This window comes from Sunxiuqinia sp. sy24 (assembly GCF_052677165.1).
Map to the genome: position 1 here is coordinate 57,672 of NZ_JBQYLH010000003.1, position 230,686 is coordinate 288,357.

Consider the following 230,686-nt stretch of genomic DNA (forward strand, 5'->3'; position numbering starts at 1 on the left):
AAAAAGCATTGGCCAAACTACTGCCGTATCAGCGTGAAGATTTCGAGGGAATTTTTGAAGCAATGGCAGGTTATGGCGTAACGGTACGTTTACTTGACCCGCCATTACACGAATTTGTACCTCACCAGCAAGCCACACAAAAAGAACTGGCGAAGGAAATGGGCATTTCAATTGAAGCTGTTAGGTCAAAGATTTCAGACCTGGAAGAATTTAATCCGATGCTGGGACACCGTGGTTGCCGTTTAGGAATCACCTATCCGGAGATTACGGCTATGCAGGCCCGCGCCATTATTGAGGCAGCCTTAAACCTGAAAGCCAAAGGAGTTGATCCTCGCCCCGAAATCATGGTACCACTGGTTGGAACAGTTGCTGAGTTTAAAAACCAAGCCGATATTATCCGTTCAACTGCCGAAAAAGTGTTCGAAGAAAAAGGCGATCGGATTGATTACTTGGTGGGCACAATGATTGAAATTCCGCGTGCTGCTTTAACTGCTGACCATATTGCCGCCGAAGCAGACTTCTTCTCCTTCGGAACCAACGACCTGACTCAAATGACATTGGGGTACTCCCGCGATGATGCCGGAAAATTTCTCCCAATCTACCTGGATAATGGTATTTTAAAGCAAGACCCATTCCAGGTACTTGACCAAAATGGTGTAGGGCAATTAGTTCAAATGGGTGTAGACAAGGGCCGTTCGGCTAAACCTCATCTAAAAGTAGGTATTTGCGGTGAGCATGGCGGAGAACCAAGCTCAGTAGAATTCTGCGATAGTGTTAATTTAGACTATGTAAGTTGCTCACCTTACCGGGTGCCAATAGCACGTGTTGCCGCAGCTTTAGCCAATATCAAACACAGCAATTAGTCAACGATTTGACCATAAATCAAAAGCCGTTTCAGAAATTCTGAAACGGCTTTTTTGCAAAAGTCTGTTATGAAAATAATGGAACCGGAAACATACTCCGTTCCCGTGCCTCATGAGCTTTCTATTGTTTCAATTTGGCATCCATTGTAATACGAATCGCTGACAATGCCTGCGATACCGGACAGTTTTCTTTGGCCTTAGTCGCCAATTCCTGAAAAACATTCGCGTCAATATCTGGAACTTCAGCAACAACATCCAGGTGACTTTCGGTAATTTTAAAGCCGCCATCCACCATATCCAATTTAATACTGGCCACCGTTTTTACCTCTATGGGCTTGTATCCTTCACCAGCCAGAATATTAGAAAAAGCCATGGAAAAACAACCAGCATGTGCCGAACCAATCAGCATTTCAGGATTGGCTCCCACGCCATCTTCAAACCTGGATTTAAAACTAAATGGAAATTCCGTATCGCTGTTTTCAAACTGCATCCGACCGTTACCTTCTTTCAAATTCCCTTTCCAAAAGGCATGTGCTTTATTAATTTTCATTACTGTATATTTTAAATGTTTTTAATTACTCCTCCAACAAGATTCAAACACGATGCCGAATAATTAAAAACCCAATACATCTGACTCACCAAGCATCCCAAACACACCGAAAAACAGGGACTAAGCGCTCATCAAAAAAAGAACTTCACACCAAGCCACATTTACTCATAATGTATGAAAAGCTCTACCTGTTGAGGTGAAAAATCCACAGATCAATACAAGCACTCGAATCCTGCTTCCTATTCTATTTTGCACGGATCATTTACGTTCATCTGGCATATAAGCTGTTTTATGCGTAATTTGCAACGTTTTTGCATAACCGATTCGTGAACCAAAATCCGTTGCTTTATGTATTCATTTCCTTCCACCACCGGACTCTATACCGATCATTACGAACTAACCATGGCTCAGGGCTATTTTTTAAGCAAGCGCCATGAGAAGCAGGCAAGTTTTGATTACTTCTTCAGAAAAGCACCTTTCGGAGGAAGCCTTGTTGTTTTTTCCGGCTTGTCGACCGTGTTGCAGATGATTGAAAATTTCCGTTTTCCACCGGATGAAATCGCTTACTTAAAAACCATTGGCTTTGATGAAGAGTTCCTTCAATACCTGAGTCAATTTTCTTTCCAAGGAAACATCTACTCGGTAAAAGAAGGAGAATTGATTTTCCCTAATGAACCTGTTTTGCGGGTAGAAGGAAGCATTATTGAAACCCAACTGGTAGAAACCTTGCTTTTAAATATTCTGAATTTCGAGTCGCTGATTGCCACTAAAGCAAGCCGGATTCGCTTGGCTGCCGGCGACCGCGTGCTTCTGGAGTTTGGTCTCCGACGAGCCCAAGGGCTAGGAGGAATTCATGCCAGCAAGGCAGCCATCAGCGGGGGTTTTGACAAAACATCGAATGTTTACAGCGCGTATCATTTCAATATAGAAAGCAGCGGAACCATGGCTCACTCCTGGATTCAAAGTTTTGATGACGAACTGGAGGCTTTCCAAACCTATGCTCGCTTTTTCCCGGACGAATGCATCTTGCTGGTTGACACCTATGACACCTTGAAAAGCGGCATACCGAATGCCATTAGAGTAGCGCGTGAACTCTGCGAAAAAGGATATCAGCTAGCAGGCATCCGGCTCGACAGTGGCGACCTGACCTACCTCAGCAAAAAAGCGCGCTACATGCTCGATGAAGCCGGCTTGCAGAACGTAAAAATTGTAGCATCGAATCAACTGGATGAAAACATCATTCAAAGCTTGCTGGCACAAGGAGCTCCTATTGATGTTTTTGGCATTGGCACTTCGCTCGCCACCGCAAAACCGGATGCCGCACTGGATGGCGTGTATAAACTTTCGCTCTGCGACAATAAACCCTCCATCAAAGTATCGGAAAACCTGGCAAAGATGACGCTCCCTGGAGTTAAAAGCATTCACCGGTTCATCGATCAGGACAATCTATTTTGTGCCGATGGTATCTCACTTGCTCATGAAACAGCATACGACCAAATCTATCATCCCACCGAAATCGGGAAACATAAAAGTATTGCTGCATGTAAAAAAGAAGCTTTAATCCATCAGGTGATGAACCATGGGAAAACCACTCTTCAGCCGCAAACACCAGTCGAAAGTGCCACCTACACTAAATCGCGATTACTACAACTCCCCGAAGAGCATAAACGTTTTTTAAACCCACACGTTTATAAGGTAGGAATCAGCGAAGAATTACTTGCTACCCGCAACAAATTGGCCAAGCAATACCTAAAAAAGGATCCATTCAACTCATAGAAACCAAGTCACCATGAAAGCATTACTACTCGTTGACCTGCAAAATGATTTTTTACCCGGTGGAGCGCTGCCTGCCCCTGACGGCAACAGCATCATCCCTGTTGTCAATGCACTTATTGATCAGTTTGAACTGGTAATTGCCTCCAAAGATTGGCATCCCAACAATTCTATTCATTTTCAGAAATGGCCCATACACTGCCTCGCCAATTCTGCTGGAGCGGCTTTCCCGGAGGAGTTAAATCAACATAAAATCAAAACCGTACTCTTAAAAGGCACGCGCAACAGCGATGATGGCTACTCAGCCTTTGAAGCCACCAACATTCAACTCACCAATATCCTCAATGAAAACCAAGTAGACCAACTCTACGTTTGTGGGCTAACAACGGAGTACTGTGTAAAAAACACCGTCCTGGACGCCTTAAATGCAGGCTATCAAACCTATGTGGTAAAAGAAGCCGTTGCGGCCGTTAAAGCACAACCAGGTGACGAAGAAAAAGCCTGGGAAGAAATGCAGGATGCCGGAGCAATAATCGTTCATTATGCCTAAATCGAAAAAGCGGGTTCGTTCCTTTCAGCAAACCAGCAGAAAAAAGCCACCCGTCGAGTTGACGAATGGCTTCCAAATTGATTGAGTTTATTGTGCTTAAAAATGAGCCGTAAGTTGAATATCAATGGATGGCACTATGCGGTAGCCGCGATTATACGATTCGAAAAACAAATCGCCATAACGGTAATATACAGAAGATCCTACCCGAACCACCTCACATTGGAAGGGTAAATGGCCAAAAACAAGATGTCTTGGAATTTCAACCCGAACATAGCCTACTCCGCGATGGTGACGATAGTAATGACCTCCATAAAAGTAATAATCACCACGATGGTTGTGATGAACCCGAACTGGATCGGCATAAAATCGTCGGTACACATTGCCGTATTTCGGATGCCGATAAGCGTGTTTATTACTATACTTATGTTGCTTTGCCCAGTATTTTTGTTTCTGATGATGTGATTTTTTATTGGCCGATTTCCAGCTTGAATTACCATGCTTATGCTCATACTTACGGGAGGAATGATCACGATTAAACTTTTGATTCCTGTCTGCTTTTCGAGACTCACGGGCAGTACTTTTCAACTGCCGACTCCCTTCATTACTGCGATAAGCCCGTTGCTCGTTGGAATGCTTACTCTTCTTTAGCTGGCGAACTTCCTTACGGGAGTCATTTCTCTCGTTACCTGTTTCGCGGCGCTGTGCCTCTGCGTTAACTCCTGTCATGACTGCTGCAAGTGTAATCATCAGTGCAATCAGTCTCCTATTTCGTGTTCTCATGGCTTCCAGGTTTTAAAGTTTAACATTGATTATGCTGGTGCCTGTATTTACCGGTAATCAGTTGACTGATTTACACAAAGTGTATGCCAAAGCTGCATCTCACTAACGCACAGCCGCCTATATGCGGCCTGCATTTCGATGTTTTTTCTGCTTCTGCTTTTTTTCTGACAAGAGAATATTAATTTTGCACAAAATTTGACACCAATGGGAAGAATTCTGGCAATAGATTATGGTAAAAAACGAGTTGGACTGGCAGTTACAGATCCACTGCAAATTATTGCCACAAAGCTAACCACGGTTCGGAGTCATCTGCTTTTTGATTTTCTGAAGACTTATTTTCAACAAGAGGACGTTGAAAAAGTCATTATCGGTTATCCTCTTCAGATGAACAATGAACCCTCCGAAGCCGTTCTGTATATCAATCCATTTTTAAAGCGATTTCAGAAGCTTTATCCGGATATGCCCATTGAACAAGTTGACGAACGGTTTACCTCAAAAATGGCTTTTCAAACCATGATTGATGCAGGGGTGAAAAAGAAAGACAGACAGGACAAAGGAACTATTGATGCCGTAAGTGCAACAATCATCCTTCAATCATATATGGAACAACAAAAATACAGATCATGATTTACCCGGTAACAGTGTACGGCGATCCACTTTTACGAAAAGTAGCCGAACCAATTGATTCTAATTTCGAAGGATTGAAAGATCTGGTTGACAATATGTTTGCAACCATGTATCATTCAGATGGTGTTGGCTTGGCCGCTCCGCAGATTGGCAAATCGCTGCGAATTTTTGTCGTTGACGCCAGCTCGGCTGCTGACGAGGATGAACCGGAATTGGAAGGTTTCAAGAAAGCCTTTATCAATCCCGAAATTCTGGAACGAACAGGTGACACGTGGGTAATGAATGAAGGCTGCTTAAGCTTACCTGAAATCCGAGAGGATATTAGTCGTCCCGAGCATGTAAAAATAAAATACCTGGACGAAAATAGGGAAGAACACATCGAAGAATATGGTGGTTTTGCAGCCCGGGTTATTCAACACGAATACGATCACTTGGATGGTGTAATGCTGATTGACTACCTTACCCCTTTGAAAAAACGTTTGCTGAAAGGGAAATTAACGGCTATTTCAAAAGGAAAAGTAAAGACTTCGTACCGCATTGTTTTGCCGGGCAAGAAGTAAACTCATAGTCTGAGAGAGGGGTTTTTACCCCTCTTTTGGTATCGTTCATGAAATAAATCATCAATTTGCAAACCAGAATAAACAGCCTACCGTAAAAAGTCAGAAAATAATAGGCTGTGACTTTTTTCACCAACAACCCCTTCACCCGGATTTTAAGTTTTTGGCTAATCGGCTTGCTGATTGGCAATTATTTCCCGCAGTTCGGAATCGTTTTGCTTGGCTTGCTTTTTGTTTCCGCCATTTTGTTTCTACTCAAGCTAAAAACGAAAACCTACCCTTTTGACCTTTACTTCTCTTCATTTCTGGCCTTAAGCTTTGTGACAATCGCTTTTTACACGGTTCCGCATCCCAAGCCTCTCGAGCAAAACCACTACCAACACGTCGTTGCAACAATTCTTGAATTCCCCACAGAGAAACCCAACTCTTATCAAGCACAAATTAAAATTCAGTGGGCCGACTCCGCCGCGTATTATGACCAAACCGTGTTGGCATATTTTGAAAAGAAGGATTCGGTGAGTCAACTGCAGCCGGGCAATCAAATAGCAGCGAGATGCCGGCTACAACGAATCCAAAATCAGGGAACCCCTTACGGATTCGACTATCAAAAATTTATGGCTAACCGTCAGATTTATTACAGTACGTATATCTCCACCAACAACTTCAATCTAATTCAAAACAGCAGAAGCCAATCACTACTCTTGCAGGCCGAAAGACTCCGTTCATCTCTAATAAATCAACTTCGGCGCTACATCAAAAATGACGAATCTCTGCAAGTCATTTCAGCCCTGACCTTGGGCTATCGCAAGGAACTGTCACCAGAAACCCGCTCCTATTTTGCATCCACCGGAGCAATGCACGTACTAGCCGTTTCGGGCCTGCACGTTGGCATGATTTATCTTTTCCTCACCAGCCTTTTCGGATTTTTAAAACGGTCGGGATTGGGTCGGCTCTTCTTTGTCCTAACCATCGGACTCTTACTTTGGTTTTATGCCTTATTAACCGGTTTTTCGCCATCGGTGCAGCGCGCTACAGTCATGTTTACTTTCATTCTGATTGGGAATAGTTTAAAACGTCCGGCAGCCATTTACAACTCGATTGCCGCCTCAGCCTTTATCTTACTGCTATTCAATCCAAACATTCTTTTTGAAGTCGGGTTCCAGCTATCGTATGCGGCAGTTACCAGCATCGTATTTTTCTTTCCCCGCTTAGAAGCAATTTTTCAGCCACGCCACAAATTTCTCCAAAGGCTATGGCAACTTTTCTGTGTCTCGCTATCGGCTCAGATCGGAACATTCGCCCTGTCTGTCTATTATTTTCATCAGTTTCCGATGTATTTCTGGCTCAGCAACTTTCTTGTAATCCCGGCAGCCTACCTCATTTTAGGCGGAACCGTGCTCTTCTTTCTGTTTTCCGCATTCAGCTGGATCGCAGGCATTCTTGCGAGCTTAGTAGCAGCAGTCACTTTCACCACCACTTTTTTGCTTCGTCAAACCGAAGAGCTCCCGTATTCTTTAATTGAAGATATCAGCTTATCCGCTCCGCAACTGGTCTTTCTGCTAGCGATGGGAAGCTCCCTACTCTTCTTCATCAAGCTCAAGCGAAAAGGATTTTTCTTCGCAGCAATTGCACTCTTTGGCTGTTTCCTCTTATCCGGCTTCGCCCAAAATTTACAACTATTCAACCAGCGCAAGTGCATCATCTATGCCCACAACGAGCAGATTCACCTCATCAATGGAAGAAAAAACTACTTGCTTTCCACGTCTAAAGAAACACCCAACACACAAAGCTTCCAACCCCTCACCCACGCATTGAAATTGGAAGCTCCAATCGTCATCCACTTGGATTCATGCGACCATTACACGAGCGAAGATTTAATCATTAATCAATCGCTAATTGTTTTCCTGAATCAAACTTTTCACCATAACAAGCGTATCGCAAATCGAGCAAAAAGTAAACTAAAGATGCTTGATGAACACAAAGTGAAATCAAACACTATTAACCCCATTCTAGAAACAAAAATCGACTCTGTTCTGAAAAAAAGAGAAATTTCAAACCTAGCAAGCTTAAAGGTACAACAAGCAATAATAGCTGACCTCAAGTGAGATGATTGACTATACGATAATAACTTTGAGGTCAAACACCCGAAAAACAAGCCCAAAAGCGTGGAAATTGTTGTTTTTATGCCTTACTTTAGCAGGCAAAATTTTAGAAAAAAGAGTAACGAGATATGAAGGTTGTTATTGTAGGTGCCGGCGAAGTTGGAACACACCTTGCCAAGATGCTGAGCAAGGAGAACCATGACATTGTGTTAATGGACGAAGATGCAGATAAACTTTACCACATTTCCAGTCAAGTGGATCTGCTAACCGTTACGGGCTATGCCAATTCCTTTCGCGACCTAAAGGAAACAGGATTGGCCAAAGCTGATTTGTTTATTGCCGTAACGCCCTACGAAGAGCGAAATATCTTCGCCTGCGTTCAAGCTAAAGACATGGGAGTTCAACGTACTGTAGCCCGAATCAACCAAGGTGAATACCTGACCGAAAAGTATAAGGAAAAGCTCCGGAACCTCGGTGTTGATGAACTAATTTACCCTGAAAGTTTAGCCGCCAAAGAAATTGCATCTTCAATTAAGCAGGTGGGTACCCGCCAAATGATTGAGTTCTCGCAAGGGAAACTAACCCTTATGGGAGTCAAAATCCGTGAGAATGCCCCCATACTGAATAAATCACTCGAAGAATTAACATCCATCAACTCCGATATTCGGGCGGTAGCCATCAACCGAGAAAGCGAAACGATCATCCCCAACGGGAAAGATTGTATTCACAACGGAGATATCGTCTTTTTCATTACTACACGCGCCAATCAGAATCGGGTTTTTGAACTGGCTGGGAAAGAGATTTTTGCTGTTCGCAACGTCATGATTTTAGGTGGCAGCCGAATAGCACAAAAAACCGTTGAACGATTAGGCGACAGCTACAACATTAAAGTGATTGAGAGTGATAAAATCCGCAGTCAGCAAGTTGCCGATCGATTTGAAAACATTCTGGTTATCCAGGGCGATGGTCGAAACCTCGAGTTGTTGAAAGAAGAACGGATTGAACGGATGGATGCTTTTATTGCCGTTACCGGAAATTCTGAGACCAATATTTTATCGTGCCACCTGGCCAAGAGCCTGGGCGTAAAAAGAACGGTTGCCGAGGTTGAAAACATTGACTTTATGGGCATTGCCGAAAGCATGGACATTGGCAGCTTGATCAATAAAAAATTGATTGCAGCTAGTTACATCTACAAATACACACTTGGAGCTAAAGTTGCGCAGGCCAAATGCCTGACCGCTTCCGATGCCGAGGTTTTTGAATTTATTGCCAAAGAAGGCTCACGGATTACCGAGCACCCTGTTAAAGATCTGGAGTTTCCGAGTGATGCCATAATCGGAGGATATGTCCGGGGTACAAAAGGCCATGTCGCCAAAGGAGATACACACATCCAGGAAAACGATAAGGTTGTTGTTTTCGCCTTGCCATCGGCCATTCAAAAACTGGATAAATATTTCAAGTAATTCGACAAGGCTATGCTCAACTTCAAAATAGTTTTTCGCGTTTTGGGTTTTTTGTTGGTTGTCGAGGGTGTCTCCATGCTTATTGCCATGGGGGTCTCTGCCATCTACCAGGATGCCGGACTATTCGCTTTATTAAAGTCAGCATTCATTAGTATTGGGGTTGGATCAGCTACTTTGCTATCCACCCAAAAAGCGGACAAAAAGATTGGCAAACACGAAGGATTTGTAATCGTTAGTTTGGTGTGGGTGGTCTTTTCCTTTTTTGGTAGTTTACCATACCTATTTAGCCATTCAATTCCTAACTTAACCAATGCTTTTTTTGAAACCATGTCCGGATTTACGACAACCGGCTCCTCCATTTTAAATGATATTGAATCGCTTCCCAATGGAATTCTTTTCTGGCGAAGCATGACTCAATGGCTTGGTGGAATGGGAATTATCGTATTATCATTAGCCATCTTGCCTATCTTCGGAATTGGGGGAATGCAGCTATTTGCCGCTGAAGTTCCGGGACCAACACCCGATAAAATCAGTCCTCGAATCCGGCAGACAGCCAAAAGCTTATGGATTATCTACCTCGGGTTTACCGTTATGGAAACCATCCTTCTGTGGGTTGGCGGCATGACCTTATTCGATGCGATCAACCACTCATTCACCACCATGGCCACCGGAGGTTATTCGACCAAACAGGCTTCTGTCGCCTATTGGTCCTCCCCCTTTATTCAGTATGTCATTATCTTTTTCATGTTTTTGGCCGGAACCAACTTCACGCTTGCCTATTTAGCCATTCACGGCAAATTTGAGAAAGTCTATAAAAACGAAGAATTTAAATATTATATCCTTTTTATTGTTGGATTTACTGCCATTATTTTCAGTGGCCTCCTCATTTCAACCCAGCTGGGCTTCGAGCTGGCTTTCAGAGATGCGCTCTTTCAGGTTGTATCCATCATAACCACTACCGGCTTTGCCACGGCAGACTACCTGACCTGGACACCTTTTCTGACCATCATTATTTTTGCACTCTTCTTTTTTGGAGGAAGTGCCGGATCAACAGGTGGAGGAATCAAAATTATGCGAGTTGTTTTACTTCTGAAAAACAGCTATTATGAACTTCGACGCCTGCTGCACCCCAATGCCATCATCCCGGTTCGATTCAACCGACGCGCCGTTTCGGAACAAATCATTACCAATGTGCTAGCCTTTTTCATGTTCTATTTCATCATTTTCTTTATCAGCACCATCCTCTATACACTGGTTGAACCTGATCTGCAATCGGCAATGGGAGCTATTGCCACTTCACTGGGAAATATTGGACCAGGGCTTGGAAATGTTGGCCCGGCTGAGAATTTTCACCATGTCCATCCGGCTGGAAAATGGTTCTTGTCTTTTCTGATGCTTTTGGGACGCTTGGAGTTATTTACCGTTTTGGTTCTTTTCTCGCCTGCTTTCTGGAAGAAATAAAAACAGAACCTTAAAGGCAACGAAAAACCGTTGAAGTAGACTATGCACAATTAGCTAAAAGAACAACGAATGAATCTCAATAAGTCATTAAGTTGTTGGCCTTCAAAAACGTTCGATAAGAAAGTCTTATTTCCCCTTTAAACAGATAATAGGAGCTTCGTGGCTATTCGATTGGGACAGATAAAATACGAGAGTACTTATTCCTGAACGATACCTTTTCCCTGACGGATAATGGTTGGCATGTCCATGGTGCAATCAATGACTGTTGACGCCACATTATGCCCATAGCCACCATCAATAACAAGGTCAGCAAAATCTTCATATTTCTCATGAATCAGCTCCGGATCAGTGGTGTATTCGATAACCGCATCCTCATCGTATACCGAAGTAGAAAGAATGGGATTGCCCAACTGATGGACGATTTCACGGATGATATTATTGTCGGGAACACGAATCCCCACAGTCTTCTTCTTCCCTTTAAAATATTTGGGCACCTTGGAGTTAGCTTCCAAAATAAAGGTAAAAGGCCCCGGCAAATTCCGTTTCAACAGTTTAAAAACCGTATTCGAAATGGGCTTGGCATAATCCGACAAGTGACTCAAATCGCTACAAATAAATGACATGTTCGATTTTTCAACCTGAACCTTTTTATAATGCGCAATTTTCTCCACTGCTTTTACATTGGTAATATCGCAACCAATACCGTACACCGTATCCGTTGGATAAATGATGATTCCACCATTCCGCAAGACCTCAAGTACTTTTTCAATCTCGCGCTGATTCGGATTTTCTTCGTATAATTTTATCAGCATAACAATCAGTTAAAAAGCCTCCCAAAATTAGCATAAAAATATGGAAGTCAAGAAGAAAATGCCGAAATTCGCGCGCAACAAAAACATTACACGAAGCTGTCCCCTTTTAAAACCAAGATTTGGGAAGCTCATTGATCGATCTGGAAATTAAATTGAAACCCGCAAACAATGAAACGATTCCTAAAACTGACCGAAGACGGATCGCATACCCTTTACCTGCCCGAGATGGATGAGCATTTTCACTCTATCCACGGAGCCATACAGGAATCGATGCATGTGTTTATCGCCAATGGACTGCACCGCTGCAGCAAATCCGAAATCAACATTCTGGAAGTAGGATTTGGCACCGGACTTAATGCCCTGCTCAGTTTGCTGCATGGTCAGGGGAAAACCATTCGCTACTTTTCACTCGAAAAATACCCGCTTACGGAAGCCGAATACAGCCAGCTAAACTACGCCCAAAATGACGATGATGAAACCCAATCGCTATTTCTGCAGTTACACCAATGCGAATGGGAAAAACCGGTTCAAGTCGCACCGGGCTTTGAGCTCACCAAACTGCAGGCCGATCTTTCTACAGTTGATCTATCTGCCCTACCGCTATTCGACCTGGTGTACTTCGATGCTTTTGCACCGGACAAACAACCAGACTTGTGGACCGATGCTATTTTCAACAAAATCAGCGCCCAATGCCAGACTGGTGGAATCATCACAACCTATTGTGCCAAAGGAGTTATTCGACGCTCGCTACAAAAAAATGGCTTCCTCATGCAACGGCTGCCCGGCCCTCCCGGGAAACGACAAATGTTGATGGGTGAGAAAGCCTGATGAACATCAGGGATATCGTAAAAATTCCATTATATTCGTAGCTCTTAAAAAAATTAGAATTTTATGTCAGAACAGAAGTTTAAAGGAGAACTGGAAGAGTTTAGTTATGCATTAGGATTAAGCATTTCAAGCAATCTCATCCAATCAGGAGTAAAAACAATTGAACCAAGCAGTTTCATGCTGGCTCTCGAAGATATTTTCACGGGTAAAGAACCACAATTAACCCCCGATCAAGCGAACAAGATCTTGCAAGAGTTCATGGAGAAACAACAAAATGGTCAAGGAAAAGAAAACCTGGAGCAAGGCCTTCAATTTTTAGCTGAAAACCGCGAAAAAGAAGGAGTTAATGAAACTGCTAGCGGACTTCAATACATGGTATTGGAAGAAGGTGACGGCGAAAAGCCAAGTCCAGCAGATGAGGTAAAATGTCACTACCATGGTACATTGATTGACGGAACTGTTTTCGACAGCTCTGTCCAACGAGGCGAACCAGCTACATTTCCGGTTAACGGTGTTATTCAAGGATGGGTTGAAGCCCTTCAAATGATGACTACCGGATCAAAATGGCGTTTATTTGTTCCTTCTGATTTAGCCTATGGCGATCGTGGAGCCGGCGGTGCGATTGGTCCTCACAGCACCCTCATTTTCGAAGTTGAATTACTAGAAATCGTCTAATTATATTTACAAAATCAAACATGAAATTTAAATCAATTCTTTTTTTATTGGCTGCAGTAGTCGTACTGGCAGCATGTCAACCTCAAGGTTCTCGCAATGAAAACCTTGCCACAAGCGCAGATTCAGCAAGTTATGCCATTGGCGTTTTAGTAGGAGATCAAAACAAGCAGCAACTGGAATCAACTGGTTCTGATGATTTCAACACAGAGATTTTAGTTACCGCTTTTGAAAAGCAACTGAACGGTGAAGAAACTAAAATGACCCTCGAAGAAGCTCGTACTTTTATTCAGGCTTACTTCCAAAAATTGGCTGAAGCAGAAGGTGCTAACAACGAAAAAGCTGGAGCAGACTTTTTAGCCGCTAATAAAGAAAAAGACGGTATTGTTGTTACCGAAAGTGGTCTTCAATATGAAGTACTTGAAGCCGGTAATGGCGCAAAACCAACAGCAGAACAACAAGTAAAAGTTCACTACACAGGAACCCTGATTGACGGAACTGTATTTGACAGCTCAGTAGAGCGTGGCGAACCTGCAACTTTTGGAGTTGGACAAGTTATTCCAGGATGGACTGAAGCCTTACAGCTGATGCCTGTTGGATCAAAATGGAAAGTTTACATTCCGGGCAACTTGGCTTATGGCCCACGTGGCGCCGGTGCTGACATTGGTCCTAACGAAACGCTGATCTTTGAAGTTGAGCTTTTAGAGATTGTGAAATAAACAATTCTTGAAAACTTTTTTATAAACCCCTGGAATTTTTTTCTCAGGGGTATTTTTTTCTCCCTATTTTTGGCAACAGAAAAATATTGAAGCAATGAGTTTAGAAGTAAAAGGAAAAATCAACCAAATCTTAGATGTAACTTCCGGAGTGAGTAAAGCCGGGAAAGATTGGAAAAAACAAGAGTTTGTCATTGAAACAGCAGATGATCAGTTCCCCAAACAAGTATGCTTTACCTTGTTTAATGATAAAATATCGCTACTGCAGGGATTAAACACCGGTGAAGATGTAAATGTCTCTTTCTCGGTTGAATCCCGTGAATTCAACGGTCGCTGGTATCACAATATCAATGCCTGGCGCATTGACCGCTTGGCTGCCAATGGGCCACAAGGCAACTTGCCTCCTGAGTTCACTCCCGATGATATTCCACCAGAATCAGGGAACCAAGATGATTTACCATTTTAAGAAAATACAGACGGAGCGGAGTTTTAAAACTCCGCTTTTTTTTGCTCCCTCGTGAATTCACGACCCAATCAAACTGTTTTTAGCCTATCTTGTTATAGTTTTACTATCGTTTAGTTTGTAAAAATTTATGGCTATACAAATTTTATTGCTGGTATTTGGGTTACTTTTGCTCATTAAAGGAGCTGACTGGATGGTTCGCGGAGCTTCATCGCTAGCCAAAAAGTATCATATCTCCGATTTAGCTATCGGCCTAACCATTGTTGCCTTTGGCACCTCGGCTCCCGAGCTGGTTGTTAACATATATTCAAGCCTTCAAGGGCATGACGACCTGGTTTTTGGCAACGTCATCGGAAGTAATAACATCAATTTATTTGTTATCCTCGGAATTGCCGGCCTCATTACACCCATGGTAGTGCAGTCAAGTACTGTATGGAAAGAGATTCCGCTTTCCCTCTTTGCGGCACTTTTGTTAATCGTGTTGACCAACGATTTTCTTTTGCCCGCCTCTCACAGGCTCTCGCAGCTTGACGGGCTAATCCTGCTTATGCTGTTTGGCTCCTTTTTAGTTTACGTGTACCAGCAGCTCAAAACCGACAAACAAGAGGTTATCCCACATCAGAAACAATTCACCCCACTAAAGCTATGGTTCTTAATCCTTATTGGGATGGCCGGCCTAATTATTGGCGGACGACTGGTGGTTACCAATGCCGTCAGTATGGCCACCGCACTTGGGGTAAGTAAAAAAATCATAGGGCTGACAATTATTGCTCTGGGCACCTCGCTGCCCGAGCTGGCAACATCTGTTGTGGCCGCGCTGAAAAAGAACAATGATATTGCCGTTGGAAACATCATCGGGTCCAATATCTTCAACATCTTTTTAATACTTGGTGTAAGCTCGCTATTGAGCCCCATTGAGTATAACCGGGTTTTCAATACCGACATGTACCTCCTATGTATTGGAACCTTAATCTTGTTTATCGCCATGTTTACTGGGAAGAAAAAAAAACTGGACCGCTGGGAAGCGGGCTTGCTTTTACTAATTTATGCAGGCTACTTCATGTTCATCATAAGCAAGGAACTTTAGCCGTTCTTCAATTCCTAAGTCATTTTATTTTTTAGCTCTCCGTGGTGCATTATTATCGTATTATAGCTAATTTGCAAAAAATAATTTTCAACAATGGATTTAAAACTAGCCGTATTAATCGATGGCGACAATATACCATCGGCCTATGTCAAAGAAATGATGGAAGAAATAGCCAAATATGGCAACCCAACCATCAAGCGAATTTATGGCGACTGGACCAAACCGAACCTGTCGCGCTGGAAAAACCTGCTCCTGGAAAACGCCATCACTCCCATTCAGCAATACGGATACACTACGGGAAAGAATGCGACCGACTCGGCTATGATTATCGATGCCATGGACATTCTTTATTCGGAGAAAGTGAATGGTTTTTGTTTAGTGTCGAGCGACAGCGATTTCACCCGGCTGGCTACGCGTCTGCGCGAAGCGGGGATGAAAGTATTTGGCATTGGCGAGAAGAAAACTCCCGACCCCTTCATTGTGGCTTGCGATAAGTTTATTTACATCGAGATTCTGAAAAACGAACCTGAGGAAAACGAGTCGGAAGTAACGGAAAGCAAAGCAAGACCCAAGAATAATCTGGATAAAATTACGCCTAAAGTCATTCGGTTGATTGCCTCTTCCATTTCTGATTTGGCGGATGATGATGGCTGGGCTTTTCTTGGTGATGTGGGGAACCTGATTCAAAAGAAACAACCCAACTTCGATTCGCGAAACTATGGCTTTCAGAAGCTAACGCCCCTGATAAAATCAATTCCAGACTTTGAAATTGACCAACGGGAAAACACCAAAGGACAGCTTAAATTGATTTATGTGAGGAAGAAAGAAAAGCAGAAAACCAAACCTGCCAAAACAAAAACACGCAGCCGAAAGTAGTTCTCCTCAACAAAGTAAGAACCAGAAAATCTGTTGTACAATTTTTGTCTGTTTCAGTCAACAATCACGCCAATACGCAGCCAATGAAACTGATGTATGCCTGCTATTCATTCACAAGTGCTATGAAGCTCTTAGCCTCGCTGCTACTGCTGTTTTCTATCCCATACACCGCGTCGTCTCAAGAGCAGAATGAGCAAATTTGGTTTATTGCCAGCGAGCTTCCTTCCTTTCATTACAAAGGAGGTTCTTCGCTGAACGAAAGTTTTATGCTTTACATACAAGACAGCTTGCGGCTTCCGGCTCCCAACTGCCAAGGAAAAGTGCTGGTGAGTTTTGTGGTGGAAAAGGATAGTACCATCAGCCAGGTAAACATTCGCCAAGGGCTGGACAACTGCCCGGGCTATGAGAGAGAAGTAAAAAGACTACTGTTAACCATGCCCCAATGGGTGCCGGGAAAAAATGGCGATGAGATAGTCCGTGTTAGCATGAGCATGCCCATTAGCTTTCAGTCTAAGCCCTGATTTAGCCTATGTTTTTGCGTTTCAAAATCCATTGATCAAGCAGCAACAAAAAGGTGGCCGATAAGAAAATGACAACCATGTATTGAGGTAAACCACCCAGAACACCGGTGATTTTCTCGCCCGCATCAGCAGCGCCAGACCAGTCAAGCTGGGGTAACCAACCAAAGAATTTGCTTTTGCCCGATGCGGATTGACCAGCACCTGAGCTAAACATGGAAAACACCACAAAGCTACCAATCAGAAAATACATCGCGCGTAAAAACCATTTATTCAATACGGGTTTGTATTCCGAAATCCGATTGGATTCAGCATAAATCCGGTTCATCACCTGAAGGGTAAAATCGCCCGGGGCTTTCTCCGGCTGGTACGATTTCATCAACTCTCTGAAATTATGATCTATCTTTTCCATAACGTGTCCTTTCTCTCCTTTTTAATCCGTAAGCTTACAATTCACTAAAAACGGCTTCTTCCAGATTTTCCTTTAAATAGCCATACATTTTTTTTCGTGCCCGGTGTATTTTCACTTTCACATTGCTCTCGCTCAAACCGGTAATATGTACAATATCTTCCACTCGCTGTTCTTCGTAATAAAACAAAGTAATCAAAACCTGATCATCCTGTGGCAAAGTTCCCAAAGCCTTTTTCAGACTCTCGGCCAACTCTTCCTTGTCAATTTCATGCAGCCGACTGTTAATACTCATTTCATCCTGATCCGACAGCTGCTGCTCATCCAGGGAGTGAAGCTCTACTTTCCGCTTTCGCAGAATCGTGATCGCCCCATTGTAGGTAATCCGGTAAAGCCAGGTCGAAAACTTCGACTTTTCCTTATACGTTCCAAGGGACTGAAAGGCCTTCACAAAAGTATCCTGCGCCAACTCTTCTGCATCTTCCGTGTTCTTCAGCATTTTCAACGACAATCCATAGACCATGTCGCGGTACTTTTCAACCAAATAAGAAAAGGCTGAGTTATCGCCTCCCCTCACTCGGTCAATATAATAATGATCGTCCTTTAGGTTCATGCTACATTTTTGACGAATGATTTGGCCTTCGGTTACAAAAAATACGAAAAATATTCTTGTGAGCTCTGCTCTATTTCAATACGTGGGGCATTATTCGCGTAAAACACGTTCAACAGGCAGCTTATCGACTAGCAGTTGTACCCCCGGGAATTGGAGCATCAGGCATTTGATAGCCAACAACAACAACAACAACAACAACAACATCGGTCGGCTCTTATTCAACTTGATCTAAAAAAAAGCAGGCAGTTTGTAACCAAAACCCCAAAAAGGCGTCATAAGGTCGACAAAATGAAAAGCAACAATTAAAACATAAAGCTATGAATGAAGCAATTGTAATTCCAGTAAGTTTTTTCGCCTTTATCTTTGCTATGGTTTACGTCTTTCTGACTACACGCAACAAAGAGCGAATGGCAATGATTGAAAAGGGAACCGATCCAACGATTTTCAAGGGAGCAGGAAAATATTCCAATTTTCTAACACTGAAAACTGGCTTATTATTTATTGGTGTTGCCATCGGTGTGCTGTTCGGCAATATCCTGGCCAATGCCTCCTCACTTGAAGAAGGCACGGCGTATGTCTCCATGATCTTCCTCTTTGGAGGACTCGGCTTAGTGGCCGGCTATTGGATGCAAGCCCAAAAAACGAACAAATAAACACTCAACAGACCAACAAGCAGAACGCCCTTCAGTAAATACTGAAGGGCGTTCTGCTTTTATTTGCAGTGCCACTGAATCACCTGTTCAATGGATTTTTGGCAGACCGGACAAAAATCATTGGGTCCATTACTCTTCATACGGCAATCCATCACCGGACTGTAAATTCCTTTTTCGCTATAACCCCCTCCTTCAAAAAGGCCAAGCACATCATTGTACTTCGCAGTGCGGGGAGTTGGCTGCGGCGTAGCCTCATCAATCATATCAGCCCACTTCGATTTAAAATCGACCAGCGTGGTAATATTCGCTTCCCAAGGCTCAACCTCCAGGTTGTAATAATCGCTATAAGCCACCCCCGAGGAATAATACTCATCTGCAAGTCCGGCAAAACCATGGCCAAACTCATGGATAAACACCTTTTCCGCCAGCGAATCATCAACCGAGGTGATTGAAAGAAAATTATAAAAACCACCACCGCCATACCGGGCGGTATTAACCAGCAAGTAAATATGATCGTACGGCACGACTGATGCAGCATCGTGGATGGAAAGCATATCTTGCGTGGTGAGGTAACGTGGGGTGTCGAACGTGTAGAAATGCGAGTTGAAAGCTGTGTTTTTATAACTATGCTCTCCAGGCACATCAGTTCCCGACTCCATAGAAGGCACTTTCACCGCATACCAGTTAAAATCCTGCTGATGACCATCAAATGGTTCGGCTTCAAACAAGACCTTGATCATGCGTTTGGCATCGGCTACAAACTTATCCATTTCATCAGCCGTATAGCCTTCCGGCAAAATCACCACATCAACCTTGGTTTGAGGACTACCCTGAACCGACAATTCTTCAATCGCATATTCCGGCACCTTCTCTTCCAGAATGAAGTAATTTTTAGGATCAATTTCTGTACTAAAAACGGTCTCAAACTCACCTTCCCAATTGCGTTGCTCAATGATAAAACGACATATTTTCTTTGGAAAAGGGAAAATAGCAACCTGGTAAAAGCTTCCTTTTCGCCTCTTTGCTTCACCGGTTGTCTGCCATTCCTGAAAGATCGGACTAAATCCTCTGGAGAAAATCACTTCCTGGCTAGCCTCATCCATCAGCTGATAGCGATAGGTCCCCATCGGGTTGGGCTCAACCAAATTAACATGCGAACCACCATAATACGGCTCTTTCTTTAATTGTTTGACAATAACCTCAGCCGTTTGATCGGTGCCATTTAGCAAATAATCAATTCGTAAAGTCTTATTGATGAAACAGTCTGAGAACTCGGGCTGAGCAAGCAGAAACTGTGGAAAAACCATAAGCAACAAGCTGACTAATTTCCATTTTCTAATCATAACAAAATCATTAAATTTAACTCCTAAAATTAATCACAATTCCACAAATTCTCTTGATTTATATCATATGAACTATCTCTTATCATTTTTCAAAACCCTGCTTCGCGACATGAACCTTCCGGATGCGACAGCAAATTCAATTGCGATATTCACCTGCCTTATTGTTTTGTTTTTGGTAGCTCGCGCTGTTCATTGGCTTACCCGCCGCATTTTGGCTAAAGTCGTTCATCAGTTTGCCTCCAAAACAAAAACAAAGTGGGATGATTTTCTCGTTAAGCGAAAAGTTTTTAGCGCATTGGCCCACCTTTCCTCAGCATTTCTACTTTATTACACCTACGGTTTTTCCGATAGTGAATTTATTAGCGATTTCTTGCTCGGCCTTGCCCGCATCTACTTTGTTAGTATCATTACCCTGTTTGCCGTTCGCCTGGCCAATGCGGCCAACGATATTTACCAAACAACACCGTATGCAGTCAATCGTCCCATCAAAGGGTACATTCAGCTGCTGCAAATCCTGATCATTTGCGTTTCCGTCATTTTTTTCATTTCCATTTTGATTGGGGAATCACCTCTCATTCTGATCGGTGGTTTAGGAGCTGTTGCCGCTATACTTCTCTTGGTTTTTAAAGATACCATCTTAAGTCTTGTTGCCAGTATTCAGCTGTCAGCCAACAAAATGCTTAAGCCGGGCGACTGGATCGCCATGCCCAGCCACAATGCCGATGGCACCGTGATTGATATCAGCCTGAACACGGTAAAAGTGCAAAACTGGGACAAAACCATTACCACCATTCCAACCTATGCTTTGGTGTCCGAATCGTTTAACAACTGGGTAGGAATGGAAGAGTCCGGCGGCCGCCGCATTAAGCGATCAGTCAACCTGGATATGCGCAGTGTACGTTTTTGCGATAAGGCCCTATTGGATAAGTTAAGTCACTTCTACCTGCTAAAAGATTACCTGCATGACCGGGAAAAAGAAATACAGGAATACAATAAAAGACTTCAGATCGAAGAAGGCGACGTGTATAATGGTCGGCGACAAACCAACCTTGGTATTTTTCGTCATTACGTGGAAAACTATTTGCGCCAACATCCCAAGATTAACCAGAATATGACCTTTCTGATTCGTCATCTGCAACCGTCAGAAAAAGGACTCCCACTGGAGTTTTATGTATTCAGTAAAGACCAGGAGTGGGCAAAATACGAGGAGGTTCAGGCCGACATTATGGACCATGTGCTGGCTATTTTACCAGAATTTGACCTTCGCGTATTCCAAAGTCCGAGTGGTAACGACATCTCTGATCTTTTGAGTCAAGCCATTACGCCCATTCAAAAGCGCTAGCAAGTATTTATTTTTTCAGTGAGTCGGAAGGCGGTAATTTAAAAAAATAAGCTAATTTCGCCGACAATATCTGAAACAACTATATTATAACCATCTTTTAGCATTTACTTACGAATCATTACAAATGACCAGTTATAAAATACGGTTAATTAATAATAGTTGATTTTTTATATCTTTAGCTTTTAATCTCGAAGTTGAAAAAACATTTAGAATGAATCAAGACCAAACTACAGTTCCGCTACCACAAATTGACGAGTTGGATGAGAAAATCCTTCGATTAATAACAAAAAATGCCCGAATTCCCTTCCTGGAGGTAGCCCGTGAATGTGGTGTTTCGGGTGCAGCGATTCACCAACGCGTGCAACGCTTGCTGAATTTGGGAGTGGTTTCGGGAAGTGAATTTATTGTTAACCCTTCGAAGTTGGGGTACAACACTTGCGCTTATATGGGACTTTTCCTTGATAAAGCCAAGTACCACACCCAAGTGGTTGAAGCCCTGAAAAAGATTCCTGAGATTGTTGAATGTCACTACACCACTGGTTCGTATGCTATTTTTGTAAAAATACAAACCAAAACCAACAATCACCTCAAACGCATTATCGATGAGGAATTGCAGGAAGTAGATGGTATTGCACGTACGGAAACATTCATTTCTCTGGAAATGGAATTTAAACGTCAGGTACCAATAAAATAATATGACAAGACAAATAACTTGAGCGCCTCCTTCTACAAAAGGGGGCGTTTTTGTTTTAACCAATTCAGCCATCCGCCCCAAACCGTTCAAAACGCTTGCAGAGCAGTCCAAAAACCCCAAATGGCCGTTGAAAGGAGTTGCTACACCTGATTGGACGGTGAGTTAAGCAATAAAAGCTTGATGCCAATTAAAAGTTCGCTTGTTATTGGAATTAGCTTAAATTAGTACTTTTAGAAAGAAATAAACGCATACAGTACAATGTCAACTGTTTTAAATATTGGAATTGTTTTATCCTTTTTCCTAAGTATACTTTTATTCGCTAAAGATAATAAAGCACTAACCGACAATATCTTATCATTGTGGCTGGTGACCATAGGAATTCACTTAACAGGCTATTACATTAACTACAATGGGTATTGGGAACTATACCCTCATTTAATTGGAATTACAACGCCTCTCCCCTTCTTATACGGTCCATTTTTATATCTCTATTTAGTTTATTCCATCCGACGAAGCAGCCACTTAAAACCAATCGATTATCTACATTATGCGCCTGCTTTGCTTTCCTATTTGTATATGATGCCGTTTTATTTTTTCTATTCAGCGGAAGAAAAGGTTGCGGTCGACAAAGGACTTATTAATGATTACAGTGTATTTTCAACTGTTTTACTCATCGGGTTCCTCGTTTCGGGAATAGGATACTCCATTATTTCATACCGAAAACTACTTCAGCACAAAAAAATGGTGCTCGACAATTTCTCATACGATAGCGGTATTAGTCTCAATTGGCTTAAATACGCAATTGTTGCCATAGGCTTAGTTTTTATTACCGCAGCTATTGTCTTGGTATTACGCGAAGCGATCGGCTTTGAGTTTCCGTTTAATGCCGATATCTTGTTTTATTCAATTATTGTTGGTTTTGTTGTTTTTGTTGGTTACTCGGGCATTCGTCAGGAAGGGCTGTTTTTAAATACCATTAACAATGAAAAGGAATTGGTAACTGCCGGAAGTGAGTATAAGAAATCGGGGTTGAAAACAGAAACAGCCATTGAAAAACACAAAGAATTGCTTCATCTCATGGAGGCTGAAAAGCCTTATTTGAACCCTAAACTCACGTTGAATGAGCTTTCGCTGCGCTTAGAAATGTCAGCCAATAACATGTCGCAACTAATAAACCAATACGAGCATGTAAACTTTTATGACTTCGTAAATAAATACCGAGTCGAGGAGTTTATAACAAGAGCACAATCCAATACTGATTTTAGTTTGCTTGCGCATGCGCTTGACTCAGGGTTTAACTCAAAATCGTCTTTCAATACCGTTTTTAAGAAACTCAAATTAGAAACACCTTCTCAATATTTGGCTAATTTGAATAAAGAAGATGCTTTCCCAAAAAATTAACAAGCCTCACTCCGATTGCTTAATCAATTGGTAATGTGCAGCTAGTACGTCCACCCCTGCCGGACTGTACTCCTAAAAACGCTTCGTCTTTCACGCTGGGGCGATCCGCCTTGAATTCTGTTGAATATTTGCACCATAAATAATTCAAATCACGGAAGTCATGAACATTTACAAAAAACCAGGTTTGTTCTTTGGGTTATCAACACTTATTCCCTGGACATTATGGTTTTTAGCAGGCTATATTAGCCACTTTAAAACCGAGAGTTTCGCGACAAACAATTGGGCAAGCATCATTGCTTTCCTGGGACTACTTTCTCCGCCAATCATTACCATTTTTCTAGCAAAGAGCAATAAAGAAATACTACGCGATTTAAACCAGCGTATCTTCAACTTTAAACGTATCAATTCGACTTACCTCGTTCTCGCTTTTGTGCTCATGCCTATTAGCATCTTATTGGCACAGGCAGTCTCTCTTTTGCTTGGATATAGTGCTGAACAGTTTCAGCTTGCTGAATCCTTTTCGTTTACATCGGGTGTTTTCCCTGTTTGGTTTATGCTCATTATTGCCCCTTTGCTCGAAGAGCTTGCTTGGCATTCATATGGCACTGATGCTCTTCGCACTCGGTTCAACCTTTTTACAACATCGATGCTATTCGCGCTTTACTGGGGAATCTGGCACTTTCCTCTTTCAACTATAAAAGACTATTACCACAGTAATTTAGTTGAAGAGGGTTGGATTTATTCAGCAAATTTTTTGGTCAGCCTAATTCCGTTTGTAATCATCATGAACTGGATCTACTACAAAGCCAATCGGAATATCATTCTGCCTATTATTTTTCATATAGGTGCCGGATTTTTTAATGAAATATTTGCCACGCACCCCATGAACAAAGTTATTCAAACCGGACTGTTATCACTTTTTGCATGTTATATTATAATCAACGACAAATCATTTTTTTTTGTAAAAGAACAAGTAGCGTCTGACTCACAACCCAAAACCAATACGTTGTATAAAAATATCGGGGCCGTTGCTCGCTTGTTTGTTTTGGGCTTGCTTTTATTAGGAACTTCAACCGGATTGTTGGCTCAGGAAATCACACAAACCATTAATGGAAAAGTATTCGATGATATAACCCAGGAGTCGTTGCCATTCGCTACTATTATTGTAAAAGATACTGCCCCATTAATCGGAACAGTTTCGGATGCAAATGGAGTTTTTGTACTTGACAATGTAAAAGTCGGACGCCAAACGATTGCCGTTTCGATGGTCGGATACGATACCTATGAAATTAAAGAGTTGCTGGTTAGTTCCGGACAACTTGTTCATTTGAATATTGCCCTGCAACCAGGCAATGCTGAATTGGATGAAGTAGTGGTTCGTGTGAATAAATCGACACCGCTAAATAGTATGACTACCGTTAGTAGTCGCCAGTTTACGGTGGAAGAAACACAGCGTTATGCAGGGGGACTAGATGACCCGGCACGCCTGGCAACATCGTTTGCCGGGGTAGCAAATCCATCCATTAGCGACAATGGAATATCGGTTCGTGGTAATAATCCCGACGGGCTTTTGTGGCACATCGAAGGTATCGAGGTTCCAAATCCAAATCACTTTGCCAACCTAACCGTTGCAGGTGGCGGATTGATGTCGGCCATCAGCAGTCAAATGATGGGTAACAGCGACTTTTACACGGGAGCTTTCCCGGCAGAATATGGAAATGCTTCGTCGGGGGTATTCGATATAAAATTGCGTGAAGGGAACCGCAGCAAACAACACTATGCATTTGAAACCGGAATATTGGGCGTTGGAGCGATGGCTCAAGGACCACTTAATAGAAACTCAGATGCCACCTATATTGTGAATTACCGGAATTCAACGATGGCGCTGCTTGCGCCACTTCTTCCCAGCGATGCGGGCGTTTTAAAATATCAGGACCTTTCGTTTAAAACCAATTTCCGGACAAAAAAACACGGAACGTTCACCCTTTGGGGAATTGGTACGAGTGATGGCATAAACAACGAAGCTATTGATCGTGTTGACTGGGAATCGAATTTCGACCGCGACAATTCAAAAACATCAATGCACATGTATGCCACAACTTTGACGCATAAAATTAATTTACCCGGCAATACATTCCTGAAAACCTCGGTTGCCTTTACAGGTAGCGGATTAGATTTTTCTGAAGAACGATTGGATTACAACCTGGAAGCACAGCCACAATCGAAAGCCGAGAACAACACCAGCAGTATCACCCTGAAAAGTGAAATCACCAAACGTCTTAATGAGAGACACACCAATAAAACAGGACTTCGTTATGCGCACCATTTTTATGGACTGGATGTGGAAGAATCGCTTGCAGAAGGAGAATCGCCTGTGCAAATTGCCAATCAAACAGGCAACACCGGATTTATCCAAGCCTTTTCGCAATCGAAAATTAATTTAACACCGTACCTTGTGCTTAATGCAGGAATCAATGCACAATATTTGCTGCTAAACAAGAAGCTGTCAGTTGAACCCCGTTTGGGTGTAAAATACCATATTAACCATAAACAAAACCTTGGTTTTGCTTATGGTATTCACAGTAAAATGGAACAATTGTCGGTTTATTTTGCATCGGTAAACGGAAAGTCACCCAACAAGGATCTTGATTTTATGAAATCATCACACTATATTTTTTCGTATCATGCAAAACTTACCGATAACCTGCACGTAAACATCGAACCCTATTACCAGCAACTAAAAAATGTTCCGGTAGCTCCTGCCGGATATATCTCAACCTTGAATAATAGCAACAATCTTTTCTTTAACGACGCGCTTGTAAGCGAAGGCACAGGATGGAATATCGGAATCGATTTTACGCTGGAAAAATTTCTTAGCAAAGGCTACTACTACATGCTAACGGCTTCAGTTTTCGATTCAAAATATTCAGCTGCCGATGGGATTGAAAGAAATACCCGGTTTAATCGGAATTATGTTTTTAACCTGATGGTCGGCAAAGAGTGGCAAATTAGCCAAAACAATATTCTGAGTGCAAATATCCGGATGAATTATTTAGGTGGCAACCGAATTGAACCAATCGATAGGAATGTATCGATACAACAACAGGATGTGGTGTATGGTGAAACTAACGGCAATGTGGCATTCAGTAAAAAGCACGATGATTTACCATTGGTTTCGTTCACCCTTTCGTACCGAAAAAACAAAGCTAAATACTCATCGGTATGGTCGCTTCAGGTATTAAATGCTGGCGGTGCCGAACAATATTCAAAAGACTTTTACAATCTTAAAACCAATACAATCGACACTCAATATGATGATCTTGTAATTCCTAATCTCAGCTATAAAATTGAATTTTAACGACGTACTTAAATAAAAAAAACAATCAATTGTGTGGTGTAAGTATTTACTTTGGATGGAGCATCAATCGACTAAATAAGCAAAACAACAGCCAGATACACCGCCCCTCTAGCGAACACTAGCAAAGAGAGGCTTTCAGCACCACCTGGAATTATCAATCTATAGCGGACGAATAAAAAAAGAGCGACCAGTTTTCGCCTAATCGCTCTTTTAAATTCAAGCTATATTGGTATTTATATGTACCTATTTTATCAGATCTACGCTACGGCGCACAAACTGGTCTAACGCTTCGCCTTTCAGCATGCCGTTAGCCAACAAAGCCAGGTCAACCAACTGCTTGGTCAGCTTATTCTTTTTACCAAAGTCGATCAGCTTTTCACGTTTTTGTTGCTCCAGCTCAGTAATCGACTTACCTAGGTCTTCCAATTTTTCTTTGTCTGCTGCCGGAACTTCTTCGTCTTGCTTCCCTTCTTTCGCTTTTTCAAGCTCCTGGCGCTCTTGCTTTTTAGCGGTCAGTTCATCTTTGATGGTGGCAAAATCCGGATCCATCTTGTTTTCTTTGGCTTCCAGCACTTTTTGCACCAACGGATGCCCCGTATTGACAACCAGGTTCAGGCTTTCGGGCAAATCACCGTACATACTCATACCACCCTGCAATTGCCCCATATCTTTCATACGTCGCATAAATTCGTTCCGGGTAATTACAATAGGCTGCCCGCTTTCTCCCAGATCTTTGAAATCGACAATGTAATTCACGCCATTGCTTTCGGGGCAAACTGCTTGAAAAACCGGGCTTAATTCCTCTTTTTCATCCCAACTCAATTCCTCCTTCGCCTCTTCTTTCTGAATCAGATTTTCAATCACATCCGAGTCAACCCGAACAAAGCGCTTGTCGGTATATTTTTGCTCAAACTTGTTCAGCAGGGGTGTAGCCAACACATTATCCATAATCAGCACATCATAGCCTTTATCTTTAGCGGTTTGTACAAAAGTGTACTGCTCATCCAAATTGCTGGTGTACAAGTAAACCAAACTATTGTCTTTGTTGGTCTGATTTTCCTTAATCAGTTTTTCATATTCTTCGAAAGTGAAATATTTACCTTCTGTATTTTTAAACAGGAAGAAATTCATGGCCCGCTCAGCAAATTTCTCATCGGTCAGCATACCATACTCGATAAAAATCTTCAGATCATCCCATTTCTTTTCAAAATCTTCGCGGTTGTCTTTAAACAGCTGCTGCAAGCGGTCGGCCACTTTTTTGGTGATGTGGCTGCTAATTTTTTTCACATTCGAATCACTTTGAAGGTAAGAACGAGAAACGTTCAACGGAATGTCAGGCGAATCAATCACCCCATGCAGCAAAGTCAGGAATTCAGGCACAATACCTTCTACTGAATCGGTTACAAAAACCTGGTTCGAGTACAACTGAATCTTATTTTTCTGAACTTCAATGCTGTTCTTCAATTTAGGGAAGTACAAAATTCCGGTCAGGTTGAACGGATAATCCACATTCAGGTGAATGTTGAATAGTGGCTCATCGCCCATAGGATAGAGCTTGCGGTAAAACGAAGCGTAATCTTCCTCCTTCAAATCAACCGGAGCTTTTGTCCATGCCGGACTAACTTCGTTGATCTGGTTGTCGTTCTCGGTTTCTACTTCCTGTCCATCTTTCCATTCGGTTTGTTTTCCGAACACCACCGGAACGGGCAAGAACTTACAGTATTTATTCAGGATTTCAGAAAGTCGTGCTTTCTCCAGAAACTCCTTGGAGTCGTCATTCACATACATGATGATGTCTGTTCCAACGCCATCACGATCGGCTTCTTCAATACTGTACTCCGGGCTTCCATCGCATGACCATTTTACAGCAGTCGAACCTTCCTTGTGCGATTTCGTTACAATCTCTACTTTATCCGAGATCATGAAGGAAGAATAAAACCCAAGACCAAAATGCCCGATAATGGCATTGGCATCGCTTTCGTATTTTTCGAGAAACTCATTGGCTCCCGAAAAAGCAATCTGGTTGATATATTTCTCAATTTCGTCAGCTGTCATTCCAATACCGTTATCCGAAACGGTGATTGTCTTCGCTGCTTCATCCAACGAAACCCGCACTTTAGCATCTTCCACCGAGGCTTTTGTTTCGCCACGTCCGGCTAATGTTTTCAACTTTTGAGTAGCATCAACCGCATTTGATACAATTTCACGAAGAAAAATATCGTGATCTGAGTATAAAAACTTTTTGATGATTGGGAATAAATTGTCACTTGAAACGCCAATTTTACCTTTTTGCATCGCTATTTATTTTTTTAGTTTAACATCAATTTTACGGCTGGTCTTTTTCAAAGCCTATGCCATTTCAAAAAAATGACGAATTGTCACCATCAATTCTCCACACCTACAATTCAGGCTAAAAAAAAATGACTTTTTTCTGTTTATATGTCAGTTGAAACCCGTTATTTTGCCCTCGTTGACAATAAAAAGCAAGATGAGCCAACTAGAAAATTATTTTAACTCGTTTCGGGAAAACATTATTGGTGTTGACCAATCGTTTACTAGCCCGTTTGGGACCAAAAAAATTCTTTATGCCGACTGGATTGCCAGCGGACGATTGTACCGTCCCATTGAGCAAAAGCTACTGGAACAGTTTGGTCCGTTTGTGGCCAACACCCACACCGAAACCAGCGAAACAGGGGCCCTGATGACCAAGGCCTATCAGTTGTCTCATCAAATCATAAAAAACCATGTCAATGCCGGCTCCAATGATGTCATTATCACTGCCGGCTTTGGAATGACCACGGTCATCAATAAGTTTCAGCGTATTTTAGGGCTGAAGGTCTGCGGCAAAATATCCGGAAAAAAGTGTATCCATGAACGCGAAAAACCGGTGGTTTTCATTACGCACATGGAGCACCACTCGAATCATACCAGCTGGTACGAAACCATTGCAGATGTCGTTATTGTTGAACCAGGAGAAAACCTGTTGGTGAACCCGGAAAATCTACGTAAAAAACTGGAAGAATATAAAGACCGTCCGTTTAAAATAGGCTCATTCACTGCCTGCTCCAACGTAACGGGCATTCGTACGCCTTACCACGAATTGGCTAAAATCATGCATGAGTTTGGGGGCGTGGCTTTCATTGATTTTGCCGCTTCGGCTCCATATGAAGAGATTGACATGCACCCGGAAGACCCCATGATGAAGCTGGATGCCATTTTATTTTCGCCTCACAAATTTTTGGGCGGCCCCGGATCTTCCGGTGTACTGGTATTCGACAAGTCGATGTACCACAACACCGTGCCCGACCACCCAGGTGGCGGAACGGTAGATTGGACCAATCCTTGGGGGAAATATAAGTATGTTGATAATATTGAAGCGCGCGAAGATGGCGGGACTCCGGGATTTTTGCAATCCATAAAAACGGCCCTTTGCTTTCAGCTGAAAGACCAAATGGGTATTGATAAAATCAGAGCCCGAGAGGAGGAACTGCTGCAGCTTGCCTTTGAAGGGCTGGACAGCCTTCCGGAGGTCAAGATTCTGGCTGATCAGGACCGAGATCGTCTGGGGGTCATTTCATTTTATATTCCCGGAATTCATTACAACTTATTGGTTCAGCTGCTTAACGATCGCTATGGAATTCAGGTGCGTGGCGGCTGTGCCTGTGCAGGCACTTATGGTCACTTTTTGCTGGAAGTAACCGCCGAGCGTTCGTCAGAAATTACCGAGCAAATTAACCTGGGCGATTTATCGGAAAAGCCAGGCTGGGTGCGTTGGTCGCTCCACCCAACAATGACCGATGCAGAGGTCCGCTTGTTTACTGAGGCGCTAAAAGACATCATTGCTAATAGCAACAGCTACTGCGAAAACTATGAACCTGTTCCCCGCACCAATACCTTTCGACACAAAGATGAGAAAGATTACCACCTAAAGGCAGAAGAATGGTTTGAACTTTAAAGGCTCGACATGATTGAAAACAGCCAAATCATCTTTCAATCCGTGTCATAGAAGAAGACATACCGTTTTTAAAAGCAGCTTCCGAATTAGCATATTCAATGACAAAATCTTGAAGCTCCGGCGTTTTGGCGGTTAACAGAATACGATCGCCATTGTTTTCATGCGCAATTGGGGTTTGGTTTTGCTCAATTAGATCTTCCAACCAATCCAGATCAAACCAATTGATTTGAGCACCGTTGGCACTCAGTTTCAGCCGGGCAAAACTATTCACAGACACCAGGTGCATGTCGAAAAAATCAGGGTCTTTCCCAAAATAATGATCCAGTTTAAAATTCAGGAAATAGTGGTCTTCAAGCTTAATCAGATGAACAAGAAAGGATTCTTTGGAGAAATGCTCCTCCCCATTCTCCCTGATTCGCAAAATATAAGCGGTACTATCTAAGTTTTCAGCCACTTGCTCCCCTTTGTAATTAAACTCAAAGGCCCATACCGCAGAATCCGAATCCATCCACTCACCGAGCAACAAATCATTGGCAAATAAATCATCTTCCGAATATAAGGGGTAGAATGAAACAACCATACAGCCGGATATCACGACCAAAAGAATAGCTGTCAATAGAAATGCTTTCCGTTTCATGATGTTTGGTTTTTAAGGTTTTACGACTTTAAAAGAACAACAACTTTTTGGTATTCGAAAATTTATTCGACAAGTGGACGATCTTTTCGCTGACAAAGAAGAAGCTTCATCTGCTAACGACTGCGCTTTCCATTTTGAATAACCAATAGAATTCAGCAATTTTAGGCCTCAAATTTTATAAGCCCAACATGCAAATTAAACTTTTAACCATCGCAATTACCGGATGCCTAATAGCTTCCTGTAGCAACTCCTCAACAAGTTCAAAGCAAGCAGTCAACCAACCAGATAAAACACAGCAACCGGAGCTTTCAGAATTTACTGCACAAACGGCTCCCGACTACACCAACATGGTGCAATTTCCGGATGGAAGCTATTTTGTTGGTAGTAAAAAAGGCCTGCCCAATGAACAACCGGTACATGCCGTTGACTTAAACGCCTTTTACATCGACCAGTCACCCGTAACCGTAGCGCAGTTCCGAGCCTTTATAAAAGCTACCGGCTATAAAACCGAGGCCGACAGGTTTGGCGATTCCGGCGTTTTCAACTTCACCACCAACCAATGGGAATTGACAAAAGGCGTCAACTGGGAATACCCTTTGGGGCCTGACAACAACAAAGCGGCCGATAATCATCCAGTGACGCATGTGAGCTGGAACGATGCGACAGCCTACGCTGCCTGGGCCAGTAAGCGACTGCCCACCGAAGCCGAGTGGGAAGTAGCTGCCAAAAGCGGCAAAAACAGCGAACAACGTTTTAGCTGGGGCGACCAGCTCGTTGAAAACGGACAGTACAAAGCCAATGTTTGGCAAGGCGACGAGGTCAACCACAACAGCAATGAAGATGGCTACCGGTTGACTTCGCCGATTGGGGCCTTTGGCAAAAACGAAGCCGGTCTGACCGATATGGGTGGCAACGTCTGGAACTGGTGTGCCGATACGTATCAGCCCTATCCGGGAAACAACATGCCTTTCCGCAAAGATGAAACTGTAAAAGTAATCCGTGGTGGCTCTTTCTTTTTTGACCAAAATGGCGAAGATAGTTTTACCGTTTCCGGACGATCGTTTAACTCACACGAAACCTCGCTTTTCAATACTGGTTTTCGGTGTGCTGCTGATGTAAAGTAATTCGAACCGAATAAAAGACTGAGCCCCGTTCTATCCCAAAGTCCGGGGCTCTTCCTTTTCTGTTACATTCGACTACCCTTCCCCTCTACATACCCATCTATTAATCTGAAGCTTACATCTGTAACACAACCAATCTTTGCAGCTTTACAAAATTAATCCTTCTTTGGAAGAAACAAATTGAAGAAAATCCTGTTTCTTCTATTTAATGAAACGATTTCTAATTGCTTACCGCATAAAAAGTCAGATTAATTTCTAACTTCATGGATAATTTCCAAAAAGCAAATTTATGAAAAGCTACAAACCTTACTTAAGCCTAAGTAAAACGACGGAGAACTATGTACTGGATGTGGTTCTGACGGCCGCAAAAAAACAAACGATTACCTCAATCACACAGCAGGAAGTCAACAAGGGTGACAAAACCTACTGGGGAGTTATTATTACTGTATCAACGACCACACAACTTATGAATGGTCCGGAAAACCCAATCTTTTCGACATCGGCCAGCATCTCACTGGAAAAGGCAAATGAGTACCAAACGATCAAATGCTTGGTACGACAAAAAATGCAAGAAAGCGAACTAGGCCCTCCAAAGGATGAAGAAAGTGATATTGACTTTATTGATGTGTAGAAATAATGATCTCACATGAAATAGGTATTCTGTTTTATTGCAGGATACCTTTTTTTTCAATCATCGCTTTAAATCACAAGCCTTTTTTGTAACTTTCGCTGTGCTTATGTAATTTTTCCTAATCCTTGGTGATGATGCCAAATCAATGCTTTCTATTTTTACTCCTCGTTCTGAGCTTGACGGATACCTACGGTCAAATTCTTAACACAAAGCAAGCTGACACAACTGAAATCAATCATTTACTGGACAAACTAGATGAATTGACCAAGCGCAATTTGGATAGCGCCCTGCTCTTAGGGCAAGAGGTTTTCCAAAAAGCAACAGCAATCCATTATCGACAGGGTATTTGGGAAACGCAACTCAATCAGGGTAAAGCCTATTACCTAGCGGGGAAAAAAGATACGGCTTATGCCATCCTGAACCAACTTTTAAACCAGACCCGAAAACAGGCCAACCGGATCACTGAGATTAAAACACACATCCAGCTTGCCAATAATTTTCAGAATAATTACAATTTTAAGCTTGCCATTGAGCATTTGATTGCTGCTCAAAAATTATTGACCAACACCGACACCATCGATTTACACTTTAACATTTTAAATAGCTTGGGCATGGTTCATCGAAAAATGAAGAATTATGACCTGGCCTTAAGCTATTTCAACCAGTTGGAAGAAAATTTCTTTTTTCAATTAACTCCCATTCAGCGCTTCAGACTATATACGAATCAAGGCAATGTGTACGCTGTGCAACGGGATTATGATAAAACCGAAGCTCTTTATAGCAAAGCTTACCATGAAATACAAAAAATAAACCATCCTGCCCACCTGGCATCAATTACCTACAACCTGGGCGCCTTGTATTACCGACAAAAACGGTATCAGCAAGCCGAAGAACACATCACCCAATCATTAAAAGCTAGTTTTAAAATTGGTGATCAAACTCAAATTGAGCTTTGCTACCGGGTATTAGGTGCTATCCAGATGGATCAGGACCAGTACTCCAAGGCCGAAACTTATTTTTTAAAAGCCCTGGAGATCGCTAAAGCAATCGATCACAAAAAGTCGATTCTCGGTAATTATAAAAACCTCTACCTCAACTATTGGGGGCGTGGGTACGAAACCCAATCAGCAGAAGACCTAGATAAGGCTCTTAACTACATGGATCTTTTCCGCCAGCTCAACGACACCATCTATCAACTTGAAACCACGGAGAAAATCCTGGAGCTTGAAAAACAATACGAAACAGAAAAAAAGAACACTCAGATCACCTTATTAGAACAGGACAATCAACTGAAGGAAGATGAACTATACATTCAACGCACCCAGCAAACCTACCTTTTTATTGTCATTCTCCTAGTTTCGGGCATCCTGGCTATTTTCATTTACTTCTATTATTACTACCGCAAGGTAAACCGGCTTTTACAGCTGCAAGGCAAACGCATTCTAAACCAGCGTAACCAAATTTCAGATCAAAATGAAAAACTACAAAAGTCGATCGATACGCAAAATAAGCTGTTTGGAATTATTGCCCATGATTTACGCAGTCCGCTGGTATCCATTGCCAATGTTGCCAAGCTCATTGGCTTCTACCTGGAAGATAAACGTTATGACGACCTGGAAGCTGTTGCGCAAATGATGGAGCAAAAGAACGACCAGGTTTTAGAGTTAACCGACAACCTGCTAAACTGGGCTAAAAGCCAGTCGGAGGGTTTAAGCCCGTTTTTTGAAAAGGTTAGTTTTCACGAAATTGTAGAAGAGTGTTTTGACTTATACCATCCAATTGCTCAATCAAAAACGATCCGCTTAATTTATGACGAAGCAGAGGACCTAAAGGTTTGGACCGACCGAAATATGCTGAAAACCATTTGCCGCAACCTGATCAATAACGCCATTAAGTTCACTCCACGAGGAGGAAAAATCCAGGTCGACTACTACGCCAAAGGCAATTTAGCCAAGCTCTGCGTTCAAGACTCCGGCGTTGGAATTCCACCTGAAAAACTGGCCATCCTATTTCAGGTGAATCGTGCGAAAGTAACCCCCGGAACAGATGGTGAAAAGAGTTCTGGCTTGGGCTTAACGGTTTGTAAAGAATTTGCCACGGCCTTAAATGGTGAAATCAAAGCAGAAAGTAGTGAAGGCAAAGGCAGCCGTTTTTGTTTGACACTGGCCTTATTCAACTCAGCCATCCATCAGCCTAAGGTGACAGCCCGAAAACTCCGAATGAAACCATCGGTCAATTAGTCCTTTATAAAACATACATGCTTCACAGGAATCACCACCCGGAATGAACGTTACCTGAAAAAACAAAAAGGATTAACTTATCGTTGAGAAGAGATTAGGATAAGTCAAGATTTCATCCAATAAAAAAGCCGCTCTCCTCTGCAGAAAGCGGCTTTCATATTATTCAGTCGTAAGAATTACTTCTTGTATACTTTTTTGTATCCGTAGATAGCAGCAGCACCCAATTGCTCTTCAATACGAAGCAGTTGGTTGTATTTTGCCATACGGTCTGAACGGCTCAATGAACCTGTTTTGATTTGGCCTGAGTTTGTTGCAACAGCGATGTCAGCGATAGTTGAATCTTCTGTTTCACCTGAACGGTGAGAAGTTACAGAAGTATAACCAGCACGGTGTGCCATTTCAATTGCATCCAATGTTTCAGTCAAAGTACCAATTTGGTTTACTTTGATCAGGATTGAGTTAGCAGCACCCAATTCGATACCTTTTTGCAGGTATTCAACGTTAGTTACGAACAAGTCGTCACCAACCAATTGGCATTTGTCACCTAATTCAGCGTTCAAAGCAACCCAACCGTCCCAGTCGCCTTCGTCCATTCCGTCTTCGATTGAATCGATAGGGAATTTAGCAACCAATTCAGCCAAGTAAGCAGCTTGTTCTTTTGAATTACGCTTAGCACCGCCTTCGCCTTCGAATTTACTGTAATCGTAAACACCGTTGCTGAAGAACTCAGAAGCAGCGCAGTCTAATGCGATAGAAACATCACCACCATCTTCGGCACGACCTGGTTTGTAACCAGCGTTTTTAATAGCTTCAATGATTGAGTTCAATGCATCTTCTGTTCCGTCTAAAGCAGGAGCAAAACCACCTTCGTCACCAACAGCTGTACTCAAGTTACGTTTTGAAAGAACTTTTTTCAAGCTGTGGAATACTTCAGCACCCATACGCAAACCTTCACGGAATGAAGGAGCACCGATAGGACGAATCATGAATTCTTGGAAAGCGATCGGAGCATCAGAGTGAGATCCGCCATTGATGATGTTCATCATCGGAACAGGCAATGTTTTGGCATTGGTTCCACCGATGTAACGATATAACGGTAAATCAAGTGCATTAGCAGCAGCTTTGGCAACAGCTAAAGAAACACCCAACATCGCGTTAGCGCCTAATTTTGATTTGGTTTTGGTACCATCTAGCTCCAACAATTTGCTATCAAGAGCAACTTGGTTCGAAGCGTCCATTCCAATAATTTCTTTGGCAATCGCGTTGTTTACGTTTTCAACCGCTTTTAAAACTCCTTTTCCAAGGTAACGGCCTTTATCGCCATCACGCAACTCAAGAGCTTCATTTTCACCGGTTGAAGCACCTGAAGGAACAGCAGCTAAACCAATAGCTCCACATTCCAGTGTGATTTCAACTTCTACTGTAGGATTACCGCGAGAATCTAAAATTTCTCTACCAACGACGTTATTAATTAACATGATTTATGGTTTTGAATTAAACTTATTAATTATCTTAAATTTCTGATTTTTAGAAACCTTAAAAAAACCTTGGCAAAGATACAAAATCCGACCGAGAATTAAGAGGTCTACCTACGATGGATAACCTAAATTTAACCACTAAAATCAGCTCAACCATCAACAGTTCACCATCGTGCCCCTGTTTTGTCCTAAACTTCCTTGATCTTATGGCCATAAAGATTCTCCAAGCAACATTAAATCTTTGAAAAGAAAAGTTCAACCATCCCAATCAAGAAGATTAGTACGTCTTGAACTGGTTGTATTTTTCCCCGGGCTTATAATGCACCACATCAACCGACTGAATGGTAACCAATGCCCCTCTTTTCGATTGTTCAATCAGGTCGGTCACCCGGACTGCAAATTTCTTGATTTCCTCCTCGGTGTCAACAAGCTCAACAACAATGGGTAAATGACTTGATAAAGCAAACATTTTCATGGCATGAATGGAATGACTGGCTCCAAACGAAAGAATGCCCCGATGCACCGTTGCACCTCCCAATCCCCATTTGCGCGCTTCGGTTACAATCTCTTCATACAAAGGCACCGATCCGATTTTATCGGACTCTGATATATATACTTTCAGTAAACTGGCTTTTCCTTTCATAGCGTAAATTTTAGGAATAACTCTTCTTTTTCCAACCTCTCTTGCTTGAGGTAGTTTGCTCAGGTCATTCAGTTATCCTTTGTGGGATAAAAGTGACTTGTGAACTTCATGTCACTTAAACGACCATCGTAAAATTGACAGATCTCTCGACTTTCTCAAATTATACGTGATGTCTCAAACAAGTTACTCCAAAGAGCTAAAAATAAGTTGAAAAAGGCTTCGAAATTAACAATCACCCGAAGAAGTCTGTTATCTAAATAACTAGTTTTAATGCACGAGATTAACAAAAAGAAATGGGTGAATCATGACAACAAGAAAAGAAAGAGCCAAGGAGCTGATGCCAAGTTATACACTCGAAAAGATCAGGGCATTTGCTGATCATGATGAAGAAAGCATGCGCTTGATTTTGCTTTCGTTTGTTCAATCTACCCAGCAAAATATAAAGCGCTTCAAGCAACACCTACAACAGCATGATGAACAATCGCTGGCCGACCTTGCCCATAAAATGTTGCCCATGTTTAAGCAATTGGAAGCACATACTGTGATCGAACCTTTGACTAAGCTGGAAGAACAACAAGTCGCTCACTCCGATTCGAAAGCCATCTGTCAAACAATCATCTCTCAAGTCGAAATACTGGTCAACACCATCATCGAAGAACACGCCTTAGGCGAATAAAAATGACCTGTCCACTCTTATTCAGGCAAGCTAATGTTGTGCTCCTTCAACTTATTATACAGGGTTTTTCGATCAATTTGAAGTAAACGGGCAGCCTGGCTTTTATTGTAGTTGGTTGCTTTTAGTGCCTTCAAAATCAGTTGATCTTCATCGCGTTCATTATGCAGAGCATATTGACTTTTTTCAAACTCGGAATATAGTTCAGCTGGTATTTCACTCCAGCCAATCCAAGGGCCTTTGGCCAGAAGCGTGGCACGTTTTACGATGTTTTTCATTTCTCGCAAGTTGCCGGGCCATGAGTAATTTAAGAATACGGACTCCAGACTTTTCTCAAACCCCTGAACATTCTTATTCAAGTACCGATTAGACTGCTCCAGAAAATGATAAGCAAAATGTAAAATATCCTCCTGGCGTTCGCGCAGCGGAGGAACACTAATTTGAAACTCATTCAGTCGATGATACAAATCTTCGCGAAAATTACCCTGTTGCTGCGCCTCTGTCAGCTGTTCGTTTGTAGCCGCCACAACCCGAACGTCAACCGTAACTTCCTTGTTACTACCAACCGGTTTTACCAATCGCTCCTGCAAAACACGCAACAGCTGAATCTGAGTAGTGTAGCTAAGATTACCCACCTCGTCTAAAAATAGAGTGCCTTTATTAGCTGCTTCAAAATAGCCGGTTTTATCGGCTATAGCACCAGTAAATGAACCTTTAACATGACCAAAGAATTCACTAGCTACCAATTCCTTCGGAATTGCACCGCAATCAACGGCCACAAATGGCTTATTGGCTCGTTTACTTTTTTCATGAATCAACTTGGCAACATATTCCTTTCCGGTTCCGCTTTCCCCTACAATGAGCACCGACATGAGAGTTGGGGCAACCAATTCAATGTGTTCGCGTAATTTTTTAGCCAGGCTGCCTATGCCTTCGCGATAATCAGCCAGCTGCCGCGAACCAACCACTGCCTGCTCCTGAAGGTTATTTTCGGCTGAAGCATTCAAAGCCTCCTGAATAACACTCAGCAACTCATCCGGACTTAAGGGCTTAGGAATGTAGCTAAAAGCTCCTTTTTTAATCGACTCAATTGCTGTTGCAATATCAGCGTAGCCCGTCATCATTACAATCTGTGTTTGAGGAGCTTGTTTCTTTACCAGACGAATCAGCTCCATGCCACTAATGTCCGGCATACGAAGATCGGTCAACACCACATCAAAATACATATCCCGAATCAGCTGCTTGGCTTCTACAGGAGAAAACACGGAGGTTACCGTGTAGTTCTTTTTTTCCAACAGGGTCTTCAGCATCAAGCCATAAGTAACATCATCATCTATAATTAGAATGCTTGCCATAAACTTTCACCATACGTTTTCAAATTGCTTAAACGATTAATTTCAAGCTTAGTTGTCTTCAGTAGTATAAGTATTCACCGACTAAAAAGTTTATAAAAAAACCCTTATCAATCAGAATCTCTTCTTCTTGATAAGGGTTGGGACGCATAAACGATCAATAGCATCCAACTAGCTGATGATTTCTTTTTCGTTTATTCCATCGGTTCTTCAACCTGTTCTTCAACTTTTTCAATTTTCAGGAACTCACCATCGGCATTGAAGAATACAACAATCTTCTCTTCTTCCTTTGTCAGTTTGACCTTGTAACTACCGTCGGTGCCCTGATAAGCTTTCGCTAAGGTGTAATCGGCATAGCCCTCCGAAATTGAATTGGTTACCGCTTCGGGTAAATCCTCCACCTTCATGTCTTCGTATTCTACTTCTTGTTGTGATGCTGCCACTAACTGATCCGTGTTTCCTGCCATAACTCCGGCTGGCATACTCATTCCTATAACGACCACGGCTGCTGTAATTATCATTCCTTTTTTCATAGCTTCTAACTTTTAAGATTTTACATTTATAATTGTTTCTATGATCTTCTTACTAGGAATAAGTGTGCCAAAAAGGCAAGACTGCAACTAATCCGAATACAAATCACTGACCATCACGCTCATTAACCACAAAAGAACACAAAATTAGCTTATGCACACAGGAAATTCAGCCATGTGGATTACGCATGCTGCTGTAGAAAAATTCCACAAAAAAGAAGTAAGAATGATTAGCAAATACTGGATTGGGAGACTAGCCTTCACCATCAAAAATTGAAGAAAATGTAACCAAATTGGTTTTCAATATTGATTTTTTTATTTATTCGGGTGAAATGAATACCTTCCGACCAGATTTACAACTACAGTTGACCTCTCACAAGCGAAGTCACTGATTCACAAACCATACCCATGATCAAAATCAGGTTCATTCTTATCAGTCTGCTTGTCATCTGCTTAAGTGGGACTAGCCGATCGCAGGAAAGTCAAGGATCGCTAAAAGATGAAATAGACCTTTGGCTGCACAAGGCCAATTTACAACATGCCGGAGTTGGCATTTATTTAAGAGATTCGGAAACCGGAGACGTATTAGCGCAAACATCGCCACAATTAAGCCTCGTTCCAGGCTCAACCCTTAAGTTAATAACGACAGCTACCGCACTGGAAATGCTTGGCCCCGATTTTCGCTTTGAAACCCGGCTAGCCTATTTCGGCGAAATCAAGAACGACACGCTTCATGGAGATTTGCTCATTGTTGGTGGTGGCGATCCAGCTTTAGGATCCGGCTATTTCAAGAAGCATTATCTCGAAAACCACTTCCTGAATCAATGGGTTGACCAGTTAAAGAAGAGTAATATTACGCACATCACTGGAAACCTCATCACGGATACTTCTATATTTGAAGAGCAGATGATTCCAGATACGTGGATCTGGGAAGATTTAGGCAATTACTATGGAGCCGGAGCTTGCGCCCTATCGGTGTACGACAACCTGTACACCATCCATTTCAGCTCACCTCGCCAGGCCGGACGAGCAACAACAATCAGACATACCAGCCCTTCTATTCCCGGATTGGAATTAGAGAACCAGGTACAATCGTCGGATCGTAATCGCGACCTGGCCTATGTTTACGGAGCTCCCCGGTCAAACAAACAAATCATTAGGGGAACTATTCCGAAAGGAAAAACGGATTTCACCGTTAAAGCCTCGATTCCCAACCCGCCATATCTGCTGGCCTGGGATTTTTTAAACAAAATAGCCGAAAACAAAATTACGTTGGATGGATTTATCCAAAACCAATCCAAGCGCGAGGCCAATGCAACGCTGCACCTGCTTACAACAACCCACTCTCCACGCCTGCTAGACATTATCAGCGTAACCAACCATGAAAGTGTGAACCTTTTTGCTGAACATTTACTCAAATACATGGCCTATTTAATCCACGGAGAAGGTTCGACCAAAAAGGGAATTGACGTGATTACCGATTTCTGGGAAAAACGCGGAATCGATATGAATGGACTATTTCTGGCTGACGGCAGTGGCTTATCGCATTTCAATGCTCTGACCACAAAACAAATGGTTGACATTTTATATGACCTAAAAACAAAAAGCAGCTATGGAGAAGAGTTTTTTTCGACCCTCCCCTATGTTCCCAACGGAACGCTCTACTTCTTTAATCCGCTCAATTTTCCCGGCGAAAGCTTACGGGCAAAAAGCGGAAGCATGACCCGCGTACGTTGCTATGCCGGAGAATTGACAAGCTACCAAAATCAAAACATTCTATTTGCCATCTTTCTGAATAACTTTTCATGCAGCCAGCGCGATGCGATTAAGCTGGTGGAAGATTTGCTAGTTCAAATTGCCAAAAAATAGCTACCACGGGGAAAACATATCCGAGTGAATGCACAATCTTTTTCCGGCAACTACCAACATTTTTGCTATTTTTGCTGTTAGTGTTAAGGACTTGAAAAAATTCTATGTTTGAAAAACAAATATATCTCGAAGGGGTTGACCCACTGGAGTTTTACGGCGTAAACAACACCAAGATAGATCTGATAAAAACATTCTTCCCAAAACTAAATATTGTCAGCCGCGGAAATCAGTTAATCATTCAAGGCGATGAAATCGAAAGCGAGGCTTTTGAGAAAAAGTTTCACCTTTTGATGGATCATTACCATCAGTTCAATGTGTTAAGTCTCGACACGATTAAGCAAGTGATGAATAATGATTTCTCGCAACTTGAGGTCGAATTCGAAAATCCGAAAGAAGTGCTGCTGCACGGAATCAATGGCAAGCCCATCCGCGCCAAAACACCTAACCAACGGGTGTTGGTGGAAGAAAGTAAAACATCTGATCTGATTTTCGCCATTGGTCCTGCTGGAACCGGAAAAACCTACACGGCTATTGCACTGGCTGTTCGCGCATTAAAAAACCGCGAAATCAAACGGATCATTTTAAGTCGGCCAGCCGTTGAAGCCGGCGAACGACTGGGCTTTCTTCCTGGTGACCTAAAAGAGAAAATCGATCCGTACCTGCAACCACTTTACGATGCGCTGCAGGACATGATACCGGCCAAGAAACTGGAAGAGTTCATGAAAGATGGCATCATCCAGATTGCTCCGCTTGCTTTTATGCGCGGCCGTACGCTGAGCGATGCCTTCGTCATTCTGGACGAAGCACAAAATACCACGCTCAACCAGCTCAAAATGTTTCTAACTCGAATGGGTATGAATGCCAAGTTCATCATTACCGGGGATGAAACACAAATTGATTTACCTTCGGTACATCATTCCGGATTAGTTCAGGCCAAAAAGATTCTGAAAAACATCAAGGACATTTCATTTGTTCAGTTTGATGCTAACGACATTGTTCGTCACCGGTTGGTAAGAGACATTGTTAACGCCTACGACCTTTTCTACCAAAAAGAATTAGCGAAAAAAGAAGCATATAAAAAAGATAAAAACGACAAAAAATGACGAAAGCATTAACAAGAACCGATTTTAACTTTCCGAAGCAAAAAGATGTCTATCACGGAAAAGTACGCGATGTTTATAACATTAACGACGAATATTTAGTGATGGTTGTTTCTGATCGCATCTCCGCTTTCGATGTGGTACTGCCGGAAGGAATTCCTTACAAAGGACAAGTATTGAACCAAATTGCGGCTAAATTTTTGGATGCTACGGCTGACATTGTTCCCAACTGGAAAATTGCTACGCCCGATCCCAATGTAACCATAGGTCACCATTGCGAACCATTTAAAGTGGAGATGGTCATCCGCGGCTACCTGACCGGACATGCCTGGCGCGAATATCGCGATGGCAAACGCAGCCTCTGCGGCGTTCCAATGCCCGATGGAATGGTTGAAAATCAAAAATTCGAGCAGCCCATTCTGACCCCAACAACCAAAGCTGATGAAGGCCACGATGAAGATATTTCGCGTGAAGCAATTATTGCACAAGGTTTGGTGAGCAAAGAAGAATATGAAATGCTGGAAGATTACACTCGCAAATTATTCCAGCGTGGTACCGAAATAGCGGCTGAAAAAGGCCTGATTTTGGTAGATACCAAATACGAATTTGGAAAGAAAGATGGCAAAATCTACCTGATTGATGAAATCCACACGCCCGACTCTTCACGCTATTTTTATGGTGATGGGTATGAGGAACGACTCAAAAAAGGAGAAAGCCAAAAACAACTATCGAAAGAATTTGTGCGCCAGTGGTTGATCGAAAATGGCTTCCAGGGAAAAGACGGACAACAGATTCCTGTTATGGATGAAAATTTTGTCAACTCGGTTTCTGAACGCTACATTGAATTGTTTGAGAACATCACCGGCGATTCATTTGTCAAATCAGCAACAGAGGAAATTCAAGGTCGTATCGAAAAGAATGTCAATTCGTTTCTTACATCCTTGTAGATCTTGAAAATAAAATACACACCTTAAAAAACTTTCGGATCCTTTATCCGAAGGTTTTTTTATGGTCATACCACACATCTTATTCAGTCCATAATTTATCTCAACACATCATCCATGAAACTCAAAAGCATCCATTTCCTATCCGCCTTCTGCCTGCTATCTGCCTTGGTAATATTAACATCTTGCCAAAGTGAAGAAAACAAAACAACACTGGTAAAAGTTGGCCAGCAAGTTCCTTTATTCACCTTTACCGATAACTCAGGGACTGAGAAACCGGTTACCGAACTGAAAGGACAAGTTGTTATGATCACCTTTTTTGCCACTTGGTGTGGACCTTGCTTAAAAGAGCTACCTCATATACAACAAGACATTTTCGAAAAGTACCAAAACAACGCCAACTTCACCCTGCTGGTAATTGGCCGAGAACACACTCCTGAAGAGCTGACCAAGTTTAAAGAAGATAAAGACTTTTCTCTTGAGTTCATTGCTGATCCGGAAAGAAAAATTTATTCGAATTTTGCCACCCAATTCATCCCCCGAAACTTTTTAGTTAATCAGGATGGGAAAATTATTTACAGCTCAATTGGGTTTGATGATGAAGAATTTAATAAACTAGAAGCCATACTTGCTGATCAATTGACGAACTAATATGAGAAAGTTACTCACCCTTCCTCCTGCTTATTCTCATTCAGTTGACCTCCTTTTCTCCATCCACCAACAGCCTGTATGTCCAACCAGAAAGCTCCAACCACCTAAATCGCCGCAAAAATGATTTTTGATTAAGCTTTGGGTGATTCCGGAATGTAAAAATAGAAATCAGAACCTTTTCCCGGAATGGACTTAACTCCAATATCGCCACCTAGCAAATGAATAATCCGCTGCGAAATAGCAAGTCCCAACCCCGTTCCTCCATAGTTTTTTTGAGAATGCGTTCGCGCCTGGGTGAAGCGTTTAAAAATCTGCCCGATATCCTCCGATGAAATTCCAATACCTGTATCCTGAATACTAAAATGCAACCACGAAGCGCGTTTATTCACGCGCAAAACAATGGTCCCCTCCTGTGTGAATTTGAAGGCATTGCCAATTAAATTATTCAAGACCTGCTTCAGTCTTAATTTATCCGTTCGCATCGTATAGCTTTTCGGCAAATTGTTTTCCAATTCAAATTGAATTCCCTTATTTTCCTGATGCGCAGCCCAATCGTTGTAATGCCAATACAACTCATCAAGCAGTTCATGAAGCAAAAATTCTCTCGAAACAACCTTTAACTGATCCGATTCAATTTTAGAAATATCCATAATGTCATTGATCAGCTGAAGCAAAATTTCGCCGTTTTTCTCAATTAACTGCAAATAAATCCTTTTGTTTTCGTCATTGACTCCCGATTCGTTCAAAAGACTGGAGAAGCCAAGAATCGCATTCATGGGAGTTCGTATTTCATGTGACATATTAGCCAAGAAGGCAGTTTTTAACCGATCTGACTCTTGGGCCTTTTTCTGCTCTTTCACCAGCTGACTATGCACTTTTTGTCGCTCTTGAATCATTTCGTTGGCCACTTCCCCCATGCTTTTAAACTCACTAAAATACAACTGATCGGCTTCAATAACCTGATAATGATGTTTACCCGCCTGAAAGAATCGGGTAAAATTGCTATAATCAGCTAAAAAATTGGCATTAAAACGATAAACAATCAAGAGCTGAATAAAAATTACCACCATCAAAACAAAAAAGAGAATAATCAAATTTTTGACCAGCTCTTTTTTTAACTTTTGCTGCTGTAAGCTGATTTCACTCATAACATCGTCTAAGTAAAAACCAGCGCCAATCATCCAGTTACATTCAGGAACTAATCTTACAAAAGATATTTTCGCAATTTTTTCGCCTGTGCCTTCCTTTATCCAATCATACGATAGAAAACTCCCATCAAGCGAAGTGGAGGTCAGCTCAAGTTCCTGCTGAAAAACCGCCATTCTATCCGGGTCACTCCCGTCCAGGAAGTTAAAATCACCATCGTAGACCTGACCTTCCATTACAATCGGAGTCCCATCAATTTCATTCATAAAAACATAACCACCATACCGAAAATGATCGGAACTTATTTTTCGGCCAATCTCATTTTTAAACTCTTCGTAGTAATCTTCCAGATAGGCTTTTGAACCAAAATACCAGTTTAGCGCCGTCAGCTTTTTCACAAAAACAATTTTATTCTCTGGCAGCGTATCCGTTAATGCTAGTCGGTTCCCATTTCCATAACGCACATAACCTTCACCCTTTCTCCTCAAAACATCCAACTCACGCTGAACAACCTGATTGCCGTTCATATCTTTATGCAGAAGTAGATCAGCCCCTTTACAATCGGGATTCCTAGGATAATAAACGCCCACCCCATCCAAATCATTAATGAACACCTCCATAAAATGGCTTGGCGTTTTAATCGCAGAAACAGCATCAATGATCAATTTTTTCAGGGTTTTATCGTCATAAGAGTCCCGATAGGTAGAATAGATCTTTTCAGCAAGACTATGCGCATTATACACATTTTGCTTAACACTCTGCATCGTCCGTTCATCAAAAAAACGTTTCTGACTGACAATGTATTCAACCTCAATGTCAATCAAATCGCGAATAAACGACTTATGTTCGCCCAAGTACATCTCCTGCTGCTGGCGAGCAGTATCTCTAAATATCAAAATTTCATGGATGGTAATCAGGGCAGCTACAAAGACTGTCATCAACAGTGTTGATACGATAACAATCTTACGTATAATGACCGTTAAACTTCTTGAAGTAATCTTTTTTTTAGTTACACGCTGCCCCATCCATTCAAATAAGTAAAATAATCTAACCTTTAAATCCTCTAACAAAGTTAAGTATTATAATGAAATAATGTCAGCAATAAAACCGACCCAGCGTGTGTTTTTCAACAAGAAGTAAATAAGTCACTGACGATATGACCGACAACGAAGATCTGCCGAATAACATTATCATTCAATACGCTCAATAAGATGCTTGCTGTTAAAACTTGTTAAACAATTCAAACGAAATAAAAAAGAGAAAACACTGGCATCGTTTATGTGTTAAACTAGCACATTTCAAAAAGACTATTAATCTTAAAATAAATAGACATGAAAGATTATAAGAAAATTGGATTAACCTTCTTCGTCGCACTTTTCAGTGCTTTTATTGCCGTTTGGGCATACAGTGCTTTTTTCTCTAAAACTCAGATTGTAACCGTCCCGCAGGAACAATCCCTAAGATATGCCAGTTTACCTTCTGCTCCGCAAGGGCAAGCTCCTGACCTGACTTATGCGGCAGGAAGTTCAGTACACGCTGTTGTACACGTAAAAGTAACTTCAACCCAAGAAGCCAGACAATTTCATAATAACCCATTTTATGAGTGGTTTTATGGGGATCGCTATCAGCAGCGGCAACCACAAGTCAGACAAGGGGCTGGCTCAGGCGTTATTCTCAGCAATGATGGTTACATCGTTACCAACAACCACGTGATTGATGGTGCTGATGATATTCAGGTTGTACTAAATGACAACCGACAGTTTGAGGCCAAACTAATTGGAGCAGATCCAACCACCGACATTGCCGTACTGAAAGTTGAAGAGGAAGACCTGCCCTTCCTGCAATTCGGGAATTCTGATGCCCTTAAGTTAGGCGAATGGGTATTGGCAGTTGGTAACCCCTTCAATCTAACCTCGACAGTGACCGCCGGTATTGTAAGCGCGAAAAGCCGCAACATTGGTATCAACCGGGCAGAGATGGGTATCGAGGCCTTTATTCAAACCGATGCAGCCGTTAATCCCGGAAATAGTGGCGGAGCCTTAGTAAATATGAATGGCGAATTGGTGGGAATTAACACTGCCATCGCCTCCAGAACCGGATCCTATTCAGGCTATTCTTTTGCCGTACCAGCTTCCATTGTTGAAAAGGTTGTAGGTGACTTGAAAGAATTCGGACAGGTCCAACGCGCAATACTTGGTGTTAACATAGGCGATGTAACTGCTGAGGTGGCTGAAAAATACGACCTCGATAAAATAGAAGGCGTCTTTATTGGGAAAGTTAATGAAAACAGCGCTGCAGAAGCAGCCGGCATTGAAGATGAAGACGTTATCCTAAGCGTTGATGGAGTAAGTGTCAACTCTACTGCCCAGCTTCAAGAGCAGGTCAGTCAACACAGGCCAGGAGACAAGGTAAAAGTTTTGATAAAAAGAGATAACAAACCGAAACAATTTACGGTGACCCTCCGTAACATGCACGGAGATACAGAAATCATCAAAGCGAGCGACAATAATTTTCTTGGCGCTAAGTTTGATGAACTGACTGAAGACGAGAAATACCAACTACGCTTAAGCCATGGAATTAAAATCACTGACTTGGATAAAGGCAAACTGAAGGATGCTGGCCTGAAGGAAGGTTTTATCGTCACAGATGTGAACAAGGAGGAGGTCAAGGCGGTTAATGATTTTAAACGCATTGTGAGTCAGGCAAAAGGAGGAGTATTGATCGAAGGATTGTATTCTAACGGAGAGCCGGCCTACTTTGTGTTTGGAATGAATTAATCATTCATAATTCACATAGAATTAACAAACAAAAGGGCTTTAGTCAAAGCTGGACATTAGTTTGAATTATTGACCTTAAAAGTCTATATTTGCACGATTTTTTTTAGAAGGGTATATGAGACAATTAAAGATTACAAAATCGATTACCAACCGTGAGAGTGCTTCACTTGACAAGTATTTGCAAGAAATTGGCAAGGAGGATCTGATTACAGTTGAAGAGGAAGTTGAGTTAGCGCAGCGGATTAAAAAAGGCGATCAACATGCATTGGAAAAGCTGACCCGTGCGAACTTACGTTTCGTAGTTTCAGTTGCGAAGCAGTACCAAAACCAAGGCTTAAGCCTTCCCGACTTAATTAACGAGGGAAACCTGGGACTGATCAAAGCAGCTGAGAAGTTTGACGAAACTCGCGGGTTCAAGTTTATTTCCTATGCCGTTTGGTGGATCCGTCAATCTATCCTTCAGGCTTTGGCTGAACAGTCGCGCATTGTTCGATTACCGCTTAACCAGGTAGGTTCGTTGAATAAAATCAACAAAGCATTTTCGAAATTCGAACAAGAGAACGAACGTAAACCATCCCCTGAAGAACTGGCAGACTCTCTGGAATTGCCTCCTGAAAAGGTTGCAGATACTTTAAGAGTTTCCGGTCGCCACATTTCTGTTGACGCTCCTTTTGTTGAAGGAGAAGACAACAGCTTACTCGATGTGCTGGTCAACAACGATTCCCCAAATGCAGACCGTAGTCTGATGATGGAGTCGCTTGCCCGTGAAATTGAACGCGCTCTTGCTACCCTTACAGAACGTGAAAGTGACATCATTAGGATGTTCTTTGGAATTGGCTGCCAGGAGATGACCCTGGAAGAAATTGGAGAAAGATTTGGGCTAACCCGCGAAAGGGTGCGCCAGATAAAAGAAAAAGCAATCCGTCGATTGCGTCACACATCCAGAAGTAAATTGCTAAAAACATATCTTGGATAAAAGATTCTTTTAAACCGCCCCACGAGGCGGTTTTTTTATACCCAAAAAACTCTTTGCAGCGCTAGTTGTTTCATAAGCATCATGAAAAAAATCGCTATGTTCATTGCTATCACGATCCTTTCCCTCGCTATGCTTTCCTTTTTGGTTATTCGATTCCATCACCCCCTTGGAGCGCCCCCCAAAGGAGAACGCCTGATCCGAATTCAGCAATCTCCGAATTATGCCAATGGAAAGTTTCAGAATCCGGTGAAAACAAAAATGCAGATCGACGATGTGCCCATTTTCAAACTGATGAAAGAGTTTCTCTCAACTAAAGAAAACCGAGTGCCGGAAAGCCCTCTAAAGACTCAAGCAGTTGAAAAATCAAAGTTCCGTCAGGATAGCTCAGAAGTAGTGATTTGCTGGCTGGGGCATTCAACGCTTTTAATCGAAATTGAAGGACAGCTTATCCTGGCCGACCCGGTGTTTAGTGAGCGTGTTTCTCCATTTCAGTTTTTGGGAACCAAAGCTTTTCCCTATTCAGAAAGTTACTCCATTGCAAATCTTCCTCAAGTCGATTTGGTATTGATTTCTCATGACCACTACGATCACCTCGATTATCAAACCATCAAGCAATTGAAACATAAAAATGTACCTTTTGTCACAGCCGTGGGAGTCGGCGCTCACCTCGAACGCTGGGGAATCTCCCCCGATCGAATTACGGAATTAGACTGGGGTGAAGCGTTTCAACTGACCAATCGAGTGAGCTTAACAGCAACGCCTGCCCGTCATTTCTCGGGGCGGGGACTTACCAACCGGTTTTCGACGTTATGGGCTTCGTGGGTCATTTCAGGATCGAACAAGCGTCTTTTTTTTGGAGCCGACTCTGGTTATTACCCGGGATTTAAAGCCATTGGGGAAAAGTATGGCCCTTTTGATATCGCCATGCTGGAATGTGGTCAATACAGCCAATACTGGCCATTCATTCACATGCTCCCCGAAGAAACACTCCAAGCAGCTGCCGACCTTCAGGCAAAAGCCGTTTTACCCATTCACTGGGGTAAATACAAGCTGAGCATTCATCCATGGACCGAACCCATCGAACGGCTGCTGGCCGCCGATAACGATCAGGACATCGCCATTACCACACCACAAATTGGAGAAGTTTTCCCCCTGAAGCACTCTCTGCCACAAGAAAGATGGTGGAAAAAATAGTCACAAGCTACCATCCCAACATTGGGTAGCATAACCATACCCCAGGTTTTCACAATCATACCCTTGGGGAGCATCTCAATCTTCTTGGGGAGCGCTTTGCTACCCAAGGGTAGAAACGCAAAAAAGCAGGGTAGCAAAGCGCTACCCTACTTTTTAAAGCCTGCTCCACGAAGCCAACCAATGCTCGCCAGACAACCAAAAGCAACTACCGTTACTTTTTCCGGTCGCCTTTCATAAATGCCATTGGATTGTAGAAGATATTGTCTCGCATACGTGCCTGACGTGCCAATCGCAAGTTTTCGACATAGGTCAGCGCTTTATGCAGCACATCAAAGTAAAGGGCTATCATCAGCACAAAAGTAAAAAGCCACATCACCCCAATATTAAACAGGATGGTGTCAATCCGCCAGTTTCCGATTAACTTATAGGAGGCATAAAAATGGGCCGCACCATTATCGTGTACCGGCTTCCTGAATATTGGTTCATCACCTTGATAAATGCGGTCATTAAACAAGTAGGTTTTATAGGTACTGTATTTATCGCGTACCAAAGCCTCCAGCTTCTTATTGGCGTAGCGCTTTCTGAAAGCATTCAACTTATCTTTATCTCCCCCAAACCGATTGCCTAATTCCTCATATTTCTGCTCCAGAGCCCTCGATTTTTCGCCATAGTCGTGCTTATAGCTTTCTTGCGAAAGATGCAGATAATTGCCCAACAGTCTCGCAAAGTTCAGGTTAAAGTCGGCACCACCAAGTGCGGCATAGGCCAATCGCACCGAATCATTTTGCGGTTCGATAACTTCCAATAAATCGCCAAAGGAATTTTTAAGCACGGGCACCAATTTCGAAGCATCTTCGAGCTTATTCGCCTTAGCCAGTAGCTGATAGGCTTCCAGGTATTTGTCAACCTCGGGGACCCAGTAAAAGGCTTTAAATCCCAAATCATTCTTTTCCTGTTCCTCGCAGAAAAGGACTTCGCGATAAGCATTATTTTCGAATTGATTGACTGCCAATGCCTCATAAGACCACCGGGAAACCATAACATCTCCAATCAAAGGTGTCCTATCATAGCTACTCAGGGATGCATGCATCTTGTTAAAATCGATGATCACCCCACTAAGCAATAACTGCGGAACCAACATCAATGGTATTAGAATATAGATAGCCACAGCCGAATTCAAGCCTGCCGACAGGTTCAAGCCTAATAAATTAGCAAAGCAGGCTGTCGAAAACAAGATGGCCCAGTTAGAGAAGGTGAGGTCGCGAATTTCAAGCATATAATGACCAATTAGGACAAAGGAAAGCACCTGAATAGCCGATATGAGAAACAACATTAATATTTTAGACGAAATATATGCGCCACGACTTAAATTTAGAAACTCTTCCCGTTTGAGAATCCGTCGATCTTTAAAGATCTCTTCGGCACTAATGCTTAAGCCAATAAATAAAGCCACCACCACACTCATAAATAAGAAGGCAGGCAGGTTATCGTTATTGCTCAGCCAGTATGTTTCATCGGCTGAAAACTTAGAGAAGAAACCAAGAATTAAAGCCAATATAGGAGCCTCCAGCAAGGCAATTGCCAAGTATTGTTTGTTCGATCGCTTGGTCTCAAAATCACGCTTAACAAAGAGCTTCAACTGTTTAAACCAATCCGGTATTTTAAAATGCACATCGGGAAAAACTTCCTTCTCCGCCGGGTTGGTTTTCATAAAATCAATCACGCGGGGTTCAACATGTTTCTTATAGCGCTCATACCAATCTTCGGGCGATATTTTACGACGCCGAATACTTTTCCCAAACGGATTTACCATACGGGTTTCAATGATGCGCAAAGGCTGCTCGGTTTTTACATTACCACAACTTAAACATTCGCTTTCGTCGGGATTGATGTAACTAGCCTGATTCTTAAAATAAGTAATGGCATCCATCGGATTTCCAAAAAAAACAACACGCCCGCCTTTGTCCATGACAATCATCCGATCGAACAACTTGTAAATATCACTCGAAGGCTGGTGAATGTTAGCAAACACCAAACGCCCTTTCAAGCATTGCTTTTTAAGCAAAAACATCACCTTCTCCGAGTCGGCTGACGATAAGCCCGATGTGGGTTCGTCAACAAACAAAATAGCAGGTTCACGCATTAGCTCAAGGGCAATATTCAAACGCTTACGCTGTCCGCCGCTCAATATTTTCTTTAGCGGACTTCCCACCACCAAGTCACGTGCTTCAACCAAGTCAAAGTCATTTAATGCCTGATCGATCTTCGCCTCAATCTGCTCCTCAGTCATATCCCCAAAGCAGAACCTCGCATTAAACTCCAGGTTCTTATAAACGGTCAGTTCTTCCAGCAACAGGTCATCTTGGGGAACGTAACCAATCACCCCTTTCAGCATTTCTTCATTGCGAGGATCGTGCAAATCGTAGCCGTTAATGCTTATCGTTCCGTTATTGGGTTTCAGCTTGCCGTTCAACACATTCAGCAAAGTGGTCTTTCCTACTCCACTTCCGCCCAAAATTCCAACCAGGTCGCCCGATCTTTCCTGAAAACTCAGGGGGTGAAGCCCGTAATTTTTTCGACTGAAACGGTATTCTATATTTTCAACATTCAGCACGATTCTGGCCTTACCCTTCTCCTGAATAAACCGGGTCATCACACTGCTATAGTAGATAGGAATAATCCGTGAAGTTTTTAGAATTGCCCCAGGAGGAAAGACATACAAACGGTGCTGCATCAAGCGATGCCCGTTCATATAAAGGTTACGCGGCCCCCAATACTTAAAAAAAAGCGTATTGATACTGGCAATGCGGATGAGCTCCAACTCTACCTGTTGGTTCTCCCGATACAGGTGTTTTATTTCCTTGTCATGATATGCTTCGTTTCCATTAACCACAAAAAGGCTGGATTTATCCTTGACTTTCTGGATGGAATAAAGATGAAAACGATAGAGGCTATCATATTCCTTGGCATTAATTTTTAGCCCGCGGGAAACCAGGTTTACGGTTTTCAAATCATCGAGTGTAAACCCATCTTCCTTTTTAATGAAGTTCAACAGCTGGGCAACAATCATAAACCGGGTTCCCAAATCAAACTGCCCTACGATATCGTCACAAATCTGATTGAGATAGCCCTTATTGATAAATTTCTGGCCGCTGCCGTGCTTCTCATACAGAATGTCGCGGTTGGTAATATGGTAATGCTCAACGAACTCGAGATAATGCTTATGATATATCTCAACCAATTCGCGATTAAAATTCTCATGAAGAAACGACCCGACCAAATCCGACGAATTCTGCTTAGACTCTTCATCGTGGTAGTCCGTAATAATTGCAAACAACCTGATCAGTGTTTCAATAATCCCTTCATACATAAGCCCGTAATTTATGAAAAAACGGATTTCTGCATTCCTAATTTAATGGAGGAACAACAAAAACCCGTTTTGTATTTTTTATGAGTAAAAAGTGCTACTGTACAAACTTCGTTCTTATAGAGGTTAGCAAATCAGTCAACTTAACAACTTGCTCTTTAGTCATCGATGTTGTTCCTTCCTCTAAAGCATAAATGGCATTGATACTGACAATGTCGGCATAAACATCGCTCAACAATTCCGAATCTTTATAAGTCTTCATCATGTTTTCCAATTTCATCAAAGGCTCTTTTTGAAACAGGATAGCTTCAATCAACTTTGGATTCTGAAAAGTATTTTCAGAAATATGCGTGGTTAAATACAAGCCTTCGATTACTGTTCCTGAAAGAACCAGGTAAGAAACTTCTGTTCTCCCTTGTTGATTCAGGTAGGAATAAGCATTCTGAAACATTCCCGTAATAATGTCAACCAACTGATCTTTATTATCCAAATTGGCTTCAATATTGTCGGCCAGATTTTCATTAAAAGCGGAAGTTAAGTCCAACTCACGCACTAAAATCTCACTGGCTTTAAAGTAATCCTGAACATCTGTTTTTTGATTGTATGTTGTTGCATAAGCCAAATCAGCGGTGTAAATTCCTAAATTGATAGCCCGTTCTTTTTCTGAAAAATAGCTTGGTGCTTTTTCTGCATCGCTGGAAATTCCAACAATGTAGCTGGCTTCAATTTCATTCAGCATGTTGGCTACATCGAAAGCTGAAGCTATAGGGTATGAATACTCTTCAATTTCTTCTTTAATCGTCTCCTCAACAAACTTAGGATCTGTCTTTTTTTCCTTTTTGTTGCCGGTACACGAGCTAAATCCAAAGACAATCAGCCCTGAAAAGATAGCGAAAGAAACGAATTTGTATGTTCTTGTTTTTCTCATGTTTATGGTTTTTAATTATACGTTATTTTTTTCATCCTGAAAGCCAGCTTGTCTGCATTCCACAACGGTCAGGTAGAGCAACTGGTGAAATTTTAAGCTAAAATAATATAAAATTGCTCGTAGTTGTATGAATTGGAAATGATTTTTCAGTTAATTAATTTATCGCGCACCAGAATTTACCACTTGTCAAATGATGCGTCAAATGGAGCTTTCAACACCAGACACGACATGGAGCATAGCAAACAAGAATTTACGACAGTCTAGAACTTATCAGCTTAATAAATTCTTCGCGCGTAGCTACCCGTTCAAACGCACCAGTAAAATCAGAAGTTGTAGTTATCGAATGCTGCTTCTGAATCCCTCGCATTTGCATGCACAGATGCTGAGCCTCAATAACCACAGCAACCCCAAGGGGATTCAGTGTCTCCTGAATACACTCCTTAATTTGTAAGGTTAAGCGTTCCTGCACCTGCAACCGGCGTGAAAACGCATCAACGACACGAGCTATTTTACTCAGCCCCGTAATGTAGCCATTAGGAATATACCCCACATGAGCCTTGCCAATAAAAGGCAACATGTGATGCTCACACATCGAATAAATTTCAATGTCTTTCACAATGACCATCTGCTTGTAATCTTCTTTAAACATAGCCGACCTCAGCATGGCCTCCGGGTCTTGCTCGTAACCTTGCAACAAAAACTGCATCGCTTTGGCTACCCGCAAAGGAGTCTTCTCCAAGCCTTCCCGACTAACATCCTCTCCCAACAAGCCAAGAATTTCGCGGTAGTGATCTCTAATTTTCTCGGTACTGGGTCTGTCAAATTTCTCAATGCGCTGGTAGCCGCTTCTTTTTCCGTTAAATGATTCTTCCATTTCAAAAATTACTCGAAACAGGTCGAAAACCTGTCACAATTCATAAGACAAAAGTATAAACTTATCTCAAAAACAGCCTGCTATCTTTTGACAAACAAGTCAAATGCTTGCCATCAGCTCCATTTACACCCCTGTAATGAATGATAATGGCGATTCAGTTAGGAGATAAATGCGTACTTTTAAGCCCAACAAAGCCTTTCATTCGGCGAATGAAAATATTTTTGTGATGATTTGACAATATTTTAACATTTTATAAGTTTGGCTTATTAAAAACCGAATGGTTGCTAAATCTGTCCCTATGATTGTTGTTACCGGAGCTGCAGGATTTATTGGAAGTTACATAGCTGGAAAGCTTAATCTGGAAGGATTTCGCGACCTAATACTAGTCGACAGATATACTGACCCGCTGAAAATCTCAAACTACATTTCGAAAACCTATACTAAATTGGTTGACCGGGATGATTTTTTCGAGTGGCTCAACGACAACCATCAGCGAGTGCAATGCATTATCCATCTGGGAGCCCGCACCGACACCATTGGTCGGGATCCTGAAATTTACCAGCAACTCAATTTCGACTACTCCAAACGAATTTGGAACAGTTGCATCCGATTTGGCTTGCCGCTAATCTATGCTTCATCGGCTTCAACATATGGTGATGGTCAATTTGGCTTTGATGATAATCACAGTCTGACCAGCCACTTTAAGCCCTTGAATTACTATGCTCAATCCAAGCACGACTTTGATTTATGGGCGTTGCAACAAGAGCAGACCCCCTCCTTTTGGGTAGGACTGAAATTCTTCAACGTATTTGGGCCAAACGAATACCATAAAGGACGCATGGCATCAGTCGTGTATCAAGCATTTCAGCGCATAAACGAGACCCAGGCAATGACTCTTTTCAGGTCGCATCATCCGGAATACAAAAATGGAGAACAGGCCCGTGATTTTATTTATGTGGAAGATGTGGCCCAAGTCATTCTGCACTTCATGAAAAACCAGACGCTTTCAGGAGTTTACAATGTAGGTACTGGTGTAGCCCGCAGTTACCTCGACTTGACAAAAGCCGTGTTTCGGGTCATGAATATCAAAGAGAACATCAACTTTGTGGATACCCCTGCAGATATCCGGGACAACTACCAATATTATACTTGTGCCAAAATCGATAAACTCAGAAAATCCGGCTACAGCAAGCCATTCTTCTCTTTGGAAGACGCCATTCAGGATTACATCAGCTCTTTTCTAACGGCGGAGTTCTGCTATTGAGCAAGCTTCAATCCTGATAAATCTCCGCTACGACAAACGGTTTCACGCTTAGTGATCGCGGGTAAAAACCCAGTTTTTCCCTTTAGAAAGTTCGTTGTTGAAATAGTAGCCATCCAGGTCGAACGCTTTCAAATCTTCCGGATTGGAAAGGTTATTCTGCACGATGAAGCGACTCATTAACCCACGGGCTTTTTTAGCGTAGAATGAAATAATCTTATACTTCCCGTTCTTTAAATCTTTGAATGCCGGGCTAATAATCTCCCCTTCTATTTTTTTCGAATCAACTGCTTTGAAATATTCATTTGAAGCCAGATTCACCAGCACCCCACTATTGTTTTGCAGATCTTCATTAATAGCCTTGCTTACTTTATCCTGCCAAAATTTGTATAAGTTTGCTTCGCCCTCTACTCCAAACTTCGTACCCATTTCCAGCCGGTAAGGCTGAATCAAGTCCAAAGGTTTCAGCACACCATAAAGCCCCGATAGAATGCGAATTTTCTCCTGGGCCACTTCAAAATCCCGTTCTGAAAAATGGCAGGCATCCAATCCCTGATAAACATCGCCGGTAAACGCCAAAACAGCCTGTTTGGCATTCGCCGGCGTGAAAGGAGTTTTCCATGTTTGGTTGCGCTCAAAGTTAAGCTCACCCAACTTATCCGAAATCCCCATCAACTGAGATAAGTCTCCGGGGGAAAGTTTCTTCAGTTCCTTATTAATCAGTCTGGCTTCTTTCAAAAAAGCCGGTTGTGAATATTTTTCGGTAACCGGCTTTGACTCAAAGTCCAATGATTTGGCTGGTGAAATAAGTAAGAGCATAATTTCAGTTTTTGTGCATTTAAAACAAGCCAAAAATCAAAATGTTTAACTACTTCAGCTCAAGCAAAACCACATTTTCCACATGGTGTGTATGTGGAAACATATCCACCGGCTGAATTTTCACAACCCGGTATTTTTCATCCAAAATAGCCAGATCACGCGCTTGCGATGCGGGATTACAGCTCACATAAACGATTTTACGGGGAGCCACATTCAAGATAGTTTTAACTACATCTTCGTGCATTCCAGCTCTTGGCGGGTCGGTAATAATCACTTCCGGTTGTCCATTTTCGGCAATAAATGCCTCATTCAACACGGCTTTCATATCTCCGGCATAAAAACTGGTATTATCAATACCGTTTATTTCTGAGTTGATTTTAGCATCTTCAATGGCCTCAGGAACATACTCCACACCCACCACTTTTTGAGCTTTCGATGCCACAAAGTTAGCAATGGTTCCGGTGCCGGTATATAAGTCATACACTACTTCATCACCTGACAAGTCGGCAAATTCGCGGGCTACCTTATACAATTCGTAAGCCTGCTCAGAGTTGGTCTGGTAAAAACTTTTCGGCCCTATTTTGAACCGAAGTCCTTCCATGTCCTCAAAAATATGATCGCGTCCTTGGAAAGTAATGATTTCCTGATCCGTGATTGTATCGTTCCCTTTTGTGTTAATAACATACATCAGCGATGCCAAATCCGGAAATTCCGCTGCAATCGCATTTAGCAAACCTTCGCGTTTTTCAACGTCTTCCTGATAAAACGCAAGAATCAGCATGGTTTCGCCCGTTGAAGCCCTACGAACAATCATATTGCGCAAAAAGCCCTCCTGATTCCGGATATCAAAAAATTCCAATCCATGCTCCAAGGCATACGACCGGACAAAATTCCGGATTGCGTTAGACGGATCTGGCTGTAACCAGCATTTTTCAACATCAACAATTTTATCGAACATGCGTGGAATATGAAAACCCAGCGCATTCATCTTCTCGGGCTCTACCTCCAAGTCCATCTCCTCTTTGGTCATCCACCGCTTATTCGAAAAACTAAACTCCAGTTTATTCCGGTAGAAGGTATCTTTTGCCGACCCCATAATAGGCGAAATAGTAGGCAATTCAACCCGAGCCAACCGCTGTAACTGGTCAGCCACCTGCTTTTGCTTGTAAAAAAGTTGCTTCTCATACGGCAAAAATTGCCATTTACATCCCCCACAAATTCCAAAGTAAGCACAAAAGGCTTCTACGCGGTCAGCCGATTTTTCATGCACCTGCACAACCCGGGCCTCTTCATAACTTTTACGTTTTTTTGTCACCTGCAAGTCCACTACATCGCCCGGAATAACGTGAGTTGTAAAAACAACCTTCTCATTTACACGTGCAATAGCTTTCCCTTCAGCACCAATGTCGGTTATCGTAACTTGCTCATAAAAAGGCTTATTTCTGCGGTTTCGTCCCATGGTATCATCTATATTTTCTGCAAAAATAGAAAAATGAATGATACCCCGAAGTGAGATTCGTCGTAGACTTGATAAGAAACGAGATAAAGCCGCAATCGATCGCCCTATAAACGTGGATTCTTAAAATCAAAATTAGATACAGGCTCACTACAAAGTCGGTAATAAAATAACCACTAAAGCACTCTAGATCGAATAAACCGAAAATTTCAGCTGGATTGTCTTATCTTTGCACTTCAATTTTTGAATTATTATGATTTCAGTTGATCAGTTAGTTGTTAGTTTTGGAGGATTTGAGCTTCTAAAGAAGATTTCGTTTTTAATTACCCCTAAGGACCGGATAGGTCTGGCAGGAAAAAACGGAGCCGGAAAGTCTACCTTATTAAAAATTATTGCCGGGCATCAACCGCCTAGTGAAGGGTCGGTTGTTGTTCCCAAAGATACTCGCGTTGGTTATTTACCTCAGCACATGAAGGTTGCTGACGAGCATTCCGTTTTTGATGAAGCAAAAAAAGCCTTTGATGAAATTCTACAGATCAAGGACCAAATTGACCACATCAACCACCAGATCTCCACACGTGAAGATTACGAATCAGACGAGTACATGCACCTGATTACACAGGTAACTGAACTGAATGATCGTTACCATTTGGTGGGTGGCGTTAATTTAGAAGCTGAAATTGAACAAACACTCCTCGGCTTGGGATTCAAACGCAGTGATTTTACACGAGCGACATCGGAGTTCAGCGGGGGCTGGCGGATGCGAATTGAATTAGCCAAGATTCTGCTAAAAAAGCCGGATGTTTTTCTGCTGGATGAGCCGACCAACCACCTCGATATTGAATCGATCCAATGGTTGGAAGACTTTCTGAAAACATATTCCGGAGCCGTGGTTTTAGTCTCGCACGACCGAGCCTTTTTAGATGCAGTAACCAACCGAACTATCGAGATTTCGTTAGGCAAAATATACGATTATAAAGCCAACTACTCGCGCTACCTTGTTCTGAGACAAGAAAACCGCGAGACACAGCTGGCGGCCTATAAAAATCAACAAAAACTGATTGAAGAAACCGAAAAATTTATTGACCGTTTTCGCTACAAAGCCACCAAAGCCGTGCAGGTACAATCGCGATCAAAAATGCTCGACAAGATGGACCGGATTGAAATTGAAGAAGAAGACAACTCGCGATTGAATATTCGCTTTCAACCACCGGAACGCTCAGGAACCATTGTCGCTGACTGCAAACACCTGACTAAAAAATATGGTGATCTACTCGTGCTTGACGACATCCATTTGATGATTGAACGGGGCGAAAAAGTAGCCTTTGTAGGCAAAAATGGTGAAGGAAAAACAACGCTGGCTCGCATCATCCTAAATGAGCTCGAACACCATGGGACCTTAAAAATTGGGCACAATGTTAAGATTGGCTATTTTGCGCAAGACCAGGCACAGCGGCTGGATGAAAAGCTATCCGTGCTCGAAACCATTGACCAGATTGCTGTAGGTGACGTACGAACTAAAATCAGGGATATCCTTGGCGCCTTTATGTTTTCGGGCGAAGATGTAGATAAAAAAGTAAAGGTGCTTTCCGGAGGTGAACGCTCACGGCTGGCAATGATCCGGCTGATGCTGGAACCCGTGAATTTTCTGGTTATGGATGAACCAACTAACCACTTAGACATCCGCTCAAAAGAGATGCTGAAACAGGCCCTAGCCAGCTATGAAGGAACAGTATTGATCGTATCGCACGACCGTGAATTCCTGGATGGATTGGTGAATTGCATTTATGAATTCAAAGACCGAAAGATCAAGCAACACTTGGGTGGTATTTATGAGTTTTTGCGCCGAAAAAAAATGGATTCTATGAAAGAACTGGAGCGTAAAAACCAAGGGAATCAGGTCTCCGAAAAAAAAGAAAGACCTCAGCAAGTTGAAAACAAACTGAGCTACGAAGAACGCAAGGAGATCAACAAAAATATTAGTCGGCTGGAGAAACAAACAGCGCTGGCCGAAGAGACCATTACCGAATTGGAAAACAAAATTGAAGAGCTTGATAAGAAAATGACAAAACCAGGAGCCATCAATGATTCCAACATTTTTGAACAATACGATCAGTTAAAAGCCAGGCTCGAGCAAGTGATGCATGATTGGGAAGCCAACCTGGAAGAATATGAATCTTTGAAATTACAAAAAACATGGTAAGCATGAACCAACCACAAAAAAATACCGACGATTTTATTTTTGGCATCCGTGCCGTCATTGAAGCCATTGATTCCGGGAAAGAAGTTGAAAAAATACTGATCAAAAAAGGATTGGGTGGAGATCTGTTTAAGGAACTTTTCGAAAAAATCAGGGAACACCAAGTTCCGTTTCAATATGTTCCGCTGGAAAAAATAAACCGCATCACCCGTAAAAACCACCAGGGCGTGCTTGCCTTCATTTCACCAGTTACTTTTTATGATGTGGAGAACTTTCTGCCCGGACTGTTTGAAGCCGGCAAAAACCCGCTCATCCTTGTGCTGGACCAGGTAACTGATGTGCGTAACTTCGGAGCCATCGTCCGTACGGCTGAATGTGCCGGAGTTGACGCTATTATGATTCCAGAAAAAGGAGCCGCACGTATCAATGCTGATGCCGTAAAAACTTCGGCTGGTGCCTTACATCTTGTTCCTATTTGCCGAACAAAAGACCTGAAACGAAGTATTGTTTTCCTGAAGGAATCTGGCTTAAAAATTGCTGCCGCCACTGAAAAATCTTCGGATAACTATACTGAAGAAGATCTTACCGGGCCAACAGCCATTGTGATGGGATCGGAAGAAAGAGGTATTGAAAAACAAATCTTGAATTTAGCCGACGCGCAGGTTCAAATTCCGATTCTTGGAAAAATTGAATCGTTAAATGTATCCGTTGCAGCCGGCCTATTGGTTTATGAAGCAGTCAGACAACGGCTTCATCATTCGTGAATTGGAACCTGACGCTTGAAGGTTTCTTCCAGCGAAATAAAGGTTTCCGTACTTGATATTCCGGAAATTTTCTGGACCTTATCACTTAAGATCTCTTTTAAGTGCTCATTATCACGGGCATACACTTTTACAAAAATAGCGTATTGCCCTGTGGTATAATGGCACTCGACGATCTCTGAAATCTCCTTTAGCTGCTTGGCTACATCTTCGTAAAAGCCACCTTTTTCTAGGAACACGCCAACATAGGTGCAGGTCGTGTAATCCACCTTCTTAGGATCGATGTGATAGCCCGAACCCGTTATTACTTTCATTTCAATCATCCGGTTCACCCGCTGATGAACGGCAGCCCTCGAAATACCAACATCTGCAGCAACATCCTTAAAAGGAATCCGTGCATTCTTTGTTATAATGTCCAGAATATGTAAGTCAATCTGGTCCAAGTTGTTTCGTAGTGTCATATTTTATCTTCTGACTTAAATTATTGCATCCAAAAGTAGGCAAATTTTAGCAGATAGTTAAATTACGAGTACCGAATCTTTCAATATGAAAATATAGATTTTTCAGGTTTCGCTTCAGCTATGCCCATAAAAACCTACAGGCCAGAAACTTCAGCAACAGACAAAAACAAAACAGGGCACACATGAGATATCACTATGATGCACACACCATGTAGTTAATATCCTTTTGCTATCTTTGTCGCACAACAGAGACCACATTGACAATAATCATCACCAATTTGGTCTAATTAGGCACACAATTGAACGTAAAACTTAACACTAAAGATAAAATGAAAAACATGAAACTCAGTTGGCTTTTGATGCTCTTATTATTAATCCTATTAGCTTTCGCAGGGGTATTCTACCCCAGTGGATTTGGCGGATTGGATGACCCCAATATCAACTCCGGAGATGTGGCCTGGATGTTAACGGCTACAGCACTGGTCCTTTTAATGACTCCCGGCCTTGCCTTCTTTTACGGGGGGATGGTTCAACCCCGAAACATTCTATCGACCATGCTACAAAGTTACATCGCCATGGGCTTGATTAGCGTATTATGGGTTATTGTAGGTTTCAGCCTGGCTTTTGGTGAAAGTGTTGGTCCCGATGGATTCGGATTAGTAGGCAATCCCATGACCTTCTTCATGTTTAAAGGCGTAAGTGGAGCGACCCATCCTGATTTGGCTCCTACCTTTCCACTAGCTTTATTCGCCATGTTTCAGCTGAAATTTGCCATTATCACTCCCGCTCTTATAACCGGGTCCTTTGCCGGCCGGGTTCGCTTTCGAGCCTATATGCTGTTCATGGTTTTGTTCACCTTGTTTATTTATGCTCCTTTGGCACACTGGACCTGGCACCCCAACGGTTTTCTGCGCAACTGGGGCGTCCTCGATTTTGCCGGAGGTACCGTGGTTCACATGTCGGCTGGATTTGCCGCCTTGGCCGGAGCTCTGTTCCTTGGCAAACGAAAAGATTTTTCAAAAGAATTCAAACCGGCCAACATTCCCTTCGTGCTGTTGGGCGCAGGCATGTTGTGGTTTGGCTGGTTTGGCTTCAACGCCGGCTCTGCTCTGGGAGCCAATTCCATAGCAGCACTGGCCCTGATGAACACCAACACGGCATCGGCCGCCGCCATGTTAGCCTATCTATTTTTCGACATGGCAAAAGGCAAAAAGCCCAGTGGCATGGGAGCCGCTATCGGACTGGTTGTTGGACTGGTTGCCATTACGCCAGCTGCCGGCTTGGTCAATGTTGGCGCCAGTATTTTCATTGGTGTTGTAGCCGCATTAGTCAGCAACTACGCTATTGAACTTCGCTCGAAAACCCGACTGGATGATACCTTGGATGTTTTTCCAGCGCATGGCATGGGGGGAATTGTCGGGATGCTGCTCACTGCTGTTTTTGCCCAGGAAGTAGGCCTAATTTATGGCGAGACGACCACTTTCCTGTATCATCTACTCACCTTGCTTATCGTGGGGGTTTTCACCTTTGGAGGCTCCTACCTGCTGTATAAGATTACCGACATGATTGTTCCACTGCGGGTTTCTCCTCAGTCTGAGAAAATAGGGTTAGACCTGAGCCAACACAACGAATCCTACGATTTTGAATACAAAAGCGAAAAATCTTTCTAACAAACTGTTCTCTCTCTTAACAACAAAAAACTCCCGGCGCTGGGAGTTTTTTGTTGTTTTATCTTAGTAAAAATTGTTTTCAAATTAGGGCACAGGAATCAGTCGGACTATCTTACCTGGATTTTCAATCGCTAAATACACATAGCCATCCGGACTCATCTCCACATTACGTACACGGCCAATTCCTTCCAGCAATTTTTCCTGGTGAATGACCTTACCATCTTCCATTACCACCCGCTCAACATACATAAAGCGCAGAGAGCCAACAAGGATATTATTTTTCCAATTTTCGTATCGATCTCCTTTCACAAAGGTAGTCCCGCAGGGAGCAATGGAGGGTACCCAATAAGTGACCGGCTGCTCCATGCCTTCTTTCTCCGTAAGTTCAGTAAAGGTCGTTCCATCGTAATTAATGCCATAGGAAATAACAGGCCAACCATAATTAAGCCCGGGCTTAATCAAGTTCAATTCATCGCCGCCACGAGGACCATGCTCTGTCTCCCAAATCTCGCCGGTTTCGGGGTTCATACAAGTTCCTTGCGGATTGCGGTGCCCATATGAATAGATGCTTGGCATTGCTCTTGGCGTATCGATAAACGGGTTATCTTCCGGAATTGACCCATCATCATGAATTCGATGAATTTTACCACTATGATTGCTCAAGCTCTGCGGATTGACATCGCGGTTACCACGGTCGCCTATCCCAAAGAAAAGATCCCCCTCTTTATCAAACTCCAGCTTACAGCCCCAGTGATGTCCCTTATTCGAATCAGGTGCTCCGTCAAAAATAACTTCCTGATCGACCAGCTGATTACCGTTGAGCCGGGCACGCATCACATTGGTGCAGCCTTCGTCTTTGGTCTTGTCTCCGTACCCTGAATAAGAAATGTACAGCCAGCCATTTTCTTCATAGTTGGGGTGCAATTCCAAATCCATCAGCCCACCCTGGCCTTTCACCATAATTTCGGGCAAACCCGATATTTCCTGCAACTCGTAATTGGAATAGCGATAAAGCTTAGCCGAACGCTCAGCAATCAGCAGATCACCATTGGGGAGAAACTCAAGCCCCCAGGGAACAGCTAAACCCGACACCACCGTATCAACCAGAAAGTTTTGCACTTCGGACTTGACCACTTGATTGCCGGAAAGAGCTGGCTTTAGTGTGCCTTTATCTTCCGGAATACCGGCTTTTACGTATTCAGCCAGTGCCGAAATTTCGTCAGTGGAGAAAGTTGCTTCAAAAGCCGGCATTCCCATTTCTTCCTGTCCAAAAGTAATGCTGTGAATGATGGCGGCATTGTCTTCACCATACATCCATTCCTTATCTTCAAATTTTTCAAGCTGATTGCCGTGACATCCGGCACAATAATTCTGATAGTTGTCAGCCGCCTGCTTCATTTGCTGTTCGCTATGCTGCCCGTTGCCAACTGAGCAACTTCCAAGCAGAAAAAGCAAAGCAACCAATGCGCCAGGGAGCTTGGTTAAATTTAGATTCATCTTTAAAAGCTTTAAGTCTTCATTCATCCCAACAAAAGTTGAACTAAAAAGTTAGCGCTTTTGTCGCAATTTTCTGAACTATTTAATAGAAATTAATCCCAGCAAGTTGCTGTAAGGCCAGTATCTGGCAATACAATACTGGTTTAGAATAGCTTCTTTAATCTATAAAGAACCAAACACACCTACGCATTTCTCAGTTCTGATTATTTAACCAGAAACTTTAAACAAACCGGCTCAGGAATTTCGATGCTTTTGCCTGTATAGGAAAGCGCTCCGGTTGACTGATCGACCCGAAATAAACTCACATTGTTACTCATCTGATTGGCCACCAGCAAAAATCCGCCGTCGGGCGACAAAGCAAAGTTACGTGGCCAATCGCCCTGAACAGACTCGGTATCCAGCAACTCCAGGGTGCCATCATCCTTTCTTGAAAAAACAGCAATGGAATTATGTCCACGATTTGAACTGTACACAAAACGTCCATCGGCACTCAAATGAATATCAGCCCCGTAACTAACTCCTTCGTGCTGATCGGGTAAAGCCGATACACTTTGGATAAGCTCAAACCCGCCTCCGTCCTTCGCTAATACGCTCACTTCCGAATTCAACTCACTCATCACATAAATAAACTGACCATCGGGTGAAAAAGCGAAATGTCGAGGGCCAGCGCCCGGGTTCATAGCTACATAGGCCTGTTCTGCAGCTTCAAACTGCTTGTTACTAGCGTCATATCGATAAAACTCAAGTTTATCGGTTCCCAAATCGGCTGAAATCAAAAGCTCACCCGAAAAATCAAATAAGGCCGAATGGGCATACGGCGCTGTTTGCCTTGTCGAGTCCGGGCCTGAACCAACATGCTGAATTTGCTGAAACGAATCGCTTAAGCTGCCATCTTCAGCCGCGCGGTAAAAGCTCAAACTACCACTGCTGTAATTGGAAGCCACCACAAACCGGCCGTCAGGCGAAACGGAAACATGACAAGGATGATACCCTTTTGTTGCTTTTTGGTTAATTTTCTCAAGCTCGCCCGACTCTCCAATGCGGTAAGCGGTAACCGAACCGCTATCGATTCCCGGGCTTTCCTTCACTTCCGAAACAGCATACAAATAATTTTGATCGGAAGAAACAGCCAGAAACGAAGGATTTTCCCGGTTTGGAGTAACAAACTTTTGCTCCAACTGGCCCGTTTCGTTATCGAAACGGTAACAATAAATCCCTTCGCTATCGCCTCCTGTGTAGGTTCCAACATATAAAAGGGTTTCCTTGGGCGAATTACACGAAACCAACAAAGTGGCTATCAAGACAATAAACAGCAGTAATTTTTTCATAGGGTTATTTTTTGAGGTCAAACTAAATGACCCATACCTTGTTAAATGATTTAGAATTAAACTTTAAAATAAAGGAAATGAACCTAAAAAAAACATTTATCGGTGTATTTATTTTATTTTTTTCGCTGAACAGCTACAGCCAGAAACTGGTTGAAGTTTGGCGTACAGGTCCAAACATGAAAACCCCCGAATCGGTCTATTACGATTCCGACAATCAAGTGATTTATGTGGCTAACATCAATGAAAACCCATCAGAAAAAGACGGCAATGGGTTTATTACCCAGCTAAACCCCGATGGAACGGTCAAAAAGATGGAATGGGTAAGCGGTCTGAGCGCGCCCAAAGGCATGGCCGTATTTGAAGGCAAACTTTATGTTTCGGACATTGATGAGCTGATTGAAATAGCTATCGACGGAGCAAAAATCACCAACCGCTATCCGGCGCCCGGGGCCATCTTCCTGAATGATGTCGCCGCATGTGGTAACGGAACGATCTTCGTTAGCGACAGTCGAACTAATAAAATTCATGCGCTAAAAGACGATGAGTTTACCGTATGGAAAGAAGGTGTAGAATTGGAAGGAATCAACGGCCTGTATACCGAAAAAGGGAAACTGTATATTGGCTCTCAAAAAATTCAAGTGGCCGATGTGAAAACGAAAAAGTTGATTGAACTACAAGACGACTGCCAGGGAATTGACGGACTTGAAAAAGATAACGAAGGCAACTTTGTATTTTCTAATTGGCCCGGTCGTATTTTCTATTTGGAAGATGGCCAAATGACGAAACTATGGGATTCGACTGCTGAGAAAATCAACACAGCTGATGTCTTTTTCGCCAAAGAGCTGAACTTACTTTTAGTGCCAACTTTTTTCGACAACCAGGTGGTTGCTTATAAAATTGAAAAATGATATCTTAATTGCTAATCTCCGTAATTGAATTAACCAACAATAACTCATTCAAAAAAACATCAAATTATGGCCAAAGGAAAAATAGCTGAAAAAAGCCCACTAATGATGGAAATGCAGCCAGGAACTTACTATTGGTGCGCCTGTGGAAAGAGTAATAACCAACCTTTTTGTGACGGGTCGCACAAAGGAAGCGAATTCACACCGAAGGAAGTCAAGATTGAAGAAGTGCAATCGGTGTTTTGGTGCCGGTGTAAGCAAACCAACAATCCCCCCTTTTGCGATGGGTCGCACAACGATCTTTAAAAAGAGCATCATAAGCTAAAAACAACTCAGTCTGCCAACTTCATTTTCTGAATCCCGGCGGACTGTTTTTTTTTGCAAAATCTTTTCCTCACAAAATAAAGCTGCTACTTAGCACCACTCACCTCCGCATGCCGGAAGCAACTAACCAAATGATCGTTGACCATACCTGTGGCCTGCATATGAGCATATACAATGGTTGATCCCACAAATTTAAAGCCCCGCTTTTTCAGGTCCTTGCTAATCTGGTCTGAAAGAGGTGTTTTGGCCGGAAGCTCGACAAGGGTTCCAAAATGATTCACTATCGGTTTAAAATCAACAAACGACCAAATATACTTGTCAAACGAGCCAAACTCCTTTTGAACGTCCAGAAAACACCGGGCATTGGTAACACTGGCCGCCACTTTCAGCCTATTCCGAATGATGCCTTCATTTTGCAGCAGCTGCTTTATTTTTGTGTCACCGTAGGCGGCCACTTTCTCCGGATCAAAATCATCATAAGCCTTACGATAGTTTTCCCGCTTGCGCAGCACCGTAAGCCAGCTCAAGCCAGCCTGTGCTCCTTCCAAAAGCAGAAATTCAAACAACTGCCGATCATCATGAACAGGCACTCCCCACTCTTGATCGTGGTAATCGATATATAAATCATTATTCAGACACCAGTCGCAGCGATGTTTCATTGGTCTAATTTTTGTTAAAAATTCAAAATTTGAATAAAAATACGAAAAACAAAGTCATCTGGGTTAAAATATTATTTTTGCTCTTTGTAAATTGCGATGCAAGAATTCGGGTTTCAGAAAAGAACAACTAAACCAAAGCGTATTGATGTGGCACCCTTTAAACATGGGGATAAGACAAACCAAGCATTATAATGCCAACAGCCCCATCTTTCAACTTTGCGAGTAAAGACTTAATAGATGAAAATCAAGCTATCCCTTTTATTTTTACTGCTTTCAAATCTGGCATTTAGTCAACTAAATATCAGTCACTACATTCGTGTAGGGCAAACCCGTATCCAGATTGGTAACTATGTTGGAGCCATTGAAAACTTCAACATCGTAATCAAGTTTAAGCCGCAACTACCCGAACCGTATTATTACCGAGGTGTTGCCAAACACCAGCTGGAAGACTTTAGGGGAGCGATAAAAGACTACAACACTGCCATCGGCATTAAACCCTTCTACCCCAGCGCATTTATGCATCGCGGACTGGCCTTCCTCGAGTTGAAGGATTATGACGCAGCCATTGATGATTATAACCGTGCGCTGGAGCTGGATCCAGACAATGAAGCAATTTACAACAACCGTGGAATTGCCAAGCTCTCGTTAAAAGATATTGAAGGAGCCGTTGCAGACTACACTAAAGCATTGGAGATTAACCCGAACTTCATCAATAGTTTCATCAACCGAAGCAATGCCAACATCCTGAAGGGCGACATCAAAGAAGCGATTCGCGATTTAAACCGAGCCATCATCATCCGCCCCCATTACGCCAATGCTTACTTGCTGCGTGGGCTAGCCCGTTTTGAACTGGAAGATTTTGCAGCGGCCCTGCGCGATTTTGATCAAACTATCAAGCTGGATCCGCAAAATGCCTACGCCTACAACAACCGTGGGATTGTCAAGCAACGACTGGAAGACTACCAAGGCGCCATCATGGACTACGACCTTGCTCTGTCAATCAATCCGACTTTACCCAATGCTTATTTTAATCGGGGAATTGCAAAAGAGGTGCTTGAACAGCCGGGCTACGAGCAAGACTACGAAATAGCTGCCAAACTTGATCCGCGCTTAAACATCAGGCAGCACGCGCTGGAAGAAGGCGCATTAGCCCAGCAGCAGCAACAACAAACCACACAGGGTAAACAATCGGGGTCAGCCGGACAACAGCAAGCTCAAAACACGCAGCAGAAAAAAGAAGAGAAGCAAGAAGAAACACAGGAGCAACGCGACCGACGACGCTTTCGCCTGTCGCTGGCAGACACCCGCAACCTGCCGACGGATGAAGACGAAGAAATTGAAGACGGACGCATTCAAAACCGAAATATCATCATTGAACTACAGGACATCTTCGTGATTTCATCGTACAGCCAAAACCAGATTGATTACGAACGGCTACAATATTACAACCTGTCGCTGGAAGAACTGAACCGGTTTAACAACTACACTCCGCAAATGATCATCAGCAATGTTGAGAACACGAACTTTGACGATTATTTCCGCAATAATATTCTTTATTTCAACGAAAAGATAAAAACAAACCCAATAGCAGAGCACTACCTGAGCCGCGGGATTTTTAAATTCCTGGTAAGCGAGTACAACGACGCGATGAATGATTTCAACAAGGCCATTGAGTTGGATAAGGAGAATACCTTAGCTCATTTTTGTCGTGCTAATTGTCGTACCGAGATGGTTCAACTCTTAGAGTCGTTGACCGACTTTTCGGAAGATTTAACAATCCCGGTTGGAACCACTGCTACCCCGGAAGACCAGCATTCAGAATTCATCAATGAATATGAAAACATTCTTGACGATTACCAGGTTGGTGCGTTTATCGATCCGAATTTCCCGTTTGCCTATTACAATAAAGCCTACATTCTTTGTAAACTAGGACGCTACCAGGAAGCCATCCGCAACCTCGACAAAGCCATCGAATTACAACCCGACTTTGCGGAAGCCTATTTTAACCGGGGGTTGACTAAAATTTACCTCGATGAACTTGAAGGTGGCGCCAGCGACTTAAGTAAAGCCGGAGAACTGGGCATCCAGGATGCTTACAACATCATCAAACGGTATTGCAACTAAACACGCAACAAAACCTAAAAAGAATCAAGCGCAACAGGCGAACGCCAAGAAAAAAAAACGAAGTAACTTTGCGGCAAACACCATTTAAAGCATAGATTAATGAGTTTATCTCCCCTTGCAGAACGACTACGTCCCAAAAAACTGGACGACTATATTGGACAGGATCACCTGGTTGGCGAAGGAGCTGTTTTGCGTAAAATGATTCAATCGGGCAACATTTCTTCCATCATTTTATGGGGACCTCCCGGTGTTGGCAAAACCACGCTGGCCAAAATTATTGCCAACACCCTTGATCGGCCCTTTTACACCCTTAGCGCCATCAACTCGGGGGTTAAAGATGTACGAGAGGTGATTGATAAAGCCCGCAAACAGCAGTTTTTCAATCATCCCAATCCCATTTTATTCATCGATGAGATTCACCGGTTTAGCAAGTCGCAGCAAGATTCGCTGCTGGGAGCCGTAGAACAGGGTACCGTAACTTTGATTGGAGCCACGACAGAGAACCCGTCCTTCGAAGTCATCTCGCCACTTCTCTCACGCTGCCAGGTTTACGTTCTGAAACACCTTGATAAGGAAGGACTCATGAAAATATTGGAGCTGGCTATCCAGAAAGATACCGATCTCAAGCAGAAAGAGATCGTGATCAACGAATACGAGTCACTTCTTCGTTTTTCAGGAGGCGATGCCCGCAAATTACTCAATATCCTGGAGCTGGTCGTGCTGGCCGAAGAAGGCCCCGAGATTGTGATCACCAACGAAAAAGTCACGGAGCGACTACAAAGTAACTCGGCCATTTACGACAAAACTGGCGAGATGCACTACGATATCATTTCAGCCTTTATCAAAAGTATACGGGGCAGCGACCCTGATGCTGCGGTGTACTGGCTAGCCCGAATGATTGAAGGAGGTGAAGACATCAAATTCATTGCCCGTCGACTGCTCATTTCCGCGGCAGAAGATGTGGGGTTGGCCAATCCGAACGCACTGCTACTGGCACAAAGCTGCTTCGATGCCGTCCATAAAATCGGACCGCCCGAGTCGCGTATCATTTTGTCGGAATGCACCATCTATCTGGCTACTTCGCCAAAAAGTAACTCGGCCTACGAAGCCATCAACATGGCGCAACAGTTGGTGAAACAAACGGGTAATTTACAGGTTCCGCTGCATATACGAAACGCGCCCACCAAGCTAATGAAACAGCTGGGCTACGGCAAAGATTACAAATATGCGCATGCCTATAAAAACAACTTTGCCGAGCAAGATTTTCTTCCCGAAGAAATAAAAAAGGAGCGCTTATACCGACCACAGCAAAATGCATCAGAACTAAAAATCATGGAACGTCTAAAAGCTTGGTGGGGCAAGCGATTTGAAAGGTAGCATTTCGGTTTTATTCCTTTTCTGCGAAAATTCAAACAACAAAAAGCTGAAGCTCAAGACGGGTAAAGATGCTGGATATTTAAGAGCTCTAGAAGCTCCAAAAACAATTCCTCTGCTCTGTTGTTCTTCTGAAAAAATAGCTCAAGACAATTGAACAGATGGGTAAAACAGCATGTAAAAAGAAGGATTACAAAGAACCTGAAGATCCAAAATATTACTGTAAAAAGTGCCAGCTAAAGGCCACCAAGGAAAGCAAAGTTTGCAAACCAAAGAAAATCAAATAGCCCACTATGAAAAAATGGCTTCTCTCCTTCGCTGCCTTTGTTTTTAGCCTTCACTCACATGCTCAGGATATTGGGCTGCAGGAAAATGCAAGCTCACTGAAAGATTCTGTGATTTCCATCGATGAAGTGACGGTTCATGCTTTTCACTATGAAAGAAGGTTAAAGGAAGTGCCGGCGGCCATCTCAATCCTTTCGGCCAAACAACTGGAGCAAAGCGCCTTGCAATCCATTGATTTCGTGCTGAATCAGGTGCCGGGAGTCTATATGCAAAGTGCCAGTCTAACCACCAACCGATTGACAATTCGTGGCATAGGCAGCCGCACACCATATGCTTCAAATAAAATCAGGGCCTACTATGCTGGTATTCCGCTGACCAACGGCGTTGGCGAAACTTCTATCGAAGACTTAAACCAGTCGGTTTTGTCCAGCGTGGAAATTATTAAAGGACCGGCATCGGGCTTTTATGGCGCAGGGCTGGGAGGCACTTTGCTGTTTCAAACCATTCACCCCACCCAAAACAGACTCGTCGTGGACTATGGCGTGGGCTCGCACCAAACGCGGGAGTTCAACGGCAACCTCTACCTGACTGGGAAAAACAGCAGCAACCAACTCTCCATCGAACAACTCAACTCGGCTGGCTACCGCGACAACAACGCCACCGACCGGGTCAATCTAAACTATGTCGGGCAGTTTAAAATAGGAAAGCACCAGCTCAATTTGCTGGTGAACCACACCGACCTGAAGGCGTTTATCCCAAGTTCATTGAATATGGAAATGTTTACCACGCATCCACAGCAAGCCGCTGCTAATTGGGGAGCCATTCGGGGTTACGAAGATTACCAAAAGACGCTGATGGGCGCTTCGCTTATTTCCAGTTGGATCAACAACTGGCGATCGACCCTGAGCGTGTTTGGGCTAAATCGTACTGCGGATGAATTGCGCCCGTTTAATTTTCTAACCGAAGAAAATCACTATTATGGCGGCCGGTTTGTGCTTGAAAAAACGATTGCAACCAGCAATGGGAACTGGAAACTGATGCTGGGCAACGAAAGCTTTTGGGAGGGATACGACTGGGAGACCCTTGAAAATACCAGCGATAAAACTACTGGCAAATCCCTGTCGGACAACCAGGAAGAACGCAACTACATCAATATATTTGGACAGATAGAATACCTGTTGGCCGATCAACTGCGAATTTCGGCCGGAGTCAACCTCAACAAAACTCGTTACAACTATACTGATTTACTGGTGCCCGATGGCAATCAATCGGGCCAACACACTTTTAACACGATTCTTTCCCCCCGGGTGGCAATCAACTATTCACTCAGCAAGAACCACAATCTGTATGCGCAAATGAGTCATGGTTTTTCGCCTCCAAGTCTGGAAGAAACCCTGCTCCCCGAAGGAAGTCGCAACACCGGCATTCAACCTGAAACAGGCTGGAATTACGAGCTGGGAAGTCGGGGGTATTTATTCGATAAATTGTATTACGACATTTCCGCCTACTTTATGGTTATTAAAAACCTATTGGTTGCCCGCCGCGTAGGCGAAGATGCTTACCTGGGAATCAACGCGGGGAAAACAGCGCACCCCGGACTGGAATATTATTTCCAATATAAGCTTCCAACAGCGGGAACAAATTGGCGACACCAGCTTATTGCCAACGGAAGCTATTCGCCCTATTACTTCGTAGATTTTGTAGATGGCGAAAACGACTATTCAAATAAAAAGCTTACTGGAACACCCCGATATCAGACTAATTTCAGCTACGTCTTGAGCTTGAAGCAGTGGGCCCGGATTCAACTGCACTATCAGCAAGTTGGTAGAATTCCGCTGCGCGACGACAACTCCGTCCATTCCGATGCTTACGGCCTGCTGAATGCTAACCTTCAATTTTTAAAATCGTGGGGGAAGCTACAAGCCAAAGCTCTATTTGCAATGAATAATCTGGCGGATACGCATTATAGTTCGATGGTACTGATTAATGCCAGCTCATTTGGAGGCAACGCTCCACGCTACTATTACCCAGGCACACCGCGCAACCTAAGTTTCCGCCTGAAATTAGCATACCTCTTTTAAAATAGAAGACTACCCGGCTCTATAAAAAAGCATGATTTCCCTGATGATTGGTGTCTACTGAATCGGAATCTAGGTTATATGCTAAATTTGAGATTCAGTCCCAGGATATCGGCAGGACTCCATTGACCGCTTCGTTTCAGTTCCTGCCAGACGTAATAGGCATCTACTTTGAAAAGATCGAACTCAAGCAAATGTAAGCCGCCATAAACACGAGCCAAATACAATCGCTCATCATTGAGCTTGGTAAACAACTCCTCACCAACATAAGGCCTGGGACACCCATGAAAAGAAGGAAAATGAATAAAGATGTTGTGGTAATAACGAAAATGCGCCTTTCCCTTGCTAAACGCACGGTACTCAAGTCGGTTAGTACTTTTACAGTTGACTTTTCCAAATTTGAAATGAACACCGGTCACCAGCTGAGGTCGGTATTCCAAAATATTGCCAGATTCCTTCCCGATCTCCGCTCCACGAAAAGCAAGTCCCAGGTTAAGCCACTGATTCATCCGCCGCGAAACGGCCAAATCGAAATAGGTAAAATCTCTAAATTGATCATTTATCCGATAATGAACTTTGGCTTTCATATTGAAACTGTAAAGCTCATTCATTTTCAAACTCGCACTAGTTGTCTGCCACACATAAAAATCACGTTCCTCTTGAGCAAAAAGCGATTGACAACTCAATAAAAATAACAAAAAAACAATCAGTGATTTATACATTCTATCTCCCCTTCATTTTCAGCCGGCAAAGATAGGCTTTCGTTTAAAATTAGATATATTCGTGAGTAAAATTCACTTCAAGCTTAATACTATGAAAACAATCATACGAATCCGGCTTCTGCTTTTAATCTCCCTGATTTCCGCACTGTCAACTCTGGCACAACCAGTTAAATCGTTAACACAACTCGCAAACAAAAAGGCAGATCTTGAGCAAATTGCTTCCGGTTTTTCCTTTACCGAAGGTCCGGCCGTCAATTCGAAAGGTGAAGTTTATTTTACCGACCAGCCTAATAATAAGATTTACCTGTGGAATGAAAAGGATGAAATAAAAGTCTTCCCGGTAGATGGCGAGCGGGCCAACGGACTGTACTTTGATCAGGATGGACTATTATTGGCCTGCGCGGACTATCGCAATAAACTGATCAGCATTGATCAGCAGGGCAACAAAACCGTATTGGCCGACAATTTTGAGGGCAAGCATTTAAATGGTCCCAATGATTTATGGATTCACCCCAGTGGCGCGATTTACATCACCGATAGTTACTACCATCGCCCGTGGTGGCCCGAAGGACAGCTACAAGTGCAGAATGAACGTGCCGTATACTGCGTCCATCCCGATAGCCAAATTACGCGAGTAGCTGCTGCTTATAAAATGCCTAACGGAATCATTGGAACACCTGATGGAAAGACCTTATACGTGGCCGACATCCAAGATGAAAAGATCTGGCAATATACGATTCTGGAAGATGGCAGCTTGGGCAACAAAACCTTCTTTGCTCCCGAAGGCTCCGATGGCATGACCATCGACAAGCAAGGCAATGTTTATCTGACCAACAAGGCCGTGTCGGTCTATTCCAGCCAAGGTGCAAAACTGAGAGTCATCGAGGTTCCGGAGCGGCCTTCGAATGTTTGCTTTGGCGGAAAAAAAAGAAAAACATTGTTCATCACAGCCCGCACATCTATTTATAAACTTGCGATGACTGTGAAGGGAGTAAAATAAACAAAAACGTATTTATTCTTAATGGGGGAGGTACCCAAGCATTGTACGGTCAGGATTTCAAACAAACTACGCTCCTTTATTAAAACATAAAAAAGTTAAAACCACAATAATAATTTCAAATCAAAAAATAATCTCATAACTTCACATTGTTAAACTAAGCCACTTATCAAAAACAGATAAGAATACATAACGAATAATGAAAAAACAACTGCACATCAAACTAATTTCGCCTTTAGCAGAAGAAGCTCTTGAGAACCTAGCAGACAAAAATTATATTGAAATTATTCTTCCGAAAGCTAGAAAGAAAGCTCAATCACTAAAAGAAATTAAGGCAAAAGAAGAAAAGCCCAGGGAGCCTCTTAACTTCGCTAAAGAATCGAATGAAGAGCTTCTTCAACGTCTGAAAAGCGGAAGATTTGGCAGCACCTCCATTGTTCAGGCCAGGAAGATTATCGACACGACCCGTAACAACAATGATCAATCGCAGAATAAAGATTAACGATAAGAATTAAAATACAATTTAGCCGCTACGACTTATACACCCGAGTAAATCGTTCCGCTTCTAAATAGCAAACTTCCCAGGCAAACCTACCCTCACGATATCATCTTTAGCAACAACCACATGAAGTACAAAATGCTCGTTCATGTATCGAAAAGGCCTTTTCATGGCTTAATACGTGCAGTTCATGAAATAAACAAATTTATATTAATGGCTATTGGTTTAATTTACTAATTTTGTATCGACTAAATTCAAAACCAAACTCAGTGAGTATCACATTACTATCAAACATCATCCTAAGCTTTATCCTAACCTATGTTGCCATACCCCCTATTGTAAAGGTTTCAAAAGCTAAAAATTTAATGGATGTGCCCGACCAACGCAAGTTGAACAAAACTGTTATCCCAACCTTGGGAGGCGTTGCCCTTTTTATCGGAGTAAACATTAGCACGCTCATTTTTCTGCCTAACATCATGTTAACAGAACTACGTTTCCTTTACGCCGCCATCATCATGATGTTTTTTATCGGTTTAAAGGATGATTTGCTCATTATTTCCGCCCGGAAAAAATTCATGGTACAAATTGCAGCCTCCACACTGCTGGTAGTTCTTGGAGGTTTCCGAATTACTCAAGCATACGGGCTAGCAGGTATCAGCGAACTCAGCCCTTGGGTGAGTATTCCCTTGTCAATCGTAGTCTTGTTGTATTTAATTAACGCGATCAACTTAATCGATGGAATCGATGGACTGGCTGCCGGAATTGGCGTTGTGGTAAGTGCTACACTTGGAGTCTGGTTTTACATGACCGGCTTTATGGGCTATGCCATCATCTGTACAGCACTTGCAGCCAGCCTACTGGCGTACATGCGATTCAACCTTTGGGGAAATACCAATAAACTATTTATGGGCGATACCGGCTCGCTTATTTTGGGCGTTCTACTGGGAGCTATCGTTATTAAGTTCAATGAACTGAATGTGCTTACTGCGGCGCCTTTTTACTTCCAGCAGGCTCCGTTGTTTGTTGTGGCTCTGTTAATTGTTCCAATTACCGATACACTTCGGGTATTTGCCGTGCGCATATACAATAAGAAATCGCCGTTTGCCCCCGACAACAACCACATTCACCACTTACTGATCAAAGCCGGCCTGTCGCACATTGCAGCCACTTGTTTTCTTGTTGGGTACACAATCATGTTCGCTCTATTTGCCTTAACTGCACAAATGTATATCGATATTTCCATCAACTTTGTCCTTCTACTGGCAATGAGCTTTTCTGCTGTGGGGTGGATCAATTACAAGTCAAAACAATACCAAAAGACTCAGAATAAAGATACTGAAAGTGAATCGACCAAAGTTATTCGTCTCTTGCCAATCGGCTCAAAAGTAAATGAAGGACCAATCAGGTTTCGTAGGAAAAACTCTTAAGAAAGCTTGCCGGGCAAAGTTCTTAATACAACAACAATTCAATATGGAATAGCTTAAAGGAGACCATCAAAAGTCTCCTTTTTTGCAGTCCAATAATTCGATCAAGGAATATTTGAGATAGAAGAGATAGTCTAAGTCTTATTTACAGAATGATATCATTGATATGAAATAAGCAATCTCCGACGACCGCCTATTGTTTTTCTTATTCAGGAAAGCCAACAATAAACAAATGCCTAGGATGATAGCTATTCAGTGTAAGCCGGAATCTGGCTATCGAAACAATCTGTTAACAGAAAATAATCGAGGCTGAACGAATGTTTATTAACAAAAATTCATAAATTAGAAATCAATTCAAAAAGTTATCTAAAAAAACGCATCCGCCATGAAGAATGAAGATAAACTAATTCAGATTTATACCGGAAGTCAGGTTTCAGTTGTTATACTGAAAGCCAAACTGGAAGATCTCGGCATTCCGGCCATTATTCGCAACGATTTTCAATCAGGAATTGCTGCCGGCTTTGGAGTAAGCACGCCTAACGCCGTTGACTTATATATCAAGGAAAGCGACTTGGAGCAAGCCGAACCGATTCTTCAGAATTTCAAGGAATAGCAGCCAATAACACGTCAATAAAAAGTCAAATAGCTCAAATAAACTCTTATGAATAAACAGCCAATCGACAAACTCATGCATGTGCTTCTGATCTTATCGGCAATCACCATCTTACTTGGAGCCCTATTCAAATTGCAACACTACCCCTACGGAAGCGAACTTGTATACTTGGGACTGATCGCGAATTTCGTGATTGCCAGCCTGGAAATCAACCGCCTGAAAAAGATCATCAAAAAACTGCGGGAAGGACAAAAAACCGAGGAAGAGACAGAGCCGAAGCTTTAAGATTTTAGTTGCCACCTAAGAGCCAGAAGCTGGACTACTCCAGTTTCTTAGCTTCTTCCCAATAGAAGTCCATTTCGGCCAGGGGCATGTTTTTCAGGTCTTTTCCCTTTTTCAGCGTCTTACTTTCGAGATAATTAAAACGGTTGATAAATTTCAGGTTGGTGCGCTCAAGGGCGGCCTCCGGATCAACCCCATAAAGCCGGGCGGCATTGACCATGGCAAAAAACAAATCGCCAAATTCGGCTTCTATTTTATCGCGGTTATTGGCTGTCAATTCATCTTGCAACTCATTCACCTCTTCTTTCACCTTGTCCCACACCTGCTCCGGATGTTCCCAGTCGAAACCCACGCCACTGGCCTTTTCTTGTATCCGGTTGGCTTTAACCAAGGCCGGAAGTGAAGCTGGAACCCCTTCTAGTACGGTTTTCTTTTTGCGCCCTTTTTCTTTCAGCTTTAAGCTTTCCCAGTTTTGCTCAACCTGACGGGCATTTGTTACATCTACCTCACCATAAATGTGCGGATGCCGGTAAATCAGCTTTTCATTCAGACTGTTGATCACATCAGCAATATCAAAAGCTTTTTTTTCCTCGCCAATTTTAGCGTAAAACACAATGTGTAGCAACACATCGCCCAGCTCTTTCTTGATTTCCTGAAGGTCGGCCTGTAAAATAGCATCGCCCAACTCGTAAGTTTCTTCAATCGTCAGTTTGCGTAACGATTCAAAGGATTGTTCCCGATCCCAAGGACATTTTTCCCTGAGTTCATCCATAATTTCCAACAACCTCCCAAAAGCTTCTAGTTTTTTATTCATGCGTCTGCGCCTTTCATTTTGAATGATCAAAATTACAATCTTTCCTTTAAAAACATGATGCTGTTCCTCTTTTGAAAGAATTTGAACCGTTGCAGTACCCAAATGACAGGTTGAACGTTCTTGTTCCAGTAAGAATAAAAAATCCAGTAATTATTGATCAGGTTTGAAATTACGACCAGTCAGCATAACGATTGATGTGTGGCATACTTCATAGCTCCATATTCAGGACTGTACGTCCTTTCAATTTTCCACCGAGCATTAAGTCAATTTTATCATTGAGCTCATTCAAGCTGATCTCGGTACAAGTATTGGCTAAATCATCCGGTTTCCAGTCGTTTGCCAATTTATTCCACACCTGCTCCCGATAGCGCATCGGATAGTTTTGAGAATCGATTCCAATCAAAGTTACCCCCCTCAAAATGAAAGGAAACACCGTTAGCTCAAGTTTTGGCGAAGCCACATTACCACAGCAAGTGACCACCCCCATTGAATTTGTTGATTTTATAATATTCTCCAAAATAATGCCGCCCACAGTGTCTACCGCTCCGGCATAAACAGGTTTTAAAAGCGGTTTATTCGCTATAGCTTCAAAATCGCTTCGCATGATAATCGTATCTGCTCCCAGATTCATTAAAAAATCTCGCTCTGTCTCTTTTCCTGTGATGGCCGCTATTCGATATCCCAGTTTATTCAGAATGGAAATGCTTAAAGCGCCCACACCTCCAGTGGCGCCCGAAACAATGATTTCGCCATCCTCCGGCTTGATTGTTTCAGTGAGTCTTAATACCGACATCCCAGCTGTCAAACCAGCTGTTCCAATAATCATTGACTCTTTCATACTCAGTTTTTCGGGTAACTCAACCGCCCAATATTCAGGAACGCTGATCAATTCGCTAAAACCGCCATCGGTATTCATTCCCAAATCGTAACTGGTTACAATTACTTTATCATGCTCTTTGAATCGATCCGATTTCGACGACACCACCGTGCCAACCGCATCAATACCGGGCGTGTGTGGATATTTCCGGGTAACACCTTTATTACCGCTCGCCGAAAGCGCATCTTTATAATTCAGCGAAGAATAGTGAACTTTAATCAGCAAATCGCCTTCTGGTAAGTCACTTACTAACTTTGATTTTATCTCTCGCCTAAAAGCTCCATCCACTTCCTCAACGACCAATGCTTTAAATGTTGATTGCCTATTCATGATTCTTATATTTATCGTTTTAAGTAACTTTACGGCAAAGTTCGATGAAAATATACAGACCGACAAGAACTCACACCAAGTACGCTTACGAACATTTCGTACCATTTTATTCTGCCACAGCATATTGAAATAAAAAATAAATGAAAAAAAGTTATTGCCCGATAGATACATTCATCAATACAATTAAGGGAAAAAGAAAAGGAACCATTATTCTGCATCTGTTTCAGGGGAAGAAGCGATACAGTGAATTGGTAAAGCTTTTGCCGGACATCAGTGAGCGCATGCTCACCAAACAACTTAAAGAGCTGGAGTACGATGGCTTGATTAGCCGAACGGTATTTCCGGAAGTTCCGCCTCGCGTAGAATATAGCTTAACTGCACTTGGTGAAAAAATACAACCTGCTTTAAAGGGAATGTACAAGGGAGGTTTGCTTTTTGAAAAGAGCATCGATAAGGACAGTGACTAATTCCCATGGTCCCTACAGAATGGCCCACCATTTCAGAAACTGTGTAAATGAATGCCTCCGGATATTGATAAAACCTATCTTTGCCGGTGTCTAAAAAAGCAAAGCCATGAGTAATGCAGTATCTCGTATTTTGTTGAAACATAATGAGCGTATTATCGCAGCTCGCAGTTTGAAGGCGCGTCCGGCTATTTTTGTTGATCCACCGACAAGCTTACATCCTGAATTACGAAATTGGATGACACAAAACGGATACGAAAAACTCTATTCGCATCAGGGCGAGATGTTCGAAAAAGCGTATGCAGGTAAAAGTGTCGTGATTACAACCGGAACTGCCAGCGGAAAGTCTTTGTCGTTTTACTTGCCCGTGGTGCAACGAATCCTCGAAAATCCATCGCGCCGAGCTATTTTTATTTATCCAACCAAAGCCTTAACCAAAGACCAGTACCGAAACATCAAAGAGTTTGTGGCTTTCTTTGGCGAGAATAGAATACAAGCAGGTGTTTACGATGGCGATACTCCACCCAATGAGCGTAGCCGAATTCGCGAGCAGGCCAACATCATTCTCACTAATCCCGACATGATTAATGCGGGCTTTTTGCCCAACCATAACAAATATGGGTTCCCACATATTTTTGCCAATCTCGACACCATTGTGATCGATGAGCTGCATGCCTATCGTGGTGCGTTTGGTTCGCATGTTTCCAATGTATTTCGAAGGTTACTACGGATTTGCGACTACCATGGCAATCAACCCCGCTTTTTGTGTAGTTCGGCAACCATTGCCAATCCGCAGGAACTGGCGGAAAATATTTGCCACACACCCTTTGAGCTGATCGATCAGGATGGATCACCTTCGCCAGCCAAACACATCCATTTCTTTCAGCCTGAATATTTAGAAAAAGCGCAACGCAAAAAAGCGGTTACCGAAGAGCTCAAAGTGATTCTGCCACAGTTGGTATTGTCGGGCGTTCGCTCCATAACCTTTTGTCAATCGCGTCGCGAAACAGAGATTGTGACCAAAGAGAGTCGCGATATTTTGGCTTCCGACCCCATGGAATATGGCATTAACATGTCTAATAAACTATCGGCCTATCGTGGAGGTTATACGCCTGTAGAACGAACTAAAATTGAAACAGACCTGTTTGAAGGGGCTCTGCTGGGAGTCGTTTCAACCAATGCGCTCGAGCTGGGAATTGACATCGGAAGTCTGGATGCAGTCGTGATGGGGGGATTCCCCGGAACACGCGCCAGTTTTTGGCAACAGCTCGGTCGGGCAGGAAGAAACGGTTCAGAGGCTCATGCCATTGTCATGCTCAAAGAAAAGCCGCTGGATCAATACGTAGGGAAACATCCAGACTGGCTATTACACGCCGATTCAGAAAATGCAATCATCGATCGCGACAATCTCTATATCCAGTTGGCTCATATTCGGGCAGCCTCGGCCGAATTGCCACTAACCATTGACGACGTGGCTTCGTTTCTCGACCTGGGCGAGATTATCCCCTTGCTGCAGAGAGAAGGAGAATTGGTAGAACAAAATAACACGTACCAATGGAGTGGAGATATTTCACCCGCCCATGAAATTAGCTTGCGTAACATTACGGGCGACACCATAAAAATTGTCGATGTTGAAAAAGAGGAAACAGTAACGGTTGTTGATCTGATTCAGGCTAAAAAAGAGTTCTATCCGGGAGCCATTTATTTGCACGACAGTGTGCAGTATAAATCGATCCGGTTGGATCTGGAGACCAAAACCGCTTTCATCAAAAAAGTCCATTCAAATTATTATACAGAACCGCACAAGCCGGGCAATATTGCCATTTTAATGGAGCATGAACAGATCAAAGAGCAGCGACTCAACCGGTACTTTGGCGATGTTCGGGTAACAGTTTTAATCACCGGCTTTAAGATGGTGGAATTCAATACACATCAGAATTTGGGGTTCACTGATTTGTCAGAGATCTTAAAAACAAAAATGGAAACCGAGGCCTGTTGGATCGAGATCCCCGAGAATGTGGTGCGTACCTTTGTGGCAACAGGCAAAGCACCATCGCTGGAGCAAGGCGCTCCCGATGGTAAAGCTCCAAGGTTCGATTACACCGAAGGCTTGGTGCATTGCATTAAAGCCGCTGCTTCGATGCGCGTAATGGCTACCGATAGCGACTTGGAAGGTTCTACTCTTTCGTTTGTTGATATGAAAACCAAGCGAACCAGGTATGCGGTTGTATTGTACGATGGCTATCCCGGCGGATTGGGGTTCTCTGAAAAAGTGTTTGATTACATCGATCAGATTATTCAGAATGCTGGAGTTTTAGTGAAGAGTTGTAGTTGCAAGAAGGGCTGCCCCGTTTGCGTAGGCGACCATCGGATTGATAAAAACTTAATTCTTTGGGCACTTCGTAATTTCTACAAGGAACTAAAATCTCCTCTTGCAGGAGTTGATGAGAAACACTTGAACCGTCCGCAAGAATCAGCTCTACCTAAAATGAAGTGGGAAGAGCTTAAGTCCAACTGGGACGTGTTGTTGGATCGTTTCAATAAAGAAGATCGCTTTGGTGCTAAGTTTCTAAAAGAGGTAACTCGATTAGAGCAATCGGCAGAAACGGTCGTTTTATTCCTTCCGCCAGGCATTTTGAAGATAGCAAACAATGAAACCGTGATAAAAGGCTTGAAAAAAGAATTATCGGTAGTGGTCGAGGCTCCCGTTTCGTACACTTTAAGCTTACGGGCTGCCAGTGAAACAGACCTGCGAAAAGAGCTGAAAATTCGCAGGATGATGGGCGGTCAAAAAGAGGCTTAAGCGCTGCTTGCAATTTTTTGCAGCAATACGTCAGCAAACGCTTTGGAGAAGGATTTTTCTCCCACAGCGTCGAAATGACAAATCAGTTCCTTGTCCTCAACCGCAATCACTTTGCCGGGACCGTACTTTTTGTGTTGCACCAACATGTCCTTCTTCCAAAGGTCGGACTCGTGCTCTGCCGAAACGGTTTCAGCAACACCGGCAGCCGAAACGCTTCGCTTCAGCAGAGTCTCAGGAATGGCATTCAGAAAATAAGAAGGTTTTGGTTCGACATGACGCAGCGTGGGCTGCGCGTGCCAGCCAATCTCAACTTGGTTTTTTCCCCGGGTTATTGCAACAAACAAAAGGCGCTTCTCTTCTTTCAAATTTTCACTTCCGCGCTGGTGGCGGGCTAAAGGAATGATCCCGGTATTTACCCCAGCCAGGTACACCCGATCAAACTCCAGGCCTTTCGACGCATGAATTGTTAGCAAGTGCACGCCTCCGCCCTTTTCCTTAATCCGGTCGTTAATCTGAAACGATCCTTCCAGCACAACCTGATCGATGGCCACTTGAAAGATTGAAGTTGCATCTCCCCACCCCTGCTCTTTCCGATAGCGCATCAGTTGCTCCCAAGCTTCTGTTATATCAGCCAGGTATTCCGCATGATGAATTGAAGTGGGCTTCAAAATGGAGCGAATCTCCAAAAAATCGATGAGTTGCTCTGCCGAGGCATCGGTCTCAGGCAGAAATTCGTCTTTAAAACGTTCCAGTTGATCTAGCAGCCGAATGTGGGCTGTTGCCCGCTGCTTTAGCGTGGAAAGGTAATCACGCAGTGCTTGCGAAACAGAAGTTTCCGTATTCCGTTCCCGAAGGGTCTGAATCAGCTTTTTGCTGCGTTTACATGCTCCAAAACTGGGGTCGCAAATCAAGGCCAAACAAGCATCAAAATCATTCGGATTGATGGACACTTTAAAAATTCGAAGTAAAAACGCCTGCGCCGGGTTTTCGTGCAATTCGCTTCGTTTTACCAACTGGTACGGAATAACAGCTTGCTCCAGTACCGTTTCCACAATTTTGATTTGTTGATGAGTGCGAAACAAAACAGCAACCGTATCCAAGGCAACCTGTTGCTTTTGCAGGCTAAGCAGCTTCTCCCGCAGATAAAAGGCTTCCTGATGATCATCAAAATGACGGATAATTTCGATAGGAGTTCCACTTTGGCGGGTGGCAATCAGGCTTCCCTGGTTACGCTGAAGCAAGGCTTCTGCTGCCGAAAGAATGGTTCCCGTACTCCGGTAATTCTGCGGAAGCTCCATCCAAACAGCTTCCCATTTGGGGTGCATTTCCTGAAACAGATATTCCCTGCTCCCTCGCCAGCCATAGATGCTTTGGTTTTGATCGCCCACCACAAACAACTGAGCATCGTTGCCTTTTAACAACTCAATCAACTGAAGTTGTTCTGCATTGCAATCCTGAAACTCATCCACCACAATCCACTTGGGTTGAATGCACTGCTGTTTCTTCATTAAGGTGTTGCACAAGCTTATTAAATCATCGAAGTCCATGGTGTTGGTGCGGCGCTTCTCTTGCTCTGCCAAGAGTGACAATTCAGCAAAATCATCCTCATACTTCATATTGCCCATGGTTGTTTCACCATTCTGGTGGAACTTCCGCCAACGTTTTGCCAACTTGTTTTGATATTTAATCTCCAGGTTTTCCTGAACAATCAAGCGTTCCAGAAAGGCCTGTTTTTCCGACTCATCCATGATCATAAAACCGGGCTTAAAACCCACTTCATGCAACAGAGGATGTTCCTGCAAAAGCTGACGGGCCACCGCGTGAAAGGTGCCAAAGTAAAGCAATTGCTCGTTCATGCCTGCATCCACTTCACCCAGAAAAACAGCAATTCGCTCCTTTATTTCGCGGGCAGCCTTGTTGGTAAATGTCAATACCACAATCTGATCAAAAGGAACTTGTTCAACAAAATGAAGGAAGAAGATTTTAGCAATCAGAACCGTGGTTTTTCCACTGCCCACCATAGCTGACAGAAGGACATTTGGGGCCCGATGAAACACAGCATGCCGCTGATGTTTATTGAGGCGTTCGAAGGTGTATCCCAGTTTGGCATTAATTTTACGAATCCGTTCAATCTCCTGTTTGTAATCAGAAACAGGCTCACTGATAACAGGTGTAAACGTTGGCTGCATGCCCGTTACATCTGCTTCAAAAGCCTTGGCAAGCTCGTCAAAACTATCCTGGCGGGCACCTTTTAGTTGCGAACGAAGACGCTTATAACGCATAAACTAATGATTAAAGCCACAAATGTAGAGCAATATTTTAGCTCACAAAATAAAGAGACCCGCAGCCAAGTATTTATTCGTGGAGTTGACTGCTGGTAACGAAAGCCATACACCAACAACCAACTCCACCAAAAAAACAGTTGTACCAAAATCGATTATAGTCCAAAACCAGGCACCTGTCCGATTCTATTTTTCATCCCAAAAAGAGCCTTCCACTTTCATCTGTTCTTCAAAGCGCTCTAATTCGGTTAACAGCTCCGCAACTTTTTCGGGATGCTCGTTGGCCACATCGATTCTTTCGCCCAAGTCCTTTTCAACCTGAAACAACAATGGAGTCTCTCGCGACGCCGTAAAACCATAGTTATTTTTAGTTTGCGAGCCAATGCGAATGTGCAATTTCCACGGGCCTTTCCGGATAGCAGAAGCCTGATTGTCGGCGTAGGAGTAGATAAAATTAAATTTGTCGGGCTGACTGGTATATTTTTCAGGCATCAGTATCGAACAAATGTCTCGTCCGTCAATGGTGCGGTCCTGAGGCAAGTCAACACCAGCAATTGCGAAAATTGTTGGCAATATGTCCAAGGTGCTGATTGGTGTTTGCTCGTTACGATTTCCTTTGATTTTGGCGGGCCAGCTGATAATACCGGGTACGCGATGTCCGCCCTCCCAGGTTGAACCTTTACCATCGCGAAAAGGAGTGGCATAGCCAACCTGCAAACGCGTATCGCCATACTTCGATTCAGACTTATCACTGAAAAGAATCCACGGTCCATTGTCCGAAGAAAAAATAATAATGGTATTGTCGCTCACACCAACCTCCTCTAAGGTTTGACAAACTGCGCCAATTGCTGCATCAAGTTCCTCCATCACGTCGCCAAGCGTTCCATTGCGCGAAATTCCTTTAAACTTGTCACTAACAAAAAGCCCCAGGTGTGGCATATTATAGGGGATATAGGCAAAAAACGGATGCTCCTTATTTCGTTTAATAAAGTCGATGGCAGCTTTTGTACAAACCCCTGTCAATGACTCCGAGGCTTTTACATCCGATGGCAGGTTTTCAGCAATCAAATCATATCCGGAAATTGGATTATTCCCCTGTGGATCACTCTTCAGAAGCATGGAATTACTGTAATCGTGCGACACATTGGTTCCAATCCACTCGTCAAAACCATGCGCCAGCGGCAAGGTTTCCTGCGAAAACCCATTCCCCTCATTCGGCGATCCCAAATGCCACTTGCCGAACATGCCGGTTTTATACCCAACTGACTTCAGGCCCTCGGCCAGCGTAATCTCTTTTTCATGGATATGCCTTTTTGATCCCGGGCCAATTACCCAGGAGCCTAATCCCGACCGCCCGGGATAACGTCCGGTCATCAACGAATAACGCGATGCGGAACAGGCTGCTGTGCCCACATAAAACTGCGTGAAGTTGATGCCATTCTCCTTCAGCTTTGAAATATTGGGTGTTTTTATAGTTGGGTTTCCGTTATGGGCAAAATCTCCGTACCCGCTGTCGTCAAGATAGAACAAAACTACATTGGGCTTGGTGTTCTCCTCAATTTCCGGATTACTACAGGCCCCTCCTAAAGCGAGCAGGAAGATTCCTAAAAATTTAAACTGTGTGATTTTCATGATGTACTACGTATAAAACTGATTTATTTTTTGAGCTGCGTGTCTGTAAAGACCACCATTTGCTTAGTTAACAATCACTTCGTCAGCAAAGATCCATACCGGCAAGCCAGCAGCATTGTGCCATACCGGAGCTTTACTTACGTTTTTGGCGACAAGCTTAACATAGCGGGCCTGTGTTTCCGGGAAACTGGCTTTAAAGTACTCCATGTCGTTTCGTTTGCTTTCCTTGCTGATTGGCTTTTGAGTTGAAACAGTTTGAAGTTTCCGGAAGTTCTTGTTGTCGTTTGCAACAGAGAAAGTCACCCATTCCGGGAAGAATACAATGTGGTTGGTTACCTGCAGGAAGCCAACAGAAATGTTGCTGAAGCTCCTGGCTTCTCCTAAGTCAATCACCACTGACATATCGTTCCCTTCAAAGCCCAGCCAGTTTGCATAGAAGTTACTACCGCCAAAAGCTCCATCTGTAAGAACTTGGGGATTTTCATCGGCGTATTTCTTTGGTTGTGTGAGTAGCTGCACTTTTGCTCCTCGTGCCAGATTTGGTTGCGCCGCGCGTTCCAATGTTTGCTCAAATGAGCTTAAGTATTCTTCTACCGTATAACCCATTTCATTCATCAGGCTAATGTTGGCCTGTTGGCTGCTGGATGCAAAACGCTTGAGCCGCGTTTGTACATCAGGCGAGATGTTTCCGTTTGCCAGTAGCTGGTAATCCGGCGACATGCCATTTCGGGCCATCTCGAGTTGCGCATAGTCGGTACTGATTCGCGCGGTTCGTACCCGTTGTAAAACGGCTGGTTTGTTAGCAACAGCTGCCTCTGCCTCATCAAAAAAGGCATTGTATTGTTTGAGCAGCTCAGGCGATAGGAAGGATTGAAAAGCTTGGGCTGGATCACCATACAAGTAAAGAAAGAAATCAGGATCGCTTTCGAGCGATGAATGAACCAAATCGATGTATTTTTTTATGGCGGGTCCGGCTTCATCGTAATAACCCTGCACAAATTCGACCATAATGGCCTCTACATCCTGATCAGGATTCCATAGGAGTTTGGCGGTTAAATATGACCGTAATTCAAACAGCTCACTCGGATGATGGCTATGTTGCTCAAAAATCCATTTTGCATGATTATCTCTGAAAAACTGAATATTGGGCTGCAGGGTGCGCATATTGGGGAAGGGTGCCAGAAAGTTGGTAAACTGGGTGGTGTAATCCCAAATGCGAATGTTGTCGGTCAGCCGCTTCCAGCCAACAAGGTCTTCGGCAAAATCGCTGCATTTCTCTTCGATGGGAGCACTCCGGTCACATTCAATAGAGCAAAGGGTTACCAGCACATTATCAAGTGGTTTGGTTTTACAAGGTTGCCGGGTGTATTGATAAGCTAAGGTTGAAATGGTTTTATCCGGAAATGCCTGCGCCACGGAATTGACAAAATGAATCATGCTGCCGCTGGGCGAACCTTCTTCCTCATCAATCTTTTGACAGTTCTCGCATTGACAATGCTGAGTATTGTCATTTTGACTCACGGAAATCACGTGGGCATCAGGGTACCTTTCAAACCACTCCTGCACGGAGTCGATGACGATTTCTAGCACTTCCGGATTCGTTAAACACAATTGGGTAGGTAGCCGCTTTGTGCCGCGTAAGGCATAGTATTCGGGATGTTTGTCGTAGAAACTAAGCTCTGGAACAAAGCGGTGAAAAGTATGAACCCGGCCTTCAGGAACATAGCCCGGAAAAGCTCCTGTGGTTACTTTTTGGTGATCAGCAAACGCATGGTCTTCGTAAAACAAGCGTGAATGGACCGTTCGGGTGGTAATTTCGGGCGTGTACACGTAATTGACCGGAAAAGTCAAAGCGATGGTTGAATTGGATGGCACCTGCTCAACAGTTGGCGAGAACCACCGACAGCCCACATACTTTTCAAGAAACTCATAAACGGAATAGCCAGTACTTTGCGCATCGCCTCCCGAGATCAGCAGGTTCTTACCTTCGGTTTGAATGGCAATGGAATAAGCCTGCGGTAAGCCCGTGTCAGTAAAGACTAAAATAGCAGGTTTGGAAGGATCTGCTGCAGTTTCCATCACAATGGGAAGCTTGACGCTTGACGCTTGTTCGAGATAATGCTGAAGTTGTTGAGCCGCTTTCTGGCATGCCTGATCGTTAATCCGGATTTCATAATCGGATCGACCATTTTTGATGATGGTCAGTTCATTTTTTGAGGTACAAGCCCCCAAAGTAGCTAAGGTTAGCAGGATTAAGAGTAGTTTTTTCATACGAATTTGTTTTTGTGATCAATGAATCGTTCATGCCGTTAGAGAACTCCCCATGCTTGAGTTTCGTACAACGAAGTTAGAAAAAATATCAGGATGCCCGAACCTTAAACACGATAGGATAAAGGGGTTCAATTCCTTTTTTGCAAAAAAAATGAAGTCGCTGGATAAACTTCCTGCATCAGATATCTGCCGGATTCGCTTGTGAAATGCCAAAGCATTTTAAACCTCCGGGCGCTGAGTATTAAGCATTCATTATGAACCCAGGAAAGTGGCGACGAATGCCTCTTCTTTTCAGCTTAAAAATGCGTAATATTGCCGCCTCAAAAATAGCGGATAGGTTAAAACTCCTAACCATTTTTTAAATAATATAGACAGAAAGCACATGCAGTTAAGCACTATGGAAAACGCGATGAATATCATCAGTATCTTAGGGTCATTTGTTTTGGCCATCTCCGGAACACTCACCGCCATGTCGAAGCGTTTTGATGCCTTTGGGGTGTTGATTATCGCCTTTGTTACGGCCGTGGGAGGTGGAACCATTCGCGACATGCTACTGACCGGACGTTCTGCATTTTGGATTGAGCAAACCGGCTACATCCATATCATCATGGTTGGAACCATCTTTACTGTTATATTTCGCTCGCGCCTGCTACATATCCACCGCCCGCTCGTATTTTTCGATGCCATTGGGCTGGCACTCTATACCATTACCGGAGTCCAAATTGGAATTGAATATGAATTAGCTGCCGTCAATTGTGTGATCCTGGGAACCATCACCGGAGTATTTGGAGGTATTTTACGCGATATTTTGACCAACGAAGTACCGGTAATCTTCAAGAAAGAAGTTTATGCCACGGTCTGTATCCTAGGCTCCATTTTCTACCTGTTGTTGCACCATTTGCATGTCATCAACCCCATTCTTCAAATTGTACCGGTACTGTTTATTATTATCCTGCGTTTGCTAGTCGTCCATTACAATATTTCACTTCCTTCTCTTTATCGTAACGAAGACAAAAAAGAACAGGAGAACTAAAATTGGTTTTGAACGACCAACAAACGAAAGCTTATTCTACGAGACTTGTTTTTCCTTTTACCTGAAAACGCCCGGTTACCGTTGTGGTTGTTGAGGCATCATTCATTCCCGAAAAGCCAGGTTGCTCACCACCAACCGATACGGAAAACCAGCCGGGTTCAATCACGCGCTGTTCTTTCTTATTGATCAGCGACAATTGTCTTGGATCGAGTGTAAAACTCACGGTCTTGGTTTCTCCCTTTTTCAGATGAATACGTTCAAATCCTTCCAATTGTTGGATAGGACGTGGTGTTGACGCATTTTCATCAGTCAGGTACAATTGAACTACCTCGTCACCATCCCTATCACCTATATTGGTAACCTCAACAGAAATATCAAGCGGTTCATTGGTCGAAATTTTCTCGGGCACCTGCAAGTTGGCATAGCTAAACGAGGTATAGCTTAAGCCATAACCAAAAGGAAAGAGTGGCTGATCGTTGAAATAACGGTAGGTGCGTCCTTCCATCTCATAGTTTTCAAAAGGAGGCAGCTGATCCACCGATTTATAATAGGTAACTGGCAGTCGCCCTGCAGGATTATAGTCGCCAAACAACACATCGGCTACAGCACTTCCACCTTGCTGCCCGGGGTAACCAGCAGTAAGAATAGCTGGCACATGTTCTGCCGCCCAATTTACTGATAAAGCACTTCCATTAATCAAGACCAACACCACCGGTTTTCCGGTTTTCATAATGGCTTGCATCAATTCAAGCTGCTCCTTTGGCAAATTCATATTGGTGCGGTCGCCGCCGGCAAACCCTTCAATATGAATAGGCATTTCTTCACCTTCCAGACGCTCGTTCAGGCCAAGTGCCAAAACCACCACATCCGATTTTTGGGCTGCCTCAACCGCTTCGTCCAACATGTTTTCCTGCGGAACAGCCCACAGCAAACGAGCTGTTGCATCCCCATAATAATTACGGTACTCAGCAACAATTTCATAACGTTCTCCGGCTTTCAGCTCCAACAAAACCGGATTGATTGCTGCATGATGTTCATGATTTCCACCGGTTACCTCGGTACCATTCACGGTAATCTTCATATACGGTTTTCCCCAATCGCTGAAATAGAAAAGCCCGTCTTTGGGAGCCACCACATAGCCCGACCAACGAATGCTGAACTGTCCAGTTTTCAGACGAGGATCTGGCGTTCCTATATCCCACGCAAAGTCAACGCGATCATCCACCCGCATATAAAGTGGATCACCCTCAAATTCGCTGTTCGCAAAATATTCTCCTGTCAATCCCTGCTCTCCATTCTTAGTTTGAAGATAAATGGAAGGAATCGGTTCCATAGCCGGAACACCTTCTGCCAGGTTCGATCCTTGTGCATACAGCACCTTTGTTTGAGGAGCAACCTTATTCTGAATTCCCTGCAAAACCGTAACCGGATGCGAAGGCACTCCATTGTAATTCCCCCACAACGACTGTACGTCATCAGCATTAGGTCCAATAACAGCAATGGTATTTAATGTTTTTGACAGTGGCAGCAAATCCTCATTCTTCAGCAAAACAATACTTGACTGAGCTGCTTCGCGCGCCAATTGATCGTGCGCCGGGTTGTCATTAATATCGTAAGGAATCTGAGCGTATTCCACCCGCTCTACCGGATCAAACATGCCCAGTTTTATCCGCGCTTTAAACAAACGCTTCACGGCAATGTCAATCGCATCCTCGGTCACCAGTCCTTTATCCATGGCTTCACCCAAGGCTTTGTAACTCACACCACAATTTAAATCACAACCTTCGGTTACAGCCATAGCTGCTGCCGAAGCCGCGTCTGGAACAATTTTATGAAACTGATAAAAATCGGAAATGGCCCAGCAGTCTGAAACGACATAGCCTTCAAATCCCCATTCTTTGCGCAAAATATCAAACAATTGCGGGCTGGCACAAGCTGGCTCACCGCGAAACCGATTGTAAGCTCCCATCACCGAATAAACGCCTCCATCGACTACCAAGGTGCGAAAGGCTGGCAGGTAAGTTTCTCGTAAGTCACGTTCGCTCACTTCGGCATTAAACTCATGACGAATAGGTTCGGGGCCCGAATGTACCGCATAGTGTTTGGCTGTAGCCACCACTTTCAGGTAATCCGAATCGCCTCCTTGCAGCCCCAGTACAAATTCTTTTCCCATTTGCCCGGTCAGGTATGGATCTTCGCCATATGTTTCATGGCCACGCCCCCATCGCGGATCGCGGAAAATATTGATATTAGGAGACCAAAATGTCAGTCCCTGGTAGATGCCTCGTTCCCCCTGACGCACAAATTCGTGGTGCTTAGCCCGTGCTTCGTCAGAAATAACTGAAGCCACTCGGTTCATCAACTGTTTGTCCCAGGAAGCGGCAATGGAGATCGATTGAGGAAACACAGTAGCGTAACCGGCTCGTGCCACGCCATGCAGGCTCTCGTTCCACCAGTTATATTTCGGAATCCCCAGGCGATCGATTGCCGGCGCTTCGTAAAGAAGCTGTTCAATTTTCTCTTCAACACTTAAACGAGAAACCAGGTCTTCAACTCGCTCATCGACCGCGAGGTCTGGATTTTGAAAAGGAAACTCATACTGAGCTGAAACCTGAATTAGTAGGCCTAAAACAAAGGCCAGAAGTAATGTTATTCGTTTCATAATTTGTTTATTTTAACTGGTCTGGTCTGGTCTGCAAATGTACAAGAATTTTCTAATAACTTAAACTCAATATCTATCTCAATAAATACGACACAGAGAAACGCTTTTTTTTCGCTAGATTCCTGCTCTACACCAAAGTCTGCTTGCTGAAAAAGCATCGCCCAATCTCCAATTTCCGGGTCCCCCGAACAGCTACAATAAATCGATCCATGCTAAGCTGACTTTAATTTCTTCAAAAATATTCCGGTTGAATGGTAAAAAAAGCTACTTTTGCTACTCGAAAACGAATTTAGTCGAATAACAGGAAAACATGAAAGAATATTTAATGGATGACACATTAGCTCTGGTTCCTCAATTTGATCAATGAAGTGACTTAATTATTAAAAAAAGTTGACTGTCAATTCATGCAGCCATATCAACAAAAACAAAGGATAATTACAAAGAATACTTATAACTAGAATAGAAGACAATTCACCAATAACAGTAGATTTTGAATGAACTCCGTAGAAGAAAGATGACAACAATTAAGAACCAAACACTCTAATTGCGATCAATCTCTCATCAAATAACAAGACGAATACACGAATATCGTTTTAATAACGACAACAAAAAGAAGTAGAAAATCCAAACAAAGAGATCAACATTTGAACACATCGAAATAGCGAACAATAAGAAGCAGTGAATACCCTAATCAAAAAATATAGACTCCCACTAATCATCGGGATTATAGCCCTTGCAATACTTTCTGTCTCACAGTTGGGCAAACTTACGATCAATCCAAAGCTGTCGCTTAAGAATATCCACTTGATTCTTGAATTAGAAACATTTGAACGAAAAGGCAAAAGCAAGACTAAAGGGTTGATTTTTTCGTATGCTGAATTTGATGACAAAAAGAAGATCCTCATTGAACTGATTGCTCCTAGAAATGTAGTGGAAACAAAAATATTAACGACAGATTACCCAAGCAAAAAAGGGATTATTGAAATTTATATGCCGGCAACCCGTCGGGTTCAAAAAATAAGGGCCAACCAGCGAAACATCAAGATTGTGGGAACGGAAATCCCCATCGAACAATTCAAATCAATGATTAGCCACGACTTTCAGTTCACTTTTCTTGAAAAAGCCTACCTAAAAGAAACCTATTGCCAGAGGATTAAAATTCAAAAACCTGATGAGAAAGAATATCGGATTGCCTTCGTTTCACTGGATAAAGAACAGCTAATGAGCATGGAGCAATATGACATTCAAGACAAATTGGTTGGAGTAACCGAATTTTCAGATTATATTGAGCTAAATAATTCAAATGCTAAATTTTTTCCGAAAATGATTCTTGTGAAAAATTTCAAAACAGGTAAAAGTTCAGACATGAAAGACCGTCAGGTAAAGCACCTCAGCCAAGTAAATATCGAAGATTTTAAACTTACTCCAACAAAGTCATAGGCTTATGGTCAGCTTTGATTTGTAACACAATCAAAAAAACGATGTTTTCACTGGAATACACTTTACGAGAAGCATAAACTATGATTTTTCATTCATCCATAGAGCCGGTTTATTTTTTATTACCCGTGATTGGTTTTGTCATTGGCCTTTTTGGAACCATGCTGGGAGGTGGCGGAGGCTTTTTCTTTCTTCCCATCCTCACCCTTTTAATTGGAGTTCCGGCGCAAACAGCAGTTATTACCTCACTAGTAGCCACGCTACCCATTTGCTTAGTAGGCACCTTGGGGCATTACCGTAAAACAAACATCGACTTTCGAATTGGTGCGCTGTTTTCACTTACCGGCATTTTGGGAGCCTTTCTTGGGGCAAGCATTACCGGGCTGATAAGTCCCGAGCAACTAAAAGCCAGCTTTGGGATTTATGCGGTACTGATTGCTGCCAACATGATTTTGGGCACTTTGAAGAAAAAAAGAATGTCGGATGAAGAATTGACAACCGAGAAAAACACAAGAATCGGAAAACAAGCCAAGGGATCGGTCTTTGGTTTTTTAGCCGGAATTATCACAGGCACCTTCGGAACCAGCGGAACAGCACCCGTGTTAGCCGGGCTTTTTTCGATGTATATCCCACTAAAACTGGTCATTGGCACTTCGCTGGTTGTGGTTTTAACCAATACCCTTTTTGCAATTGGAGCACACCTTCTAGTCGGGCAGATTGACCTGATGGTTGTTTATTTCCTGACTCCCGGATCGATTGTGGGCGCATTGCTTGGTCCTAAAATTTTATCCGAAGTAAAAACTGACAAATCCGAAAATAAGATCCGCTATTTATATGCCTTCGTGATGGTTGGAATTGGCATCCTAATGATTGTAGGCTAAAAAGATTAAATAACGTAAACATGATTCGAACAATTTACATCATAATCCTGATCTACTTCCTCTTAGGAGGTATCGGCTTCTATATGATCAATCGAAAGAAAGAGCCCAAAGTTGCCCGAAAAAGCTACACCAAGTTCATAACGTACTTTTTCATTATCAATAGTTTATTCTTCAGCATTATCATCAACCCAACCATTTTTCGCTACTTATCAGTGCTTATTATTGGCGCTGGTTTTCTTGAACTGTTCAAGCTCTTTCGGGAAACCGGCTTTCAACACAAAAGCTTCTTTTTGGCATCGGTGATTGTTTTCGCATTCCTCTCAATTGGGTTTTATTTCTTCAGCGGATTAGCTCAAGGATTGATCCTGTTTTCGTTTTTGGTTCTTTCCATTTTCGATAGTTTCAGCCAGATAACCGGCCAGCTTTGGGGACGAAAAAAGATTGCTCCGGAAATCAGCCCCAAAAAAACTTATGGAGGACTTATTGGCGGGGCACTTGTTGCCCTGGCTAGCAGCTTTTGGCTCGATAAACTTTATGCCGAAAACATTGCCCAGTCGCTTTTATTGGCTGCCGGCATTATCGTTTTTGCATTTACAGGAGATATTGCCGCTTCGTTTTACAAACGAAAATACAAACAAAAAGATTTTAGCAACTTGATTCCCGGGCATGGTGGTTTTCTCGACCGTTTCGATAGCCTCCTGGCTGGGGGCGCCTGGATTGCTGTGTGCATGTATCTATTGAAATTTTAATTATTTCGGAATCCTATGGGAAATATAATCGTACTATCATTTGTTTACTTAATTGGCATCATACTGCTGCTTGCATTCAATGAAATAAACTACCGAAGGTTTAAGTTAAAGGGAGAGATCACACGCAAATTTGCACATTTTACCGCCACGCTGGCTACAGTGCCATTTCCCTACATATTTCCTTCGCACTGGTATGTTTTGGTGTTGGCCCTACTATTTTTTGCAGCCCTGTTTATTACGCAATACAGCAAGCAGCTAAAATCAATTCATGATATTCAGCGAAAATCAGTCGGCAGCTACCTATTGCCACTTTCCATCTATGTAACATTTTTAATAGCCAACTTGATGGAAAATAAATTTATCTACATTCTGCCCATGCTGATTTTAGCCGTTTGCGACCCAATGGCAGCCATATTGGGAATGAACTTAAAAACTTATAACGGCAGAATAAAACTATTTGGGCGCAAACTCGACAAAACATGGCTTGGTTCGGGAGCATTTTTTGCCACCAGCCTTATTATTAGCTTAATTGCCCTGTACTTTCACTGGGAATTATTCAATTTAAAAACATTTTGGCTTGCCCTGACCATTGCCGTGGTCAGCACCCTGGCCGAACTAATCAGCTGGAGAGGTTCTGATAACCTTACTATTCCATTAAGTGTAGTACTTATATTGGTGCTGTTTATATAGAAAATCAAATTTTTATTGGAACTTAAATAAGATAGGACATCGCACAGGCGAGAAAGCGTTAAAAACAGACACATGAAGAAAATAATTATCAATGGAGCAAACGGTTATATAGCCGCAAATTTTATCAATAAGCTACTTTTACAGAACTATAAAATCATCGCTTTGGTGAGGACGAATAAAAAATTCACAGCACAGGAACGCATGCAATCAGCCTTGACTGAAATCAATAAGGGACAAAAAATTAATACACAAAACCTCGAGGTTTATGACTATGCGCTGGGCAATGAAAACTTCGCTCTTCAGGCAGAACAATTAAAAGAAATTTTTAGCAGTGAAGTAGACTATTTCCATTTTGCAGCCAGTTTAAAATACGACTCAAAATCAAAGGACGAAATCTTTACAACAAATCTTGATGGGCTTAAAAACTCGATCAAAGTCTATTCTACCTATGCCCAAAAAACTTCGCGCTTTGTTTTTATAAGTACCGCCTATTCCTGTGGGAAATTTGACGGTTTATTCAAAGAGAAATTTTACGACAACGAAGCTATTTCCAGCTTCAGAAACTATTACGAACAATCGAAGCGATTTGCCGAAAACATCCTGAAGAATGAAATCAAAACCAACGGCTTAAACGCCCGCATCATACGTCTCTCTCAGGTGATTGGAAACAACGAAACAGGAATAACAAACACCGACTATGGCATATTCGATTTTGCTAAACGAATACACAGTCTGGCCAGCCGACACCCCAACCACAAAGTACGAGTTCGTGTTGATCCGGAAGCCACGCAAAACCTGATTCCAATTGACACGGTGGTCAACTATCTTATCCGTACCGTGGAAGTTTACGACGCTCCGGTTATCATGAATTTCATTGCTAGAAAATCGACAAGAAACAGCCACATTATAGACAGTCTCAACAAGCTGCTTCCTATTCAACTGATCCCAACCAAAGATTTAAATCCCCAAGAGCTGACTGCACTGGAAAGAATCATATCCATAGGCATGTCGTTTACGGGAAGCTATACCGACATCAATATCTTATTCGACACAACAAATTTGGAAAAGCTGGGGTTATCAGCAGAAAATGAGGCCAATGAAGACTCCGTCTTTAGCATGCTGGAGTACTTTATTCAAAACCTATCAGAGAAGAAAGATAAAGCGACGGTTAAACCGCATACACGAAATGGCTGCACTTACCAAGCGCAAGCCTAAGCTGCGAAGCGTGATGGAACCTGCAATTACAAAAACGAATTAAAACAAACAGAAAATGAAACAACTCATAGTTAAAGGGGAAAATGTATTGAATGTTCCCAATCTCATTAGCCTTTACCGACTTCTGGTATTTCCGGTAATTTTATACATGGCCCTTGCCGGCATCGAAAGCTGGTTTGTAATCCTACTGTGCATCAGCTTGGTTAGCGATGTACTTGACGGCAATATTGCGCGCTATTTCAAACTGCAAACCAACTTTGGAGCAGCACTTGACAACCTAGCCGACATTTGCACCTACGCCATGGCACTGCTGGGCTTATTCCTCTTTAAATGGACCGAAATTGAATCGCACGCCTGGATTCTGTATTTATTCCTGGCGGTATTTGTTTTGAGCTACCTTGTTGCATTCTTCCGGTTTGGCAAAATTCCGGGGCTACACCTATACTCGGCTGTTTCGGCCGGATACGTTCAGAGTATCTTCTTTTTCATTCTGTTTGTCTTTGGTTTTTACCCCTGGATGTACTTCCTGGCAGTAGGCTGGGGTGTGGTAGCCTATACTGAGAAGATTTTTGTCTTACTGAAACTCGATGACATCAGAATAGGTGTAAAAGGACTTTATTGGTTGATGAAGGAAGGGGAATAGCACTAAAATGATAAGAATGTTGCATAAAGCCGTTATGGTCATACTCTTGATCATGAGTAGTTTTTATGCCCGAGGCATTGACATAACCGGGTATATACAGGACCAGAAGAGCAAAGAGCCGATCCCTTTTTCCAATGTGCTGATTAAAGGAACTACGCAAGGCACTATGGCCGATATGAATGGCTTTTTTAAGCTTTCGGCATCTGCCAGCGATACGCTCTACATCTCATCGGTCGGGTACTTTCCCAAAGAAATACTGATCAGTCAGATTGAGAACAATCATGTTGTGGTATTGCTGGAAGAGAATGTCCAGCAACTGAATTCCGTGACGATTCGCCCCGAAGTGCCGCGCGCCAAGGTGCTCTTTAACGAGATTCAGAAACACAAAAAAGAAAATCAGAAACAAGTGATGGAAGTTGCCAACTACAAAACCTTGTCGAATACAACGGTTTACGTAGCCATCGACACCAGTTCAAACATCACCAGTTTCATTAACAACCTGGAGGAAGTGACCGTTGGTGCAGAAAACCAGGAATTACGCTTCTCTCCCATTTACCTTTCTGAGGAAGCCCTAAGTGTTACAAACAACGACATTAGTACGGTCTACCAAAAAAAGGATGGGATCTTCCCCCAGCTCAACCAGTCAATTGAAAGCATAATCCTACTCAACATTGCTGTCGATTTAGACTTCTACAAAGATCAGGTGAATATTTTGGAACGGGGATTTATCTCACCGTTAAGCAATTCGGCCATGTCGTACTACAACATATATTTGAATGATAGTACGATCAAGGATGGTAAAAAATATTTCAACTTTTCATTTGCTCCCAAAAACAAGTTTAACCCGCTATTTTCAGGTCAGTTTGTGGTAGAAGATGGAAGCTTCGCCCTAACCGAAATTGATGCTTATATTGCCAAAGAAGCTAACCTCAACTTTGTGAATGGCTTTAGAAGTAATGTCAGCTATAAGCATACGCCTGGCGAAGGCTGGTTCTACGATCTGCAAGATATCCGGATCAACCTGGCACTATCGCTGAACAAAGACTCGCTGTCAACCTACAGCTCCAAGCGGGCCGACAACATTTCAAGCGGAAACTGGCTGATCAACAAATCGATTCACTACTCGACATCCACGCGCCTGAACACTATTGCTCCCAACCAGTGGAACAACCAGCCCGAATTTGAAGCCCACGAGTTGAATGCGGATTCATATTCCCGGGTCAGCAAGCTGAAGGATCAGAAAATTGTGAAAGGAATTGACGCCATTGGTGGCTTGGCTTTAACCGGCTTCCTGAATGCCGGCAAGTTGGATATCGGACCGGTATTTGATATTTACAGCACCAATACCATCGAAGGCAAACGCCTTACCCTGCCTTTCCGAACGAGTAACAAAATGTTCGAGCGCTTTTCGATAGGTGGTTTTTTAGGCTATGGGACCAAAAATAAGGCATTCAAGTATGGAGCAAACCTAATTTATCAGCCACAGGAAACAGATAAATTCCTTTTGCGGTTCAGCTATTTCAACGACTATTCGCTGATTACGCAGGATAAATACCTTCGTTTTATTAAAAAGAACCCTAACAATAAAGGCAACGGAAACTTTATTGCGGCGCTGACCACCAAAGAGCCGAATCCGTATTTAAAAGAAGAGCAAAGTTTTGAACTGCGTTTTGAATACAATGCTCCGAATGACATTCACCTGGAAGCAGCTCCGTACCTGTTGGAAAGTACAAAAACGCCCAATGTTCGTTTTATCCGTAATTCGATGGAATACAACAAGTACAAGAACTATGGACTATTATTCAATCTCCGGATTCCCTTTGGACAACATTACGACAAGTTCTACTTCGACAGGATTTACTACTCCACAACAACTCCGGTGGTTAATCTGAGCTGGGATATTGGCAAAACTTCGCTGCGCGGACAAGAAGACGAAAACCTGGGACTATATTCCCAGTTCCATGGATCAATTCAGGGGCGTGTAAACATGGGCCAAGTTTTTATGAGTTACATGCTGAATGGCGGTTATCTGATTGGAGATGCCCCCTATGACTTACTGGACCAGCCGGTGGGCTCTATGTCGTTGGGCTATGCCAAATACCGGTTCAACCTATTGCATCACGCATCATTCGCCCATAACCTTTACTCCAATACGCATTTACATTTCAACGGCGGCGGTATCCTGCTAAATAGAATTCCGCTGTTCAGAAGGTTAAAACTACGTGAGATTATCTCGTTTAAAGGTCATTACGGCAAATTAAATGATTCCTATCAAGGCGTATTCGATTTGCCCGACTATTACGCCAATGATCCAGGCAAGCCCTATGCCGAAATTGGCTTTGGCTTAACCAATATCTTTAAAGTATTAAGGGTCGAATACATTAGTCAACTAGGCTCAAACTATGCCGACACCGATTTCACCGACAGAAACGGCATCCGATTTCGGGCTGAAATGAGTTTTTAAAGCTTAATTTAGCGACACTGAAAGCCAAATGAACGAGCTTACGTAAAAATTAATAAATTTGCTAGTAGCAACCCTAGTCAAATGAAAAATCTGAAAGAAAAAGTCGTCTGGATAACAGGAGCCTCATCCGGAATAGGGGAAGCATTGGCATACGCCCTCGCCCGCGAAGGTGCTGCATTGATCCTGTCGGCGCGCAATAAAGAAAAACTGGAGGAAGTGAGAATCAACTGCCTTCAGCACACAGCTTCATGCCATGTTTTTCCCGTCGATCTTTCCAACATTCAACAGACCGAGGAAGTGGCTGGCACTGTTTTGGCACAAGTTGGCCGGGTAGATCTACTCATCAACAATGCCGGACAAAGCCAACGCTCACTAGCCCAAGAAACCCCGCTGAAAATCGATCGAGATATCATGGAGCTCAACTTTTTCAGCGTGGTAGCCCTGACCAAACGGGTGCTGCCCCACATGCTAAAAAATCAATCGGGTCACCTGGTTGTCATCAGCAGCATCTCCGGAAAGTTTGGGTTCCCCTGGCGAACAGCTTATACGGCATCGAAACACGCCGTACAGGGTTACTTCGAATCCTTAAGGGCTGAACTCAGTCTGGATAATATCCAAGTCACCATCGTTTCGCCAGGCCGAATAAAAACCAATATCTCGCTAAATGCCCTAACCCAAAACGGGCAAGCTTACAATAAGATGGATGAAGGCCAGGCCAATGGAATGGACGCCAACCTATGCGCGGCAAAAATTGTAAAAGCGATCAAAAAAAACCGTAAAGAGCTATTAGTCGGAAAAAAGGAACTCCTGATGGTTTACATCCGGCGTTTCATTCCGGTGCTATACTATAAAATCGTGACAAAAATTAAAAATTAGCAGAAATCAAACATGCTGAAAAAGATCGGATTATGAAGAAAAACATTTGCGGCATACAACAAGTTGGAATTGGAGTAAGAGATGCCAAAGCTTCCTGGAAGTGGTATCGCAAAGCGTTTGGAATGGATATTAACGTGTTTGAAGATACCGCTACAGCCAAGTTAATGCTCCATTATACCAACGGACAAGAGTGCGAACGATATGCTGCGCTGGCCATGAATATGGAAGGCGGTGGAGGATTCGAAATCTGGCAACACACCGGCATAGATCCAAAAGCTCCTGTTTTTGATGCACAGCTAGGCGATTGCGGAATATTTATCTGCAAGTTGAAATGCCGCGACATTCAAAAAGCATTTACGCATCATCAGGCCGAAGGACTCAACATCTTAGGCTCATTAAGCCACGATCCTCACGAAAACCGACATTATTATCTTCGCGATCCGTACAACAACCTTTTCGAAATTGTGGAAGACAAGCACTTTTTCATGAAGCAAAAGTCAATGACAGGCGGCGTAGCAGGCGTGGTTATTGGTGTTTCCGATATCGACAAGGCTAAAAAAGTCTATGCCGACATTCTTCAGTACGACCAAGTCGTTTATGACAAAACCGGCCAATTTGAAGATCTGGCAACCTTGCCTGGAGGAACCGAAAAATACCGGCGCACCCTACTGAAACACCAGCCGCGCACCGGCCCCTTCAGCCGATTGTTGGGACCGACACAAATTGAACTCATCCAGCCCGTGGATCGAACGCCCAAGAAAATTTTTCAAGATCGAATTTGGGGTGAACTCGGGTACATCCACCTGTGCTTCGACATTATGGGCATGGAGCTTCTACAAAAAGAATGCGAGCAAAAAGGCTTTTCCTTTACGGTTAATAGCGCCAACAGCTTTGACATGGGAACAGCTGCCGGCCACTTTTCTTACATTTCCGATCCGGATGGCACACCCATTGAATTTGTGGAAACACATAAACTTCCCATTATCGAAAAGCTGGGTTTGTTCATCAACCTCAAAGGACGCGACCCCAAAAAATCGCTTCCCGACTGGATGCTTAAAACCCTACGTTTTAGCCGAGTAAAAAACTAAGCATATAAACCATTGGCGATTCACCGATTCGTCAATGGTAACCCTATCTCTGACAGGAAACATTTTTGGTGCAAAAAGTTTTTTATTTCCTCAAACAATGCCTGGTCTTTAGATTTTATCGTATTTTTGCTACTAAAAAACCAAAATAGTCGAAACCAGATGACAGAAAAAGACGAACAAATAAAACACGAAATCTTAATTGAAGCACAGAAATTATTCCAGCAATTCGGGATGAGAAAAACAACCATGGATGAAATTGCTGCCGCCTGCGGAAAAGCTAAAAGCACGCTTTATCACTACTTTAAAAGCAAAGATGAGGTCTTTGAAGCCGTAATAAAAATGGAAATGATGAACCTTCGAAAACTGGTAAAAAGCAAGGTTGAAGAGCAGAAAGGAATGGTTGCTAAGATAAAGACTTACGTGATTGAGTTTCATAAAGAGGTTTCAAAAAAGGCGAACCTGTTTCGGCTGATGAAACAAGATTACACTTCGCTTGGCGTGTCCAGAAAACACTTTTTAAGCATGATGGAATTCGAGCAAGCCTACATCATTCGAATTTTAGAAGATGGCTACGATTCCGGTGAATACTCAACAAGCAACCGCGAAGACATTCCCTGGCTTAGCGAAATGTTCCTGTCTTCATTTTGCGGTATTGTACAATACAGCTTGGAAAAAGAGGGCTTTTACAATGAAGAAAAAATGATACGATTTGTTAATTTAATTACACCCAAAGTATTTAGCTAACTGACTAAAATTCCATTCATCCAGTACTTTCTGTTAAAATTGATTGGTTCGTGCAATCTCGATTTGCAACAACATGAAAAAGACTAATGCCGCCCGCATACTGGACTCCAATAAAATTGACTTTGAACTGGTACCTTACCCCGTGGATGAAAATGATCTGAGTGCGGTAACCCTCGCCCAAAAATTAGGACAAAACATCGAGCAAGTATTCAAAACACTGGTTCTTCGAGGAAATGCAACCGGCATTTTCATCGCCGTTATTCCGGGGCAGGCCGAAGTAAACCTGAAAAAGGCGGCACTGATTTCAGGTAACAAAAAAACGGAAATGATCGCTTTAAAAGAGCTGCTTCCGCTAACCGGCTACATTCGTGGGGGCTGCTCGCCTCTGGGCATGAAAAAACCCTACCCCATCTTTATTCATGAAAGCTGCCGGCAACATGACTTTATTTATGTGAGCGCCGGCAAACGTGGCCTTCAACTCAAGCTACATCCCAACGATCTGATAACTGCCACCCAGGCTGAAGTGTGCAATTTAATCTGAATCTTTAAAATTCGCCCTAACTTGCATTAGCTTGTTTTTCGATAACGCCAGATAGACAAGCCCAAAAAGGAAGTTCCAATAATCAGCAGCGAAACAAATTCCTGCCATAAATCAAAAAAGCCGGACCCCTTTAAAACCACCATTCGCATAATGCGCATAAAATAATAAATCGGATTGATGCGATCGAGCCACTGCGCCCACTTCGGCATGCTCTCAACCGGCGTAAAAATACCACCCATCAAAATAAAGATCATCATAAAAAAGAAAGTCACAAACATGACCTGCTGCTGTGTTTCCGTTACGGTGGAAATAAACAGCCCCAGCCCCAACACGCCCACCAGATAAAGGGCAGCAAAACCAAACAACAAAGGAAGACTTCCGACAATAGGCAGGTTGAAAACAAGCCGGGCAATCAATAAACCAAAAGCAAGGTCGAACAAAGCAATTACCAGAAAAGGCAGCAGCTTACCCAAAATAAACTGATATTTTTTGATCGGTGTCACATTCAACTGCTCAATGGTTCCCATTTCCTTTTCACGCACCAGATTCATCCCCGATAAAAACATGCCAATAATGGTGACCAGAATCGCCAGAATACCAGGCGCCATATACCATTTATAATCCAGCTCCGGATTGAACCAATACGTATCTTTCAACCGGACTTGCATGGGCGGATTAAACTCCGGCAGGCTTTTCCATTCGGCAATAATTTCGCGGTTAAAACCTGTAAAAATCCCACGAGCGTAAGAATAAATCAGCGAAGCTTTGTTGCCATCAATGGCATTGATCAGCAATTCAACCTTGGCTTCATCCTCCCGAACCAGTGCCCGCTCAAAATCCTGCGGGATGATCAGCACAAAATCGGCAGCTTCTTTCTTGAAGCTGTTTTCAGCATCCGTCACATCAAAAGAAGCATCGTAGATCCGGAAAAATGGCGACGCTTCAAACTTTGCCACCAGCTCACGCGAAATTTCCGACTGGTCTTGATTGACAAGGTAAAGATCAACATTTTTCAGGTCGTACGTGGCTGCAAAAACAAGCACCAGCATTTGCACCAGCGGCAGCACAAAAATCATAGGCAACATGGTTTTATTTCGAAAAACCTGAATAAATTCTTTCTGAAGAATATAGCGTAAAGTTCTCATAACTCAATTCTTGAAGGCTGTTAAAAATAATTGAAAGTTCTTGAAGCCAATCGCCTCCCGGCATCTTCCCTGGTATTGAACTGTTTTTTTCTCATTCTAATCGTTATTTCTTCGTTGATCTACAGTTTTATTCCAACCGCGTTTTAAATTTCTTCACGGCAATGGCAGTAAACACAACGGCCATGCCCAGCAGAATCAAAGTTTCCTTCCACACATACGCGAAACCAGTTCCTTTCAGCATCACATTTTTTAAAATGACAATAAACCAGCGCGGTGGCATCAGGTGCGAAATGATTTGCAAAGGCATGGGCATGTTTTCAATCGGGAAAATAAATCCCGACAGCAAAATAGTGGGTAACATCAACGCAATCATGGAAATAAACATGGCAACCATCTGGTTTTTAGAAACGGTAGAAATAAGAATCCCCAGACACAGCGCCATCAGAATAAACAGAATGCTTTCGGCCATGAGCAACACCCAGCTACCTGCAATGGGCACCCCAAATACCCAATGACCAATCAGCAATATAACAAACGCGTTGATAATGGATAAGCCCAGGTAAGGCGCCACTTTACCCAAAATAATTTGCACCGGACGTAAAGGCGAAATCAATAAAATTTCCATGGTTCCCAACTCCTTTTCGCGGGTGATGGAAATGGAAGTCATCATGGCTGAAATCAACATTAGAATCATAGCCATAATGCCCGGCACAAACATATACACCGACCGCAGCCCTTCGTTGTAAAACATGCGTACTTCCGGCTCCAGTTGCATCGGAAGCTTCAGTTCACCCATCTCCTTCAGGATATAATCGTTGATGATTCCAGAAGTATAACTGGCCAACAGCTTCCCAATATTGGGGTCAGACGCATCGGCAATCACCTGCACATTGGCCTTTCCTTCCTTCTCCAGAGTTTGTGCGAAATTGGGTTCAAACACCAACACTTCCTTCACTTTCCCCTTTCTGAAAATAGCTTCCACATCTTCGGTACTTTCCAGGTATTGATCCAGAATGAAATAGCCCGAAGAAAGCAGCTTGGCGGTAATTTCCTGAGTCACCTCATCTTTCGACTGGTCGTAAATAGCCAGGTGCGCATCCTTAATTTCGTTGGTGATGACCGTTCCAAACAGCATCAGCTGGGCAATCGGTATTCCAAACAAAATAATCATGGTTCGCACATCCCGAAAAATGTGGAAAAACTCCTTTTTAACAAATCCCCAAAAACGTTTCATACTATCGTTTCAAAATTGCTCATTTCTTTCTTACTCCCCATTTTGAGCGCCACGCGCCAACTTCAGGAAAACGCCGTTCATATCTTCCGATTGAAATTGTTGTTTCAATTTTTCAGGCGTATCCAGGGCAGCAATCCGGCCATCCACCATAATGGAAACCCGATCGCAATATTCAGCTTCGTCCATGTAATGAGTGGTTACAAAAATGGTTTTTCCTTCCGCTGCCGCTTCGTAAATAAAATCCCAAAACTGGCGTCGGGTAATCGGGTCGACACCTCCGGTTGGTTCATCCAGAAAAATAATCTTTGGATTGTGCAGCAAGGCTACCGAGAAGGCCAATTTTTGTTTCCAGCCCAGCGGCAGCGAGGCAATAAGCTTATCCCGCGCATCCTCCAACTGCAGCTTTTGCAGCAATACCCGTTCTTTCTCTTTTCGCTGTTTGACCGAAATGCCGTAGATCCCCGCATAAAACCGAATGTTTTCGGCAACAGTCATGTCCTCGTACAAAGAAAACTTTTGGCTCATGTAGCCAATGTTTCGCTTGATCTGCTCGGCTTGCCTGTACACGTCAAAACCACCCACCGACAATTTGCCGGAGGTTGGACTGGACAAGCCGCACAAAATGCGCATAGCTGTTGTTTTACCGGCTCCGTTGGCTCCCAAAAAGCCAAAGACTTCGCCTCGATAGACCTCGAAGTTCAAATGGTCATTCGCCACAAAACTGCCGAACTTTTTGACCAGACTACGAACCTCAATTACCTTCTCTCTGGCGCTGACTGCTGCATCCCCTACCTTCGTATTTATAGGCTCAATTTTCATCAATTCTTTGTTTAATAAACCATTCAAGCAAACTCTCTACTCTTCATCCCCAACCATCAGGGCCATGAACACATCCTCAATGCCAGGTACAATTTGGCGCACCTGCAACTGTTGATGATTTTTAGCCTTTAGGTAACGCTCCAACTCAACGGCCGTCAGCCCTTCCGTTTTAGGAGTAACATGCGCAAACTGACCAAAGGCATAAGCCGTGTCAATTGGGCCCCATTCGCGCAAATCAAGGATCAGACGGTGCATTTCTGTCGAACGCGCGGCCAACAAGGTGCGCGTATAGTTTGCTACAATTTGTTCCGGCGGATCAATACGCAAAATTTCCCCTTTCTGCATCAGTGCCACCCGGTCGCACAAGCCCGCTTCATCCATGTATGGTGTTGACACCAGGATCGTGATTCCTTGCGTTTGCAGCTTGTTCAGCATATCCCAAAACTCTTTACGCGACACGGCATCCACCCCCGTTGTTGGTTCGTCCAACACCAGAATTTTAGGCTTGTGAATCAAAGCGCACGACAAAGCCAACTTTTGCTTCATCCCTCCGGAAAGCTTCCCTGCCAGTCGGTTTTTGAAAGGTTCAATCTGCTGATAAATATCTTTGATGAGCTCGTAATTTTCCGCGATGCTTGTTCCAAAAACGGTGGCAAAAAACGCAAGGTTTTCCTCCACCGACAAATCCTGGTAAAGCGAAAAACGCCCCGGCATGTAACCTACCAGCTGCCGAATTTGCTTGTAATCACGAATCACGTCCAATCCATTCATCTGCGCCTGCCCTTCATCGGGCAAGAGCAAAGTCATCAGAATTCGCATCAGCGTGGTTTTGCCAGCACCATCGGGACCAATCAAACCAAAAAGCTCCCCTTCCCCAACCTCAAACGAAATCTGCTGAAGGGCTTGAACATCCTTATAGGATTTTGAGATGTTGTTTATTCGAATCATTGAATAATTCTTTTTCGAGAATCATAATCAAGCGTCTCTACGATCACTAAAAATTAACTTCACCAGGCATACCAATTTTCAGGCGACCATCATTTTTTACCCTGACCTTCACTGCATAAACTAGTTTCACCCGTTCTTCTTTGGTTTGAATAATCTTGGGTGTAAACTCCGCTTCCGACGAAATCCAACTCACCTTGCCAGTCAGCGACTGATTTTCGGTTTTATTTTTATCAATCAACACCTCCACCTGCTGCCCCAACTGAATAGCAGGCAATTGGGCGCCACTCACATACACCCGCAAGTCGAGCTCCGACAAGTCGCCGAGTTTAACGACCGCCTTGCCGGGAGCGGCCAGCTCACCCAGCTCCACATATTTTTCAAGCACCACGCCGTCCATTAGGCTCGTGATGGAACATTTCGCCAGTTTGTCTTTGGCAATGGCCAGCTGAGCCTCCAGCACATCCAGCTGGCTGTTGATGGAAACAAAACGCGTGTTGGTACTTTGCAATTGTTTTTGCACAACCTGCATCTGCCCGTCCACATCATCAACCTGCTGCTGGGTAGCAGCCCGATCGGCAAATAATTTGTGAACACGATCTTGCTGAATCTTCAGATTTTTGATCTGCTCCTGCTGCACCTCAACCTGCGCGCGCAAGTTCACCTTCTGACTAGCCACCGCCTGCTTTTGAGCTATCAGCTGTTTGATCTGTAAACCCAATTGGGTAGTATCAACCACACCCAACAGCTGCCCTTGGGTTACTTGGTCACCCAGTTCAATATCAAAGTTGATCAGTTTTCCGGCGATTTCCGAAGAAACAATCACCTCTTCTGTCTCAAAATTTCCATAAGCATCCGAGCGTTCATCATTTCCGTTGCATGACACCAGACTAAGCAGGGCCAAAGCCCATAGGTATTGAAATTTCATTTCTCTTTGTTTTTAATGGTTATTTCCTTTGATCGTCTGATAATTGATCTTAGCCGCTTCCAGTCGCACCTTGTGGCTTTCCAGCGCGATTCGTGCTGCCACTTCAGCATTCAGGTCCTTCAGGTAATCCGAAATGGTAATGGTTCCGTTTTCAAGCTTCGAAGCAGCACTTGCCGTAATACGGGCTTGCAGGTCGATGAGCTCCTGATCGCTTTCAAGCAAAGCTCTTAATTGCTCAATCCTACGGTATTCCCCATCCAAAGCAATCTGAATATTCCGCTCAAACTGCTGTTCCCGCGTCATAACCAATTCCTGTTCAATTTGAATGATCTCTTTCTCCCGGCGGGTATTCTTCCAATCCAAAACCGACCAACTGACGCCCACACCCAGCAAGGCATAGCTATCGAAATCATCGCTCAGCATGTTTAATCCGGGACGGCCATAGCCCGCTTGCCCAAAGCCAAACAGCTTGGGATTTCGCTTTTTCTGAAGCAAGCCAGAGGAAGCTGTCAGCAGGTTAGTCTGTGTTTCAAATAGGGCCAGCTCCGGACGATTGAGCGATTGACTTGGATCAAGCTGCTGCGGCTCAATTTCCAGCTGTTGCAAGTCATTGGGCTGTTTCCCCGTTAGAATGGCCAATGAAGCCACCACGGTTTCGTGCTGCGATTGCAGTTCCAGCTGCTGTTGCTTCACCTTCACCTGTTCGGCCCGGATTTGATCCAAATCAGACTCCAGACGCATACCATTCTTCACAGCCGACAGCATCTGACTCTCACGCGCTGCCAGGGTCTCCTGTTTCTTAGCCAGTAACGTCCGGTTCTGCTGAATCAGAAAACTGGAGAAAAATAAGCTGTTCACCTGACCCTTTACCTGATACAGCTCCACTTCCACTCCCTGCACGTTGGCATCAGCCTTTGCCTCTTCCAAAATCGTATTAGCTTTATTCAGTCCCCCATCCCAAATATTCTGTTTCACATCTAAGTACATTTTGTATTGATCCTTTGACTGCTCTGGAATCGCCATATTCGGCAACGAGATGCCCACTTGGGTCACATCGGTCTGGTAAGTCGCCTGCGCTTTAAAATCCACTTGAGGCAGCTTATTGGTTTCATTGTTCTCCAGTTTCAGCTCACTCATTTGTTGGTACAGTTCTTTTTGCTGCAGCAGCGGATGGTATTCGCGGGCCCACTGCTGACAATCTTCCAACGAAACAGGCTGCTGAGCCCCGGCCGTCTGGGCTATCAGCATTAGTAAAAGCACCAATTGATTGACTCGTTCCATAATTATGTTTATTTTTAATCGTGTGCTTGAATGGCTCGAATGACAAATTGCTTCACTTCCTGCTTGCGCTCCTCGAAAAAGGCCTGTATCGCCTTTGGGTCTTCCTTAAAAGCCACAAAACCAATTACAGGCTTTGCTGCAAAAGGAAACACACACAGGCTAATCACATTAACAAGCAAGTGCTCCGGTTTCATGCGAATCAACTCTCCCCGATCCATCGCTTCGCGGATAACTTGAAAGATAGGCTCCACATCGAAGCCGTGTTTCATTACCAGTTTAAAAAACATGGACGGATCGCGGTTTACTTCCTTCAAAATGAATCCTGGCAAATACGGATGCTTCAGCAGCAAATCCAAATAGGTATCAATAGCTTTCTCTATTTTCGCTTGAAATGGTTGATCTGACTGCAGAATCTGGCTTATTTTTGGAAAAGCAAAGCCTACAATTTTGGAAAAAATGGCATCGAATAATTTGTCTTTGCTTCGAAAATAGTAATGCAATAAAGCTTTATTAATTCCAGCAGCGTTGGCAATTTCCTGCATGCGTGCTCCCTCCATCCCTTTTTGGACGAAGACATCGGTAGCCGCCTCTAAAATTTTGTCTTCGGTTGTGTCTTTCTGGGTGTTCATCTATTTCTTGTTTTTGACGATTCAAGTTCTAATTATCCAATCAGCAAACTTAACCAGACGGTTAATCCGCACGGTCAAAACTAATGGATTGAAAATTAACTAGCAAGAAAATCAACCAAAAGATTTAACCACGTGGTTAAATCTAATTTTTAGCCAAATAGGAAGCCATCGCCGATCCATCATGTTTGCTAATTAAAAAATTGTTATTTTCACGCTTAAACTAAATAATGTCTAATGAAAAACGTAAAATTAAAACCTTCATTCCTGCTATCAGGATTACTTGCTATCTTCCTGTTCTGTTCTTGTCAACCCCAAAAAGAAAAAGGGTGGATTCAACTATTCAACGGGAAAGATCTGAATGACTGGCAAATCAAGATCACCGGCCATGAGCTAGGCGAAAATTACAACAATACCTTTCAGGTTGAAGATGGCATGCTGAAAGTACGATACGGTGCCTACGACTCCTTCAACGGAGAATTTGGTCATCTTTTCTACAAACACAATTATTCCCATTATAAGATGCGCATTGAATACCGCTTTGTTGGCGAACAGGCTGCTAATGGTCCGGGCTGGGCCTATCGCAACAGCGGAATCATGATTCATGGGCAAAGCGCCGAAAGCATGGAGAAAAATCAAGATTTTCCAACATCGATTGAAGTCCAACTTTTAGGAGGTAATGGAACCGACGAACGGTCGACCATGAATTTATGCACCCCCGGCACCAATGTGGTCATGGATGGCAAACTGGTGCTGGATCATTGCATCAATTCCAAGTCGAAAACATACCATGGCGACCAATGGGTAACAGCCGAGATTGAAGTTTACGGCGACTCGCTCATCAAACATTTGGTGGATGGTGAGGTCGTCATGCAATACACGCAGCCTCAGTTGGACAAACGCGATCCCAGTTATCAGAAGTTATTGCCACCCGATGGAAATAAACTGCTCAAAGGAGGTTCCATTTCGCTTCAGGCAGAAAGCCATCCGGTCGATTTCCGGAAAGTGGAGTTACTGAATTTAGGTGACGATTGTTGTCACTAATCAAAAAGGTCAACCGATGAAACCAGAAATAAGTTAACGAACAGGAGAAGTAGCTTTCGGTATTGAGCATTGAATTTCACTTCGTTTTACAAACAAGAAAAGCAGTCGTTGGGACCGGCTGCCGAATTTCAAGATGCAATATCGCAAGCTTATTTCTTAGTTGCTCACAACAATCAAGTATCGAAAGAGCTTGTATGTTTTAGACAAAATTGCGATATGAAAATTGAAGTCAACAAAAAGGCACCGGCCTTCAATGAAACTCAGATTTTAATACATGCGCCTGCCGAAAAAGTTTACAAGGTACTCTCAGGCATCAATGACTGGCCCAAATGGCAAACCGAAGTAACAGAAGCATCATTGCAAAGTCCGGCAGTTTCGGGAGCCAATTTTGCATGGAAAGCCGGTGGCTTAAAAATAAAGTCGCGGATTCATACAGCCAATTCACCCAACGAATTTGGATGGACCGGCCGAATGCTCTGGATCAAGGCCATTCATAACTGGATTCTGGTGCCACACGGAAAATCAACCCAAGTCTTTGTTCAAGAAAGCCTGGAAGGCTGGCTCTCCGGATTCATGCAAAAAAACCTGACCAACGGCATGGCTCAAAACCTCTATGAATTAAAGCTGGAAGCAGAAAAGCCCGACTAAAGGATTGCTTCCAATTTCGCCTGCTCTGCTTTTCTTTTGGCTTGGCGCGCTGCCTTCCGGTTCGAATAGTTTAGAACCAACAAGGAACAGGCAATAATCAGCATGCCCAGCAGGGAAACCAGATCAGGCGATTCATCGGGCATGAGCACCCAGCTCAGCAAGGCGCCGGCCACCGGAACAAGAAATTTCCAGGTATTCAGTTCCGACACTTTCACACCTGGTCGCTCCAGCAAGGTAAACCAGATTGTAAAAGCAGCTGCCGATAAAAAGCTCAACCATCCCAGTGCATAAAAATATTCCGGCTCAACAGCTTTCAGCCCAAATCCTTCCAGGGGAATAGAAATAACAATGAGTCCAAGCCCTCCAAAGAAAAGCGATGAAGAGCTAAGCACTGTCGGAGAAATGCCCTTCGGCTTTTTCGCGACCAGCACATTCGAAAAACCGGAAACAAAATTGTTTATCAACAAAAAGGCAATTCCCAAAAGGCTAATTTTAACCCCCGAAGGCAATTCACTACGGCCAAAAGTTATGACTCCAACCCCCACAACGCCCACCAAAATACTCAGTGTTTTCATCCAGTCCATCTTATCGTTGTGAAAACTAAAATGCGACACCACCGAGATAAATAGGGGCGAAGCACCAATAATTAAGGCTGAAATGGAGGCTGGCAGCAAATTGAGGCCGGAATAAAAAAACATATACTGAACAACCGTTTGCATGAAGGCGACAAGCAAAATAAATCTACGGTTTTCAACCAACTGCCTCCGGTATTCCTTGTAATTATTAAAGTACAAAAGCAGCAGCAAGCCGGAAAGGGTAAACCGAACTCCGGCAAACTGAAACGGGCTGTGGTATTGCAGGCCTATTTTTACCCCCACAAAAGCAGACGACCATAGCAAACAAGCTATGATCGCCAAGAATATCGTATTCGAAAAAAGGTTTCTCACGTAAATTCAATTAATCCATAAACAGATTACCAGCGCTTAAGCACCGGCAACAACCGTATAAAAATCTTCTTCCCGAAGATATTTTCGAGCCAAGGCCTGCAAATCAACCGGTTTAATCGTCATCAATGTTTGGTAATATTGCTCATGAAAATGATGATCGAGCCCAAAGTCAGCGACAGATTGAAACGATTGCGCCTGAGCAAACGGCCCATCAAAATCGCGAACAAATTCACCCAGCAAATATTGACGTACCCGGTGCAACTCTGTTTCCGGCACCAACTCTTCCCGCAGCTTCTTCATTTCCAGAAACACTTCCCGAATGGTGGCTTCTTCATAAGATTTATCCGTCTCGGTGGCAATCACCCAGTAGCCAGCCTCTTGCTGACTTATTACCGAAGAACCTATGCCATAGGTATAGCCTTTCTCTTCGCGAATATTAGCCATCAAGCGCGAACTGAAGTACCCCCCAAAAAGAGTATTCAGTACCTGCAAACCCAGGTAATCCGGATGGCTCTTTTTGACCGCCAAGCGGCCCATGCGGATGCCCGACTGAATAGCATCCTGCTTCTCAACCCGATGGATGGCTTGGGTTGAAGGATGAACCGGAAACTGCAATGAGTCTACTCGTGCCCCTTGCCAGTCATTGCCGCCAAAGTAGGTATCCAACAAGGCTGTCAGGCCCGGATCGGTTTTTCCGGAAGCCAGAATCCGACAATTCCCCGAGTGGTAAAAGTCGGAATAAAAAGCCATCAGATCCTCCCGCGTGATGGCATCAAAATCCTTCAGTTGAACGGTTTGTGCATAAGGGTGCTCCTCTCCAAATAAAACAGACGAGAACTTCTTCTGACATAAAACCTTTACCTTTTGGTTCTCCAGCAAAAACCGCTGCTTACGGCGTCGGATCAAGGTCTCAAACTCATGCGCTTCCATCAGCGAATTTTTGAGCAGATCTTCGACAACCGGCAACAAATGAGGCAAATGTTTATTCAGACTGATCAGGCTAATGATCCCCGAATGGTGATCCACTGCAAACTGAATATAGGCACCTCGGAAATCCATAATTTCAGCCAACTGAGCACCCGAATAGTTTTGACTGCCCTCCTGCAGCATAGCATTGCTCAGAGCCGCCTGCAAAGGTTTGGTTTCATGCCACAGTCCGGCATCGAAAATAAAGTCGAGCCGGGTCACGTCCTGCGTGCCGGCATTCAGAATAGAAACCGGTAATCCGTTACTCAGCTGGTTGGTTTCCGGAATCAGAATATTGGGTTTTCCGGCTTCGCTTACCGGAGGTTGTATTTTGCGGTCAATCATTTCTTAGCTAAATAATTTAATTGTGAACAATTGGTTTCCTGAAATAGCTGCTGTGCCTGCACCATCAGATCGGCACTACTTACCGTACGGTAAATATTCATCTGATCATTGATTCGCTCGGCCCGATCAATGTTTTCAAAGTTAGCCAGCTCCTGCGCCATATTCAGGTAATTCATTTGTGAGTACACCAGGTTGGCTTCCAGCTTATTCTTTACTTTCTCCAACTCTACAGCCGAAACCAATTCCTGCTGCATGTGGTGCAGTTCTTTCCAGATGGCCGATTTGGCCTGGGCAATTGTTACGCCCTCAGCCAATTTTCCCGACACAATAAACAAGCCCGGATCGTGATCGCCCGAAACATAAGCATCGAGCTCCACAAACAACTTTTGCTCTTTAATCAATCGCTGATAAAGCCGCGAGCTGTTCCCATTCGACAACACATCGGAAATCAGGTCGCAAACATAGTATTCGCGCTGCCGGCGGTCGTCCATATGAAAAGCCAGATACAAAGCAGTATCGGGCACATCGCGCTCCACCGTCATTTCCCGAAACTCCTGCTGTTTTGGCTCCTGCGGAATAGCCGCCTTATTCACGTTTCGGTTGGGAATACCTCCAAACCACTTATTGGCCAGCCTCAGACATTCTTCCGGATCAACATGGCCGCTTAAAATCAGTGCAGCATTGTCGGGCGCGTAAAACCGATAGAAGAAGTCCTTCACATCCTCCAGGCTGGCATCGGCAATATGACTAATTTCCTTGCCAATGGTTTGCCACTGATAAGGATGTACCTTATAAGCCAGTTCACGCAGCAAGGGCCAAACATCGCCATAAGGCTGATTCAGATTACGCTGCTTAAACTCCTCAATCACCACATTTTTCTGAATATTCAGTTTTTCTTCCGAGAAATCTAACTCCAACATGCGGTCCGACTCCAGCCAAAAGCCTGTTTCCAGGTTTTCCTTCGGAAGGGTCAGATAATAATTGGTCAGATCATTAGTGGTGTACGCATTATTTTCACCTCCGGCATGCTGCAACGCATCGTCATAATCCGGTATATTTTTGGTTCCTCCGAACATGAGGTGCTCAAACAAGTGGGCAAAGCCGGTTCGTTCCGGACTTTCATTTTTTGCCCCAACATGATAGCAAACATCCAAAGCCACCATGGGCGTTGAATAGTCGGGGTAAATGATTAGTTGAAGCCCGTTGTCGAGCTTATATCGTTCAAATTTGATCATAAATTAAAATAAGAAATTAGCGCCATCAGCGAGATCGTGGCGCACTTGTTCATACTCGGAAATTAAGCGGTTCATCACGTCCTCCACCGCAGGAATATCGTTTAGCTGAGCCGCCACTTGGCCAATTTCCAATTCGCCTTCGTCCAGCTGCCCTTCAAACATGCCCAATTTGGCACGTCCTTTTCCTAACAAGAGTCTCAGCTCCTCCGCATCAGCTCCCCGCTGTTCGGCTTCGTTCACCCGATTGAAAAATTCATTTTTGATAAGACGTACGGGGGCCAGCTTTTTCAGCGACAGCTTGGTACTGCCTTCTCTCAAGCCGGCTACCAGTTGTTTGAAACTTTCGTGAGCCGACGATTCCTGTGTCAAGGCAAAACGCGATCCGATCTGCACGCCATCCGCTCCCAGCGCCATGGCTGCCAACATGGCTTGTCCGCAACCAATGCCACCGGCTGCCAACAAAGGAAGTTTGGTCGCCTGACGTACCGCAGGAATCAAACTCATCGTCGTGGTTTCTTCCCGGCCATTGTGTCCTCCAGCTTCAAAGCCCTCGGCAACAATGGCGTCAACGCCTGCTTCTTCACATTTCTGGGCAAAATACGAACTGGCAATCACATGAGCCACTAAAATGCCCCGTTCTTGCAACCACTTCGTCCACTTTTTCGGACTGCCGGCCGAAGTAAATACAATGGGCACTTTTTCGGCGACGATCACCTCCATTAGTTCTTCTATCTGCGGATAAAGCAAAGGCACATTCACCCCATACGGTTTGTCAGTAGCCTTCTTCGTTTTCCGAATGTGATCCTGCAATGTTTCCGGATGCATGGAGCCAGCACCCAACAAGCCTAAACCGCCATGGTTACTGACAGCCGAAGCCAATCGCCAACCACTGCACCATACCATTCCACCCTGAATAACAGGATATTTAATCCCAAACAGCTGGGTAATTCTATTCTGCATGTTTGTCTTTCTTTCGTGTTTTCAACCAGTAGCACTTACCGGTTTTTATTGAAAATGCAAAGGTAGCACAAATGATGGGAACTGGATGCAGCTTGCTTGTCCCGGGATGCAAGCTAAAACTGTAATAGCAAAAAATACAATTGACACAGTTAGTTGAACTCTCTCGCGTTCTCCTAGCGGAGAACGAGCCTTATTGATTGGAAAAACAGGTAATTCTGCCAGCTCCTTTGCAGTCAACCCACAATTGCCAATTATAATTTCTATTTTTGCCCCAAAGAAAGATAAGTATGACCCCCTATTTGCAGGCCGAATCGATTTCGAAAAGATATGGCGAACAAATGCTGTTCGAAGACATCTCCTTTACCATTTTCAAGGACCAGAAAGTTGCATTGATTGCTAAAAATGGTGCAGGAAAAACCACCTTGATGGAAATTATTGCCGAATTCGACACACCGGATGAAGGGCAGATTACCCGAACCAATGATGTTAAAATTGGCTACCTCCGGCAAGATCCGGACCTGGATGAAAGCCTGACGGTACTGCAGGAAGCTTTGCGATCGGACAACCCGGCGCTGGATGTGATTGCCGAATTTGAGGCGGCCATCGAACATCAGGATCAAGAAGCCATTGAGCGCCTGACAGTGAAAATGGAGGAGCTGAATGCCTGGGATTTCGATGTGCGGGTTAAGCAAATCCTGAGTCAGCTAAAAATCACGGATTTTGATCAACGGGTGGGCGAGCTTTCCGGCGGACAAAAGAAACGATTGGCGCTGGCCAACGTTTTGGTGAACGAGCCCGACCTCTTGTTACTGGATGAGCCTACCAACCACCTCGATCTGGACATGATTGAATGGCTGGAACTTTATCTCGAGAAAACCAACTGCACCTTGTTTATGGTGACACACGACCGTTATTTTCTGGATCGGGTGTGTAACGAGATTATCGAAATTGACCAGAACCAGACTTACGACTATCAAGGAAATTACAGCTATTACCTGGAAAAAAGACAGGAACGCATTGAGCAGGAACAAGCCTCGACCGAGAAAGCCAAAAACCTGCTGCGTACCGAACAGGAGTGGATGCGAAGAATGCCTAAAGCGCGCAGCCACAAAGCGAAATACCGGGTCGATCAGTTTCACGAATTGAAAGAAAAAGCCAGCAAAAGCCGCCAGGACGATAACCTGGAACTGAACATGGCCTCCTCACGCATGGGAAAAAAGATCCTGGAGTTGGAGCATGTTTCGAAAGGCTACGGCGACCTGCAACTCATCACCGATTTCAGCTATAAATTTTCGCGTCTCGAAAAAGTAGGCATCGTAGGTAAAAACGGAACTGGCAAATCAACCTTCCTCAATGTCGTTACTGGAGCAATAGCACCCGACTCGGGAACGGCCAACTGGGGACAAACCATCCGCATTGGCTACTACCGCCAGCAAGGCATTGACTTTAAGCCGGACGAAAAAGTCATTGATGTCATCAAAAATATCGCGGAAGTCATTCAGTTTGAAGATGGGCAGAAAATGACCGCCAGCCAACTGCTGACTCGCTTTCTGTTTCCACCCGAAACACAATACAATCTGGTGGAGAAGCTGAGTGGCGGCGAACGTCGCCGGCTATACCTGTGCACCATCCTGATGGACAACCCCAACTTTCTGATTCTGGATGAGCCCACCAACGACCTCGACATTATGACCCTGAACGTGCTGGAAGATTACCTGGCTGCATTTGGCGGCTGTGTGGTCATCGTATCGCATGACCGCTATTTTATGGATAAGATTGTCGATCACCTGTTTGTGTTCGACGGACAGGGCAACATCCGCGACTTCCCCGGCAACTACACCATTTACCGCAACCAGATGCAGGCAGAAGAGGAAGTCCGCAAAAAGACTGAGACCACCGCCAAGCCGAAAGCGGTTCAGGAGAAGCAGAAGAAAAAAACAGTTACCAAAATGAGCTTCAACGAAAAGCGCGAATTTGAGCAGCTGGAACAGAGCATCGCACAACTGGAAACGGAAAAAAGCGAACTGGAGCAAGCACTCAACTCAGGCGAGCTGTCAGCCGAGGAGCTCACCGATAAATCGCAACGCTTTGCCGCACTAACCGATGAGCTGGACGAGAAGGAAATGCGCTGGTTGGAATTGAGTGAGAAAGCCTAAAAGTTACAATCCTGCAAAAGCACAGTAATTTCGCGAATACCTTTCGCAATTGAGCTTGCCGAGAGGGTTGCTCCGGAAATAGCCTGTACTTCATCGCCATAGTCCAGGTCGCCACCATCGTAGCCGTTAAACTGTTGCAGCCAGCGTTTGGAGGTAATTTCATGCCCATGGTCGGAATAATAAGCCGTTACACTCACCAGTACCACTTCGCGGTCTTCGTTATAATAAATCAAGAAGTTAAAGGTGTCGTAACGCCCCTTACCTAAGCCAGAAACCACAAAACCGATGGCTTTCTTATCATGAAAAACCCGCGAAACATCTTCCACAAATTCACTTTGCAGACAAGTGCTTTCCAGCTTTTCAACGGCCAGCTCCGACCGCTCAACATGCAGTTCTTTACTCAAGAGTTTAAGTAGCTTTTTAGAACCGGCATCATCGGCTCCCAAAAGCGGAGCTTGGCTCGTCGTCAAAAACAACAAGCCAAGCATCGCTATACTAAGTTTTCTTAAAACCATATACCAATTCCAAGATTTAACTGGGTTTTATAATCATCAGCAGACTCATTGCCGAACCATTGCATGTCGGCTTTTAAAACTGCGCCGGGCGCCATCCACCAGCCAATACCGGCCGTAATATCCGTCCGGTCGTAAGCTAATTTTTTCGCAATGCCTTCGACCTCCTGATGGGTATTGTACTTTTCATAGCGCGCAAAAGGAACCAGTTTCTGTTCGGTATCTTTGCGGTTCAACAAATCGTATCCGGCTTCCAAGTAGTAACCAAACAAGGCGCTGCCCAAGTCTTTTCCTGTAAAGGCGTTGTACTCATCGGTGTTGTTCAGTGAAGCATAGTTCACCTGCCCTTTAAACACCCAGCCGTTGGTTGAATAGCGGGTATCAAAACCTATCATATTCAAGCCAATCACTGAAGAGTCGGCCATGGCCTCCATTGTTGCATCATCCTTCGGAATCCCATCGTATAAACTAGTCTGGGTTTCACCCAGATAGGCACTAAAGCCAAACTTCAGCCCAGGAATTCCATAGTAATCAAACTTGGCTGATAAATTGGGATGAGTGAAGATGGACTCGGCTCCTTTCTGGCGTCCTTTGCGCAAGGCATCGGTTCCGCGAAGCACACCACCATCATCGTAACTCTTAAAGCCGTTCACCACATACAATTGGTATTTCAAATTTAGGTTCTGAATATTCCCGGTGAATCCAGCCCCAATTTCGCGCCAGGTTGTTGGAATAATTTTACTGTCCAGATTCGGACGTTCAACCCCGTTATAGGTGGCAGGTTCGTGGTATTCGTTAATAATTCCCATCGGAATTAAAAGCAACCCACCCCGAAAGTTCAGCCACGGATTGATCCGGTAGTTCAAAAACGCTTGCTCAACATAGACCTCTGAAACATGCTCGTATTCAATCTCGGTTACAAACTGGGTCCGCTCGTTGAAACGATAAGCAAACATCATTACCAGTCGGTGTATATCCATCTTCCCATTTTGATGAATATCAGACGATAAAGGCTGATTGTAATCGATTTGCGCATACCCTCCAATACTCAACTTGTCTTCCGATTCCAATAATTTTTCAGCCGTGTTTTGACCGTTGGCGTAAAATGCTGAAGTCCCAGCCAGCATTAACACTAGTAACCATCTCATTTTCATAGTAGAAATTTTCATTATAACTGTTTGACTTATTTTTTACGTAAGATGAAACGTCCATGTACCAATTGCTCCGACTTAATCATTGCCGGGAGTGTCCATGGAATGTTATCCTGCTCGTTTCATGTTACAGATATTGAATAACACTGCAAAAATACTTGCTTCCGATGGCTGCCACAATCCCTATATCTTGGGATTTTTGCTTAACTATTTTGTCGGAGGGGCCGTAGAAAGCGCAAATCATAGGTAAATTTGCGCTCAATTCGTTATTTTTTGGAAGTCATTCGTATGCGATAAACATGCTGGGTGTCGTTCGCAATTTTAAAGCGGTTGTCTATTCGGTGACCCACAATCCAGACCACCTTGCCGGCACTATACAAAATCCAGCAATTCTCCTTTTCAGGAATAGAAAATTTCTGATCGATAAAAAAGTCACTCAACTTTTTAAAGCCATTCATGCCCAAGGGTTGAAAATATTCGCCCTGCTCCCACTTTTTCAAGACCAACGGAAATTCCAGCAAGTCAAAATCCAGATCGGCCACGGCCGGGTTTTGCGAGAACTGAAAATGCTCATCCCGTGCCAGTGTTTGAATCTGAATGGCCAAGGGCTCGGCTATTTCCAGACAGTCGGCTTCGATGTAAAAACGCTTTAACCCGTCCGTTGCTTTTGGGCTGAGGATAAAAACCGCTCGGTCTTTCACCAGTCGGTGTGTTTCAGAATAAAACACTTTCCCGGCTTCAGCTTTTAAAGCCTGGCAAATTTCTTTGGCTTGTCCAGCATTAAATCCAAAGGGATGCAGCATTTCAAATAGCAAGGTTTCGGCAAAAGGCGATTGCTGCAAGTAGGAAATATCGAGAAGCAACTGACCGCCCTGCCGGGTAACAAAGCCCGCTTTTTCATCTTCTACTTTGGCTTGATAAACCTGCTCTGTTTCTTTCAGTATAGCAGCTGTCCTGGCCGCATTGGCTTTAAAAGCTGGGTTTATTTCCTCAAACAAAGGCAAAATCTTGTGTCGAATCAAATTACGTTGGTGTACAAATTCCTGGTTCGACGAATCTTCGCGATAAGGCAGTTTGTGTTCAGCGGCGTAGCTGTTAATCTGCTCGCGCGAAGCAAACAACAAGGGACGAACCAGTCGCTCTTTTTTGGGGTGAATCCCCGACAAGCCACGAATCCCGGTTCCCCGGCTCAAGTTTATCAGCAGGGTTTCCACCAAGTCATCCTGATGGTGCGCTGTCAGCACATAATCGTATGTCAGCGAGTCCAGCAATTCATAAAACCACTGGTAACGCAGCTCGCGCGCAGCCATCTCAATCGAGATGCCCTCCTGCAAAGCAAACTCCCGCGTTTCAAAGGTTTTTACATACAACTCGATGCCGTACTCACCGCAGTAGTCACGCATAAACACTTCGTCACCATCCGACTCGGCTCCACGTAACTTAAAATTGCAATGCGCCACCACAAAGTCATGCTTCATTTGCCGAAACAAATCAAGCATAACCACTGAGTCGCACCCACCGCTAACGGCCAACACCAGTCGGTCGGTCGGCAGCAGTAAATGCTCGGTGGCGATATAATTTTCAAGCTTAGGAAGCATCACCCAGTTTTACTACTTTTTCAGCAATCCGGATGATCACCTCAACCGCTTTAATCATCGACTTGGTGGGTACATATTCATAAGGTCCGTGGAAATTATGACCGCCAGCAAAAATATTGGGACAAGGCAATCCCATATAGGACAAACGCGCGCCATCGGTACCTCCGCGGATGGGTTTTATGCGAGGAGTGATGCCCAATTCGCGCATGGCTTCTTCGGCTAAGTCAACCACATATTTTACCGGCTCAACTTTTTCGCGCATGTTGTAATACTGGTCCACCATTTCAAGATTTACCGTTCCTTCGCCATACTGCTGGTTAAGGTATTCGCAAGCCTTTGTCACCAAGCTCTTCCGCTTTTCAAACAGGCTCATGTCATGATCCCGGACAATCAGGGTCAGGCTGGTATGATCCACCCCTCCCTTAAAGTCGACACAATGAAAGAATCCCTCTTTCTTCTCGGTGTGCTCCGGACGTTCCTGGGGAGGCAACATACTCAAAAACTGGTTTCCCAAAACAATGGCATTGATCATTTTATTTTTCGCTGCTCCGGGATGGACACTCCGTCCATTCACAACAACCGTTGCCATGGCAGCATTGAAGTTTTCGTATTCCAACTCACCAATTTCACCACCATCGAGAGTGTACGCAAATTGGGCTCCAAATTTCTCCACATCAAAATGATCGGCTCCTTTACCAATTTCCTCGTCGGGGGTAAAACACACCCTTATTTTTCCATGCTTCACCTCCGGATTTTGAATCAGGTAATCCATCGCCGTCATAATCTCGGCCACACCAGCCTTATCATCAGCGCCCAGCAAGGTGTTTCCATCGGAAGTAATAATCTCCTGCCCCACATAATTGAGCATGTCGGGGAACTGCTCAGGCGACAACTTCACCTTTTCATTCAAAGGAATGTTGCCCCCTTCGTACTTGCGAATTTGTGGGTTGACCTTTTCACCCGAAAAATCGGGGCTGGTATCCATGTGAGCCACAAAGCCCACCACCGGGCACGCCTGCTCAGTATTGGCCGGAAGCGTTGCCGTAACATAGCCGTTGGAATCTTTCTCCACATCTTCCATCCCTATTGAGTTTAACTCTTCAACCAGTTTGTCGGCAAAATCATGCTGACGAGCTGTACTGGGGAAGGTTTTACTTTGTGGATCTGAGGTGGTATACTCTTTGGCATACCGCATAAATCGGTCAATTACTTTTTCCATATCTTAAATATCATCTGAGTTAAACTTAAAACCAACACGCTTGCCGGTTATTATTTTTGAATGGCTGATTTCATCTTTCATCTGCTCTACCGAGGCTATTTTCACCTGATCGTAAGGCGGTACCAGCAAATCGAAATCAACCGCGTATTTAATGGCTGTTCTTAAAATCTGCCTGAAAACCTCTTTGGTTGCCACATCGCTGCCAAAGTCTTTCACCAACTCGCCAGATTGTCTTTTCCCTTCCACGAAAAAGTGATTCTCCTGGTTGATAAAAATCCGGGCAATGAGGTAACCCAAATCCTGTAGCCTGTTGTATTTAAAAGAGTCGGACAGAAAGTTGTAAATATGAATAATACCGCAATAGGAGTTTAGCGGTTCTTTTTTCACATAGTCTACTTTCCAGATTGGGTGTTCGCGGTTAAACACGAAGACATTGGAGTGCATACTAAACACCAGCAAGTCGCCGGCCAACTTAAATTCAGCTTCAAAAGGCCCTTTTTCAATATACACCGGCAAAACTTCGGCAGAGACTTTATTCTGCAATGCTGACCGAAACTCTTCAACCAATTCTTTCAACACGTCTTTCAGCACATTGAAGGACTTAAGCGTATTCGCCTGCGCCAATTGTTTGACATTCGACTTGGCTACAATCAGTTCGTAGTTTTGATCATTCCCGGTAGGTTTTGGCTTCGCTCTAGATTTTGGCATCGCTTTAGATTTTCTCTAAAAATAAGAAAAGCAGCCAAGACTGACTGCTTCCTTTTATCATGATTTACGAAAAATCTAATACGCTAAGGCAAATAATACGCGCTGAGAAGAAGGTTGACCTGAGTAAATACATTTTCCTTCTTCTTTTTCTCCGTCAAACGGAATGCAACGAATCGTCGCCTTGGTTTCTTCCTTAATCTTTTGTTCCGTTTCCGGAGTACCATCCCAATGAGCCAGGACAAAACCACCTTTAGTCGTCAGCACTTCTTTAAACTCATCATAGCTATCCACCGGAGTGGTATGCGTGGTACGGTAATCAAAGGCTTTCTGGAAAATATTCTGCTGAATCTCATCCAACAAATCAGCCACATACTGATCGATGTTTTCCAGACCAACCACCTCTTTTGTCAAGGTATCACGACGCGCCACTTCCACCGTGCCATTCTCCAGGTCGCGTGGGCCAAGAGCCAAACGTACCGGAACACCTTTCAATTCGTATTCAGCGAATTTCCAGCCTGGCTTCTTCGTGTCCAGACTATCATATTTAACCGAGACCCCTTTAGCCTTCAGTTTCGCAATAATCTCGTCTACTTTCTCAGTAATTTCAGCCAGCTGCTCTTCTTTACGATAAATAGGAACAATAACGACCTGAAAAGGAGCCAATTTAGGAGGTAACACCAATCCTTTATCATCGGAGTGCGCCATAACCAAAGCCCCCATCAAACGAGTTGAAACGCCCCAGCTCGTAGCCCAAACATAGTCATCCTTCCCATCACGATTCGCAAATTTAACATCGAATGCTTTCGCAAAATTCTGACCTAAAAAGTGCGACGTTCCCGACTGCAAAGCCTTACCATCTTGCATCAAGGCTTCAATTGTGTAGGTTTCCAGAGCACCCGCAAAACGTTCATTTGCCGACTTAGCCCCTTTAATGACAGGAAGCGCCATGAAGTTCTCGGCAAACTCGCCATAAACATTAACCATTGTTTCGGTCTCTTTCAAAGCTTCATCTTTGGTAGCATGAGCGGTATGCCCTTCCTGCCACAAGAACTCAGCCGTGCGCAAAAACAGACGCGTACGCATTTCCCAACGCACCACATTGGCCCACTGATTACACAAAATTGGCAGGTCGCGGTACGACTGAATCCAGTTTTTGTAAGTGTTCCAAATAATAGTCTCTGAAGTAGGCCGAACAATCAGCTCCTCTTCCAGCTTAGCGTCTGGATCAACAACCACTCCTTTGCCATCCGGATCATTTTTTAACCGGTAATGCGTAACTACGGCACACTCTTTGGCGAAGCCCTCAACATGAGCAGCTTCTTTACTAAAAAACGATTTCGGAATGAACAAGGGGAAATAAGCATTGACATGACCCGTTTCTTTAAACATCCGGTCCAGTTCAGCTTGCATTTTCTCCCAGATGGCATAGCCATAAGGCTTGATAACCATGCACCCCCGAACCGCAGAATTCTCGGCCAAATCAGCCTTTACAACCAGTTCGTTGTACCATTGTGAATAATTTTCACCTCTTGAAGTTAATTCTTTAGCCATATCTTTTGTTTTGGTATGGTATTTGCTTCTTTTGTATTGAATTTTGAAGCTACAAAGTAAATCATTTATTTTTAAAGATACAGGAGGTCTAGTTATGAAAGCAAAAGTTACACTTCTCTCGGCATTAGCACTTTTATTGGGTGCGTGTACCACCGGGACATACGTAACCGACAGGTACGATGACATCTACTTTACACCAGGTGATGTTCCGCCTCCCGCAATTGTTGAAGCACCAGCCACCAATGATCGTAATGCGCAAGTTGTTTCAAGGCAACAGGTCGTTACTGAACTGAAAGAAAATGAAGACGGTTCAAGAGTCCTGAAAAATTATATTTTCGAGGATGACGCCCAATACGAAGATGGACTCGTTTACGACATGGAAAACATGGAGTTAATGGGATCGGATACAGCCATGTACGAAAATGATGGCGATATTGATTATGTGATCAACAATTATTACGATGCGGATGATCTCGATTTCACTTACCGGATTAATCGTTTTCACCGTCCGTATTTTTATGGATCTTATTACTCCAGCAGGTTTATGTATGATCCGTTTTTTTACGATCCTTGGTACTATGATTCGTTCTATTACGGAGGATATTACGGTGGTTACTACGGCTACTATAACCCTTGGAGCATAGGTTGGTACAGCCCCTATTATTCTTGGGGATACAACTGGCATAGTCCTTACTACTCGTGGGGAGGCTCCTACTACCATAACGGATATGGTGGCAACTGGGGACACGGAGGTTTCTACAATTCGGATCGATATGATTACGGGCACCGCCGCTCTTCATACAGCAATGTTGCTCGTGGAGGAGGCTCATCGTCCGGAACCCGGCTTTCAACAAGTGGAAGTTCGAGACTAAAAAGCAGTTCTACGCAAGACTTAGGAAGTTCACGCAGGTCAACTTCGTCAGCAGTTAGCAACAGTGGCAGACGCACAACAACGAGTGCCAACACCACCAAAAGTGCGACTGTTATCGAAAAACGCAGAACAACATCAGGACAGGTAAGTTCATCCGGCAGAAGAAGTGTTTCAACAGCTGGTTCTTCAACCAACGCCGTGAGAAAATCGCCAACCAATCAGCGGACTTATCAAAATAAATCGACAACAACTCAACAAAGAGCTTATACGCCAAGTTATAGCAAGCCACGTACGGTAACTCGCTCAAGCTACAACAGTAGCAATTACGTTAAGCCTAGAACGTCTACTTACAGCAAACCAAATACCAGTAGCAGTTCGAGAAGAACGTACAGTACACCTAAAAGTAGCTCCAGCACCACTCAGAAATCATACCGCTCAAGTTCTTCATACAGCAAAGGATCAAGCAAGACCAGTACCTCAACGTACCGGCCAACAAGTCCGAGCCGGAGTAGCAGCAATAGCAGCTACCGATCAAACGGAAGTTCCTCGCGGAGTAGCAGTTACAGCAGCCCTTCACGCAGCAGCAGCAGCAGCAGCAGCAGCAGCAGCAGCAGTGGAAGCCGCAGTAGTTCTTCGAGTTCATCGCGCTCAAGTGGTAGTGGAAGACGTTAATTTAATGGACCTATACGATTATAAATAGAAGTGTTTATCTAATTTTATTCAGTCATGAAAAAAATTCAATATATACTCGCTGGCTTGCTCTTATTTGGCACAACAGCAATGGGACAAAACTTAGTTGATGGTTTACGTTATTCAGATTATCGGATACAAGGAACCGCACGTTCAGCTGCCATGGGAAATGCCTTTGGTGCCTTGGGTGGAGATTTTTCTTCAGCCAGCATTAACCCGGCAGGTTTGGGAATTTACCGAAGTAATGAGTTTGTCCTTACGCCCTCCTTTGGAAAAACAACAGTTGATGCCAATTATTTGAATCAAGCGACCAACGATTCAAAATATACCATTGGACTACCCAATGTAGGCTATGTCAGCACTTTCGGGAGTAACCAAAACTTGGGAGGCTCTGTGGTTGGTCTTAGTTTTGGCGTAGGCTACAATCGCCTGAACAACTTCAACATGAAACGAATGATTGAAGCCCAAAATGCGAATTCAAGCTTGCTCGACGATTTCACAGCTAACGCCAATAATAATGTTTGGAGTGATTATTACGAGGAGCTCGCCTGGGATACAGACTTGTTAATTTATGATGAAGACAATGATGTCTATTTCAATGATATTGCGGATGCAGGCTATGGGCAATCGCAGCGTAAATCCTTTACACAGAAAGGACATATCGATGAATTCCTGCTTTCGATGGCAGCTAATTTCAATCACCGGTTTTACGTGGGAGCCACCGTTGGAATTCATAATGTCGAATTCAAAGAAACAACCAGTCTTTTTGAAAACGATGTAAATAATAACATCCCCTATTTCAATGATTATACCTTTAACTCCTTTTTATATACAACAGGAACCGGGTTCAACATTAAACTAGGTGCTATTTATAAGCCAACCGATGCCTTGCGTTTAGGCTTGGCTTTCCATACCCCAACCTTTTATCGCTTGCACGACAGCTATGATAATGCCATGTATTCATACATCACCTTTGATGATGGTTCAGAAAACTTTGAAGCCCTATCTCCATTGGGTGACTACGACTACGATTTGACCACGCCCATGAAAGCGATTTTCAGCGCGGCTTATGTCATCGGCAAATCAGCTATTGTAAGCGTAGACTATGAATATGTTGATTACTCAACCATCAAATTAGACGATGGTGGTGACGGGTACAACTTCTTTGATGAGAACAAGGAAATCAAAGACGCCTACAAAGCAGTGGGCAACCTGCACGTTGGAGCCGAATATCGCTTATCCAACGCATTTAGCTTACGAGCAGGCTACGAACATTACCCCAGCCCTATCCGCAGCAACTACCAATCGGCAAACATGGACACGTCGGATGCCCTTTCATCGACTATTTCGGGAGGCTTAGGTTTCCGTCAGGGTGGTTTCTTTCTGGATGTTGCCTACAAGCATGGCTTAGATAAAAACTACGCCGAAGTCTACAGTGGATCAGATTTAGCCAAGTTTGAAATCACCAGAGAACAATTGATGATGACTTTAGGATTTAGATTCTAAAAGAAAAAACATAGGACATGCAATAAACGCCGGAATCCCCGGCGTTTATTGCATCTTTCAACCTCCGATTATCAATTCCCAAAAAAATTGTTAATAAGAAATTTAAGCCATTTTACCCTTGAAAAAGGAAAATGTCGTAAATTGATTTACTCATCCAAACAAAAAAGATGGCCAATTTCAAAGAAATAAACTATCACCAATCGCTTGAATGCCTTAAACAAGCTGATATATCAGGAATACGTCTTCGCTTAGGAGAAGTCAGCACCTCGCAATGGCTTCAAAAAGAAAACATCAACCTGGACGAAGTCAAACAAATCTCGAAAGACTATCCTGACTTAAAAATTTTCATTATTGGAGAAGGAGAATTCGAAGGTTTCTACATTTATTCGCAGAAACACGAAACTTGTTTTAAATTTGAGCCCGAATTATCTCTTTTAAAATAAGCCATGACTCCACTAATTTATTCTGAAGAAGACCCCATTTCGCTGGGTGTCTTCAATTATCACTATCACCGTGACGATTCGCCCATAATTATCCATGCCGATGATTTTGATCCCGACGAGGTGCTCCCCTCCTATTTTTTCCGTAGTTACAAGCAAATGCCTCAACTGGAACAAAAAGCGCTTCAATTGGCCAGCGGCCGCATCTTAGACGTGGGTGCCTGTAGCGGAAGTCACGCCCTGTATTTGCAAGATCAGGGGCATCAGGTAACAGCACTCGAACAATCGGAGCTATGCTGTAAAGTCATGAATGACCGGGGAATAGCAAACGTCCTCCACCAGGATTTCTTTCAACTTCCCCAACAACAATTCGATACGATTCTCCTATTGATGAATGGAGCCGGTATTGCCGGAACCTTAAGCCGATTGGATCTGCTGCTCAAAAAGCTAGCCGAATTGCTCCATCCTGAGGGACAGATTTTGATCGATTCATCCGACCTTATATTTCTGTATACCGATGACGATGGCTCAGCCATGATTGATCTGGCTGCTGATAAATATTACGGAGAATTAACGTTTCAAACGGAATATAAAAACCAAAAAGGCCGTAAATTCCCCTGGCTTTATGTTGATCCCGATTTACTGAAAGAAAAGGTTAGCCAAAACAACCTTCAGGTGAAGCAAATTTTCAAAGGTGACCACTTTGACTACCTTGCTCAGATCACGTTTTAAAACAACTCGACGATGACAAACACAACTTACCGCCCATTAACAAAAGAAGAAATTCAGCAACTAGAAAAGAACCACACAAGCGCCGACAATTGGAATAACATTACCGTTAAGGATGGATTCGACCCCATGCGGATCAAAAACTGCCATTTCACTGGCAAAAACCAACTCGGTGTTTTCAACGAATCAATGATTTTTTTCGGACAGGTTGAAAAGCCTTGTGGACTTTACTATGCGCATTTTCACAATTGTTCCTTAGGCGATAATTTGTTTGTGAACCAGGTTAAGAACTACATCGCCAATTACGACATCGAAGACCATGTTGTTATTGACAACACCGATCTGCTGGCTGTAGATGGACCTTCGAGTTTTGGCAATGGCCTGCAAGTTTCGGTTTTAGACGAAACCGGTGGACGAAAAGTCATGATTTACGATCAGCTTTCTGCTCAATTAGCCTACATGCTCGCTTTTTACAAACACCGCCGTACTTTTAACAAACAGTTAGAAAAGCTGATCGAAGACTATACGCATACAATCCAATCAGACCGAGGTATGATTGGGCATCATTCTAAAATTTGCAATTGCCGCGAAATAAAAAATGTAAAAATTGGTCCACACACACTTATTGACGGTGCCAGTAAACTGGAAAACGGATCCATCAACAGTACCATTGAGGCTCCGGTAGAATTTGGACATGAAGTGATTATAAAAGATTTCATCATTTCTTCCGGCTCGCAAATCACTGATGGTGCCGTTATCAACAAATGTTTTATCGGTCAAGGCTGTAAACTGGGAACGCAATATTCAGCAGAAAATTCGCTGTTCTTTGCCAACTGCCAGGGTTTTCATGGTGAAGCCTGCTCGCTGTTTGCCGGTCCTTATACCGTCACCCACCACAAGTCAACCTTACTTATTGCCGGCATGTTTTCTTTCAGCAATGCAGGCAGTGGCTCCAACCAGAGCAACCACATGTACAAGTTGGGTCCAATTCATCATGGAATTGTGGAACGTGGCTCAAAAACAACCAGCGATTCGTACCTCCTTTGGCCTGCAAAGATTGGAGCCTTTACGCTGGTTATGGGGCGCCACTACAAAAACTCAGACACCTCTGACATGCCATTTTCCTACCTCATCGAACACGAAGATGAAAGTTGGTTGGCTCCCGGCATTAACCTGAAAAGTGTGGGCACAATCCGGGATGCCTTGAAATGGCCCAGACGCGATAAACGAACAGACCCGGTTAAAATGGATCACGTAAACTTCAACTTACTAAGTCCGTTTACCATTCATAAAATGGACAAAGGAATCCGAAAGCTCAAAGAAATTCAGCGCATTTCGGGCGAAACAACCGAGGTTTACTCCTACAACAACACCAAAATAAAACGTCATGCGCTAATTCGGGGGATTGAGTTGTACCACATGGCCATCATGAAATTCATTGGGAATTCCATCATCACCCGATTAAATTCCTGTAGGCTGGAAACACGTCAAGATGTGCAGTCATGCTTAACACCCGATTCGGAAATTGGAAAAGGAAGCTGGATCGACCTGGCAGGATTGATTGCACCTAAGCGATCAATATCTGCGCTTTTGAATGGCGTTGAGAATGGCACCATCAATCAGCTCAAGCAAATTGAAGCCATTTTCTATTCTCTGCATGATAATTATTACGACTACGAATGGAACTGGACAGTAGATTTTATCGCCAACTATTTAGAGAAACCCCTTGCAGAAATGTCTGTAGAAGAAATCATCCAAATCATCAAAGAATGGCTTCAAAGTGTCGTCGAAATTGATAAGATGCTTTATCTGGATGCTAAAAAAGAATTCCGTCTCGAATCGATGACCGGATTCGGCACGGATGGAGATCAAAAAACGAAACAATTGGATTTTGAAAATGTACGCGGGAAATTCGAAAGCAATGATTTTGTGAAGGAAACACGCAATCATATCAACCGAAAATCAGCTTTAGGCCAACGTGTCATCGAGCAACTTAGTCAAACAATAAGCAGCCCGGATGACTCTTTAAAAGCAAATACCGAATCCTGATTCTAGTTCCTCTGGCGAAAACTATAGATTGGCTTTTCAAACCAAGCAAAACGGTCGAGGCGAAGCAATCCATTCAATATAACCAAAGCCAACACCGTACAAATAACACCTACGAACGAGCCAACATACACATCCAGGAAGAAATGCTGTAACAGGTAGATGCGCGAGAAGCCGATGACTAAGGCCGTCATAAAAAAGAACAACCCAGCCCATCTTTTCCCGGCAAAATAAGCCAGCAGGCTCATGGCCGCAAAAATGGTCATGGTGTGCCCCGATGGAAAGCTGTAATGATAGTTCAGCTCAACCGTATAGATAAACCGATGGAAATCATCGTAATAAAAGTAATTAAACGGGCGCATCCGCTCATCAAACACCCCTTTTTTCAGCAAGTTGGTAAAGATTCCCACCAGCCCAAGTGTTACCAGGCCGGTTAGGCCATAGCGAATTTTCCAGAACAGCAAGGCGACCATCGCTCCGGCCACGTATGTTCCCAGCCCCAAGTCGGTCAGGAACTCAACAAAGCCGTCCCACTCAATTCGGGAATACCGATTAATAAACAAAACAACATCGCCATGCTTGGTTGTTAAAAAAACAATGATTCCGAGAATCAGAAATATGCCATAAGCATATACAAATCCGGTAAACCCCTTACTTTTATATAGTTTACTAAAAACTTGTTTTATTTCCATTGCCATGAATAAGCCAATTTAATCGTTTGATATTGCCAATCGTGTATCCCACAGATGTATTGAAACTGAACCGCGTTTTTTTTAAAATCCCGCTTCACTGTCAACGTATAAACCATAGGCTTATCTCGTTCATTTTTATAGCCTGAGTATCCACTCAAGCTGTTCGATAACGTCCACTCATTATTATTCAGCTCCACGCCCCCGCCATACAGCAAGGCATCGTTTTGCAGGTTGTCCATATCGTTTGTTTGCCAGGAGTAAAACCCTACTGACGCAAACGGAAGTGCTTGCCAATGATCGCCCGGAAACGGAATTTCTTTTGAAGAGCTAAGATCAAAATAATACCCCGGACTATCGGTATAACGCGCGGCATCGTAACGCCGTCCCGAAGCTGTTTTGCCCGTCATTCGCAGCACCGTGTTTGGAAAAGCTTTTCCTTTTACCAGCTGAATCAAGGTCGAAAAATACAAATCGCCTGTAGCCACACCTCCGCCATCGCGGTCGCGCGCCGCCCGCTCATCCCGAACGGCATCCGACATGGAATAATGTTCAACCAGCACGCCATACAACTCGATGGCAATCCGTTCGGAAAACGGATAATAAAAGCGCCCCGCCATATTTTGCGTATGATCACCAGTTTGGAAATGAAAATCGGAACTCAGGGAAAAGCTCTTGCTCTCTTCCAAAATCCCTTTTGCCAACTGCGGCACAGGCAAGGCGTTGGGCCCCAAATACCCCGGGCTGATGGTCAGAAAACTCCGCCAGCCCGGCATGCCCGGTTCCCATCCATGCGTTTCATTCCACCACGACCAATCCTCCTGCGCATGAACACTCCCCATGAAAAAACAGGTCAATATAAAAAGTAAACATCGCTTCATCAATTGGTCGCCGTGTTCTGATTCGTTTCTAATTCCTTTGATGTTTGTACCGGAAATGCTTAAGCGTTACTTTCAGGCAGCTTGCTCATTCCGGAGCAAACGAACAGCCAAAGATAAGAATCGCCAAACAAAAGACATAAAAAAAACTCCCATGGTGTTGGGAGCTTTTCATCTTTACAGATTTAATTTCTTTCGAATGCTCTTTGGAATGGCATCCTTATGAACCATGATGCTCATGGTTTTGTATCGTACATAGGGTTTCGATGCGTAGAAGAATCCATCATAAGTATTGTATTCCCCCCACGAATTTTTCACTTTGTAATAAACCGTTCCATTTTGATCTTTGGCGGTACCAACAATCAACATTCCGTGATCATCTGTGGTTTGGTAATTATCAAAAGCCTCTTGTCTAATTTCCTGGGTAATATTCTTTTCAGAGCCCGGTTTTTCCAGACTATACAACTCATCGTTCTTTTCCTTTTCCGACATATTTTCCCACCGGGCAATTTCGGCATCGTTCATTTCCTGCTTAGCTGCTGCAGGAACAACCGCAACACCTTTTTTCGACGTGCTAAATCCTTTTTCACTAACATCGGCAGCCCAGGCCACTGTGTAGCCATTTTCAATTGAATTATCAATAATTGCTTCAAACTCATTCAATGGAACATTGTACACTTCATCCCACATCCAGTTGTCCGGAACTTCAATAATAAACTTCGAATAAAACGGATGATGCGTGTATGAACTTACTTCAACATAATCGTCCATATCCAACCCAGTATAATCTGAAACAAAGCTCATAGGCGTATAGCTTGATCCTTTATATTCAAAATTAGCTGGAATCTCGCCCAAGTAAGAATCCAGCGTTCCGCGAATAGATTCTCGCCATGCTGAGCTCAATTTTTTATTCGGATTTTCAATAATTCCTGCTACCTGATTTTTCAACACACGATCCATTTCGCCGTGTACATGCTTCGGTTCGCCATAATTCAGGCCAGTATATACTTCTTCCGGTACGATACCATATCGTTTAATAATCTTCGTCACATCGTGAAATGCACCTCCAGCTGAAAAATTTAAGTTGCCATGTAAGCGAACATATTTCATACTTTTTTCATCATAGGTATGCCATACTATAAACATCTCAGCCAAATCCACCTCAGGTTTTCCGATGCGCAACATTTCAGCCTCTAAAAAACTCAAGCCCGAGAAAGACCAACAAGTTCCCGACCGATGTTGGTCTTTAACTGAAGTGATCGGTATTTCTTTGATCGTTGAAAACTGGTAGCCTTTCGTCGTCTCCTCTTCCTGTGCGCTGACCATCCCTGCAAATAACACGGCAACCAATGTCAGCACCAAGTGCTTCTTTAAATTATTCATAATAAATTTCAAAATATACATCAATAAACGTTCGCCAAATATAGTTAATTATTAAGCAAATGTTAAACGCCCAACCCCCTTTCTCAATGTTAATAATCGTTAATTCAGAAGGGATGAAAAATCGATCACGCAAGCTCTTTATTAGTTTTGCACCTACAAAATTCATTAAACCCTTTGTGCCCTTCAATCGTTTCTTCAACTAGGAGCATATGCCCTTACTAATATTGAAGAGCAAAAAAATTACTAATTATAAAAAAGATGAAAAAATTAAATTGGTTAATCCTTGTTTTAGCACTTATGCAAGCTTGCGCAGTAAAAAAACAAGTGGTGCCTGTTGGTAATTATGTTGGAGAGCTCCCCTGCGCAGATTGCCCGGGAATTAAGTACTCGCTCTCATTAAATAAAGACCGCACCTATTCGGAAAGCTCTACATACCTGGACAGGGAAGATGGAACCTTTCTTGATTCCGGGAAGTTTGAAATCGTAAACGACACCATTCTCCACCTGAAAAATAAACCCAAGAACTCCGGATTGAAACAGTTTTTCATTAAAAAAGACCAATTGGTTATGCTTGACATTCATGGCAAGCCCATTGAATCGGGTTATGCCGACTGGTATATTCTGAACAAAGCCAGCCATGCAGCTCAACAGATAGACCTGAGCGGGAAGTGGGTGCTGGCGCAGATGAATAGCACCACTGTTGAAGGAGACCGTGCACCCTATATCGAATTTCAGCTTGATGCTAAGCGGTTTTCGGGATTTGGCGGGTGCAACCGCATTGGTGGGAACTTCGAGCTAACGGACAAGTCCATTCAGTTTGGGATGATTATGGCGACAAAAATGGCCTGTGCTGATGATCAATATGAAAATGAGTTTTTAAAAACCCTGAACGAGGAAAACTGGAAAGTAGAACAAGCCGACCAAAGCCTGACCCTGTCAAACGCTTCGGGCAAGCTGGTTTTTCAGCGTGATGCTGCTTCGTCCAACTAAGGACAACAGGACTTCGGCCTCATGAAACAGCGCAAAAGCTGAAAAATGCCCGACGAGCCATCATCAGATGGTCAGTGAATTGACATAAGCTGAACGGATGAAAGCAATTCAGCATGACTCCAGATCTAAACACTCGGGTTAATCCTCCTGCTTAAGGGGGATTCCAAAAAACATCAGGATGTTTTCAGAAAAAAGTCGGGACATTTTTGGGGTAGCCCTTGAGCTGCCCAATCAGAACAAGGGCAGTTTTTCGTTTTCCCGCCTGTTGGTTTAGGCTAGTTTGCCCATTCAAACAGGTAATCACCTGAACCTATTTGAACCAAAACCCGGCCGTTTTCCTGTCCCTCCAGCGTTATTCCTTTTAATTCGGAAAGTCGTTTTCCTCCTTCCGTAATGCCAGCTGCTCCTGAAGCAGGAATGGACACAATCGCTGTTGTATTAACCGGCACCGAAATCTGCAACTTCACCTTGTCAGCCTCTTTTTTCCATCCCGAAACAACCGAACCATAATAGGTTTTCAGTTCGGCTTTGGCATGGGTTAATGGTTCTCCAAGCTGCGGCTCAATCCGAATTGCTTTATAGCCCGGCTGGTCAGCCTCTGTATCGATACCGGCAACCACCCGGTACAGCCAGTCGCCAATAGCTCCGTAAGCATAATGGTTAAACGAATTCATGCCCGGTGTTTGAAAAGTGCCATCGGGCTTGATGCCATCCCAACGCTCCCAAATGGTGGTGGCCCCCATGGTCACCGGGTAGAGCCACGATGGATAGGTCTTTTGCATCAACAATTCGTAAGCCACATCGGTATAGCCAAAACGAGAAAGCACATGACACAGATAAGGCGTTCCTAAAAAGCCGGTGGTCAGGTGGGTGTTGTAAAGCCGGATGTTATCCACCAGGCGTTTTGCCGCCTGATCCCGAAGCTCTTCGGGCAACAAATCGAAATGAAGTGCCAACACATAAGCCGTTTGCGTACCGGAAACCAATTTTCCTTTGGGTGTCATGTACTCCTGCGTAAAAGCATGCTTGATCTTCGCTAGCAAATCCTGATAAACGTTCAAATCGTCCTGCTTCCCCAACACTTCAGCTGCCTGGATAAGCAACTGAGTGGAGTGGGCATAGAAAGCCTGGGCAATTAAATTTTTGTCTGTAACAGCCGACATACCCGAGTTATCATCAAAAGGACGATAAAACAGCCAGTCGCCAAAGGAATGCTTGGGTCGCCACAAATTCTTCCGGCTCACATGCTGAATATAGTCCACCCAAGCTTTCATGCTTCCATACTGAGCTTCCAACAATTCCTTGTCACCATAAGCCAAGTAGATGGTCCAGGGAGCAATGGTAGCTACATCGGCCCATCCCGGGCTGACCTGCCTGTTGTTTAAAACATCAGGGACAACAAAAGGTACCCCGCCATTTTCATACTGGTCGGCAACAACATCTTTCAACCATTTATCGAAGAAACTGTGCACCCTGAAATTGAAACTTGCCGTACGGGCAAAGGCCTGTGCATCGCCCGTCCAGCCCAAACGCTCGTCGCGCTGCGGACAATCCGTAGGCACATCCAGAAAGTTGCCTCGCTGCCCCCACCGGATGTTGTGCTGCAACTGGTTGACCAACTCATCCGAACACTCAAAAGATCCGGTTGGTTCCATATCCGAATAAAGGGCTGTGGCCGTAAAATTCTCTGTCTCTAATTCACCCGGATAACCTTCCACTTTGATGTAGCGAAAGCCTTTCCAGGTAAAATGCGGTTCAAATTCTTCTATGCCCTTCCCCTTTAAAATGAAGGTGTTTTGCTGCTTGGCCGACCGTAAGCTTTCGGTATAAAAGTTGCCGTCCTTGTCCAGTACCTCGGTATGGGTAATGGTGATCTTGTCGCCTGCCGTTCCGGCCACTTTCATTTGCACCCAGCCCACGAGATTCTGTCCGAAATCGATGACCTGATCCCCCTCCGGAGTTTTTAGTATTTCTACCGGATGGAATACTTCCTGCTTTCGGATGGGTTCATTCTCGGTGGTTACCAGAATATCTTTGGAATAATTCTTCAGCTCAACGCCCCTCCAGGCGCTGTCGTTAAATCCGGCTTCAGACCAGCCTTCTTGCTCCAGCCGCGCATCATAGATTTCGCCATGATAGATTTCGGAATAAACAATGGGGCCAGTCGATGACTTCCAGCTACCATCGGACAAAACCACTGCTGTTGAGCCATCATCATACGTCAGCTCCAGCTGGAAAAGCAAGGCTAGTTCATCGCCATAAACATCAACCTGCCCTTCGAATCCGATATTTCCACGGTACCAACCATTCCCCAATGTCACGCCCACAGCATTGCTCCCTTCGTTTATCAACTCAGTCACATCGTACGTTTGATACTGCAAGCGCTTGTTGTATGAAGTCCATCCCGGTGCCAAACAAAGGTCGCCAACTTTTTGTCCATTGATCTCAGCCTCGTAAACGCCTCTGGCTGTTATAAGCGCCAAGGCTCGCACAAGCTTTTTGTCGCTATTGAATTCCTTCCGGAACATGGGCGAAGGACGACTCTTTTCTTCTTTAAAACCAACCTGAATCCACTGAGCCTGCCAATTGGCAGCTTGCTGAAGGCCAGTCACAAAAAAGGAAGGTTCACTCCATTTCGATAGCTTCCCCTTATTGTCACGTACCCGTACCTGCCAATAATATGGGGTGACCGGAGCCAATTCACTCCCCTGATAAGGAACCAATACGGATTGACCGGACTGAACAATGCCGGAGTTCCAGCTTAAGTTCTTGCCCTGCTTCAGAGCTTTTACATCCGGGCTGACTCTGATTTCATAAGCAGCTTGCATCACATTCCGCTTGTCTGCAAGTAGCTGCCAACTCAAACGGGGCCTAGGATCATCTATACCCAAAGGTTCTTGCCTGTTTTCGACCAACAGACTGGTAACCTGTACTTGAGCAACTAAAGAAACAATACTGATTTGAAGAATAAATAACAGAAGAATTATTTTTCTCATAATGGTTTAGAATTAGGTCATTGGGGATTGATATTAATTGTCTTTCAAAGATAGTCTCGCCACAAGGTACAAAAGTTAGCTTGTTTTTTGCTAACAGTTATCCGGTAGCATCCTGCTTTTCAAATGTATTCTTCAACATAAAAGCATTCTCCTCTCCACAAAAACTACAACAAACGAATCATCTAAAAAAAAGACCAAGAAGATGTCTTACCCATAAGTCAACAATATCACTGAGCAAAACTTCAACATGGCTAGAGTAACTTTATTTACCATTTACAGCTTTCGCTAAAGAAATACTCACTATTTTTAATGTATCAAGCAGATCTTTGAAGTAACTGATTCAGAAATAAAAACATCAGCTGAATCAAATCTCCATTTCTCCTTGAGTAAAATCAAGCACTTAACTGTATTAACAAAAGAAAAACAATTTAAAGTAATAACTAACCAATAAACACAAATCATTCTAAACATGAGAAAACCAGTTTTATTTATTCTTCTTCATTTATTTTTAGCGAGTGCCTATGCACAGTGGAGTCCGGCAGGTGATAAAATCAAGACATCCTGGGCCGGAGAAATCGATGTCAACAATGTTTTGCCTGAATATCCTCGTCCATTGATGGAACGAGCCGACTGGAAAAACCTCAACGGACTTTGGGAGTATGCCATCCAGGAAGTGGGAGCCGCAGAACCAGCAAGCTTTGGTGGTAACATCCTGGTTCCTTTTGCGATTGAGTCAAGCTTGTCGGGCGTTCAAAAACGGGTGGGTGACAAGAACGAGCTGTGGTACAAACGCAGCTTCACGGTGCCTTCAAACTGGAAAAACAAACAGATTTTGCTTCATTTCGGGGCTGTGGACTGGCGGTCTGAAATCTGGATCAATGACATCAAGGTAGGTACGCACGAAGGAGGCTATGCGCCGTTTTCATTCGATGTAACTCCTTTTCTGAACCAATCGGGTGACCAAAAACTGGTGGTTAAAGTGTGGGATCCCTCAGAAAAAGGCTACCAGCCGCGAGGCAAACAAACCAGCCGTCCCGAAGGAATCTGGTACACCCCGGTCACCGGAATCTGGCAAACGGTTTGGCTGGAACCCGTAGCCCCAAAACACATTGCCTATGTGCGCACAACACCCGATATTGACAATAACCGTCTTTCGGTTGAGCTGATTTCAAACGGAACCAGCTACAGCGATTTATACCAGCTTGAAGTGTTTGATGGCAACACAAAAATTGCCACCGCCAAAGCATCGACCACGCAAGCCCTTGACGTCGCAATTCCAAATGCAAAACTGTGGGATACGGAATCTCCTTTCCTGTATGACTTGAAAGTAAGCTTGCTGAGCAATGGCAAGGTGGTGGACCAGGTTGACAGCTATTTTGCCATGCGCAAAATTTCGACCAAGCGCGACGAGCATGGCATCGTTCGCCTGCAACTCAACAACAAGGATGTGTTTCAGTTTGGCCCGCTGGATCAGGGCTGGTGGCCCGATGGCTTATACACCGCCCCAAGCGACGAAGCGTTGAAATACGACATTATGAAATCCAAGGATTTTGGCTTCAACATGATCCGTAAACACGTAAAAGTAGAACCAGCACGCTGGTACACACACTGCGACAAACTTGGAATTCTGGTTTGGCAGGATATGCCTAACGGGGACCGCTCGCCACGTTGGCAAATGCGTCAGTATTTTGATGGAACGGAGTTGAAACGAAGCGCTGAATCGGAAGCCAACTATCGTGCTGAATGGAAAGACATTATGGATTTCCTATATTCCAATCCATCCATTGTGTGCTGGGTTCCGTTCAACGAAGCCTGGGGACAGTTCAAAACTCAGGAAATTGTAGCGTGGACCAAGGCCTACGACCCCAGCCGACTGGTGAACCCTGCAAGTGGCGGTAACCACTACCCCGTAGGCGATATGCTTGACTTGCACAACTACCCCCATCCCGAAATGTACTTGTATGATGCAAGCCGGGCAACGGTACTAGGCGAATACGGTGGGATTGGGCTGGCTTTGGAAGGACACCTTTGGGCTACCGACCGCAATTGGGGCTATGTTCAGTTTAAAAATTCTAAAGAAGTAACCGACGAATATGTGAAGTATGGCGACCAACTTCTAAAACTTGTTAAAGCCGGATTCTCGGCCGCTGTATATACGCAAACCACTGATGTGGAAGGAGAAGTAAACGGCCTGATGACGTACGACCGAAAAGTCGTTAAAATTGACGAAGGCCGTGTGCTTCACATGAACCAGAAAATTGTGAACTCACTCAAAGAATAAACAAAGAAACGGACAAAGTAAACACTGAAAGATCAAAAAAGCCACAGCAAGACGCATTGACGTTTCGCCGTGGCTTTTTCTTTTAAAGAATGAAGCAAGCTGCTCAATGGCATCCACAATCATTCATGCCGCATGCCCGCTCCTTTTTACTTTTAGGTTTCAGAAAATACTTCTTCACCAAATAAGCCACCGCTGCGGCTACGGTCAGATAAACTAAAATATGCTGTAAACTCCACATCGTCAATTATTCTTTCAGATTAAAAAATTACGCCAACACCTGGTAAGCCCCTAACGCAACGAGGTAAGCAAAACCAGTCATGAGCACCAACTGAATAAACGGCCACTTCCAACTGTTGGTTTCCTTTTTGACAATAGCCAGCGTACTCATACACTGCAAAGCAAAGGCATAAAACAACAGCAGCGAAATGCCGGTCGGTAAGTTAAAAAGCTTCTTGCCGGTTCGGATATTCACATCCGACGACATGCGTTCCTTAATGGTCTCCTCCTCATCGCTGCCCACACTGTAGATGGTAGCTAAGGTTCCCACAAAGACTTCGCGAGCCGCAAAGGAGGTCACCAGGGCAATGCCAATTTTCCAGTCGTAACCCAAAGGCCGAATAACCGGCTCAATCGCATGGCCAATGATGCCAATATAAGAGTGTTGTAACTGGTATGAAGCCACAGCTGTCTGCATTTCCTGCTCGCTAAGCATGGTATTTTCAGCTTGCGCCCTCACAATTTCTTCAGCTTGGTAAAAGTCATCGGAATACCCATTCGAAGCCAAAAACCACAAGACAATCGAAATTGCTAAAATAATTCTACCGGCAACCAGCACGAAGCTTTTGGTTTTTTCGAGCACCGTGTAAAGCACATTCTTGGCCATCGGAACTTTATAAGCCGGCATTTCAACCACAAAAGTGGTGTGTGCCTTATTTTTGATGATTTTATCGAGCACGAATGCTGAGAAAACCGCCATGCCGAAGCCCAAGGCATACAAACCCATTAAGGTCAAGCCTTGCAGGTTAAAGCCCGCAACGGACTGGTCAGGAATAACCAAGGCGATAATGATCAAATAAACCGGCAGACGAGCCGAGCAAGTGATAAACGGTGTTACAAGAATGGTGATCATCCGTTCTTTCCAGTTTTCAATATTCCGGGTAGCCATTACCGCTGGAATGGCACAAGCCGTTCCCGAAATGAGCGGCACAACGCTTTTTCCACTCAGTCCGAAACGACGCATCAAACGATCCATCAAAAAGACAATCCGGCTCATATAACCGCTTTCTTCCAACAAGGAAATAAACAAAAACAGAAAAGCGATTTGAGGAACAAAAATCACGACACCACCAATACCGGGCAGAATCCCTTCGGCCAATAAGCTAGTAAAAGGCCCTTCCGGCAAATGATTGTTGGTCCATTCACTCAAGCGCGCAAACGATTGATCGATAAAATCCATCGGGATGCTGCTCCAATTGTAAATAGCCTGAAACATCAGGAGCATCACCAAAAAGAAAATAACATAACCTCCAATGCGATGAGTCAAAATACGATCTAAAACACAACGCCAGTCGGTAGCTTTGGAGCTGTCAATCTGGTAAGCATCTTTCAAAAAACGGTTGATAAACAAGTAGCGGGCAATGGTTTCTTTCTGTTGCAAACGTTTAATCTCCGGCGTGTTTCGCTCCGAATAATCATTCGCTTTCAACAGGCTTGCATCAATCATTTTTAAGGCAACATCTTGCGAAACACACAGCCATAGCCGGTATAAATCCTCCTCTGGAAAGGCCTTTTGCAGTCGCTCGAAATAAGTCGCATCCAGATCCGAAATAGACAGACAGGGAGAAACCAGTAACTGCTGGTAATCTTCAATCTGTTTCTTTAGCTCATCAATTCCTGTCTTTTTCCGGGCACTTATCAGCACCACTCGGGTATTCAGCTTTTCCTCAAGCAGATCAACATCCAGGCTTATCCCCCGACGCTCCATCTGGTCGGCCATATTGATTACCAAAATGGCCGGAATCTTCAAATCTTTAATTTGGGTGAAAAGGATGAGGTTACGCTTGAGGTTTTCCACATCAGCTATCACCACAGCCAGATCCGGAAAATCGTGTTGCTCTTTTCTCAGTAGAGATTCAACCACCAACTGTTCGTCCGCCGAAGAAGCATTCAGGCTGTACGTTCCGGGCAAGTCGATGATATGCGCCTTTTCACCTCCCGGCAATCGGCAAACCCCTTCCTTTTTCTCCACCGTAATGCCCGGATAATTGCCAACTTGCTGGTTTAATCCGGTCAAGAGGTTAAACAAAGATGTCTTGCCGGTATTCGGATTTCCAATAAGTGCGACCTTCAATTGTTTGCCCATTTCGTTCTAAAGCACTTTTGTAATTTCAATTAGGCCGGCTGTTTCCCGTCTGATGGCCAAATTGTTCCCGTTAATATTCAGAAACAAGGGATCCCGAAACGGAGCCAGTTGAATTAGTTGCACTTCATTCCCAGGCAAACAGCCCATCTCCTGTAGCTTAATCGGAATTTGCTCAACTGAGAAATTACCGATAATTCCTTTTTCGCCTGGATTCAGGCTATTAATGGTCTCTTTTATTGTTGAAATTGTAAAATCAATCATGCGCTAATTTTTAGTTGGATTAAACACCAATCTTTCTCGATAATCAGGTATCTCTGTGTTTTCCCAATAGACAAAAATACCTCGCCACAGGAATCTTATCAATCCCTATAACTTGTGATATTCGCTCAACAAAGGAAAGTCTAGAGCTATGAACTCCCCTTTTGTTATGATTTAAACCAGAAAGAAATCCGTCCACACCCTGGCATCATTTCATCCAACAATTGCAATCCGGAGGACTTCCCCAATTCACTGAAACAAAAAAAGTGCCTCCCTACTGGTGGAAGACACTTTTTGAATATTTTACAACTAAAAATGATTACGCTTTACGCTGCCGACTTTGCCAGGTATAGCCGGTTATAGTTTTTTGGTTTGGCAAAACCAGGCTCAGCAACAAGGCCAGCAAAACACTGGCACCCATGCCTACCAGACCAAAAAGCAAAAACGAAAGATCGGTATGGTTTTTCACCAGCAGAAGTGCAATTAAGCCACCAACAACACCACCCAGTGCCGCATAGCCCGAAATTCGTGGAAAGAAAACACCCATCACAAACAAGGCGCCAAGGCCTCCGGTTAGCAAGCCCAGGAACGTGTTAAACTGATCCCAAAGCGAAGCAATGTTCCAAGTTGCCAGCATCAAGGCCATCATAATTCCAAGTACGCCCACAATAATTCCGGACCAGCGGGCAACAGACATACTACGCCCCAGGGTTACCTTTTTAGCAAGCACCTTGTAAAAATCTGACGTGATTACCGCTGACACCGAGTTGATGTTGGACGACAAGGTTGACATCGCCGCAGCAAAGATGGCTGCAATCAGCAGTCCGGCAACACCAGCCGGCATTTGGGCCACAATGAACTGCGGAAACACCGAATCAATATTGGGATTTACCACCGCCATCCGTTCAGGGTTTGACGTGTAATAAGCGTACAGCCCGGTTCCTAAAAGGAAGAAAATGATGCTTACCGGAATACTCAAAAATCCATTTAGCCAAATGCTTCGTCCGGTCGCTTTTTCATCTTTAGTTGTCATATATCGCTGCACAACACTCTGGTCGCTGGTGTACGAAATTAAGGTATTTGCCAAACCGCCAATCAACACCACCCAGAACACCGGCTGTGTAAAGTCGAACCGAAAATCGAAGGTGTGAAACTTATGATGCGCGGCAGAAATGTCTAAAAATCCGCCCAAGCCGCCTTCAACCCCGGCCAACATAAAGGACAGTGCGATGAAGGCACCTCCAACCAAAATAAAACCTTGAATAACATCGCCCCAAACAACAGCTTCAATACCACCACTTGTACAGTAAATGATGGTTACCGCACCCATGACAATGATAGCCAGGTAAATATTGAATCCGGTTACGGCATTCAGGGCCAATGAAGGCAGAAACAGCACAATGGCAATCCGGCTCACCATGAAAAAGACAAACAAAGCCGAAGCCAGCCAGCGCACTGACCGGTTAAACCGGACTTCCAGATATTGGTAAGCCGTATCAAAATTAAACCTTCGGAAGAAGGGCAGAAAATAGCGAATAACAATCGGTGCAATAACAATAATGGCCATATTAAACATGAACATCCGCCAGTCAGTAGCATAAGATTTGGCCGGAATGGCTATAAAGGTAATCGCACTCAGTGTAGTGGCAAAAATACTGATACCTGCAGCCCACCAGGGAATACGCCCTCCGGCTTTGAAAAAATCGTCGGTGCTGCTTTCTCGTTTCATGAAATAGAACCCGAGGAGCAACATGCCAATAAAATAAACCCCCAACACCAAATAGTTGAGCCAGCCAAAAACCGGCTTCACCGTAATCTCGATTTCCCGCAACAGGGGCGTTCGGGTAGCAGGTTTAATTTCGCCACCGGGCACAACCAGCGAGCCGTCCCACCAAGCCGAAGAGGTAACAGCCACAGGCGTTCCTTCCCAGCTTCCTGCGTCAAACCAAATATCGGTCACCGTATTATAAATTAAGATCTTTGTATTAAACCCCGGATGATTAATCCACAGCGAATCCCTCTCAGCCTGAGCCAGAGCATCGCCGTTCTGCATCCGGTTAATGGCTGCTTCAACCTGATTGAAAGTAGCCCCGGAATCACCACCAACCAAAACAACATGCGATGCACCAACCGAACTTGCTGAAGCAACCGCTAAGGGAATCGACTGTTCATCGGAAAGACGGATATCTTTTTGCTGTTTCCACGCGCCCTCTGAAGGACGAAAACAGAATACCCCGGAATAAAAAGTTGTCGTGCTGGATCCGGCTGCTTTTGCCCGGCCACCAAAAACAAAAACACTCACCTCTTCCCCATCCATCTGGGCAACAGCTGATGCGCCGGCGACCGGGTTGGGAAAAGCTTTCAACACTTGCCAACCAGCTGAAAGCTTAGAGGCATCCAATTTTAAAAACTGATCGGTAGCGCCTGTTGCGCTTTGGCCACCAACAATATAAACGGTATTCCCGATAACGGTTGCTGCCGGATTTTTTACGGCAACCGGCAGTTCCGGAAATTGTTTTAATTCAAGCTGATTATTTACCCAGCTGATTAAAACCACTTGTTTGCTTAAGCCTGCAGGCGTTTGACCGCCCAGGCACAAAAGTCCTTCGGGAAGCGAAACCGAAGCTCCCTCAGCAATGCCATCAGGCAGTTGTGTATGCTGCACCTGTTCAACTGCTCCATCCGCCCCGCGCTCAAACACAAGAACAGCCTTGGAAAAATGCTTTTGACCACCTTCCCAGGGTTTGCCTTCGGGAAAAGCAGAGCCTCCGGCAACAATCAGGGCATTGTTATGCACGCCCACAAAAGCGCCTGCCACGCCTTCCTGACCGGCAATTTGTTTAACATCACCCAGTATATTTTGGGTGCTTTGCTCGATATGATTAATTTCTTCTTCGGCCAGCAGCTCTCCGCTCCACAAGCCAAACATTAAAAGAAAGGCCATAGTCACCTTTCTTGCTAAGCTGAATGCTGACCTGGCCATTTGTTGATTTCGTTTTTGATTTTGTCTCATTAGTTTAATTTTTCCAATGTTTGCCATACCTGATAAAGTCCGCGAGGCACATGGAAGCATCCCTTCCACTTGCCACCTTTCAGCGGCAGTAATACTTCGCCACGGCGGTTCAGGTACCCAAACCATTCATCATGCTCCGGATCGGCAAAATTCGACCAGGTATAATCGTGTACTTTTTCAAACCACTTCAGGCATTCTTCGTTGCCTGTGTGTTTATAGGCTTTAATCAGGCTGATGAGCGTTTCAATATGCACCCACCACAATTTCTGATCCCACTCCAGTTGCTGAGGTGGATTGCCTTTAAAATCGAGGAAGTAGAAAATGCCGCCAAACTCCCTATCCCAGCCAAACTTCAGGGTGTCGAGCATAATTTTCACGGCCTTGTGCATCAGGGCCTCATCATTGCGGCGCTCCGCCAAATCCATGATAAACCACATGGCTTCAATGGTGTGTCCGGGATTTAAGAGCCGGCCTTCAAACGAATCGGAAAAGCTGCCATCGGGTTTCACATTTTCCAGAATCAGTCCGGAATCTGGCTGGTAGAAAACATCCATCACCTCGTGAATCGCCTCATCAATGGTTTGATTCACCAGTTCTTCAGGCAGAAGATGCTCAATTTCCAGCGACAGGTTACACAAAATCATAGGCAGCGAAAAGCCTTTCAGCGGACGCGTGCCATCAACCAGCTTGTTGTATTGTCCTTTGGGGTTATTTTGGCGCACCAGAATATTGTCGAACGTTTGTTTGGCAACCTCGGCGTACTTCTCGTTGCCGGTAGCCTGGTACAACTGGCCAAAAGCCATGGTTGCAAAACAGTCGGAGAAAATATTGTACGGCTGCACCAACGGCTTTCCTTCGCGTGTAAGCGAAAAATACCAGTTCAGCTCTCCATCATGTCCGTGCTTCAACAGGAAACGAGCGCCATGTTCGGCCATTTCCAGCCACTCTGCTTTTTTCTCAACCCGGTTGTACAAAGACGAAAACATCCACACCTCACGTGCCTGAAGCCAGACAAATTTATCGGTATCAAAGACTTTCCCGGTTCGATCCAGGCAAGTAAAATAACCACCAAACTCCTCGTCTTTCGAATTCTTCTCCCAAAAAGGAACCACCTTTTCCAGTAATTCCTTCTGATATTGTAATGCTAATTGTTTAAAATCCAAACTCATGATTTTTTGTTTTTATCCGAATTAAAGCTTATTCCTGACTGATGATTCCGCGAATCACCTCGGCTGAACGCATGCCTGGACGAATTTCACCTCCGGGAATAATAACCGACTCGTTCCACCAAAAGGCAGTGGTTGTTACCGGCGTCATTCCGGCCATTTTCCCGGCTCGGCTCAACTTCCCGCTTCGAGTGTTGAAACAGAAAACAGCTGTGCAAAAGCCCTTATGACTGGTCAAATGATTTTCTTTCAGCTTCAGGAAATGGTCCTTTTCTTCCGGAGTGTCAGCCAGAGCCAAAGCGTTTATCAAACGCTCGGTTTGGTTAAAGTCTTCTCCCGTATCGCCGCCAAACAACAGGATAGAGTCGCTGCCATAAGCCAGGCCCGTACCTGCTGAAAGTCCAAACAGCGCTTCGCCTTCTACCTGAAGTTCACCGGCTTTTTGCCATTCATTTTTTGAAGGTACGTATTTCCAGATAGCGCTCAAAAACTTGGAGGTTGCTCCTGCCCTACAGCGACCACCCAAAATATAAAAGCAGGTTTCTGTTCCGTCGTGCTGACAGGCAGCTACCGCATGCGACAAGCGTACCGGTAAATCAGGCAACTTCTGCCAACCAGCCTCCGGAGCTTGCAAATTCAGTGAAAAGAAATGACTCGTTTCGCCTGTTACGCCCATACCTCCAGCCAAGTAAAGCGTTGTTCCGTGCGCCGCGGCTGCCGAACTGGCCAAAGCCTCCGGCAACTGCTGATAATCTGTCATTCTTAGCTCATCCTCTTCAAATGAAAGGCAAAAAGCACGAGCGGTAGGGCCATCGCCAGTTTCTCCTCCTAAACTAACAATTCCTTTTTCAGTAGAAACACAAGCGCTATACGCCATCGGCTCTGGCAATTGCCAGTCGGCCTGCTCCCAACTAAACGCAGCGTTTGCCTTTTGCTTCCATGTAAAAACGGTATCGTGATACAGTTTTCGGCCTCCTTGCCAGGGCATCGCTCCATCAAAATTTGAACCTCCCGCCAGCACCAATTGATTTTGGTGCACGCCGGCAACAGGCCCTGCCAATCCATGCTGAAAAGCATTTCCATCTGTTACCAGAATCTCTTCCAAGCTATCCCACTCTATTTTCATATCGGTCGGTCCTGCTTTTATACTTTGAAATAGTAATTAGTTAATTAAATGTTGTTCGTTTTCCCGTCAATTCTTAAATTTTCGAGAATAACGCTTCCATTTTTAATGCTCGAACGTCGGCTTCGAATGCTTTATAAGCCTCAGTAGTCATGTTTTTCACCGGCAAACGGAATTCGCCGCACTCCACGCCAACATAACGCATATAAGCTTTTCCGGTAGCAATACCACCATATTTGCCCAGCAAGCGAATCATGTCAATCGACTGCTGCTGCATCTTGCGCGCTTCCACAAAGTTACCTTCATTGTAAGCTTTAATCAGCTGATGGTAAAGCGGTGCCGCATAATTGAACGTACTTCCAACGCCTCCGCGGGCTCCCAATACAAGTGCCGACAACAAGTTTTCATCGCGTCCCCATAGCATGTCGTATTTTCCATCCTGAAAGCTCAAACAGCTTAAGAAATCCATAAAGTCTTCGTGCGTGTATTTGATACCAGCCAGGTTAGGAATCATTGTACTGGCTTCCTGCAAAAACTCATACATCGACACATTGCAGCCCGTTAACACCGGAATGTGATAGAAGTAAACCGGCAATTGAGGTACAGCCTCAGCAATTTTAGCACAGAACTCAGCCAGTTGTTTTCCAGAGGCTGGTTTAAAGTAGAAAGGCGCCAAAATGGCAATGGCGTCAACACCCAGTTCGGCTGAAGCCTTCGCGCTTTCAATGCATTCCTTATAAGAAGTTCCGCCTACCAAGTTAATCACCTTTAGGGCTTTGTGTTCTTTATTCAGAGCAGTCCAGGCTGCTGTAACTTTCACTTTCTCCTCTTGCGAAAGAGAAACACCTTCACCTGTTGAGCCATTGATAAAAGCTCCTACAATGCCATTCTTCTGCAAAAAATCGTAATAAGCAGGAATTTGTTCCAGGTTAATCTCTCCATTGGCATGCATTGGTGTAAATGGTGCCGCAATAAGTCCTTCAATTTTATTAATCATTTTCTTTTCGTATTAAAAACATTTAATTCTATAGATTCAGTTGAAATGTTGAAGCAGGCAAGCCTACTTCATTAATTAAGTTTCCTCGGGAGTATGGTTCCCAGGCATAACGTACCTGACGAACCTCAATTTCATTTACCCGAATAAGAACCGTATTTCCCTTAAGTGTCACCTGAGTTGAATGAAAGATGCCATTAGCTCCGGCAAATTCAAACTCACGAACAGGTTCTCCGTCAGCAGTCATCAGTCTGGAGCCTGGCTCAAACTGTAACGTCAGCCAATCTCCTTTTTGCTTAAAGCCGATTGGTTTAGGACCACTGCAAACAATTTCCTCTCCGTAGTTTTTATTGAGTGCCAGCCGGGCAAAACGCTCGCCAACCTCCTGCTTTCGCACTGGATGCACATCCAGCGAATCGCCAAGATCGCTGGTTACAACCATTCCGGCATAAAGAATCTCATCGGCCAGCTGACGTTGTGCCTCTCTGAAGTGCGGCCACGATGGGCGACTTAGGCTTGAGAGCTGTGCAAAAAAGAAGGGCATGTCTGGTTGTTGAAAATTCGTTCGCCAAGACTGAACCAAGGCCGGAAAAGCCCGCTGATAATGCTCCACATTATGCGCATTCGATTCTCCCTGATACCAAATTGTACCAGCCAAAGGCAAGCCGGTGAGTTGCTGCAAACCGGCTTCATAAATATAAGCGGGTTCATACGGATGCCGTTGCAGATTATTCGTTGCCAGCGCCAGGTTTTTTGCTCCTCGCATCCGGCACCAGTCCATTAAAAACTCATTCTTTTTCCAGTTATAAAGAACATCTACCAGATAGGGATCGGACTCCAGTGTGAACCGATCGATAAAAGATTCAACAGGTGCTCCTCCAACACTCAGTTGGATAAGCCCAACAGGAACATCAAGCGCTTCCTGCAACTGTTTTCCAAAGTAATAAGCAATGGCCGAAAATCCGGCAGCAGTCGCAGCAGAGCAGGTTTCCCAATTTCCCTCAAAGTAATCAAGGTCATTCACTTTTTCCAGGGTTTCTAAATCCCACTCTGAACTATTGGGTCGCGCGATGCCCGCCATATTAAAGAGTCGAATACGATCGTGGTCAGCCTGCTGAAGAGTTGCATTTCCATTTTTCGAATCCTGCAGTTTGAATTCCATATTCGATTGTCCGGCACACAACCAAAGCTCCCCAACCAGAATATCATCCAGCACGATCGGATCACCGCTTTCGGCATGAACAGTTAAACGATAAGGACCACCCGCCGGAACCGGATCGAAAATCAGTTTCCAGTTGCCAGCATCGTCAACCACCGCTTCGCGCACTTGTCCGGCCAACCGAGCCATAACCTTTTCATGGCGATTGGCTTTTCCCCATACCGATATTTCCCGTTTCTGCTGAAAAACCATTTGATTCATCAAAACCGGGGCCAGCGTTAAGCCTCCAAAATCACCGGTTAGATGCTGATAAACAGTTTCAGCCAAAATTGCTGCCCCCTTAGCGTTTGGATGAAGCGCATCAGGAAACAAATCAGGATGTGGATAAAGCGCTTGGTGCAAGTCAATCAGCCCCATTTCCATGGTTTCGGCAAGCTGTTCTATTTGAGCTTGAATATGCCAAAACCACTCGTGGGTTCCGGATTTAAATCGTGGATGCGGATGAAAAATTGGTGTCATCCGACAAATCCAAATTTGTACGTTGGGCGAACCCGATTCACGAAAATCCTGAATCAGCTGCCGGTAATCGTTCAGAAACTCATCGCGGTAGTTGGGCCAGTTTCGCGGATCCGTGTCATTCAACCCCAAATGAATAATAACAACATCGGGTTGATAGGCCAAAGCGTTCTGATAGGCTGTAGTTTGGATGTAAGGCCGATGACCTTTGCTTAATAAAGTAGAACCGCTTACTCCAAAATTTTCAACCTGATAATCTTCGCCAAGCAAGCCTTGTAACTGAGCCGGATAAGACTCTTCTTTCGGATTCTCCAACTTATACCCTTCAGTAACTGAGTCGCCAATGCAAGCTACTTTGGTTGGCTGTGCTGCAAGCCAGAAAGGTGCTAAAATCAGCACCAACAAAGCCATTTTGTTATTTTGCAAACGTTTCATAAATAACTGATTCTATAAGCTACCTGAGCTTCATGTCCGTTGAAAACTTCAGTCCTTCTACTTCGCGCACGCCTCCTGCGGCCATATGTACCGGGACAAAAGTGAACATCCTTTTCCAGGTATCCTCTTTGACCGGTATTTTCAGCAGCACTTCATTCCATCCTTTTTTCAGATTGATGGATTGCGGGTCTCTGAAAAAATAATTTTCATCGGTGAAAGGAATTTCATCGGTGTTGCTTGCCAGTCCGGGGTTATTCCATTTGGGTGCGGCAATCAGTTCTCCGTTCAGCCATGCTTTCGGATGGGTATTGTGCCATTCCCCGTCTTCTGGAAATGGTCCTCCTCTGCGACCACCGGAGCGTGACCAGTCGTGAAAGCCAATCCAGGCACCAACCGTTTGATCTTTGGGCGACCAAATTTGGGTGAAAGCAAAATAAGTCCCTTCTTCTTTGGGAAGATAAGACGGGTAACCGAAGAAGTGACTCAGGTGAATCGTTCCACCACTAAAAGGCCCTTGCCAGAAATAATCTACCGTATCAATCCGGTAAGTATCCTGCAGTTTTTCTTCTACCAAAAACTTCGCATCCACATCGCCCTGACTGGCTATCGGTCCTAAAACCTTCCATTCGATATTCGTTTGTTTCACATAGGGAAACGGCTTTCCGGCAAAATACTGATCGCGGTGCTGAATCATGCGGTCCTCAAAAGCGCTGAATTCCTTAAACAACTCGCTCCCTTTTTCCGGCAGCTTAGCCAGGTACTTTTCGCCAATTTCTTTTTTCTGTCCGGTCCACGACGTTTCGCTGTAAGTCAATATTGAAGGATAAACCGGATTCTGTATTAAAATATCGTATTCGTCGTTCACATTGTTGTCGTTCCAGCAACACAGAATGCCCCCCATTCGCAGCGAATCGCCATGGGCTGCTCCGTTAATGCGCTCGAAATAGAGTTGCGAAATACCCGCCAACGGATCAAGATGGTTCACGTAATTTAAACGGCAATCAATGTAGCGATGTCCCGGTTTGGGATGGCCGCCTGACGACCAAAGTTGGGTGATGGAAACTGAATCGCCCTCAATTTTTTGTCCCGGCCGCCAAACAATCAGTTCACGCCCATGCTGTTGGGTTACCCGCTCAAGAAGCGCAGGTAGTAGTGTCGGTGAAGGTTCTTCATAACTGTGCCAAACCTCATCGGTTCCCAGGTGAATGTAGGGCATCACCTCAGCCGGAGCCAGACTGCACAATTCATCAACCAGGTCGATTAACACCGGCTGCACCCGCGGATCGCTCATGGCTTCAAATCCCATGGCTTTTCGGAATGCGGCACTGTGCCCGGGTATGTCAAATTCAGGAATCAGTGTAATATGCCGTTCCTGACAGTATGCCACCAATTCTTTAAAGTCGTTCTGGGTATAATATTTGCCTTTTTGGCGGGTCATGCTTTCTGCCGCGTTCAATTGCGGATAAATTTTGCTTTCCAATCGCCAACCCGGATTTTCGGTTACATGAAAATGAAAAACGTTAAACTTATACGCCGCCAGCACATCGATTTGCTCTTTGAGCATTTCCATACTTTGGAAGTTTCGGCCCACATCCTGCATGAAGCCGCGGACACGAAAAGCCGGCCAGTCGACAATATTGCAACCTGCAATAAGCTGCTTGCCCTTGTTGGAGAAGGTCAATTGACGGACCGTCTGAAGTCCACGGTGAAGTCCTTGTTCGGTTACGGCTTCCAACACAGCAGAGTCAGCCGTAATTTTTAAACGGTAAGCTTCGTCTGCATTTCGTGGTATACCAGGAAACTCATCCACCAAGCGCTGAATCATCGGCTCGTTATTTTCCACCTGGAAAACCTCGTCGTTCCAGCTCAGCTTTTGTGGTTGTGGAATTAAGGCTGGATGAGCTGAATCCACTCCCTGCTTGGTGCAATTCCATAGGCCCGCTACCAAAAGTAGCAGGCCAATAAACCATTTTTTTTTCAACAGACAATTCCTATAAACCATTGCGATGGCATTATTTTGTAAGGTTTCTCAGTAACTCTGCTACCGGAATTTTCTGGAAATAAAGGTTTTTTACGCCTTCGTATAAAATGCCAATGGTTTTGTCATCAATCATTGTCATGCACGAATAGCCATAACCGCCCGCTTCGTTCAGTTCCAACTGGTATTTTTCAGGCCACGTCATGCCCTCATCCAAACTGGCTTTAATGGTCATGTTGGTCCGTTGATTCTTGTTATTGGGGTTTGAAAAGAACAACACCCGTTGTTTCTTTCCATTCACGTTCAGATCAGCTGAAATGATGCTGGCCATACAATTCGATTCTGGCAAGGCAGAATTGGATGTGGCATGAGTTGTCCAAGTTTTTCCGAAATCAGACGTTGTCGCAATGGCCCGTCCATTGTTTTCTCCTTTATCTTTTCGGTTACGGTCATCGCGCATGTTCAGCATCAGGCTTCCATCGGTAAGCTGAACCACCTGTGCTTCGGTTGTATTCGATTTGGCACCCGTTCCAATGTGCCAGCTTTGGCCGCCATTCTGGCTATAAACGATGGATGAGTGGCTGGAATACTGTCCGCCATCAAGAGCTTTTTCACCAATATCGGCCTTGAACTGAGCCGGAAATACCAGCGTACCATCTTCGAGTGTAATTCCTCTTCCGGGTCCTTGCAATAACAATTGCCAAGCCGGATCTTTAATTTGTTCCGTAATATTAATTGGTTCTGACCAGGTCAATCCGTCATCGGTACTCTTAGCCACAACAAACTGGCCGGTTACTTCAGGGCTCATGCCCGGCTTGGAAGCCCACCACAGCATGTCTTTCTCCGTTGCTCCACTCATCCATAGTCCTGCAACCCATAGCGTTCCCGTAGTATGGTCATATAAAACACTAGGATCACCAATCCCGTTAAGTCGTTCAGAGCGTCCGCCCCACTCGCCCATGTCCATTATTACACGCATGGGCTCCCAGCTTTGGCCACCATCCGTACTGCGACTCATGCCGATATCAATATTTTCTTGTAAGTCTTTGCTGTTGTTGTAGCGGATGTCATAAACAGCAATCAATGTCCCTTCGTTGGTGGTCACCAATCCCGGAATTCGGTAAGTATCCGCCTGGTCTTGTCCGGCTGCGCGCAATTCTTTAGCCAGACGGTAAGTGTGGGGAATTGTTGGAAGTACTTCCACGGTTTGGTCGTTGCCAAACTGAAGTTCAATCCGTTGAATTTGTAATTCGGCTAATAAGTCAGCCTCTTCTTTCACTTTGAAATTCAGGTTGAATGTTTGTTCTTCCTGGTTAAGTACAATTGATCCTTTCAGCTCCGTTTTCTTGCCTGGTTTTTCAGTACGGGCAAATACACGGTTATCTTCGCCGGCCGAAGTAGAAACAGCTACAGAGGCCAACGTTTTAACTTGTTTTTTCGAATCAAAGTAAACCGTAAGTCCTGTCAACTCCAGCGAAGCCTCTTGCTGCTTATTTGTAACAACCACTTGAACTGCCTGAGTATTATCCTGACCAACAAACAGAGGAACTGATTTTTGAATCAATTCAACCGAGATTGAGTTGGATTCCTCAGCAGATACTTCATAAGCTGAAGTTTTGCAATAAGTAAAAAACAAGCCTGCAACCAGTAAAAAAATCAATTGTTTCATTTTCGTAAATTTTAAGTATTCCTGATGGTTTAAGAGTAGAAACAGGAGAAGACAACAATTGCCCCCTCCTGTCTAACTGTAAAACTATAAAACTCTAATAAACCATCTATGAAAAGTTTCGTTTAGTAGCCATCCGTTTGAGTTAACTCTGAATCGTCGGCTAACATACTTTCTGAAATTGAATAGTAAATTTTATAGGCTTCTGATGCATCCAATGACTCTATTTCATCAAACACATAGGTACCACCGGCGCGAACCAAATCCCACCAGCGCTTACCTTCACCTACAAACTCTTTATATCGCTCATCCAAAATGGCTTTTGTATTTTGTTCTTTGGAACCGTTTATATATTCGTTTCCAGCAAAATTATCACCGTAAGCTCTTGCGCGTACGGCATTAATTTCTGCAGAAGGATCTTCGTCCAGGTTGTTTTTAGCTTCAGCAAGCAAAAGCAACACATCGGCATAGCGATACAAAGGTACATTGTTGTAACTCAAGCGAGATCCGTCTTCACCAATAATACCCAGAAATTTATTCAAAACAGCTCCCTGATAATTAGGGTCTTCAGCTTGATACGGAATATGTATGGCGCTATCACTGTAAAATCGAATAAAAGTATTGCGACGCTGATCCAATGTATCATCCAGCAAAAGCAGTGTTTTGTCTGACGCACCATAACGACTCAATCCGTTGATTACAAAATCTTTCATCGGATTCGCATTCTCATCATACAAGTCGGCTACATCAATTTGCCGGGTCGTAAACAGATTTCCATAGAAGTTACCTGCCTGATCTTGTTGATAATCGACGCTGAAAATAAATTCATTATTTTCTTCATTGTTTTGTCCCCAAAGATTTTGGTAATCGACCAAACTAAAACCTGCAATTTGCGAGAGGGCTGCTTTGGCTTCGGTAAAGTCAGCAGTTCCTCCGCCTAAAACTTTTCCTGACCATAAGTAAGCGTCACCTTTCAGTGCCAAGGTAGCTGCTTTTGACCAATAAACACTACGTCCGTTCCATAGGCTGTTGTCGTTGCCAAAATATTCGAGCGACTTGGCCAAATCGGCCTTAATTTGTTGCATCACCTCTTCTTTAGGCGAACGAGGCTTTTTAAGCAACTCCAAGTTCACTTCCAATAATGGTTCGGTATTGATTGGCACGTCACCCCAAGCTTTCACCATCGTGTAATAAATCTGCGCACGCAAGCCATAAACCTGTCCCAGCATATGATTTCTTTCCGCTTCATCGGCAAATTCAACATTGGGCGCATTTTTTATGAAATCGTTGACATAGTGCATCAATCCATAAAAATTAGACCAATTAGAGAAAAACACCAGAGTAGAACTAATGTTATTGGCTATTAAGTCAATATCATTCGGAGAATTGGCAAAGGTATTTCCGCCCCAAACATCAGAACGAACTTCGCCCATTTGCCATTGAGTGAACGTATAGTTCCGGTAGCTGGCATAAATACCGGTGTGTGCAGCCCTTACGGCTTCTTCAGACTCCCAGAAGCCATTGTAGGTTAATTCACTCTCAGGCTTCAGTTCCAGGTCACAGGCGCTAAACAGCGCTGTAACCAGAAATAATAGGGTATATAATTTCATTTTCATTGTAGATTCGGGTTAAAAGGTTGCGTTTAATCCAAAAGTTATTGTCCGTGGTAAAGGGAACCGGCCATAGTCAATTCCATCTCCTGATTCTTCCGGAGAACTTCCTGAGAATCCATTAAAGTATGCCAGGTTAGACCCGGTTACATAAAGACGAAGGTTTTGAAATACGTTTCTGAGTAACTCCTCATTGAAGTTGTAGCTCAAGGTAACTTCACGCAAAGCCAGATAATCACCTTTTTCCCACATTCTGGAGCTACTGCTGGTCATCGATCCCTGGTCGCCACCGGCAGCCAAATGGTTTCTCTGACGGTCAACCAAGGTAAAGATTGGAATGTTGGACGTTGGATTTTCCGTTGTCCAGGAATCACGAATTTCCAGCGGTCCGTTTTGGTTACCCTGCGTTTGAGCAATCCCTTTTACCCGACGTCCGTTGATGATGTAGTGTCCAACAGCAAAGTCGGTTTTCACAAACAAACTGAAGTTTTTATAGCTAAAGTCAGAAGTAAGACCTCCTGAGAATTTAGGCGTTCTTCTTCCAATTACTTGCCTGTCCAAGTTGTTGATTACATTGTCTCCATTCAAATCTTTCCAACGGGTATCGCCGAGGAAACGGGTATCTTTATCAGTTGCAAATTCAACGATACGTCCTGCATGCTCATCAATGTCGGCCTGTGTCTGATAAACACCATCAAACACATAAGCTGTAATCACATCATAGCCCACACGTTCGCCTTCCTGTAATCCACCAACATATTGTGTTCCACCAGTAGCCGGATCATAAATTTCGGTTCCTCCCTGACGGTTTTTATCCACCCCATTTTCAGGTAACTGCTGAGCAAAGTTACGTACGCGATAGTAGGTCAATCCCAGATTCCAGTTAAAGTCATTGGTTTTAACAACATCTGCATTCACCTGCAATTCGAGCCCCTTGTTTCGAAGTGTTCCATTGTTGGTAGTAATACCCGAGAAACCAGTCCACAAAGGCAGGGTCAGGTTGGCCAGTTTGTCTTCCACGTCACGAATGAAGTAATCTCCAATTACGGTTACACGGTTGTCAAACAAGCCCAGGTCCAATCCGATATTAAAGGTTGTTGAGCGTTCCCATTTTAGATCGAGCAAAGGCAGTTGGTTATTCCGATAACCAGCTTGTGTGTCGTAAACGGGAGATAAACCATAAGTTCCAAACACACCAAAATTACTTAAGATATCGATGTTCCCGTTGACACCATAACTCAAGCGAGGCTTGACTTTAGTAACAAAACGTTTTACGTCTGACCGACTAAAGAAATCTTCATTATGGATATTCCATCCGGCAGAAACCCCTGGAAAGAAGCCATATTTGTTATTTCCCAAGCGTGAGGTTCCATCATAACGAAAGGTAAACCCAAACAAATATTTGTAATCAAAATCGTAGTTTACCTGACCAAACAAAGAGGCAATTCTGTAACCAGTATGTTGGGACGAAGGAATACCATTGGCCTCAGCGCCCACATTCATTGTATAAATCAAATCGGTAGGCGAAAGACGCGTTGCCGCATTGAAAGAAAAATAGCTTTCTTCGAAATACTCCGTACCTACCAAGGCTGTCACATTGTGATTATCCTGAATGGTTTTCTTATAATTCAACAAAGCAGTTAATTGATTTCTCAAGGTTCTTTGGTGAGAAGCTGAGGATACACGCTCGGTGTTCAAGCTTCCTGAATTTAGAAAAGCTTTGTTGAACGACTCGTTGGAATTGTTAATCGCAAAGTGGCTACCACGTGCAGTCAAGGTGAAATCGTTCAGGAATTTGTAATCCAACTGAACAGAACCCGTCAAACGCTGCTCTAAGTTGTAACGAACAAATTTGTCCTGGTAATAAAGTGGGTTACCAAAACCTAAATACGTTCCAGGCTGGTAGTCATCCGACAAGCTTCCATCCGGATTGTTGTTATAAATACGCGAAGTAGGTGCTAAACCAGCCGTCCGTTGAAAGAGGTTATACTCGCTGTCGAACGGTAAATTCTGATTCGAGTGCGCATAAATAAAGTTCGAGCTAACTTTCAGCGCATCACTCAATTTATACGATGCATTGAAAGTACCTGAGTAGCGCTTAAAAGCAGATCCAAATACCAATCCTTTGTCATCCATGAAACCAAGTCCAAGGTAATAGGTTCCTTTATCATTACCTCCGTCAAACGATAAGCTGTAATCCTGTGCATGGCTGTTTTGGTAAAACAGTTCATTCATTTTGTTTTCCTGGAAAATCAAGCTCGTTCCCGGATTTACAGGATCTTCAATGGTTTGCCATCCTTCGTAATCCAGCAAATAACGATTGGCTTCCGACAATACCATGGTGGTATAAATCGAGTTGGTTGTGTTGTTTCCCGTAGCGGCAGCATGTGCGCCAGTTAAGAATACATCCAACCACTTATAGCCCATTACGTCTTGTGCTGCCTTCACCGCCAGACGGTTAAACTTCACATAGTCGGCAGCTCCCAAATAATCCATCGGATCTTCACGACGCTCATTGCTGGTGAATTTCGCCCGAAAGTTAATACTTGATTTCCCGGCCTTTCCTTTTTTGGTGGTAACTAAGACGACCCCGTTAGCTGCACGTGCACCATAAATGGCTGTTGATGCTGCATCTTTCAAGACCTCCATCGATTCAATATCGTCCGAGTTCAAGGCATAAAAAGATCCCGGTACGCCATCAACCAGCACTAAGGGACTCCCAGTTCCCGAAAAGCTGGTTCCACCACGAACCACCAGGCTTGGTGTTGATCCTGGCTGACCGGTTGTTTGTGTTACTTTCAAACCAGCAATCGTACCTTGCAGGGCTGTTGCCGCATTTGAACGAGGTGCACTCTCCAATACTTTTGTATCGAGTTTTGCAATTGAGGTTGTCATCTCGGCACGCGACTGAGTCGAATACCCCGTTACAACAACTTCATTCAACGCTGTGGTTTCTGTTGCCATCATTACGTTGATTACTTCTAATCCAGTAATATCAATAATCTGTTTTTCGAAGCCAATCATTGAAAACTGAAGTTTTTCGGAACCTGCAGGCACTTCCAATAAGTAATTTCCATCAAAATCACTCACTGTACCAATTGTCGTTCCCGGCACAAGGATTGTTGCTCCAGGTAAGGGTTCACCTGTAGCCTCCTCCGCAATCTTACCGGAAATACTGCGCTGGGCAAAAGTAAAGCTACTTACCAGCACCAACGCCGTCAACAAGCAAATTGACAGCATTTTTTCTTTCATCTTTCCCATTAGTTTTAGTTTTTCGTTTTAAACTCTCTCTTGTTTTATGTCGTACATAACGCAAAACAAATATAGAGATTAGTTTTTTTATTCCAAATATTTTTGGAAATTTGTTGACTTATGTTATACATTACCTAAAATTCTAACAATGAGCACCGATGATAAAACGCTACTAGGCACAGTAGATACACGAAGTCTGGTAGATAAAGTGGAAATGAATTTGATTGAATTCTTCATCAAGAAGAAATTACAGCCAGGTGATGTCATCCCTAAAGAAATGGAATTGGCTTCGACCATGGGGGTAAGCAGGACGGTGATTCGGGAATCGCTGAACAGACTAAAAACCATGGGCATGATCGAATCCAAGAAACATAAAGGAACCATTATTAAAAGCCCGAGCATCACCACGATTCTTCAAAAATCAATGATTCCGCACATTCTGGATATCAGCACGCTTAAAAATGCCTTTGAAATGCGTTTGATTATGGAGGTTGGGATTGCCGATTTCATCTTCCAACGAATGACAGAGAATGACATCAAAGAATTGGAGGAGATTGTGAACCAAGAACCTGAGCAAAGTCGAAATATCATGTTTGATGTTGACCATGAGATCCGGTTTCATGGTAAACTTTATGAAATGACCCGAAATGAATCGTTAATCACCTTTCAAACCATTTTATACCCCGTATTCCGCTATGTATATGACAGTGGCCTAATTGATAAGCCGGCCGATAATGTTCAGTATGTTTCTCACAAAGGCTTGGTGAAGGTTCTCAAAGAAGGTACTGCTGATGAGTTTCGCAATGCCATGCGCGAGCACCTGGAAAACCATTTTCAGCGCATTTTCAAACTTGAGCAGGAGCTTGAAGAACAGCGCAGAACAGAAATACTTTAGGATTAATAAAAAAATCCCGGAGACTTATTGCCTTCGGGATTTTTTTTGCTTAGAAATTCGTAGTCAACACATTCCTTCTGATTCTCAATTTCTTAGAAACATACGTCCAGATTACCAACTGAAAGGTGTGAGTACGATACCTGTTTCAATCCAATCGGCACTGGCACCACGGCGGGTTTTTAAGCCTAACTGCAGTTTCACATGCTTGGTCCAGTCAAAACGCAAAGCCGGTCGCAAGAACAAGAAATCTTTCCCTTTATCATCCGAAAGGTAAGTTCCTGCTTCCAACAAAATAGCCAATCGCCAGAAGTGAAAAGCAGCACCAGCATGAATTCCCCATAAATTCTGATCTTTGAAATCCGGGTACTTCGGTTTCAGGCTTTCGTCTCTAAAATAATCCAAGCCAGCTAAAAATGAAATCATGGTATTATATCGGTATTCGTAATCCAATACCAAGGAATAAGCCGGATAACGGTTAACTCCCACAATACCATCTTCGGCATAGTTTTGTACCGTTCCCATAGCGACATAAAAAGAAAGATTACTCGCATTAATTAGCTCATTGGGCTGCTTGCTGGCTCTTTTCCGGCGTGCATCAACCACCGTTATCGGATAAAGTCCCGGATCAACTTGTTTTTGCAGCCGGTTGTAATGATAACGCAGCCCAAGATTCAGGCCCAACATGTTCAGGCCCCAATTCGGAACGAAGGTTCTTCCATTTGAAAAGTGGCTGAGGTCAAGTCCATAAGTTAAATCGAGCTCGCGGGTAAGTTGGTAAGAAAAACCAGCGTGCAAATTGAAATACACAGCAAAGCGCGATCCAATGGCATCATTCAGCGGATTAGTCGCTTCATTGTAGGGCTTTAGGTTATAGGTTAATCCAAATGAAGGACTTATTTCGAACACATTACGCCGAAGTGGCTTACTGGTTTGAAAGGTCATCCAACCAAACACGGCATTCGGGTTTCCAAAAATATCTGCATTGCCAATATTTCCACTGTAAAACCCAATACCATAACTTGGCTGACCATATTTAGCAGACCACACCGTTTCATTATCTGACTGCCATCCCAAACGCAACTCGCCGGAACCGTACCCATTCTCCAGGAACTCACCCAAGGTTTCACCACCATACAAATGAGAACCACTATGTCCTCGAATTTCTATAATTCTGAATTGATTGGACTGCGCCTTCAATACTCCCGTGCTCAAACCCCAAAGCGCTAACAGCATCCAAACTCCCTTACTCAAACTTAACCTCATCAATCCTGACTTATTATCAATCACTTATACCCGACCTTAATTTTTTAGATCAAATTCATCCTACGGAAAAAGTAACGAGCAAGTTTTGTCTGTTCGTTACTTTCTCCTGTTAGCAAGAATTCAATTGCTACTCTGCCTTGATCACAAGCTTAGCAGGTTTCAATCCTTTCCCTTTAACTTTCAGTGAAATTTCTCCGGTTTGGTCTTTCAACGACTGCACCGTTACCACCAGTTTGCCGCTAAATGCTTTCATGGTTGGTAGATGAAATAGCTCCAGCGAAGTGGCATCGCCGTTGCAAACGGCCCGAAACCCCCCTGCTCCACTTACACTAATATTCAGCCTATTAGAAGCACTCGGGCAAGGATTCCCGTTTCGATCAACAACAGTTACCGTTACATAGCTCAAATCTTTTCCATCAGCATCAAGCACACTCCGGTCAGCTGTTAACTCCAGATGATGAGGTTTACCCGCGGTATGCACCTCTTTTTCAGCAACCGGATTGCCCGACTCATCAAAGGCAACGACTTTTAAGGTTCCCGGTTCATAATGAACATCCATCCACATCAGCCGGTAGCGGTGCTGGTTGCTTTCCCGGCTCTTGTGCTGTATGCCCTGGCTTACGCCGTTGACAAACAGTTCAGCACTGTCGTAGTTGGTGTAAACAAATACAGGGGTTACTTCGCCTTCGCGACCTTCCCAGTTCCAGTGCGGTAGCATATGCAGCGTTTCGTCTTTGGTGTTCCAACGACTACGGTATAAATAATAGCGATCTTTAGGAAGCCCTGCCAGGTCACAAATACCAAAATAGGAACTGCGTGAAGGCCACATTTCGTCATAAGGGGTTGGCTCGCCCAGGTAATCAAAGCCGGTCCAGACAAACTCGCCAATCACCCATGGTTTATCATCCTGCAATACAAAATCATCATCCGGAACATTCGACCAGCTACAGGCTTCCAGATCATAGGAAGAGCACTGAAGGTCATCGTAGGTTTTATTTTTGGCATGAACTACCGGAAATTTGTAAATGCCCCGGGAGCTAACGGTTGATGCCGTTTCCGATCCTAAAATTAATCCTTGCGGAAAACGCTCATAAGCTTCTTCATACAGGTGCACGCGGTAGTTCAGTCCCGGAATATCCATCACCGCACCAAAGCCACTTTTCATCGTTGCATTCACCTGATCCATGCCCACAGTAACCGGACGTGTCGGATCTTCCCGGTGAAAAATATCCTGCAGCCATTTGGCTCTTTTCACGCCCACACTGCCGTGCTGGTCCGGCACTTCGTTACCGGAACTCCACATAACAATACTCGGATGATTGCGGGTTGCATGAACCAGGTTAATAACATCCTTTTCGGCCCACTCGTCAAAAAAGCGGTTGTAACCATTCTTCACTTTGGGTTTGGCCCATTCATCAAAGCTTTCAGCCAAAAACAAAAAGCCCATCTCATCGCAAAGTTCCAACTGTTCCATCGACGGCATGTTGTGCGAAGAACGAATGGCATTGCAGCCCATATCTTTCAGGATCGTTAACTGGCGACGCAAAGCGGCCTTATTCACTGCAGCTCCCAAAGGCCCCTGATCGTGATGCAGACACACGCCTTTAAACTTGGTGGACTCTCCGTTCAACAGAAAGCCATGTTCAGCGGTATAGCTGATTTCACGCACGCCAAAGCGAATCGTTTCTGCATCTTTCAATTCATCCCCTTGATAAAGTTTGAGCTCTGCATGGTATAAATTCGGATGCTCCGGCCCCCATAATTGCGGAGACGGAATTCCCAGGTTCAATTCAATTCCATCTCCAAACTGCTGGGAAGATGAGTTGGAGGCAATCACCTTTCCGGAGGCATCCTTAATCTGTGCTTCAACCCGGACTCCACTCCCACTCACCCGCGACTGAATCCGGACCTTAGCCAGTTCGTCGGAAATAAACGGAGTAGTAATAAAAGTTCCCCAGTGTTTAAAACTCAACTTATCTTTTAGAATCAACTGAACTTTCCGGTATAAGCCAGCTCCGGGGTACCATCGCGAAGCAAAAGGCTGGTTTTCCAGCCGAACAGCCACCAGGTTCTCTCCTTCTTTATTCAAGTATTTCGTAATATCGAAATAGAAATAGCTGTACCCATAAGGGCGCTCCCCTACTTTCTGACCATTGACATACACCTGCGCTTCGCTCATGGCACCATCAAAAACCAGCAAAGCCTTCTTTTCCGGGATCAAATCAGGCACCGCAAATGCTTTTCGGTACCAGCCCACGCCAATATGTGGCAACGCACCAGTTCTTCCGGTCTTTTCAGTAGCCACCTTTTCCTTGTTTTGGGTAATCAGAACGGTTTGCTTATCCACCTCCAGATCAAACGGCCCATAAATCGCCCAGTCATGCGGAACCGACACGGTTTGCCATCCTGTCGTTGACAGGCCTGGCTGTTCTGCTCCGGAAACATCTTCCCGCACAAATTGCCAGTCATCCTCAAACAAATAGACTTGACGGATGGGTTCATCAGCAGCACAGAATACAAGCCAAAAAGCGAATCCAAGGATCAAATGATTTATCAATTTCATATTCTTTTTTTATTCAATCAGCTAATATAAACTGAAACAGGAGCTAATCAAAAAAAATCAGCTCCTGTTTCTATCTTAAGTATCTTACATTTAAAGAACGGGCTGAACCGTAAAATTAAATGAATAATCTTTCACTTCCACTTCATATTGCGGCAATACTCCCGGACCACAGGTGGCTGTTCCAACACCCGTTTGCTCGGCATCCAAATGAATGGTCACCTTTCCGGTGCGGTACAATTCGTTTACATGCTTGGCCTTTTCTATTACCTCATCGGCATAAGGACGAACACTAAACTGAAACTGTTTCTCCGAGTCAAAAGCCAAACCTTTTCCGGCTTTGTTTGTCAGGTTCATCCAGCGCGTATCTGTCCGGTTACCGGTAGCCTGCGGAACCACATAATAGTGGAACATACGCTCAGCAGTTGTTTGGTAAATACCAATGCGTCCCGACTGCTTCCTGTCAGCTTGTGTTTCATGGTCACCACGGCCCAAGTAGCTCACTTGGTTGTAGCTATCCTGCATTTCAAAAGTCAGTCCCACACGAGCAAAGGTTTTCACCAGGGTATCCACCGGAGTCAATTGTGTTTTAATGCTGAGTTTTCCAGCTTTATCCAAGGAATAAACAAAAGTTACATCACCCACTTTTTGCTCTTTGCCATTGGTTAATTCCACAACGGCTGTTCCGCCTTTCGAATTTGTTTTTACTGAAAGAGCTGTCTGCTTCAATTGATTGATTCCGGCAGCTTTCCATAAACGGGCACTTTTCCAATCGCGGTTGTCGTTCTCGGTAATCGGACGATACAGGCTTAAAACAACGGGCGATGCCAGCATTTCTTCTCCATTCACCGTGTATGATTTTAAAGCACCAGTTTCCTCGTCAATTTGAATAGCAACTTTTGCTTCGCTCTTAACAGCACTCTTCTTTTTGAATGATTTTTCAGCGATTACAAGCTGATCATAGGCGACCTCTGGCACTTCGTTGCTCCAGCTTGGTTGCTCGTTAGGTGTCCAGCTTAAATCCAGGTAAGCCTCACCGATCTGCTTTGGAAGCTTCACTTTTCCTAAAGTAACAGTGACCAGTTCCTGAGGAGCTGCCTCAACCACCTGGTTTCCTGCTTTAATTACCTGTCCATCATCGCCGGTAACTTTCCAGTTCAGCGTGTAGGCATTCAGGTTCGTAAAATCAAACCAGTTTTTAACCGAAATCGACAGGTTTTCCGAATCAACCAACGAGCTTTTGATATTCTGATACACCTTCTTTACTTCATACAAGTGCGGATGTGGCTCACGGGCTGCATTAATCAAACCGTTGGCACAAAAACTTCCGAAACTGGGAACATTCTCGGGGCCATAGTCGCCACCATAAGACCAGTACCATTTGCCTTTTTCATCCACTTCGCGGAAGGTCTGATCAACCCAATCCCAGATGCAACCTCCTTGTGCCATTGGCTCGCTTTCGAACACATCCCAGTAGTCCTGCAAACCACCAACGCTGTTTCCCATGGCGTGAACATACTCGCATAAAATAAACGGACGGTAGATATCATCACGCGAAACGTATTTCTTAATGTCATTCACGCTGCGGTACATGCGGCAATAAATGTCGGTATTGTAGTTTTCCTCGGCACGTTCGTATTGAACCAAGCGCGAAAAATCAGCAGCTTTTAGCCAGTCGTAAGTGCGCTCAAAGTTGATTCCATTGCCCGCTTCATTACCCAACGACCAAATAACAATGGCCGGGTGGTTTTTAGACCGATGAAACATGCGCTGAACACGATCCATATGAGCAGGCAACCAGGTAGAATCCTTCGCCAAAGAAGCTGGTCCGTAGCCCATTCCGTGCGACTCAATATTGGCCTCATCAATCATGTAAAGACCATATTGATTACACAGTTCGTACCAATACGGATGCGTTGGATAGTGCGAGTTACGTACCGTGTTAATGTTGTGCTGTTTCATCAACAGAACATCCTGCAACATCAGTTCCTTGCTCACCGTGCGTCCTTTTTGTGAGTGCTCGTGGCGGTTCACCCCTTTCACCAAAATCGGTTTCCCGTTCACACAAAACTGTCCGTTTTTAATTTCCGATGTACGGAAACCAATCTGGCGTCCTGTCAGGTGCTCGTCCCCTTTCGCAGTTTCCAGTTCCAGTACCAATTGGTATAAGTAGGGATTTTCGGCACTCCAGGCATTCACCTTCGAAATCACTTGATCTTTCAACTGGTAATTTCCTGTTCCTTCGGAAAACTCGCCGGCAACTTTTCCGGAGAATACCGTTTTGTTTTGCTGATCCAACAACTGATATTTCAGAACCGGCTTGTCTTCTGAAACGCCTTCAACCAGCACATCCAGACCAAAAATACCATCCTGGTAGTTTTCCTTCTCCAACGAAGCCGTTACGGTATAGTCTGCAATATGTGCTTTCGGCGTGCTGTACAAATACACATCCCGCTCAATGCCACTCAGGCGCCAGAAGTCCTGACACTCCAAGTACGATCCGGCACTCCAACGGTAAACTTCAACAGCCAAAGTATTGTCACCTTCCGTCAGGTAGTCAGTAATGTCCCATTCTGAAGGCGTTTTTGAACCTTGGTTGTAACCCACCATTTCGCCATTCACCCATACATAGTAAAAAGAAATTACCCCTTCCAGGCAAAGCACCACGCGGCGTCCATCCCAGTTTTCGGGCACGGTAAACGTCCGACGGTATGAACCAACTTCGTTCTCCGCGTAAGGTACCAAGGGAGGATTCTTCTTAAAATTGAACAGCTCGTGATCAAATTCATAACGCTCGTTCACATAAATAGCGGTACCATATCCCTGGCGCTCCCAGTTTCCGGGCACCTGAATGTCAGCCCATCCTCCGGTATAAAAATCAGGTTGATAAAAATCTTTTGGCCGGTTATCCGGATTTTTCACCCAATGGAATTTCCAGGTTCCGTTCAAACTTTGGTAGTAAGGCGATGTTTCATACTCGCCCGACAAAGCAGACTCTTTGTTTTGATAAGGCCACACGTAACTGTGTGGTGCCAATTTGTTGAGTCCAACAGCATACTGACTTTGCCACTCCGGCAATTCCTGCGCTGCTAGCGGGAACAAAGCCATTCCCAGCAAACATCCCAATAATAAAAAGCTTAGTTTCTTCATTCTTTATTCTCTGGTTAATAATTACAAATTCAATGGTTCTGATGAAGCCGCTTAGTTCACGATCAACTCATCAAAATACATCCAGGTCGCTTGCCCTTCCCGTGTATGCCCAACAGGACAGCGTCCCGGGTTTTCAACCTCAACTTTCAGGTAACGACCACTCACATTCAGCGCTCCAAAATCAAGGTCTTTAATTTGGGTTCCACGCTCAAAAATACTTGTTTCCGACTCGGTAATTTCTGCTACCTGCCGGAAGTTTGTCTGATCATCCGAAACCGACAAGCGCACAACAGCCGGGCGGTGCACTCCCATTCCAAAGTTGGATACCGTACCCAGCTGAACGGTTGAGATCGCTTGTTTTTCTTTCAGGTCAACCACAAAGCTGGCATCCTGATTATACCAGCCAGCCCATTCAAAATCGCTGTGCCGATCGCTGCCTCGAACTCCGTTAGTCAACACATAAGCACGCGCATTTTCAGTAATTACCGGACAAGCAGTTGCTCTATTCTTCAGCAGATCCAAGGTCAGGTTTTTTCCCATTTGCTTGCCGGCACGAAAGGTAGCCGCCTGAATCATCGTAGCCGTTTCCACCTGAATGGTGTCGGCATACAGCATAGATGTAGCCTTTGGTGCCGAGCCATCCGTGGTATAACGAATCTCCACATCAGGACGAATGCAGCTTAAAGCAACCTGTAAGTTTCCGTCAACCGGCTGTACCAAATGGTCGAGGTTGTACATGGACCTGGCATAAGTTATTCCTTTCTGATCCATGTGAGTCAGGTAGTTGTCCAGGCCGGGCAAAAATCCTGCCCAGTCTTTTGTTCCTTTCGCCGACCAAGCCACTTCAGCCAGCGCAGCCAAACGTGGAAAAACTAAATATTCAACATCTTCGGGGGTACTGCAGAACTCCGTCCACAGCGAGCCCTGAACACCCATTAGCAAGCTATCAATACCTTCCTCCCAATCGGGCTGAACCGGTTCGTAGTCATAAACATCTTTCAGGGTGTTGTTACCAAAATAGGTTAATGGTTCAAACCACTGCGGTCCCTGATAACGAATCAGGTAAAGTTTCCGGGCAGGGGTCATCACAAAACGATGTCCTTTTCGGGCAGCTTTCAAAGCGGCATAGCCATACCCACGCCAGCCAAAAATAATGGCATCTTCCGGAATTTCACTATTCGTCAACTCATCCCAGCCCATTACTTCTTTGCCTTTACTTTGCACGTAACGACTCATCCGTTTCATGAAGTAACTTTGCAGTTCTTCTTCATTCGGAATTTTTTCAGCCTTCATTCGCGCCTGACAATCGGGACACTTTTTCCAATAGGTTTTAACAGCTTCATCTCCTCCAAGGTGAATGTATTGAGAAGGAAACAACTCAGCAACCTCATCAATTACATCTTCCAGAAAGTGAAAAACCTCTTCTTTTCCGGCGCAATAAATAATTTGGGTGTTCTTCCCTCCCCCGCCAGGCAAAACGTGAATATTTTGATCGACGACAGAACAAGCCAGCTCAGGATAAGCCGCCAATGAGGAATTGGTATGAGCCGGCATTTCAATTTCAGGAATGATCTCCACCTGGCGCTTTTGGGCGTAGGCTATCATTTCCTGAATATCATTCTGGGTATAAAAACCGCCAACTGTCGCTTTTTCACCCGGGTTGGCATTTGGACGCGCTGGGAAAGGCTCGTTGCGGGGCACCCGCCACGCTCCCACTTCAGTTAGTTTCGGATATTTTTTTATTTCAATCCGCCAACCATTGTCATCCACCAAATGCAGATGCAACTTATTGATCTTTAGCATAGCCATGCCATCAATCATTTTCAATACCGTTTCCTTTGGAATGAAATAGCGTGATACATCCAACATGAGTCCGCGATAAGCAAACCGGGGCGCATCAGTAATGCTGACAGCCGGAACAGTCCAGCTACCTTGTTTTGTACTTCCCCCCTCTATAGCGGCAGGCAGAAGCAGTCGGAGGGTTTGCGTAGCATAAAAGAAGCCCGACTCGCTGCTGGCTTTAACCCGAATTTCATTTGGGTTCACTTCCAGGCGATACGCCTCATTGGCTAAAGTTGAATCGTGCTGAAATACGAAATCAGCTTCCGCTTCATCCCGGATAATATGTGGTTTAAAACCGACACCTGTTTCCAGCAAATCCAGGAACTGATCAGCCACCTTTTGCTGTTCGTCGTTTTCAACCCGGCAAACAGTATTTGCTGAAAATTGGAACTGACCTTCCTGTTCTTCCATCGAAACCGGAGCCGGCACGATAGCTGTTTCCTCTGTTAAACGGTTCTGGCTTGACGAGCTGCAGCCCAAAACAAGGCCGAACAAAGCAAGCAGGAGTATGTAATTTATTTGCTTCATCTTCTTCGTTTTTATAAACAACAAGACAATTGTTTCCCGTGATGACAAGTTTTGCTTTTGATAAAAAGCATCACTCATCAACTGACCTTTGCTCAAAAAAACAACTAGTCGCGGGCTTTGTCTTCGTATTGATACACGTTATAAGGAATCGGCTCACCATTCAATTGAAGAACCACAACTCCATGTGCGGGAACCTCTAAGCTTAAAGTTTCATCATGCGATGGCTCATAATCCTTTTTAGTCCATAAATCGCGTGCCTGGTAACCTTTTGAGGCGTCAAGACCAACAGCTTCCAAGGAAAAAGAAATGTTTGCTTTTTCGTTTGAACGGTTAAGCAATGCAACAGCCAGCTGCCCACTCACATTCGACACCAATGGTCGTCCCCAAACTTCCTGCTCCCCATAGTCCACCAGTCGCCTGGCCTGGTAAACAAAAGGACTTTGATTGATGGCTATCAGCTCTTCATTGGTCACCAATTCGATCGTTTCTTCCGACATGGTCGTCAAGTCATTTCCCAGCAGCAGTGGCGAGTGCATTAAACACCACATCGAAAAATGTGCCTTATCCTCTTCATAGGTCATTCCACGTCCGACCTGCAACATGTCCATGTCGTTGTAGTGCCCATAAGAAGCATGTTTCCACAAGTCGGCATTCAGGTCAATGATCGCCAGGATAGAACCAAATTTATTGTCGATGTCGCCTGAAATACGCCACGAGTCAGCCACCTGAGTGACCCAATTTCCGGGAAATTTCCATCGACAAACATTGAATACAACCGATGGTTTAATGGATTTGGCTAAACGAGCCAGCGTTGTATAGCGTTGTTCCTCATCCAAGCCCAGCCAATCTCCTCCGCACCAGTCTACTTTTATAAAATCGTAATTCCAATCAACTAAAAATGTGTTTAAATCTTGTCTGTCATGTCCAAAAAGTCCCATGCCAACGCCAATAGTATCTTTGTCCCAATAGGAAGCACAGGTGTTGATCCCCGCATCAGAATAAATTCCGGCTTTCAGTCCTTTGGCATGAATGTAATCAGCAATAGCCTTCATCCCATCAGGAAACCGCTCCGGGTGAGCCAGCAAGTTTCCTTCGCAATCGCGTCCGCCAAAAAAACCATCATCTACATTAAGGTAAGTATACCCAGCGTCATTCAGTCCCAGATTGATCATCGCATCAGCCTGTGCTTCTATAATATCCTGATTAATATTGACCCGGTAATTATTCCAGCTAGCCCAGCCCATTACCGGAGGATGCAGTTTGGTTTGTGATTCCAGCATTGACTCCCGATCGCTCATTGAATTGGTGGACTGCTTATCATTGCTGCATGAAAAAAGCAGCAACATCATGACGAAACTTCCCAGTTTGGCTGTCCAGTTGAATTGAATTATTCTCATATCTTTTGTTTTATTTAAACGAATCTATTCGGTCATTCTTTTAATTAATTGCAGGTGCTCCAAGGTCGCTTTTTACCCGAATTCCCCAGCCACGTCCATCCAACGGATAAACCTGATTTTCCTTCGCCCATTTCTCCCATAACTCTTGCATTTCGTTGGCCTTTTGAGGCTGTTCTTCAATCAGGTCATGCATCTCTGTCGGATCCGCTGTCAAATCATACAACTCCCAGTCCCCCTCGTAGGGAGGCTGTGGATTCCTTTTGCGCACCAGCTTCCAATTGCCACCAATTACCGCGCAGTTTGCTTCATGTTCGAAGAAAAGTGGCTCGCGAAGAAATACATCGCCGTTCATAGCGGGCACCAAACTTTTTCCGGGAAGCGGATGAATGGCTGATCCTTCAACCGATTCGGGATAATCGGCTCCCGCCAATTCAGCCAGGGTTGGCATCAAATCAATCACATGAGCCACCTGTTTGGTAACTGTTCCTTTGGCTTTAATTTGTTCGGGCCAGTACATCACCAGAGGTGTTGAAATGCCTCCCTGATGCACAAAGCTTTTATATTCGCGAAAGGGCGTATTACTAACATTGGCCCAGTTGGTCCGGTAACTCTGTGCCGGCTCTTCATTCCCCAGCTGAGGCAGATCATCCAGTGTCAGTTTTCCGCCCTGGTACTCAGCACAACCACCGTTGTCACTCAGAAAGATGATCAAGGTGTTGTCCAATTCGCCATTGTCTTCCAAGGTTTGAACGATCTGTCCAATGCCTTGGTCCATCCGGTCAATCTGGGCAGCGTAAACTGCCATCCGCGCATCCCAAACCTGCTTTTCCTCTTCCGTCAAACTGTTCCACTCCCGAACATTGGCATCGCGCTCAGTAAGCTCCCAGTTTTCATCGACAATTCCAAGCGCTTTCAGGCGATCAAAGCGCTGTTCGCGATTTTTATCCCAACCATCGATAAACTGGCCACGGTATTTGGCAATATCTTCCTGAAGCGCATGCAACGGATGGTGTGGCGCATAGTAAGCCACATAGCTGAAAAATGGTTTGTCTTTTTGCGTTTCAAAATGATGATTTAAGAAAGAAACGGTTGAATCCGTCACTGCCTGAGTCAGGTAAAAATCATCCGGAAGCGCCACCCGATCATTCCCATAGGTCATGGTTTCGGTAGTAAAATAGCTACCACCGCCAGTCAGGTGTCCATAAAAACGGTCAAATCCGCGCTGAAGCGGCCAGTTGTGTTTGGGGCCATCTGCTTCCATAAACGGGTCGTAGGTCAGGTGCCATTTCCCGGTCATGTAACAGGCATAGTCAGCCTGTTTAAGTAACTGGGCCATGGTTACACATTGACGGTTCAAATCGCCAGTGTATCCGGGACTTCCCAGGTTTGAGGCTGTCATCCAGCCCATACCCGTTTGGTGAGCATACAAACCCGTCATCAACGAAGCTCGGGTAGGACAACAACGCCCTGTATTGTAGGCTTGCGAAAAGACAACGCCATTATTTGCCAGCATATCGATATTGGGCGTTTGAATACCTGATCCCATAAATCCAAGATCAGAGTAGCCCATATCGTCAGCCATAACCAACAAAATATTGGGTCGTTCCGATGTCGTTTTTTCTGGTGTTGGGGTGCAGCTTAACGCCATCACCCCAACCGAGAAAATGCTAATCTTTTTCAGCATTGCTTATGTTGTATTATCGCTATTTGGAAATCACATCCAGCTCGGCAATGCCCAGCACACATTGACCATCGGCAGCAGCTGTTGTTGCAAACTTTAAGAATTGACTGGTAACCTTTTTACCCAAGTCAATGGTTTGAGTAATCGGATTATTCCGGATATTAGAAAAATCACCGGTTGCCAATTCCGTCCAGTTTTCGCCATCCTCGCTGATCGAGATCTGGTAGTTTAGAGCAATTCCACGCGACCAACGTGCCTGATCCGGCAGATAAGTCAATCCGGAGAAAGCAATTGCTTCGCCAAAATCAACCACCACTTCCTTCACGTTATTGGCGCTGACCCAACTGGTGTAGGATTTACCATCAAACAAAGCCAGTTTAGCAGCATCGGTACCAACAACAGTCCACTTCTTTTTCGATAAGCCAAACCTTTGCTCGCCAAGTTCGCCGTGATTTTCGCCGCTGTAAACAATGGCTTTTACGGTAACTTTTCCGTCATTCAGAAACGGCTCGGTATATTGGTTTGACTTACGGGAAGGTGTTGATCCATCCGTGGTGTAAAACACTTCACCAAATTTTTCGGGTGAATAAATGCTCACCATGCCCCTCTGACCACGACGAATGGTCGGTTCAGCCAAAAGTATTGGCGCATTGTAAGCCGATACTTTGGTAATCATTGCAGGAGCAAGTGCTTCTTCGATGGTTATTCGTACCTTTTGCGTGGTGATGGGCAGGAAGCGCAAAATCCGTTTGTAGCCAATGGTTGTTTCTCTCGTCAGCTCTTTCCAACCATTGTTCTGCCAATAGTCAACCCGGAACGCTTTTACCCGCTGTCCTTCAGGAATATATTCCTGAAGCAACAGGCGATTCAATGTTAGTGGGTTCCTGAAATCAATTTCCAAAAAGCTCTCATCTCCGGCTGCCTGCCAGTACGAATCGTAGTTATTGTCAAAAGCCTTTTTCAGTTTTTCCTTGTGGTCCGAAGAAAACCGACATTTTGAACTTACCAGATCTTCTTTAAAATCCAGCTCCAGTTGTCGTTTCCACTGCAACAAACGCAACGAGTCAATCGGATGGATCAATCCACGCTTGTCGGGACTCAGGTTAAGCAGCAGCAAACTGTTGCGGCCCACACTTTCGTAGTAAATATCCATCAAACGAGGCAGTGACTTCACCTGGTGATCTTCCGCAGCATGATAATACCAACCCGGACGTACCGAGACATCGGTTTCTGAAGGCAGCCAGCGGGTGCCGTCTTCATGCCCCTCGTTCAACTGGGCAGGAAAGCTCTTGTCTTTACTAAACTGATCGTTCGGACGCAAGGAGCTCCAGTGCGTTTTGGCAGCGTGCCCCTCTTCATTGCCCACCCAACGAATGTCGGGCAAACCACCTCCATGCACAATGCAGTTGGGCTGCAGTTCGCGAACCAAGCCAATAAATCCTTGCCAATCGTAATAATCTTTGCTGATGCTGCGGTTGTGTAGTGAATCGGTTCCGTAATAGCCACGTCCGCCATTGGCGCCGTCAAACCAGATTTCAAAGATGTCGCCGTAGTTGGTCAGCAGTTCTGTCAGCTGATTTTTGAAGTATTGGTTGTATCCGGGCTTTCCATAGTCGGGATGGTTACAATCCCAAGGCGAGAGGTAAAGCCCCATTTTCAGGTCATACTCTTCGCAAGCATCAGCAAATTGACGCACCACATCGCCTTGTCCATTTTTCCAGGGTGAATTTTTCACGCTGTGCTCGGTATAAGCCGAGGGCCACAAACAAAAACCATCGTGGTGTTTGGCTGTTAGGATGACCCCTTCCATGCCAGCATCTTTACAGATTTTCACCCACTGGCGACAATCAATTTCGCTGGGGTTAAATAGTTCGGGCGATTCATTGCCGTACCCCCATTCCATATCGGTAAACGTATTCACACTGAAGTGAATAAAAGCAATGGTTTCAAGCTTCTGCCATTGCATCTGCAAATCCGTCGGCTTAATAAATTTATCTTGAGCAAAGGCACCTGCTTGCCAGTTGACAAACAGGGCCGTTAGTAATATTAATCGTAGTTTCATGAGTAGTTGAATGTCTATTTTATTGCTGAGTTAGAATTGGATCCTGGTACTGCTCCTGCAATTTCCGAAGCTCCACTTTCAGTTTATCAGCTAATTCCTGATACTCTGCTTTCCCGTATAGATTGTTCATTTCGGTTGGATCGTTTTCCAGATCGTACAATTCCCACTCATCAATGTCGTTGTAGAAATGAATCAATTTATAGCGGTCAGTGCGAATTCCGTAGTGACGTTTTACAGCATGCTCAGCCGGATACTCGTAGTAGTGGTAATACAAGCCATCGCGCCACTCGGCTGTTTGCTCTCCGTCAACCAATGGCAGCAGCGACTCGCCCTGGATATCTTCCGGAACAGTAACACCAGCCAGGTCGAGGAATGTAGGGGCATAGTCGATGTTTTGTACCAGCTGATCGATTTTACCGTGTGCATCATATCCTTTTGGGAAGCGCATCAGCAGCGGTGTGCGGAATGATTCTTCATACATAAAACGCTTGTCGAACCAGCCATGTTCGCCCATGTAAAAACCTTGATCGGAAGTATAAACCACCAGCGTATTTTCAGCCAGTCCGTTGTCATCCAAATATTTCAACAGGCGACCTACATTGTCATCCAATGATCTCACACAAGCCAGGTAATCCTGCATGTAGCGGTTGTATTTCCACTCGGCAAGTTCTTTCCCGCTGAGGTTTTGGGCTTTGAAATCTTCAATAATCGGATCATACACGGCATCCCAGGCAGCACGCTGTTCATCAGTCATGCGGACATATGCACCTTTCTCGTAATACGAACGATAAGGCGTTTTTATGTCTCCTTCCTCGTCCAGCATTTTCAGGTCATACACCAAATCCATATCTTTGATGATGCTCATCTCCTGCCCGGCAGCGGCCGTTCTTCCTTCGTAATCATCGTAGAAGTTATCCGGCAAGGGGAATTTCTGATCTTTAAATTCATTCAGGTATTTTGTTGGCGGCATCCAAACGCGGTGCACCGCTTTATGATGAACCAGCATACAAAATGGCTTGTCCTTATCACGTTGATCCAGCCATTCGGTGCTGAAGTCGGTAATCACATCAGTCACATAACCATCATAACGTGTTGTTCCGTTTTCATCAATGAAATCGGGATTGTAATAGCTTCCCTGTCCGGGTAATATGTTCCAGTGGTCAAATCCGGTGGGTTGACTTCTCAGATGCCATTTCCCAATTAAAGCCGTTTGATAGCCCGCCTGTTGCAACAATTTAGGAAATGTTTGCTGATTCCCGTCAAAGGTGTCCGAGTTATCACGCTGCCCATTGGCATGACTATGTTTTCCGGTCAACATGACCGCCCGGCTAGGTGCACAAATGGAGTTGGCCACGAAACTGTTGGTGAAAGTCACCCCTTCGTTAGCAATCCGGTCAAGACCAGGCGTTTGAATAAAACGATTATCATACGCGCTCAAGGTTTGAAACGAATGATCATCGGTCATGATAAAGATAATGTTCGGTTTTTCAGGCTTTTCGTCTCTTGGAGCCGAAGAGGTACATCCGGCAGCAAAAGAGGCCAAACCACATGCTAGTAATAAATTACGATTCATAGGATTTTATATTAGTCTTTGTTATTGAATTCTTTCATCGGGCCAGGGAGCTGGTTTTGTGTTTCCTTAAAGGAAGGACGGTCTGCCCCCATGTTAAAAGCAACAGATCTGTTTCTCGATTTTAATTTCATTGGTTCGTTCAGTTCTTACAAATTACTATAAAACATCGTCCTTAGTCAACAAATCTAATAAACGTTTAGGACAAGCTCCAATGGCACTGTTAAATGATCACTTCAGCTTGATTTAGTTTTCGCCGGCATCGTCTTTTACCTCCCAAACTTTGACATAGTCAATTGCCATTTCGTAAGGGAAACCACTAGTATCGGTAACATTTCCGGGCCAGAAATACACGCCGGAAGTTCCTTTATCGGCACAAGCATAATTCAGGATGATGTAAAAATCGGTTTCAAAAGGCCAACGAGTTCCATTTCGCTGATCTTTCTTATAAGTCAGGGTGGTTTTTCCATTTACCTGGAATTCAATTAAGTTCTCCGACTTAATGATCCCATAAGTATTATAATCGTTTAAATCAATGGTTGCGGTTATGCTTGGAGCTGGCTTTAACTCTTTTCCTTGGGTTTCTGACTGGTGAATGACCTGATAAACGAAAGCATCGTTATTTAAATGCTCCATCACGTCAATTTCACCGCAATCAGGCCAACCATTGTATATCGAATTTTCAGGCATCAGCCAGATGGCCGGCCAGGCTCCCTTACCCGAGCGTGTGAACTTAGCCCTTACTTCGAGCTTGCCATTTCTCATACTGTACTTGCCTTTCGACTGAATCGCGCCGGTTTCGGGAAGGTCAGTCTCTTCGTTCCATCGTGCTCTCATGTGTAAAGCACCATCTTTTACTTCGGCCAGGGAAGCATCATTGGGAACAACATATTTGTTCCAAGCCGATGACCATGACTGAGTCTGATAACTAGCCCAGGTTTGGGCGTCGTAGGCCGTACCGTCAAAGTTATCTTCGAAAACCAATTCCCACTCCAACTCTGTTTCCGGATTCTCTTCTTCCGGAAAAATGACAGGCTCGCTGTCCTTGCTGCATCCTTGGGAAAAGCATAGCACTAGTGCCAGTCCCAGAAATAGTCTTGCATTTTTTTTCATGAATTTTGATTTCATAAAGTTGGCAATAATCCCTACTTGTTTCCAAGTCTGATTATTGCCAACTCTTATTATGGTTTTTCAGTATTCTGCCAGCAGAACCTGTCTTTAATTTGATTTAGTTTACGACAATCTCGTCGGCAAAGACCCAGGCTGTTTTGCCAGCACCGTTATGTCCCGGAGGACACACATTGTTTTTTGCCGTTACCCGAATGTAACGGGCTTTTTGCGCCGCAAATTCCGTTTTAAAATCGTGTATCGCAACCGGCGCATTAATGTCAACCGGATTTTTCAAGGTTTCAATTTCTGTAAATGACTTGCCATCGGCTGACACTTCAAATGTGACCGATTCCGGAAGTAAAATCCAGTCGCGGTATTTCTGTAAACACCCCAATGCAATCGACTGAATGGTTTTAGTTTCGCCCAAATCAATGGTTGCAATCAGACTTTTATCGCTGAATCCATGCCAAAACTTGCCAACAGCCTCGGTTCCGCGTACTCCGTCAGTCAGGGTATTGGGGCCATCGGCCTGGTAATACGGACTCACCAGATTGGCATATTCAACCGCCTGCCCGATGGCTTGGTGCATTACAAAGTTTTGTTCGGCAGGTTTAAATCCTTTAACCTCTCCATTCAACACCGTTGATGCTTTTAACACAACGCTTGAATTGATCTCAATTGGAGTCGTATATTTTTCACTTTGAAGCGTTGGCTCACTGCCATCCAAGGTATAATATATTTCACCGTTCAGAATCTCAGTCGAAAGTTCAACCTTCAGTTTTCCATTTTCTGAGTTAGGTTTGATGTTCACAGTATAGTTTCCGGGGCAGTAGTGTAAGCCTTTTTGCTCGTAGGCGCGGAACTGATTTTGCAGACGAACATTAAAGCTATCCCAGTCTTTGTTTTCTTTCGATGTCCAAACCACTTCAGCTAAAGCAACCATACGTGGCAATACCATGTACTCCAGGTGTTCGGCTGTGGTAATGTATTCAGTCCACACGTTAGCTTGTGCACCCAACACAAAGTGGGCTTCTTCGGCCGTTAATTCTTCAGGAATCGGTTCATAGGCATACACTTTTTTCAAGGTATTGAAGCCGCCAATGGCTACAGGCTCGCCTTCAGGACCTGCCTGGTAGTGGTCGAAATAGCATGGGTTCCCCGGAGTCATCACCACATCATGTTTCATTTTAGCGGCTTCAATGCCACCAGCTTCACCTCGCCAGCTCATCACTGTGGCTTCTGGTGCCAATCCACCTTCCAGAATCTCATCCCAGCCAATCATTTTGCGACCTTTGCTGATGATAAATTTCTCCATCCGGGTAATGAAATAGCTTTGAAGCTCGTTTTCATCTTTCAGATTTTCTTTTTTCATGCGAGCCTGGCAAAGTTCACATGTTTTCCATGGATCTTTATTCACTTCATCGCCACCAATGTGGATGTACGTTGAAGGAAACAGGTCAATCACTTCAGTTAATACATCTTCTAAAAAATGAAAAACCTCTTCGTTACCGGCGCAGTAGTTGGAAGCCATGTTAGAATAATCGCCTCCCGTTAGTGGTAGTTGTGGTTTCTGCGTACAGCTCAACTCAGGGTACGATGCAATAGCCGAAGCCACGTGCCCGGGCATTTCAATTTCGGGAACAATCGTTACATTGCGGGCAGTTGCATACTGAATAATTTCTTTGATTTGCTCCTGCGTGTAGTAGCCACCGTAGGTAGGTTCTTCACCGGCTTTAGCTTGTGGGCGGTCACTCCAAACCAGATGATTTTGATCAACCCGCCAGGCGCCAACTTCCGTCAGTTTGGGGTATTTTTTGATTTCGATACGCCAGCCCTGATCGTCGACCAAGTGCCAGTGGAAGGTATTCAATTTGTACGAAGCCATCAGGTCGATGTATTCTTTCACCACCTCGGGGCCAAAAAAGTGACGACTTACATCGAGGTGCATGCCACGCCATTTGAAACGTGGGTAATCGGTAATTGAAAGGCAAGGGATTTCGAGCGCGGCATTGGTGCGGATAGCAGGTAAAAGCTGAAGCAAAGATTGCATTCCGTAAACGATACCCGTTTTAGTATTTGCACGCAGACTGATCTTTGCCGGAGTCACATCGAGCAAATAACCTTCGGTGCCAATAGAAGCAATATCTTCTAATTTCAACTCAATGGTTTTTGCTTTCTTTAGCTGGTAAGGCAAATCGTAGGCTGAGATTGTTCTTACGGCAGTGGCAAAAAAGTCGGCTGCTTCTTTCAATTCAGTTTGCTTGGAGTTGAATTGAATAGAGGTATTTTCATCGATAATAAAACTTTCGCTATGCACTTCCAAAGACACTGGCTGCGGAATAATGGATACATTTTGCCGGGCCACTAGCAAAAAAGGGCAAAGCAAAATCAATAAAATCAAAACTTGTTTCTTCATGATCTTTCTCTCTTAATTATGGTGTTTCAAAATTCAAATTCAATCCCAATGATCTACGGTGTAAATTCTCGTTTTTTTTTGGCAGTAGCTTAGTTGAGTTGATACACCTTAACCCAGTCCACTTGCATTTCCACAGGCAAGTCTTCCCGATTAACGGGGCCGGGCCAGTTTCCTCCCAAGGCTTGATTTAGAATAAGGTAAAATTCCTGGTCGAATGGCCATTGACTGGATCCGATCCCTTCAACTTTGGGATAAGTAAACGTCTTTACCCCATTTATCAAAAAGTCCAGCCTGTCAGGATACCATTCCAGGCCAAAGATATTAAACTCTCCAATTTTATACGAAGTTGTTGCATGATGTTTGGGCTTATTTTTTTGTTGCTGGATATCTACATAATCCGAATGAATGGTTTGATAAAAGATGGTATCAAAGTTAAGCTGCTCCATCACATCAATTTCACCACTTTTAGGCCATCCACCATAAACACTTTTTTCGGGCATCAGCCAGATAGCCGGCCATGATCCCTGCCCTTGATCCAACTTGGCACGCACCTCAAGCTTCCCGTATTGAAACGAAAAATTTCCTTTAGTTTGAATGCAGCCCGTTTGATAGGCTAGCGTGTCGGCATCATTCCCGGCGACGATGCCACGTAAATGCAAAACACCATCAATTACTTCGGCATTTTCAGGCTGATCGGTACAATAGCACGCCCAGTCGGGTGAACGACGCCCACTGAAACTCCATTTCGATTGATCGGGCACTCCGTCAACAGAAAAGTCATCACTCCAAATCAGTTCCCATTTTTGGTCCTTGTTTTGAGAACAAGCCATGGTTACCAAAGTCACCATAAATAATAACACGATTTTATTCATAATCCTTTCGTTTTTATTGCAAGCTCTTTTAATGAAAACAGGAGTAAGTATGTTCTACTACCCCTTCCTTTTTGTTGTAAAAAGAGGCCACAAAAGCATGATCAATCATTCTTTATGTGGCCTCTTCAATGCACTAAATTATCTTATGTATGATTTTTTTCAATTTAGTCAATAGCTCCGCTATTAGCTTCCAACGGCCATCCCGGGTTCTGGTAAATCGCAGAAGTAGTCAGATCAGACGTATTTTCAGCTGTAATGATAAAGTGCTGAATCGCAATCGGATCCAAGTAGTGTGCTGCAGTCCAGTGGTAGCCGTCGCGTACAAGGTTCGTACTGCTCAAGTTGATGCGATACGGACGCAAGTACTCACTTTCTGATGAGCTTGAAACGTTTGGAGTTTGATCAGGAGTTCCGGCTTCAATCAAACGTGATTCACCATCTTCGTCCACAAACCAGTTTTGCATGGGTCCCCACAGTTTGAAACCTTCCACAATGTATGGATTGGTTTCTAACTGATCCAGCGCTCTCCAACGCTTAAGGTCGAAGTAACGCATACCTTCAGCCATCAACTCACAACGACGCTCACGACGAATGTTGTACAAAGTTTTATCGGCCAACAGTTGTCCGGCAGAGTAAGCTGCAAAGTCATTCTTCGCTTCTTCGCTCATCACGGTAGCATTTACCGTAACCGTGTAATCAGGATTAACACCTGCACGCTCACGGATAGCACGCCAGTATTGGTCAGCTTTCGCATTAACCGTTCCTTCTTTCAGGTACGATGCTTCGATGTAGTTCAGATAAGCCTCAGTAGCACGGAATACAATACTTCCGGTTGATCCGTTACTTCCTTCTAATTGCGCATCAATGTATGACATTCCTTTTTTAAGGGCATAACCTGTAACATAGCGTGTTTCGTTAATTCCGATGAGATCAGGATAACCTTCTACGATAGGCGTACCATCAACATTTGTTTTATCGACCACACGTAAGTCACCAGGCGTTTTCAGGAATAATTGCAGACGGTTATCACGGTCAACTTTTACCAGTTGCGTTGAATCGTCACCAGCATATCCAGAAGCGGCATCATAGATTGGCAATCCATTTGCCATCAGGAAATTATCAACAAAACCTCTTGTATAACCTGTGTTTCCACCATTTTTATTCAGGTAGTGGTTCACGTTGTGGTTGATTCCTTTACTTGGGTCATAAGCACGCCACAACAACACTTCACTGTAGCCATTCATATCCACATCGGTATACATTTGGGCATATGGATTTTGTGAAGAATCGTAACCATCATCTTTGGTATTATGAACCAAGGCAACGGCATCGGCAACCTCCTCAGAAGCTTCCATCGCCTGCGCCAAGAAATAATCGATTGCAACATCGATATTGAATCCAGAAGCAGTAGCAGGATCACCTGGCCATCCTTGTCCTCCAGGAACCTGAGCAGTTCCTTTGTGGTATTTCAACCAAGTAGCTTCGTGTAAGGCTACCCGCGACTTGAATAACTTAGCCACGTCTTTCGAAATCCGGTTTTTACCATAAGGAGCACTTTCGCTCAGCAGCATAATGGCTGAATCCAAGTCAGAAATGATAAAGTGAGCTACTTCGTTACGTGGACGACGTTTTGAAGCCAGCACCAATTCTTCCATTTGGTCATTCAGTGTTTTCTTCACGATCGGGAAATCACCAAAAGCCTGTACTTTGTTGAAATACTCATAAGCTCGCAAGAAGTACATTTCACCGATGTAATGATCCACATTCGTCGCATTACCTCCAATTTCTCCTGCTTTCCAGCGAGGTAAAACCGTTTCGAAGAAATAGTTACACTGACGAATTCGTCCAAAGTTCCAGGCACCTCCTGATTGTGGCACACGGTATTCACCCGGCACCCAACGATTGGAATAGCCCGAAGTTACTTGGTTATCGGTATGGTTATCGTAAGCAAAGGTACCAACTCCCCAACCTCCATGAGTTGGGAAATTATATTGCCCAATCGAATAAGCCGCTAAATCAGCTTCATTCCACAAGTATTCGTTTGGAGTCACATTGGATAATGGCTCCCGGTCCAGATAATCGTTGCAGGAAGTTAGTGATACTGCAAGTAGTAAAATGACCGAATAAATTGTATATGTTATTTTTCTATTCATTTTTTCAATCCATTAAAAGTTAACACTTAAACCACAAGAGAATACTTTTGACAATGGATACGTTTTTCCATCGCTCCAGCCACTCAACCCAACTGTCTCCGGATCAAATGTTTCAATCATATTGGTAATTGTCAATAGATTATCTCCTGAGATATAAAAACGAGCTTTGTTAATTCCTACGCGGCTTGTTAACACTTTAGGAAGTGTATACCCAACCTGAAGGTTTTTCAAACGCAGGTAAGCGCCACTTTGTAAATAACGAGTTTGTGTTTGCTGGTTCTTTCCAGTACTGAAGTAAGGTTTTGGGAAGTAGGAATCCGTGTTCACATCAGCATGACCGGCCTCTACCATTACGGAGTTTTCATCACGGAAATAGTCCATGTGTGTTGTAAATCCGGCTGATTGCCACATACCACCGCTGGCACCCCAGAAATAAGCTCCATTAGGCATCCAGTCTCTTTTGCCTATTCCCTGGAACAAGGCTCTGAAATCAAATCCTTTCCATGATCCGGTCAGGTCAACGCTGAAACGGAAACGAGGTGTTGAGTTGCCAATCACGCTACGGTCACCTGTATCTCCCAGCAGTCCTGAACCACCATCAATTTTACCGTCGTTGTTCAAGTCAGCGTACATAATGTCTCCAGCACCCCATTTACTTGACAGGCTGCTTTGGCTAACATTCGCCAGGTGAGCATCCATTTCTTCTTGCGTTTTCGCAATTCCGATGGTAGTATATCCCCAAATCTGACCCATTTTCTGCCCTTCGTACCAGGTACCAATGTTGTTAGTTGGGTTCGGGTAGTTGGTAATTTCCTGCTGGTCATCTGACACGACAGCCCGCACCCCGTATTTGAAATCACGAATTTGATCTTTCCAGCTCATCTCCAATTCGAAACCATACGATTTCATATCGGCGTTGTTAATCTGAGGAACGCTAGTCCCTAAAATAACAGGAAGTTCAGGAGCAGGTCCAACCATATCGAATGTTTTCCGGCTGAAGTAGTCCGCGTTTACAAACAACCGATTGTTGAACATCGACAGGTCTAAACCAATGTTATAGCTGGTTACACGTTCCCAGGTTAACAACGAACTGATCAATCCAGGTGCACCTGCTGTATTTGGTCTTTCACCACCCAGCAACCAGCCACCATTGTTGATGCTTACAGGCATTTGCGAGTAGAACGGATACCAGTTTGAGGTGTTTTGATTACCCAACTCGCCATAAGAACCTCTCACCTTGAATGTTTGGAAAATATGATCCAGTCCCCAGAAGTTTTCTTTCGCCATGTTCCATCCCAGTGAAACAGAAGGGAAAACGTTCCAGCGCTTGTCATCCAAATAACGTGAAGTACCGTCGTAACGAGCATTTACTTCCAATAAGTAGCGCTCTTTGTAGTTGTAGTTCAAACGTCCAAAGAAACCGGCAGTAGCCCAGTGTTGGTATTGACCATGCTCAGCTTTACTATTATCAGTGGCTGTATTAATCGTTGGCAATGAAGGTGAAATCAAGCCTGTGCGCGATGCGCCCAAGGTACGATATTTCATCAGCTCCGAGTTAAACCCACCCATCACTTTGAAATAGTGATCATCATTAATGTTGAACTCGTAGTCCGAGTAAATATTCGAAGTGAAGAAATTCTCCCCTCTGTCAGACTCATAAACGGAACTGTGACCTGCTGCATTCCAAAGCACAGCTACAGGGTAAGGGTTTTCATTCACGTCATAAGCGTAAGCAGGAAGTACATCCCGGTGATAAGTGGAATAATTCACCCGGTAGTTACCGTCCACATAAATGTTCCAGCCTTCCAGCGGATTAATAACCAACTGAGCTTGCTGATAGACCCAATCTGAACGATCACTGGTACGTCCGCCATCGCGAAGCTGAACAATTTCACCACTCGAATCGGTGTAATGTCCGTTCGGATCTTTTACGGGTATTGTGGGCCAGCGACGAGCAATGTTGTGAAAGAACAAGCCCGACTGCTGAGTGGCTCTTTCATAATCTTCGCGAACCAACTTCGAGTTGTAATTGAACGATACATGCTTACTCAGTTTGGCGTTAATTTTTGCCGTAATGGTATAGCGGCTAAACTGGTCATCGGAGTGACGAGCTAAACCTTCCTGATCCAAAAAGTTACCCGACACATAGTAACGAACATCTTCATTTCCGCCATTGATGCTAACCGCGTGTTCCTGGGCAAAAGCCGCACTACGGTAATGCTCTTCAAACCAATCGGTGTTGGCATTTGATCCGGTATAAAATTGCCAGCGGTCACCATTATTATTAGGTACCGTACCGTAATCAATTTCTCCGGCCTGGTATTGCAAAATACGCTCAATCACCTCGTCCGAGAATTTAGCTCCCTGCCCATCATTGGCAGCAGCTTCGTTCCAGTACAACGCGAAGGAATACGAATCCAACATTTCAGGCAATCCCATAGGAGCCGTCAATCGGAAGTTATTGTTATAGTTGATGGTTGTTTTTCCTTCTTTCCCGGTTTTTGTTGTAATAAGGATAACACCAAATGCAGCACGCGATCCGTAAATTGAAGCGGCAGCAGCATCTTTCAATACCGAAATGTTTTCGATATCCTGTGGGTTGATGGCATTCATGTCTCCTTCCATACCATCAATCAGCACCAATGGAGAAGAGTTCGATCCAGACCCAATGGTTCCTGCTCCACGAATATTAAAACTTAAACCTTGGTTCAACTCCCCCCCCAATCCGGAAGTTTGAAAGTTTAAGCCGGGAATAATTCCCTGAAGGGCTTGCCCTACATTTTGTACCGGACGAGATTCCAGAACTTCTGAAGTCACATTCGATACCGAACCTGTCAGGTTCACTTTTTTCTGTGTGCCATAACCGATGGCCACCACTTCTTCAATTCCGATGGTCTCTTCTTCCAACACGACATCAAAGCTTGACTGATTTCCAACAATCACTTCCTGGCTTCGCATCCCAACAAACGAATAAACCAAAGTAGCTCCTGGAGTTACTTCTTTCAGGGCGTATTTCCCATCAAAATCGGTAATTGTTCCATCTGAAGTCCCTTTGATCATTACCGTTACTCCGGGAAGCGGTTCGCCACCCTGGTCCGAAACTGTTCCGGCAATGGTACGCTCCTGCTGTGCGGTCTGACTCTTAGTTGAAAGCACAACCTGGCGATCGATCACCTGATAGCTCACTTCGCTATCTTCAAACATCATCTTCAGCACCTTATCAATCGATGCATTTTTGATTTGCATATTGGTTTTACGTTCCACATCAACAATATTTCTATTGTAGAGAAAAACGTATTCACTCTGTTGTTCAATTTCGTACAAAGCATCTTCAATCGACCGATTTTTCACATCAAGTGTCAATTGTGTTTGCTGCGAGTACCCTGAAACCGCAAAGGTTTGCATCAGGCAGAACAACATTAAAAAAGTTGTCAATTTCATCATGCGCAATACTTTCTTCAGACCTACCCTGCCGGGTAAGCCATAACAATCAATTTTTTTCATAATTTTGTAGTGATTAATTCTTACAATTAATTGAATTATAGATTGGGATGCGGATAATGTTGGGGCATTATCTGCATTTCTTTTTTAATTACATAGGCTAAATTCTCTTACTATTTTTATATCTCTCTTATTTTCACTTTTCCTTTCACATAGTCCCCTTCTTTACTCAAATACCCTTTGGTATAATCAAATTGAATAGGTGCCGAAAGCTCCAGGAGCTCAAGAATTTGCTCCAAACTTTCATTTTGAAAGGTGAAATTATATTTGGCGTTGCCCAATCCGGGATTGGCAAGCACGAATTCGACATTGTATTGACGCTGCAAAACGCGAAGAATAGAATTCAAAGAGTTGCCTCGGAAGATGTACTTCCCTTCGCGCCAGCAGAGAAAGCGCTCCAGACTTCTTCGTTCAACACGAATGGATTGGCTTGACTTATCGAAAAATGACACCTCGCCAGGCTGGATAAACATCTCACCACCCCTTTTAGCCAAGGAAACACGCCCCTCTACCAAGGCTACCGTTACCACTTCTTCTTCGCTATAAGCATTTACATTAAACTCGGTACCATAGACCTTGATGGTTGGCCCAAAGTTTTCCACTTTAAAAGGAGTTTCATCTTTGCTAATTTCAAAAAAAGCTTCTCCTTCCAGCCTGACAGTCCGCCCGCTATTAGCAAAAATTGGCGGATAAGTCAGTTGCGAACCGGCATTTAACCACACTTTTGAGCCATCGGGTAAATCAACAATGGTTCGTGTTCCGATGGGCGCAACGACTGATATTTCCTCGTCCAACTTATTTTCAACCAAACTGACGTAAGTATTTTCCAGCTGCTTCTTATCAAGCAATGTCCAGGTCGTAAAAAGCAACAAGGGAATAAACAATACGGCAGCCACTCGCGTCAAGCGCTGCAGCATAACAAATGTTCTGGAGGTGTTTCTTTGTTTCTTGGAACGATCAAAAGCTTTTTGTTTCAAATAATCAACTTCCAAATCGTTAATGGCAGGTGTGGCAAATGAAAACATGCGAACGGCCTGGCAGGCTTCATCAAATTCTCTCGCTTTATCCGGATGATTTGCCTTCCACTCCTCCCACTTCTGAGAATCGTCAACCTGCTTGCCTTTTGCCCAGCGTACAAACTGAGTATCAGCAATCAAGCTTTCGTATGTATTTATTTCAGCATGTTTCATGGTGTGCCTTTGCCTATAAAGAGTAGAATTAGAGATTTTATACTCACTCGTTTTAAGAAATCTTTATCTTTTCTTTAAAAAATGTGAGTAAGATAAGGCCAACATCCTGTTTTTCAGCCAAATCTCCCGAACTCATTTCTTCTCTTAATTTTTCGAGGGCACGAAACAACAAGTTACGAACAGACTGAACATTCAAATCCATAGTCCTTGCTATTTCCTTAAATTCCATTTCGTGTTTAAACCTTAGCAGAATGACTTCGCGCTGCCTTGCAGTTAAATGCCTAAGCCCGGCAACCAACATGTTTCTGGTTTCCAGCTCTGTTTCATTTCCAACGATAAAGTCTTCGCTTGAAAAAGTAAAATACTGTGAGGATGCTTCATCTAAATCCGTATGAGTGCGGATTTTTGCAGCCCGTCGCACAAGTTCGCGGCGCAATGAAACAAATAAGTAAGCATTAATATTGGCAATTTCTTTAACGTTTTCTTTACGAGACCATAAGTCCGTAAATAAATCCTGAATGGTATCTTTCACCAATTCAGAAACCGGCACCAACTTTAAGCCGTAATAATACAACTCCCGAAACCGTTCCTGAAAGATCTCCCCAAGAGCATTGGTATCCCCTTGCTGGAAGCGTTTCCACAATACGTTATCACTCTGACTATTCTGCACACTCATCCCTTTTTACTGCGGACACAAATATATCAAATATGTCACACATAAACCGCTGGGAGGGAGAAAAAAACGGCCGAACTTTCATCATTAGAAAGTCCGGCCGCAGCATTTAGATCTTTATTTAACAGTAACTTGAGATGAATCTGCTAAACATTATTTTTCGTTCGCAAGCGTTTTACTCACTTCAATGTATTTCTTCGTTGAGCCGTTTACCATCGGTACCAGATAGAAACTATACTGATGCTGCTCCTGTCCGCTCATGGTGTATTCTTTCTGCGGACGAGCGCCCCAGCTGTTATCTCCGGCCACTCCGCGCTGTCCCAGATCAATGTTCAGCTGTACCAAATCGCGCTCTTTAATATCGTTGATATGCTTGCTTCCGTTCACTTCCGGAATACCATCAATACGGAATGCAGGCTCCACCTCGCTGTTGCCTTCATAATCGATTCCTTCCGTGGTATCAAAATCTTCGTTTAACATATGCAACGCACTCATGCTTAATCCGACTTTTGGTGTATTAGCCACAACTAGCAAACCTTTTCCGGCTCCATCTTCCAGGGCAAACCAATTCACATCGGTCCGATAGCCATTCTCCTGAGGACGTACATAAGGCACGTACAACTCGCTCACGCTTGCCTGGTACAAGTCGACAAAAGTTGAAGCTTTACGGTCAACGTAGTTTTCCCAAGGACCACGACCAAAGTAAGTCAGTTGCTCATAATCGGCAGGCAACTGCATGCGCATGCCCACACGTGGAATATCAGCACGATAGTCGGTTTTATCCAAGATGTTTGACACTTTCACCACGCCTGTTCCTGCAATTTCGTATACACTTACAAAAGTGGTATTAACACCTGGCAATTGGTAAGTCACTTCCAGTTTCACCTGGTTGTCAGCCAGCTTTTCTGTTTTCATAGCAGTAACTTCTGAAAACAAAGAAGCTTTCTTCCACTCGCCGTTATTGAACTGCATGCGGTTTCCAAAGTCGTTATCGGTTGGTGCACGCCAGAAGTTTGGCTTAGGACCTTTACCGTCTTTCAGCAATTCGCTGCCTTTGTATTCAAACGAAACCGGACGTCCTTCCTGTTGACTAAATACAAATTTAAAATCAGAATTCGACACTGTTACTTGCTGCTCATCTTCCTGCACAGTTAAGTCCGCGCCATTGGCAACCACTGTTGCTTCTGCCTTGAATAGCTTCGTCAGCTCAATTTGCTCATGAGCCACTTCAAACCCGACAGGAAGCAAACCCCAAGCCTCTTTTAGTGTAGCAGAGAGGTGTACAAAATAACGCGTATTGCTTTTCGGCTGAACACCATCCAAAGACACCCGAATCAGTTGTCCGGTATGTGTTTCCACATCAAGATCGTTAAAATTGAGAGTCTTCAACACTTCTCCATCCGCTTTTACCTGAGCGGTGAAGTTGAACACATTTAAGTTGGTAAAGTCATACAGATTTTCAACAAACACACGCAACTCATTGTGACCATTGATACCCGCATTTTTGAAATTGATAAACTCATGCGCTTTTTTCACTTCATACAAACCAGGCTGAGCTGAGCGGTCGGGGAATACAATTCCGTTGTTCAGGAAAGTATTGTCGGTTGGCATTTTTTCACCATAATCGCCTCCATAAGCATAAAAGCGCTCTCCTTTTTCATTGGTTTTCCAGATGGATTGATCCACCCAGTCCCAAATAAAACCGCCTTGCAGGTTGTCGTACAACTCAATAACATCCCAGTAATCCTGGAAGTTACCCGTACTATTTCCCATGGCGTGAGCATACTCACTTGGAATAAACGGACGGTTGGTTTTGTGTTTTCCGATGTACTCAAAGAAACCAGGTGATGGATACTGTGGCACTACAATGTCGGTATTCCAATCCATATCCAGAATACTACCATCACGATCTTTATACGAACGCTCGTATTGCACAGGGCGCTTTTGCGAGTCGGCTGCTTTCATCGCTTTGTAACCGGCGTAGAAGTTAATACCATTACCGGCTTCATTACCCATACTCCAGATAATAACGGAAGGATGATTTTTATCGCGCTCAACCAGACGTACCATACGGTCGACATGCTGGTTTTCCCAAATTTCTTTTTTAGCCAGCGAATGATCGCCGTAATACATACCGTGCGATTCAATATTCGCTTCATCTACAACATAAATTCCGTGCTCATCGCACAATTCGTAGAAACGGGCACCACGTGGATAGTGACTCAATCGCACCGCATTAATGTTGTTTTCTTTCCAAAGACGAATATCCGTCATGATCATTTCTTCGCTCATCACATGCCCCGTTTCCGGATCAGCCTCCTGCGTATTTACCCCTTTCAAGGTTATGCGTTGTCCGTTGACCAGCAATAAACCTTGCTTGATTTCAACGGTTCGGAAACCAACTTTTACAGCTGAAGCTTCTAGCGTATTGCCTTTTTTATCCTGAACTTCCAGCAATAAAGTATACAAATTGGGATGCTCATCACTCCAAGGTTTCACATTTTCGACCGTGGCTGTCAAGGCTTCTGTCAGGTCAGCACCTGCATTTACTTCCAACTTTCTTGATTCGCTGGTCACCAATTGTCCTTTGTCGTCTAACAACTGATAAGCCAATTGAAATTTCTGTGCTTTAGGGAGATGATTTTTCACTTCTACCATCAACTCCAATTCACCATTCTGATAAGCTGCATCCAGTGTTGCGCTGGCCTCAAAATCGCGAATGCGTAGTTTGGGTTGAGCATACAAGTAAACACTGCGCTCGATACCACTGATGCGCCAAAAATCCTGACACTCGAGATATGAACCATCAGTCCATCTAAAAATCTGAAGAGCGATGGTGTTCTCCCCTTTTTGAAGATGAGGAGTAATGTTGAATTCGGCAGGCAGCTTACTGCCTTGCGAGTAGCCCACGTATTTTCCGTTAATCCATACGAAACCACCAGACTTCATGGCTCCTATGTGCAAGAAAATTTCTTTGCCATCCCAATCATCAGCAACCGTAAAACTGCGACGATAAGAACCTACGGGGTTATACTCATGAGGCACTTTGCCGGGATATTTTGGATAAATCCCATCCAGCTCCATATCATCGGCAACCGGAGCTTTATGATCGGCAAATTCGTATTGATGGTTCACATAAATTGGAACTCCGTAACCTTCCACTTCCCAGTTTGAAGGAACTTTGATGTTATCCCAATTATCTACATTTTCTTCAGGATTCATAAACGTTACCGGCCGATCTTTCGGAGAACGTACCCAGTTGAATTTCCAGATACCATCGAGGTACTGGCGAGTGCTTACCTCGGTCGCTTTTTTCGTTAAAGCTTCCTGAACGGCAGGAACCGAAACAAAGGAGGCATGAGCCGGTTCTTTGTTTTCTTGAATCACTTCAACGTTTTCCACATAATTCCAGACATTAAGATCAGAACCGGATGTCTGCCCGGTTGCCGCCCATCCGGCAAAGAAAATAGTAATAAGTAGTAGTGTTGATTTTCTCATGAATTAGAACTTTTCTTATGTTTGAGTCATTATAGTTTTAGCAGTAAAAAAAAACTGCCTTCAAAAGTAACACACAAATCATGTGTTTTACTCCGAAGGCAGCCTTTATTTTATTAGTAGATGAAATTCTCTAATTTAATTTGTGTGAATTTTTCGTCACCAACTTTTTTGTAGTCTACAATAAAGTAATTCCACGATTGTGGGAAACCACCAATATTGTTGTTCAGATAAATAATTTCGACAGCATGTTTACCTTTAGCTAATGCAATTTGAGCATTGTTTCGTGAGTAGCGCTTCACTTCTCCGTCATTGCTCACCAAAAGCTTTCCTCCAATAAAAAACTGGTCAAAATTAGTTTGAAACTCGTAGAATCCATCTTCTGGAATCTCAATATACCCTTGAAGCTTAGCTCCTGTTGGTTTTTTGTAATTATTGATTGTCCGAAGTGTTTTTTCGTTTACATCAATTGTCTTCCAGTTTTCAGCCGACTCCAGATCCTTCACCTTCACAAAGATTCCTTCAGCATACTCTCCGGTTAAACCCGTTTTGCTTGTTTCAACCGACACTGCAGGCAACAAACTTTGTTTTTCAACCGTGATAGTTCTCACCGCGCTCATTTTGCCGCTGTTGAGTACCGAACGAATCTTCACCGTCGCATTTTCGGTAAAAGTCAGCGGAGACTCATAAACGGTTGAGTTTTGATCGGGCTCGCTACCATCCAGCGTGTACACCATTTTTACGGGACGTGTAGTCGTAAATTCAAGTGAAGCCGTATCGGCAAAGGCAATGTGACTCAGAGGGCCTTCAGGCAGTGGAATATGGTAATTGATATTATGCAAGTCCAGTCTCACAAATTGTGGATCCATACGCTTCACAAAATCCTCATAATCCTTATTCTCTTTCTGCGTCCAGCCGACTTCAGCCAAGGCAATAATCCGAGGATAGATACGGTATTCAAACAGTTCAGGTGTATACATATACTCCGACCACACATTTCCCTGAGTTCCGAGAACATGCTTGGCTTTGGCAGCATCTAATTCTGCAGGTACCGGATCGTAGCTGTACGATTCCTCCATGGTTGTGTAACCACCAATAGCCACCGGCTCCACTTTGCTGTCTCCTTGGTAATGATCGAGGTAAACCCAGTTTCCAGGGGTCATCACCACATCGTGCCCTTGATTAGCCGCTTCAATACCACCGGCTTCACCTCTCCACGACATCACTGTGGCCGAAGGAGCCAATCCGCCTTCAAGGATTTCATCCCAACCAATCATTTTCCGGTCGTGTGCCAACAGTACTTTTTCAATACGTTGCACAAAATAACTTTGCAATTCGTGCTCATCTTTCAGGCCTTCTTTGCGAATACGACGCTGGCAATCGGGACAAACTTTCCAACGATCTTTTGGTGACTCATCGCCTCCAATGTGAAAATATTCGTAAGGAAACAAAGGCACCACTTCATCAATGATGTCTTCCAAAAAGTGGAAAGTTTCCTCTTTACCAGCACAATATACATCGGGCTCAACACCCCACACTGTGCGCACCTCGAAAGGACCACCCGTACATGAAAGTTCAGGATATCCGACTAAAGCAGCCAACGAGTGTCCTGGCAATTCAATCTCAGGAACCACATTAATAAAGCGCTCAGCAGCATAAGCCACCACTTCTTTAATTTCTTCCTGGGTGTAATAGCCACCGTAAACACTTCCGTCGCCCTCGGTACGCTTAGAACCCAACTCAGTCAGCTTAGGATACTTTTTAATTTCAATCCGCCAGCCCTGATCTTCAGTCAAGTGCCAGTGAAACGTGTTCATCTTAAACAAGGCCATCACGTCCAATTGCTTTTTAATGAACTCGATCGACACAAAATGACGACAAACATCCAGGTGCATACCACGCCACACAAAACGAGGGGCATCGTCGATCTCTACACAAGGCATAGTCCAATCAACATCAGCCACTGCCTGCGTGCTTTCAATTTCAGCAGGCAACAACTGCAGCATACTCATCAGTCCGTAGAAAGCTCCACGCTCTGATGCTGCTTTGATATTAACTCCGGCAGAAGTAACGCTCAACTGGTAAGATTCGTCGTTTGAACCTGCTTCTCCCGTCAGTTCTACGTGAATGAAGTTTTTAGCGGGCAACTCCTTAACAACTGCCAACTCAAAACCTGCAGCTTGCTTAAACCGTTGATTGATCAGTCCTGCTGCCGATTGAAGTTTGTCATTCTCTGGCACAACGAACGCCGTCTTGGCATCGATCGTAAAGCTCCCCTCCCCTTTCACCAGGCCGTTCGGCTGAGGTACAAGAGCTATTTCCCGTTTTTTTCCAGCCTGATTCGTACAAGCTCCAAAAAACGTCATGATTAATGTAAAAAAAATGAATGTTCGAAAAATTCTCATTTTGAAATGATTTAATTGATAATTGATCTCCATAAAAATGGCAACTGCACAAATATATTAAAAGAAGTGTGCACGTACACACATTTTTCACAAAAAACTTTTCCCATCAAAAAATAGATACTACTTTAGCCCCAAATTAGGCGATCGAATAGCGTTATAAAAACATCTACAAAATAAATAATCAAATGAATACAAAAGACTTACCTACAACTACGGAGAAAGTCCCACTTCGTATCTTTAGTGACAAAGAAGAAGGTTCTGCATTTATTGCCAAAGAAATTGCAGCCGTTATTAAAGCGAAAAATGAACTCGGCCAACCAACCGTTTTAGGCTTGGCTACAGGTAGCAGTCCCCTGCGTATTTATCGTGAATTAATTCGTCTTCACAAAGAAGAAGACTTGAGTTTCAGCAATGTAGTCACATTCAACCTCGATGAGTATTACCAGCTTGAAACGGACAACAAGGAAAGCTACCACTACTTCATGCACGAAAACCTTTTTAATCATATCGACATTAAGCCGGAAAACGTGCACATTCCTAATGGCATGTTAGCCCCTTCAGAAATTGATGATTTCTGTGCTGAATACGATCGTAAGATTGCGGAACTGGGCAATCTTGATATACAGTTGTTAGGTATAGGAAGAACTGGACATATTGGATTTAACGAACCCGGATCAACAGATACTACCGGCACTCGTCTGATTCAGTTACATAAAGTAACCATCGAAGATGCTGCTGAAGCATTTGGTGGAGAAGAGCATGTGCCACTTCGGGCCATCACAATGGGAATTCGCCCTATTCTGAATGCGAAGAAAATTTTTATGGCTGTTTGGGGCGAAGGTAAAGCCGGCATTCTGGCCAAAGCCATTGAAGGCCCTGTGAACAGTGAGGTTCCAGCGTCTTACCTGCAAAAGCACCCCAATGTGCTTTGCGTTGCTGACTTGCCTGCAGCTTCTGGCTTAAGCAAATACATGACCCCTTGGTTAACTGGATTCTGCACCTGGGACAGCCACCTGAAGAAAAAAGCGGTCGTTTGGTTATCACAACAAACAGGCAAGCCAATTTTGAAATTAACCGACAATGATTATAAACAATGGGGATTAGCTGAATTATTGAAGACTGCAGGTTCTGCCTACGCTGTAAACCTGGAAATTCATAATCAGCTTCAGCAAACCATTACCGGATGGCCAGGTGGAAAACCAAATACCGATGACAAAAACCGCCCTGAGCGTTCAAATCCATTTCCTAAAAAATCAATCGTTTTCAGCCCACACCCCGATGATGATGTTATCTCAATGGGAGGAACACTGCTTCGTCTGGCTGACCAGGGACACGAAGTGCATGTTGCCTACCAAACATCAGGAAATATTGCCGTGTTCAACGACGACGCTCATCGTTTCACGGATTTCATCTTAGGCTTCGCCAAAAAGTTCAATGTAGCCGAAGATCAGGTTGCAGCCGTACACAAGCAACTGATTGATGCCATCAACGATCCAAACCAAGATCCGAACAACAACCCGGACGTACTGAAAATAAAAGGTTTGATCAGACAAGGCGAAGCATCTGCTGCTTGTCGTTTCTGTGGTGTGCCAAGCGAAAACGCTCACTTTTTGGAATTGCCTTTCTACGAAACCGGAAGTGTTACTAAGAACGACTTATCGGAAGCTGATGTCGACATTATTGTTGAACTGCTCAAAGAAATAAAACCAGACCAAATTTTCGCTGCCGGCGATTTATACGATCCACACGGAACGCACGCCGTATGTTTGAACGCTATTTTCAAGGCAATCGACCGCTTAAAATCGGAGCCATGGATGCAGAACTGCTATGTTTGGTTATATCGCGGTGCATGGCACGAGTGGGCTATCGAAGATATTGAAATGGCCATTCCAATTAGCCCGGAAGAGTTGATGAAAAAACGGAAAGCAATTTTCAAACACCAGTCTCAAAAAGACTCACCAGTATTCCCTGGAAAAGACAAAAGAGAATTCTGGCAACGTGCGGAAGACCGCAACAGAGGAACAGCTAAACTATACGACAAACTAGGACTAACAGAATACGAAGCCATCGAGGCTTTCAAGCGTTATAAATTCTAAACAAATCACCTTATGACTGAAAATGAAATCAAAAAAATTGCAGAGCAATTTGCAATTCAAGGAACTGTAGGCGAACTGAAAGCCTATGGTTCAGGTCACATTCATGAAACCTACCGGGTAAAGAATGCCGATGCGCAACAGCCGGACTATATTCTTCAGAAGATCAACAACAGCATCTTTACCAATGTAGAAGAGCTGATGAACAACATCCAGACGGTTATCCACCATCTGCAGGAACAAAAGAAAAACGACACCACTGGCACGGTCAAAGGTGAAATTTTAACCTTGATCCCTGCGCTGGATGCAAAAACCTACTACCAGCATACCGACGGCAGCTACTGGCGTGTTTATCTGTTTTTGAAAGGTACCCGTAGCTACGACCTGATTGAAAACGACAAGCAGGCCCGCGAAGGCGGTAAAGGTTATGGTCGGTTTATTTCATCGCTGGCTGACCTTGATCCAAACAAGATTTTTGAAGTGTTGCCAGATTTTCACAACATGCAGCACCGCTTAAATCAGCTGGATACAGCGATCGCCAAAGACCCTGTTGACCGTCTGAAAACGGTAGCTGACGAAGTAAATTTTGTGAAGGAAAGAGCCGAGCGCATGACAACCATCAAAAAAATGGGAGACGCCGGACAACTGCCTTTACGCATTACACACAACGATACCAAGTTCAACAATGTATTGCTGAATGAGAACGACGAAGCGCATTGCGTAATTGATCTGGATACGATTATGCCAGGCTATATTGCCTATGACTTTGGTGATGCTGTTAGAACAACAATCAACACCGCCGATGAAGATGAAAAGGACCTGGAGAAAATCCAGCTCAACATGAATGTCTTCAAGGCTTTTTCCGAAGGATTTATCGGCGAAACAGGCGCTACCCTAACGGAAAACGAAATCAAATCGTTGTCTGAAGGCTGCCTGATGCTGCCCTTCATCATGGGTGTTCGTTTCTTAAGCGACTATATTGACGGCGATAATTATTACCGTATTCATTCTCCCCACCACAACTTGCAACGGGCCCGCGCCCAGTTCCAGTTGGTGAAAAAACTGGAAGAGAACTTTACGGAGATCGAGCAAATAATTCAGCAAATTAGCGAAACAACCAAGAGCAAATGAAGTTAGAAATTCCAAAACTCCTCACGCTGGTCAACACGCAGGATGACTTAAGTACCGCTTTTGACGGGATGAAGGAGAATGCAGTGGCCTGTTTCCCCTGGGAGACACCAGCCAGCAAACCCGTAGTCGGCTTCAAAATCGCTCATAACAATGAGTCGGTTTTTCTAAGCTACCGGGTTCAGGAGGATGAACTACTTGCCCGCTTCAGTCAACACAACAGCCCGGTTTACACGGATAGTTGTGTTGAGTTTTTCGTGTCTTTTGAAGGTGACTCGAATTATTACAATTTCGAATTCAACAGCCTGGGAACCTGCCTGGCCGCTTACGGACCGGATCGCCACCAACGGCAATCCATTGCTCCGGAAACGCTTGGCCTGATTCAGACCAAAACGAAGATCAACAGGCTGCAAGGCCAGTCGCACCGCTTCGAATGGCAGTTGTTTGTTCAACTCCCTATTGCGGTTTTGACAAACACCAAAATTGACAGCCTATCAGGGGTAAAGGCTCAGGCCAACTTTTACAAATGTGGGGATGACCTAAAAGCACCTCATTACATCAGTTGGAAGAACATTGAAACCAACAATCCTGATTTTCATCAACCTCCATTCTTTGGAGAAATTGAATTTTTATAATCCTGGGCAACCCGGTTACCAAGATAAAAGAGGAGCAATGGCTTCCTCTTTTATCTTGTTTTTTTATAAGACAACGACCAATCTTCCCTTTGTTGTAAAACAGCAAATGAACGCCTTGCACGCCCTCAAAAGAACAATTGAATAAGCCAACACGATAAACAACGCAACAGCTTATTCTCAATAAGCTAATAAAAAAAAATTTATCAGTACTTTTGCGCCTGAGGCGTTGACTTAGGAAGTTATGGAGAATAAAGAACCCAACAAAAATATCGTTAGGATAAAAGACATTGCAGAGCTTGCCAATGTTTCAACAGGAACCGTAGACCGCGTTTTGCATAATCGTGGCCGGGTTTCAGAAGAAGTTAAGAAACGTGTACTTGCCATAGCCAAAGAGTTAAATTATGAGCCCAACATGCTGGCCCGAGCACTGGTTTCCAAACGCGAATTTCGCATTGCCGCTTTAATCCCCGACGCTTCGTTGGACGAATACTGGGCAGAACCGGCTAAAGGAATCCGCAAAGCCGAAGCGGAATTACGGCAGTATGGGCTGGCAGTCTACTACCATATATTCAATCAATTCGATGTCAATTCGTTTAAAGAGGAAGCAGAAATAATATCCGGCCTGAATTACGATGGTATCTTGCTGGCTCCCGTTTTTTACCGCGAGTCATTGACTTTTTTAAACCGTTGGAAAAGACAGCAAATCCCCTTTAACCTGTTTAACACCCATATTCCGGATTACGAACCGCTGGCTTATATTGGTCAGGATTCGTACCAAAGTGGCATGGTAGCCGCCAAGCTATTACACTACGGCTACCTGGCAAGCGCCCCAGTAAGCTTTATTATCGCTCACATTGATGAAGATGTGGCCAACTCATCGCACCTGATTAAAAAAGAGCAGGGCTTTATGGATTATTTTGATGAGCTAAACACGCCCTCCTTCAAGGTCGTGCGCACCGAACTGCACAACAGCTCCGATCGTGGGGTGTTTGCCGAACAAATGGATCAGCTGCTGGCTGAAAATGCCGATGCCCGCGGAATTTTTGTAAGTACCTCGCGTGCCTATGCCGTGGCCGATTACCTCGAAAACAACCAACAACACAAGCTTCGACTGATTGGCTATGATTTGCTGGACAAGAACCTGACGCACCTAAACAAAGGGACGATCAACTTTCTGATCAATCAGAACCCTAAAGGTCAGGGCTACTATGGTATTCAGCTGCTCATCGAGCATCTTGTGTTCAAGAAAAAAATCAACCCGATCAAATACCTGCCACTAGACATCATTACCAAAGAGAACCTGCATTATTACATTGAGTCGGAAATCTGATTTCCGGCTGTTTTTCCACATCTTCCCCTAGGCTTTTAGCCTGTTCCCTCAACGATACGTTCAGCAGTAGCTTACCCCCAAAATACGAAAGGCGATTAAAAAGCAACGGCTTCCAGGAGTCTTTCCATTACATTCAGAGTAAAGTGCTATTTGGCCCTTAACACCATATAAAGATGCCGATAGACAGAACAACTATGTCATCTGCTTTATTTGAACCAACTAAATCAGCATTTTTGTGTTAACAACCCTAATAGTCCATTTCCTTTTACTGTATGAATCTAACCATTGAAAATATTTTACTCGTCGGTTCGCTGCTGTTACTCATTAGTATCCTAGTTGGTAAAACCTCGTACCGCTTCGGAATTCCAACCTTGGTTTTATTCCTTTTCGTAGGTATGCTGGCCGGCTCCGAGGGCATCGGCCGGATTCATTTCGATAATCCACAACTGGCCCAGTTTATTGGTGTGGTCTCCCTCAACTTCATTTTATTTTCCGGTGGCCTCGACACCAACTGGCTATCAATTAAACCCGTATTATGGCAAGGGATTTCACTCTCTACTCTGGGCGTATTACTTACCGCAGTCAGCTTGGGCCTCTTCGTGTGGTGGCTTACCGACTTTAATCTTTACGAAGGCTTGCTACTGGGGGCCATTGTATCCTCAACCGATGCAGCGGCGGTGTTCTCTATTTTGAGAGCCAAAAGCCTGGGGCTCAAGAACCAGCTAAAGCCCACGCTCGAGCTGGAGAGTGGAAGTAACGACCCCATGGCTTACATTTTAACCATTGCCTTTTTAAGCCTGGTGGCCAATCCCGGACAAAGCCTCTTATCCATCATCCCACTGTTTCTGCAACAAATGCTGCTTGGAGCATTAGCCGGCTTTTTGTTTGGTAAACTCACCAAATTCATTGTCAATAAAATCCAGCTGACCCACGAAGGACTCTACCCAGCCCTGGTAATTGGCCTGATGTTTATCACCTTCTCGGCAACCGATTTTGTAGGCGGAAACGGCTTCCTGGCCATCTACATTTGTGCCGTATACCTGGCCAATCAGGATTTTATTCACAAAGGAACTATTATTAAGATGTTCGACAGCCTGGCCTGGCTCATGCAAATCGTCCTGTTCCTAACCTTGGGGCTACTGGTTTTTCCGTCGCAGATTTTGCCGGTCATTGGTGTGGGGCTAGTCATCTCACTCTTTCTGATTTTTATTGCCCGCCCCTTAAGTGTACTCATAGCCCTCACGCCTTTCAAAATGAAAATGAACCGACGCCTTTACATTTCGTGGGTTGGACTAAGAGGTGCCGTTCCCATCGTGTTTGCCACCTACCCACTGCTGGCCGGCATCGAAAAAGCAAATATGATTTTCAACATTGTATTTTTTATTTCGCTCACCTCCGTCCTGGTGCAGGGGACCACGCTAAACACCATTGCCCGGTGGCTGCAAGTGTCGGCGCCTGAGCTGACTAATCCTCTGGCGACTTATGAAACCTTTCTTTCGGAGCAGGCAAAGAAAATAAGAAAGGAAATTACGATTCCCGAAGACGGTTTAGTTGCGGGCAAGAAAATCGTCGATCTGCACTTTCCCCGTGCGGCGCTAATTGCAATGATCAACCGTGGGACTGAATTCCTTACCCCCAACGGGGCAACCATTATCGCACCCAAGGATAAGCTGATTGTACTAGCCGATGACCAAGAATCGATGAATCTGGTTTACGAGTGCTTAAAAGTAACCCCAGCTCAAAAAGTTATTTAAGAGTACGCTGCCGTATAAGAAAGTCTGCTCAAAACTGAAAAACAGGCCCAAATCCTGAAAGTCTTGCGATTCTTATTGGAGAACATCCGCTTTTTACTGCCCCTGTAGCCATTCAGTTATCCCTGCTAGTTTTTTTAGCTTCCCTGCTACTTATATTCAAGCCCTACAGTTATTTTAAGCATCTTGCTACGAAATATTCCCTCCCTGCATGTAATTTTAAAGCAGACGATAAAGAATAAATCAACAGGAAGCGTTGGAAAAAGAAAAAAATCACCTAACATTCAGTCGATATGATTAATTTCGAGATAATTTTGAATGACGTTATGAGTGATTATCAAAAAGTGATCGAAAAACTGATTGAATTCAGGGATGACCGGAACTGGAAACAGTTTCACGATTCAAAGAATTTAGCACTGGCCCTATCCATTGAGGCTGCAGAGTTGAATGAATTATTTCTTTGGAAGAAAGAACATGAGCTCACTGATGTAAACCACGAAAAGCTGAAGGAAGAGCTTGCCGATGTTTTGGCTTATGCCTTTTTATTGGCAGAAAAACATGACTTGGATGTTTTTGAGATCGTATTGGATAAAATCCGGAAAAATGCAGCCAAATACCCGGTAGAAAAAGCCCGGGGAACTGCTAAGAAATACACTGAACTATAAGCGATCAGCGAATGGAAATTTGCAGCGGACAGCGGGTAAAAGCAAGAGAAAAAATTGACACGAAAAACCTTTCTGCGGCTTTGTGCTACGAAACCTAAACCAAAAGAAAATGGTCGAAAACAATTGTTTTCGACCATTTTTCAGTTCATCACAATCAGCTTTTCACTCAGTCGCGGGCATAGGTGTACCAATAAAGGGTTCCGACGAAGAAGCCTCCACCAACAATATTCCCTAAAGTTGCAGGAATCAGGTTTTCGACCACAAAAGCCGTCCAACTAATGTCGGCCCCTTCAAAAATAGCCAGCGGAATAAAAAACATATTGGCAATGGAGTGCTCGAAGCCCATGGTTACAAAGGCCATTACCGGCCACCAGATGCCGAGAATCTTCCCCGAGGTATGCTGCGCCGACATGCCCATCCATAAAGACAGACAAACCAACCAGTTGGCTCCAATGCCTTTCAGGAAGGTTTTATAAAAAGGGTTGCCGGTTTTTCCCAGGGCAATGTTCTGCACGCTGTCGCTCCAGGGAGTAGCGCTTACCAAATCGGTGAGATGAACCAGGAAATAAGCGACAAACAGCGATCCAATCAGGTTGCCCAAATAGACCAAAGCCCAATTGCGCAAAGGAGCTGTCCATTGTTGCTTTTTACTGAGCACATTGGGCATAAAGTAAGCATTGTTACCGGTAAACAGTTCGGCGCCGGCCATAACCACCATCATCAGCCCAACGGGGAAAGCTGCCCCCATCAGAAATTTGGAAATTCCCGGGTTTTCGGCAGCCAATCCGGGCACACCGCCGCCAATCAGAATAGCCAGCAGCCCGCCAAAGGAAATGTAAGCACCGGCCATAAAGGCAAGCACCAGTATTTTTTTTGCAGAATAAGCGTCTTTATCTATAGCCAGTTTCCCGGCAACCTTGATGATTTCTTTGGGTGAATATAAACTCATCGGTTTCTATTTTATAATTACTTTTTTGAAATAAGGGGTGAGTTTTTGTTCTACAATCTCCAATTGTTCGGGCGTATTCTCAGCCACATTCGTCAACTGGTAATCCATGCCCAAGGCTTCCCATTTGTATTGCCCCAGTTTGTGGTAAGGTAAAATTTCGAACCGTTCCAGGTAGTTCATGCCTGAAAATTGCTCAATCAGCCACTCGAAATCTCGTTCATTATCGGTAAAACCAGGAACCAGCACATAGCGCAGCCAAAACGGCAACTGACTCGCTTCGCGCAGCTTAATGTTGCTGAGCATGGCTTGCAAGCGCGAAACACCTGTGAGTGTTTTAAACCCCTTATCAGTAGTCGATTTCACATCGAACATAACCAGATCGGAAAGATCAGAGATCAGCTGAAGCGCTTCCGGCGTGCGAACAATGCCATTGGTATCAATATTGGTGTGAATACCTTCCACTTTCAAGGCCTCGAAAAAAGGAATGAGCGCTTTGCTTTGCAACATAGGTTCGCCCCCCGAGACAGTGACTCCACCATCATCTCCAAAATAGATTTTCATGTTGCGGGCACGCTTGACCAAGGCTTCGATTTCGGTTGTTGTGCCACCCTTCATCGCCATCGTATCGGGGTTTTGACAATACAAACACTGAAGGTTACAGCCCTGTAAAAATACAACGAGCCGAAGCCCCGGGCCGTCGTGTGTCCCAAACGATTCGATGGAGTGAACAGAGAGTGTTTTTTCAGCTTGGCTCATAGTCCTAAAAATAGAAGACACCCTCCCCCGTTTTTCAGGGGCAAGAATGTCTTCAATGTAAGTTATATGCAAATAATCGTTTTATAGCGACTCATGGAATGAACGGGTCAACACCTCTTGCTGCTGCTCGCGGGTAAGGCGAACAAAGTTAACGGCGTATCCCGACACACGGATCGTCAGCTGAGGATGCTCCTCAGGGTGCTCCATGGCGTGGATCAGCGTTTCACGATCAAGAACGTTCACGTTCAGGTGCTGTGCATTCGACCCGAAGTAACCATCCAGCGTGCGCACCAGGTTGGCAATCCGGTCTTCCGGAGTTGATCCCAGTGATTTAGGCACGACCGACAAGGTATTCGAAATACCATCTTTTGAATCCTTGTAGTCAATTTTGGCTACCGAGTTCAACGAAGCGATGACACCGTGTGTGTCACGTCCGTGCATTGGGTTTGCACCCGGTGCAAAAGCCACTCCTTTACCACGTCCATCAGGTGTAGCTCCGGTTTTCAAACCATAAACAACGTTTGAAGTAATAGTCAGAACTGACAAGGTTGGATTGGCATCTTTGTACACTTTGTGTTGTGACAATTCTTTATTGAAATGGCTCACCACGTCGCGGGCAATATGGTCTACCCGGTCGTCGTCGTTTCCGTATTTTGGGAAATCGCCTTCAATTTCAAAATCAACAGTCAATCCGTTTTCATCGCGAATGGGTTTTACCTTGGCATGTTTAATGGCTGACAATGAATCGGCAACAATTGAAAGACCGGCAATACCGTAAGCGATATTAATTTTCGGGTTGGTATCGATCAAGGCCATCTGCGCTTTTTCGTAGTAGTACTTATCGTGCATGTAGTGAATGATGTTCATGGCTTCGTTGTAAACGCGAGCTACTTCTTTCATCGCCACTTTAAAGTTGGCAACCACTTCGTCGTAATCCAGGTATTCGTTTTTCAGCGCTGGAATGCCATCCACAATTTGTGTTCCGGTGTTTTCACACTGTCCACGGTTAATAGCCAACAACAGGGTTTTGGCCAAGTTAGTTCTTGCTCCAAAAAACTGGATGTGTTTCCCCAGCTCCTGCATCGATACACAGCATGCAATACCGTAGTCGTCGCAATTGGCGCTTGTCCGCATCAGATCATCATTTTCATACTGAATGGATGACGTTTCGATCGATACTTTCGCGCAGTAATCTTTGAACCCTTGGGGCAAGTTTTTCGCCCACAAAATGGTGATGTTTGGCTCCGGTGACGGCCCTAAATTGTATAAAGTATTCAAAAAGCGAAATGACGTTTTGGTCACTTTGCTACGCCCGTCAATCAAAAGCCCACCAATTGACTCGGTTACCCAGGTTGGGTCGCCGGCAAAAATCTGCTCATAAGCTTCCATGCGAAGGTGACGAACCATGCGCAATTTCATTACAAACTGGTCGATGTATTCTTGCGCTTCTTCTTCGGTGATTACACCGTCATTTAAGTCTTTTTCAATAAAAACATCCAGGAATGACGACACACTCCCCAGTGACATAGCAGCACCATCCTGCTCTTTCACGGCAGCCAGGTAGCCCATGTACGTCCACTGAACAGCTTCGCGGGCATTTTCAGCCGCACGGCTAAGATCGAGATCATAGATATTACCCATCTCAATCATGGCATAAAGTGCTTTGATTTGTTCCGACACCTCTTCGCGCAAACGAATGGTCGCATCGGTCATTGGGCCATGAATGCCATCCAAATCAGCTTTTTTGGCTTCAATCAATCGGTTGATTCCGTAAAGGGCTATGCGTCGGTAGTCACCAATAATACGGCCTCTTGCATAGTTATCAGGCAGCCCGGTTAAAAATCCCAACGAACGAAACTTACGGATCTCCTCCGTGTAAGCATCAAATACGCCATCGTTGTGGCTTTTCGTGTATTTACTGAAACATTCGGTGATAAGCTCACCTGGAGCAAGACCGTGCTCCGAAAGAGCCTTTTGCACCACTTTGAAGCCTCCATAAGGCTTCATAGCACGTTTTAACAATTCGTCAGTCTGCAAACCTACGATGACTTCATTTTCCTGATCAATATAGCCGGCTTTAAACGCATTCATCGTTGACACGTTTTGTGTATCAACATTGCGAAGCCCTTTTCTTTCGCGCTCTTCTTTTAGTGCCGTTTTACAAGTATCCCACAAGTGCGAGGTACGCTCTGTTGGGCCTACCAAAAAGTCGTGATTACCTGAATAGGGAGTGATATTACGTGTAACAAAATCTTTCACCTCGATGGAACTGGTCCATACTCCTTCTTTAAATTTCATAGCTGCCTTTTTACTTTTTTATCAATTGTGCCTCGGGGACGAGAGTCCATACAAATTATCAAATTAGCACCCCTTGTACTTTGGGTCGCAAAAATAGAATATGTTTGGGCTTAAAAACATCCCCACATCTAGCGATTTGTTATTATTAATGTTTTCATAATGGCGGGTTATTTCCCCTTGACTTGATTTACAAATCCGAATTAATAAACAAGTGTTTTCAGCGATTGTTCGGACTTTCGGCATTACTGGCAGGAAGAAAAAACGTTAGAATATTTCTCTCCAAGGACAGTCATTATTTTTATCAAATAGACATGGGAAATAATTGCTTTTCACTGGTTAGTTCCTCCTGAAGATGAATTTCTGGCTGGTAATGGTGCCATCATCAAATACGATAAATGACTTTAACCCTCTATGAACAGCTGATCTGAAAAACTGAACTGGAGAGCAAACCCTTATCCGAACTAACCGTTAATGAATTTATTGAGCTCAACCTTCTAATTTCGGAACATGACAAAAAGTAAACCAACAACAGAAAGGCTTTTTGACAGGATAGTCAACAAACTAAGGGCTGGCCAAACCGTATTCCTTCGCAATGATTTTTATGGACGGGTGATCATGTCAATCCCAGGCACCCACGACTATCGAGCCAAAAGTCAAGGCGGTTCTGAGTATAAGATCGACTCAAGCACCGACCTGGTAATTGAAACAATGGATGAAGGTATCGAAATCAGCGAAAGAGAATATTTAAATTATTAAGGAGGAAGTAAAGTTATTTTATTCCCTCCTTTATCTTTTAAATCCCTATAAGGAGAAACAGTGAAGCTATAGCATAAGCTGAGTTGATGGAAGAGTTTTCTTGCTGGCTGACTAAATACAGACAAGGTCAACCTTAATTGGTTGACCTTGTCTGTATTTCAGTGGAGCTGCCGGGAATCGAACCCTGCATTTATATTACTAAAAATAAAGCACTTAACTTTTCAAAAATCTGCAAACTCCCGAATTGCCACCTCGAAAAAACACTACTTTGTGTATCTGGTTGCTTTTGTTTGCTGAGTTAAAAGTAGTGAAAATATTGGAATAATCGGCTCTTTGTTGTAATCGTATTTCCTTTTATTTAGTGTTTTGTAACCATTATTCTCTTTTTGTAATTGTTTTTCCCTTATCTTTGGTGTAAGTATTTTTCCCAAAGTAGTATGAAGAATAAATGTATTTCTCCACAAATAACTATTTTTCACGGAAGGCAAGCACCAGAAGAGGGATTCCTTGAGGGCTATGGCGCAATTATTGAAAACTTTAAGTTGCCTGTCACGCTTCCCGCCAAACTCACTTTAATTAGTCAGAAAAAAAGAAAGTATGAAACTGACGAATGGATGGTCTTTACGCCAAAGTACAAAACTGACAATACACTGTATCGGCAACTGGTTTTTGCTTTAAAATATGAAGGCATCAATCTGTTAGTATTTAAAAAGCTATTTGAATGTATTGATCAAAACGAACTGGCAGAAATTGTTCAGCTGGAACCTACAAGCCAGTACAGCCGGAGAATCTGGTTTTTATATGAATGGCTCATGAATCATTCACTTGAGATTCCAGACCTGAAGCAAGGTAATTTTGTGCCCCTGATTGATGAAAATATCCAGTTTGCTGTTCAAGGGGAAAGATCATCCAGACATCGAATTATCAATAATTTGCCAGGAACTCCTGATTTTTGTCCACTCATCTATAAAACAGAAAGGCTCGAAAAATTTGTTTCTTCCAATTTGCAGGATCAGAAAAGCAACTATATAAAAGGGATCCATAAAGATGTGATGCAGCGCGCTGCATCTTTCCTGCTGCTAAAGGATTCAAAGGCGTCATTTACCATTGAAGGAGAAAACCCAGGCACAAACCGCGCTTTGCGTTGGGGCAAAGCCATAGGAGAGGCTGGGAGGTATCCATTGTCAAAAGACGAATTATTACGGTTGCAGCAAATCATCATCGAAAGTAAACGATTTACCAAGATGGGATTTAGAACAGAGGGTGGCTTTGTGGGTGATCGTGAACGAGTGAATGGTGATCCGATTCCAGACCATATTTCCGCTAGATGGGAAGATATTGAAACACTTCTGGATGGGGTGATAGAAACTTCGGAACTCATGGATAATGAGTCCTACGATCCTGTTTTGGCTGCTGCAAGTATTGCATTTGGTTTTGTTTTTATTCACCCATTTTCAGATGGAAATGGCCGACTTCATCGTTATCTGATTCATCATCTCTTAGCAAAAATGAATATTGCCCAACAAGGCATTATTTTTCCTATTTCAGCCTCCATTCTTGATAGGATTAATCAATATCGAACCGTTTTGGAAGCTTATTCTCATCCTGTTTTAGAATTAATTGATTGGGAAATAACACCGGATCATAATGTTCGGGTTTTGAATGAGACCGTTGATTATTACCGTTACTTTGATGCCACCCAGCAAGCCGAATTTCTATTTGAATGTGTTTTTGATACCATTAATCGGATCATCCCAGAAGAAGTCAATTACATTCTTAAATATGATGAATTTAAACGATTCATTGATGATCAGTTCGAAATGCCGGATAAATTCGTCGCTACGTTGGTTCGTTTTCTCGAACAAAACAATGGAACGCTATCCAAACGTGCATTGTCAAAGGAATTCAAAGCGCTTAAGGTAAAAGAAGTAAAAGCGATTGAAAAGATGTATCGTGAAATATTTGAGATTTAGAAATTTTTGTTTCCAGCCCAAAGGTTCGCTTATGGAAGATGTTTTTGAGATTGTCAATTTTTATCAAGGAATTAAAGACAAAAATTTATTTCCGGAATCAGTATTTCGAGATGAAATATATCATCAAATTGATAGAGATATCGATCAGAAGAATGATGATTTTTTCAATCTTGTAAAAAGGAATTCGACAAGGAAAGATTTTGGTTGTAAAAGCCTGGAATTTATACTAAGTGATCTTTCGAAAATTCATCATGAAATTAGCCATGAGCTCACGAGCCGAATTATTCCTCAGGTTGATAACACCCCGTTGTTTCGATATGAAATAAAATTTCAAAAAACACCTTTGACACTAGCATTTAGTAAAGTTGCTATCATTGAAGGCATTTCAGAAATATACTGGTTTCTGGAAGATCACTTCTCGGCGGATATCAAATTGGGAGATAAATTAATGACTTATCGATTTGACCCTCCGTATGTGGATGAAGTCGGCTATATAAAACATGTCTATTTAAAATTTTTGGATGATGATTTTCTTAAAAATGAACTATATAATTACAAGCATTATTGGGTTGAAAAAATTAATGAATTTCTCAAATATCTTCCATCGAAGATAAATGTTAGTCTGCCAATAGACTATCTTACACGTCGATTTGGTGAGCGAGAAGAGAATGAATCTGATGATACGAGGCAACGAAACAAGTTACAGGATTATTTAAATTCCGTTGGAGTAATATCTGAAGGTAAAGATCCACTGGATAGTTTATTGGAGGAGCTTGCAGAGGAATCTAAAAAAAGAGCAAAAGAAGTCGATGATGTAGCTGAAAAGAAGAAAAAGCCACTTTTTACAATCATGGATCCATTTAAAGATGAAGCAACTGACAATGACTACATAAAAGAATTATATTACTCACTGAAAGATCATTTTGAGCTATTTCCGAAGAATTCCTTTTTAACTCTTTTTCGGTTACTTTTCAAGGATTCTGTTCTTCCCCAGAAAATTGAGGTATCCGATGCCAAAAAACTTCTTGCGGTAATAAAATTTCTGAAAACGAATGGAATAGTGAAACCACATTATAAATTCCAAACCTTAATGACCGAAAATTTCATTGAACCATATGGGAAATTGATTCCGATTAATTATTTGCGTGGGTCAAAGACTCAACTAACTCCAAAAGAAGAGCGTCAATTAAAAAATCTTTTTGGTCTTAATTCTTAAATGTAAAATTATCATTTTGATTTTATCCCCATAAAACCCAGATTATCTGTGTCTTATTTTCTTAAGTTCTGAAGTTGGCGATTTCAGAATCTAATTTTCATTCTCTTGCTTTTCTTGCCCTTCCTTTGCTTTGTATTCTTTCAATAGCGCGCATTTGACGGTAAATACATAATTCTAATGTTAAAATCTAAGTTATGTATGCATTAATAGAAGAGCAAAAGCTCAACAGAATATTTGATGAAATAGGCTCACTCAGACAAGAGTTAAAAGCCGACAAAGTAAAAAACAGTAAAAAGCTCTCTGAAACCTGGTTGGACAATCAGGAAGTGATGGAGCTTCTAAAGATTAGTCCCAGAACGCTGCAAAATATGCGTGACTCAAAGGCATTGCCTTTTTCAAAAGTTGGAGGAAAGATCTATTACAAAGCCTCAGATGTGGACAATTATTTGAAAGGAGGCTATAATGGATAAGCTAAGAAAACTATATCCTGAAGGTCAGCTCAATGTGGCTGACCTTCATCGAGACCTTGCAAAGAACACGATGTCTTCTGGAGAATCAAAAGTACTAGAAGTCAAAACGGCAAATGAATGGATAGAAGCTGCAAAATCAAAACCTATTCCACTGCCGCTTTTGGATTGTTTGTGGTTCCAGGGCGAATTGGCAATTCTTTTTGCAGATACCAATGCTGGCAAATCAGTTTTTGCGGTTCAGATTGCTGATGCACTAACCAATAAAACAAGTATTGAACCTTTTGGAAGGTGTAGCTCAAGTTTTAATGTTCTTTATTGCGATTTTGAAATGAGCGACAAGCAATTTGAGAATCGTTATTCCGAGGAGTATTGGAATCACTATTTGTTTTCGCCAAATTTTTTCAGAGCAGAATTAAATCTCGATGAATTTCTGCAGAAGACCGATATCCCGATAGAAGAACAAATCTGCAATGAAATAATGACTTATATTTCAATGCATAACGTCCAAATTGTCATCATCGATAATCTGACATACATTGCCAAAGAGATTGAAAAATCGAAGAATATTCAGCCCATTATGCAAAAGCTGAAATGGATAAATAATAAATATGGCACTTCAATTTTGGTTTTGGCCCATACTCCGAAACGTGATCTATCCAGGCCGTTAACCAGTTCTGATATCAATGGATCAAAATTTCTTTCCAATTTTGCTGATAGCATTTTTGCTATTGGCAAGAGTGCAAAAGATGAATCTCTCAAGTATGTAAAACAAATTAAGTCGAGGAATTCAGCTTATTTATTTGGCGCTGAAAATGTAGTTGTTTTTACGATTGAAAAAGATTTGAATTTTCTATTATTCAACTATCAGCAGATGGATACTGAATCAGATCATCTGCATGTTCGCAGTAAGGAGGAAATGAATGAGGTAGATCGACAGATTTTAGAGGAACACAGAAATGATCCTGATTTATCCTTCGGAAAGATTGCGGAAAAGCTGGAAACGAATAAAATGAGGGTAAAACGAGTGATTGATCGTAATTCAAATCAGTAACAGTTGTAACAAGTGTAACACTGTTACGGGCGTTACACTTGTTACGTTTTATAATCTCCGCTATGGCCTTCAAATATCAATTGGATACTTCATCAAAGAAGTTTATTTGCCCAGGATGTGGCGAAAAACGATTTGTCAGATATCTTAATCAGGAAACCGATCATTACTGTGATCCAACCCATGGGCGTTGTGATCGAGAGGTGAAATGTGGTTACCACATGGTGCCAGTTGGAAGTGCTATTATCAATGAGGTAATTCAAAAACCTCGGAAAGAACCATTTTATATAGCGAAGGATATTTTTCAAAAAACACTTTGTAGCTACGAGAATAATAATCTATTTCAATTTCTTTCTCAACTTTTTGGTATCCCCAAAACCAAAGATTTAATTTCACTTTATCAGGTTGGAACTTCAAAGCTTTGGGATGGAGCGACACTCTTTTGGCAAATCAATGTAAGAGGTCAAGTAGGGCAGGGTAAAATCATGTTGTTTGATCGGGAAACAGGCAAAAGAATAAAACATCCTTTCCCTCATATTTCTTCAGTTCATACGCAGCTTAATAAACAAGATCAAAGGCCTGAGTATTGCTTTTTTGGCGAACACTTACTTTCAACTTATCCAGACAAACCAATTGCTATAGTTGAGAGTGAAAAGACAGCTTTGGTCATGACAGCCGTCGTTTCAGATTATTTATGGATTGCTTCCGGGGGATTATCAAATTTGAATAGTCATCGAATGAAGGCTTATAAAGACAGAAAAATTGTATTTTATCCAGACCTGGGAGCATATGAAAGATGGAAACAAAAAGCATCTGATTTAAATAAAATTGGATTTAAAGTGGAAGTCTCTTCATTGCTAGAGGAAAAAGCAACACCATTCGACAAATCGAAAGGGTTTGATATTTCCGATTATTTTATAAAAAATAGAGTGAAATCGAATCAGCCTCTTTTGGATTTAGATAGCATGGTCAAAAAGAATCCATCGTTACAGATAATGATTGATAAATTTCAATTGGCATAAACAACCCCACCTTATTTTTCAAATATCAATTTTTAAAGTTTTCGAATTCTAGTCTTGTGTTGGGATTCTTTTAGCATCCTAAATTTGGCATCCAGGTATCTTGCAGGTATTAAACTGGAATTCTTTAGGGATGCTATAGTATCTATTCGGAATATTTTAGTATTCAGTGGGTATTTCCCACTGGTATTCCGGTTTTCCTTATTAGGTATTCCGGTATGTTACCGGTAAACCTCTATTGGTGTACCGGTAATCCTTTATTGGTTTACCGGAATTCCGATGATGGATTACCCGTTAACTGAAATTGTTTACCGGGTTTACATAGATGTTTACGGATTGTATACCTGTTTTCAGTTTGTGTTTACGGTTTGAAAACAGTTTGTATGCTGTATACAGTTCGTTGTAAACATTTGTTAGCGTAGTGAAAACAATTTAGGAATGCTTGTTTTCAGTAAGTTTCGTTCAGTATGTTGAAAACTATTTTTATTTTTTAAATGCAATCGAAAAAAAATTAACACAAATATTGTTAAATTCGGTGATTAATCTTTAGACTCAAAAAAACGACAACAAGATGCAGACCTTGCAAGAATTGAATTATCAGATATCAATTAAAGTGAAAAGTAAACATTGGTATGACGTTGCGGAAGAGTATGGTGGAGCGAAGGCATTTGCTGAGTGGGATGACGGGAAAACAATCAGATATAAGCGAGGCATAAGCTTTAAATTTAAACACCCGGTTTCATCGATTGAAGAAATCCCAAACAGTACCTTTCAAATTAAGCTTGTTAACCAGGAAAACGAAAATGATTTTATCACGGTCGCATTAGATAATGTTCGGGTAATGAAATGTAAGGGGGACCAAGAGAGTAGCTTGGTTATTTCAGAATCCATCTGTGATATCGAGCAGGAAGTAAAAAAGGGAGAAGACAAGAAATATTACCACTACTATCTTAAAGACGATCCTGTGTATGAATTAATGCCAAATTTATGGTTGTCGTCCGAGCATTATAAAATGTTGCAAAATAAGGATTACCAACTGATCCAAAAGCAAGAAGTTGAAATTATTGAAGAACAAGGAATTATAAAAGTATAGTGCGGAGAGATTTTATGGCTAAAAAAAACGGAAACGGCAAGCAGAAGAGTATGGAGGAAACCCTTTGGGACTCTGCGAATAAATTGCGAGGAAGTGTCGAACCTGCCGAATATAAACATGTGGTGTTGGGGTTAATCTTCCTGAAATTTGCCAGCGATAAATTTGAAGAACGCCGGAAGGAATTGATTGCCGAAGGAAAAGATAAATATGTGGAAATGGCGGACTTCTACAACATGAAAAATGTTTTCTTTCTGGACGAAGTATCGCGTTGGTCATACATTATTAAGAACTCGAAGCAGAACGATATTGCGCTCAAGATTGATACGGCATTGCATAATATTGAAAAGAACAACAAAGCGCTACGGGGAGCTCTGCCCGATAACTACTTTTCGCGTTTGGGACTCGATATCACCAAACTCAGTTCGCTGCTCGATACCATTAACGATATTGATACACTGAAAGACAAACAGCAGGATATTGTAGGGCGGGTGTATGAATATTTCTTGTCGAAATTTGCCTTGGCCGAAGGAAAGGGGAAGGGCGAATTCTATACGCCGAAGAGTATTGTGAATCTGATTGCCGAAATGATTGAGCCGTACAAGGGGATTATATACGACCCTGCTTGCGGTTCCGGTGGTATGTTTGTGCAGTCGGTGAAGTTTATTGAGAGCCACCACGGGAATAAAAAAGAGGTTTCTATTTACGGGCAAGAGTACACCAACACAACTTACAAGCTGGCAAAAATGAACCTCGCTATTCGGGGAATTACCGGTAATCTGGGCGAAAAAGCTGCCGACACCTTCCAAAACGACCAACATCCGGATTTGAAAGCCGATTACATCATGGCCAACCCACCTTTTAACCAGAAGGATTGGCGGGCCGAAAATGAGCTAGTTGATGATCCGCGTTGGAGTGGTTACGAAGTACCACCAAAAAGCAATGCTAATTATGGCTGGATTTTGAACATGGTTTCCAAGCTATCTGAAAATGGCATGGCCGGATTTATCTTGGCGAACGGCGCACTGAGTGGAGGTGGCGACGAGTATAAGATTCGCCGGAAGTTGATAGAAAACAATTTGGTCGAGGCCATTTTGATTTTGCCACAAGATATGTTCTATACCACCAACATTAGTGTCACTGTTTGGATACTGAACAAGAATAAGAAAGAACAATCGAAACAGGTGGGCGACGATGTGCGGCATTACCGCGATCGTGAACGTGAAGTGTTGTTTCTGGACTTACGCCAAATTGGTGAGCCTTTTGAAAAGAAGTTTACTCAATTTAGTGTCGATCACATTGCACAGATAGCTAAAACCTTCCACGCGTGGCAGCAAGTGGATAAAGGCTATGAAAACACACCGGAATATTGCTATTCAGCAAGTTTTGAGGAAATTGAAAAGAAAGATTTCTCGCTTGTCCCCAGCAAATACATCGAGTTTGTGAACAGGGATGAGAACATCGACTTTGATGATAAAATGAAAGCGCTTCAGTCGGAGTTTGGAGAGTTATTGAAAGCTGAAGAGCAATCGAAAAAGGATCTATTGAAAGTGTTTTCAGAATTAGGCTATAAAATAGACCTTTAAGAACTGAACTGATGAACAAACAAGAAATATTGAAGCATCTGAAATCCGCTTTACACTGCAATAGTCTTAGGTTGCCGAAGTATGTTGATTTCAAGATTGTTGATCGTCAGCTTCAGATCCATGTTGGAATCAATACTGGAAAAAAAAAGATGGCCTGCCTGGGGAATATGCAAAATGACGAAGCGGCTTTTGAAGGATGGAGTATTTGTTTAAAACATCATTTAAAGGATTTCGTCGATTCTGTTAGATTGTCGTGGGACAGTCCAGGTGCATTGTCCATTAACGAGCAACGTCATTACAACCGTTTCTTGTATCGGGCTTTGCGATTTACTGAGTTATTTGACTGGCTTTCTGTGCCTTATGTACATGTCTGGGAATTAGCCGATTTTGAAAAGAATATTAGCGATTTATTCATCAATACGCCCCAAAAGAATGCCGGCACACCGTCATCAAAAAAGATATCGGAGAAACAGTTAGAGTATGATCCGCATACCAGAGAATTGTTAAAAGAGGAATTTGGGCTTAAGGCCTTTGACCATCAGTTACCAGTTGGAGTAAAAAAACAAGGAAAAGCATTTTTTACTGGACACGCAAGTGCTATTGATTTGTGGGGTGTAGACAACGATGATTGTTTGCATCTGATTGAGTTGAAGTACAGGAACAAAAAGGTAGGAATCATTTCAGAATTACTCTTCTACCTGGAGGTATTGTTTGATGTTTTCTTTGCGGGACGAATTGGTAAGCCAAATTGCTCGAAATTTTATCGTGGGTCCGAATATTTATATGGGCCCAAGGCATGCAAAACATCGAAAATCAAAGCTCATTTCATGACTGATGAACTTCATCCACTGGTTTCGGAGTCTATTGCATTGTTAAATACGAATTCAATAGGCGTATGCTTTAATATTTTAAACTTTAAGCTGGGTGAAAATGAGTCAAGCATCGGCGAGATATATTAAGACCGAATATAGGCAAGAAGAAGACTACCGACAGGAAAAGTTTCGTGTTGGTAGTGCATTGGACGGAAACAGTTATTTCTTGTCAGACCGTGAAAACAATCTTTTCAAGAGTATAAGACGAGACGCGATAGAATATTTCTCAGATAACAACATTGCTTGGTGGAAATATGGTAAAAACTCATCAGAGTACCCAACAGACCACATGGTTTCGTCCCAAATTCAATGCCTTAACTTTCTATATGCACTACGAAACGACGAAGCGGCAGTTTTACAGCTGGCACAGTTATTCGATGGCGACATTGATGCAGTTCTGCAAGTTCAGGGAGACAAGCAACCTGGTTATTTGTCATTCGAGTTTGTGCAAGAAAACAAAGCGCTATTGAACGAGGACAACGATGGAGTCCAACGAGGAGCTTTTTGTACATCGGTCGACGTGTTTCTAATTGCTAAACGGAAAGGACAGAAGCTGTTGGTTCCAATCGAATGGAAATATACAGAGAGCTACTTGGAGCCGACAAATAAAGCCTTGGAAAAAGGAAAAGGCCGAACACGGCAAAAGAGATATAACCAGCTAATCAGCGATTCGAAACAACTGAAGACACCCCCCGACTTTGAGCAGTCTCTTTTTTATTACGAGCCTTATTACGAGTTAATGCGCCAGACCTTACTTGTGGAGAAAATAGTTGAAAAGGAATTAGCCGATGATTTTCTGCACATTCTGGTTGCTCCAACGGCGAATGATGATTTTCTGAAAAACAGTTATGCCTGTGAACTGCAGGGCTTGGGTGAAACATGGAAAAGTCAATTGGAAAATCCCGAAAAGTTTATGCGAATTGATAGCAATCAGATTCTGGATTTACTGGGGCAAATGCCGGATTATTCGGCTCTCTATAACTATTTAAAATTGCGATATTGTTAAGATGAGATCGAATTATAAAACACTCGGAGATTACATAAAGCCGATTAAGAAAAAGAATAGCGACTTAAAGGCGAAAGAGCTTTTAGGAATCAATATTGATAAATTTTTTATGCCATCAGTGGCTAATATTGTGGGCACTGATTTATCGCGATATAAAGTGGTTGAAAAGAACCAATTCGCTTGTAATAGAATGCATGTTGGCCGTGATTATAGGATTCCTATTGCGCTATCTGATCGAGATGAACCATTTATTGTTTCACCAGCTTATGATGTTTTTAGAATAAAAGACATTTCTGTTTTGCATCCAGATTATTTGATGATGTGGTTCTCTCGCGCTGAGTTTGATAGAAATGCATGGTTTTATACCGATGCTGATGTTCGAGGAGGATTAGCATGGGATGCTTTCTGCTCTATAAAGTTCCCCTTACCTTCTCCCGAAAAACAACGAGAAATTGTTGCCGAATATAACACCATTAAAAACCGAATTGAACTTAATAACCAGCTGATTCAAAAACTAGAAGAAACTGCACAGGCTATTTATAGGCAATGGTTTGTTGATTTTGAGTTTCCCGATGAGAATGGCAATCCTTACAAAAGTTCGGGTGGCAATATGGTTTGGAATGAGGAGTTGGAAAAGGAAATTCCGGAGGGGTGGGAAGTGAAAAAAATAAAAGACTATGGGAAAGTTATTACAGGTAAAACTCCTTCAATTAATAATCCGGAAGATTTTGGAGATGAAATGCTCTTTGTAACGCCTGGTGATTTTAAATTTTATAATAAATTCGTTACTGGTGCTTATCGGAAGTTGTCAGAAGCTGGATTTAATAGACTGAAAAGTAAAATTCTAAATCGAGGTAGCGTTATCGTTACCTGTATAGGCTCAGATATGGGAAAAGTAGTTCTTACGGAGCAATCCTGTATTACGAACCAACAAATGAACTCAATTAATGTCGGGAAGGAGTATTATTCCGATTATCTGTATTACTATTTGAAATCTATTTATAGTGAGCTTCGAAGTATAGCACTCGGTGGTTCTACAATGCCAATGTTGAGCAAATCCGAATTTGAAATAATCAATGTGCTAAAGCCTTCAGATAACTTGCTTAAACATTTTGCTGCGCTTTTAAAACCGATGAATGAAATGGATTTTTTCAATTCTAAGGAGAATCAAGCACTGGAAAGGCTATCAGGACTATTGCTCTCAAAACTTTCAACCCTAGAAAACTAAAACATGGCAGTTTATAACGAAATATTAGCTTGGGCAGAAAATAAGCCTCTGTTTATAAAAGATGCGTTAAGACGAATTATCACGAGTTCTTCAATCACTCAAAATGATATTGAAGAATTAGCCTTATTAGTCAAAAAAGAAAATGGAGACACAAGTATTACCTTAGACGCACTACCATTTGACAACACGCACGTCCCAGCAACTGTAAATCCGGACACTATGTATCCTAAGCTCATACATATTAAGAATCCTATTAATATTAATGCTTTGCACAATCAAGCAGACCTACAGTTTGCGAACAATGGGTTATCTGTTGTGTATGGTAATAACGGTTCTGGAAAATCAAGCTATTCCAGAATTTTAAGAAAGTTATGTTGGAGTAGAAACTCTAATATTGAATTGAAGAAAAACGTTTTTGCTCCTTCTACAGCCCAGCAGCAAGTAGATATCACAATTGACATCAACGGATCAAATACGAATTTTAGATGGGTGGAAAATTCTCCATCACATAGTTCTTTAAGCTCAATAAATGTATTTGATAACGATTGTGGCGGTGTGTATCTTTCCCGAGAAAATCCAACAGAATACAAGCCTATAGGGATTGATTTACTTGAGAGGTTAATTCCAGTCCTAATTAGTATTTCTCAAAAACTGAGTGAAGAATCAGCTAGGTTTAACACGCAGAAACCAAATTTAGATGAATCCTTAAGCGAAACTCCTACAGGTCAGTGGTATGTTCTTCTCCTAGCACAGTCAAAAGGTGATGTTAATGAGTACATCCAATTTAACCAAGCACAAAGAGATCGAGAACAAGAGTTACATCGCTTAATTAAGACTCAAAATCCAGAACAAAATATTAAAAATTTAACAAGTCTTAAAGCTCGAATAGTGAATTACATGCAACAGTTTGAGAGGATAGAAGGACTGTTTAATGAGCAGAAGCTTGAAGAAATTAAAAAACTAAGTGAGAAATATTTAAGTGTTAAGGGTGCTTATGATATTGCGACAACAGAGTTAAATAATTTAAATACGATTGAGGGCTTCGGAACTAATCCATGGAGAACTCTGTGGGATGCAGCAAAGAGTTTTGCGCACAGTAATGGTATGTCTGACGGACAAAACTTTCCTTCTAATGATTCGTTGGAGAAATGTGTCTTATGTCAACAGGATTTAGATGAGGAAGCTCAAAAAAGGCTAGAAGGTTTTAATCAGTTTGTTTTGAATGATATATCTAAGCAATTAAATGTAGTTCAACAAGAAATCCAACGTAGAATACAGGAGTATGAGACATTGCATATTGCCCCAATCGAAAATTTAGTTGAATTGACCCAATATATAAATGAATTTCAAAATAAATACGATTCTTTTGTTGAATCAACTACCTCGTCAAAGAATGCAATCATAGCATTTTTAAATTATGGTGAAGGGTTAAATATTAGCTGCAATATCATCTCCAAAGTTATTGGCGAGTTGATACCATCCATTAATACACAATTGGAACAAAACAATCAATTATTGCAAAACCGAAACGCAGTAATTGCAGAATACAACGAACTTGTAGCGAAAGAGTTTTTATTCAATAACAAGACAACAATATTGCAGTATTACGACGAGGCAAAATATAAAGCCTCGATGTTAATTTGCCAATCCCAATGTAATACCACCGGTGTTTCGAGGAAAATTGGAGATTTGATGAGTGATCAAGCAGTAGCGTTGCAACATCAAGAGTTCGTTAATCACTTGCAATATTTCAGTTCTGATTTAGCTACTAAAGTTCTCATCACAAGAACCAGAACTTCGCAGGGTAATACTTTTCAAAAGTGTAGCTTAAATGGGATTGTGGATACTATAAACTCTGTTTTAAGCGAAGGAGAACAAAAAATTATTGCGTTATCTAATTTTTTAGCTGAATGTACGATTGATGGTCGAAAAAACTCAATAATATTTGATGATCCTGTGACATCATTAGATATGGATTATAGAGATTTAATAGCAAATAAAATTGTAGAACTATCGAGAGACAGACAGATAATAGTCTTGACTCATGATTTATCATTCCTTCGTCTGCTGATTGACATTCACAAAACACGAATGATGGCAGACTGCCAGGTTATTGGAATAGATAAATACAATGGAATAAGCGGTATTGTCACCGATGAGATCCCATATTTAGCAAAAAATGTAGATGAAAGAGTCGATTCAATAAGAAGAATTCTTAGAGAACATGATGCTCTGAATATTGCAGATGCACATGGTCGCGAGACAAAACTTGATTCAGCGAGAAAAAGATTTAGAATGTTGTTAGAGAGAAGTGTAGAAGAAGTATTGGCAAACAAAACCTATGAAAGATTTTCTAAAAATATAAATTTAAAGAAAGGCAATTTGTCGAGTTTTATTGTGGTTGAACAAGACGATATCGACTTCTTGCTCGAGTTATTCAGTAAATACTCGGTTACTGAACATGATGGTGGAACATCAACAATTCCACAATTGCCAAGTAAAATAATTATTGAACAAAACATTAGGGATTACATGACTTGGAAAAATGATTTTAAGACGAAGCATAAGGCTTTTTTGCAGTCATACAACTAGGAGTGGAATTCACGAAAGAGGAATTAGTGATTCAGCGTTGAAATAAGAAGTTTGCATAATGCCAGAACAACAAAACATAGAATACAAGCAAAGCTGGCACGACGATTACCTGAAATGGGTTTGTGGTTTTGAGAGTGCTGTTGGTAGCTTGTTGTGATGGTAATATTTCGGTAAAAAGCAAGGTCGTAGTGGTCAAGTGATTGACTAAGTGAGTGACCAAGTTGGGTTGGTAGAAAGGTTGGTTAAAGGGTTGGTAGATAATGAAAAAATTGGTGGTCAAGTTGGTGACCAAGTTGGCTTGATAGCTATAGAAATGATAAAAGAAGCGGATGAGAAATCATCGGTCGCAATTAACAACACAGGATATGAAATTTACGGAAGAAAAACTGGAGCAGGCATTTATTGAGTTGTTGGGAAACGAAGGTTATCCTCATCACTCGGGAGTCGCAATTGCCCGGAAACCGGATGAAGTTATCCTGGAGGATGATTTTGTCAGCTTTTTGTTGAAACGCTACAAAGAGCAACAACTCACCGAAAACGAGGCCCGTTCCATTTTACTACAGCTAAAAACATTACCTGCCAGCGACCTTTACGAGAGCAATAAAACGGTGATGCGCTGGCTGTCGGATGGCTTCATCCTGAAACGGGAAGACCGCAGCCAGAAAGATATTCACATCGAGTTGATTGATTACCGCGACCTGGAGGCGCAACTTCAGAACATCGACCTGGATGAGATTGTCGCCGAACCTTCCGCGAAATACAAAAAAGATGGCAACATCTACAAGTTTGTGAACCAGCTTGAAATTACGGGTATGCAACTGCGCATTCCCGATGGGATTCTGTATGTGAATGGCTTGCCGCTGGTGGTTTTCGAGTTTAAATCGGCTATTCGTGAGGACGCAACAATTTACACTGCCTACACTCAGCTTACGGTTCGTTATCGGCGCGATATTCCGGAACTTTTCAAATACAATGCGTTTTGTGTGATTTCTGACGGTGTGAACAATAAAGCCGGTTCGTTTTTCGCACCCTATGAATTCTTCTATGGCTGGCGTCGCGTAGCCGGACTAGCCAAGGATGTTGACGGGATTGACAGCATGTACACTCTGGTACAGGGTATGTTTCACAAAAAACGCTTGCGCGACATTGTCCGCAACTTTATTTTTGTGCCCGACAGCTCGAATAAAGACGTGAAGATTGTCTGTCGTTATCCGCAATACTATGCGGCTAATCGCTTATTTGCCAACATTAAAAAGGCACAACGTCCCGAAGGTGACGGTAAAGGTGGAACTTATTTTGGAGCCACTGGTTGCGGAAAGAGCTATACCATGCTTTACCTTACCCGGCTCCTGATGAAGAGTGTCTATTTTGCCAGTCCTACGATTGTCTTAATTACCGACCGTACCGATTTGGACGATCAGCTTTCAGAGACATTTGGAGAGGCTAAAAAATTTATTGGCGACAGCAACATTATTAGTGTTGAGAGCAGGGCTCATTTAAGAGAGTTGCTCCAGGGGCGTCAAAGCGGAGGTGTTTTTCTGACAACGATTCATAAATTTACAGAGGATACTCAATTGTTGACAGAGCGGACAAATGTGATTTGTATTTCCGATGAGGCCCACCGTTCACAGGTAAATCTCGACCAGAAAGTTCGGGTAACAGAAAAAGGTGTCACAAAAACTTTTGGTTTTGCCAAATACCTGCATGATTCGCTCCCCAAGGCCACTTTTGTCGGCTTTACCGGCACCCCGATTGATGCGACTCTGGATGTGTTCGGAAAAGTAATTGATGCTTATACCATGACCGAATCGGTTCGGGATGAAATTACTGTCCGAATTGTTTATGAAGGCCGGGCTGCCAAAGTTGCTCTTAATAACAGTGAGCTGGCGAAGATTGAGAAGTATTATGCGGAAGTCGCAGAAGCCGGGGCAAACGAATACCAGATTGAGGAAAGCAAAAAAGCAGTAGCTAATATGAATGTGATCCTGGGAGACCCTGATCGTTTGAAAGAGCTAGCCCAGGATTTTGTAAATCACTACGAAAACCGTGTCAAAGAAGGCTCTTCGGTAAAGGGGAAAGCTATGTTTGTGTGCAGTGCCCGACCGATTGCCTGGGCGTTATTTCAAAATATTATTGCATTGCGTCCGGAATGGAATGAGGTTCGCGTGGCCGAAGAGGGAATCGAGCTGACCGAAAAAGAACAAAAAGAGATCAAACCTATGGAGCGGATCAAAATGATCATGACTCGTGGAAAAGATGATGAAAAAGAACTATATGACTTGCTGGGCACAAAGGATTACCGGAAGGAACTGGATCGCCAGTTTAAGAATGCCAAGTCGAACTTTAAAATTGCCATTGTGGTCGATATGTGGTTAACCGGCTTCGATGTGCCATTCCTGGATACCATCTACATTGATAAGCCAATTCAGCAGCACAATCTGATCCAAACGATCTCACGCGTCAACCGAAAGTTTGAAGGAAAAGAGAAGGGCTTGGTGGTTGACTACATAGGCATTAAAAAGCAAATGAACCTGGCACTGGCCAAGTACAACAAAGGAGACAAAGATAATTTCGAAGACATCGAACATTCGCTGGTTGTGGTGCGTGATCATTTGGATTTGCTGGCGAAAATCTTTCACAAGTTTGATTCTCTGAAATATTATAATGGCGCCCCCTTGGAACAGTTGCACACATTGAATATGGCTGCCGAGTTCGCTCAGCAAACCAAAGAACTGGAAACCCGGTTTATGAATTTGGTGAAGCGACTGAAGGCGGCTTATGATATTTGTACCGGAAGCGAAAAGCTGAAGCAGGACGAGCGTGATAAAGTCCATTTTTACCTGGCGGTTCGGGCTATCATATTTAAGTTGACCAAAGGAGAGGCTCCTGACATCGATCAGATGAATGCCCGTGTGCGTGAAATGATCAAAAATGCGTTGTCGAGTGAGGGCGTTGAAGAGATCTTTAAGTTGGGGGATGAAAAGGATGGTGAGCAGGATCTTTTTGATGAAGCCTACTTGGAGAAGATTGGAAAGATTAAGCTACCCAACACGAAGATCAAGTTGCTTCAACAGTTATTGGCTCGTGCCATTGATCAGATTCGGAAAGTCAATAAGGTTCGGGGAATTGATTTCACCCAAAAAATGGAAAGCCTTGTTGCCCGATACAACGAACGAGATGCAAACGACCTTTTCCGAAGTGAAGTTTACGAAGAAATGGCCGAACAATTAACCGATTTGATTTGGGAGGTCTATCGCGAGTTTTCTGCCGGCGATGATTTGGGGATCGATTTTGAGGAGAAAGCTTTCTATGATATTCTAAAGTCACTTTGTGTAAAATACGACTTTACATACCCGGAAGGAAAATTGATTGATTTGTCGAAAGCGGTTAAACGCTTGGTATCGGAACAAGCTGCCTACCCCGATTGGAATAAACGGGAAGACATTAAATCGGCTCTGAAAGTCGGACTTATTCTCATGTTGGACGAGTTCGACTATCCGCCTGTTGAGCGCGACGAAGTTTACCAGGATATTTTTGAACAGGCGGAGAATTTTAAGAAGTACCAGGTTTAAAGAGTCAGCGATTGATTTTTTTTAAGCTAAGACATGTTATGTCTGTCGTCGAATTTACTTTTGATTAAAAATCACCTACCTAATATTGCTTATGAATGACGTAGAGAATATTGTCGAATTGGACTGGGTTAGTTCCCAGGATAAACTATTGAAACAATTCAAAGGGATTGAATTTAAAGATATTAAAGATCCTACTTTTCTGGATATCATTAATAAAGGGCGTAATGAAAACACTTGGAGTCGTGTACTCTTATTCTTTTTTGACCCGAATAAAGAGCATAATTTGAAAGATTTGTTTCTAAAATCACTGTTTCAGCTTTTGGATGTAAACTTTGCTCTAAAAAATCCAAAGTCGTTTTACGGCAGGGTGGAGAAGAGCACTGAAGACGGAAAGAGGATTGATATTTTCATTCAAACAGATGAATTTGTGATTGGGATTGAAAACAAAGTTTACCATGATTGTAATAATCCTTTTCACTTATATGATGAAATGCTCAAGGATTTGGCAGGTACAAAGAAATTGCATAAGGTGATCTTGTCACTAAACCATTGTTCTGAGGTGTCAGGGTTCAAGAATATTCGATACGAACAGTTTGTGTCAAAAATCGAAGCGAATCTTCCGGAATATGAAAATCACGCTAATCCTCTCTATTTAATGTTTTTGAAGGATTTCTTGAGAAATATAAAGAACGTTCAAAAATCGATGCATATGTTAGAAAACGAAAAGGCAATTAAATTCTTTAAGGACTACAGCGAAACGTTGACAATTCTCACCGATCGATTCGGGGAGTTTAAACAGTTCGTAGAAAACCGTTTTAGAGAACTATACTCTGCTATTAACTTAGATGGAATTAACTCTAATGTTAAGTTATTAGTTGGCAATCAGGCTGAAATTACGAAAGACAATAGCGATGATGGACTGGATTTTTATATCACAATGACAAATGGTGAGATGGAATTTAGACGTGAGTTTTACATAGAAAAGAATCTTGAGTTTTTCAGTTGTTTTACAGATAATCCACCGAAAGAATTTTTGGATAGGTTGGAGGACTTAGACATTTGGAAGCAGCCTGAAGATGATATTAATACAATGGCAAAAGAAATTGTTGAGCAGATAGAATCAGAATTTAAAATACTATTTGGCCATTGATATTATTGATAATTATGACTTTGACCAATTATTACAAATGTCAGACCGAAAAACTGTCCTTCGTTATTTTCATATCCTGAACCGGCTTCGAAAATCACCGGCTTCGTTTAAGGAAATTGATGCATACTTGGAAACGCAGTCTGAATTGCAGGATGAAGACTTTCAGTTATCCAAACGGCAGTTTTCTCGCGTTGTAAAAGATATCAATTCCATCTTTGAATTAGATATCGATTACGATGCCAGTCGGGATGTGTACTGGATCAACGATGAGACCGAATCTGATATTACCAGTCGGCGGTTGGAAGCCCTGGATACATTCCGCGCTCTGAAAATAGGGAAAGACACCTCAAGGATTGTTCATTTCGAAAAACGTCATCCGCAGGGGACTGAATATCTGATGTCGCTGATTCAAGCTATTAAAAAGGGAGTTCAAATTCAATTCAGCTATCAGAAATTTTGGGATAGTATTTCCACTGCGAGAACGGTTGAGCCCTGTGCTCTCAAGGAATTCAAAAATCGATGGTACTTGGTTGCAAAAGATAAAAAGGATGAAAAGATTAAAACTTTTGGATTGGATCGAATATCCGAGCTGAGGCCAACCAATTTAGTCTTCAATCAGAAAGAAGTTTTTAACGTTGATGCATATTTTAGAGATTGTTTTGGAATAATCACTGATGACGCAATTGAGCCGGTTGAAATTATTCTATCATTTGACTCCGTTCAGGGAAAGTACATTAAATCGTTGCCGTTACACGAATCGCAAGAGATTCTATCTGAAACCGATTCGGAACTCAGATTGCGGGTTAAACTTAAACCAACCTGGGATTTTTACCAGGAGATTTTATCTTTGGGCGAATTGGTTCGGGTTATCTCTCCGCCAGTAATTGTTCAGGAAGTCATAAAGCTACATAGGACTGCGATCGAAAAACATAGATATGAAGGAATTAATTGATATTGCTGACCAACTAAACACACTGCTTAGTGCAGAGCAACTTGATAAATCTAAATTGGATGGATTGGTCCGGGAATTAGATCAAATATCGGATCTGCGCGTCAAGTTAGTCGACTTCGAAAAGTACAATGAAGAAGCATTAGCAAAGTTGACAGAAGAGAAAATGGCTCAAATTAGGTCGCAGAATTTTGAACAAGCGGCAACTCTGCGTGAACAGGAAAAAGAATGCATCAAATACGCCAACTTTCAAAGATATTTCAAGCTTAAGAACTCTTTTTTCTATCCGGAAGAGCGAAAACTATTTTATTTCCATTTAGGGACTGAGAGGAATGATGAAATATTGAAAGAATTTTTTGCTGCGGTTATCTAACTCAGGATATGCGGAAAAATAAAAGCTAATAGGTTATCCTACTAGCTTTTTGATTACTGTGCTTTTAGGCAGGTTGTTATAGTAAATTTCTCATGCCGCTTTTAATAGCCTTTTCCTGAATTTTTGCGTAAATCTGAGTGGTTTTGGTGTCCCGATGCCCAAGCATCTTGGAAACGACTTCCAAAGGAGCTCCATTATTCATGGCGATGGTTGTGGCAAACGTGTGGCGGGCAATGTGCGAAGACAAGTTTTTGTCTATTTCACAGCGCATAGCGACTTCTTTTAAATAACCATTATAGTTCTGATTGGAGATCTCGGGAATGACGCTTCCCTCCATCTGCCGCTCAGGATGATCCGCATACTTGTCAATGATCTTTTGAACTTCAGGTAAAACCGGAACCATAAACTCAACTCCTGTTTTTAATCGCTTATTCTTGATCCATTTTGTTCCATCTTGATCTTCATAAATGTGATTCATACGCAGTTTAATAACATCGCAGAATGAAACTCCGGTATGGATACAAAATACAAACAGGT

Annotated in this window: 176 protein-coding genes (2 of these 176 only partly in view); 94 read left to right on the forward strand and 82 right to left on the reverse strand. The window is 43.5% G+C overall.

Features of this window, described 5'->3' with window-relative positions; genetic code table 11:
• Nucleotides 1-863, forward strand: partial view of a pyruvate, phosphate dikinase gene (gene ppdK / locus ACUNWA_RS03895; protein ID WP_445590569.1) — the 3' end only. 1,849 nt of this gene lie to the left of the window's left edge; only the last 863 of its 2,712 coding nucleotides appear in the window; its start codon lies off the left edge, out of view; its stop codon occupies nucleotides 861-863.
• A 121-nt stretch (nucleotides 864-984) separates the two neighbouring features.
• Here the strand turns inward: ppdK and ACUNWA_RS03900 are convergent, their stop codons facing one another.
• Nucleotides 985-1,413 carry an OsmC family protein gene (locus tag ACUNWA_RS03900; protein ID WP_445590570.1) on the reverse strand — a complete coding sequence of 143 codons (429 nt, stop codon included), beginning with the start codon at nucleotides 1,411-1,413 and terminating at the stop codon, nucleotides 985-987.
• A 348-nt stretch (nucleotides 1,414-1,761) separates the two neighbouring features.
• Here ACUNWA_RS03900 and ACUNWA_RS03905 point away from each other — a divergent pair, with 348 nt between their 5' ends.
• Together ACUNWA_RS03905 and ACUNWA_RS03910 are read left to right on the forward strand one after the other, a co-directional pair.
• Nucleotides 1,762-3,189, forward strand: a complete 1,428-nt coding sequence (locus ACUNWA_RS03905; protein WP_445590571.1) for a nicotinate phosphoribosyltransferase — start codon at nucleotides 1,762-1,764, stop codon at nucleotides 3,187-3,189.
• Between the two features lie 13 nt (nucleotides 3,190-3,202).
• Nucleotides 3,203-3,736, forward strand: a complete 534-nt coding sequence (locus ACUNWA_RS03910) for an isochorismatase family protein (protein WP_445590572.1) — start codon at nucleotides 3,203-3,205, stop codon at nucleotides 3,734-3,736.
• Nucleotides 3,737-3,832: 96 nt separating this feature from the next.
• Here the strand turns inward: ACUNWA_RS03910 and ACUNWA_RS03915 are convergent, their stop codons facing one another.
• Nucleotides 3,833-4,516 carry a hypothetical protein gene (locus ACUNWA_RS03915; RefSeq protein WP_445590573.1) on the reverse strand — a complete coding sequence of 228 codons (684 nt, stop codon included), beginning with the start codon at nucleotides 4,514-4,516 and terminating at the stop codon, nucleotides 3,833-3,835.
• A 204-nt stretch (nucleotides 4,517-4,720) separates the two neighbouring features.
• Between ACUNWA_RS03915 and ruvX the strand changes: the two genes are divergently transcribed.
• From ruvX to ACUNWA_RS03940, 5 genes are all read left to right on the forward strand, one after another.
• Nucleotides 4,721-5,143 carry a Holliday junction resolvase RuvX gene (gene ruvX, locus ACUNWA_RS03920; RefSeq protein ID WP_445590574.1) on the forward strand — a complete coding sequence of 141 codons (423 nt, stop codon included), beginning with the start codon at nucleotides 4,721-4,723 and terminating at the stop codon, nucleotides 5,141-5,143.
• Entirely contained in the window at nucleotides 5,140-5,703 is a 564-nt protein-coding gene (gene def, locus ACUNWA_RS03925; protein ID WP_445590575.1) for a peptide deformylase, read from the forward strand. Before ruvX ends, def begins: the two co-directional genes overlap by 4 nt.
• Nucleotides 5,704-5,819: 116 nt before the next feature.
• Complete coding sequence (locus tag ACUNWA_RS03930) at nucleotides 5,820-7,805, forward strand: ComEC/Rec2 family competence protein (protein WP_445590576.1); 1,986 nt, start codon at nucleotides 5,820-5,822, stop codon at nucleotides 7,803-7,805.
• A gap of 125 nt (nucleotides 7,806-7,930) precedes the next feature.
• Nucleotides 7,931-9,265: a Trk system potassium transporter TrkA gene (trkA, locus tag ACUNWA_RS03935; RefSeq protein ID WP_445590577.1), complete on the forward strand. Its 1,335-nt coding sequence runs from the start codon at nucleotides 7,931-7,933 to the stop codon at nucleotides 9,263-9,265.
• 12 nt (nucleotides 9,266-9,277) lie between these two features.
• Nucleotides 9,278-10,726 (forward strand): TrkH family potassium uptake protein, encoded by a 1,449-nt coding sequence (locus ACUNWA_RS03940; protein ID WP_445590578.1) that lies wholly within the window; start codon nucleotides 9,278-9,280, stop codon nucleotides 10,724-10,726.
• Nucleotides 10,727-10,923: 197 nt separating this feature from the next.
• On the opposite strand, the gene ACUNWA_RS03945 is transcribed toward ACUNWA_RS03940, so the two are convergent.
• Entirely contained in the window at nucleotides 10,924-11,538 is a 615-nt protein-coding gene (locus ACUNWA_RS03945) for an L-threonylcarbamoyladenylate synthase (RefSeq protein ID WP_445590579.1), read from the reverse strand.
• 168 nt (nucleotides 11,539-11,706) lie between these two features.
• Here ACUNWA_RS03945 and mnmD point away from each other — a divergent pair, with 168 nt between their 5' ends.
• The 7 genes from mnmD to ACUNWA_RS03980 all read left to right on the forward strand — a co-directional run bounded on the left by mnmD (nucleotide 11,707) and on the right by ACUNWA_RS03980 (nucleotide 16,701).
• Entirely contained in the window at nucleotides 11,707-12,366 is a 660-nt protein-coding gene (gene mnmD, locus ACUNWA_RS03950; RefSeq protein WP_445590580.1) for a tRNA (5-methylaminomethyl-2-thiouridine)(34)-methyltransferase MnmD, read from the forward strand.
• Nucleotides 12,367-12,429: 63 nt separating this feature from the next.
• Nucleotides 12,430-13,041, forward strand: coding sequence for an FKBP-type peptidyl-prolyl cis-trans isomerase (locus ACUNWA_RS03955; RefSeq protein WP_445590581.1), 612 nt, complete (start codon nucleotides 12,430-12,432; stop codon nucleotides 13,039-13,041).
• 20 nt (nucleotides 13,042-13,061) lie between these two features.
• Nucleotides 13,062-13,757 (forward strand): FKBP-type peptidyl-prolyl cis-trans isomerase, encoded by a 696-nt coding sequence (locus tag ACUNWA_RS03960; RefSeq protein WP_445590582.1) that lies wholly within the window; start codon nucleotides 13,062-13,064, stop codon nucleotides 13,755-13,757.
• Nucleotides 13,758-13,851: 94 nt separating this feature from the next.
• Nucleotides 13,852-14,220 (forward strand): DUF3127 domain-containing protein, encoded by a 369-nt coding sequence (locus tag ACUNWA_RS03965; RefSeq protein WP_445590583.1) that lies wholly within the window; start codon nucleotides 13,852-13,854, stop codon nucleotides 14,218-14,220.
• A gap of 127 nt (nucleotides 14,221-14,347) precedes the next feature.
• Nucleotides 14,348-15,304, forward strand: coding sequence for a calcium/sodium antiporter (locus ACUNWA_RS03970; protein ID WP_445590584.1), 957 nt, complete (start codon nucleotides 14,348-14,350; stop codon nucleotides 15,302-15,304).
• A 93-nt stretch (nucleotides 15,305-15,397) separates the two neighbouring features.
• The gene (locus ACUNWA_RS03975) at nucleotides 15,398-16,180 is read left to right on the forward strand and encodes an NYN domain-containing protein (RefSeq protein WP_445590585.1); all 783 of its coding nucleotides are present in this window, start codon (nucleotides 15,398-15,400) and stop codon (nucleotides 16,178-16,180) included.
• Nucleotides 16,181-16,263: 83 nt separating this feature from the next.
• A complete protein-coding gene (locus tag ACUNWA_RS03980; RefSeq protein ID WP_445590586.1) occupies nucleotides 16,264-16,701 on the forward strand; it encodes an energy transducer TonB in 438 nt (145 codons plus the stop codon).
• A 1-nt stretch (nucleotide 16,702) separates the two neighbouring features.
• On the opposite strand, the gene ACUNWA_RS03985 is transcribed toward ACUNWA_RS03980, so the two are convergent.
• Both ACUNWA_RS03985 and ACUNWA_RS03990 read right to left on the reverse strand, forming a co-directional pair.
• Nucleotides 16,703-17,110, reverse strand: coding sequence for a hypothetical protein (locus ACUNWA_RS03985; protein ID WP_445590587.1), 408 nt, complete (start codon nucleotides 17,108-17,110; stop codon nucleotides 16,703-16,705).
• A 34-nt stretch (nucleotides 17,111-17,144) separates the two neighbouring features.
• Nucleotides 17,145-17,720: an RNA polymerase sigma factor gene (locus ACUNWA_RS03990; RefSeq protein WP_445590588.1), complete on the reverse strand. Its 576-nt coding sequence runs from the start codon at nucleotides 17,718-17,720 to the stop codon at nucleotides 17,145-17,147.
• Between the two features lie 317 nt (nucleotides 17,721-18,037).
• Between ACUNWA_RS03990 and ACUNWA_RS03995 the strand changes: the two genes are divergently transcribed.
• The gene (locus ACUNWA_RS03995) at nucleotides 18,038-18,373 is read left to right on the forward strand and encodes a DUF6249 domain-containing protein (RefSeq protein WP_445590589.1); all 336 of its coding nucleotides are present in this window, start codon (nucleotides 18,038-18,040) and stop codon (nucleotides 18,371-18,373) included.
• 59 nt (nucleotides 18,374-18,432) lie between these two features.
• On the opposite strand, the gene ACUNWA_RS04000 is transcribed toward ACUNWA_RS03995, so the two are convergent.
• Nucleotides 18,433-19,716 carry a M64 family metallopeptidase gene (locus ACUNWA_RS04000; protein WP_445590590.1) on the reverse strand — a complete coding sequence of 428 codons (1,284 nt, stop codon included), beginning with the start codon at nucleotides 19,714-19,716 and terminating at the stop codon, nucleotides 18,433-18,435.
• 67 nt (nucleotides 19,717-19,783) lie between these two features.
• On the opposite strand from ACUNWA_RS04000, the gene ACUNWA_RS04005 reads away from it, so the two are divergent.
• The 4 genes from ACUNWA_RS04005 to ACUNWA_RS04020 all read left to right on the forward strand — a co-directional run bounded on the left by ACUNWA_RS04005 (nucleotide 19,784) and on the right by ACUNWA_RS04020 (nucleotide 26,511).
• Nucleotides 19,784-21,058: a mechanosensitive ion channel family protein gene (locus ACUNWA_RS04005; protein ID WP_445590591.1), complete on the forward strand. Its 1,275-nt coding sequence runs from the start codon at nucleotides 19,784-19,786 to the stop codon at nucleotides 21,056-21,058.
• Nucleotides 21,059-21,269: 211 nt separating this feature from the next.
• A complete protein-coding gene (locus ACUNWA_RS04010) occupies nucleotides 21,270-21,752 on the forward strand; it encodes an Lrp/AsnC family transcriptional regulator (protein WP_445590592.1) in 483 nt (160 codons plus the stop codon).
• 258 nt (nucleotides 21,753-22,010) lie between these two features.
• Nucleotides 22,011-23,153 carry a helix-turn-helix domain-containing protein gene (locus ACUNWA_RS04015; protein ID WP_445590593.1) on the forward strand — a complete coding sequence of 381 codons (1,143 nt, stop codon included), beginning with the start codon at nucleotides 22,011-22,013 and terminating at the stop codon, nucleotides 23,151-23,153.
• 160 nt (nucleotides 23,154-23,313) lie between these two features.
• On the forward strand, nucleotides 23,314-26,511 hold the full coding sequence (locus ACUNWA_RS04020) for a carboxypeptidase-like regulatory domain-containing protein (RefSeq protein WP_445590594.1): 3,198 nt from the start codon (nucleotides 23,314-23,316) through the stop codon (nucleotides 26,509-26,511).
• A gap of 243 nt (nucleotides 26,512-26,754) precedes the next feature.
• Here ACUNWA_RS04020 and htpG read toward each other — a convergent pair whose 3' ends face one another.
• Nucleotides 26,755-28,806 (reverse strand): molecular chaperone HtpG, encoded by a 2,052-nt coding sequence (htpG, locus tag ACUNWA_RS04025; protein ID WP_445590595.1) that lies wholly within the window; start codon nucleotides 28,804-28,806, stop codon nucleotides 26,755-26,757.
• 193 nt (nucleotides 28,807-28,999) lie between these two features.
• Between htpG and ACUNWA_RS04030 the strand changes: the two genes are divergently transcribed.
• Nucleotides 29,000-30,466 (forward strand): aminotransferase class V-fold PLP-dependent enzyme, encoded by a 1,467-nt coding sequence (locus ACUNWA_RS04030; protein ID WP_445590596.1) that lies wholly within the window; start codon nucleotides 29,000-29,002, stop codon nucleotides 30,464-30,466.
• A gap of 28 nt (nucleotides 30,467-30,494) precedes the next feature.
• Here ACUNWA_RS04030 and ACUNWA_RS04035 read toward each other — a convergent pair whose 3' ends face one another.
• Nucleotides 30,495-31,103 (reverse strand): hypothetical protein, encoded by a 609-nt coding sequence (locus ACUNWA_RS04035; protein WP_445590597.1) that lies wholly within the window; start codon nucleotides 31,101-31,103, stop codon nucleotides 30,495-30,497.
• A gap of 188 nt (nucleotides 31,104-31,291) precedes the next feature.
• On the opposite strand from ACUNWA_RS04035, the gene ACUNWA_RS04040 reads away from it, so the two are divergent.
• The 3 genes from ACUNWA_RS04040 (at nucleotide 31,292) to ACUNWA_RS04050 (ending at nucleotide 35,095) form a co-directional block, all read left to right on the forward strand.
• Nucleotides 31,292-32,227, forward strand: a complete 936-nt coding sequence (locus tag ACUNWA_RS04040; protein ID WP_445590598.1) for a formylglycine-generating enzyme family protein — start codon at nucleotides 31,292-31,294, stop codon at nucleotides 32,225-32,227.
• Nucleotides 32,228-32,513: 286 nt separating this feature from the next.
• Complete coding sequence (locus ACUNWA_RS04045) at nucleotides 32,514-32,855, forward strand: hypothetical protein (RefSeq protein WP_445590599.1); 342 nt, start codon at nucleotides 32,514-32,516, stop codon at nucleotides 32,853-32,855.
• Between the two features lie 131 nt (nucleotides 32,856-32,986).
• On the forward strand, nucleotides 32,987-35,095 hold the full coding sequence (locus ACUNWA_RS04050; RefSeq protein WP_445590600.1) for a tetratricopeptide repeat-containing sensor histidine kinase: 2,109 nt from the start codon (nucleotides 32,987-32,989) through the stop codon (nucleotides 35,093-35,095).
• 176 nt (nucleotides 35,096-35,271) lie between these two features.
• On the opposite strand, the gene eno is transcribed toward ACUNWA_RS04050, so the two are convergent.
• Together eno and ACUNWA_RS04060 are read right to left on the reverse strand one after the other, a co-directional pair.
• Nucleotides 35,272-36,573 (reverse strand): phosphopyruvate hydratase, encoded by a 1,302-nt coding sequence (gene eno, locus ACUNWA_RS04055; protein ID WP_445590601.1) that lies wholly within the window; start codon nucleotides 36,571-36,573, stop codon nucleotides 35,272-35,274.
• 277 nt (nucleotides 36,574-36,850) lie between these two features.
• The gene (locus ACUNWA_RS04060; RefSeq protein ID WP_445590602.1) at nucleotides 36,851-37,216 is read right to left on the reverse strand and encodes a DUF190 domain-containing protein; all 366 of its coding nucleotides are present in this window, start codon (nucleotides 37,214-37,216) and stop codon (nucleotides 36,851-36,853) included.
• Nucleotides 37,217-37,520: 304 nt separating this feature from the next.
• On the opposite strand from ACUNWA_RS04060, the gene ACUNWA_RS04065 reads away from it, so the two are divergent.
• Nucleotides 37,521-37,892 (forward strand): hypothetical protein, encoded by a 372-nt coding sequence (locus tag ACUNWA_RS04065; protein ID WP_445590603.1) that lies wholly within the window; start codon nucleotides 37,521-37,523, stop codon nucleotides 37,890-37,892.
• A 17-nt stretch (nucleotides 37,893-37,909) separates the two neighbouring features.
• Here the strand turns inward: ACUNWA_RS04065 and ACUNWA_RS04070 are convergent, their stop codons facing one another.
• Complete coding sequence (locus tag ACUNWA_RS04070; protein ID WP_445590604.1) at nucleotides 37,910-39,244, reverse strand: sigma-54-dependent transcriptional regulator; 1,335 nt, start codon at nucleotides 39,242-39,244, stop codon at nucleotides 37,910-37,912.
• Between the two features lie 191 nt (nucleotides 39,245-39,435).
• On the reverse strand, nucleotides 39,436-39,774 hold the full coding sequence (locus ACUNWA_RS04075) for a hypothetical protein (protein WP_445590605.1): 339 nt from the start codon (nucleotides 39,772-39,774) through the stop codon (nucleotides 39,436-39,438).
• 405 nt (nucleotides 39,775-40,179) lie between these two features.
• On the opposite strand from ACUNWA_RS04075, the gene dacB reads away from it, so the two are divergent.
• The 4 genes from dacB to ACUNWA_RS04095 all read left to right on the forward strand — a co-directional run bounded on the left by dacB (nucleotide 40,180) and on the right by ACUNWA_RS04095 (nucleotide 44,335).
• A complete protein-coding gene (gene dacB / locus ACUNWA_RS04080; RefSeq protein WP_445590606.1) occupies nucleotides 40,180-41,640 on the forward strand; it encodes a D-alanyl-D-alanine carboxypeptidase/D-alanyl-D-alanine endopeptidase in 1,461 nt (486 codons plus the stop codon).
• 104 nt (nucleotides 41,641-41,744) lie between these two features.
• Nucleotides 41,745-42,743, forward strand: coding sequence for a PhoH family protein (locus ACUNWA_RS04085; RefSeq protein ID WP_445590607.1), 999 nt, complete (start codon nucleotides 41,745-41,747; stop codon nucleotides 42,741-42,743).
• A complete protein-coding gene (locus ACUNWA_RS04090) occupies nucleotides 42,740-43,687 on the forward strand; it encodes a phosphoribosylaminoimidazolesuccinocarboxamide synthase (RefSeq protein ID WP_445590608.1) in 948 nt (315 codons plus the stop codon). The genes ACUNWA_RS04085 and ACUNWA_RS04090 overlap by 4 nt, the downstream gene beginning before the upstream one ends.
• A 114-nt stretch (nucleotides 43,688-43,801) precedes the next feature.
• On the forward strand, nucleotides 43,802-44,335 hold the full coding sequence (locus ACUNWA_RS04095) for a TlpA family protein disulfide reductase (protein WP_445590609.1): 534 nt from the start codon (nucleotides 43,802-43,804) through the stop codon (nucleotides 44,333-44,335).
• A gap of 131 nt (nucleotides 44,336-44,466) precedes the next feature.
• Here ACUNWA_RS04095 and ACUNWA_RS04100 read toward each other — a convergent pair whose 3' ends face one another.
• A complete protein-coding gene (locus ACUNWA_RS04100) occupies nucleotides 44,467-46,419 on the reverse strand; it encodes a cache domain-containing protein (RefSeq protein WP_445590610.1) in 1,953 nt (650 codons plus the stop codon).
• A 393-nt stretch (nucleotides 46,420-46,812) separates the two neighbouring features.
• Between ACUNWA_RS04100 and ACUNWA_RS04105 the strand changes: the two genes are divergently transcribed.
• The 3 genes from ACUNWA_RS04105 to ACUNWA_RS04115 all read left to right on the forward strand — a co-directional run bounded on the left by ACUNWA_RS04105 (nucleotide 46,813) and on the right by ACUNWA_RS04115 (nucleotide 50,428).
• The gene (locus tag ACUNWA_RS04105) at nucleotides 46,813-48,258 is read left to right on the forward strand and encodes a Do family serine endopeptidase (protein WP_445590611.1); all 1,446 of its coding nucleotides are present in this window, start codon (nucleotides 46,813-46,815) and stop codon (nucleotides 48,256-48,258) included.
• Between the two features lie 115 nt (nucleotides 48,259-48,373).
• Entirely contained in the window at nucleotides 48,374-49,234 is an 861-nt protein-coding gene (locus tag ACUNWA_RS04110; RefSeq protein WP_159519064.1) for a sigma-70 family RNA polymerase sigma factor, read from the forward strand.
• A 96-nt stretch (nucleotides 49,235-49,330) separates the two neighbouring features.
• Entirely contained in the window at nucleotides 49,331-50,428 is a 1,098-nt protein-coding gene (locus ACUNWA_RS04115; protein WP_445590612.1) for an MBL fold metallo-hydrolase, read from the forward strand.
• Nucleotides 50,429-50,639: 211 nt separating this feature from the next.
• Here the strand turns inward: ACUNWA_RS04115 and ACUNWA_RS04120 are convergent, their stop codons facing one another.
• The 3 genes from ACUNWA_RS04120 to folE form a co-directional block, all read right to left on the reverse strand.
• On the reverse strand, nucleotides 50,640-53,798 hold the full coding sequence (locus ACUNWA_RS04120; RefSeq protein ID WP_445590613.1) for an ATP-binding cassette domain-containing protein: 3,159 nt from the start codon (nucleotides 53,796-53,798) through the stop codon (nucleotides 50,640-50,642).
• 94 nt (nucleotides 53,799-53,892) lie between these two features.
• Entirely contained in the window at nucleotides 53,893-54,723 is an 831-nt protein-coding gene (locus ACUNWA_RS04125; protein ID WP_445590614.1) for a hypothetical protein, read from the reverse strand.
• Nucleotides 54,724-54,973: 250 nt separating this feature from the next.
• Entirely contained in the window at nucleotides 54,974-55,597 is a 624-nt protein-coding gene (gene folE / locus ACUNWA_RS04130) for a GTP cyclohydrolase I FolE (RefSeq protein ID WP_445590615.1), read from the reverse strand.
• Nucleotides 55,598-55,895: 298 nt separating this feature from the next.
• On the opposite strand from folE, the gene rfaD reads away from it, so the two are divergent.
• A complete protein-coding gene (rfaD, locus tag ACUNWA_RS04135) occupies nucleotides 55,896-56,861 on the forward strand; it encodes an ADP-glyceromanno-heptose 6-epimerase (protein WP_445590616.1) in 966 nt (321 codons plus the stop codon).
• A gap of 48 nt (nucleotides 56,862-56,909) precedes the next feature.
• Here the strand turns inward: rfaD and yaaA are convergent, their stop codons facing one another.
• Together yaaA and rlmD are read right to left on the reverse strand one after the other, a co-directional pair.
• A complete protein-coding gene (gene yaaA, locus ACUNWA_RS04140) occupies nucleotides 56,910-57,677 on the reverse strand; it encodes a peroxide stress protein YaaA (protein ID WP_445590617.1) in 768 nt (255 codons plus the stop codon).
• A gap of 49 nt (nucleotides 57,678-57,726) precedes the next feature.
• Nucleotides 57,727-59,136 (reverse strand): 23S rRNA (uracil(1939)-C(5))-methyltransferase RlmD, encoded by a 1,410-nt coding sequence (gene rlmD / locus ACUNWA_RS04145; RefSeq protein ID WP_445590618.1) that lies wholly within the window; start codon nucleotides 59,134-59,136, stop codon nucleotides 57,727-57,729.
• Between the two features lie 250 nt (nucleotides 59,137-59,386).
• On the opposite strand from rlmD, the gene ACUNWA_RS04150 reads away from it, so the two are divergent.
• Both ACUNWA_RS04150 and rlmB read left to right on the forward strand, forming a co-directional pair.
• The gene (locus ACUNWA_RS04150) at nucleotides 59,387-61,336 is read left to right on the forward strand and encodes an ABC-F family ATP-binding cassette domain-containing protein (RefSeq protein WP_445590619.1); all 1,950 of its coding nucleotides are present in this window, start codon (nucleotides 59,387-59,389) and stop codon (nucleotides 61,334-61,336) included.
• 2 nt (nucleotides 61,337-61,338) lie between these two features.
• Nucleotides 61,339-62,097, forward strand: coding sequence for a 23S rRNA (guanosine(2251)-2'-O)-methyltransferase RlmB (rlmB, locus tag ACUNWA_RS04155; protein WP_445590620.1), 759 nt, complete (start codon nucleotides 61,339-61,341; stop codon nucleotides 62,095-62,097).
• Here the strand turns inward: rlmB and ACUNWA_RS04160 are convergent.
• Nucleotides 62,088-62,555, reverse strand: a complete 468-nt coding sequence (locus ACUNWA_RS04160) for an Lrp/AsnC family transcriptional regulator (protein WP_445590621.1) — start codon at nucleotides 62,553-62,555, stop codon at nucleotides 62,088-62,090. The genes rlmB and ACUNWA_RS04160 overlap by 10 nt on opposite strands.
• A gap of 338 nt (nucleotides 62,556-62,893) precedes the next feature.
• Between ACUNWA_RS04160 and ACUNWA_RS04165 the strand changes: the two genes are divergently transcribed.
• Entirely contained in the window at nucleotides 62,894-64,225 is a 1,332-nt protein-coding gene (locus tag ACUNWA_RS04165; RefSeq protein ID WP_445590622.1) for an ammonium transporter, read from the forward strand.
• A gap of 84 nt (nucleotides 64,226-64,309) precedes the next feature.
• Here ACUNWA_RS04165 and ACUNWA_RS04170 read toward each other — a convergent pair whose 3' ends face one another.
• Both ACUNWA_RS04170 and ACUNWA_RS04175 read right to left on the reverse strand, forming a co-directional pair.
• Nucleotides 64,310-65,722 (reverse strand): PQQ-dependent sugar dehydrogenase, encoded by a 1,413-nt coding sequence (locus tag ACUNWA_RS04170; protein WP_445590623.1) that lies wholly within the window; start codon nucleotides 65,720-65,722, stop codon nucleotides 64,310-64,312.
• Nucleotides 65,723-65,925: 203 nt separating this feature from the next.
• A complete protein-coding gene (locus ACUNWA_RS04175) occupies nucleotides 65,926-67,050 on the reverse strand; it encodes a lactonase family protein (protein WP_445590624.1) in 1,125 nt (374 codons plus the stop codon).
• Between the two features lie 77 nt (nucleotides 67,051-67,127).
• Here ACUNWA_RS04175 and ACUNWA_RS04180 point away from each other — a divergent pair, with 77 nt between their 5' ends.
• Together ACUNWA_RS04180 and ACUNWA_RS04185 are read left to right on the forward strand one after the other, a co-directional pair.
• Nucleotides 67,128-67,958: a hypothetical protein gene (locus tag ACUNWA_RS04180; RefSeq protein WP_445590625.1), complete on the forward strand. Its 831-nt coding sequence runs from the start codon at nucleotides 67,128-67,130 to the stop codon at nucleotides 67,956-67,958.
• 66 nt (nucleotides 67,959-68,024) lie between these two features.
• Nucleotides 68,025-68,261 carry a CDGSH iron-sulfur domain-containing protein gene (locus ACUNWA_RS04185; protein WP_445590626.1) on the forward strand — a complete coding sequence of 79 codons (237 nt, stop codon included), beginning with the start codon at nucleotides 68,025-68,027 and terminating at the stop codon, nucleotides 68,259-68,261.
• 104 nt (nucleotides 68,262-68,365) lie between these two features.
• On the opposite strand, the gene ACUNWA_RS04190 is transcribed toward ACUNWA_RS04185, so the two are convergent.
• Nucleotides 68,366-68,938, reverse strand: a complete 573-nt coding sequence (locus ACUNWA_RS04190) for a DNA-3-methyladenine glycosylase I (RefSeq protein WP_445590627.1) — start codon at nucleotides 68,936-68,938, stop codon at nucleotides 68,366-68,368.
• A gap of 237 nt (nucleotides 68,939-69,175) precedes the next feature.
• On the opposite strand from ACUNWA_RS04190, the gene ACUNWA_RS04195 reads away from it, so the two are divergent.
• The 3 genes from ACUNWA_RS04195 to ACUNWA_RS04205 all read left to right on the forward strand — a co-directional run bounded on the left by ACUNWA_RS04195 (nucleotide 69,176) and on the right by ACUNWA_RS04205 (nucleotide 74,802).
• Complete coding sequence (locus ACUNWA_RS04195; RefSeq protein ID WP_445590628.1) at nucleotides 69,176-71,062, forward strand: tetratricopeptide repeat protein; 1,887 nt, start codon at nucleotides 69,176-69,178, stop codon at nucleotides 71,060-71,062.
• A gap of 99 nt (nucleotides 71,063-71,161) precedes the next feature.
• Complete coding sequence (locus ACUNWA_RS04200; RefSeq protein WP_445590629.1) at nucleotides 71,162-72,439, forward strand: replication-associated recombination protein A; 1,278 nt, start codon at nucleotides 71,162-71,164, stop codon at nucleotides 72,437-72,439.
• A 290-nt stretch (nucleotides 72,440-72,729) separates the two neighbouring features.
• The gene (locus ACUNWA_RS04205; RefSeq protein ID WP_445590630.1) at nucleotides 72,730-74,802 is read left to right on the forward strand and encodes a TonB-dependent receptor; all 2,073 of its coding nucleotides are present in this window, start codon (nucleotides 72,730-72,732) and stop codon (nucleotides 74,800-74,802) included.
• Nucleotides 74,803-74,876: 74 nt separating this feature from the next.
• Here ACUNWA_RS04205 and ACUNWA_RS04210 read toward each other — a convergent pair whose 3' ends face one another.
• The gene (locus ACUNWA_RS04210) at nucleotides 74,877-75,521 is read right to left on the reverse strand and encodes a DUF2490 domain-containing protein (RefSeq protein ID WP_445590631.1); all 645 of its coding nucleotides are present in this window, start codon (nucleotides 75,519-75,521) and stop codon (nucleotides 74,877-74,879) included.
• Between the two features lie 91 nt (nucleotides 75,522-75,612).
• On the opposite strand from ACUNWA_RS04210, the gene ACUNWA_RS04215 reads away from it, so the two are divergent.
• From ACUNWA_RS04215 to ACUNWA_RS04235, 5 genes are all read left to right on the forward strand, one after another.
• Nucleotides 75,613-76,521, forward strand: a complete 909-nt coding sequence (locus ACUNWA_RS04215; RefSeq protein ID WP_445590632.1) for an SMP-30/gluconolactonase/LRE family protein — start codon at nucleotides 75,613-75,615, stop codon at nucleotides 76,519-76,521.
• Nucleotides 76,522-76,717: 196 nt separating this feature from the next.
• Nucleotides 76,718-77,020 (forward strand): hypothetical protein, encoded by a 303-nt coding sequence (locus tag ACUNWA_RS04220; protein WP_445590633.1) that lies wholly within the window; start codon nucleotides 76,718-76,720, stop codon nucleotides 77,018-77,020.
• A gap of 266 nt (nucleotides 77,021-77,286) precedes the next feature.
• Nucleotides 77,287-78,444, forward strand: coding sequence for a glycosyltransferase family 4 protein (locus tag ACUNWA_RS04225; protein ID WP_445590634.1), 1,158 nt, complete (start codon nucleotides 77,287-77,289; stop codon nucleotides 78,442-78,444).
• Nucleotides 78,445-78,826: 382 nt separating this feature from the next.
• On the forward strand, nucleotides 78,827-79,054 hold the full coding sequence (locus ACUNWA_RS04230; protein WP_445590635.1) for a putative signal transducing protein: 228 nt from the start codon (nucleotides 78,827-78,829) through the stop codon (nucleotides 79,052-79,054).
• A 48-nt stretch (nucleotides 79,055-79,102) separates the two neighbouring features.
• The gene (locus tag ACUNWA_RS04235; RefSeq protein WP_445590636.1) at nucleotides 79,103-79,339 is read left to right on the forward strand and encodes a GldL-related protein; all 237 of its coding nucleotides are present in this window, start codon (nucleotides 79,103-79,105) and stop codon (nucleotides 79,337-79,339) included.
• 34 nt (nucleotides 79,340-79,373) lie between these two features.
• Here the strand turns inward: ACUNWA_RS04235 and mazG are convergent, their stop codons facing one another.
• On the reverse strand, nucleotides 79,374-80,150 hold the full coding sequence (gene mazG, locus ACUNWA_RS04240; protein ID WP_445590637.1) for a nucleoside triphosphate pyrophosphohydrolase: 777 nt from the start codon (nucleotides 80,148-80,150) through the stop codon (nucleotides 79,374-79,376).
• Between the two features lie 208 nt (nucleotides 80,151-80,358).
• Nucleotides 80,359-81,357 carry a YhdH/YhfP family quinone oxidoreductase gene (locus tag ACUNWA_RS04245; RefSeq protein WP_445590638.1) on the reverse strand — a complete coding sequence of 333 codons (999 nt, stop codon included), beginning with the start codon at nucleotides 81,355-81,357 and terminating at the stop codon, nucleotides 80,359-80,361.
• Nucleotides 81,358-81,497: 140 nt separating this feature from the next.
• On the opposite strand from ACUNWA_RS04245, the gene ACUNWA_RS04250 reads away from it, so the two are divergent.
• Both ACUNWA_RS04250 and ACUNWA_RS04255 read left to right on the forward strand, forming a co-directional pair.
• The gene (locus ACUNWA_RS04250; RefSeq protein WP_445590639.1) at nucleotides 81,498-81,824 is read left to right on the forward strand and encodes a winged helix-turn-helix transcriptional regulator; all 327 of its coding nucleotides are present in this window, start codon (nucleotides 81,498-81,500) and stop codon (nucleotides 81,822-81,824) included.
• 106 nt (nucleotides 81,825-81,930) lie between these two features.
• Nucleotides 81,931-84,624 carry a DEAD/DEAH box helicase gene (locus tag ACUNWA_RS04255; protein WP_445590640.1) on the forward strand — a complete coding sequence of 898 codons (2,694 nt, stop codon included), beginning with the start codon at nucleotides 81,931-81,933 and terminating at the stop codon, nucleotides 84,622-84,624.
• Here ACUNWA_RS04255 and ACUNWA_RS04260 read toward each other — a convergent pair.
• The 3 genes from ACUNWA_RS04260 to ACUNWA_RS04270 form a co-directional block, all read right to left on the reverse strand.
• A complete protein-coding gene (locus ACUNWA_RS04260; protein WP_445590641.1) occupies nucleotides 84,621-86,906 on the reverse strand; it encodes an ATP-dependent helicase in 2,286 nt (761 codons plus the stop codon). The two genes, ACUNWA_RS04255 and ACUNWA_RS04260, sit on opposite strands and share 4 nt — an antisense overlap.
• A gap of 186 nt (nucleotides 86,907-87,092) precedes the next feature.
• Nucleotides 87,093-88,538 (reverse strand): sulfatase family protein, encoded by a 1,446-nt coding sequence (locus tag ACUNWA_RS04265; protein WP_445590642.1) that lies wholly within the window; start codon nucleotides 88,536-88,538, stop codon nucleotides 87,093-87,095.
• A 63-nt stretch (nucleotides 88,539-88,601) separates the two neighbouring features.
• Nucleotides 88,602-90,809 (reverse strand): DUF4838 domain-containing protein, encoded by a 2,208-nt coding sequence (locus ACUNWA_RS04270; RefSeq protein WP_445590643.1) that lies wholly within the window; start codon nucleotides 90,807-90,809, stop codon nucleotides 88,602-88,604.
• Between the two features lie 382 nt (nucleotides 90,810-91,191).
• On the opposite strand from ACUNWA_RS04270, the gene ACUNWA_RS04275 reads away from it, so the two are divergent.
• The gene (locus ACUNWA_RS04275) at nucleotides 91,192-91,842 is read left to right on the forward strand and encodes a trimeric intracellular cation channel family protein (protein ID WP_445590644.1); all 651 of its coding nucleotides are present in this window, start codon (nucleotides 91,192-91,194) and stop codon (nucleotides 91,840-91,842) included.
• A gap of 31 nt (nucleotides 91,843-91,873) precedes the next feature.
• Here ACUNWA_RS04275 and ACUNWA_RS04280 read toward each other — a convergent pair whose 3' ends face one another.
• Entirely contained in the window at nucleotides 91,874-94,504 is a 2,631-nt protein-coding gene (locus tag ACUNWA_RS04280) for a glycoside hydrolase family 3 C-terminal domain-containing protein (protein ID WP_445590645.1), read from the reverse strand.
• Nucleotides 94,505-95,308: 804 nt separating this feature from the next.
• Between ACUNWA_RS04280 and ACUNWA_RS04285 the strand changes: the two genes are divergently transcribed.
• The 11 genes from ACUNWA_RS04285 to ybaK all read left to right on the forward strand — a co-directional run bounded on the left by ACUNWA_RS04285 (nucleotide 95,309) and on the right by ybaK (nucleotide 105,832).
• A complete protein-coding gene (locus ACUNWA_RS04285; RefSeq protein ID WP_445590646.1) occupies nucleotides 95,309-95,944 on the forward strand; it encodes an outer membrane lipoprotein-sorting protein in 636 nt (211 codons plus the stop codon).
• An 80-nt stretch (nucleotides 95,945-96,024) separates the two neighbouring features.
• Nucleotides 96,025-96,822, forward strand: a complete 798-nt coding sequence (locus ACUNWA_RS04290; protein WP_445590647.1) for a sulfite exporter TauE/SafE family protein — start codon at nucleotides 96,025-96,027, stop codon at nucleotides 96,820-96,822.
• A gap of 20 nt (nucleotides 96,823-96,842) precedes the next feature.
• Complete coding sequence (locus ACUNWA_RS04295; RefSeq protein ID WP_445590648.1) at nucleotides 96,843-97,571, forward strand: phosphatidate cytidylyltransferase; 729 nt, start codon at nucleotides 96,843-96,845, stop codon at nucleotides 97,569-97,571.
• A gap of 15 nt (nucleotides 97,572-97,586) precedes the next feature.
• Nucleotides 97,587-98,261 (forward strand): diacylglycerol/polyprenol kinase family protein, encoded by a 675-nt coding sequence (locus ACUNWA_RS04300; RefSeq protein ID WP_445590649.1) that lies wholly within the window; start codon nucleotides 97,587-97,589, stop codon nucleotides 98,259-98,261.
• 72 nt (nucleotides 98,262-98,333) lie between these two features.
• Nucleotides 98,334-99,476 (forward strand): SDR family oxidoreductase, encoded by a 1,143-nt coding sequence (locus ACUNWA_RS04305; RefSeq protein WP_445590650.1) that lies wholly within the window; start codon nucleotides 98,334-98,336, stop codon nucleotides 99,474-99,476.
• Between the two features lie 55 nt (nucleotides 99,477-99,531).
• Entirely contained in the window at nucleotides 99,532-100,119 is a 588-nt protein-coding gene (locus ACUNWA_RS04310) for a CDP-alcohol phosphatidyltransferase family protein (RefSeq protein WP_445590651.1), read from the forward strand.
• 16 nt (nucleotides 100,120-100,135) lie between these two features.
• Nucleotides 100,136-102,583 carry a DUF5686 family protein gene (locus tag ACUNWA_RS04315; RefSeq protein WP_445590652.1) on the forward strand — a complete coding sequence of 816 codons (2,448 nt, stop codon included), beginning with the start codon at nucleotides 100,136-100,138 and terminating at the stop codon, nucleotides 102,581-102,583.
• Nucleotides 102,584-102,664: 81 nt separating this feature from the next.
• Entirely contained in the window at nucleotides 102,665-103,459 is a 795-nt protein-coding gene (locus ACUNWA_RS04320) for an SDR family oxidoreductase (protein WP_445590653.1), read from the forward strand.
• 32 nt (nucleotides 103,460-103,491) lie between these two features.
• Nucleotides 103,492-104,547, forward strand: coding sequence for a VOC family protein (locus ACUNWA_RS04325; protein WP_445590654.1), 1,056 nt, complete (start codon nucleotides 103,492-103,494; stop codon nucleotides 104,545-104,547).
• Between the two features lie 159 nt (nucleotides 104,548-104,706).
• The gene (locus ACUNWA_RS04330; protein ID WP_445590655.1) at nucleotides 104,707-105,291 is read left to right on the forward strand and encodes a TetR/AcrR family transcriptional regulator; all 585 of its coding nucleotides are present in this window, start codon (nucleotides 104,707-104,709) and stop codon (nucleotides 105,289-105,291) included.
• Between the two features lie 73 nt (nucleotides 105,292-105,364).
• The gene (ybaK, locus tag ACUNWA_RS04335; protein ID WP_445590656.1) at nucleotides 105,365-105,832 is read left to right on the forward strand and encodes a Cys-tRNA(Pro) deacylase; all 468 of its coding nucleotides are present in this window, start codon (nucleotides 105,365-105,367) and stop codon (nucleotides 105,830-105,832) included.
• A 26-nt stretch (nucleotides 105,833-105,858) separates the two neighbouring features.
• Here the strand turns inward: ybaK and ACUNWA_RS04340 are convergent, their stop codons facing one another.
• From ACUNWA_RS04340 to ACUNWA_RS04370, 7 genes are all read right to left on the reverse strand, one after another.
• A complete protein-coding gene (locus ACUNWA_RS04340; RefSeq protein WP_445590657.1) occupies nucleotides 105,859-106,977 on the reverse strand; it encodes an ABC transporter permease in 1,119 nt (372 codons plus the stop codon).
• Between the two features lie 127 nt (nucleotides 106,978-107,104).
• A complete protein-coding gene (locus ACUNWA_RS04345; RefSeq protein WP_445590658.1) occupies nucleotides 107,105-108,211 on the reverse strand; it encodes an ABC transporter permease in 1,107 nt (368 codons plus the stop codon).
• Between the two features lie 30 nt (nucleotides 108,212-108,241).
• The gene (locus ACUNWA_RS04350) at nucleotides 108,242-109,030 is read right to left on the reverse strand and encodes an ABC transporter ATP-binding protein (protein ID WP_445590659.1); all 789 of its coding nucleotides are present in this window, start codon (nucleotides 109,028-109,030) and stop codon (nucleotides 108,242-108,244) included.
• Between the two features lie 36 nt (nucleotides 109,031-109,066).
• Nucleotides 109,067-109,978 carry an ABC transporter ATP-binding protein gene (locus ACUNWA_RS04355; protein ID WP_445590660.1) on the reverse strand — a complete coding sequence of 304 codons (912 nt, stop codon included), beginning with the start codon at nucleotides 109,976-109,978 and terminating at the stop codon, nucleotides 109,067-109,069.
• A 46-nt stretch (nucleotides 109,979-110,024) separates the two neighbouring features.
• Entirely contained in the window at nucleotides 110,025-110,903 is an 879-nt protein-coding gene (locus ACUNWA_RS04360) for an HlyD family secretion protein (RefSeq protein ID WP_445590661.1), read from the reverse strand.
• Between the two features lie 12 nt (nucleotides 110,904-110,915).
• Complete coding sequence (locus tag ACUNWA_RS04365) at nucleotides 110,916-112,184, reverse strand: TolC family protein (protein ID WP_445590662.1); 1,269 nt, start codon at nucleotides 112,182-112,184, stop codon at nucleotides 110,916-110,918.
• A 14-nt stretch (nucleotides 112,185-112,198) separates the two neighbouring features.
• Nucleotides 112,199-112,813, reverse strand: a complete 615-nt coding sequence (locus tag ACUNWA_RS04370) for a TetR/AcrR family transcriptional regulator (RefSeq protein ID WP_445590663.1) — start codon at nucleotides 112,811-112,813, stop codon at nucleotides 112,199-112,201.
• Between the two features lie 234 nt (nucleotides 112,814-113,047).
• On the opposite strand from ACUNWA_RS04370, the gene ACUNWA_RS04375 reads away from it, so the two are divergent.
• The gene (locus ACUNWA_RS04375) at nucleotides 113,048-113,854 is read left to right on the forward strand and encodes a 3-keto-disaccharide hydrolase (RefSeq protein ID WP_445590664.1); all 807 of its coding nucleotides are present in this window, start codon (nucleotides 113,048-113,050) and stop codon (nucleotides 113,852-113,854) included.
• Nucleotides 113,855-114,070: 216 nt separating this feature from the next.
• Nucleotides 114,071-114,502, forward strand: coding sequence for an SRPBCC family protein (locus ACUNWA_RS04380; RefSeq protein WP_445590665.1), 432 nt, complete (start codon nucleotides 114,071-114,073; stop codon nucleotides 114,500-114,502).
• On the opposite strand, the gene ACUNWA_RS04385 is transcribed toward ACUNWA_RS04380, so the two are convergent.
• The 4 genes from ACUNWA_RS04385 to ACUNWA_RS04400 are packed head-to-tail and all read right to left on the reverse strand — an operon-like array spanning nucleotide 114,499 to nucleotide 118,955.
• Entirely contained in the window at nucleotides 114,499-115,449 is a 951-nt protein-coding gene (locus ACUNWA_RS04385; protein ID WP_445590666.1) for a DMT family transporter, read from the reverse strand. The two genes, ACUNWA_RS04380 and ACUNWA_RS04385, sit on opposite strands and share 4 nt — an antisense overlap.
• Before the next feature lie 36 nt (nucleotides 115,450-115,485).
• Nucleotides 115,486-116,760 carry a M16 family metallopeptidase gene (locus ACUNWA_RS04390; RefSeq protein WP_445590667.1) on the reverse strand — a complete coding sequence of 425 codons (1,275 nt, stop codon included), beginning with the start codon at nucleotides 116,758-116,760 and terminating at the stop codon, nucleotides 115,486-115,488.
• Nucleotides 116,757-117,995, reverse strand: coding sequence for a M16 family metallopeptidase (locus tag ACUNWA_RS04395; RefSeq protein WP_445590668.1), 1,239 nt, complete (start codon nucleotides 117,993-117,995; stop codon nucleotides 116,757-116,759). The genes ACUNWA_RS04390 and ACUNWA_RS04395 overlap by 4 nt, the downstream gene beginning before the upstream one ends.
• A 3-nt stretch (nucleotides 117,996-117,998) precedes the next feature.
• Nucleotides 117,999-118,955: an NAD(P)H-dependent flavin oxidoreductase gene (locus ACUNWA_RS04400; RefSeq protein ID WP_445590669.1), complete on the reverse strand. Its 957-nt coding sequence runs from the start codon at nucleotides 118,953-118,955 to the stop codon at nucleotides 117,999-118,001.
• 287 nt (nucleotides 118,956-119,242) lie between these two features.
• On the opposite strand from ACUNWA_RS04400, the gene ACUNWA_RS04405 reads away from it, so the two are divergent.
• Nucleotides 119,243-121,111, forward strand: a complete 1,869-nt coding sequence (locus ACUNWA_RS04405) for an ABC-F family ATP-binding cassette domain-containing protein (RefSeq protein ID WP_445590670.1) — start codon at nucleotides 119,243-119,245, stop codon at nucleotides 121,109-121,111.
• Here the strand turns inward: ACUNWA_RS04405 and ACUNWA_RS04410 are convergent.
• From ACUNWA_RS04410 to proS, 6 genes are all read right to left on the reverse strand, one after another.
• Nucleotides 121,108-121,626, reverse strand: a complete 519-nt coding sequence (locus ACUNWA_RS04410) for a hypothetical protein (protein ID WP_445590671.1) — start codon at nucleotides 121,624-121,626, stop codon at nucleotides 121,108-121,110. The genes ACUNWA_RS04405 and ACUNWA_RS04410 overlap by 4 nt on opposite strands.
• Nucleotides 121,617-122,771 carry a hypothetical protein gene (locus ACUNWA_RS04415; protein ID WP_445590672.1) on the reverse strand — a complete coding sequence of 385 codons (1,155 nt, stop codon included), beginning with the start codon at nucleotides 122,769-122,771 and terminating at the stop codon, nucleotides 121,617-121,619. Before ACUNWA_RS04415 ends, ACUNWA_RS04410 begins: the two co-directional genes overlap by 10 nt.
• Before the next feature lie 269 nt (nucleotides 122,772-123,040).
• Entirely contained in the window at nucleotides 123,041-124,372 is a 1,332-nt protein-coding gene (tilS, locus tag ACUNWA_RS04420) for a tRNA lysidine(34) synthetase TilS (RefSeq protein ID WP_445590673.1), read from the reverse strand.
• Entirely contained in the window at nucleotides 124,362-125,591 is a 1,230-nt protein-coding gene (pepT, locus tag ACUNWA_RS04425) for a peptidase T (RefSeq protein WP_445590674.1), read from the reverse strand. Before pepT ends, tilS begins: the two co-directional genes overlap by 11 nt.
• Before the next feature lie 3 nt (nucleotides 125,592-125,594).
• Entirely contained in the window at nucleotides 125,595-126,299 is a 705-nt protein-coding gene (locus ACUNWA_RS04430; RefSeq protein WP_445590675.1) for a hypothetical protein, read from the reverse strand.
• 75 nt (nucleotides 126,300-126,374) lie between these two features.
• Nucleotides 126,375-127,850 carry a proline--tRNA ligase gene (gene proS, locus ACUNWA_RS04435; RefSeq protein WP_445590676.1) on the reverse strand — a complete coding sequence of 492 codons (1,476 nt, stop codon included), beginning with the start codon at nucleotides 127,848-127,850 and terminating at the stop codon, nucleotides 126,375-126,377.
• Between the two features lie 94 nt (nucleotides 127,851-127,944).
• On the opposite strand from proS, the gene ACUNWA_RS04440 reads away from it, so the two are divergent.
• The 5 genes from ACUNWA_RS04440 (at nucleotide 127,945) to ACUNWA_RS04460 (ending at nucleotide 134,135) form a co-directional block, all read left to right on the forward strand.
• Nucleotides 127,945-129,393 carry a hypothetical protein gene (locus ACUNWA_RS04440; protein WP_445590677.1) on the forward strand — a complete coding sequence of 483 codons (1,449 nt, stop codon included), beginning with the start codon at nucleotides 127,945-127,947 and terminating at the stop codon, nucleotides 129,391-129,393.
• Between the two features lie 54 nt (nucleotides 129,394-129,447).
• Complete coding sequence (locus tag ACUNWA_RS04445; RefSeq protein WP_445590678.1) at nucleotides 129,448-130,917, forward strand: OmpP1/FadL family transporter; 1,470 nt, start codon at nucleotides 129,448-129,450, stop codon at nucleotides 130,915-130,917.
• 167 nt (nucleotides 130,918-131,084) lie between these two features.
• The gene (locus ACUNWA_RS04450; RefSeq protein WP_445590679.1) at nucleotides 131,085-131,360 is read left to right on the forward strand and encodes a hypothetical protein; all 276 of its coding nucleotides are present in this window, start codon (nucleotides 131,085-131,087) and stop codon (nucleotides 131,358-131,360) included.
• 3 nt (nucleotides 131,361-131,363) lie between these two features.
• Nucleotides 131,364-132,089 (forward strand): class I SAM-dependent methyltransferase, encoded by a 726-nt coding sequence (locus ACUNWA_RS04455; protein WP_445590680.1) that lies wholly within the window; start codon nucleotides 131,364-131,366, stop codon nucleotides 132,087-132,089.
• A 12-nt stretch (nucleotides 132,090-132,101) separates the two neighbouring features.
• Nucleotides 132,102-134,135, forward strand: coding sequence for a DUF4954 family protein (locus ACUNWA_RS04460; protein ID WP_445590681.1), 2,034 nt, complete (start codon nucleotides 132,102-132,104; stop codon nucleotides 134,133-134,135).
• Nucleotides 134,136-134,137: 2 nt separating this feature from the next.
• On the opposite strand, the gene ACUNWA_RS04465 is transcribed toward ACUNWA_RS04460, so the two are convergent.
• From ACUNWA_RS04465 to ACUNWA_RS04475, 3 genes are all read right to left on the reverse strand, one after another.
• Nucleotides 134,138-134,830 (reverse strand): phosphatase PAP2 family protein, encoded by a 693-nt coding sequence (locus ACUNWA_RS04465; protein WP_445590682.1) that lies wholly within the window; start codon nucleotides 134,828-134,830, stop codon nucleotides 134,138-134,140.
• Complete coding sequence (locus tag ACUNWA_RS04470; RefSeq protein WP_445590683.1) at nucleotides 134,815-135,663, reverse strand: hypothetical protein; 849 nt, start codon at nucleotides 135,661-135,663, stop codon at nucleotides 134,815-134,817. Before ACUNWA_RS04470 ends, ACUNWA_RS04465 begins: the two co-directional genes overlap by 16 nt.
• A gap of 213 nt (nucleotides 135,664-135,876) precedes the next feature.
• Nucleotides 135,877-137,082: a C1 family peptidase gene (locus ACUNWA_RS04475; protein WP_445590684.1), complete on the reverse strand. Its 1,206-nt coding sequence runs from the start codon at nucleotides 137,080-137,082 to the stop codon at nucleotides 135,877-135,879.
• Nucleotides 137,083-137,340: 258 nt separating this feature from the next.
• On the opposite strand from ACUNWA_RS04475, the gene ACUNWA_RS04480 reads away from it, so the two are divergent.
• Nucleotides 137,341-138,072, forward strand: coding sequence for a copper resistance protein NlpE N-terminal domain-containing protein (locus ACUNWA_RS04480; RefSeq protein ID WP_445590685.1), 732 nt, complete (start codon nucleotides 137,341-137,343; stop codon nucleotides 138,070-138,072).
• Between the two features lie 275 nt (nucleotides 138,073-138,347).
• Here ACUNWA_RS04480 and ACUNWA_RS04485 read toward each other — a convergent pair whose 3' ends face one another.
• On the reverse strand, nucleotides 138,348-141,068 hold the full coding sequence (locus tag ACUNWA_RS04485) for a family 78 glycoside hydrolase catalytic domain (RefSeq protein ID WP_445590686.1): 2,721 nt from the start codon (nucleotides 141,066-141,068) through the stop codon (nucleotides 138,348-138,350).
• A 469-nt stretch (nucleotides 141,069-141,537) separates the two neighbouring features.
• Between ACUNWA_RS04485 and ACUNWA_RS04490 the strand changes: the two genes are divergently transcribed.
• Entirely contained in the window at nucleotides 141,538-143,349 is a 1,812-nt protein-coding gene (locus tag ACUNWA_RS04490) for a glycoside hydrolase family 2 protein (RefSeq protein WP_445590687.1), read from the forward strand.
• 265 nt (nucleotides 143,350-143,614) lie between these two features.
• On the opposite strand, the gene feoB is transcribed toward ACUNWA_RS04490, so the two are convergent.
• From feoB to ACUNWA_RS04545, 11 genes are all read right to left on the reverse strand, one after another.
• Nucleotides 143,615-145,711: a ferrous iron transport protein B gene (gene feoB, locus ACUNWA_RS04495; RefSeq protein WP_445590688.1), complete on the reverse strand. Its 2,097-nt coding sequence runs from the start codon at nucleotides 145,709-145,711 to the stop codon at nucleotides 143,615-143,617.
• Nucleotides 145,712-145,717: 6 nt separating this feature from the next.
• Complete coding sequence (locus tag ACUNWA_RS04500) at nucleotides 145,718-145,972, reverse strand: FeoA family protein (RefSeq protein ID WP_445590689.1); 255 nt, start codon at nucleotides 145,970-145,972, stop codon at nucleotides 145,718-145,720.
• A gap of 316 nt (nucleotides 145,973-146,288) precedes the next feature.
• Nucleotides 146,289-148,913, reverse strand: a complete 2,625-nt coding sequence (locus tag ACUNWA_RS04505) for a sodium:solute symporter family transporter (RefSeq protein WP_445590690.1) — start codon at nucleotides 148,911-148,913, stop codon at nucleotides 146,289-146,291.
• A 68-nt stretch (nucleotides 148,914-148,981) separates the two neighbouring features.
• Nucleotides 148,982-150,151 (reverse strand): AGE family epimerase/isomerase, encoded by a 1,170-nt coding sequence (locus ACUNWA_RS04510; RefSeq protein ID WP_445590691.1) that lies wholly within the window; start codon nucleotides 150,149-150,151, stop codon nucleotides 148,982-148,984.
• A 28-nt stretch (nucleotides 150,152-150,179) separates the two neighbouring features.
• Entirely contained in the window at nucleotides 150,180-151,274 is a 1,095-nt protein-coding gene (locus ACUNWA_RS04515) for a hypothetical protein (RefSeq protein WP_445590692.1), read from the reverse strand.
• 73 nt (nucleotides 151,275-151,347) lie between these two features.
• Complete coding sequence (locus tag ACUNWA_RS04520) at nucleotides 151,348-152,268, reverse strand: dihydrodipicolinate synthase family protein (protein WP_445590693.1); 921 nt, start codon at nucleotides 152,266-152,268, stop codon at nucleotides 151,348-151,350.
• Between the two features lie 28 nt (nucleotides 152,269-152,296).
• A complete protein-coding gene (locus ACUNWA_RS04525) occupies nucleotides 152,297-154,375 on the reverse strand; it encodes a GDSL-type esterase/lipase family protein (RefSeq protein ID WP_445590694.1) in 2,079 nt (692 codons plus the stop codon).
• A 19-nt stretch (nucleotides 154,376-154,394) separates the two neighbouring features.
• Nucleotides 154,395-156,377, reverse strand: coding sequence for a family 20 glycosylhydrolase (locus ACUNWA_RS04530; RefSeq protein WP_445590695.1), 1,983 nt, complete (start codon nucleotides 156,375-156,377; stop codon nucleotides 154,395-154,397).
• 10 nt (nucleotides 156,378-156,387) lie between these two features.
• Nucleotides 156,388-158,022, reverse strand: a complete 1,635-nt coding sequence (locus ACUNWA_RS04535) for a sialidase family protein (RefSeq protein WP_445590696.1) — start codon at nucleotides 158,020-158,022, stop codon at nucleotides 156,388-156,390.
• 122 nt (nucleotides 158,023-158,144) lie between these two features.
• Nucleotides 158,145-159,635 carry a RagB/SusD family nutrient uptake outer membrane protein gene (locus tag ACUNWA_RS04540; protein ID WP_445590697.1) on the reverse strand — a complete coding sequence of 497 codons (1,491 nt, stop codon included), beginning with the start codon at nucleotides 159,633-159,635 and terminating at the stop codon, nucleotides 158,145-158,147.
• Nucleotides 159,636-159,647: 12 nt separating this feature from the next.
• Nucleotides 159,648-162,881 carry a SusC/RagA family TonB-linked outer membrane protein gene (locus ACUNWA_RS04545; protein ID WP_445590698.1) on the reverse strand — a complete coding sequence of 1,078 codons (3,234 nt, stop codon included), beginning with the start codon at nucleotides 162,879-162,881 and terminating at the stop codon, nucleotides 159,648-159,650.
• Nucleotides 162,882-163,029: 148 nt separating this feature from the next.
• Here ACUNWA_RS04545 and ACUNWA_RS04550 point away from each other — a divergent pair, with 148 nt between their 5' ends.
• The gene (locus ACUNWA_RS04550) at nucleotides 163,030-163,776 is read left to right on the forward strand and encodes a FadR/GntR family transcriptional regulator (protein ID WP_445590699.1); all 747 of its coding nucleotides are present in this window, start codon (nucleotides 163,030-163,032) and stop codon (nucleotides 163,774-163,776) included.
• A gap of 111 nt (nucleotides 163,777-163,887) precedes the next feature.
• Here ACUNWA_RS04550 and ACUNWA_RS04555 read toward each other — a convergent pair whose 3' ends face one another.
• The 17 genes from ACUNWA_RS04555 to ACUNWA_RS04635 all read right to left on the reverse strand — a co-directional run bounded on the left by ACUNWA_RS04555 (nucleotide 163,888) and on the right by ACUNWA_RS04635 (nucleotide 197,644).
• The gene (locus ACUNWA_RS04555; RefSeq protein ID WP_445590700.1) at nucleotides 163,888-165,039 is read right to left on the reverse strand and encodes an acyloxyacyl hydrolase; all 1,152 of its coding nucleotides are present in this window, start codon (nucleotides 165,037-165,039) and stop codon (nucleotides 163,888-163,890) included.
• 127 nt (nucleotides 165,040-165,166) lie between these two features.
• Nucleotides 165,167-167,602: a DUF4982 domain-containing protein gene (locus ACUNWA_RS04560; protein WP_445590701.1), complete on the reverse strand. Its 2,436-nt coding sequence runs from the start codon at nucleotides 167,600-167,602 to the stop codon at nucleotides 165,167-165,169.
• Between the two features lie 90 nt (nucleotides 167,603-167,692).
• Nucleotides 167,693-170,749 (reverse strand): glycoside hydrolase family 2 TIM barrel-domain containing protein, encoded by a 3,057-nt coding sequence (locus ACUNWA_RS04565; protein WP_445590702.1) that lies wholly within the window; start codon nucleotides 170,747-170,749, stop codon nucleotides 167,693-167,695.
• A 51-nt stretch (nucleotides 170,750-170,800) separates the two neighbouring features.
• Nucleotides 170,801-173,119: a beta-N-acetylhexosaminidase gene (locus ACUNWA_RS04570; RefSeq protein WP_445590703.1), complete on the reverse strand. Its 2,319-nt coding sequence runs from the start codon at nucleotides 173,117-173,119 to the stop codon at nucleotides 170,801-170,803.
• Nucleotides 173,120-173,223: 104 nt separating this feature from the next.
• The gene (locus ACUNWA_RS04575) at nucleotides 173,224-174,516 is read right to left on the reverse strand and encodes a glycoside hydrolase family 27 protein (protein WP_445590704.1); all 1,293 of its coding nucleotides are present in this window, start codon (nucleotides 174,514-174,516) and stop codon (nucleotides 173,224-173,226) included.
• 40 nt (nucleotides 174,517-174,556) lie between these two features.
• Nucleotides 174,557-176,200 carry a sulfatase-like hydrolase/transferase gene (locus ACUNWA_RS04580; protein WP_445590705.1) on the reverse strand — a complete coding sequence of 548 codons (1,644 nt, stop codon included), beginning with the start codon at nucleotides 176,198-176,200 and terminating at the stop codon, nucleotides 174,557-174,559.
• Nucleotides 176,201-176,219: 19 nt separating this feature from the next.
• Entirely contained in the window at nucleotides 176,220-178,259 is a 2,040-nt protein-coding gene (locus ACUNWA_RS04585; RefSeq protein WP_445590706.1) for an alpha-L-fucosidase, read from the reverse strand.
• Nucleotides 178,260-178,278: 19 nt separating this feature from the next.
• Nucleotides 178,279-179,832, reverse strand: coding sequence for a sulfatase family protein (locus ACUNWA_RS04590; RefSeq protein ID WP_445590707.1), 1,554 nt, complete (start codon nucleotides 179,830-179,832; stop codon nucleotides 178,279-178,281).
• A 243-nt stretch (nucleotides 179,833-180,075) separates the two neighbouring features.
• Nucleotides 180,076-180,942, reverse strand: a complete 867-nt coding sequence (locus ACUNWA_RS04595) for a glycoside hydrolase family 16 protein (protein WP_445590708.1) — start codon at nucleotides 180,940-180,942, stop codon at nucleotides 180,076-180,078.
• A 115-nt stretch (nucleotides 180,943-181,057) separates the two neighbouring features.
• Complete coding sequence (locus tag ACUNWA_RS04600; RefSeq protein WP_445590709.1) at nucleotides 181,058-183,355, reverse strand: glycoside hydrolase family 20 protein; 2,298 nt, start codon at nucleotides 183,353-183,355, stop codon at nucleotides 181,058-181,060.
• Nucleotides 183,356-183,444: 89 nt separating this feature from the next.
• Entirely contained in the window at nucleotides 183,445-184,227 is a 783-nt protein-coding gene (locus tag ACUNWA_RS04605) for a glycoside hydrolase family 16 protein (RefSeq protein ID WP_445590710.1), read from the reverse strand.
• A 164-nt stretch (nucleotides 184,228-184,391) separates the two neighbouring features.
• Nucleotides 184,392-186,380, reverse strand: coding sequence for a RagB/SusD family nutrient uptake outer membrane protein (locus ACUNWA_RS04610; protein ID WP_445590711.1), 1,989 nt, complete (start codon nucleotides 186,378-186,380; stop codon nucleotides 184,392-184,394).
• A gap of 12 nt (nucleotides 186,381-186,392) precedes the next feature.
• Nucleotides 186,393-189,884: a TonB-dependent receptor gene (locus tag ACUNWA_RS04615; protein WP_445590712.1), complete on the reverse strand. Its 3,492-nt coding sequence runs from the start codon at nucleotides 189,882-189,884 to the stop codon at nucleotides 186,393-186,395.
• A 116-nt stretch (nucleotides 189,885-190,000) separates the two neighbouring features.
• Nucleotides 190,001-191,071 (reverse strand): FecR family protein, encoded by a 1,071-nt coding sequence (locus ACUNWA_RS04620; protein ID WP_445590713.1) that lies wholly within the window; start codon nucleotides 191,069-191,071, stop codon nucleotides 190,001-190,003.
• A gap of 52 nt (nucleotides 191,072-191,123) precedes the next feature.
• Complete coding sequence (locus ACUNWA_RS04625; RefSeq protein ID WP_445590714.1) at nucleotides 191,124-191,747, reverse strand: RNA polymerase sigma factor; 624 nt, start codon at nucleotides 191,745-191,747, stop codon at nucleotides 191,124-191,126.
• A gap of 150 nt (nucleotides 191,748-191,897) precedes the next feature.
• A complete protein-coding gene (locus ACUNWA_RS04630; protein WP_445590715.1) occupies nucleotides 191,898-195,242 on the reverse strand; it encodes a glycoside hydrolase family 2 TIM barrel-domain containing protein in 3,345 nt (1,114 codons plus the stop codon).
• 113 nt (nucleotides 195,243-195,355) lie between these two features.
• Entirely contained in the window at nucleotides 195,356-197,644 is a 2,289-nt protein-coding gene (locus ACUNWA_RS04635; RefSeq protein WP_445590716.1) for a family 20 glycosylhydrolase, read from the reverse strand.
• 173 nt (nucleotides 197,645-197,817) lie between these two features.
• Between ACUNWA_RS04635 and nagB the strand changes: the two genes are divergently transcribed.
• From nagB to ACUNWA_RS04665, 6 genes are all read left to right on the forward strand, one after another.
• The gene (gene nagB, locus ACUNWA_RS04640) at nucleotides 197,818-199,740 is read left to right on the forward strand and encodes a glucosamine-6-phosphate deaminase (RefSeq protein WP_445590785.1); all 1,923 of its coding nucleotides are present in this window, start codon (nucleotides 197,818-197,820) and stop codon (nucleotides 199,738-199,740) included.
• Nucleotides 199,741-199,752: 12 nt separating this feature from the next.
• The gene (locus tag ACUNWA_RS04645; protein ID WP_445590717.1) at nucleotides 199,753-200,868 is read left to right on the forward strand and encodes a phosphotransferase enzyme family protein; all 1,116 of its coding nucleotides are present in this window, start codon (nucleotides 199,753-199,755) and stop codon (nucleotides 200,866-200,868) included.
• Nucleotides 200,865-201,500 (forward strand): carbohydrate-binding family 9-like protein, encoded by a 636-nt coding sequence (locus tag ACUNWA_RS04650; RefSeq protein ID WP_445590718.1) that lies wholly within the window; start codon nucleotides 200,865-200,867, stop codon nucleotides 201,498-201,500. Before ACUNWA_RS04645 ends, ACUNWA_RS04650 begins: the two co-directional genes overlap by 4 nt.
• A gap of 241 nt (nucleotides 201,501-201,741) precedes the next feature.
• Nucleotides 201,742-202,830 carry a LacI family DNA-binding transcriptional regulator gene (locus ACUNWA_RS04655; RefSeq protein WP_445590719.1) on the forward strand — a complete coding sequence of 363 codons (1,089 nt, stop codon included), beginning with the start codon at nucleotides 201,742-201,744 and terminating at the stop codon, nucleotides 202,828-202,830.
• Between the two features lie 272 nt (nucleotides 202,831-203,102).
• Nucleotides 203,103-204,584, forward strand: a complete 1,482-nt coding sequence (locus tag ACUNWA_RS04660) for a potassium/proton antiporter (RefSeq protein WP_445590720.1) — start codon at nucleotides 203,103-203,105, stop codon at nucleotides 204,582-204,584.
• A gap of 290 nt (nucleotides 204,585-204,874) precedes the next feature.
• Complete coding sequence (locus ACUNWA_RS04665) at nucleotides 204,875-205,246, forward strand: nucleotide pyrophosphohydrolase (RefSeq protein ID WP_445590721.1); 372 nt, start codon at nucleotides 204,875-204,877, stop codon at nucleotides 205,244-205,246.
• Nucleotides 205,247-205,412: 166 nt separating this feature from the next.
• On the opposite strand, the gene ACUNWA_RS04670 is transcribed toward ACUNWA_RS04665, so the two are convergent.
• The 3 genes from ACUNWA_RS04670 to pflB form a co-directional block, all read right to left on the reverse strand.
• Nucleotides 205,413-206,195, reverse strand: coding sequence for a formate/nitrite transporter family protein (locus ACUNWA_RS04670; protein WP_445590722.1), 783 nt, complete (start codon nucleotides 206,193-206,195; stop codon nucleotides 205,413-205,415).
• Nucleotides 206,196-206,201: 6 nt separating this feature from the next.
• Entirely contained in the window at nucleotides 206,202-206,951 is a 750-nt protein-coding gene (pflA, locus tag ACUNWA_RS04675) for a pyruvate formate-lyase-activating protein (RefSeq protein ID WP_445590723.1), read from the reverse strand.
• A gap of 81 nt (nucleotides 206,952-207,032) precedes the next feature.
• Nucleotides 207,033-209,249: a formate C-acetyltransferase gene (gene pflB / locus ACUNWA_RS04680; protein WP_445590724.1), complete on the reverse strand. Its 2,217-nt coding sequence runs from the start codon at nucleotides 209,247-209,249 to the stop codon at nucleotides 207,033-207,035.
• A gap of 507 nt (nucleotides 209,250-209,756) precedes the next feature.
• Between pflB and ACUNWA_RS04685 the strand changes: the two genes are divergently transcribed.
• The 17 genes from ACUNWA_RS04685 to ACUNWA_RS04765 all read left to right on the forward strand — a co-directional run bounded on the left by ACUNWA_RS04685 (nucleotide 209,757) and on the right by ACUNWA_RS04765 (nucleotide 230,149).
• Nucleotides 209,757-210,005 (forward strand): hypothetical protein, encoded by a 249-nt coding sequence (locus ACUNWA_RS04685; protein ID WP_445590725.1) that lies wholly within the window; start codon nucleotides 209,757-209,759, stop codon nucleotides 210,003-210,005.
• A gap of 437 nt (nucleotides 210,006-210,442) precedes the next feature.
• Entirely contained in the window at nucleotides 210,443-211,978 is a 1,536-nt protein-coding gene (locus ACUNWA_RS04690; RefSeq protein WP_445590726.1) for a Fic family protein, read from the forward strand.
• A gap of 31 nt (nucleotides 211,979-212,009) precedes the next feature.
• Nucleotides 212,010-213,194 carry a hypothetical protein gene (locus ACUNWA_RS04695; RefSeq protein WP_445590727.1) on the forward strand — a complete coding sequence of 395 codons (1,185 nt, stop codon included), beginning with the start codon at nucleotides 212,010-212,012 and terminating at the stop codon, nucleotides 213,192-213,194.
• A gap of 194 nt (nucleotides 213,195-213,388) precedes the next feature.
• Nucleotides 213,389-213,664, forward strand: coding sequence for a helix-turn-helix domain-containing protein (locus ACUNWA_RS04700; protein ID WP_445590728.1), 276 nt, complete (start codon nucleotides 213,389-213,391; stop codon nucleotides 213,662-213,664).
• Entirely contained in the window at nucleotides 213,657-214,715 is a 1,059-nt protein-coding gene (locus ACUNWA_RS04705; protein WP_445590729.1) for an AAA family ATPase, read from the forward strand. Before ACUNWA_RS04700 ends, ACUNWA_RS04705 begins: the two co-directional genes overlap by 8 nt.
• A gap of 62 nt (nucleotides 214,716-214,777) precedes the next feature.
• A complete protein-coding gene (locus ACUNWA_RS04710; RefSeq protein WP_445590730.1) occupies nucleotides 214,778-215,734 on the forward strand; it encodes a DUF6371 domain-containing protein in 957 nt (318 codons plus the stop codon).
• A 568-nt stretch (nucleotides 215,735-216,302) separates the two neighbouring features.
• Complete coding sequence (locus ACUNWA_RS04715) at nucleotides 216,303-216,824, forward strand: hypothetical protein (protein WP_445590731.1); 522 nt, start codon at nucleotides 216,303-216,305, stop codon at nucleotides 216,822-216,824.
• Nucleotides 216,825-216,838: 14 nt separating this feature from the next.
• Entirely contained in the window at nucleotides 216,839-218,407 is a 1,569-nt protein-coding gene (locus ACUNWA_RS04720) for an N-6 DNA methylase (RefSeq protein WP_445590732.1), read from the forward strand.
• Between the two features lie 11 nt (nucleotides 218,408-218,418).
• Complete coding sequence (locus ACUNWA_RS04725; RefSeq protein ID WP_445590733.1) at nucleotides 218,419-219,366, forward strand: hypothetical protein; 948 nt, start codon at nucleotides 218,419-218,421, stop codon at nucleotides 219,364-219,366.
• The gene (locus tag ACUNWA_RS04730; RefSeq protein ID WP_445590734.1) at nucleotides 219,338-220,285 is read left to right on the forward strand and encodes a PGN_0703 family putative restriction endonuclease; all 948 of its coding nucleotides are present in this window, start codon (nucleotides 219,338-219,340) and stop codon (nucleotides 220,283-220,285) included. The genes ACUNWA_RS04725 and ACUNWA_RS04730 overlap by 29 nt, the downstream gene beginning before the upstream one ends.
• Nucleotide 220,286: 1 nt before the next feature.
• Nucleotides 220,287-221,513: a restriction endonuclease subunit S gene (locus tag ACUNWA_RS04735; protein ID WP_445590735.1), complete on the forward strand. Its 1,227-nt coding sequence runs from the start codon at nucleotides 220,287-220,289 to the stop codon at nucleotides 221,511-221,513.
• A gap of 3 nt (nucleotides 221,514-221,516) precedes the next feature.
• A complete protein-coding gene (locus tag ACUNWA_RS04740; protein ID WP_445590736.1) occupies nucleotides 221,517-224,105 on the forward strand; it encodes an AAA family ATPase in 2,589 nt (862 codons plus the stop codon).
• A gap of 208 nt (nucleotides 224,106-224,313) precedes the next feature.
• A complete protein-coding gene (locus ACUNWA_RS04745) occupies nucleotides 224,314-224,511 on the forward strand; it encodes a hypothetical protein (RefSeq protein WP_445590737.1) in 198 nt (65 codons plus the stop codon).
• Nucleotides 224,471-227,677 carry a type I restriction endonuclease subunit R gene (locus tag ACUNWA_RS04750; protein WP_445590738.1) on the forward strand — a complete coding sequence of 1,069 codons (3,207 nt, stop codon included), beginning with the start codon at nucleotides 224,471-224,473 and terminating at the stop codon, nucleotides 227,675-227,677. Before ACUNWA_RS04745 ends, ACUNWA_RS04750 begins: the two co-directional genes overlap by 41 nt.
• 91 nt (nucleotides 227,678-227,768) lie before the next feature.
• On the forward strand, nucleotides 227,769-228,827 hold the full coding sequence (locus ACUNWA_RS04755) for a PD-(D/E)XK nuclease family protein (RefSeq protein ID WP_445590739.1): 1,059 nt from the start codon (nucleotides 227,769-227,771) through the stop codon (nucleotides 228,825-228,827).
• A 37-nt stretch (nucleotides 228,828-228,864) separates the two neighbouring features.
• Nucleotides 228,865-229,779, forward strand: a complete 915-nt coding sequence (locus ACUNWA_RS04760; RefSeq protein ID WP_445590740.1) for a helix-turn-helix transcriptional regulator — start codon at nucleotides 228,865-228,867, stop codon at nucleotides 229,777-229,779.
• Entirely contained in the window at nucleotides 229,763-230,149 is a 387-nt protein-coding gene (locus tag ACUNWA_RS04765; protein WP_445590741.1) for a hypothetical protein, read from the forward strand. The genes ACUNWA_RS04760 and ACUNWA_RS04765 overlap by 17 nt, the downstream gene beginning before the upstream one ends.
• 76 nt (nucleotides 230,150-230,225) lie before the next feature.
• On the opposite strand, the gene ACUNWA_RS04770 is transcribed toward ACUNWA_RS04765, so the two are convergent.
• A protein-coding gene (locus ACUNWA_RS04770; protein ID WP_445590742.1) for a site-specific integrase crosses the window boundary here: on the reverse strand, nucleotides 230,226-230,686 show its final stretch. The gene runs 760 nt beyond the window's last position; the window shows 461 of its 1,221 coding nt (coding positions 761-1,221); the start codon falls outside the window, past its right edge; its stop codon occupies nucleotides 230,226-230,228.

Excerpts from the sequence above, each read along its gene's own strand:
- ACUNWA_RS04560 (WP_445590701.1), bottom strand. The coding sequence starts at position 167,602 with ATGAAATTGATAAATCATTTGATCCTTGGATTCGCTTTTTGGCTTGTA.
- ACUNWA_RS04150 (WP_445590619.1), top strand. The coding sequence starts at position 59,387 with ATGATTTCAGTTGATCAGTTAGTTGTTAGTTTTGGAGGATTTGAGCTT.
- ACUNWA_RS04405 (WP_445590670.1), top strand. The coding sequence starts at position 119,243 with ATGACCCCCTATTTGCAGGCCGAATCGATTTCGAAAAGATATGGCGAA.
- ACUNWA_RS04075 (WP_445590605.1), bottom strand. The coding sequence starts at position 39,774 with ATGAAAAAAGGAATGATAATTACAGCAGCCGTGGTCGTTATAGGAATG.
- ACUNWA_RS04125 (WP_445590614.1), bottom strand. The coding sequence starts at position 54,723 with ATGAGAAAAACAAGAACATACAAATTCGTTTCTTTCGCTATCTTTTCA.
- ACUNWA_RS04210 (WP_445590631.1), bottom strand. The coding sequence starts at position 75,521 with ATGTATAAATCACTGATTGTTTTTTTGTTATTTTTATTGAGTTGTCAA.
- ACUNWA_RS04555 (WP_445590700.1), bottom strand. The coding sequence starts at position 165,039 with ATGAGGTTAAGTTTGAGTAAGGGAGTTTGGATGCTGTTAGCGCTTTGG.
- ACUNWA_RS04260 (WP_445590641.1), bottom strand. The coding sequence starts at position 86,906 with ATGCGTTATAAGCGTCTTCGTTCGCAACTAAAAGGTGCCCGCCAGGAT.
- ACUNWA_RS04005 (WP_445590591.1), top strand. The coding sequence starts at position 19,784 with ATGAACTATCTCTTATCATTTTTCAAAACCCTGCTTCGCGACATGAAC.
- ACUNWA_RS03985 (WP_445590587.1), bottom strand. The coding sequence starts at position 17,110 with ATGGAAAAGATAGATCATAATTTCAGAGAGTTGATGAAATCGTACCAG.
- ACUNWA_RS03910 (WP_445590572.1), top strand. The coding sequence starts at position 3,203 with ATGAAAGCATTACTACTCGTTGACCTGCAAAATGATTTTTTACCCGGT.
- ACUNWA_RS04545 (WP_445590698.1), bottom strand. The coding sequence starts at position 162,881 with ATGAAAGAAAAAATGCTGTCAATTTGCTTGTTGACGGCGTTGGTGCTG.
- folE (WP_445590615.1), bottom strand. The coding sequence starts at position 55,597 with ATGGAAGAATCATTTAACGGAAAAAGAAGCGGCTACCAGCGCATTGAG.
- ACUNWA_RS03900 (WP_445590570.1), bottom strand. The coding sequence starts at position 1,413 with ATGAAAATTAATAAAGCACATGCCTTTTGGAAAGGGAATTTGAAAGAA.
- ACUNWA_RS04705 (WP_445590729.1), top strand. The coding sequence starts at position 213,657 with ATGGATAAGCTAAGAAAACTATATCCTGAAGGTCAGCTCAATGTGGCT.
- ACUNWA_RS04395 (WP_445590668.1), bottom strand. The coding sequence starts at position 117,995 with ATGATCAAATTTGAACGATATAAGCTCGACAACGGGCTTCAACTAATC.
- ACUNWA_RS04035 (WP_445590597.1), bottom strand. The coding sequence starts at position 31,103 with ATGAAACGGAAAGCATTTCTATTGACAGCTATTCTTTTGGTCGTGATA.
- ACUNWA_RS04470 (WP_445590683.1), bottom strand. The coding sequence starts at position 135,663 with ATGGGGAGTGTTCATGCGCAGGAGGATTGGTCGTGGTGGAATGAAACG.
- ACUNWA_RS04355 (WP_445590660.1), bottom strand. The coding sequence starts at position 109,978 with ATGATTCGAATAAACAACATCTCAAAATCCTATAAGGATGTTCAAGCC.
- ACUNWA_RS04350 (WP_445590659.1), bottom strand. The coding sequence starts at position 109,030 with ATGAAAATTGAGCCTATAAATACGAAGGTAGGGGATGCAGCAGTCAGC.
- ACUNWA_RS04255 (WP_445590640.1), top strand. The coding sequence starts at position 81,931 with ATGAGTAATGCAGTATCTCGTATTTTGTTGAAACATAATGAGCGTATT.
- ACUNWA_RS04040 (WP_445590598.1), top strand. The coding sequence starts at position 31,292 with ATGCAAATTAAACTTTTAACCATCGCAATTACCGGATGCCTAATAGCT.
- ACUNWA_RS04670 (WP_445590722.1), bottom strand. The coding sequence starts at position 206,195 with ATGAGTTTATATTCACCCAAAGAAATCATCAAGGTTGCCGGGAAACTG.
- ACUNWA_RS04735 (WP_445590735.1), top strand. The coding sequence starts at position 220,287 with ATGAGATCGAATTATAAAACACTCGGAGATTACATAAAGCCGATTAAG.
- ACUNWA_RS04105 (WP_445590611.1), top strand. The coding sequence starts at position 46,813 with ATGAAAGATTATAAGAAAATTGGATTAACCTTCTTCGTCGCACTTTTC.
- ACUNWA_RS03970 (WP_445590584.1), top strand. The coding sequence starts at position 14,348 with ATGGCTATACAAATTTTATTGCTGGTATTTGGGTTACTTTTGCTCATT.
- ACUNWA_RS04070 (WP_445590604.1), bottom strand. The coding sequence starts at position 39,244 with ATGGCAAGCATTCTAATTATAGATGATGATGTTACTTATGGCTTGATG.
- mnmD (WP_445590580.1), top strand. The coding sequence starts at position 11,707 with ATGAAACGATTCCTAAAACTGACCGAAGACGGATCGCATACCCTTTAC.
- rlmD (WP_445590618.1), bottom strand. The coding sequence starts at position 59,136 with ATGGGACGAAACCGCAGAAATAAGCCTTTTTATGAGCAAGTTACGATA.
- ACUNWA_RS04170 (WP_445590623.1), bottom strand. The coding sequence starts at position 65,722 with ATGAATCTAAATTTAACCAAGCTCCCTGGCGCATTGGTTGCTTTGCTT.
- ACUNWA_RS04345 (WP_445590658.1), bottom strand. The coding sequence starts at position 108,211 with ATGAAACGTTTTTGGGGATTTGTTAAAAAGGAGTTTTTCCACATTTTT.
- ACUNWA_RS04235 (WP_445590636.1), top strand. The coding sequence starts at position 79,103 with ATGAATAAACAGCCAATCGACAAACTCATGCATGTGCTTCTGATCTTA.
- ACUNWA_RS04625 (WP_445590714.1), bottom strand. The coding sequence starts at position 191,747 with ATGAGTGTGCAGAATAGTCAGAGTGATAACGTATTGTGGAAACGCTTC.
- ACUNWA_RS04195 (WP_445590628.1), top strand. The coding sequence starts at position 69,176 with ATGAAAATCAAGCTATCCCTTTTATTTTTACTGCTTTCAAATCTGGCA.
- ACUNWA_RS04540 (WP_445590697.1), bottom strand. The coding sequence starts at position 159,635 with ATGAAAATGAAATTATATACCCTATTATTTCTGGTTACAGCGCTGTTT.
- ACUNWA_RS04520 (WP_445590693.1), bottom strand. The coding sequence starts at position 152,268 with ATGATTAATAAAATTGAAGGACTTATTGCGGCACCATTTACACCAATG.
- ACUNWA_RS04270 (WP_445590643.1), bottom strand. The coding sequence starts at position 90,809 with ATGAAAAAACTACTCTTAATCCTGCTAACCTTAGCTACTTTGGGGGCT.
- ACUNWA_RS04305 (WP_445590650.1), top strand. The coding sequence starts at position 98,334 with ATGAAGAAAATAATTATCAATGGAGCAAACGGTTATATAGCCGCAAAT.
- ACUNWA_RS04320 (WP_445590653.1), top strand. The coding sequence starts at position 102,665 with ATGAAAAATCTGAAAGAAAAAGTCGTCTGGATAACAGGAGCCTCATCC.
- ACUNWA_RS04695 (WP_445590727.1), top strand. The coding sequence starts at position 212,010 with ATGGAAGATGTTTTTGAGATTGTCAATTTTTATCAAGGAATTAAAGAC.
- ACUNWA_RS04600 (WP_445590709.1), bottom strand. The coding sequence starts at position 183,355 with ATGAAGAAACAAGTTTTGATTTTATTGATTTTGCTTTGCCCTTTTTTG.
- mazG (WP_445590637.1), bottom strand. The coding sequence starts at position 80,150 with ATGAATAAAAAACTAGAAGCTTTTGGGAGGTTGTTGGAAATTATGGAT.
- ACUNWA_RS03975 (WP_445590585.1), top strand. The coding sequence starts at position 15,398 with ATGGATTTAAAACTAGCCGTATTAATCGATGGCGACAATATACCATCG.
- ACUNWA_RS04575 (WP_445590704.1), bottom strand. The coding sequence starts at position 174,516 with ATGAGAATAATTCAATTCAACTGGACAGCCAAACTGGGAAGTTTCGTC.
- ACUNWA_RS04610 (WP_445590711.1), bottom strand. The coding sequence starts at position 186,380 with ATGAATAGAAAAATAACATATACAATTTATTCGGTCATTTTACTACTT.
- ACUNWA_RS04015 (WP_445590593.1), top strand. The coding sequence starts at position 22,011 with ATGTCAACTGTTTTAAATATTGGAATTGTTTTATCCTTTTTCCTAAGT.
- ACUNWA_RS04605 (WP_445590710.1), bottom strand. The coding sequence starts at position 184,227 with ATGAATAAAATCGTGTTATTATTTATGGTGACTTTGGTAACCATGGCT.
- ACUNWA_RS04380 (WP_445590665.1), top strand. The coding sequence starts at position 114,071 with ATGAAAATTGAAGTCAACAAAAAGGCACCGGCCTTCAATGAAACTCAG.
- pflB (WP_445590724.1), bottom strand. The coding sequence starts at position 209,249 with ATGAAATTTAAAGAAGGAGTATGGACCAGTTCCATCGAGGTGAAAGAT.
- ACUNWA_RS04190 (WP_445590627.1), bottom strand. The coding sequence starts at position 68,938 with ATGAAACATCGCTGCGACTGGTGTCTGAATAATGATTTATATATCGAT.
- ACUNWA_RS04265 (WP_445590642.1), bottom strand. The coding sequence starts at position 88,538 with ATGAAAATCACACAGTTTAAATTTTTAGGAATCTTCCTGCTCGCTTTA.
- ACUNWA_RS04290 (WP_445590647.1), top strand. The coding sequence starts at position 96,025 with ATGATTTTTCATTCATCCATAGAGCCGGTTTATTTTTTATTACCCGTG.
- ACUNWA_RS04665 (WP_445590721.1), top strand. The coding sequence starts at position 204,875 with ATGATTAATTTCGAGATAATTTTGAATGACGTTATGAGTGATTATCAA.
- ACUNWA_RS04465 (WP_445590682.1), bottom strand. The coding sequence starts at position 134,830 with ATGGCAATGGAAATAAAACAAGTTTTTAGTAAACTATATAAAAGTAAG.
- ACUNWA_RS04295 (WP_445590648.1), top strand. The coding sequence starts at position 96,843 with ATGATTCGAACAATTTACATCATAATCCTGATCTACTTCCTCTTAGGA.
- ACUNWA_RS04160 (WP_445590621.1), bottom strand. The coding sequence starts at position 62,555 with ATGACACTACGAAACAACTTGGACCAGATTGACTTACATATTCTGGAC.
- ACUNWA_RS04650 (WP_445590718.1), top strand. The coding sequence starts at position 200,865 with ATGAAGTTAGAAATTCCAAAACTCCTCACGCTGGTCAACACGCAGGAT.
- ACUNWA_RS04165 (WP_445590622.1), top strand. The coding sequence starts at position 62,894 with ATGAAACTCAGTTGGCTTTTGATGCTCTTATTATTAATCCTATTAGCT.
- ACUNWA_RS04200 (WP_445590629.1), top strand. The coding sequence starts at position 71,162 with ATGAGTTTATCTCCCCTTGCAGAACGACTACGTCCCAAAAAACTGGAC.
- ACUNWA_RS04120 (WP_445590613.1), bottom strand. The coding sequence starts at position 53,798 with ATGTATGAAGGGATTATTGAAACACTGATCAGGTTGTTTGCAATTATT.
- ACUNWA_RS04060 (WP_445590602.1), bottom strand. The coding sequence starts at position 37,216 with ATGAAAGGAAAAGCCAGTTTACTGAAAGTATATATATCAGAGTCCGAT.
- ACUNWA_RS03940 (WP_445590578.1), top strand. The coding sequence starts at position 9,278 with ATGCTCAACTTCAAAATAGTTTTTCGCGTTTTGGGTTTTTTGTTGGTT.
- ACUNWA_RS04185 (WP_445590626.1), top strand. The coding sequence starts at position 68,025 with ATGGCCAAAGGAAAAATAGCTGAAAAAAGCCCACTAATGATGGAAATG.
- ACUNWA_RS04180 (WP_445590625.1), top strand. The coding sequence starts at position 67,128 with ATGAACCTAAAAAAAACATTTATCGGTGTATTTATTTTATTTTTTTCG.
- ACUNWA_RS04110 (WP_159519064.1), top strand. The coding sequence starts at position 48,374 with ATGAGACAATTAAAGATTACAAAATCGATTACCAACCGTGAGAGTGCT.
- ACUNWA_RS04095 (WP_445590609.1), top strand. The coding sequence starts at position 43,802 with ATGAAACTCAAAAGCATCCATTTCCTATCCGCCTTCTGCCTGCTATCT.
- ACUNWA_RS04635 (WP_445590716.1), bottom strand. The coding sequence starts at position 197,644 with ATGAGAATTTTTCGAACATTCATTTTTTTTACATTAATCATGACGTTT.
- ACUNWA_RS04415 (WP_445590672.1), bottom strand. The coding sequence starts at position 122,771 with ATGAGATGGTTACTAGTGTTAATGCTGGCTGGGACTTCAGCATTTTAC.
- ACUNWA_RS04720 (WP_445590732.1), top strand. The coding sequence starts at position 216,839 with ATGGCTAAAAAAAACGGAAACGGCAAGCAGAAGAGTATGGAGGAAACC.
- ACUNWA_RS04645 (WP_445590717.1), top strand. The coding sequence starts at position 199,753 with ATGACTGAAAATGAAATCAAAAAAATTGCAGAGCAATTTGCAATTCAA.
- ACUNWA_RS04750 (WP_445590738.1), top strand. The coding sequence starts at position 224,471 with ATGAAATTTACGGAAGAAAAACTGGAGCAGGCATTTATTGAGTTGTTG.
- ACUNWA_RS04030 (WP_445590596.1), top strand. The coding sequence starts at position 29,000 with ATGAGCCAACTAGAAAATTATTTTAACTCGTTTCGGGAAAACATTATT.
- ACUNWA_RS04430 (WP_445590675.1), bottom strand. The coding sequence starts at position 126,299 with ATGCCAAAATCTAGAGCGAAGCCAAAACCTACCGGGAATGATCAAAAC.
- ACUNWA_RS04325 (WP_445590654.1), top strand. The coding sequence starts at position 103,492 with ATGAAGAAAAACATTTGCGGCATACAACAAGTTGGAATTGGAGTAAGA.
- ACUNWA_RS04505 (WP_445590690.1), bottom strand. The coding sequence starts at position 148,913 with ATGGCCTTTCTTTTAATGTTTGGCTTGTGGAGCGGAGAGCTGCTGGCC.
- ACUNWA_RS04450 (WP_445590679.1), top strand. The coding sequence starts at position 131,085 with ATGGCCAATTTCAAAGAAATAAACTATCACCAATCGCTTGAATGCCTT.
- ACUNWA_RS04580 (WP_445590705.1), bottom strand. The coding sequence starts at position 176,200 with ATGCTGAAAAAGATTAGCATTTTCTCGGTTGGGGTGATGGCGTTAAGC.
- ACUNWA_RS04510 (WP_445590691.1), bottom strand. The coding sequence starts at position 150,151 with ATGAGTTTGGATTTTAAACAATTAGCATTACAATATCAGAAGGAATTA.
- eno (WP_445590601.1), bottom strand. The coding sequence starts at position 36,573 with ATGTTAATTAATAACGTCGTTGGTAGAGAAATTTTAGATTCTCGCGGT.
- ACUNWA_RS04220 (WP_445590633.1), top strand. The coding sequence starts at position 76,718 with ATGAAAAAACAACTGCACATCAAACTAATTTCGCCTTTAGCAGAAGAA.
- rfaD (WP_445590616.1), top strand. The coding sequence starts at position 55,896 with ATGATTGTTGTTACCGGAGCTGCAGGATTTATTGGAAGTTACATAGCT.
- ACUNWA_RS04490 (WP_445590687.1), top strand. The coding sequence starts at position 141,538 with ATGAGAAAACCAGTTTTATTTATTCTTCTTCATTTATTTTTAGCGAGT.
- ACUNWA_RS04085 (WP_445590607.1), top strand. The coding sequence starts at position 41,745 with ATGTTTGAAAAACAAATATATCTCGAAGGGGTTGACCCACTGGAGTTT.
- pflA (WP_445590723.1), bottom strand. The coding sequence starts at position 206,951 with ATGAGCCAAGCTGAAAAAACACTCTCTGTTCACTCCATCGAATCGTTT.
- dacB (WP_445590606.1), top strand. The coding sequence starts at position 40,180 with ATGATCAAAATCAGGTTCATTCTTATCAGTCTGCTTGTCATCTGCTTA.
- ACUNWA_RS03905 (WP_445590571.1), top strand. The coding sequence starts at position 1,762 with ATGTATTCATTTCCTTCCACCACCGGACTCTATACCGATCATTACGAA.
- ACUNWA_RS04100 (WP_445590610.1), bottom strand. The coding sequence starts at position 46,419 with ATGACAGTCTTTGTAGCTGCCCTGATTACCATCCATGAAATTTTGATA.
- rlmB (WP_445590620.1), top strand. The coding sequence starts at position 61,339 with ATGAACCAACCACAAAAAAATACCGACGATTTTATTTTTGGCATCCGT.
- ACUNWA_RS04685 (WP_445590725.1), top strand. The coding sequence starts at position 209,757 with ATGACAAAAAGTAAACCAACAACAGAAAGGCTTTTTGACAGGATAGTC.
- ACUNWA_RS04250 (WP_445590639.1), top strand. The coding sequence starts at position 81,498 with ATGAAAAAAAGTTATTGCCCGATAGATACATTCATCAATACAATTAAG.
- ybaK (WP_445590656.1), top strand. The coding sequence starts at position 105,365 with ATGAAAAAGACTAATGCCGCCCGCATACTGGACTCCAATAAAATTGAC.
- ACUNWA_RS04460 (WP_445590681.1), top strand. The coding sequence starts at position 132,102 with ATGACAAACACAACTTACCGCCCATTAACAAAAGAAGAAATTCAGCAA.
- ACUNWA_RS04690 (WP_445590726.1), top strand. The coding sequence starts at position 210,443 with ATGAAGAATAAATGTATTTCTCCACAAATAACTATTTTTCACGGAAGG.
- ACUNWA_RS04050 (WP_445590600.1), top strand. The coding sequence starts at position 32,987 with ATGATGCCAAATCAATGCTTTCTATTTTTACTCCTCGTTCTGAGCTTG.
- ACUNWA_RS04400 (WP_445590669.1), bottom strand. The coding sequence starts at position 118,955 with ATGCAGAATAGAATTACCCAGCTGTTTGGGATTAAATATCCTGTTATT.
- ACUNWA_RS04245 (WP_445590638.1), bottom strand. The coding sequence starts at position 81,357 with ATGAATAGGCAATCAACATTTAAAGCATTGGTCGTTGAGGAAGTGGAT.
- ACUNWA_RS04535 (WP_445590696.1), bottom strand. The coding sequence starts at position 158,022 with ATGAAACAATTGATTTTTTTACTGGTTGCAGGCTTGTTTTTTACTTAT.
- yaaA (WP_445590617.1), bottom strand. The coding sequence starts at position 57,677 with ATGCTCTTACTTATTTCACCAGCCAAATCATTGGACTTTGAGTCAAAG.
- ACUNWA_RS03980 (WP_445590586.1), top strand. The coding sequence starts at position 16,264 with ATGAAACTGATGTATGCCTGCTATTCATTCACAAGTGCTATGAAGCTC.
- ACUNWA_RS04445 (WP_445590678.1), top strand. The coding sequence starts at position 129,448 with ATGAAAAAAATTCAATATATACTCGCTGGCTTGCTCTTATTTGGCACA.
- ACUNWA_RS04550 (WP_445590699.1), top strand. The coding sequence starts at position 163,030 with ATGAGCACCGATGATAAAACGCTACTAGGCACAGTAGATACACGAAGT.
- ACUNWA_RS04480 (WP_445590685.1), top strand. The coding sequence starts at position 137,341 with ATGAAAAAATTAAATTGGTTAATCCTTGTTTTAGCACTTATGCAAGCT.
- ACUNWA_RS04315 (WP_445590652.1), top strand. The coding sequence starts at position 100,136 with ATGTTGCATAAAGCCGTTATGGTCATACTCTTGATCATGAGTAGTTTT.
- ACUNWA_RS04660 (WP_445590720.1), top strand. The coding sequence starts at position 203,103 with ATGAATCTAACCATTGAAAATATTTTACTCGTCGGTTCGCTGCTGTTA.
- ACUNWA_RS04500 (WP_445590689.1), bottom strand. The coding sequence starts at position 145,972 with ATGATTGATTTTACAATTTCAACAATAAAAGAGACCATTAATAGCCTG.
- ACUNWA_RS03995 (WP_445590589.1), top strand. The coding sequence starts at position 18,038 with ATGAATGAAGCAATTGTAATTCCAGTAAGTTTTTTCGCCTTTATCTTT.
- ACUNWA_RS04530 (WP_445590695.1), bottom strand. The coding sequence starts at position 156,377 with ATGGTTTATAGGAATTGTCTGTTGAAAAAAAAATGGTTTATTGGCCTG.
- ACUNWA_RS04440 (WP_445590677.1), top strand. The coding sequence starts at position 127,945 with ATGAAAGCAAAAGTTACACTTCTCTCGGCATTAGCACTTTTATTGGGT.
- htpG (WP_445590595.1), bottom strand. The coding sequence starts at position 28,806 with ATGCAAAAAGGTAAAATTGGCGTTTCAAGTGACAATTTATTCCCAATC.
- ACUNWA_RS04375 (WP_445590664.1), top strand. The coding sequence starts at position 113,048 with ATGAAAAACGTAAAATTAAAACCTTCATTCCTGCTATCAGGATTACTT.
- ACUNWA_RS04515 (WP_445590692.1), bottom strand. The coding sequence starts at position 151,274 with ATGAAAATAGAGTGGGATAGCTTGGAAGAGATTCTGGTAACAGATGGA.
- ACUNWA_RS04730 (WP_445590734.1), top strand. The coding sequence starts at position 219,338 with ATGAGTCAAGCATCGGCGAGATATATTAAGACCGAATATAGGCAAGAA.
- ACUNWA_RS04360 (WP_445590661.1), bottom strand. The coding sequence starts at position 110,903 with ATGAAATTTCAATACCTATGGGCTTTGGCCCTGCTTAGTCTGGTGTCA.
- ACUNWA_RS04205 (WP_445590630.1), top strand. The coding sequence starts at position 72,730 with ATGAAAAAATGGCTTCTCTCCTTCGCTGCCTTTGTTTTTAGCCTTCAC.
- ACUNWA_RS04740 (WP_445590736.1), top strand. The coding sequence starts at position 221,517 with ATGGCAGTTTATAACGAAATATTAGCTTGGGCAGAAAATAAGCCTCTG.
- ACUNWA_RS04765 (WP_445590741.1), top strand. The coding sequence starts at position 229,763 with ATGAAGGAATTAATTGATATTGCTGACCAACTAAACACACTGCTTAGT.
- tilS (WP_445590673.1), bottom strand. The coding sequence starts at position 124,372 with ATGCTTCCTAAGCTTGAAAATTATATCGCCACCGAGCATTTACTGCTG.
- ACUNWA_RS04710 (WP_445590730.1), top strand. The coding sequence starts at position 214,778 with ATGGCCTTCAAATATCAATTGGATACTTCATCAAAGAAGTTTATTTGC.
- ACUNWA_RS04010 (WP_445590592.1), top strand. The coding sequence starts at position 21,270 with ATGAATCAAGACCAAACTACAGTTCCGCTACCACAAATTGACGAGTTG.
- ACUNWA_RS04455 (WP_445590680.1), top strand. The coding sequence starts at position 131,364 with ATGACTCCACTAATTTATTCTGAAGAAGACCCCATTTCGCTGGGTGTC.
- ACUNWA_RS04370 (WP_445590663.1), bottom strand. The coding sequence starts at position 112,813 with ATGAACACCCAGAAAGACACAACCGAAGACAAAATTTTAGAGGCGGCT.
- ACUNWA_RS04485 (WP_445590686.1), bottom strand. The coding sequence starts at position 141,068 with ATGAGAAAAATAATTCTTCTGTTATTTATTCTTCAAATCAGTATTGTT.
- ACUNWA_RS04045 (WP_445590599.1), top strand. The coding sequence starts at position 32,514 with ATGAAAAGCTACAAACCTTACTTAAGCCTAAGTAAAACGACGGAGAAC.
- ACUNWA_RS03965 (WP_445590583.1), top strand. The coding sequence starts at position 13,852 with ATGAGTTTAGAAGTAAAAGGAAAAATCAACCAAATCTTAGATGTAACT.
- proS (WP_445590676.1), bottom strand. The coding sequence starts at position 127,850 with ATGGCTAAAGAATTAACTTCAAGAGGTGAAAATTATTCACAATGGTAC.
- ACUNWA_RS04585 (WP_445590706.1), bottom strand. The coding sequence starts at position 178,259 with ATGAAACTACGATTAATATTACTAACGGCCCTGTTTGTCAACTGGCAA.
- ACUNWA_RS04655 (WP_445590719.1), top strand. The coding sequence starts at position 201,742 with ATGGAGAATAAAGAACCCAACAAAAATATCGTTAGGATAAAAGACATT.
- ACUNWA_RS04330 (WP_445590655.1), top strand. The coding sequence starts at position 104,707 with ATGACAGAAAAAGACGAACAAATAAAACACGAAATCTTAATTGAAGCA.
- ACUNWA_RS04215 (WP_445590632.1), top strand. The coding sequence starts at position 75,613 with ATGAAAACAATCATACGAATCCGGCTTCTGCTTTTAATCTCCCTGATT.
- pepT (WP_445590674.1), bottom strand. The coding sequence starts at position 125,591 with ATGGAAAAAGTAATTGACCGATTTATGCGGTATGCCAAAGAGTATACC.
- trkA (WP_445590577.1), top strand. The coding sequence starts at position 7,931 with ATGAAGGTTGTTATTGTAGGTGCCGGCGAAGTTGGAACACACCTTGCC.
- ACUNWA_RS03915 (WP_445590573.1), bottom strand. The coding sequence starts at position 4,516 with ATGAGAACACGAAATAGGAGACTGATTGCACTGATGATTACACTTGCA.
- ACUNWA_RS04630 (WP_445590715.1), bottom strand. The coding sequence starts at position 195,242 with ATGAGAAAATCAACACTACTACTTATTACTATTTTCTTTGCCGGATGG.
- ACUNWA_RS04280 (WP_445590645.1), bottom strand. The coding sequence starts at position 94,504 with ATGAAACGAATAACATTACTTCTGGCCTTTGTTTTAGGCCTACTAATT.
- ACUNWA_RS04700 (WP_445590728.1), top strand. The coding sequence starts at position 213,389 with ATGTATGCATTAATAGAAGAGCAAAAGCTCAACAGAATATTTGATGAA.
- ACUNWA_RS04755 (WP_445590739.1), top strand. The coding sequence starts at position 227,769 with ATGAATGACGTAGAGAATATTGTCGAATTGGACTGGGTTAGTTCCCAG.
- ACUNWA_RS04020 (WP_445590594.1), top strand. The coding sequence starts at position 23,314 with ATGAACATTTACAAAAAACCAGGTTTGTTCTTTGGGTTATCAACACTT.
- ACUNWA_RS04590 (WP_445590707.1), bottom strand. The coding sequence starts at position 179,832 with ATGAATCGTAATTTATTACTAGCATGTGGTTTGGCCTCTTTTGCTGCC.
- feoB (WP_445590688.1), bottom strand. The coding sequence starts at position 145,711 with ATGGGCAAACAATTGAAGGTCGCACTTATTGGAAATCCGAATACCGGC.
- ACUNWA_RS04365 (WP_445590662.1), bottom strand. The coding sequence starts at position 112,184 with ATGGAACGAGTCAATCAATTGGTGCTTTTACTAATGCTGATAGCCCAG.
- ACUNWA_RS04410 (WP_445590671.1), bottom strand. The coding sequence starts at position 121,626 with ATGGTTTTAAGAAAACTTAGTATAGCGATGCTTGGCTTGTTGTTTTTG.
- ACUNWA_RS04620 (WP_445590713.1), bottom strand. The coding sequence starts at position 191,071 with ATGAAACATGCTGAAATAAATACATACGAAAGCTTGATTGCTGATACT.
- ruvX (WP_445590574.1), top strand. The coding sequence starts at position 4,721 with ATGGGAAGAATTCTGGCAATAGATTATGGTAAAAAACGAGTTGGACTG.
- ACUNWA_RS03960 (WP_445590582.1), top strand. The coding sequence starts at position 13,062 with ATGAAATTTAAATCAATTCTTTTTTTATTGGCTGCAGTAGTCGTACTG.
- ACUNWA_RS04390 (WP_445590667.1), bottom strand. The coding sequence starts at position 116,760 with ATGATTGACCGCAAAATACAACCTCCGGTAAGCGAAGCCGGAAAACCC.
- ACUNWA_RS04565 (WP_445590702.1), bottom strand. The coding sequence starts at position 170,749 with ATGAAGAAACTAAGCTTTTTATTATTGGGATGTTTGCTGGGAATGGCT.
- ACUNWA_RS04475 (WP_445590684.1), bottom strand. The coding sequence starts at position 137,082 with ATGAATAATTTAAAGAAGCACTTGGTGCTGACATTGGTTGCCGTGTTA.
- ACUNWA_RS04275 (WP_445590644.1), top strand. The coding sequence starts at position 91,192 with ATGCAGTTAAGCACTATGGAAAACGCGATGAATATCATCAGTATCTTA.
- ACUNWA_RS04595 (WP_445590708.1), bottom strand. The coding sequence starts at position 180,942 with ATGAAAAAAAATGCAAGACTATTTCTGGGACTGGCACTAGTGCTATGC.
- ACUNWA_RS04340 (WP_445590657.1), bottom strand. The coding sequence starts at position 106,977 with ATGAGAACTTTACGCTATATTCTTCAGAAAGAATTTATTCAGGTTTTT.
- ACUNWA_RS04310 (WP_445590651.1), top strand. The coding sequence starts at position 99,532 with ATGAAACAACTCATAGTTAAAGGGGAAAATGTATTGAATGTTCCCAAT.
- ACUNWA_RS04570 (WP_445590703.1), bottom strand. The coding sequence starts at position 173,119 with ATGAAGCAAATAAATTACATACTCCTGCTTGCTTTGTTCGGCCTTGTT.
- ACUNWA_RS04175 (WP_445590624.1), bottom strand. The coding sequence starts at position 67,050 with ATGAAAAAATTACTGCTGTTTATTGTCTTGATAGCCACTTTGTTGGTT.
- ACUNWA_RS03990 (WP_445590588.1), bottom strand. The coding sequence starts at position 17,720 with ATGAACCTAAAGGACGATCATTATTATATTGACCGAGTGAGGGGAGGC.
- ACUNWA_RS04715 (WP_445590731.1), top strand. The coding sequence starts at position 216,303 with ATGCAGACCTTGCAAGAATTGAATTATCAGATATCAATTAAAGTGAAA.
- ACUNWA_RS04525 (WP_445590694.1), bottom strand. The coding sequence starts at position 154,375 with ATGAAACGTTTGCAAAATAACAAAATGGCTTTGTTGGTGCTGATTTTA.
- ACUNWA_RS04065 (WP_445590603.1), top strand. The coding sequence starts at position 37,521 with ATGACAACAAGAAAAGAAAGAGCCAAGGAGCTGATGCCAAGTTATACA.
- ACUNWA_RS04230 (WP_445590635.1), top strand. The coding sequence starts at position 78,827 with ATGAAGAATGAAGATAAACTAATTCAGATTTATACCGGAAGTCAGGTT.
- ACUNWA_RS04725 (WP_445590733.1), top strand. The coding sequence starts at position 218,419 with ATGAACAAACAAGAAATATTGAAGCATCTGAAATCCGCTTTACACTGC.
- ACUNWA_RS04115 (WP_445590612.1), top strand. The coding sequence starts at position 49,331 with ATGTTCATTGCTATCACGATCCTTTCCCTCGCTATGCTTTCCTTTTTG.
- ACUNWA_RS04760 (WP_445590740.1), top strand. The coding sequence starts at position 228,865 with ATGTCAGACCGAAAAACTGTCCTTCGTTATTTTCATATCCTGAACCGG.
- ACUNWA_RS04000 (WP_445590590.1), bottom strand. The coding sequence starts at position 19,716 with ATGATTAGAAAATGGAAATTAGTCAGCTTGTTGCTTATGGTTTTTCCA.
- ACUNWA_RS03945 (WP_445590579.1), bottom strand. The coding sequence starts at position 11,538 with ATGCTGATAAAATTATACGAAGAAAATCCGAATCAGCGCGAGATTGAA.
- ACUNWA_RS04615 (WP_445590712.1), bottom strand. The coding sequence starts at position 189,884 with ATGAAAAAAATTGATTGTTATGGCTTACCCGGCAGGGTAGGTCTGAAG.
- ACUNWA_RS04090 (WP_445590608.1), top strand. The coding sequence starts at position 42,740 with ATGACGAAAGCATTAACAAGAACCGATTTTAACTTTCCGAAGCAAAAA.
- def (WP_445590575.1), top strand. The coding sequence starts at position 5,140 with ATGATTTACCCGGTAACAGTGTACGGCGATCCACTTTTACGAAAAGTA.
- ACUNWA_RS03955 (WP_445590581.1), top strand. The coding sequence starts at position 12,430 with ATGTCAGAACAGAAGTTTAAAGGAGAACTGGAAGAGTTTAGTTATGCA.
- ACUNWA_RS04300 (WP_445590649.1), top strand. The coding sequence starts at position 97,587 with ATGGGAAATATAATCGTACTATCATTTGTTTACTTAATTGGCATCATA.